207 protein-coding genes and 2 tRNA genes (1 of these 209 running past the window's edge) are annotated in these 222,176 nt (G+C 70.2%); 90 read left to right on the top strand and 119 right to left on the bottom strand.

The genetic code is table 11. The features are described 5' to 3' along the window. The 6 genes from EOD42_RS19060 to EOD42_RS19035 all read left to right on the top strand — a co-directional run. A protein-coding gene (locus EOD42_RS19060; protein WP_164868021.1) for a helix-turn-helix domain-containing protein crosses the window boundary here: on the top strand, positions 1-5 show its 3' portion. Its footprint begins 559 nt before the window's first position; the window shows 5 of its 564 coding nt (coding positions 560-564); the start codon falls outside the window, past its left edge; the stop codon is at positions 3-5. A 67-nt stretch (positions 6-72) separates the two neighbouring features. Next, positions 73-927, top strand: coding sequence for an FAD binding domain-containing protein (locus tag EOD42_RS19055; protein WP_127789164.1), 855 nt, complete (start codon positions 73-75; stop codon positions 925-927). Next, positions 927-3,269 (top strand): xanthine dehydrogenase family protein molybdopterin-binding subunit, encoded by a 2,343-nt coding sequence (locus EOD42_RS19050; protein ID WP_127789163.1) that lies wholly within the window; start codon positions 927-929, stop codon positions 3,267-3,269. The genes EOD42_RS19055 and EOD42_RS19050 overlap by 1 nt, the downstream gene beginning before the upstream one ends. Then, complete coding sequence (locus EOD42_RS19045) at positions 3,266-3,766, top strand: (2Fe-2S)-binding protein (RefSeq protein WP_127789162.1); 501 nt, start codon at positions 3,266-3,268, stop codon at positions 3,764-3,766. The genes EOD42_RS19050 and EOD42_RS19045 overlap by 4 nt, the downstream gene beginning before the upstream one ends. Then, on the top strand, positions 3,742-5,994 hold the full coding sequence (locus tag EOD42_RS19040; RefSeq protein WP_127789161.1) for a xanthine dehydrogenase family protein molybdopterin-binding subunit: 2,253 nt from the start codon (positions 3,742-3,744) through the stop codon (positions 5,992-5,994). The genes EOD42_RS19045 and EOD42_RS19040 overlap by 25 nt, the downstream gene beginning before the upstream one ends. Positions 5,995-6,088: 94 nt before the next feature. Then, entirely contained in the window at positions 6,089-7,435 is a 1,347-nt protein-coding gene (locus EOD42_RS19035) for a globin-coupled sensor protein (RefSeq protein WP_127789160.1), read from the top strand. Here the strand turns inward: EOD42_RS19035 and EOD42_RS19030 are convergent. After that, entirely contained in the window at positions 7,432-8,334 is a 903-nt protein-coding gene (locus tag EOD42_RS19030) for an NAD(P)-dependent oxidoreductase (RefSeq protein ID WP_127789159.1), read from the bottom strand. The two genes, EOD42_RS19035 and EOD42_RS19030, sit on opposite strands and share 4 nt — an antisense overlap. Here EOD42_RS19030 and EOD42_RS19025 point away from each other — a divergent pair. Beyond that, positions 8,333-9,478, top strand: a complete 1,146-nt coding sequence (locus EOD42_RS19025; RefSeq protein ID WP_240655217.1) for a cytochrome P450 — start codon at positions 8,333-8,335, stop codon at positions 9,476-9,478. The two genes, EOD42_RS19030 and EOD42_RS19025, sit on opposite strands and share 2 nt — an antisense overlap. 54 nt (positions 9,479-9,532) lie before the next feature. Further along, positions 9,533-11,602 (top strand): tetratricopeptide repeat protein, encoded by a 2,070-nt coding sequence (locus EOD42_RS19020; protein ID WP_127789157.1) that lies wholly within the window; start codon positions 9,533-9,535, stop codon positions 11,600-11,602. A 178-nt stretch (positions 11,603-11,780) separates the two neighbouring features. On the opposite strand, the gene serA is transcribed toward EOD42_RS19020, so the two are convergent. The 10 genes from serA to EOD42_RS18970 all read right to left on the bottom strand — a co-directional run bounded on the left by serA (position 11,781) and on the right by EOD42_RS18970 (position 18,956). After that, positions 11,781-13,022 carry a phosphoglycerate dehydrogenase gene (serA, locus tag EOD42_RS19015; protein ID WP_127789156.1) on the bottom strand — a complete coding sequence of 414 codons (1,242 nt, stop codon included), beginning with the start codon at positions 13,020-13,022 and terminating at the stop codon, positions 11,781-11,783. Between the two features lie 75 nt (positions 13,023-13,097). Continuing rightward, a complete protein-coding gene (gene dnaQ, locus EOD42_RS19010) occupies positions 13,098-13,778 on the bottom strand; it encodes a DNA polymerase III subunit epsilon (RefSeq protein WP_127789155.1) in 681 nt (226 codons plus the stop codon). Beyond that, positions 13,775-14,374, bottom strand: a complete 600-nt coding sequence (gene coaE / locus EOD42_RS19005; RefSeq protein WP_127789154.1) for a dephospho-CoA kinase — start codon at positions 14,372-14,374, stop codon at positions 13,775-13,777. The genes dnaQ and coaE overlap by 4 nt, the downstream gene beginning before the upstream one ends. Positions 14,375-14,384: 10 nt before the next feature. Continuing rightward, positions 14,385-15,224 carry a shikimate dehydrogenase gene (locus EOD42_RS19000; protein ID WP_127789153.1) on the bottom strand — a complete coding sequence of 280 codons (840 nt, stop codon included), beginning with the start codon at positions 15,222-15,224 and terminating at the stop codon, positions 14,385-14,387. Positions 15,225-15,255: 31 nt separating this feature from the next. Next, complete coding sequence (locus tag EOD42_RS18995; RefSeq protein WP_240655212.1) at positions 15,256-16,569, bottom strand: hypothetical protein; 1,314 nt, start codon at positions 16,567-16,569, stop codon at positions 15,256-15,258. After that, positions 16,566-17,012: a molybdenum cofactor biosynthesis protein MoaE gene (locus tag EOD42_RS18990; protein WP_127789152.1), complete on the bottom strand. Its 447-nt coding sequence runs from the start codon at positions 17,010-17,012 to the stop codon at positions 16,566-16,568. The genes EOD42_RS18995 and EOD42_RS18990 overlap by 4 nt, the downstream gene beginning before the upstream one ends. A gap of 1 nt (position 17,013) precedes the next feature. Beyond that, entirely contained in the window at positions 17,014-17,265 is a 252-nt protein-coding gene (gene moaD, locus EOD42_RS18985; protein WP_127789151.1) for a molybdopterin converting factor subunit 1, read from the bottom strand. Then, positions 17,262-17,915: a hypothetical protein gene (locus tag EOD42_RS18980; protein ID WP_127789150.1), complete on the bottom strand. Its 654-nt coding sequence runs from the start codon at positions 17,913-17,915 to the stop codon at positions 17,262-17,264. Before EOD42_RS18980 ends, moaD begins: the two co-directional genes overlap by 4 nt. 40 nt (positions 17,916-17,955) lie before the next feature. Next, positions 17,956-18,552 carry a CDP-diacylglycerol--glycerol-3-phosphate 3-phosphatidyltransferase gene (gene pgsA / locus EOD42_RS18975; RefSeq protein ID WP_127789211.1) on the bottom strand — a complete coding sequence of 199 codons (597 nt, stop codon included), beginning with the start codon at positions 18,550-18,552 and terminating at the stop codon, positions 17,956-17,958. Between the two features lie 41 nt (positions 18,553-18,593). After that, a complete protein-coding gene (locus tag EOD42_RS18970) occupies positions 18,594-18,956 on the bottom strand; it encodes a cupin domain-containing protein (protein ID WP_127789149.1) in 363 nt (120 codons plus the stop codon). 135 nt (positions 18,957-19,091) lie between these two features. On the opposite strand from EOD42_RS18970, the gene EOD42_RS18965 reads away from it, so the two are divergent. The 3 genes from EOD42_RS18965 to EOD42_RS18955 all read left to right on the top strand — a co-directional run bounded on the left by EOD42_RS18965 (position 19,092) and on the right by EOD42_RS18955 (position 23,929). Then, entirely contained in the window at positions 19,092-20,675 is a 1,584-nt protein-coding gene (locus EOD42_RS18965) for an ABC transporter substrate-binding protein (protein WP_127789148.1), read from the top strand. A 184-nt stretch (positions 20,676-20,859) separates the two neighbouring features. Continuing rightward, the gene (locus tag EOD42_RS18960; protein WP_127789147.1) at positions 20,860-23,064 is read left to right on the top strand and encodes a DUF4214 domain-containing protein; all 2,205 of its coding nucleotides are present in this window, start codon (positions 20,860-20,862) and stop codon (positions 23,062-23,064) included. A 61-nt stretch (positions 23,065-23,125) separates the two neighbouring features. Continuing rightward, a complete protein-coding gene (locus EOD42_RS18955) occupies positions 23,126-23,929 on the top strand; it encodes a methyltransferase domain-containing protein (RefSeq protein WP_206020399.1) in 804 nt (267 codons plus the stop codon). On the opposite strand, the gene EOD42_RS18950 is transcribed toward EOD42_RS18955, so the two are convergent. From EOD42_RS18950 to EOD42_RS18920, 7 genes are all read right to left on the bottom strand, one after another. Beyond that, on the bottom strand, positions 23,926-25,170 hold the full coding sequence (locus tag EOD42_RS18950; RefSeq protein WP_127789146.1) for a D-amino acid dehydrogenase: 1,245 nt from the start codon (positions 25,168-25,170) through the stop codon (positions 23,926-23,928). The genes EOD42_RS18955 and EOD42_RS18950 overlap by 4 nt on opposite strands. Next, a complete protein-coding gene (locus tag EOD42_RS18945; RefSeq protein WP_164868019.1) occupies positions 25,170-26,660 on the bottom strand; it encodes an ABC transporter substrate-binding protein in 1,491 nt (496 codons plus the stop codon). Before EOD42_RS18945 ends, EOD42_RS18950 begins: the two co-directional genes overlap by 1 nt. A gap of 109 nt (positions 26,661-26,769) precedes the next feature. Continuing rightward, complete coding sequence (locus EOD42_RS26535; protein WP_127789144.1) at positions 26,770-27,342, bottom strand: lipid-binding SYLF domain-containing protein; 573 nt, start codon at positions 27,340-27,342, stop codon at positions 26,770-26,772. A 98-nt stretch (positions 27,343-27,440) separates the two neighbouring features. Then, positions 27,441-27,989 carry a biotin transporter BioY gene (locus tag EOD42_RS18935; protein WP_240655211.1) on the bottom strand — a complete coding sequence of 183 codons (549 nt, stop codon included), beginning with the start codon at positions 27,987-27,989 and terminating at the stop codon, positions 27,441-27,443. A 69-nt stretch (positions 27,990-28,058) separates the two neighbouring features. Further along, complete coding sequence (tldD, locus tag EOD42_RS18930; protein ID WP_127789142.1) at positions 28,059-29,489, bottom strand: metalloprotease TldD; 1,431 nt, start codon at positions 29,487-29,489, stop codon at positions 28,059-28,061. Next, a complete protein-coding gene (locus EOD42_RS18925; RefSeq protein ID WP_127789141.1) occupies positions 29,486-32,527 on the bottom strand; it encodes a PAS-domain containing protein in 3,042 nt (1,013 codons plus the stop codon). Before EOD42_RS18925 ends, tldD begins: the two co-directional genes overlap by 4 nt. Then, entirely contained in the window at positions 32,520-33,596 is a 1,077-nt protein-coding gene (locus tag EOD42_RS18920; protein ID WP_127789140.1) for a COX15/CtaA family protein, read from the bottom strand. The genes EOD42_RS18925 and EOD42_RS18920 overlap by 8 nt, the downstream gene beginning before the upstream one ends. Before the next feature lie 122 nt (positions 33,597-33,718). Between EOD42_RS18920 and EOD42_RS18915 the strand changes: the two genes are divergently transcribed. Together EOD42_RS18915 and EOD42_RS18910 are read left to right on the top strand one after the other, a co-directional pair. Next, positions 33,719-34,441, top strand: a complete 723-nt coding sequence (locus EOD42_RS18915) for a glycosyltransferase family 2 protein (RefSeq protein WP_127789139.1) — start codon at positions 33,719-33,721, stop codon at positions 34,439-34,441. Then, the gene (locus EOD42_RS18910; protein WP_127789138.1) at positions 34,438-35,115 is read left to right on the top strand and encodes a TVP38/TMEM64 family protein; all 678 of its coding nucleotides are present in this window, start codon (positions 34,438-34,440) and stop codon (positions 35,113-35,115) included. Before EOD42_RS18915 ends, EOD42_RS18910 begins: the two co-directional genes overlap by 4 nt. Here EOD42_RS18910 and EOD42_RS18905 read toward each other — a convergent pair. From EOD42_RS18905 to EOD42_RS18890, 4 genes are all read right to left on the bottom strand, one after another. Beyond that, positions 35,105-36,148, bottom strand: coding sequence for an AI-2E family transporter (locus tag EOD42_RS18905; RefSeq protein ID WP_127789137.1), 1,044 nt, complete (start codon positions 36,146-36,148; stop codon positions 35,105-35,107). The genes EOD42_RS18910 and EOD42_RS18905 overlap by 11 nt on opposite strands. A gap of 51 nt (positions 36,149-36,199) precedes the next feature. After that, positions 36,200-36,583, bottom strand: a complete 384-nt coding sequence (locus EOD42_RS18900; protein WP_127789136.1) for a DUF4345 domain-containing protein — start codon at positions 36,581-36,583, stop codon at positions 36,200-36,202. A 1-nt stretch (position 36,584) separates the two neighbouring features. Next, a complete protein-coding gene (locus tag EOD42_RS18895; protein WP_127789135.1) occupies positions 36,585-37,748 on the bottom strand; it encodes an acyl-CoA dehydrogenase family protein in 1,164 nt (387 codons plus the stop codon). A gap of 87 nt (positions 37,749-37,835) precedes the next feature. Beyond that, positions 37,836-38,780, bottom strand: coding sequence for a LysR family transcriptional regulator (locus EOD42_RS18890; RefSeq protein WP_164868018.1), 945 nt, complete (start codon positions 38,778-38,780; stop codon positions 37,836-37,838). A 100-nt stretch (positions 38,781-38,880) separates the two neighbouring features. On the opposite strand from EOD42_RS18890, the gene EOD42_RS18885 reads away from it, so the two are divergent. Together EOD42_RS18885 and EOD42_RS18880 are read left to right on the top strand one after the other, a co-directional pair. Continuing rightward, positions 38,881-39,408, top strand: coding sequence for a thiamine pyrophosphate-binding protein (locus tag EOD42_RS18885; RefSeq protein WP_127789133.1), 528 nt, complete (start codon positions 38,881-38,883; stop codon positions 39,406-39,408). Next, a complete protein-coding gene (locus EOD42_RS18880; protein ID WP_206020398.1) occupies positions 39,405-39,992 on the top strand; it encodes a thiamine pyrophosphate-dependent enzyme in 588 nt (195 codons plus the stop codon). Before EOD42_RS18885 ends, EOD42_RS18880 begins: the two co-directional genes overlap by 4 nt. A 3-nt stretch (positions 39,993-39,995) precedes the next feature. On the opposite strand, the gene EOD42_RS18875 is transcribed toward EOD42_RS18880, so the two are convergent. Together EOD42_RS18875 and EOD42_RS18870 are read right to left on the bottom strand one after the other, a co-directional pair. Then, positions 39,996-41,222 (bottom strand): SAM-dependent methyltransferase, encoded by a 1,227-nt coding sequence (locus EOD42_RS18875; protein WP_127789131.1) that lies wholly within the window; start codon positions 41,220-41,222, stop codon positions 39,996-39,998. Between the two features lie 226 nt (positions 41,223-41,448). Continuing rightward, positions 41,449-43,002: an ABC transporter substrate-binding protein gene (locus tag EOD42_RS18870; RefSeq protein ID WP_127789130.1), complete on the bottom strand. Its 1,554-nt coding sequence runs from the start codon at positions 43,000-43,002 to the stop codon at positions 41,449-41,451. 148 nt (positions 43,003-43,150) lie between these two features. On the opposite strand from EOD42_RS18870, the gene EOD42_RS18865 reads away from it, so the two are divergent. Further along, positions 43,151-44,449, top strand: a complete 1,299-nt coding sequence (locus EOD42_RS18865) for a peptidase C69 family protein (protein WP_127789129.1) — start codon at positions 43,151-43,153, stop codon at positions 44,447-44,449. On the opposite strand, the gene EOD42_RS18860 is transcribed toward EOD42_RS18865, so the two are convergent. From EOD42_RS18860 to EOD42_RS18830, 7 genes are all read right to left on the bottom strand, one after another. Beyond that, positions 44,433-45,089: an isochorismatase family protein gene (locus EOD42_RS18860; RefSeq protein WP_127789128.1), complete on the bottom strand. Its 657-nt coding sequence runs from the start codon at positions 45,087-45,089 to the stop codon at positions 44,433-44,435. The genes EOD42_RS18865 and EOD42_RS18860 overlap by 17 nt on opposite strands. Continuing rightward, positions 45,089-46,237: an ABC transporter substrate-binding protein gene (locus EOD42_RS18855; protein ID WP_127789127.1), complete on the bottom strand. Its 1,149-nt coding sequence runs from the start codon at positions 46,235-46,237 to the stop codon at positions 45,089-45,091. The genes EOD42_RS18860 and EOD42_RS18855 overlap by 1 nt, the downstream gene beginning before the upstream one ends. Positions 46,238-46,253: 16 nt before the next feature. Next, positions 46,254-47,084 (bottom strand): ABC transporter permease, encoded by an 831-nt coding sequence (locus EOD42_RS18850; protein ID WP_127789126.1) that lies wholly within the window; start codon positions 47,082-47,084, stop codon positions 46,254-46,256. Positions 47,085-47,346: 262 nt separating this feature from the next. After that, the gene (locus EOD42_RS26530; protein ID WP_127789125.1) at positions 47,347-48,210 is read right to left on the bottom strand and encodes an ABC transporter permease; all 864 of its coding nucleotides are present in this window, start codon (positions 48,208-48,210) and stop codon (positions 47,347-47,349) included. Beyond that, a complete protein-coding gene (locus EOD42_RS18840; RefSeq protein ID WP_127789124.1) occupies positions 48,207-49,298 on the bottom strand; it encodes an ABC transporter ATP-binding protein in 1,092 nt (363 codons plus the stop codon). The genes EOD42_RS26530 and EOD42_RS18840 overlap by 4 nt, the downstream gene beginning before the upstream one ends. Before the next feature lie 4 nt (positions 49,299-49,302). Further along, on the bottom strand, positions 49,303-50,382 hold the full coding sequence (gene rutA / locus EOD42_RS18835) for a pyrimidine utilization protein A (RefSeq protein ID WP_240655210.1): 1,080 nt from the start codon (positions 50,380-50,382) through the stop codon (positions 49,303-49,305). Between the two features lie 390 nt (positions 50,383-50,772). Further along, a complete protein-coding gene (locus tag EOD42_RS18830; protein ID WP_127789123.1) occupies positions 50,773-51,522 on the bottom strand; it encodes a maleate cis-trans isomerase family protein in 750 nt (249 codons plus the stop codon). Between the two features lie 328 nt (positions 51,523-51,850). Here EOD42_RS18830 and EOD42_RS18825 point away from each other — a divergent pair, with 328 nt between their 5' ends. Genes EOD42_RS18825 through rdgB form a run of 3 tightly spaced genes read left to right on the top strand, consistent with a single transcriptional unit; the run spans position 51,851 to position 54,191 of the window. Then, a complete protein-coding gene (locus EOD42_RS18825; protein ID WP_164868017.1) occupies positions 51,851-52,816 on the top strand; it encodes a Bug family tripartite tricarboxylate transporter substrate binding protein in 966 nt (321 codons plus the stop codon). 51 nt (positions 52,817-52,867) lie between these two features. Then, entirely contained in the window at positions 52,868-53,587 is a 720-nt protein-coding gene (gene rph / locus EOD42_RS18820; protein WP_127789208.1) for a ribonuclease PH, read from the top strand. Continuing rightward, positions 53,580-54,191 carry an RdgB/HAM1 family non-canonical purine NTP pyrophosphatase gene (gene rdgB / locus EOD42_RS18815; protein WP_127789121.1) on the top strand — a complete coding sequence of 204 codons (612 nt, stop codon included), beginning with the start codon at positions 53,580-53,582 and terminating at the stop codon, positions 54,189-54,191. The genes rph and rdgB overlap by 8 nt, the downstream gene beginning before the upstream one ends. 136 nt (positions 54,192-54,327) lie before the next feature. Here rdgB and EOD42_RS18810 read toward each other — a convergent pair whose 3' ends face one another. From EOD42_RS18810 to EOD42_RS18800, 3 genes are read right to left on the bottom strand one after another with little or no spacing between them, the layout of a single operon-like run. After that, on the bottom strand, positions 54,328-55,305 hold the full coding sequence (locus EOD42_RS18810) for a S1C family serine protease (RefSeq protein ID WP_127789120.1): 978 nt from the start codon (positions 55,303-55,305) through the stop codon (positions 54,328-54,330). Positions 55,306-55,327: 22 nt separating this feature from the next. Continuing rightward, positions 55,328-56,653: an AtzE family amidohydrolase gene (locus EOD42_RS18805; RefSeq protein ID WP_127789119.1), complete on the bottom strand. Its 1,326-nt coding sequence runs from the start codon at positions 56,651-56,653 to the stop codon at positions 55,328-55,330. Continuing rightward, positions 56,650-56,856 (bottom strand): AtzG-like protein, encoded by a 207-nt coding sequence (locus EOD42_RS18800; RefSeq protein ID WP_164868016.1) that lies wholly within the window; start codon positions 56,854-56,856, stop codon positions 56,650-56,652. Before EOD42_RS18800 ends, EOD42_RS18805 begins: the two co-directional genes overlap by 4 nt. A gap of 14 nt (positions 56,857-56,870) precedes the next feature. On the opposite strand from EOD42_RS18800, the gene hydA reads away from it, so the two are divergent. Continuing rightward, on the top strand, positions 56,871-58,409 hold the full coding sequence (gene hydA, locus EOD42_RS18795) for a dihydropyrimidinase (protein WP_127789117.1): 1,539 nt from the start codon (positions 56,871-56,873) through the stop codon (positions 58,407-58,409). Positions 58,410-58,484: 75 nt separating this feature from the next. Further along, positions 58,485-60,563 (top strand): methyl-accepting chemotaxis protein, encoded by a 2,079-nt coding sequence (locus EOD42_RS18790; RefSeq protein WP_127789116.1) that lies wholly within the window; start codon positions 58,485-58,487, stop codon positions 60,561-60,563. Positions 60,564-60,786: 223 nt separating this feature from the next. Here the strand turns inward: EOD42_RS18790 and EOD42_RS18785 are convergent, their stop codons facing one another. Both EOD42_RS18785 and EOD42_RS18780 read right to left on the bottom strand, forming a co-directional pair. Beyond that, positions 60,787-61,131, bottom strand: coding sequence for a DUF1244 domain-containing protein (locus EOD42_RS18785; RefSeq protein WP_127789115.1), 345 nt, complete (start codon positions 61,129-61,131; stop codon positions 60,787-60,789). A 52-nt stretch (positions 61,132-61,183) separates the two neighbouring features. Next, a complete protein-coding gene (locus EOD42_RS18780) occupies positions 61,184-62,254 on the bottom strand; it encodes a tartrate dehydrogenase (RefSeq protein WP_127789114.1) in 1,071 nt (356 codons plus the stop codon). 36 nt (positions 62,255-62,290) lie between these two features. Between EOD42_RS18780 and EOD42_RS18775 the strand changes: the two genes are divergently transcribed. The 4 genes from EOD42_RS18775 (at position 62,291) to EOD42_RS18760 (ending at position 66,207) form a co-directional block, all read left to right on the top strand. Continuing rightward, the gene (locus tag EOD42_RS18775; RefSeq protein ID WP_164868015.1) at positions 62,291-62,959 is read left to right on the top strand and encodes a GntR family transcriptional regulator; all 669 of its coding nucleotides are present in this window, start codon (positions 62,291-62,293) and stop codon (positions 62,957-62,959) included. A gap of 117 nt (positions 62,960-63,076) precedes the next feature. Continuing rightward, positions 63,077-64,378, top strand: coding sequence for a glycerate kinase type-2 family protein (locus tag EOD42_RS18770; protein WP_127789112.1), 1,302 nt, complete (start codon positions 63,077-63,079; stop codon positions 64,376-64,378). 3 nt (positions 64,379-64,381) lie between these two features. Continuing rightward, positions 64,382-65,815, top strand: a complete 1,434-nt coding sequence (pyk, locus tag EOD42_RS18765; protein WP_127789111.1) for a pyruvate kinase — start codon at positions 64,382-64,384, stop codon at positions 65,813-65,815. Between the two features lie 17 nt (positions 65,816-65,832). Continuing rightward, positions 65,833-66,207 (top strand): hypothetical protein, encoded by a 375-nt coding sequence (locus EOD42_RS18760; RefSeq protein ID WP_127789110.1) that lies wholly within the window; start codon positions 65,833-65,835, stop codon positions 66,205-66,207. Between the two features lie 89 nt (positions 66,208-66,296). On the opposite strand, the gene EOD42_RS18755 is transcribed toward EOD42_RS18760, so the two are convergent. From EOD42_RS18755 to prfA, 3 genes are all read right to left on the bottom strand, one after another. Next, positions 66,297-66,803, bottom strand: coding sequence for a DUF4167 domain-containing protein (locus EOD42_RS18755; RefSeq protein WP_206020396.1), 507 nt, complete (start codon positions 66,801-66,803; stop codon positions 66,297-66,299). 176 nt (positions 66,804-66,979) lie between these two features. Next, positions 66,980-67,834, bottom strand: coding sequence for a peptide chain release factor N(5)-glutamine methyltransferase (prmC, locus tag EOD42_RS18750; protein ID WP_127789109.1), 855 nt, complete (start codon positions 67,832-67,834; stop codon positions 66,980-66,982). Then, positions 67,831-68,892, bottom strand: a complete 1,062-nt coding sequence (prfA, locus tag EOD42_RS18745; RefSeq protein ID WP_127789108.1) for a peptide chain release factor 1 — start codon at positions 68,890-68,892, stop codon at positions 67,831-67,833. Before prfA ends, prmC begins: the two co-directional genes overlap by 4 nt. A 96-nt stretch (positions 68,893-68,988) precedes the next feature. Here prfA and EOD42_RS18740 point away from each other — a divergent pair, with 96 nt between their 5' ends. From EOD42_RS18740 to EOD42_RS18720, 5 genes are all read left to right on the top strand, one after another. Continuing rightward, on the top strand, positions 68,989-69,843 hold the full coding sequence (locus tag EOD42_RS18740) for a MurR/RpiR family transcriptional regulator (protein ID WP_164868014.1): 855 nt from the start codon (positions 68,989-68,991) through the stop codon (positions 69,841-69,843). Positions 69,844-69,857: 14 nt separating this feature from the next. Continuing rightward, positions 69,858-70,598, top strand: coding sequence for a TMEM165/GDT1 family protein (locus EOD42_RS18735; protein ID WP_127789106.1), 741 nt, complete (start codon positions 69,858-69,860; stop codon positions 70,596-70,598). Beyond that, positions 70,595-70,801, top strand: a complete 207-nt coding sequence (locus tag EOD42_RS18730) for a hypothetical protein (protein WP_127789105.1) — start codon at positions 70,595-70,597, stop codon at positions 70,799-70,801. Before EOD42_RS18735 ends, EOD42_RS18730 begins: the two co-directional genes overlap by 4 nt. Positions 70,802-70,913: 112 nt before the next feature. Continuing rightward, positions 70,914-72,239 carry an LLM class flavin-dependent oxidoreductase gene (locus tag EOD42_RS18725; protein WP_127789104.1) on the top strand — a complete coding sequence of 442 codons (1,326 nt, stop codon included), beginning with the start codon at positions 70,914-70,916 and terminating at the stop codon, positions 72,237-72,239. Positions 72,240-72,355: 116 nt separating this feature from the next. Further along, positions 72,356-73,288: a fatty acid desaturase gene (locus EOD42_RS18720; RefSeq protein WP_127789103.1), complete on the top strand. Its 933-nt coding sequence runs from the start codon at positions 72,356-72,358 to the stop codon at positions 73,286-73,288. 233 nt (positions 73,289-73,521) lie between these two features. Here EOD42_RS18720 and EOD42_RS18715 read toward each other — a convergent pair whose 3' ends face one another. From EOD42_RS18715 to EOD42_RS18705, 3 genes are all read right to left on the bottom strand, one after another. Further along, entirely contained in the window at positions 73,522-74,583 is a 1,062-nt protein-coding gene (locus EOD42_RS18715) for an alpha/beta fold hydrolase (protein WP_127789102.1), read from the bottom strand. Positions 74,584-74,641: 58 nt separating this feature from the next. Then, positions 74,642-75,529, bottom strand: a complete 888-nt coding sequence (locus tag EOD42_RS18710) for a LysR family transcriptional regulator (RefSeq protein ID WP_127789101.1) — start codon at positions 75,527-75,529, stop codon at positions 74,642-74,644. A gap of 68 nt (positions 75,530-75,597) precedes the next feature. Beyond that, the gene (locus EOD42_RS18705; RefSeq protein WP_127789100.1) at positions 75,598-76,026 is read right to left on the bottom strand and encodes a DoxX family protein; all 429 of its coding nucleotides are present in this window, start codon (positions 76,024-76,026) and stop codon (positions 75,598-75,600) included. Positions 76,027-76,222: 196 nt separating this feature from the next. Here EOD42_RS18705 and EOD42_RS18700 point away from each other — a divergent pair, with 196 nt between their 5' ends. Both EOD42_RS18700 and EOD42_RS18695 read left to right on the top strand, forming a co-directional pair. Then, complete coding sequence (locus EOD42_RS18700) at positions 76,223-77,146, top strand: ring-cleaving dioxygenase (RefSeq protein ID WP_127789099.1); 924 nt, start codon at positions 76,223-76,225, stop codon at positions 77,144-77,146. Positions 77,147-77,243: 97 nt separating this feature from the next. After that, entirely contained in the window at positions 77,244-77,852 is a 609-nt protein-coding gene (locus tag EOD42_RS18695) for an alpha/beta hydrolase (protein WP_127789098.1), read from the top strand. On the opposite strand, the gene EOD42_RS18690 is transcribed toward EOD42_RS18695, so the two are convergent. From EOD42_RS18690 to EOD42_RS18675, 4 genes are all read right to left on the bottom strand, one after another. Further along, positions 77,828-78,520, bottom strand: a complete 693-nt coding sequence (locus EOD42_RS18690; RefSeq protein WP_127789097.1) for a response regulator — start codon at positions 78,518-78,520, stop codon at positions 77,828-77,830. The two genes, EOD42_RS18695 and EOD42_RS18690, sit on opposite strands and share 25 nt — an antisense overlap. After that, positions 78,517-81,141, bottom strand: a complete 2,625-nt coding sequence (locus EOD42_RS18685; RefSeq protein WP_127789096.1) for a sensor histidine kinase — start codon at positions 81,139-81,141, stop codon at positions 78,517-78,519. Before EOD42_RS18685 ends, EOD42_RS18690 begins: the two co-directional genes overlap by 4 nt. Positions 81,142-81,224: 83 nt before the next feature. After that, on the bottom strand, positions 81,225-81,413 hold the full coding sequence (locus EOD42_RS18680) for a 2-hydroxymuconate tautomerase (RefSeq protein ID WP_127789095.1): 189 nt from the start codon (positions 81,411-81,413) through the stop codon (positions 81,225-81,227). Between the two features lie 289 nt (positions 81,414-81,702). Continuing rightward, a complete protein-coding gene (locus EOD42_RS18675; protein WP_164868013.1) occupies positions 81,703-82,668 on the bottom strand; it encodes a Bug family tripartite tricarboxylate transporter substrate binding protein in 966 nt (321 codons plus the stop codon). A 28-nt stretch (positions 82,669-82,696) separates the two neighbouring features. Here EOD42_RS18675 and EOD42_RS18670 point away from each other — a divergent pair, with 28 nt between their 5' ends. From EOD42_RS18670 to EOD42_RS18660, 3 genes are read left to right on the top strand one after another with little or no spacing between them, the layout of a single operon-like run. Further along, complete coding sequence (locus EOD42_RS18670) at positions 82,697-84,034, top strand: replication-associated recombination protein A (protein WP_127789093.1); 1,338 nt, start codon at positions 82,697-82,699, stop codon at positions 84,032-84,034. After that, a complete protein-coding gene (locus EOD42_RS18665; protein ID WP_127789092.1) occupies positions 84,031-84,372 on the top strand; it encodes a fluoride efflux transporter FluC in 342 nt (113 codons plus the stop codon). The genes EOD42_RS18670 and EOD42_RS18665 overlap by 4 nt, the downstream gene beginning before the upstream one ends. A gap of 4 nt (positions 84,373-84,376) precedes the next feature. Next, a complete protein-coding gene (locus EOD42_RS18660; RefSeq protein ID WP_127789091.1) occupies positions 84,377-85,096 on the top strand; it encodes a transporter substrate-binding domain-containing protein in 720 nt (239 codons plus the stop codon). Positions 85,097-85,201: 105 nt separating this feature from the next. On the opposite strand, the gene EOD42_RS18655 is transcribed toward EOD42_RS18660, so the two are convergent. The 9 genes from EOD42_RS18655 to EOD42_RS18615 all read right to left on the bottom strand — a co-directional run bounded on the left by EOD42_RS18655 (position 85,202) and on the right by EOD42_RS18615 (position 100,032). After that, positions 85,202-86,503 (bottom strand): NtaA/DmoA family FMN-dependent monooxygenase, encoded by a 1,302-nt coding sequence (locus EOD42_RS18655; RefSeq protein ID WP_127789090.1) that lies wholly within the window; start codon positions 86,501-86,503, stop codon positions 85,202-85,204. A gap of 22 nt (positions 86,504-86,525) precedes the next feature. Further along, the gene (locus tag EOD42_RS18650) at positions 86,526-88,088 is read right to left on the bottom strand and encodes an MDR family MFS transporter (protein ID WP_127789089.1); all 1,563 of its coding nucleotides are present in this window, start codon (positions 88,086-88,088) and stop codon (positions 86,526-86,528) included. Next, positions 88,081-89,250, bottom strand: coding sequence for an HlyD family secretion protein (locus EOD42_RS18645; protein ID WP_127789088.1), 1,170 nt, complete (start codon positions 89,248-89,250; stop codon positions 88,081-88,083). Before EOD42_RS18645 ends, EOD42_RS18650 begins: the two co-directional genes overlap by 8 nt. A gap of 111 nt (positions 89,251-89,361) precedes the next feature. Beyond that, positions 89,362-90,507 carry an acyl-CoA dehydrogenase family protein gene (locus EOD42_RS18640; protein ID WP_127789087.1) on the bottom strand — a complete coding sequence of 382 codons (1,146 nt, stop codon included), beginning with the start codon at positions 90,505-90,507 and terminating at the stop codon, positions 89,362-89,364. A gap of 12 nt (positions 90,508-90,519) precedes the next feature. Then, the gene (locus tag EOD42_RS18635; protein WP_127789086.1) at positions 90,520-91,719 is read right to left on the bottom strand and encodes an acyl-CoA dehydrogenase family protein; all 1,200 of its coding nucleotides are present in this window, start codon (positions 91,717-91,719) and stop codon (positions 90,520-90,522) included. Positions 91,720-91,733: 14 nt separating this feature from the next. Further along, entirely contained in the window at positions 91,734-93,824 is a 2,091-nt protein-coding gene (locus EOD42_RS18630; protein ID WP_127789085.1) for a 3-hydroxyacyl-CoA dehydrogenase NAD-binding domain-containing protein, read from the bottom strand. 149 nt (positions 93,825-93,973) lie between these two features. Further along, positions 93,974-94,456: an invasion associated locus B family protein gene (locus EOD42_RS18625; protein ID WP_164868012.1), complete on the bottom strand. Its 483-nt coding sequence runs from the start codon at positions 94,454-94,456 to the stop codon at positions 93,974-93,976. Between the two features lie 71 nt (positions 94,457-94,527). Further along, positions 94,528-98,910: a CusA/CzcA family heavy metal efflux RND transporter gene (locus EOD42_RS18620; RefSeq protein ID WP_127789083.1), complete on the bottom strand. Its 4,383-nt coding sequence runs from the start codon at positions 98,908-98,910 to the stop codon at positions 94,528-94,530. A 3-nt stretch (positions 98,911-98,913) separates the two neighbouring features. After that, positions 98,914-100,032, bottom strand: a complete 1,119-nt coding sequence (locus EOD42_RS18615) for an efflux RND transporter periplasmic adaptor subunit (protein ID WP_127789082.1) — start codon at positions 100,030-100,032, stop codon at positions 98,914-98,916. Positions 100,033-100,275: 243 nt separating this feature from the next. Between EOD42_RS18615 and EOD42_RS18610 the strand changes: the two genes are divergently transcribed. Continuing rightward, entirely contained in the window at positions 100,276-101,025 is a 750-nt protein-coding gene (locus EOD42_RS18610; RefSeq protein ID WP_127789081.1) for an SDR family NAD(P)-dependent oxidoreductase, read from the top strand. A 139-nt stretch (positions 101,026-101,164) separates the two neighbouring features. Beyond that, on the top strand, positions 101,165-104,311 hold the full coding sequence (locus EOD42_RS18605; protein ID WP_127789080.1) for an efflux RND transporter permease subunit: 3,147 nt from the start codon (positions 101,165-101,167) through the stop codon (positions 104,309-104,311). Positions 104,312-104,342: 31 nt separating this feature from the next. Here EOD42_RS18605 and EOD42_RS18600 read toward each other — a convergent pair whose 3' ends face one another. Beyond that, entirely contained in the window at positions 104,343-105,233 is an 891-nt protein-coding gene (locus EOD42_RS18600; protein WP_164868011.1) for an ABC transporter substrate-binding protein, read from the bottom strand. Positions 105,234-105,305: 72 nt separating this feature from the next. Between EOD42_RS18600 and EOD42_RS18595 the strand changes: the two genes are divergently transcribed. Next, a complete protein-coding gene (locus EOD42_RS18595; RefSeq protein ID WP_164868010.1) occupies positions 105,306-106,259 on the top strand; it encodes a Bug family tripartite tricarboxylate transporter substrate binding protein in 954 nt (317 codons plus the stop codon). A 9-nt stretch (positions 106,260-106,268) separates the two neighbouring features. Here the strand turns inward: EOD42_RS18595 and EOD42_RS18590 are convergent, their stop codons facing one another. Next, positions 106,269-107,219 (bottom strand): bifunctional helix-turn-helix transcriptional regulator/GNAT family N-acetyltransferase, encoded by a 951-nt coding sequence (locus EOD42_RS18590; protein ID WP_240655207.1) that lies wholly within the window; start codon positions 107,217-107,219, stop codon positions 106,269-106,271. Positions 107,220-107,318: 99 nt separating this feature from the next. Here EOD42_RS18590 and EOD42_RS18585 point away from each other — a divergent pair, with 99 nt between their 5' ends. Genes EOD42_RS18585 through EOD42_RS18565 form a run of 5 tightly spaced genes read left to right on the top strand, consistent with a single transcriptional unit; the run spans position 107,319 to position 111,307 of the window. Further along, on the top strand, positions 107,319-108,059 hold the full coding sequence (locus EOD42_RS18585) for an SDR family NAD(P)-dependent oxidoreductase (protein ID WP_127789077.1): 741 nt from the start codon (positions 107,319-107,321) through the stop codon (positions 108,057-108,059). A 10-nt stretch (positions 108,060-108,069) separates the two neighbouring features. Then, on the top strand, positions 108,070-109,272 hold the full coding sequence (locus EOD42_RS18580; protein ID WP_127789076.1) for an acyl-CoA dehydrogenase family protein: 1,203 nt from the start codon (positions 108,070-108,072) through the stop codon (positions 109,270-109,272). After that, positions 109,265-110,242: a phosphotransferase family protein gene (locus tag EOD42_RS18575; protein WP_127789075.1), complete on the top strand. Its 978-nt coding sequence runs from the start codon at positions 109,265-109,267 to the stop codon at positions 110,240-110,242. The genes EOD42_RS18580 and EOD42_RS18575 overlap by 8 nt, the downstream gene beginning before the upstream one ends. Then, positions 110,226-110,534: a hypothetical protein gene (locus EOD42_RS18570; protein ID WP_127789074.1), complete on the top strand. Its 309-nt coding sequence runs from the start codon at positions 110,226-110,228 to the stop codon at positions 110,532-110,534. Before EOD42_RS18575 ends, EOD42_RS18570 begins: the two co-directional genes overlap by 17 nt. Beyond that, entirely contained in the window at positions 110,531-111,307 is a 777-nt protein-coding gene (locus tag EOD42_RS18565; protein WP_127789073.1) for an enoyl-CoA hydratase-related protein, read from the top strand. Before EOD42_RS18570 ends, EOD42_RS18565 begins: the two co-directional genes overlap by 4 nt. A gap of 124 nt (positions 111,308-111,431) precedes the next feature. Here the strand turns inward: EOD42_RS18565 and EOD42_RS18560 are convergent, their stop codons facing one another. The 6 genes from EOD42_RS18560 to EOD42_RS18535 are packed head-to-tail and all read right to left on the bottom strand — an operon-like array spanning position 111,432 to position 117,657. Continuing rightward, complete coding sequence (locus tag EOD42_RS18560) at positions 111,432-112,985, bottom strand: ABC transporter substrate-binding protein (protein ID WP_127789072.1); 1,554 nt, start codon at positions 112,983-112,985, stop codon at positions 111,432-111,434. 14 nt (positions 112,986-112,999) lie between these two features. Beyond that, positions 113,000-114,418, bottom strand: a complete 1,419-nt coding sequence (locus EOD42_RS18555; RefSeq protein ID WP_127789071.1) for an amidase — start codon at positions 114,416-114,418, stop codon at positions 113,000-113,002. Beyond that, a complete protein-coding gene (locus EOD42_RS18550; RefSeq protein ID WP_127789070.1) occupies positions 114,418-114,870 on the bottom strand; it encodes a GNAT family N-acetyltransferase in 453 nt (150 codons plus the stop codon). Before EOD42_RS18550 ends, EOD42_RS18555 begins: the two co-directional genes overlap by 1 nt. 2 nt (positions 114,871-114,872) lie before the next feature. After that, on the bottom strand, positions 114,873-116,000 hold the full coding sequence (locus tag EOD42_RS18545; protein WP_127789069.1) for an NAD(P)/FAD-dependent oxidoreductase: 1,128 nt from the start codon (positions 115,998-116,000) through the stop codon (positions 114,873-114,875). Beyond that, positions 116,000-117,379: an FAD/NAD(P)-dependent oxidoreductase gene (locus tag EOD42_RS18540; RefSeq protein ID WP_127789068.1), complete on the bottom strand. Its 1,380-nt coding sequence runs from the start codon at positions 117,377-117,379 to the stop codon at positions 116,000-116,002. The genes EOD42_RS18545 and EOD42_RS18540 overlap by 1 nt, the downstream gene beginning before the upstream one ends. Continuing rightward, positions 117,361-117,657: a (2Fe-2S)-binding protein gene (locus EOD42_RS18535; protein ID WP_206020395.1), complete on the bottom strand. Its 297-nt coding sequence runs from the start codon at positions 117,655-117,657 to the stop codon at positions 117,361-117,363. The genes EOD42_RS18540 and EOD42_RS18535 overlap by 19 nt, the downstream gene beginning before the upstream one ends. A gap of 128 nt (positions 117,658-117,785) precedes the next feature. Between EOD42_RS18535 and EOD42_RS18530 the strand changes: the two genes are divergently transcribed. Further along, positions 117,786-118,658 carry a LysR family transcriptional regulator gene (locus EOD42_RS18530; RefSeq protein WP_127789066.1) on the top strand — a complete coding sequence of 291 codons (873 nt, stop codon included), beginning with the start codon at positions 117,786-117,788 and terminating at the stop codon, positions 118,656-118,658. Between the two features lie 12 nt (positions 118,659-118,670). Here the strand turns inward: EOD42_RS18530 and EOD42_RS18525 are convergent, their stop codons facing one another. Continuing rightward, on the bottom strand, positions 118,671-120,374 hold the full coding sequence (locus EOD42_RS18525; RefSeq protein ID WP_127789065.1) for a glycosyltransferase: 1,704 nt from the start codon (positions 120,372-120,374) through the stop codon (positions 118,671-118,673). 302 nt (positions 120,375-120,676) lie between these two features. Here EOD42_RS18525 and EOD42_RS18520 point away from each other — a divergent pair, with 302 nt between their 5' ends. From EOD42_RS18520 to EOD42_RS18505, 4 genes are all read left to right on the top strand, one after another. Then, on the top strand, positions 120,677-122,722 hold the full coding sequence (locus tag EOD42_RS18520) for a hydantoinase/oxoprolinase family protein (RefSeq protein ID WP_127789064.1): 2,046 nt from the start codon (positions 120,677-120,679) through the stop codon (positions 122,720-122,722). Further along, positions 122,719-124,701, top strand: coding sequence for a hydantoinase B/oxoprolinase family protein (locus EOD42_RS18515; protein ID WP_127789063.1), 1,983 nt, complete (start codon positions 122,719-122,721; stop codon positions 124,699-124,701). The genes EOD42_RS18520 and EOD42_RS18515 overlap by 4 nt, the downstream gene beginning before the upstream one ends. A gap of 107 nt (positions 124,702-124,808) precedes the next feature. Beyond that, on the top strand, positions 124,809-126,824 hold the full coding sequence (locus tag EOD42_RS18510) for a hydantoinase/oxoprolinase family protein (protein ID WP_127789062.1): 2,016 nt from the start codon (positions 124,809-124,811) through the stop codon (positions 126,822-126,824). Beyond that, the gene (locus tag EOD42_RS18505; RefSeq protein WP_127789061.1) at positions 126,824-128,770 is read left to right on the top strand and encodes a hydantoinase B/oxoprolinase family protein; all 1,947 of its coding nucleotides are present in this window, start codon (positions 126,824-126,826) and stop codon (positions 128,768-128,770) included. Before EOD42_RS18510 ends, EOD42_RS18505 begins: the two co-directional genes overlap by 1 nt. Before the next feature lie 243 nt (positions 128,771-129,013). On the opposite strand, the gene EOD42_RS18500 is transcribed toward EOD42_RS18505, so the two are convergent. The 4 genes from EOD42_RS18500 to EOD42_RS18485 form a co-directional block, all read right to left on the bottom strand. After that, positions 129,014-130,051: an ROK family protein gene (locus EOD42_RS18500; RefSeq protein WP_127789060.1), complete on the bottom strand. Its 1,038-nt coding sequence runs from the start codon at positions 130,049-130,051 to the stop codon at positions 129,014-129,016. A gap of 55 nt (positions 130,052-130,106) precedes the next feature. Then, positions 130,107-131,441 carry an LLM class flavin-dependent oxidoreductase gene (locus tag EOD42_RS18495; protein ID WP_127789059.1) on the bottom strand — a complete coding sequence of 445 codons (1,335 nt, stop codon included), beginning with the start codon at positions 131,439-131,441 and terminating at the stop codon, positions 130,107-130,109. 4 nt (positions 131,442-131,445) lie between these two features. After that, positions 131,446-133,029 (bottom strand): ABC transporter substrate-binding protein, encoded by a 1,584-nt coding sequence (locus tag EOD42_RS18490; protein ID WP_127789058.1) that lies wholly within the window; start codon positions 133,027-133,029, stop codon positions 131,446-131,448. 100 nt (positions 133,030-133,129) lie between these two features. After that, on the bottom strand, positions 133,130-133,852 hold the full coding sequence (locus tag EOD42_RS18485) for a GntR family transcriptional regulator (protein WP_127789057.1): 723 nt from the start codon (positions 133,850-133,852) through the stop codon (positions 133,130-133,132). Positions 133,853-133,964: 112 nt separating this feature from the next. On the opposite strand from EOD42_RS18485, the gene EOD42_RS18480 reads away from it, so the two are divergent. Genes EOD42_RS18480 through EOD42_RS18470 form a run of 3 tightly spaced genes read left to right on the top strand, consistent with a single transcriptional unit; the run spans position 133,965 to position 136,475 of the window. Beyond that, a complete protein-coding gene (locus EOD42_RS18480; protein WP_127789056.1) occupies positions 133,965-134,927 on the top strand; it encodes a Bug family tripartite tricarboxylate transporter substrate binding protein in 963 nt (320 codons plus the stop codon). Positions 134,928-134,940: 13 nt separating this feature from the next. Beyond that, positions 134,941-135,693 carry a class II aldolase/adducin family protein gene (locus EOD42_RS18475; protein ID WP_127789055.1) on the top strand — a complete coding sequence of 251 codons (753 nt, stop codon included), beginning with the start codon at positions 134,941-134,943 and terminating at the stop codon, positions 135,691-135,693. 47 nt (positions 135,694-135,740) lie between these two features. Further along, positions 135,741-136,475, top strand: coding sequence for a GntR family transcriptional regulator (locus EOD42_RS18470; RefSeq protein ID WP_127789054.1), 735 nt, complete (start codon positions 135,741-135,743; stop codon positions 136,473-136,475). A 187-nt stretch (positions 136,476-136,662) separates the two neighbouring features. Here EOD42_RS18470 and EOD42_RS18465 read toward each other — a convergent pair whose 3' ends face one another. Then, positions 136,663-137,640: a Bug family tripartite tricarboxylate transporter substrate binding protein gene (locus EOD42_RS18465; RefSeq protein WP_127789053.1), complete on the bottom strand. Its 978-nt coding sequence runs from the start codon at positions 137,638-137,640 to the stop codon at positions 136,663-136,665. Between the two features lie 68 nt (positions 137,641-137,708). Continuing rightward, positions 137,709-138,719, bottom strand: coding sequence for an FCD domain-containing protein (locus EOD42_RS18460; protein WP_164868009.1), 1,011 nt, complete (start codon positions 138,717-138,719; stop codon positions 137,709-137,711). Between the two features lie 112 nt (positions 138,720-138,831). Between EOD42_RS18460 and EOD42_RS18455 the strand changes: the two genes are divergently transcribed. The 12 genes from EOD42_RS18455 to EOD42_RS18400 all read left to right on the top strand — a co-directional run bounded on the left by EOD42_RS18455 (position 138,832) and on the right by EOD42_RS18400 (position 152,419). Next, positions 138,832-139,188 (top strand): YbaN family protein, encoded by a 357-nt coding sequence (locus tag EOD42_RS18455; RefSeq protein WP_127789051.1) that lies wholly within the window; start codon positions 138,832-138,834, stop codon positions 139,186-139,188. Between the two features lie 8 nt (positions 139,189-139,196). Further along, entirely contained in the window at positions 139,197-139,745 is a 549-nt protein-coding gene (locus tag EOD42_RS18450) for a GNAT family N-acetyltransferase (protein ID WP_127789050.1), read from the top strand. Between the two features lie 180 nt (positions 139,746-139,925). Continuing rightward, positions 139,926-140,909, top strand: coding sequence for a Bug family tripartite tricarboxylate transporter substrate binding protein (locus tag EOD42_RS18445; protein ID WP_127789049.1), 984 nt, complete (start codon positions 139,926-139,928; stop codon positions 140,907-140,909). Continuing rightward, the gene (locus EOD42_RS18440) at positions 140,906-141,811 is read left to right on the top strand and encodes a polysaccharide deacetylase family protein (RefSeq protein WP_127789048.1); all 906 of its coding nucleotides are present in this window, start codon (positions 140,906-140,908) and stop codon (positions 141,809-141,811) included. Before EOD42_RS18445 ends, EOD42_RS18440 begins: the two co-directional genes overlap by 4 nt. 177 nt (positions 141,812-141,988) lie before the next feature. Further along, complete coding sequence (locus tag EOD42_RS18435; RefSeq protein WP_127789047.1) at positions 141,989-143,569, top strand: ABC transporter substrate-binding protein; 1,581 nt, start codon at positions 141,989-141,991, stop codon at positions 143,567-143,569. Between the two features lie 13 nt (positions 143,570-143,582). Next, entirely contained in the window at positions 143,583-144,596 is a 1,014-nt protein-coding gene (locus EOD42_RS18430) for an ABC transporter permease (RefSeq protein ID WP_127789046.1), read from the top strand. After that, on the top strand, positions 144,593-145,435 hold the full coding sequence (locus EOD42_RS18425; protein ID WP_127789045.1) for an ABC transporter permease: 843 nt from the start codon (positions 144,593-144,595) through the stop codon (positions 145,433-145,435). The genes EOD42_RS18430 and EOD42_RS18425 overlap by 4 nt, the downstream gene beginning before the upstream one ends. After that, positions 145,432-146,403, top strand: a complete 972-nt coding sequence (locus tag EOD42_RS18420) for an ABC transporter ATP-binding protein (protein ID WP_127789044.1) — start codon at positions 145,432-145,434, stop codon at positions 146,401-146,403. Before EOD42_RS18425 ends, EOD42_RS18420 begins: the two co-directional genes overlap by 4 nt. Then, a complete protein-coding gene (locus EOD42_RS18415; protein WP_127789043.1) occupies positions 146,396-147,349 on the top strand; it encodes an ABC transporter ATP-binding protein in 954 nt (317 codons plus the stop codon). The genes EOD42_RS18420 and EOD42_RS18415 overlap by 8 nt, the downstream gene beginning before the upstream one ends. Positions 147,350-147,357: 8 nt before the next feature. Further along, positions 147,358-149,106 carry a hydantoinase B/oxoprolinase family protein gene (locus EOD42_RS18410; RefSeq protein WP_127789042.1) on the top strand — a complete coding sequence of 583 codons (1,749 nt, stop codon included), beginning with the start codon at positions 147,358-147,360 and terminating at the stop codon, positions 149,104-149,106. After that, positions 149,093-151,141 carry a hydantoinase/oxoprolinase family protein gene (locus EOD42_RS18405; protein ID WP_127789041.1) on the top strand — a complete coding sequence of 683 codons (2,049 nt, stop codon included), beginning with the start codon at positions 149,093-149,095 and terminating at the stop codon, positions 151,139-151,141. The genes EOD42_RS18410 and EOD42_RS18405 overlap by 14 nt, the downstream gene beginning before the upstream one ends. A gap of 66 nt (positions 151,142-151,207) precedes the next feature. Further along, the gene (locus EOD42_RS18400) at positions 151,208-152,419 is read left to right on the top strand and encodes a cytochrome P450 (RefSeq protein WP_127789040.1); all 1,212 of its coding nucleotides are present in this window, start codon (positions 151,208-151,210) and stop codon (positions 152,417-152,419) included. Between the two features lie 6 nt (positions 152,420-152,425). On the opposite strand, the gene EOD42_RS18395 is transcribed toward EOD42_RS18400, so the two are convergent. Together EOD42_RS18395 and EOD42_RS18390 are read right to left on the bottom strand one after the other, a co-directional pair. Next, positions 152,426-153,313: a metal ABC transporter permease gene (locus EOD42_RS18395; RefSeq protein ID WP_240655206.1), complete on the bottom strand. Its 888-nt coding sequence runs from the start codon at positions 153,311-153,313 to the stop codon at positions 152,426-152,428. Continuing rightward, a complete protein-coding gene (locus EOD42_RS18390; protein WP_127789039.1) occupies positions 153,285-154,019 on the bottom strand; it encodes a metal ABC transporter ATP-binding protein in 735 nt (244 codons plus the stop codon). Before EOD42_RS18390 ends, EOD42_RS18395 begins: the two co-directional genes overlap by 29 nt. A 184-nt stretch (positions 154,020-154,203) precedes the next feature. Between EOD42_RS18390 and EOD42_RS18385 the strand changes: the two genes are divergently transcribed. The 4 genes from EOD42_RS18385 to EOD42_RS18370 all read left to right on the top strand — a co-directional run bounded on the left by EOD42_RS18385 (position 154,204) and on the right by EOD42_RS18370 (position 156,903). Beyond that, complete coding sequence (locus EOD42_RS18385; RefSeq protein WP_127789038.1) at positions 154,204-155,472, top strand: DUF445 domain-containing protein; 1,269 nt, start codon at positions 154,204-154,206, stop codon at positions 155,470-155,472. An 8-nt stretch (positions 155,473-155,480) separates the two neighbouring features. Further along, positions 155,481-156,095: an acetyltransferase gene (locus EOD42_RS18380; RefSeq protein WP_206020394.1), complete on the top strand. Its 615-nt coding sequence runs from the start codon at positions 155,481-155,483 to the stop codon at positions 156,093-156,095. Continuing rightward, positions 156,095-156,490: a (R)-mandelonitrile lyase gene (locus tag EOD42_RS18375; RefSeq protein ID WP_127789036.1), complete on the top strand. Its 396-nt coding sequence runs from the start codon at positions 156,095-156,097 to the stop codon at positions 156,488-156,490. The genes EOD42_RS18380 and EOD42_RS18375 overlap by 1 nt, the downstream gene beginning before the upstream one ends. Positions 156,491-156,606: 116 nt before the next feature. Next, the gene (locus EOD42_RS18370) at positions 156,607-156,903 is read left to right on the top strand and encodes a hypothetical protein (RefSeq protein WP_127789035.1); all 297 of its coding nucleotides are present in this window, start codon (positions 156,607-156,609) and stop codon (positions 156,901-156,903) included. A 57-nt stretch (positions 156,904-156,960) separates the two neighbouring features. On the opposite strand, the gene EOD42_RS18365 is transcribed toward EOD42_RS18370, so the two are convergent. Next, complete coding sequence (locus EOD42_RS18365; RefSeq protein ID WP_127789034.1) at positions 156,961-157,332, bottom strand: winged helix-turn-helix transcriptional regulator; 372 nt, start codon at positions 157,330-157,332, stop codon at positions 156,961-156,963. A gap of 103 nt (positions 157,333-157,435) precedes the next feature. Between EOD42_RS18365 and EOD42_RS18360 the strand changes: the two genes are divergently transcribed. Then, complete coding sequence (locus tag EOD42_RS18360; protein ID WP_127789033.1) at positions 157,436-158,044, top strand: NAD(P)-dependent oxidoreductase; 609 nt, start codon at positions 157,436-157,438, stop codon at positions 158,042-158,044. On the opposite strand, the gene EOD42_RS18355 is transcribed toward EOD42_RS18360, so the two are convergent. Continuing rightward, positions 158,028-158,918, bottom strand: a complete 891-nt coding sequence (locus tag EOD42_RS18355; RefSeq protein ID WP_127789032.1) for a LysR substrate-binding domain-containing protein — start codon at positions 158,916-158,918, stop codon at positions 158,028-158,030. The two genes, EOD42_RS18360 and EOD42_RS18355, sit on opposite strands and share 17 nt — an antisense overlap. Before the next feature lie 118 nt (positions 158,919-159,036). On the opposite strand from EOD42_RS18355, the gene EOD42_RS18350 reads away from it, so the two are divergent. Further along, on the top strand, positions 159,037-160,473 hold the full coding sequence (locus EOD42_RS18350) for a catalase (RefSeq protein WP_127789031.1): 1,437 nt from the start codon (positions 159,037-159,039) through the stop codon (positions 160,471-160,473). 62 nt (positions 160,474-160,535) lie between these two features. On the opposite strand, the gene EOD42_RS18345 is transcribed toward EOD42_RS18350, so the two are convergent. Genes EOD42_RS18345 through EOD42_RS18335 form a run of 3 tightly spaced genes read right to left on the bottom strand, consistent with a single transcriptional unit; the run spans position 160,536 to position 164,755 of the window. After that, positions 160,536-161,729 carry an MFS transporter gene (locus EOD42_RS18345; protein WP_127789030.1) on the bottom strand — a complete coding sequence of 398 codons (1,194 nt, stop codon included), beginning with the start codon at positions 161,727-161,729 and terminating at the stop codon, positions 160,536-160,538. Positions 161,730-161,733: 4 nt separating this feature from the next. Next, a complete protein-coding gene (polA, locus tag EOD42_RS18340) occupies positions 161,734-164,541 on the bottom strand; it encodes a DNA polymerase I (protein WP_127789029.1) in 2,808 nt (935 codons plus the stop codon). Further along, positions 164,531-164,755, bottom strand: coding sequence for a zinc-finger domain-containing protein (locus EOD42_RS18335; protein ID WP_127789028.1), 225 nt, complete (start codon positions 164,753-164,755; stop codon positions 164,531-164,533). The genes polA and EOD42_RS18335 overlap by 11 nt, the downstream gene beginning before the upstream one ends. A gap of 70 nt (positions 164,756-164,825) precedes the next feature. On the opposite strand from EOD42_RS18335, the gene EOD42_RS18330 reads away from it, so the two are divergent. Continuing rightward, on the top strand, positions 164,826-165,878 hold the full coding sequence (locus tag EOD42_RS18330; RefSeq protein WP_127789027.1) for an alpha/beta fold hydrolase: 1,053 nt from the start codon (positions 164,826-164,828) through the stop codon (positions 165,876-165,878). On the opposite strand, the gene EOD42_RS18325 is transcribed toward EOD42_RS18330, so the two are convergent. Next, complete coding sequence (locus EOD42_RS18325) at positions 165,879-166,607, bottom strand: superoxide dismutase (RefSeq protein WP_127789026.1); 729 nt, start codon at positions 166,605-166,607, stop codon at positions 165,879-165,881. Between the two features lie 132 nt (positions 166,608-166,739). Here EOD42_RS18325 and EOD42_RS18320 point away from each other — a divergent pair, with 132 nt between their 5' ends. Continuing rightward, entirely contained in the window at positions 166,740-167,756 is a 1,017-nt protein-coding gene (locus tag EOD42_RS18320) for an enoyl-CoA hydratase/isomerase family protein (RefSeq protein WP_127789025.1), read from the top strand. A gap of 210 nt (positions 167,757-167,966) precedes the next feature. On the opposite strand, the gene EOD42_RS18315 is transcribed toward EOD42_RS18320, so the two are convergent. Continuing rightward, positions 167,967-168,599: a DNA-3-methyladenine glycosylase family protein gene (locus tag EOD42_RS18315; RefSeq protein WP_127789024.1), complete on the bottom strand. Its 633-nt coding sequence runs from the start codon at positions 168,597-168,599 to the stop codon at positions 167,967-167,969. Between the two features lie 47 nt (positions 168,600-168,646). Here EOD42_RS18315 and tsaE point away from each other — a divergent pair, with 47 nt between their 5' ends. Genes tsaE through EOD42_RS18295 form a run of 4 tightly spaced genes read left to right on the top strand, consistent with a single transcriptional unit; the run spans position 168,647 to position 171,524 of the window. After that, entirely contained in the window at positions 168,647-169,069 is a 423-nt protein-coding gene (tsaE, locus tag EOD42_RS18310; protein ID WP_127789023.1) for a tRNA (adenosine(37)-N6)-threonylcarbamoyltransferase complex ATPase subunit type 1 TsaE, read from the top strand. Beyond that, a complete protein-coding gene (locus EOD42_RS18305) occupies positions 169,066-170,010 on the top strand; it encodes an aminoglycoside phosphotransferase family protein (protein ID WP_240655205.1) in 945 nt (314 codons plus the stop codon). The genes tsaE and EOD42_RS18305 overlap by 4 nt, the downstream gene beginning before the upstream one ends. Further along, positions 170,007-170,726 carry a nucleotidyltransferase family protein gene (locus tag EOD42_RS18300; protein ID WP_127789021.1) on the top strand — a complete coding sequence of 240 codons (720 nt, stop codon included), beginning with the start codon at positions 170,007-170,009 and terminating at the stop codon, positions 170,724-170,726. Before EOD42_RS18305 ends, EOD42_RS18300 begins: the two co-directional genes overlap by 4 nt. 21 nt (positions 170,727-170,747) lie before the next feature. Beyond that, positions 170,748-171,524, top strand: coding sequence for an SDR family oxidoreductase (locus EOD42_RS18295; protein WP_127789020.1), 777 nt, complete (start codon positions 170,748-170,750; stop codon positions 171,522-171,524). A gap of 137 nt (positions 171,525-171,661) precedes the next feature. Here the strand turns inward: EOD42_RS18295 and EOD42_RS18290 are convergent, their stop codons facing one another. From EOD42_RS18290 to EOD42_RS18270, 5 genes are all read right to left on the bottom strand, one after another. Then, a complete protein-coding gene (locus EOD42_RS18290) occupies positions 171,662-172,246 on the bottom strand; it encodes a GNAT family N-acetyltransferase (RefSeq protein WP_127789019.1) in 585 nt (194 codons plus the stop codon). Next, positions 172,243-173,538 (bottom strand): RsmB/NOP family class I SAM-dependent RNA methyltransferase, encoded by a 1,296-nt coding sequence (locus tag EOD42_RS18285; RefSeq protein WP_127789018.1) that lies wholly within the window; start codon positions 173,536-173,538, stop codon positions 172,243-172,245. The genes EOD42_RS18290 and EOD42_RS18285 overlap by 4 nt, the downstream gene beginning before the upstream one ends. 270 nt (positions 173,539-173,808) lie before the next feature. Next, a complete protein-coding gene (gene guaB / locus EOD42_RS18280) occupies positions 173,809-175,302 on the bottom strand; it encodes an IMP dehydrogenase (protein WP_127789017.1) in 1,494 nt (497 codons plus the stop codon). Between the two features lie 115 nt (positions 175,303-175,417). Beyond that, positions 175,418-176,089: an RlmE family RNA methyltransferase gene (locus tag EOD42_RS18275; RefSeq protein WP_127789016.1), complete on the bottom strand. Its 672-nt coding sequence runs from the start codon at positions 176,087-176,089 to the stop codon at positions 175,418-175,420. A gap of 53 nt (positions 176,090-176,142) precedes the next feature. Continuing rightward, a complete protein-coding gene (locus EOD42_RS18270) occupies positions 176,143-177,213 on the bottom strand; it encodes a Ppx/GppA phosphatase family protein (RefSeq protein ID WP_240655204.1) in 1,071 nt (356 codons plus the stop codon). Positions 177,214-177,429: 216 nt separating this feature from the next. Here EOD42_RS18270 and EOD42_RS18265 point away from each other — a divergent pair. From EOD42_RS18265 to EOD42_RS18255, 3 genes are all read left to right on the top strand, one after another. After that, a tRNA-Gln gene (locus EOD42_RS18265) sits at positions 177,430-177,503 on the top strand. 90 nt (positions 177,504-177,593) lie between these two features. Beyond that, positions 177,594-178,541: a bifunctional GNAT family N-acetyltransferase/(deoxy)nucleoside triphosphate pyrophosphohydrolase gene (locus tag EOD42_RS18260; RefSeq protein WP_127789015.1), complete on the top strand. Its 948-nt coding sequence runs from the start codon at positions 177,594-177,596 to the stop codon at positions 178,539-178,541. Next, on the top strand, positions 178,541-179,332 hold the full coding sequence (locus tag EOD42_RS18255; protein ID WP_127789014.1) for a competence/damage-inducible protein A: 792 nt from the start codon (positions 178,541-178,543) through the stop codon (positions 179,330-179,332). The genes EOD42_RS18260 and EOD42_RS18255 overlap by 1 nt, the downstream gene beginning before the upstream one ends. On the opposite strand, the gene EOD42_RS18250 is transcribed toward EOD42_RS18255, so the two are convergent. The 11 genes from EOD42_RS18250 to EOD42_RS18200 form a co-directional block, all read right to left on the bottom strand. Further along, a complete protein-coding gene (locus tag EOD42_RS18250) occupies positions 179,322-180,539 on the bottom strand; it encodes a hypothetical protein (protein WP_164868008.1) in 1,218 nt (405 codons plus the stop codon). The genes EOD42_RS18255 and EOD42_RS18250 overlap by 11 nt on opposite strands. Before the next feature lie 81 nt (positions 180,540-180,620). Further along, positions 180,621-181,631, bottom strand: a complete 1,011-nt coding sequence (locus tag EOD42_RS18245) for a P1 family peptidase (protein WP_127789012.1) — start codon at positions 181,629-181,631, stop codon at positions 180,621-180,623. Positions 181,632-181,658: 27 nt separating this feature from the next. Further along, on the bottom strand, positions 181,659-183,281 hold the full coding sequence (locus tag EOD42_RS18240) for an ABC transporter substrate-binding protein (protein ID WP_127789011.1): 1,623 nt from the start codon (positions 183,279-183,281) through the stop codon (positions 181,659-181,661). Positions 183,282-183,333: 52 nt separating this feature from the next. Next, positions 183,334-183,753 (bottom strand): acyl-CoA thioesterase, encoded by a 420-nt coding sequence (locus EOD42_RS18235; RefSeq protein ID WP_164868007.1) that lies wholly within the window; start codon positions 183,751-183,753, stop codon positions 183,334-183,336. A gap of 173 nt (positions 183,754-183,926) precedes the next feature. Beyond that, entirely contained in the window at positions 183,927-184,643 is a 717-nt protein-coding gene (locus EOD42_RS18230) for a ribonuclease activity regulator RraA (RefSeq protein WP_127789009.1), read from the bottom strand. Between the two features lie 49 nt (positions 184,644-184,692). Beyond that, entirely contained in the window at positions 184,693-185,181 is a 489-nt protein-coding gene (locus EOD42_RS18225; protein WP_206020393.1) for a gluconokinase, read from the bottom strand. A 1-nt stretch (position 185,182) separates the two neighbouring features. Beyond that, positions 185,183-186,814 carry a gamma-glutamyltransferase family protein gene (locus EOD42_RS18220; protein ID WP_164868006.1) on the bottom strand — a complete coding sequence of 544 codons (1,632 nt, stop codon included), beginning with the start codon at positions 186,812-186,814 and terminating at the stop codon, positions 185,183-185,185. A 52-nt stretch (positions 186,815-186,866) separates the two neighbouring features. Next, positions 186,867-187,325: a disulfide bond formation protein B gene (locus EOD42_RS18215; protein ID WP_127789007.1), complete on the bottom strand. Its 459-nt coding sequence runs from the start codon at positions 187,323-187,325 to the stop codon at positions 186,867-186,869. Positions 187,326-187,364: 39 nt separating this feature from the next. Then, positions 187,365-187,994 (bottom strand): phosphorylase family protein, encoded by a 630-nt coding sequence (locus EOD42_RS18210; RefSeq protein ID WP_164868005.1) that lies wholly within the window; start codon positions 187,992-187,994, stop codon positions 187,365-187,367. A 13-nt stretch (positions 187,995-188,007) separates the two neighbouring features. Continuing rightward, entirely contained in the window at positions 188,008-189,351 is a 1,344-nt protein-coding gene (locus tag EOD42_RS18205; protein ID WP_127789005.1) for an amidase, read from the bottom strand. Next, positions 189,348-189,539, bottom strand: coding sequence for a hypothetical protein (locus tag EOD42_RS18200; RefSeq protein WP_127789004.1), 192 nt, complete (start codon positions 189,537-189,539; stop codon positions 189,348-189,350). The genes EOD42_RS18205 and EOD42_RS18200 overlap by 4 nt, the downstream gene beginning before the upstream one ends. A 232-nt stretch (positions 189,540-189,771) precedes the next feature. Between EOD42_RS18200 and EOD42_RS18195 the strand changes: the two genes are divergently transcribed. Together EOD42_RS18195 and EOD42_RS18190 are read left to right on the top strand one after the other, a co-directional pair. Beyond that, positions 189,772-190,956, top strand: a complete 1,185-nt coding sequence (locus EOD42_RS18195) for a CaiB/BaiF CoA transferase family protein (protein ID WP_127789003.1) — start codon at positions 189,772-189,774, stop codon at positions 190,954-190,956. Next, on the top strand, positions 190,953-191,840 hold the full coding sequence (locus tag EOD42_RS18190; RefSeq protein WP_127789002.1) for a hydroxymethylglutaryl-CoA lyase: 888 nt from the start codon (positions 190,953-190,955) through the stop codon (positions 191,838-191,840). The genes EOD42_RS18195 and EOD42_RS18190 overlap by 4 nt, the downstream gene beginning before the upstream one ends. Positions 191,841-192,106: 266 nt before the next feature. Here EOD42_RS18190 and EOD42_RS18185 read toward each other — a convergent pair whose 3' ends face one another. The 18 genes from EOD42_RS18185 to EOD42_RS18100 all read right to left on the bottom strand — a co-directional run bounded on the left by EOD42_RS18185 (position 192,107) and on the right by EOD42_RS18100 (position 207,186). Then, positions 192,107-193,105, bottom strand: coding sequence for an NAD(P)H-dependent flavin oxidoreductase (locus EOD42_RS18185; protein ID WP_127789001.1), 999 nt, complete (start codon positions 193,103-193,105; stop codon positions 192,107-192,109). A gap of 29 nt (positions 193,106-193,134) precedes the next feature. After that, the gene (locus tag EOD42_RS18180) at positions 193,135-194,190 is read right to left on the bottom strand and encodes a TauD/TfdA family dioxygenase (protein ID WP_127789000.1); all 1,056 of its coding nucleotides are present in this window, start codon (positions 194,188-194,190) and stop codon (positions 193,135-193,137) included. A gap of 49 nt (positions 194,191-194,239) precedes the next feature. Next, positions 194,240-195,205, bottom strand: a complete 966-nt coding sequence (locus EOD42_RS18175; protein ID WP_127788999.1) for a Bug family tripartite tricarboxylate transporter substrate binding protein — start codon at positions 195,203-195,205, stop codon at positions 194,240-194,242. A 22-nt stretch (positions 195,206-195,227) separates the two neighbouring features. Next, a complete protein-coding gene (locus tag EOD42_RS18170) occupies positions 195,228-196,247 on the bottom strand; it encodes a 3-hydroxybutyryl-CoA dehydrogenase (protein WP_127788998.1) in 1,020 nt (339 codons plus the stop codon). Beyond that, positions 196,237-197,325, bottom strand: a complete 1,089-nt coding sequence (locus EOD42_RS18165; protein ID WP_127788997.1) for an NAD/NADP-dependent octopine/nopaline dehydrogenase family protein — start codon at positions 197,323-197,325, stop codon at positions 196,237-196,239. Before EOD42_RS18165 ends, EOD42_RS18170 begins: the two co-directional genes overlap by 11 nt. A gap of 161 nt (positions 197,326-197,486) precedes the next feature. Next, a complete protein-coding gene (locus tag EOD42_RS18160; protein WP_127788996.1) occupies positions 197,487-197,744 on the bottom strand; it encodes a DUF2312 domain-containing protein in 258 nt (85 codons plus the stop codon). Positions 197,745-197,823: 79 nt separating this feature from the next. After that, complete coding sequence (locus EOD42_RS18155) at positions 197,824-198,606, bottom strand: thiazole synthase (protein ID WP_127788995.1); 783 nt, start codon at positions 198,604-198,606, stop codon at positions 197,824-197,826. A 3-nt stretch (positions 198,607-198,609) separates the two neighbouring features. Further along, positions 198,610-198,819, bottom strand: a complete 210-nt coding sequence (gene thiS, locus EOD42_RS26735; RefSeq protein ID WP_127788994.1) for a sulfur carrier protein ThiS — start codon at positions 198,817-198,819, stop codon at positions 198,610-198,612. A 97-nt stretch (positions 198,820-198,916) separates the two neighbouring features. After that, complete coding sequence (locus EOD42_RS18145; RefSeq protein WP_127788993.1) at positions 198,917-199,363, bottom strand: hypothetical protein; 447 nt, start codon at positions 199,361-199,363, stop codon at positions 198,917-198,919. Further along, positions 199,360-200,448, bottom strand: a complete 1,089-nt coding sequence (locus tag EOD42_RS18140; RefSeq protein WP_164868004.1) for a pyridoxal phosphate-dependent aminotransferase — start codon at positions 200,446-200,448, stop codon at positions 199,360-199,362. The genes EOD42_RS18145 and EOD42_RS18140 overlap by 4 nt, the downstream gene beginning before the upstream one ends. Further along, on the bottom strand, positions 200,448-201,236 hold the full coding sequence (locus EOD42_RS18135; protein WP_127788991.1) for a molybdopterin-dependent oxidoreductase: 789 nt from the start codon (positions 201,234-201,236) through the stop codon (positions 200,448-200,450). Before EOD42_RS18135 ends, EOD42_RS18140 begins: the two co-directional genes overlap by 1 nt. Positions 201,237-201,242: 6 nt before the next feature. Continuing rightward, positions 201,243-201,890: a cytochrome b/b6 domain-containing protein gene (locus EOD42_RS18130; RefSeq protein WP_127788990.1), complete on the bottom strand. Its 648-nt coding sequence runs from the start codon at positions 201,888-201,890 to the stop codon at positions 201,243-201,245. Beyond that, positions 201,887-202,933: an NAD-dependent epimerase/dehydratase family protein gene (locus EOD42_RS18125; protein ID WP_127788989.1), complete on the bottom strand. Its 1,047-nt coding sequence runs from the start codon at positions 202,931-202,933 to the stop codon at positions 201,887-201,889. The genes EOD42_RS18130 and EOD42_RS18125 overlap by 4 nt, the downstream gene beginning before the upstream one ends. A 22-nt stretch (positions 202,934-202,955) precedes the next feature. After that, positions 202,956-203,672 (bottom strand): glycosyltransferase family 2 protein, encoded by a 717-nt coding sequence (locus tag EOD42_RS18120; protein ID WP_127788988.1) that lies wholly within the window; start codon positions 203,670-203,672, stop codon positions 202,956-202,958. After that, positions 203,672-204,418 carry a TIGR04282 family arsenosugar biosynthesis glycosyltransferase gene (locus tag EOD42_RS18115; protein ID WP_127788987.1) on the bottom strand — a complete coding sequence of 249 codons (747 nt, stop codon included), beginning with the start codon at positions 204,416-204,418 and terminating at the stop codon, positions 203,672-203,674. The genes EOD42_RS18120 and EOD42_RS18115 overlap by 1 nt, the downstream gene beginning before the upstream one ends. Continuing rightward, positions 204,415-205,761 (bottom strand): hypothetical protein, encoded by a 1,347-nt coding sequence (locus EOD42_RS18110; RefSeq protein WP_127788986.1) that lies wholly within the window; start codon positions 205,759-205,761, stop codon positions 204,415-204,417. The genes EOD42_RS18115 and EOD42_RS18110 overlap by 4 nt, the downstream gene beginning before the upstream one ends. Before the next feature lie 64 nt (positions 205,762-205,825). Continuing rightward, positions 205,826-206,530 (bottom strand): glutathione S-transferase family protein, encoded by a 705-nt coding sequence (locus EOD42_RS18105; protein ID WP_127788985.1) that lies wholly within the window; start codon positions 206,528-206,530, stop codon positions 205,826-205,828. Continuing rightward, a complete protein-coding gene (locus tag EOD42_RS18100; RefSeq protein ID WP_127788984.1) occupies positions 206,527-207,186 on the bottom strand; it encodes a peroxiredoxin-like family protein in 660 nt (219 codons plus the stop codon). The genes EOD42_RS18105 and EOD42_RS18100 overlap by 4 nt, the downstream gene beginning before the upstream one ends. Before the next feature lie 134 nt (positions 207,187-207,320). On the opposite strand from EOD42_RS18100, the gene EOD42_RS18095 reads away from it, so the two are divergent. Then, complete coding sequence (locus tag EOD42_RS18095) at positions 207,321-207,917, top strand: TetR/AcrR family transcriptional regulator (protein ID WP_127788983.1); 597 nt, start codon at positions 207,321-207,323, stop codon at positions 207,915-207,917. 28 nt (positions 207,918-207,945) lie between these two features. Here the strand turns inward: EOD42_RS18095 and EOD42_RS18090 are convergent, their stop codons facing one another. From EOD42_RS18090 to EOD42_RS18080, 3 genes are read right to left on the bottom strand one after another with little or no spacing between them, the layout of a single operon-like run. Then, on the bottom strand, positions 207,946-208,443 hold the full coding sequence (locus EOD42_RS18090) for a GlcG/HbpS family heme-binding protein (RefSeq protein WP_127788982.1): 498 nt from the start codon (positions 208,441-208,443) through the stop codon (positions 207,946-207,948). A gap of 13 nt (positions 208,444-208,456) precedes the next feature. Continuing rightward, a complete protein-coding gene (locus tag EOD42_RS18085) occupies positions 208,457-209,314 on the bottom strand; it encodes an alpha/beta fold hydrolase (protein WP_127788981.1) in 858 nt (285 codons plus the stop codon). A 14-nt stretch (positions 209,315-209,328) separates the two neighbouring features. Then, entirely contained in the window at positions 209,329-209,868 is a 540-nt protein-coding gene (locus EOD42_RS18080) for a carboxymuconolactone decarboxylase family protein (protein WP_127788980.1), read from the bottom strand. A gap of 112 nt (positions 209,869-209,980) precedes the next feature. Here EOD42_RS18080 and EOD42_RS18075 point away from each other — a divergent pair, with 112 nt between their 5' ends. Genes EOD42_RS18075 through EOD42_RS18065 form a run of 3 tightly spaced genes read left to right on the top strand, consistent with a single transcriptional unit; the run spans position 209,981 to position 212,484 of the window. Beyond that, complete coding sequence (locus EOD42_RS18075) at positions 209,981-210,880, top strand: LysR family transcriptional regulator (RefSeq protein WP_127788979.1); 900 nt, start codon at positions 209,981-209,983, stop codon at positions 210,878-210,880. A gap of 55 nt (positions 210,881-210,935) precedes the next feature. Beyond that, entirely contained in the window at positions 210,936-211,424 is a 489-nt protein-coding gene (locus tag EOD42_RS18070) for a DUF302 domain-containing protein (RefSeq protein WP_164868003.1), read from the top strand. 1 nt (position 211,425) lies between these two features. After that, entirely contained in the window at positions 211,426-212,484 is a 1,059-nt protein-coding gene (locus tag EOD42_RS18065; RefSeq protein WP_127788977.1) for a YeeE/YedE thiosulfate transporter family protein, read from the top strand. Here EOD42_RS18065 and EOD42_RS18060 read toward each other — a convergent pair. Continuing rightward, positions 212,435-213,400 carry a tripartite tricarboxylate transporter substrate binding protein gene (locus EOD42_RS18060; protein WP_127788976.1) on the bottom strand — a complete coding sequence of 322 codons (966 nt, stop codon included), beginning with the start codon at positions 213,398-213,400 and terminating at the stop codon, positions 212,435-212,437. The two genes, EOD42_RS18065 and EOD42_RS18060, sit on opposite strands and share 50 nt — an antisense overlap. Before the next feature lie 163 nt (positions 213,401-213,563). Here EOD42_RS18060 and EOD42_RS18055 point away from each other — a divergent pair, with 163 nt between their 5' ends. Next, positions 213,564-214,184 (top strand): TetR/AcrR family transcriptional regulator, encoded by a 621-nt coding sequence (locus EOD42_RS18055; RefSeq protein WP_127788975.1) that lies wholly within the window; start codon positions 213,564-213,566, stop codon positions 214,182-214,184. On the opposite strand, the gene EOD42_RS18050 is transcribed toward EOD42_RS18055, so the two are convergent. After that, complete coding sequence (locus EOD42_RS18050) at positions 214,159-215,745, bottom strand: ABC transporter substrate-binding protein (RefSeq protein WP_127788974.1); 1,587 nt, start codon at positions 215,743-215,745, stop codon at positions 214,159-214,161. The genes EOD42_RS18055 and EOD42_RS18050 overlap by 26 nt on opposite strands. 228 nt (positions 215,746-215,973) lie before the next feature. On the opposite strand from EOD42_RS18050, the gene EOD42_RS18045 reads away from it, so the two are divergent. The 5 genes from EOD42_RS18045 to EOD42_RS18025 are packed head-to-tail and all read left to right on the top strand — an operon-like array spanning position 215,974 to position 221,993. After that, positions 215,974-216,945 carry a Bug family tripartite tricarboxylate transporter substrate binding protein gene (locus EOD42_RS18045; protein WP_164868002.1) on the top strand — a complete coding sequence of 324 codons (972 nt, stop codon included), beginning with the start codon at positions 215,974-215,976 and terminating at the stop codon, positions 216,943-216,945. A gap of 26 nt (positions 216,946-216,971) precedes the next feature. Continuing rightward, positions 216,972-217,742 (top strand): enoyl-CoA hydratase/isomerase family protein, encoded by a 771-nt coding sequence (locus tag EOD42_RS18040; RefSeq protein ID WP_127788972.1) that lies wholly within the window; start codon positions 216,972-216,974, stop codon positions 217,740-217,742. A 3-nt stretch (positions 217,743-217,745) separates the two neighbouring features. Further along, the gene (locus EOD42_RS18035) at positions 217,746-218,915 is read left to right on the top strand and encodes an acyl-CoA dehydrogenase family protein (protein WP_127788971.1); all 1,170 of its coding nucleotides are present in this window, start codon (positions 217,746-217,748) and stop codon (positions 218,913-218,915) included. 2 nt (positions 218,916-218,917) lie between these two features. Next, entirely contained in the window at positions 218,918-219,904 is a 987-nt protein-coding gene (locus tag EOD42_RS18030; RefSeq protein ID WP_127788970.1) for an acyl-CoA dehydrogenase family protein, read from the top strand. A gap of 10 nt (positions 219,905-219,914) precedes the next feature. Further along, complete coding sequence (locus tag EOD42_RS18025; protein WP_127788969.1) at positions 219,915-221,993, top strand: acetate--CoA ligase family protein; 2,079 nt, start codon at positions 219,915-219,917, stop codon at positions 221,991-221,993. 56 nt (positions 221,994-222,049) lie between these two features. Here the strand turns inward: EOD42_RS18025 and EOD42_RS18020 are convergent. Continuing rightward, positions 222,050-222,126: transfer RNA gene (locus EOD42_RS18020), tRNA-Met, on the bottom strand. Positions 222,127-222,176: the final 50 nt, after the last annotated feature.

Genomic DNA, 222,176 nt, shown 5'->3' with positions numbered 1-222,176 from the left:
CATGAACAGGGCTTGCGCGGCCGGATGATTTAATCATACTCAAATCACTCAAGCCTCGCTAAAGGTGCCAGCATGAAGCCCGCCGCCTTCGCCTATCACCGCCCCGAGACCCGCGCCGAGGCCCTGGCCCTGCTGGCGGAACACGGGGAGGAGGCGAAGATCATCGCGGGCGGCCAGTCCCTGGTGCCGGCGATGAACTTCCGGCTGGCCCGCCCGCCCATCCTCATCGACATCAACGCCGTCCCCGGCCTCGACGGCGTGCGCGAGGAAGCGGGCCAGCTGGTGATCGGCGCCCGCACCCGCCACGCGACCTTCGAGAAGCCCGTCACCGCCGGCCCGCTCGGCACGCTGCTGGCGCGTGTGGCGGCCAACATCGCCCACACCCCCATCCGCAGCCGCGGCAGCTGGGGCGGCAGCGTCTCCCACGCCGACCCGGCCAGCGAATGGTGCTGCGTGACGCGGGGCCTGGAGGCCGAGCTGGTGGCCGAATCCGCCACCGGCCGCCGCAGCATCCCCGCCGCCGACTTCTTCCAGACCATCTTCACCACCGCCCTGCGCCCCGATGAGCTGCTGGCCGAGATCCGCCTGCCGCTGTTCGGCCCCGACTGGCATTGCGGCTTCGCCGAATACGCCCGCCGCGCCGGGGATTTCGCCCTGGCCATGGCGGTCGTCGCCTGCCGGGTCGAGGGCGGGGTGATCCGCGAGGCCCGGGTCGGGCTGGGCGGCATCGCCTCCACCCCCGTCACCTCGCCCGAGGCGGTGGCGGCGCTGCTGGGCCAGGCGCCCTCCCCTGCCCTGTTCGCCGCGGCCGGCGCGGCGGGGGCCGCCGCGACCGACCCCGACGGCGACATCCACGCCAGCGGCGAATACCGGCAGGACCTGGTGAAGGCGATGATCCGCCGCGCCCTGGTGCAGGCCTTCGCCTGATGGCCGGGTTGCCTGACGAGCCGATGAACTGGATCGGGCGGAACATCCCCCGCCTGGAAGACCCCGCCCTGGTGCGCGGCGAGGGCCGCTTCGTGGCCGACATCGCCGTGGGCTCCCGCGCCGTGGTCTTCGTGCGCAGCCCGGTCGCGGCCGGCGTCATCAGGGGTATCGAGAAGCCCGACCTGCCGCGCGGCGTGCTGGTCATCACGGGCGGGGACGTGGCGGCGCTGAAGCCCATCGTCCCGCGCCTCGGCCGCTTCAACTATGTGGCGATCGAGCAGCCCATCCTGCCGCGTGACCGCGTGCACTATGTGGGCCAGCCCGTGGTCGCGGTGGTCGCCCCCACCCAGCGCGAGGCCGAGGACATCGCGGATGCGGTGTTCCTGGACATCGAGCCCGAGCAGGCGGTGGTGGACCTGGACAGCGCGGCCGGCCCCGGCGCGCCCGTGGTCCACCCCATGGCGCCCACCAACACCATCGTGGAGGGGCGCATCCGCACCCCGGGCCTCGACGCCGTGCTGGCCGAGAGCACCATCGTCGAGATCGACGTCCGTTCCCGCCGGCAGAACGCTTCGCCGATGGAAACGCGCGGGGGTGCCGCCAGCTTCGACAAGGCATCGGGCCGCGTCAGCCTGCATGCCTCGGTGCAGATGCCGCATATGCTGCGCACCGGCATCGCGGATTGCATCGGCATGCCCGAAGCCGATCTGCGCGTGGTCGCCCCCGATGTCGGCGGCGGCTTCGGGCAGAAGATGTCGCTGTTCCCCGAATATGTGCTGCTGGTCTGGCTGGCCCGGAAATACCGCACCGAGGTCGCCTGGATCGAGGACCGGCGCGAGAACCTGATCGCCTCCGCCCATTCGCGCGACCAGCATCACATCGTGCGCGGCGCCTTTGACGGGCAGGGCGTGATGCGCGGCCTGGATGTGGAGATATTGGCCAATATCGGCGCCTTCTCCTGCTACCCGACCACCTGCGGGGTGGAGCCGCTGATGGCGCTGGCGGAATACGCCGGGCCCTACAAGGTCGCCGAATACGGCACCCACGCGCGCGGCATCACCACCAACACCGCCGTCATGGCGCCCTATCGCGGCGTGTCGCGGCCCGTGGTCAGCTTCGCGCTGGAACGGCTGATGGAGGTCGCGGCGAAGCGGCTGAACATCGACCCCATCGAGATCCGCCGCCGCAACCTCGTCACCGTCTTTCCCCATCGCACGCCGACCAACATGGTGCTCGATGAGGCAAGCTACCTGGAGACCATGGAAAAGGCGGTGGAGGTCGCGGACCTCCCCGGTTTCCGCGCCCGCCAGCAGGCCGCGCGCGAGCAGGGCCGCTATCTCGGCATCGGGTTTTCCGTGATCAACGAGCGCACGGGCTACGGCACCCCCGCCTTCGCCGCGCGCAGCATGGAAATCACCCCCGGCTATGAGCGGGTGGAAATCTGCATGACCCCCTCGGGCGAGGTGGAGGCGCGGATCGGTGCCTCCCCGCATGGGCAGGGGCTGCGCACCACCCTCGCGCAGATCATCGCCGAGGAAGTGGGGGTGGATGTGCAGCGCATCCGTATCATCCATGGCGACACCGACCGCACGCCCTATGGCTGGGGCACCTTCGCCAGCCGGTCGCTGGTGATTGCGGGCGGGGCCAGCAAGCTGGCGGCCGGCAAGCTGGCGCAGAAGCTGAAGCGCGCGGCCGCCGTGCTGCTGCAGGGTGAGGAAAGCCAGGTGCGCCTGGAAGCCGGCATGGCGCTGATCCCCGGCGGGGCTTCCATCAGCCTCGATACCATCGCGCGCACCGTCTACCACTCGGCGGGCCCGATCAGCGAAAAGATCGGCTACGACCTGAACGAGGCCGCGACCTACGACCCGGAGGGCACCTTCTCCAACGCCTGCCATGTGGCGGTGGTGGAGGTGGACGCCGAAACCGGCAACACGCGCATCCTGCGCTACATCGTGGTCGAGGATGCCGGCCGGCTGATCAACCCGATGATCGTGGACGGCCAGGTGCAGGGCGGTGTCGCCCAGGGCATCGGCAACGCGCTGCTGGAAGAAATCATCTACGACGCCGACGGCAATATCCTGACCGGCAGCTTCGCGGATTTCATCCCCCCCACCATGGCCGAGGTGCCGGATATCGAGGTGCATCACCTCGCGACCCTGACCGGCGCCACGGTGCTGCAGGCCAAGGGCGTGGGCGAAGGCGGCTCCATCGCGGCCCCCGCCGCCGTCATCAACGCCATCTGCGACGCGCTGCAACCCTTCGGCGTGCAGCTGTTCGAAATGCCCGCGACCCCGCAGCGCGTGCGCGCCGCGATCCGCGCAGCCCAGGAGACATCCCCATGAGCGAGCCGAAAGTCACGGTGTGCTGCACCGTGAACGGCCAGAAGGTCGAGGCCGATGTGGTGCCCCGCATGTCGCTGGCCGACATGCTGCGGGAGGAGTTGCACCTCACCGGTACCCATCTGGGCTGCGAGCACGGGGTGTGCGGGGCCTGCACCATCATCGTGAACGGCGCGCCCGTGCGTTCCTGCCTGATGTTCGGCATCCAGGCCGAAGGGGCGGAAATCCGCACCGTCGAAGGGCTGGCCGACGGCGACACGCTCAGCCCGCTGCAGCGCGCCTTCTGGGAGAAGCACGGGCTGCAATGCGGCTTCTGCACGCCGGGTTTCCTGATGCTGGCGACCTGGATGCTGGAACAGCCCGAACCCGTCACGGAGGAACGGCTGCGCCATGTCCTGTCCTCCAACCTGTGCCGCTGCACGGGCTACACCAACATCGTGCGCGCCGTGACGGCCGCCGCGAAGGAGATGGGCAAATGGGCGGAATCGGCCGCAGCGTAACGCGGCTGGAAGACCCGCCGCTGCTGCGCGGCCAGGGTCGCTTCGCCGCCGATATCCGCTTCCCCGGTGAGCTGCACATGCGGGTGGTGCGCTCGCCCATCGCCCATGGCCGCATCCTGGAGATCGACACGGCCGACGCGCTGGACAGCCCCGGCGTGGTCGCGGTCTGGACCGGGGCCGATGTGGCGGAGATCCCGCCCATCGACTTCCGGCAGATGCGCATCCCGGGCCTGGGTGACTATCGCCAGCCCATCCTGGCCCAGGGGATGGTGCGCTACGTCGGCGAACCGGTGGCCATCGTCATCGCCGACAGCCCCTACGCCGCCGAGGACGCGGCGGAGCTGGTCTTCGCCGATATCGAGGAGCTGGACCCGGTGATGACCGCCGTGCAGAGCCCTGGAGAGTTCGCCCCGGGCCTGACGACGGAAGCCGGGGTGGTGCGCAAATCCTACGGCGACCTGCCGGCCGCCTTCGCCGCCGCCGCCCATGTGTTCGAGCTGGAACTGGGTGTCGGCCGGCACACCGGCGTGCCGATGGAGACGCGCGGGGCCATCGGCTATTGGAACGCCGATCTGAACCGGCTGGAAATGCACGGCGCGTCCAAGGTACCGCATGCGAACCGGCTGGCCATCGCCAAGATGCTGTCCCTGCCGCCCGAACAGTTCCACCTGTTCGAAGGCCATGTCGGCGGCGGCTTCGGCATCCGGGGCGAGGTGTACCCGGAAGATGTGCTGGCCTGCCTTGCGGCGCTTCGGTTGAAGCGCCCGGTGAAATGGATCGAGGACCGCAAGGAACACTTGCTGGCGGCCAACCACTCCCGCGATCAGCTGCACCGGCTGCGCGCGGCGGTGGACGCGAACGGCGTGGTGCTCGGCATCGAGGATGAGTTCTTCGTCGATCAGGGCGGCTATGTGCGCACCCATGCCTCGACCGTCACGGACCTGACGGCGGGGATGCTGCCCGGCCCCTACCGCGTGCCGGCCTTCGCGGCCACCGGCCATATCCGCCTGACGAACAAGACCCCGGCCGGCACCTATCGCGCGCCCGGGCGCTATGAAGGCACCTTCGTGCGCGAAAGGCTGATGGACCACGTGGCGGACCGGCTCGGGCTCGACCGGGTCGAGATCCGCCGCCGCAACCTGATCCCGGCCGAGCAGATCCCGTTCAGGCGCGGGCTGGACGCGCTGGGCACCGAGGTGGTGTACGACAGCGCCGATTTCGCCGGGCTGCTCGCGAAGCTCGAAGCCGGGGTGGATCTGCCGGCCCTCGAAGCGACACTCGCGGCCCGCCGCGCGGCGGGTGAGAAGGTCGGGCTCGGCCTCGCCTATTTCGTCGAGAAAAGCGGCCTCGGCCCGTTTGACGACGTGATCATCACCATCGCCGCCACCGGCGCGGTGGAGATCGTCACGGGTGCGGCCTCGGTCGGCCAGGGGGTCGAGACGGTGATGGCGCAGGTCGCGGCCTCCGTCCTCGGCGTCGCGCATACGGACTGCACGGTGGTGCATGGGCAGACCGACCGCATCGCGCGCGGCATGGGGGCATTCGCCTCCCGCGTCACGGTGATGACGGGGGCGGCCGTGACCATGGCCGCCGAGAAGCTGAAGGAACGCCTGCTGGCCAAGGCCGCGCAGCTGCTGCAGGGCGATCGGGCTTCGATCACGCTGGATGGTTGCGGCATCCCGCTCGGTGAGCTCGCGGCCGCCTGCGCAGCGGATGACGGCACCCCCGCCCTGACGGCGGAAGCCAGCTTCACCACCGACCACATGACCTATCCCTACGGCGTGCACCTGGCCGTGGTGCGGGTGGATGCCGAGACCTTCGGCATGGTGGTCGAACGCTTCGTCGTGGCGTTTGACGTCGGCCGCTCCGTGAACCCCATGCTGGTCGAAGGCCAGATTCATGGCGGCGCGGCCCAGGGCATCGGCGGGGCCCTGTTCGAGGAGTTCATCTACAGTGAGGACGGGCAGCCCCTATCGGCCAGCTTCGCCGACTACCTGATGCCCACGCTGAATGAGGTGCCGATGGTCGAATCCCTGGTGCTGGAGGACGCGCCGAGCCCGATCAACCCGCTGGGCGTGAAGGGCGCGGGCGAGGGCGGCATCACGGCGGCCGGCGCGGCTATTGCATCGGCCATTGAGAATGCGATTCAATATCGAATCAATATCGCGCAATTGCCGGTCACGCCCGCGCGGCTGCGCTCCATGCTCCAGCAAGCATCTGGAAGTTGATGCGGATCAGGCGGCGCGGATTTTTTCTGGCGCCGTCCACCGCTGATTAACCAACACGGGTTCATTTCCGCCTTGGAACAAAAAGGTGATCCCGATGAGCCAGAACTCGCTTCAGGAGCGCCTCTACGGCCTCGGCATTGACCAGGAGACGAGTGCCACGCTGCGGGCCTTCCAGCCCGTGCTGGCGCGCCACATCGACGGCATCCTCGATGCCTTCTACGCCGATGTGGCCAAGCACCCGGTCCTCAGCGCCTACTTCAAGAACCCCGCGATGATGAACCACGCGAAGGATCATCAGAAGCAGCATTGGGCGCGGCTGTTCTCGGGCAATTTCGACGAGGCCTACTACACCTCCGTCCGGCGTATCGGGGCCACGCACAGCCGCATCGGCCTGGACCCGCGCTGGTATATCGGGGGCTACGGCAAGGTCGCCTCGGCGTTGTACGATGTCGCGACGCGCCTCTATTCCAGCCGGCTGAACCCTGGCGCGGCGCAGGACCGCACCGCCCGGCTGATGCGGGCGCTGAACCAGGCGATCATGCTCGACATGGACATCGCCATCTCCACCTACCTCGACGAGAACAAGGCCAGCTACGACCGGCGCCTGACGGAACTCACCGCCAGCTTCGAGGGCAAGGTGCAGGGGGTGGTGGGCGCGCTGGTCGAGACGGCGGGCTCCGTCCACCAGCAGGCCGGCACCATGGCCGGGGTGGTGGCCACCACCCGCGGCGGCACCGAAAGTGCCGCCCGCACCTCGGCCGAGGCGGCGGAGAATGTGAACAGCGTGGCCTCCGCCGTGCAGGAGCTCCTGGCCTCCATCAGCGAGATCACGGCCCAGGTGGCGCGCACCGCCGATGTGGCCCGCCGCGCCAGCGATACGGCGGCGCAGACCGACGGCGCGATCAGCACCCTGTCCGAGCGCGCCGGGCGGATCGGTGACGTGGTGCGGATGATCACGGACATCGCGGGCCAGACCAACCTGCTCGCGCTCAACGCCACCATCGAGGCCGCCCGCGCCGGAGAGGCCGGCAAGGGCTTCGCGGTCGTCGCCAGCGAGGTGAAGCAGCTGGCCACCCAGACCGGCCGCGCGACCGAGGACATCGTGAGCCAGGTCTCGGCCATCCGCGATGCCACCCAGGCCACCATCGACGCCATCCGCAGCCTGGGCGACATCGTGCATGAGGTGGGCGAGGCGTCGGGCGCCATCGCGGCCGCGGTGGAGCAGCAGCGCGCCGCCACCCAGGAGATCGCGCGCAGCGCCGAGCAGGTGGCCCAGGGCACCAGCCGCGTGGTGGCCGACATGAACGCGCTGAGCGGCACGGCCCAGGGCGCGGCAGAGGCCGCCGATACGGTGCGCGACGCGGCCACCGCGCTGTCGGGACACAGCGCGGCGCTTCAGGCCTCGGTGGGCGAGTTCCTGGCGGAGGTCAGGGCGGCCTAGTAGCCCTTCGCGCGATCCACCGCGAAGACCGGCGGCTCGCCCCGCGCCACCCGCTCCATGCTTTCCAGCACGCAGCGCGCCACGGCCGGCGCGCTGGGGGCGGCCGCGATATGCGGCGTCAGCACCACGCGGGGATGCTGCCAGAAGCGGCTGTCGGCCGGCAGCGGCTCCTTCGCGAACACGTCCAGATAGGCAGACAGCCGCCCGGCATCGAGCTCGGCCAGCAGGGCCTCCTCCTCCACCTGGCCGCCGCGGCCGACCGAGATCACGGCCGCGTCGTCGGCCAGCAGCGCCAGCTCCCGCGTGCCCAGCACGCCCTTGGTCGCCGGGGTGGCGGGCAACAGGATGACCACGGCCATCGCGCCGGTCAGCACTTCCTCCAGCGTGGTGCCCGACGAACGGGACCAGCCGCGCGCGGGAATGCCCAGGAAGTTCAACGCCTCGATCACCGCCCCGCCCAGCGCGCCGGTGCCCAGCACCGCCACCGGGAAGGTCGCGTAGTCGCGCGTCAGCAGCCGGTTCCATTCACTCTTGCGCTGAAGCGCCGCGAAGGCCTCGCCCTGGCGCAGGTGGCGCAGCACGGCATGCAGCACGTGATGCGTCATGGGCTTGGAGACTTCCTCGGCGATCACGCGGCCGATCGGCACGTCCGGCAGGTCGGGCGCCATCAGGATGCCGTCCACCCCGGCGCCGGTGCCGTGCACCAGGGTCAGGTTCGGCAGGCTGCTCATCAGCCCCGCCTGGGGCCGGAAGGCGACCAGGCAGGAGACATCCTCCAGCGGTGCCTCATCCCCGTGCAGCCAGACCGGATAATCGCCCATCTCCCGCAGGGAGGCCGCGATCCGCCGCGTCTCCTCGCTGGTTGCCAGCACCATGATACCGTTACGCTTGTCCGCCATGTCGTTCAGCTTCGACCCCTTCGATTTCGCCGTCCACGCGGACCCTTATCCCTTCTATCGGGTGCTGCGGGATAGCCACCCGGTCTACTGGTCCGAGGGGGCGAAATGCTTCGTGCTGTCCCGGCATGCCGATGTTTTCAGCGCACTGCACAGTGTTCCGCGCTTTTCCAACACCGGCGGCAACGTGATCGACGACAGCCGCGCCAAGCTGGGCCGCACGGTGGGCAGCGTGGACCCGCCGCGCCATGGCGAATTGCGCGGCCTGGTGAACGAGGCCTTCAACCGCCGCCAGGTCGCGAAGGAGGAAGCCTTCATCGCCGAGACGGTGGCCCGCCTGCTGCACGGCCGCCAAGCGCCCTTCGACCTGGTGCGGGATGTCACCTCCCCGCTCTCGGGCGCCATCATGGCGCAGTTGCTGGGGCTGGAGGGGGCGGACCTCGCGGAGTTCAAGCGCCTGCTCGACATCTCCCTGTTCCGGGACCCCGTGACGCGCGCCCGCACGCCCGAAGGCGAGGCCGCCCAGGCCGAGATGTTCCGCCTGACCGCAGCCCAGGTCGAGAAGCGCCGCGACAACCCCGGCGAGGACATGATCAGCGCCCTGCTGGCCATGGATCTGGAGCCGGAAAGCACGGTCTGGATGGCGCGCGCGGTGTTCGGCGCGGGGTTCGAGAGCACGTCGAGCTTCCTGGCCAATGCCTGCCTGGCATTCATGCGCAACCCCGCCCAGGCCCGGCTGCTGCGGGAGGCCCCTGCCCTGCTGCCCCAGGCCATCGAGGAGGCGCTGCGCTACGAGACCCCGGCCCAGCGTTTCGCACGCCTGCTGCTGGAGGATACCGAGATGCACGGCGTGACCATGCCTGCCGGCAGCAAGATCATGCTGCTCTATGGCAGCGCCAACCGCGATGAGCGCGCTTTCGACCGGCCCGAGGAATTCGACATCACCCGCAAGCCCGGCCGGCACATGGCGCTGGGGCACGGCATTCACTTCTGCGCGGGTGCGGCGCTGGCGCGCAGCATCGCCGGGCACTTCCTGCCGGTGGTGCTGCCCTTGCTGGAACAGGCGAAACTGCCGGACGGCCCCCTGCAATGGGCGCATTCGCCGACTTTCCGCTCCCTCACCGCCCTGCCGCTGCGGCCGGCGTGAGCCTTCCGGCCCGGGCGCCCTTCCATTACGCTGGTGACAGGAAGGGAAACCCCATTGGACCGAGCCTGGACCGCCATCTTCGCGCGCATGCGCCGCCCGGCCGAAGCGCCCGCGCCGGCACAGCCCGTGCGGCCTGACCTGCCGCCGCTGGAGGCCGCGCAACAGGCGCGCCAGGATCGCGCCTGGGCGGATGCCGCCGCCTTCTATGCCGTGCATCTGGCCGACCACCCGCGCGATGCCGCCATCTGGGTGCAGCGCGGCCATTGCGAGAAGGAAAGCGGCGACCTGGATGCCGCCGCCGTCAGCTATGGCATGGCGCTGGAGCTGACCCCGCGCGACGCCGACCTGCACCTGAACCTCGGTCATCTGCGCAAGCTGATGGGCGATGCCGAGGGCTCGCTGGCCGCCTATGAGGCCGCGCGCGCCGCCGATCCGGGGCTGGAGGACGCGGCCGATGAGGCCGAGCGCATGAAGGCGCTGATCGCCGAGGGCCGACGCCTGCCGCCCCGGCGGGGTTCCGAGGGCGCGCGCCTGATCGCCGCCGCCGATGCCGCGCGCGATGCCCGCCGCTGGGCCGAGGCCGCATCCTTCTATGCCCGGTATCTGGCCCTGGTGCCGCAGGATGCCGACCTCTGGATCCAGCGCGGCCATGCCGAGAAGGAAGCCGGCGACCTGCCCGCCGCCGAGGCCGCCTATCGCGAGGCCGTGGCCCTGGCGCCGCGCATGGCCGAGGCCCGCCTGCAGCTGGGCCACGCGCTGAAGCGCCAAGGCCGGCACGAGGAAGCCCTGGCCAGCTATGGCGCGGCGCTGGAACTCGCCCCCGGCCATGGCGATGCGGTGCGCGAGATCCGGGCCTATGCCGCCGATGGCCAGGTGGCGGCGCTGCTCAAGGCGCGCTCGCCGGCCGAATCCGACCTGCCGCTGCGCCCGGCCCAGACAGGTGCGCTGGCCTTCTGCACCATCGCCTCGGCCAACTACATGGCGCAGGTGCTGGCGCTGCGCGACAGCCTGGCGGAGCACCACCCGGAGGCACGCTTCATCCTGTGCCTGGCCGAGCGAGAGCTGCCGCCGAACCTGCCCGCGGGGCTGGAGGTGATCCTGGCCGGGCAGCTCGGCATCCCGGATTTCCAGGGCTTCGCGTTCCGCTACTCGATCCTGGAATTCTGCACGGCGCTGAAGCCCTATCTGCTGCGGCTGCTGCTGGGGCGCTGCGGCTTCGCCAGCGCGGTGTATCTGGACCCCGACATGCTGGCCCTGGCCCGCATGGACGAGGTGACGGAGCGGCTGTGGCGCGATGCCGCCCTGGTGCTGACGCCGCATCTGCGCCGCCCCGCCGTGGGGCACATGGCGCCCACCGACCTGTCCATCATGCGCGCCGGCACCTTCAACCTGGGCTTCATCGGCGCGTCGTCACGGCCGGAGGCATTGGCCCTGCTGGACTGGTGGGCCGACCATCTGCTGCTGAACTGCCTGGCCATGCCCGAGGAAGGGCTGTTCGTGGACCAGAAGTTCATGGACCTGATGCCGGGCTTCACCGGCGCGCTGCATGTGGAGCGCCACCCGGGCCTCAACCTGGCCTACTGGAACCTGTCCGAGCACAGCCTGACCCGGCACGGCGATTTCTGGCAGGTGGACGGCCAGGCGCTGCAGCTGTTCCATTTCTCGGGCTATGACCCGCAGGTGCCGGACCGGCTGTCGCGCCACACGGGCCTGTTCGCGCCGATCCGCGACGAGGCGCTCAGGGCCCTGACCGACCGCTATGCCGCGCTGATGGCGCGCCATGCGCAGGAGGATTGGCGCGGCCATGGCTATGCCTTCGGGCATTTCGCCAGCGGCGCGCGCATTCCGGCCATGGCCCGGCGGCTGCACCTGGAACGCTATACCGGCTGGCGCGAGGACCCCTTCGCGATGTTCGAGGCCGTGATGCGCAAGCCCACCGAAGGCGTGCCCAGGCTGCTGCACCACATCTGGGACACCACGCCCATGCTGCGCAGCGGCTATGACCTGGCGAAGCCCGAGGATGTGGCGCGCTTCGTGGCGTGGCTGAGGGGCGGGGGCGCGGCGCTGGTCGGGTTGGAGGATTGGGCGCTGGAGGCGCTGTTGACGGGGGCGTCACCCCCGTAAGCCCCCACCAGGGGCTCTGCCCCTGGACCCCGGGAAGTTGGCACAAAACCCTGATAGCATTGATTATTATAATGAAACTGGCGCCCCGCTTATTCAGCAGAGGCGCCAAACTTCTATCAGGTCCAGGAGATATTATCTCCTGGCGGGGTGGTCAGGGGCAAAGCCCCGGCGCGCACCCTCACCGCTCGTACAGCAGCCTCGCCCGCATCGTACCCGGCAGTTCGCGCAGTTCCTGCAGGATGGCCTGGCTGTCCCGCGTGGCACCCGCATCCACCACCACATAGCCCACGTCGCCGTCGGTCTGCAGGTACTGGCCGGCGATGTTCAGGCCACGCTTGGCGAACACGTTGTTGATGCCGTTCAGGATGCCCGGGACGTTGTGGTGCACATGCATGAAGCGCACGCCGGTCGCCTGCGGGGGCAGCGCCACCTGCGGGAAGTTCACGGCACCCATGGTCGCACCCGTGTCCGAGTAGTCGACGAGCTTGCCGGCCACTTCCTCACCGATGCGGGCCTGGGCTTCCTCGGTGCTGCCGCCGATATGCGGCGTCAGGATCACGTTCTCGATGCCCTGCAGGGGCGTCTCGAACGGGTCGCCGTTGCGGGCGGGCTCCTCGGGGAACACGTCGACCGCGGCGCCGGCCAGATGGCCGCTCTTGAGCGCATCGGCCAGGGCATGCAGGTCCACCACCGTGCCGCGGGCGTTGTTGATGAAGATGGCGCCGGGGCGCATCTTCGCGAACTGGTCGGCGCCGATCATGCCCATGGTGGCGGGCGTCTCCGGCACATGCATGGTCACGATGTCGGACCACATCAGCAGCTCATCCAGCGAGGTGCAGCGGCTGGCATTGCCGTGCGGCAGCTTGGCCTGGGTATCGTGGAACAGCACGCGCATGCCGAAGGCCTCGGCCAGCACCGACAGCTGGCTGCCGATGCTGCCATAGCCCACGATGCCGAGCGTGCGGCCGCGCACCTCATGATAACCGTCCGCCGTCTTGGACCAGACGCCGGCATGGGCGGCGACCGATTTCGGGAACACGCCGCGCAGCAGGGTGATGACCTCGCCCATCACCAGCTCCGCCACCGAACGGGTGTTGGAGAAGGGGGCGTTGAAGACCACCACGCCGCGCTCACGCGCCGCCTTCAGGTCGACCTGGTTGGTGCCGATGCAGAAGCAGCCCACGGCCACCAGCCGGTCCGCCGCCTCCAGCACTTCCTCGGTGACCTGGGTGCGGGAGCGGATGCCCAGGATATGGACGCCCTTCAGCGCCTCCTTCAGCTCCTCACCATCCAGCGCCTTCTTCAGGCGCGTGACGGTGGCGTAGCCGTTCTGCTCGAAAAAGGAGACGGCCGTATCGTTGATGCCTTCCAGCAGCAGGATACGGATGCGGTCCTTGGACAGGGAAAGAAGCTCGCTCATGGCTTTGCCTCTTGCTGCCGGAATGACGCGCGCGCAAGCCCGGGAAAGGAATGGCTGCCCCGGATGGCGCGGGGGTCAGCCGGCCTCGCGCAGCCAGATCGGGTCCTTGATCTTGGCCAGGAAGGCTTTGTGGGCCTCCTCGCGCTCAGGCGGGACCAGGATGGGCAGCAGGGAGCGTTCCTTGCGTTCCTCCGTCACCAGCACCTCGCCTGAGGCGTTGCTGGTCAGCACCAGGCCCGGCTGCCGGCCGCCGCGCAGCTCCAGATAGACCTTGGCCAGCAGCTTCACGTCCAGCAGCGCGTTGTGGGTCGTGCGCTCGGACAGGTCGATGTCGAAGCGCCGGCACAGCGCGTCCAGGCTGTTGGGCATGCCGGGGAAGCGCTTCTTGGCCAGCGCCAGGCTGTCGATCATCAGCGCCGGGTTCAGCGGCGGCCGGCCGAGGCGCTTCAGCTCCGCGTCCAGATGGCCGAAATCGAAGGGCGCGTTGTGGGCGATGATGGGCGCATCGCCCATGAATTCCAGCCAGGGATCGACCACGGCGGCGAACAGGGGCGACTTCTCGACATCCGCGTTGGTGAAGCCATGGATGCGGGTGGCGTCCGCCGGGATGTCGCGCTCGGGGTTGATCGTGACGTGATAGAAGCGGCCGGTCGGCAGCAGGTTGAACAGCTCGATCGCCGCGATCTCGATCACGCGGTGGCCCTCGCGGGTCTCGATGCCGGTGGTTTCCGTGTCCAGCACGATCTCGCGGCTCATGCGCGCGTCTCCCCTTTCAGGCGGCGGACCAGGCGGCGGATCGCGCGGTCGGTGTTGTGGCGGCTGGTGCCGGTCTCGATCACCACATCGGCGCGGCGGCGCTTCTCGGCGTCGGGCGTCTGGCGGGCGAGAATCGCGCGCAGCCTCTCCTCCGTCATGCCAGGGCGGCGCAGCACGCGCCAGCGCTGGACGCTGGCCGGGGCGGAGACGACGACGACCGCATCGAATTCATGGCCGCGCCGGGTCTCGAACAGCAGCGGGATGTCGAGCACGACCAGGCGCTGGGCGTCGCGCCGGGCCCGGGCCAGGAAGCGCCGCTGCTCCTGCCGCACCATGGGGTGGATGATGCGTTCCAGCACCTTCAGCGCCTCGGGCTTGCCCAGCACGGCGCGGCGCAGGGCCTCGCGGTTCACGGCGCCGTCGGTGACGGCATCGGGGAAGGCGGCGCCGATGGCCGGAACGGCCCGGCCGCCCTTGCGCTGCAGTTCGTGCACGGCGGCATCCGCGTCGAACACGCGCACGCCGCGGCGGCGAAAGCTGCGGCTGGCGGTGGACTTGCCCATGCCGATGCCGCCCGTCAGGCCCAGAATCTTCATCGTTAGATCTTCATCGCGGCGGAATATCCCCGGCGACCGCGGCTTCCAGCGCCGCATCCACCTGCGGATCCACGCCGAACCACGCATGAAAACCCGGCCGCGCCTGGTGCAGCAGCATGCCGAGACCCGGCACCACCGCCAGCCCCCGCGCGCGTGCGGCGGTGATCAGCGCGGTTTCCAGCGGCACATAGACCGCATCCGCCACCACGGCATGGGCGGGCAAAGGCGAGAGGTCGATCTCCAGCGGCGGCTGGCCCGTCATGCCCAGGCTGGTGGTGTTCACCAGCAGGGCAGCGGAGGCGAGCGGTGCCTGCGTGGCCACGCGCACAGGCCCGCCCAGCGCATCGGCCAGGGCCTGGGCGCGGGCGGCGGTGCGGTTCACCAGCACGAGCTCGGGCACACCGGAATCCAGCAGGGCGGCGGCGATGGCGCGCGCGGCGCCACCCGCGCCCAGCAGCACGGCCGGCCCATTCGCGGGGCGCCACATCGGGGCATGGGCGCGCAGGTTCTCCATGAAGCCATAGCCGTCGGTGTTGCTGCCGAAGATACGGCCATCCCGGAACACCAGCGTGTTCACCGCCCCTGCCCGCTCGGCGGCGGCATCGCGCACGTCGCACAGCGCATAGGCCGCCTCCTTGTGCGGGATGGTGACGTTGGCCCCGGCGAAGCCCGCGGCCATCAGCCCGCGCACCGCCTGCTCGAAGCGCTCGGGGGCTGCCGGCAGCGGGATATAGGCGCCGTCGATGCCATGGCGGCCCAGCCAGTGGTTATGCAGCAACGGGCTGCGGGAATGGCTGACGGGCCATCCGAAAACGCCGGCGATGCGGGCCTTGCCTGTGATTCGTCCCATGCCCGCAAGTGAGCGCGACGGCGCGCCCCGGTCAACCGGGCTGAACGGCCCTGCCCGGCCTGGGCGGCTGCCAGCCCAGCACGGCCGCCAGCGGCAGCAGCCAGATGACCCGTGCCTGGTAGCGGTGATGCGGCTTGGACAGGGCACCGGTGACGATGGCGTTGCCCAGCAGCGCCGCCAGGCAGCACACCACCAGCCCCAGCCGCAGCCGGTCCCCGGACCGGTGCGCACGCCACCAGGCCAGCAGCGCGAAGGGCGTGGCCAGCACCAGCACCCAGGGGTGCAGCATGGCCAGGGGCGGGCTCAACCGCCCCTGGAACTGCAGCGAGGCGCGCAGCCTCTCCTGCTCGGCCGGCGGGAAATCGCCCTGGCGCAGGCGCAGCCCCACCGTGTCGTCCAGCCAGTCGGGCACCAGCGCGTCACCGATGCGCGTCTTGCCCATCTGCGCCACGGCATTGCCCAGCGCGAGCCGCGCGACCTCCAGCGGATGGCGGCGCAGGGTAAGCCCCACGATCTCACCGGCTTCGGGCGCGAGCGAAATGGGGCCGCCCGGCTGTGCGCCGTCCTGCCGCTGCGCCCAGACCGGACCATCCTCGCTCCAGAGGAAATCGTCGGAATCGGTCGGGAAGCGGCCGACCCAGGCGCACAGGTGAAGGGTACGGCCGGCCGCGCATTCTTCCTCGATCACGCGGGCGGCGGGCCCGTCGGCCACCAGCCGCGCCAGGGCAAACACGCTGCCATAGGGCGAAAGCGCCAGGCGCCCGTTGCCGACCAGATTGGTGCCCAGCAAGGCCACCACCGCCAGCAGCAGAGGCGCGGCCGCCCGCGCCAGCGCGCCCCAGCGACGGGCCAGCAGCGCGACGAGCAGGATAAGCCCCCCCGCCAGCGGCAGGTGCGAGAGATGCACGGCCGCCGCGAAGCCGCCCAGCAGCACCAGCCAGCCCAGCAGCCAGCCGCGCGGGGCCGTGAACCCCAGCAGGAACACGCACAATACCAGCACGGACGCGAAGATGTCGGGCATCAGCAGGCTGACCACCCAGGGCAGAGACGTGCCCAACGCCAGCGCGGCGCATAAGGCCGGATGCGCCCACCAGCGCGCGGCAGGCCATACCGAGCGCATCACCAGCCACACCAGATGCGACACGATCAGCCCCTGCGCCAGCAGCGGCCCCCACAGGGTGATCCGCCAGTGGAACAGATGCAGGAACGGCCCGTAGAAGAAGGGTTTGTCCCAGACCATCAGCGGCACGATGGTCTGCGCCAGGAAGGCGCCGGTATCGCTGAACAGGATGGGATAGCCGTTGAGCAGCGCCGGCCAGATCAGCAGCAGCGCGCCGAGGATCACCCCCACTTGGCGGCGGCCGCGTCGTCCGCGGCCTTGGCCTCCACCCAGCGGGTGGTGCCGTCCGCGAATTCCTCGCTTTTCCAGAAGGGCGCGCCGGTCTTGAGCCAGTCGATCAGGAAGGCGCAGGCCTCCAGCGCCGCCGTGCGGTGGCGGCTGGCCGCCAGCACCAGCACGATGGGCTGGCCCGGCAGGATACGGCCGTAGCGGTGGATGACGGTGCAGCCGGTCAGCGGCCAGCGCCGCATGGCCTGGTCGGCGATGCCTTCCAGCGCGCGCTCCGTCATGCCCGGATAATGTTCCAGCACCAGGGCCTGCAGCCCGTCATCGGCGCGGCACAGGCCGATGAAGCTGGCGATGCCCCCCACATCGGTGCGCCCGGCCGAGAGCGCCGCCGTCTCGGCGCCGGCATCGAAGGGCGCTTCCTGCACGCGCACCGTGGGCATCTCAGCCCCCGGTGACGGGCGGGAAGAAGGCCACCTCGTCATTGGCGGCGACCAGCGCGTCCGGCCCCGCGAAGTCCTGGTTCACGGCCGCGCGGATCTGGCGCGGGTTGGCGAAGGCTTCCGCATGGCCGGCGCTGCGCGTCGCGAGCCAGGCCATCAGCCCCGCCACGTCACGCACCTCGGCCGGCGGGGAGACGCGTTCCTCGCCCACCCCCACCTTCTGCCGGACCCAGGCGAAATACAGCAGCTTCATGGGCGGGTGAGGACCTGCTCCGCCGGCTGGCCGGGGCGCTGGATCACGCGGACATTGCCGTCGCTGAACACGGTGGAGGACGGACCGCCGGCCGGGCCGGTGCCGGTGGTGACGCGGCCGGAGGACGGCGCCGTCACGACAGGGCCAGAGGGCGTGTCGATGACAGAGGATGCGCGCGGGCGGCGCGGCTCTGGCGTGGTGCCGAGCGCGGCCTGCGGCGCGGGGGCCGGCTGGCCCGGCAGGGTTTCCAGCGCCGCGCCGCTGCCGCGGCGGCCGGTCGGCACCTGCACTGGGCCCACGCCGCTCTCGGGGCGATAGGCGGGCACGCCGCGCAGCGCCTCGTCAGGGTTGGCGAGCGTGGCGCGCGGGCCTTCGGCGGCGGGCCACACATTGCCCGGCTCCTCGGTCAGCTGCTCGCTGCCGCCGGCACCGCCGCCCTGGCGCACGCGGGCGGCCGTCAGGCTCTCAGGCGCGATGTTGGCGGGGCGGGACCCGCCCCAGGGGGCGCCCACGCGCCCGCCGAAGGTCGCCACGCTGTCGAAGGTGCCCGAGATCACCCGGTCCGCCGGTGCGCAGGCGGAAAGCGCCAGGGCGAGGGCGAGCCCGAGGGGGGCCGCAAGGTGGCTGGTGCGCGTCATCATGGGCCTCATTCAGACAATCCCGGAAGAATGTGCCGCCCGGAGCGGAAGCTCAAGGCTGGTTGCGATGACGATCTGTGTCGGCCGCGGCGTGGCGCAAGCCCGAGACCCAATAATCCCATCCGGTAATCAGCGTCAGCGCCGCCGCGACCCACAGCATCGCCTCCCCGATCATGGAGATCGGCAGGAAGCCGAGCCCGATGACCGAAGCCCCCGAATCGCCCGCCAGCAGCACGCCCAGGGCGCCCATCTGGAAGCCGGTCTTCCATTTCGCGAGCTTGGTGACCGGCATGCGCACCCGCAGCCCGGCCAGGTATTCCCGCAGGCCGGACACCAGGATTTCGCGCAGCATGATGACGATGGCCGCGATCAGCGCGCGGTCCGGCAACCGGTCACAGCCGACCAGCACCATCAGCGAGGCACCGACCAGCAGCTTGTCCGCGATGGGGTCCAGCATGACGCCGAAGCCGGAGATGATGCCCCGCTCCCGCGCGATCTTGCCGTCGTAATAGTCGGTGATGCCGGCCGCGATGAAAACCAGGCATGCGGCCATGTCACCCCAGGGGGTGCGCAACAGCACCAGCAGCACCAGCAGCGGTATCGCCACGATGCGGGACATGGTCAGCAGGTTGGGCAGGCTCAACAGCACGGAACCGGAATAGCGCAGCCGCGCGAGGGCCACCACCCGTGTCAGGGGCGATATCGTGTCACATAGTGCTTACGCATCGTCTCCAGCACCTCCCACTCCCCGGCGAAGCCCGGCTCCATGGCCATCGCATCGCCGGGGCCGAGCAGCAGGGGTGCCCCGCCCGCGGGCGTCAGCCGCAGCCGGCCGCTGAGGATGTGGAAGAACTCCCAATGCTCGAAGCGGAAGGCGAAGCGGCCGGGCGTGCATTCCCACACGCCCGAGAAGGTCTGCGCGCCCTCGGCCTCGCTGCCGTAGTAGCGCCAGTTGCGCACGGCGGGGGCGCCTTCCACCACGGTGAAGCCGCGCGGAAAGCCATGCAGTTCGGCGCCTTCAGGCTGTTCGGGGATATGGGTGTGCAGGGGCATGCCGAGGACGATAGCCGTGCGCGGGGCCGGCGGGGGCGCCTTTGCGCAACTGGCCTTGCTGCACGGCAGCAAGTGGTCGTTCCGCCGGCGGCCACGGAAAGCGGAGCATGCGGTCAAGCAAGGGAGATTCCGTTGATGACCACCCGCCGCAACGTATTGGGCATGTCCGCCGCCGCCCTGATGCCGGCCCCTGCCCTGTCGCAGACCGAGCGCGCCCGCACCCTGAAGCTGGTGCCCCAGGCCGCGCTGACCGTGCTGGACCCCATCTTCACCACCGCCGCCGGCACGCAGAACCACGGCTATGCCGTGTTCGACACGCTGTACGGGCTGAACGCGAATTTCGAGCCCTTGCCCCAGATGGCGGCCGGGCACACCGTCTCCCAGGACGGGCTGACCTGGGAGATCACCCTGCGGGACGGGCTGAAGTTCCATGACGGCACGCCGGTGCGCGCGGTGGACTGCATCGCCAGCCTGAAGCGCTGGGGCGCGCGCGACGCGCTGGGCCAGCTGCTGATGGCCGCCGTCAACGAATGGCAGGCCAAGTCCGACAAGGTGATGGCCATCCGGCTGAAGCAGCGCTTCCCGCTGATGCTGTATGCGCTGGGCAAGCCCGCTACCAACGTGCCCTTCATCATGCCCGAGCGCATCGCGAGCACCGACCCGAACCGCCAGGTGACGGAAATGGTGGGCAGCGGCCCCTACCGTTTCGTGACCAATGAGTTCATGGCCGGCCAGCGCGCCGCCTATGCCAAATTCGCCGACTATGTGCCGCGGCAGGAGGCGCCGGAGCGCACCTCCGGCGGCAAGGTGGCGCATTTCGACCGCTTCGAGTGGCAGGCCATCCCGGACAGCGCGACGGCGCTGGCCGCGCTGCAGAATGGCGAGGTGGATTGGTGGGAGCAGGCCCTGGCCGACACCGTGCCAACCCTGCGCCGCACGCGCGGCATCACGGTGGGCCAGGGCGACCCGAACGGCTATGTGGGCCTCATCCGCTTCAACGCGCTGCACCCGCCCTTCAACAACCCCAAGCTGCGGCTGGCGGTGCTGACGGCGGTGCGCCAGGCCGACTACATGTCGGCCATCACCAACAGCGACCCGTCCTCCTACACCATCTGCCATTCCTTCCTGCCCTGCGGCACGCCCTATGGCACGCCGCCGGCAAACAACCGCTTCTCCGACAATCCGAACATCGAGGCGGCGAAGCAGCTGGTGCGCGAAAGCGGCTATGCCGGCGAGAAGGCGGTCATCATCAACCCGGCCGACTTCCCGACCATCCGCCCCATGGGCCAGATCACGGCGGCGCTGCTGACGCAGATCGGGATCAATGTGGAGCTGGTGGAGACCGACTGGGGCACGGTGCTGCAACGCCGGTCGAGCCGTGAACCCGCGGATCGCGGCGGCTGGTCGATCTTCCACACCTGGTGGCAGGCGATCGGCATCACCACCCCGGCCACCAGCGGCTATGTGCGCGGCCAGGGGACCTCCGGCTGGTTCGGCTGGTATGGCAGCGAGCCGGTGGAGGCCCTGACCCAGCGTTGGCTCGCGGCCGAGACGGAGGCCGAGCGCGTGCGCCTGGCCGATGAGATCCAGCGCATCACGGCGGTGGATGTGCCGGCGGTGCCGCTGGGGGTGTTCCGGATCCCCACGGCCTATCGCAGCAATTTGACGGGGCTGGTGGAGGGATGCGCGCCGTTTCCGTGGGGGATCAGGCGGGGGTGAGGCTCAAAGCGCCCCAGTAACGCGCTCATGATCTTCCCACCGACTGGACTGATGAAGATAAATCCGGCGATAATCCATAAATAATCATTGGACAAAAAAACAACCATCGGTTGTGATTTGTTTGTGTTCAGCAATCGCGTTCCTGTCGCCGGATTTTCATCAGCCAAACAGTGAGGGAGAGCATATGGCCTACGCCGCACAGCCGACCAGCAGCGGACAAACGCTGATCTACGACGGCAGTGCGCTGACCGTTGGCCTCACTTATAACAGTACCAGCGAGTGGCAGTCCTTCGGCGGCATTGCCTGGAAGACGGCGGCCAATACCGTCAACCCCTGGTACTTCACCTACGCAAGCTACGATTTCACGGGCGGTTCGGGGAATGACATATTCGCCGATCGCTATCCCAACAGTTCGCAGTACAGTTCCCCGGCCCCGTTTCTGGGCGCCGGCGATGATCGGATCGACGGCGGCCCGGGCGACGACATCGTCGTAGGCATCGCCGCCGGGCGCGATACGCTGATCGGCGGCAGCGGCAATGACAGCCTGACCTGGAGTTGGACCACCAGCGCACCGCTGCTGATCGACCTGTCGCAGACGACGATCGACGTGGGCGGCACGCTCATCACGGGTTTCGAAACGCTCAACCTGACGACAGGCAGCGGCAACGACACCCTGCTGATGCAGAACATCGCCTCCGCGACCGGGGGCTCGTTCTCGCTGGGCGCCGGCGACGATCTCGTCATGCTGGACAACACAGCCCGCACGCTCTCGCTGAACATGGGCGATGGATACGACACGCTTGTCGCCAATCTGGCGACATCCAGCCAGGTCAGTATCCGGTACCTGAATTATTACCCCGGCCAGCCCTGGTACACGGCGCTGACCACGGCCGAGGGGCTGAAGGTGACCTTGTCGGTCGATGCCTACTACACGGCGGGCAGCATGAGCGGCCCGGAGCGACTGGTGTTGACGGCCGGCAGCGGCAACGACGATCTCAGCACCCTGTCGATGATCAGAGGGATCAGGAGTGCGGAACTGCACGGAGGCGCGGGTGACGACGTGCTCGGGACGACGGCCGGCGACGACGTGCTGGATGGCGGCGACGGCACGGACACCGTCATCATCACCAGCGCCGCGGAAGCCCCGATCCGGCTCGGGGTGACGACACCCCAACGCAGCGCCGCAGGCTTCGATACGCTGCTCAACATCGAGAACCTGACCGGGTCGGGATGGCTGATCGGCGATGGCGGCGCCAATGTGCTGACCGGACGCTGGACCAGCGACAGGCTGGAAGGCGGCGACGGAGACGACACGCTCTACGGCGATTTCGCCGACGAGGCGACCTCCGGCTATACAAGCGACGACGTGCTGCTGGGCGGTGCCGGCAATGACAGCCTGTTCGGCCGCTACGGCAGAGACATCCTTGCGGGCGGCTCCGGCGCCAATACGGTCGACGGCGGGTCCGGCATCGACACGCTGGTGATCGGCGGCGCCCGGCACGCGGGGTCTTTGACCATGAGCAACGGCACGAGCCAGCTCATCTCCGGCGTGATCATTTCCGCCTTCCAGGGCAGCTACGATAACGGAGCAGAAGCGACGAGCTTCCTGAACGTCGAGAACATCACCTTCATCGACGGCCGTCTGGTCCGCGACCCGACCGACCCCGCCATGCAGATCGCCAGGATGTATGAGGCTGCACTTCATCGAGCGGCAGACCCTTACACCTTCAACTACTGGGTGGGTGTTCGCCAATCGGGAACGACGATGCAGCAGATCGGCGATACCTTCGCCGCCAGCCCCGAGTTCAACGGCCTCTACGGCGGTCTGGACAACACCGGCTACGTCACCGCCCTGTTCAACCATGTGCTGAACCGCGCCCCCGATACCTCCAGCCTGAACACCTGGGTCAATGCCCTGAACAGCGGCATGTCCCGCGGCACCGTCCTGTCCCGGTTCTCGGAATCCGCCGAGTTCGCGAACCGCTTCCAGAACGAGATCCAGACCAGCGTCTGGGACCAGGACGAAGGTGCCGCCTCCATCGCCCGTCTCTACCAGGCGACCCTGGGCCGCCATCCGGAGGAATACGGACTTATCTCCTGGCGCGGCCGCATGGATGACGGCCTCTCGCTCTACGACATCGTCCCGGGCTTCCTGAACAGCGCGGAGTTCCAGGCCATATACGGCGCCACCACCAATGAGCAGTTCGTGACACTGCTCTACAACAACGTGCTCGGCCGCGGCCCGGATGCCGAGGGCTTCGCCCATTGGACCAGCCGGCTGGACCAGGGCATCGAGAGCCGCGTCCAGGTCGTCATCGGCTTCTCTGAGAGCATGGAATTCCGGCAGAACACGATGAGTTGGATCGAAGGCGGCATCGTCCTGGCCTGAAACACCTACCCATGCGATGGCAGGCATGGGAGACTTCCCGCCACGCCACAGGGATGCCGCCTTGCCACCCGAACCCACGCTGGCGCGCGCCGTCAGCCAGCTCTGCACGGCCGCCCAGTTCGCCGAGCCCGACTACGCGCATTGGTGCGGCCAGATCCGCGAGGCCCCGCGCCTGCACCGCAAGCAGTGGGAGTTCTGCTTCATCCTCTCGGCGCTGGAACAGGGGCGCATGCTGCGGCCGGGCCGCCGTGGCGTGGGCTTCGGCGTGGGGCAGGAACCGCTGCCGGCCCTGCTGGCCGGCATGGGCATCGACGTGCTGGCCACCGACCTGGGTGAGGATGAGGCCGACCAGCTGGGCTGGACCAACGGCCAGCACGCCTCGGCCATCGCGCAGCTGAACAACCGCAACATCTGCCCCGGCTATCTGTTCGACCAGCATGTGCGCCACCGGGTGGTGGACATGAACGCCATCCCCACGGACATCCGCGGCTATGACTTCACCTGGTCAGCCTGCGCGCTGGAGCATCTGGGCTCCATCGAGCTGGGCCTCGCCTTCATCCGCAACAGCCTGAACTGCCTGAAGCCCGGGGGGCTCGCGATCCACACCACCGAGTTCAACGTGCGCTCGGATGAGGAAACACTGGAGAGCGGCGGCACCGTGCTGTTCCGCCGGCGCGATATCGAGGGGCTGGCGGCCGGGCTGCGCGCCCAGGGCCACGCCATCGAGCTGAACCTCAACCCCGGCGAGGGGGAGATGGACCAGCATATCGACGTGGCCCCCTATTCGGTGGACCGCCACCTGAAGCTGGAGCTGGCGGGCTACGTCACCACGTCGATCGGGCTGATCATCCGCAAGGCGGGTTAGGGCGAAAACTCGCCCGCCGCGATCCCCATGGGCCGCCCGGCCAGCGTATCGGCCACCAGCGCGCCGCAGCCCATGCCCAGCGTGAAGCCCAGCGCCCCCTGCCCCACATTCAGCACCAGGTTGGACCAGGGGCGGCTGCGGCCGATGATGGGCAGGCCGGTGGGGGTGGCGGGCCGCAGGCCGGTCCAGGGGTGCAGCTCGTTCCAGTCGGCGGCATCCGGGAAGGCCTCGCGCGCCTGGCGCAGCAAGGTATCCAGCCGGCGGTTGTCGAAGCGCCGATCCTCACCCACCACATCGGCCATGCCGGCGATGCGCAGGCGGCCGCCGAGGCGCGCATAAACCACCTTGGCCTTGGAATCCGTGATGCTGACATGCGGCGCGCCGTCGCGGGCCGGCACCGTGTAGGAATAGCCCTTCAGCGGATAGATCGGCAGGTCGATCCCGATGGGCCCCGCGAGCGCGCGCGCGCCCATGCCCAGGCACAGCACGAAGGCATCGGCCTCGAACACGCCCTTGGGGGTGGCGGCCCCCACCACGCGGCCGCCGGCGGTCAGCAGCTGCGTGACCCGCGTGCCGTAGTGGAAGGCCACGTTGAAGTTGGACCCGCGCAGCAGCGTGTCGAGCCCGGTGCAGAACAGGTGGCAGTCGCCCGCATCCTCGCCCGGCGTCCAGATGCCGCCCGCGATGCGGTGGGCGATGTTGGCCAGCGCGGGTTCCCGCGACAGGCACTCCTCACGGCCCAGCGCCTCCTGCTCGCTGCCGAAGGCGGCCTGCATGGCCACCTGGCGCTTGGCCCCCTCCAGCCCCGCGGCATCGGGATAGACGACCAGCTTGCCGGCGCGGCTATAGGCGAAATCAAGCCCCTCGCGCTCCACCAGCTCATGCACCTGGGCGCGGGCATGGAAGGCCAGGCGCAGCAGGGCGGCGGTGGTGGCGTCGCTCTGCGTCGCGTTGCAGGCGCGCCAGAACCGGTACATCCAGCGGATCTGGTTCCAGGTGAAATCGGGCCGCATGCGCATGGGCCCGTCGGGGTCCATCAGCCAGCCCGGCACCTTGGACACCACGCCGGGTGCCGCGAAGGGCGCGACATAGCTGTAGGAGAGCTGGGCGCCATTGCCGTAGCTGGTGCCGAGCCCCGGCCCCGCCTCGGCGTCCAGCACCTGAACCTCATGACCTTCGCGCGCCAGCATGTAGGCGGTGGTCAGCCCCACCACCCCGGCGCCCAGGATGCAGATCTTCATCAGTCGTATCGGAGCCCTGCGTAGCGGAAGATTCCGTCTGGATAGGCGGTAAACCCCTGAAGCCGGCTGGTAAAGGCCCAGGAGTTGCGGCGATGCCACAGCCACAGGTTCGGGCGGTCCGCCAGCAGGCGGTCGGCGGCGGCGGCATAGTGCGGGCGGCGGGCGTCATCCTCGGCCTCGCGCCGGGCGGCGGTCAGCGCGGCCTCGACTTCCTCGCTGCAATAGCGCCCGTCATTGTTGGGACCGCGGCAGGTGACGTGGAAGCTGACATTGCCGTCCGCATCGGTGCGCCCGCCCCAGAAGCCGATCGCGGCCTCGAAATTGCCGGTGACGTTGTTGCGGACATAGGCGCCGATCTCGATGGCCTGGACCTGCACCTGGATGCCGGCCTCCGCCGCCATGGACTGGATGACCTCCGCGGCCTGCACCAGTTCCGGCTGGTTGGGCACGGCCAGGCGCAGGGTGGGGCGCGGCTGCCCGGCCTCGGCCAGCAGGGCGCGGGCACGGGCGATATCCCGGCGCGGCACCGGATGCGCCGAGGCATAGAGCGGGTGGGCGGGGTTCACCCATTGGTTGCCGGCCACCGCCTCGCCGCTGAACACGACGTTGACCAGCGCCTCGCGGTCGATGCTGGCCTCCAGCGCCGCGCGCAGCCGGGCATCGCGCGCCCAGGGTCCCTCGGCGCCCGGGCCGTTGGCGATGTTGAAGCGGATGAAGCTGTGACCCAGCTCCAGCGCCTGGGCCACGCGCAGATTGCGCTGGGCGCGCACCGTGGGCAGGTCGGGGGCGGAAACGCGCTCCATCAGGTCCAGCCCGCCGCCGCGCAGGTTCTGCAGGCGGATGTTCCCGTCGGGGATGGGGCGATAGATGATGCGCTCGATATGATGGTTGGCCGCGTTCCAATGACCGGGCCAGCGCTCCAGCACCACACGGTCCAGCGCCACACGCTCCCGCAGCCTGTAGGGGCCGGAACAGGCCGGGCTGCCGCGCTCGGCACTTTGCGGAGAGACCATCATCCCCGCCCGCGTGACCAGCAGGGACAGCAGCGGGATGGAGGGCTCGTTCAGGTCGATGCGGGCGGTCAGCGGGCCGAGCACGGTCACGCCCGTGACCATCGGCAGTTCCCCGCGCCGGAAGGAACCCTGCAATGTCAGATGCCGGTTGATGCCGAAGGCCACCGCCTCGGCGTCGAAGGGCGCGCCGTCCTGGAAACGCATGCCGGGGCGCAGGTTCAGCACCAGGCCGCGCCCGTCCGGCGTCCAGGCGAAGCTTTCCGCCGCCGCGCCGACATAGCGAAGGTCCGGCGTGACATCGAGCAGCTTGTCGCACATGGCCGAGAGGATCTGCAGGCCCGAGAAGGTGCGCGACAGCGCCGGGTCCGGCACGTCGAAATCCTCGAAGATGCCGATGCGCAGCGTGTTCTGCGCGGGCTGGGCCACAGCCGGCAGCGAGGCCAGGCCCAGCAGGCCTGAAAGGAGAAGCGCGCGCATGGCGCCATCCCACCGGTGTTGCGCGGGCGATTCAATCGGCTGCCCACGACGCAATGCGGCGGGGAATCGCTTCCCCGCCGCAAATCGCATCAATATGCCCCGGCTGGGATCAGGCGCGGGCCGGGTTGATGCGCGTGATCTTGGTGCCGTTCAGCGCCAGCGCCGCCATCAGGCCCTGCTGGCTGAAGGTGATGGCATAGACCGGCTCACGCAGGGTGGTGGCCGTCACGTTTGCCTGCACGCCGTGGTCCAGCACCACCACGGACGGGCCGGTGCCGATTTCCCAGCCATCGGCATTCATCAGGGCGCGCAGCCCCTGCTCGTTCATGAAGAACATGGCCAGGCCACCCACCTGCGCGCCGGCCAGTAGGCCGAAGGACGCACCGGCGATGTTGTAGTAGCCCTGGGTGGCGCCGCCGCGGCGCAGCGCGCCCTCACCGAACTGGCCGCCGACGATGAAGCCGCCCTGGATGATGCGCGGGAAGATCAGCACCGACTGCGCCTGGCGGAACAGCGGGGCCGCGTTGTCCATGGCGCGCAGGCGGGCCTCGGCGGCATTCACCTCGGCCTCGATCTCGGCGGCGGTGGCGGCCTGGGCGCGGTTGGAGAAGGCGGCGGGCAACAGCGCGGCACCCGCGGCGAGGCCGGCGAAGCGCGCGATCTGGCGACGTTGCATGATCATGTGTGGGCTCCTCAGATTGTTCAGGTTCGGACCTGCCGATACCGGAACAAACGCGAGGAGCCCGGATTGGTTGCGCCCCGATGCCCGGGGCGCCTCGATCAGCCCTGGCGGGGCATCACCCGGGTCGCGCCCAGCAGAGCCGCACCCAGGCCGGACTTCACGGCGGCGCCCAGCAGGAAGGGGGCCACGCCCAGCATGAAGGCGCGCTCGGCACCCGCCATGGTGGCAAGCCAGGCCCAGCCCGGGATCAGGCACAGCGCATTGCCCGCCAGCATCGCCAGGAAGCCGCGCAGCAGCGCATGGCCCGGGGCGGCGCGGCGCACCAGCCAGCCCGTGGCCATGGCGGCCGGCACGAAGCCCCACAGGTAGCCCGCCGTCGGGCCGATCAGCTTGGCGATGCCGCCCACCCCGCCGGCGAACACCGGCAGGCCGACGGCGCCCTGCGCCAGCCAGGCCAGCACCGTCACCGCGGCCAGGCGCCAGCCGTACAGCGCGCCGATCATGGTCACGGCCAGCGTCTGCATGGTCATGGGCACGGGCACCATGGGCAGCTCGACGCGCGAGGACAGGGAGAGCAGCAGCGTGCCGCCCAGCACCATGGCGGTCTGCCGCAGCAGGGTGCGGGAAGCGGGGGTGGAAAGGTTCATCGGCATAGTCCGTCAACTGTCAGAAGCGACCGGCATGAACCGGACGGCGCCCACGCGCAAGAGGCCGCGTCAGACCGCGGTGCCACCCACCGTCAGCCCCGCCATCTTCAGCGTCGGCTGGCCGACGCCCACAGGCACGCCCTGCCCCTGCTTGCCGCAGGTGCCGATGCCGGGGTCCATGGCGCTGTCATTGCCGACCATGGTCACCTTAGTCAGCGCATCGGGGCCGTTGCCGATCAGCGTGGCCCCCTTCACCGGCGCGCCGATCCTGCCGTCCTCGATCAGATACGCCTCGGAGCCCGAGAACACGAACTTGCCGCTGGTGATGTCCACCTGCCCGCCACCGAAATTCACGGCGTAGAGGCCGCGCTTCACGCTGGCGATGATCTCGGCCGGGCTGTGCGCGCCGCCCAGCATCACGGTGTTGGTCATGCGCGGCATGGGCGCGTGGGCGTGGGACTGGCGGCGGCCGTTGCCGGTGGGCGCCACCCCCATCAGCCGGGCGTTCTGGCGGTCCTGGATGAAGCCGGTCAGGATGCCGTCCTCGATCATCACGGTCCGGCCCGAGGGCGTGCCCTCGTCATCCACGGTGATGCTGCCGCGCCGGTCGGGGATGGTGCCGTCATCCACCACCGTCACGCCGGGGGCCGCGATGCGCTGGCCCATCAGCCCCGCGAAGGCCGAGGTCTTCTTGCGGTTGAAATCGCCTTCGAGGCCATGGCCGATCGCCTCATGCAGCAGGATGCCGGGCCAGCCATTGCCGAGCACGACCTCCATCTCCCCGGCCGGGGCGGGCACCGCATCGAGGTTCACCAGCGCCTGGCGCAGGGCTTCCTCCACCGCGCCGGTCCAGACCTCCCGCGACAGGATGCGCGAATAGCCGAAGCGCCCGCCGGTGCCGTGCCCGCCGCTTTCGCGCCGGCCATCCTGTTCCACCACCACCTGCACGCTGAGCCGCACGAGCGGGCGCAGATCGGCCACCCGCACGCCATCCGCGCGCATGATCTGCACGGCCTGCCATTCGCCCGTGATCGAGGCGCTGACCTGCTTCACCCGGCTGTCCCGCGCGCGGGCATAGGCGTCGAGCTCCATCAGCAGGGCGGTCTTGGCCGGAAAATCCATCTCGCCCAGCGGGTTCACCGGGGAATAGAGCCGCGACTGGGTGGGGCTGGGTGCGGCCGCCCATTCGCCCGAATAGCCGCCGCGCACCGGGGCCACGGCCTCGGCCGCGCGGGCCAGTGCGGCCTCGCTCAGCTCCCCGGCATGGGCATAGCCCGCGGCCTCGCCAGCCACGGCGCGCAGGCCGAAACCCTGGGTGGTGTCGGAACTGGCGGAGCGGATGCGCCCGTCATCCAGGCTGATCGCCTCGCTTTCCCGGTATTCCAGGAACAGCTCGCCATCCTCCATGCCCTTGAGCGCGCCCGCGACCCGCGCCTCGGCCGCCGCGCGGTCCAGCTGGGAAAAGAACAGGGCATCGGTGGCGGCAAGCGCGTCGGTCATGCGGGCTCCGGCGGTATCACGCGGTCGGCGGGGAAACGGATGAGGGCGGTGGTGCCCTCTCCCCGCCTGCTGTGCAAGGTCAGGGTGCCACCCTGCGCCTCCGTCAGCATCCGCGCCAGGGGCAGGCCGAGCCCCGTGCCCTCGAAGCGCCGGGCCAGGCTGTCATCCAGCTGCTGGAAGGGCTGGAAGGCGCGGGGGATGTCGGCATCATGCATGCCGATGCCGCTATCCGCGACGATGATGGCCCAGCCGCCATCCGCCACCGGCTCCGCGCCCAGCACCACGCGCCCGCCCGAGGGGGTGAACTTCACCGCATTGGCCAGCAGGTTCAGCAGCACCTGCCGCAGGCGCCGGTCATCTCCCCGCAGCGCCGGCATCTGCGCCGGCAGGCGGAGGCTGAGCTGCAGCCCCGCCTGCTCGGCCTCGCCGCGCATCACCCCGCCCACGCCCTGCAGCAGGGCGCGCAGGTCCACCCGCCCCTCCTGCACCGGCAGGCTTCCCTGCTCGGCCTTGGCCAGGTCCAGTATGTCGTTGATGAGGGAGAGCAGGTGCTTGCCCGCCTCATGGATGCTGGCCACGTATTCCTCGCGGCGCGGCGCGTCCGGGTCGCGCTGCAGCGCCTCCGCGAAGCCGATCACGGCCGTCAGCGGCGTGCGCAGCTCATGGCTCATGGTGGCCAGGAAGCGGGATTTGGAGGCATTGGCCTGCTCGGCCGCGTCGCGCGCGCGCTCCAGCTCGGCCCGCACCGAGCGGTCCTCGGTCACGTCGGTATAGGTCAGCACGAAGCCGCCGCTCGGGATCGGCTGGCTCACGACATCGAGGATCTGGCCGAGCGGGGTCTGGCGCTGGCGGCGGCTGGGCTGGCGGCGGTCCATCGCCAGGTATTCCTGGGCGGCCTCCACGGCCTCCGCCCCCACGCCGTAGGACCCGTTGGCGAGCAGCCCCATCACATAGTCGCGGAAATGCGTGCCGGGGCGCAGCAGCGCCTCATCCAGCAGCAGCATGTCGCGCAGCACGTCATTGGCGGCCAGCAGCCGGTTCTCGCCATCGAACAGGCAGACGCCGTGGCCGATGTTCTCCAGCATCGCGCCCAGCACCTCGGCGCGGCGCTTGGCCTCGGATTCAGCCCGCGCGAGGCGCGAGCTGTCGGTCATGGAGACGACGAAACCGCCATCGGCCGTGGGGTCGGAGGTGATTTCCAGCAGCCGCCCGTCCGGCGACACGCGCTGGTGCGCATGCGACATGGTGCGGTCCAGCGCCAGCTGCCAGTCATGCTGGGCGCGGCCGATCTCGGGCGGGCCGAAGGCACCGGCGGCGAGCTGCAGGGACAGCACTTCCTCGATGCTGCGGCCGGGCGTGGTGTGCAGGTCGGCCACGCCCGTCAGCTCCGCCGCCAGCCGGTTGGCCGCCAGCACCCGCCGGTCGGGCCCGTACAGGACCAGCCCGTGGCGGATGTTCTCCAGCATGGCCTGCAGCAGGTTGGCGCGCGCCCGGGCCTGTTCCTGGGCGTTCTGCAGATCCGTGATGTCCGTCACGACCCGCAGCAGGTTGCCGCCTTCCAGCTGCTGCACCAGCACGTCCACCACCTGGCCGCAGACGCGCCGGCGCACATAGTGGCCGGGCTGCAGCGCCGTGGGCAGGCTGAAGCCGAGGAAAGCCTGCCGCTCCTCCTCGGAGGCATAGCCCTCGCGCTCCGCCTGGGTGCGCAGCACGTCGATGATGCTGACACCGGGGCGAAGCTCATCCTCGCTCATGCGCGCGATGCGGTTGGCGTTGCGGTTCACCGCCAGCACGATGCCGTTGGCATCGGTCAGCACCACCGATTGCGGCAGCCCCTCCAGCATCGTGTTCATCAGCCGCGCCTGGTCGTTCAGGCGGGTTTCGGCCTCGGTGATCTCGGTGATGTCGGTGTAGGTGCGCAGAACGCCGCCATCGGGCAGCGGATCGTTCACCACCTCGATGATGCGCCCGTTCGGGCGGCGGCGGACATAGCGGCCCACCACCAGATGCCAGTCCGTGTCCACGCGCTGGATCATCTGGCGCGTCGCCTCGGAATCCGGGAACTCCCCGGTCTGCACCTGCAGGGCGAACAATTCGCGCAGCGTGACGCCGGGCACGAACTGGTCGGTGCCCAGGCCGCACATCTCGGCCGCCAGCCGGTTGGCCGCGACCACGCGCCCCGCATTGTCGAACAGCGCCAGGCCGTGGCGCATGCCGTCCAGCATGACGCGCATGCGATCCGCCTGCAGGCTGAGCTCATCCTGGGCGGCGACGATGTCCGTGATGTCCGAATAGGTCCGCACGAAACCCCCGCTGGGCAGGGGGTCGGTGGTGATCTCGATGGTGCGGCCGTTCGGGCGGGTGCGGCGGTAACGCTCGGGCCCGCGCCAGGGCTGGGCGGGACGGCGGGCCAGGAACTCCTGCTTCTGCTGCTCCTCCAGCCCGAACTCGCCCGCCTCAAGCTGCGCCAGGCGGATGGCGCTGAAGGGCGTGCCCGGCACCATCACCTCGGCCGGCACGCCGCTCATCTCCGCCGCCAGCCGGTTGGAGGCGATGAGCGTGCCGTCGTCGTGATAGAGCGCGATGCCGTGCCGGATGCCATTCAGCATCTTGTCCAGCGTATCGGCGTGCTGGGCGGTGTCGCGGCGGGCCTGGTACAGCTCCGTCTGGTCGGAAATGGTGATGACGTGCCCGCCATCGGGCAGCGGCGCGCGCCGCACCGCCACCCAGCGCCCGTCGGGGCGCGGCCGCTCCAGCATCACGGGCTTGGACATGTCGTCGAGGATGTTACGCACGATATCGCCCGGTTCGCCCGGGCCGAACTCGCCGGCCTGCGCGCGGGCCTGGAGCCGGGGCTCCATCGGATCACCGGGATGGACGGGGCTGTCGGAGTAGATGCGGTTGTAGGCGGCGTTGACGTAGCGGGCCCGCCGCTCCGGCCCCCAGACGATGACGCCGACGGGCAGCGCCTCCAGGATCACCTCGGCCACATGGGCCGCGGTGGGGCGCGGCGCGGGAAGCTCCGTCCCGTCATCCATGGCGCGGTGACCGGAGCCGGTGAAGGGCCAGCAGCCCCATGGTCAGGACCAGCACGGCCACGCCCTGGTGCAGCGTGCCCAGGCTGACCGGCACGACCAGCAGCAGCGTGGCCACACCCAGCGCGTATTGCAGCAGCACGGCCCCCAGCAGGCCGAGCACCGCGAACCGCACGGGGCCCGCCGGAAGCCGCTTCGCGGCGGAAACCCCGGCGCCGATCGCGGCCAGCAGCGTCAAGGTCGCGAGCAACCGGTGATTGAACTGCACCGCCCCGATATTCAGCGTGAAGTTGTGCCAGAACGGGGTCATCGAGCCGTAGCCGTCAGGCACCAGCGCCCCGTCCATCAGCGGGAAGGTATTGTAGGTGAAGCCCGCCTTGGTGCCGGCGACGAAGCCGCCCGCCAGCATGGTCGCCACCGACAGGCCGAAGGCCCAGCCCACCTGGCGACGGATGGAGCCGCGCTTCGCCTCCGCCGCCGGCGGCAGGGCGGTGGCCGCGGGCCACAGCAACCCGAAGGCCGTCCAGACGATGACGCCATAGAGCAGGAAGGCCATGCCGAGATGCGCCACCAGCCGATAGGGCGAGACGGCCGTGCTGCCGTCATCGAAGCCGGAGGCGACCATGAACCAGCCGATACCCCCCTGCGCGCCGCCCAGCACGAACAGCAGCCCCATGCGCGGCAGCAGGCTGCGGGGAATGGCGCCGCGCCACCAGAACCAGAGGAAGGGCAGCAGATAGGCGAAGCCCAGCATCCGCCCCCAGAAGCGGTGGATCCACTCCAGCCAGAAGATCTGCTTGAAGCCCTCGATGCCGAAACCGGCGTTCACCAGCTGATATTGCGGGATGGTGCGATACAGATCGTACAGGCGCTGCCACTCGGCCTCGCTCATCGGCGGCAGGATGCCGCGCAGCGGCGCCCATTCCATGATGGACAGGCCGGAGCCGGTCAGCCTGGTGGCGCCGCCAAGCGCCACCATGACCCAGATCAGCCCCGCGACCACCAGCAGCCACCAGGCCACGGGCCGCAGGGAATGGGTGGAATCGCCAGGAGAACGCGCATCGAAAGGCATGATGCGCCATATTAGGCATCAACACGTTGTTGTGCATCCTGTGGTTCTGCGCATCACCGGCAGGGCCGCACGGTGCGCGCGGCGGATTGTGGAGCGCCCGGTTGCCTGCTACCGCCCCCCGCATGACCGCTCCGGCCGCCGTGCCCCTCATTTCCGTCGTCGTGCCCGTCCGCAACGAGGCCCCCAACATCGCCCCCCTGGTGGCGGAGATCAGGGCTGCCTTGGCGGATACACCTCACGAAATTGTGTACGTGAACGACGGCAGCACCGACACGACGGAGCAGGAACTGGCGGCCTGCGGCGTGCGCTGGCTGCGCCACGCGCACAGCTGCGGCCAATCCGCCGCCGTGGTCAGCGGCGTGAAGGCCGCCCGCGGCACCTGGATCGCGACGCTGGACGGCGACGGCCAGAACGACCCGGCCGACATTCCCCGCCTGCTGGCCCGCGCCCAGGCGGAGGGCGGCGACATCCTGATCGCCGGCCACCGGGTGAACCGCAAGGACACGGCGGTGAAGCGCTTTTCCAGCCGCATCGCCAACCGCGTGCGTGCCCGGCTGCTGCGGGACGCGACACCCGATACGGGTTGCGGGCTGAAGGTGTTCCCCCGCGCGCTGTTCCTGGAGCTTCCGCATTTCGACCACATGCACCGCTATCTGCCCGCGCTGGTGCTGCGCCAGGGCGGGCGCGTGGTCAGTGAGCCGGTGAACCACCGCCCGCGCACGCGCGGCGTCTCCAACTACGGCACGCTGGACCGGCTGGCCGTGGCCTTCATGGACCTGATCGGGGTGGCGTGGCTGCAGCGGCGCTGGAAGCGCCCGGTGGTCGAGGCGCGCTCGGGAGAATGAACCGCGTCTGGTCCTCGCTGCTGAAGCTGCTGGTGATGGCCGGCGGGCTGGCGGCGGCGGGGCTGCTGCTGCGCCTGCTGGCCGAGGTGCCGGCCACCGCCCAGGGCGCCGCCTGGGTCGACCGCTACATCCGCGACGAAGGCCTGCTGGGTGAGGCGATCTTCCTGATCGCGGGCGGGCTCGCGACGGCGCTGGGCCTGCCCCGGCAGTCGGTGGCCTTCCTGGGCGGCTATGCCTTCGGGGCGGTGCTGGGCACGGGGCTCGGGCTGGGCGCGCAGGTGCTGGGGGCTGCGCTGGCCTATCTGTGGGCGGGTGCCGTCGGGCGGGGCTGGGCGGAACGCCGCCTCAACGGGCGTTTCGGCCCCCGGCTGCGGCCGATGGTGGACCGGCTGCGGCGCGATGCCTTCGCGGCCACCCTGGCGCTGCGGCTGCTGCCGGTGGGCAACAACCTGGCGCTGAACCTGGTGGCGGGGCTCGCGGCCATCGGGCTGTGGCCGTTCCTGGCGGGGTCGGCCATCGGCTACCTGCCGCAGACGCTGATCTTCGCGCTGCTGGGCAAGGGCGTGCGGGTCGACGGCTTCTGGCAGATCGCGGTGGCGGGCGGGCTGTTCGTGGTCTCCGCCGTGATCGGGCTGTGGATGTTCAGGCGGCAGCCCGCCGACCCTACTGCCTGATCACCAGCGGCGGCGCGGCCTCACGCGGGCGGGCTTCCACCCAGCCCTCCACATAGCCCACCTTCACCGCCACCATCACCAGCGCCGCCAGCGGCGCCGCCAGCACCACGCCGATCAGGCCGAAGCCGCTGCCCATCAGCGCCTGCGCGCCGAGCAGATAGGCCGGCGACAGATCCGCCGTGCGGCTCTGCACCATGGGCGTCAGGATATTGCCCTCGATGTTCTGCGACAGCACGAACAGGCCGATCACCCAGGGCACCAGGGACGGGTCCTGCCCCAGCGCCACCAGGATGGCCGGCACCACGGAGATGATCGGCCCGATATAGGGAATGAAGCCGAAGATCGCGGCGATCACGGCCAGCAGACCCGCCAGCGGCACCCCCAGCGCCCAGAGGCCGCTGCCGATGAACACGCCCGTCACGGCCATCGCGAACATCTGCCCGCCGAGCCAGCCGCGCAGCACGCGCCCTGCCTCATCCATCAGTTCCAGCATGCGCGGGCGCGCAGCGGGTGAGACCAGCCGCAGCGCCGCGCGGCGATAGGTGCCGGGGTCGGAGGCGAGGTACAGGCCGAGCAGCACGATCAGCACCACGTCGCCCAGGCCGCCCAGCACGCCGCCCAGGCTGGTCACGGCGATGCTCGCCACCTGGCCCGCGGCCGCATCATCCGGGATCAGCCGGCGCGGATCGACCTGCTGGATGACCCATTGCCCCCAGCTGTACTGCGAGAGGCTGCGCCGCACGCTGTCCATCAGCCCCGGCAGTTCCTGGCGGAAGCTGTTGGCCTGGGCCGTCAGCGCATCCGCCGCCAGCCAGAACACCAGCCCCATGATGAGCAGCGCGAGCACCGACACGAGTGCCACGCCCCAGCCCTCACCGATGCCCAGGCGGTGGGCCAGCGGGCAGGCTAGGCCCCGGATGCCGACGGCCAGCAAGGCACCCGCGAAGACCACCAGCACCACGCCGGAGGCCAGGGTGAACACCACCAGCAGCACGGCCAGCAGGATGAGGACGGAAATCAGGGTGCGCGACATGGCAGGCTGAATGCTTCCGGGGGCGGAAAGTTGCCCGCCGGCGGTAAAAGCTCAGCCGGCCAGCCTGCGCTGCCAGAGGCACAGCAAGGGGGTGACGGCCAGCTCCATGACCAGCGCGGCGGCCATGGGCGCCGACGGCACGCCATCGGCCGCGAGGCCGCCCAGCCGGGCGAGCCCGCCCAGCACCACCAGCCCGGTCAGCAGGGCGAAGCGCCGGCCCCGGCGCTCGATACCGGGAATGCAGGACCAGAACCCCAGACCGATCGCCAGCAACAGGCCCGACAGATAGCGGAAATGACTGCCGGCATCGGCACCGCCGACATCCAGCCCCAGCGCCGCGGGGCCGCCCAGCGCCCCTGCCCCGCCGGCCAGCACCGGAACCAGCCCGCCCACGGCCACCGCGCCTTGCAGCAGAAGCCGGGACGGGAGGGCCATGTCAGTAGCTGCGCGGCATGCCCAGGACGTGCTCGCCGATATAGGACAGCACCAGGTTCGTGCTGATCGGCGCCACCTGGTACAGGCGGGTTTCGCGGAACTTGCGCTCCACGTCGTATTCCTCGGCGAAGCCGAAGCCGCCATGGGTCTGCACGCAGGCCTCGGCGGCGGCCCAGCTGGCGTCGGCCGAGAGCATCTTGCCCATATTGGCCTCCTCGCCGCAGTTCTCACCGGCCTCGAACTTGGCCAGGCCCTTGTGCACGATGGCCTCGGCCGCGCGCATCTGGGCATAGGCCTTGGCGATCGGGAACTGCACGCCCTGGTTCTGGCCGATCTGGCGGCCGAACAGCACGCGCTCCTTGGAATAGGCGACCGCCTTGTTGATGAACCACTTGGCGTCGCCGATGCATTCGCTCGCGATCAGCAGGCGCTCGGCGTTCATGCCGTCCAGGATGTAGCGGAAGCCCTTGCCCTCGACGCCCACCAGGTTCTCGGCGGGCACTTCCATGTTGTCGAAGAACACTTCGCAGGAATTGTGGTTCATCATGGTGCGGATGGGGCGGATGGTCAGGCCCTTGCCCAGCACCTTGCGCATGTCGACGATGAAGGTGGACAGGCCCTCGGTCTTCTTGGCTTCCTGGCCCTTGGGCGTCGTGCGGGCCAGCAGCAGCATCAGGTCGCTGTGTTCGGCGCGGCTGGTCCAGATCTTCTGGCCGTTGACGATGTACTTGTCGCCTTCCTTGCGCGCGAAGGTGCGCAGGTTGGTGGTGTCGGTGCCGCTGGTGGGCTCCGTCACGCCGAAGGCCTGCAGGCGCAGCTCACCGGAGGCGATCTTGGGCAGGTACTCGGCCTTCTGGGCCGGGCTGCCGTGCTTCAGGATGGTGCCCATGATGTACATCTGGGCGTGGCAGGCGGCGCCGTTGGCGCCCTCGGCCTGCACCGTCTCCAGGATGGCCGCCGCCGCCGAGAGCGGCAGGCCCGCGCCGCCGAACTCCTCGGGGATCAGCGCGCCGAGGTAGCCGGCATCGGTCAGTTCCTTGACGAATTCGGTCGGATAGCCGCGCACCTCATCCAGCTTGCGCCAGTATTCGCCGGGGAAACGGGCGCAGAGCTTGCGCACTTCCTCGCGGATTTCGGGATGGGATTCGGCTTGCGTGGACGTCATCGGGAACCTGCGTATCAAGGAGCGTTGATTGCCCGCCAATCTGCCCGCGGATCAGGCTTGCGGGAAGCCCGGTCCGCCCGCGAGCAGCTATAACGGATTTGGCATGCTCGACAGCAGCTGCCCGTCCCATACCTTGCTGCTGACCATGTCGGTCACCTCGTCGCGCAATACCTCGGCGAAACGCCTGACGGCGTGGCTGGCCTGGCGGCCGAGCGGCTGCGCCACCACCAGCTTGCGCGACAGATGCGGGTCTATGATGGGGGCGGCGGCGAGCAGCCCGGCCTGCACCTCCGCATGCACCGCGGCCAGCGGCAGGATGGTGGCGCCGAGCCGGCGCTGCACCAGCCCCTTCAGCACCTGCAGCGCGTCGGCCTCGACGGGGATGTCGAGCGTCAGCCCGCGTTGCCGCGCCTCGCGCTCGACCAGGATGCGCAAGCCGTGCTGCGGGCCAGGCAGAACCAGCCGGTGCTGCACCACATCCGGGAAGGACACGGCATGGTGCGGCACCGCGTCCGGCCCCGTGGCGGTCACGAAGCACAGGTTCTCCACCAGCAGCGGGCTGAAACGGATATTGGCCCCCTGCTCCGTGCCGTAGACGACCGCGATATCCACCTCGCCGCTGTGCAGCCAATCCAGCAGATAGCCGCTGAAGGCGGGCACCACGCGCAGCGTCACCTGCGGGTACAGCGCGAGGAACCGCTCGATCAGGCGGGTCGCCAGCACGTCGCCCACGGTGGGCGGCATGCCGAACACCACCCGGCCGCGCACGGCGGCGGCCTCGGTGATCAGATCGGCGCGGGTCTCCTCGATCTGGCGCAGGATGCTGCTGGCACGGCCGCGCAATACCTCGCCCGCATGAGTCAGCACCATGCCGCGCCCATGGCGGGTGAACAGCGGGGTCTTCAGCTCCTCCTCCAGCAGGCGGATCTGCCGGCTGAGGGCGGGCTGGGCCACGCGCAGCCGGTCCGAGGCGCGGCTGAGGCTGCCGAGTTCGGCCACCTGCATGAAGGTGTTGAGCTGGCGGAGGTCCATGGCCGCGATATAAATCCGGCATATCTCATCGAGCAACTGGATATTCCTGCGATGGGCCTGCCGCACGCTAGAAGCGACGCCGCACAGCAGGGGGAGGCCCATGGACACCGAAACAGCCGTGAACTGGCAGCAGGACGTCTTCGACGTGCTGAAGGCCGCGGGCGTGAAGCACATCGTCTATGTGCCCGATGCCGGGCATTCCACGGCCATCCGACTGGCCGAGGCCGACAGCGACATCCACTCCGTGGTGCTGACCACCGAGGAAGAGGGTATCGGCTACCTCGCCGGGGCCTGGCTGGGCGGTGAGCGCGGCGCGCTGCTGATGCAGTCCTCGGGCGTCGGCAACTGCATCAACACCCTGGCCCTGCCGGCCTGCGCGCGGTTTCCGCTGCTGATGGTGGTGACGATGCGCGGCGACTGGGCCGAGTTCAACCAGTGGCAGAACCCGATGGGCCAGGCCACCGAGCCCGCGCTGAAGCTGATGGGCGTGATGACCTGGCGCGCGGACCGGCCCGAACAGGTGCGCCCCCTGCTGGAGGGTGCGGCCACCATGGCCTTCAACGGCGACACCGCCTGCGCGGTGCTGCTGGGCCAGCAGCTGATCGGCAAGAAGGAGTGGGTGAAGTGAGCATCGGGGGACATCTGGACCGCCGCGCGGTCGTGACCGAGCTGCTGCGCGATCGCGGCGAGTTGGCGGTGGTGACGGGGCTCGGCTCGCCTTCCTATGACGTGATGGCCGCCGGCGACCATAAGCTGAACTACTATCTGTGGGCCGCCATGGGCAGCGCCGCGACGGTGGGGCTGGGCCTGGCCACCGCCCAGCCCGACCGCCCGGTGCTGGTAGTGACGGGCGACGGCGAGCAGATGATGGGGGTGGGGGCGCTGGCCACCATCGCGCTGCGCCGCCCGGCCAATCTCGGCATCATCGTGCTGGACAACGGCCATTTCGGTGAGACCGGCATGCAGCCCAGCCACGCCGGACAGGGCGTGGAGCTGGCGCGCGTGGCGGCCGCCTGCGGCTTTCCGCACAGCCAGGTGGTGACGGAGATGGACGACGTCCCTGCCCTGCGCGCCCGCATCCAGGCGCGCTCGGGCCTGTTCCTGGCGACCGTCAAGATCCGCGCGGAGAACCCGCCCCGCGCCCTGCCGCCGCGCGACGGCGTCTACATCAAGAACCGCTTCCGAGAGGCGCTGGGCTTCGCGCCCAACTGAGCCTCAGCCAGCGCGGCGGAGGCGATAGAGCCCGACATCGATCGCCCCCGCCCGGAAGCCGCCCTCGCAATAGGCGAGATAGTAGCGCCACAGCCGCTGGAAACGCTCATCCAGCCCCAGCCGCGTCACTTCCGGCAGCACGGCCAGGAAGCGTTCGTGCCACTCGGCCAGCGTCCGGGCATAGCTGTGGCCGAAGCGCTCCTCATGGTCCAGCACCAGCCCGGCCGTGGCGGCCTGCCGGTGCAGAATGCCCACCGTGGGCAGCATCCCGCCCGGGAAGATGTGGCGCTGGATGAAATCGGGCTGGCGGCGATAGGTGTCGAAACGCCGGTCCTCGATGGTGATGACCTGGATGACCGCGGTGCCGCCCCGCAGCAGCCGGTCATGCAGCATCTGGAAATAGGCGGGCCAATAGGCCTCGCCCACCGCCTCGAACATCTCGATCGAGACGATGCGGTCGAAGCGCTCCGTCACGTCGCGATAATCCTGCAGGCGCAGATCCGCGCGGGGCGCGAGGCCGCCCTTCTCCAGCCGGGCCTTCGCGTGGCCGAGCTGGGAGGGTGAGAGCGTGACGCCCGTCAGCCGCGCATCGCTCGTGGTCAGCAGCCGTTCCGCGAGCCCCCCCCAGCCGATGCCGATCTCCAGCACGCTGTCGCCGCCGCCGAGCTCCAGCAGCGCGATGGCGCGGTCCTGCTTGGCGGTCTGGGCCTCGTCCAGCGTGGTGTCGGCATCGCGGTAGATGCCGGAGGAATAGGACATGCCGGCATCGAGCCAGGAGGCGAAGAACTCATTGCCCAGGTCATAATGGGCGATGATGTTGCGCCGGCTGCCGGAGCGGTTGTTGGCGCGCAGCGCGTGCAGCAGCCGGTTCCACAGCCGTGCGGCCAGGTTGCCGCGCGCGGCGGTGTCCAGCGTCTCGCCGTTCACGGCGGCCAGCTCCACCAGCGTGGCCAGGTCCGGGCTCGACCAGTCGCCGTCGCCATAGGCCTCGGCGAAGGCGACGTCGCCGCCGAAGAACAGCCGCGACAGCGCCCGCCAGCGATGCAGGTTCAGCGCCGCTTCGGGCCCGGGCAAAGCCGCGCGGTGGTGCCACTGCCGGCCATCCGGGGTGGTGATGGTCAGCGCGCCATGATGCAGGCTGGCGCACAGCCGCGCGAAAAGCGCGCGGTGCAGCCGGCCATAGCGGCCTGCATCCGGCAGGGCTGCGGCATCCTGGACGGCATCGCTCATGATCGGCGCCTCTCACTCCGGACAGGCGCGGTGGGGGGCAGGCCGGGCGAGGCAACGGCGCGGCATGCCCACGCCATGCGCGGGCAGTCCAGCTCACAGAGGGGGCGCGCTGCGCCCCGTAACTCCGCCGTGCTCAGCCCTGCCCGCAAGTCATCCCCATGAATTCCCGCGCCGATTTGGACGGCATGCTAACAAGCAGGCCGCCCGCCCGGCAACGGGCGCGGGGTCACTGCTTCTCCACACCCCAGAACAGCGGGATGCTGGAGGGGATGAGGTTGCGGATATTGTTCCGCCATGCGGCAGGCGCAACGAACTGCCCCCACATCAGCGCGGGCGTGTTCTCGAAGGCGATGGCGGAGATCTGGCGGGCCAGATCCTGGCGCTCCGCATCGGTCTGCGCGCGCGGAAAGGCGGCAAACAGCGGCACCATGCGCTGGTCGCAGCTCCAGCCCGCATAGTCCACGCAATTGCCCGACAGGTAGAAATGCGTGGGCGGCGCGGCGAGATCGAAGCCCGAGGCCGTGACGCCGAACAGGTGCCAGCCCTCTCGCCGGCCGCGCCGGTTCAACAGCGTGCCCCAGTCCATCGCCTGCAGATCAACGTTGAAGCCCGCCTGGCGCATCAGATCGGCCGCGACGGCCGAGGAGACTCGCAGCGCCTCGAGATCCGTCGCCTGGAGAATCACGATGGGTTCGTTGTTGTAACGGGTGCGGCGCAACGCCTCCCGCGCGGCGGCCACGGAGGGGTTGGCCGCGATGCCGGCACCCTCGGTGTTCTCCAGCGGCGTGCCGCACATGAACCACGACACGCAGCCCGGCTGCACCAGCCGCTCGGGCAGGCCGAGCGCGGTCAGCACCGTTGACTGGTCGAACAGCCGCCACAGCACGCGGCGGATCTCGGGGTCGTTGAAGGGGGGTGCCGCGTGGTTCAGCCGGTAATAGCCCTGATAGGCGTTCATGCCGCCCGGCCCGTTCACGGTGATGCGGCGGTTGCGCTCCAGCACCTGGATCATGTCGAAGGAGGGGCTCTGGATATAGTCGATCTCGCCCGCCTGCAGGGCCGCGGCCGAGGTCGCGCCATCAGGCATCACGATCAGTTCCAGCCCCTCGATGTTCACCCGCTTGCCGCCGGCCAGGAAGTCCGCCGGTTCGTCGCGCGGCACGTAGCGCGGGTTGCGGTCCAGCACGATGCGGTCGCCGGGGCGATAGCGGTCGGCGCGGAACACGAAGGGGCCGGAACCCACGATCTCCGTCACGCGGCCGTCGCCGGCGGCGCGCGCGATGCGCTCGGGCATCATGAAGGGCACGGGGGTGTTGGGGCGGCCCAGTGCCTCCAGCACCAGGCCGAAGGGCTGCTTCAGCTTCAGCACGAAGCTGCGCGCGTCGGTGGCTTCGAGCGTATCGGTGGCCGCCGCCAGGAGCCGCCCCATGCCCGCGCGCGGCATCCAGCGCCGCAGCGAGGCCACGCAATCGGCCGCCGTCACCGGCGTGCCGTCATGCCACGTCAGGCCCGGGCGCAGGGTGAAGGTGTAGGTCATGCGGTCATCGGAAATGACCGTGTCCTGCACCATCTGCGGCCGCACCTCGCCATTGGCCGCGAGGCCGAACAGCGTGTCGTAGACCATGTAGCCGAAGGCGCGCGTGATGTAGGCGGAGGTGCCGTGCGGGTCGAGGGTGGCGACCTCCGCCTCCAGCACGGCGCGCAGCGGGGCGGCGCGGCCGGGCTGCGGCGCGAACGCCAGTAGGACCAGGGCCAGGGCGACAAAACGCGGTAACTTCATGCGGTTCTCCATCGGCGCCTGACGGCGCGGTGGTGCTGACCGTGTGCGCATTCCCTGATCCGAGGCTCGCATGGCAGGCCGGGGCTGGCTATGCGGCAAAGATGAAAGCTCGGTAGTGTGAGGGCGCGACAGAGGGGGTGACCTGGCGATGTGCGACACGATGGTGGCCCTGCCGCCCACGACCGCCACTGGCGGCGTGCTGTTCGCCAAGAACAGCGACCGTGAGCGCAACGAGGCGCAGTTCCTGCAGTTCCGCCCGGGCGCGCGGCATGCGCCGGGCCGCGTCCGCTGCAGCTATATCGAGATCGACGAGGCGCCCGAGACCCTGCCGGTGCTGCTCAGCCGCCCCTTCTGGTGCTGGGGGGCGGAGATCGGGGCCAATGCGGCGGGGGTGGTCATCGGCAATGAGGCGGTCTTCGCGCGCATCGCCCCCAACCGGGAACCCGCGCTGATCGGCATGGACCTGGTCCGGCTGGGGCTGGAGCGCGCCGCAACGGCCGAGGCCGCCGTGCAGGTCATGATCGACCTGCTGGAACGCCACGGCCAGGGCGGCGATTGCGGCCACCTGCATGAGCATTTCTACGACAACGCCTTCATGGTGGCCGACCGCACCGGCGCCTTCGTGCTGGAGACGGTGGGCCGCTTCTGGGCGGTGGAGCGCGTCTCCGGCGCGCGCGCCATTTCCAACGCGCTGTCGATCACGCCCGGCGGGGCATACCGCGCGAGCCCTGCCCTGCTGGCCGATGCCGGGGTGGGCAGCGCCGCCGAACTCGACATGACCGCCTATCTGGACGAGGAGCGCGACGCGCAATCGCGCGGCCGGCTGCGCTGCGCCCGCGCCACCGATGTGATGGCCGCCAAGGCGGGCCGGCTGGGGCGCGCGGACATGATGGCGCTGCTGCGCGACCACGGACCCGTCGGTGCGGGCTGGCACCCGGCCGATACGGTGGGCCGCACCATCTGCATGCATGCGGGCGGGCCGGACCGGCGCTCGGCCAGCGTGGCCTCGATGGTGGCGGAACTGCCGGCAGAGGGCGCGCCGCTGTTCTGGGTCACGGGCACCTCCGCCCCCTGCCTGTCGGTGTTCCGCCCGGTGCTGCCGGGCATGGCGCCGCCCGCCCATGGCCCGCGCCCCTCCGACCGGCGCGACCCCGCCAGCCTGTGGTGGCGGCATGAGGCGATGCACCGCGCGGCCGAATGCGGCGATTTCGCCGCCGTGCTGGCCGAGCTGGCGCCCGAGCGCGACGCGCTGGAGGCCCGCTTCGCCGAGCGCATGCGCGACGGCACCGTGGAAGCCATGGCCGAATGCTGGGCCGAGGCCGAAGCCTGGGAGGCCGGCTGGGCGAAGCGCGCCGTCCCGCCCCGGCTGGTGGCGGATGCACCCGAATGGCAGGCGCTGTCCGCCCTGGCAGAGGCGCCCAGCCGCCGCCTCAGCGCGGCCGGATAGTCTCCAGCACCTCCGCCACCGGCAGCACATCGGCGTATTTCGCCGCCATGTCATACAGGTTGGCGAAATGCGGGCTTTCATGCCGGTCGGCGGTGCATTCCTCCGGCACGATCATGCGATAGCCGCAGGAAAGCCCATCCACCACCGTGGCCCGCACACAGCCGGAAGTGGAGCCACCCGTGACCACCACCGTGTCGATGCCGTGGAAGGTCAGCAGGGAACGCAGGTTGGTCTCGAAGAAGGCGGAGGCCATGCGCTTGTTCATCACGATGTCGGCGGGCTCGCGCTCCAGCCTGGGGTCCAGCTCGGCGCGCGGGCTGCCCAGCTTGGTGTTCTGGAGCGCATCCGGCCCCTCGGCACGGGTGCCCCACACGCCGCAATCCTCGCCCGAGGGCAGATAGGCGACATAGGTCCAGACCACGGGCCAGCCGCGCGCGCGAAAAGCGGCGGCCAGGGCGTTCACGTATTCGATCTGGCGCGGGTCGGTCTCATAGGCGCGCGGGTAGGTCTCGGGCTGGGTGTAGGCGCATTGCAGGTCGATGTTCACCAGCGCCGCGCGCTGGCCGAAGCCGAAGCGGCGGGGCGGCGCGGCCTTCAGCGCCTCCCACATCTGCCGCGCGGTCTTGTTCTCCTCGATCATCAGGCGGCCAGGAACTCGTTCCACTTCTCGGTGTAGTAGCCCATGTTGGTGGGCCGCGTGTTCCAGGCATAGATCCGCGCCGCCCGCTCCTCGAAGGAGCCGCCGTCGCGCCCCACCCCGCCATAGAGGCTGGCCTGCAGATCGGCGGCCATGTGCGGCTTGTAGGTATCGACGGTGGAGTAGTAGCCGATCTTGCCCTGCTCCGCCCCGGCATAGCCGTCGAGCCAGAAGTTCAGATAGTCATAGGCGAGATCCAGGTTGCGGCAGGTGGCGCTGATCGCATGCCCGTTGCACCAGGCGCGATAGCCTTCCTTGGCCACGGCATAGCGCATGGGAATGCCCTTCGACGCCACCTCGATCACCACCGGCCACCAGGCATCGGCGATCCAGACCTCCTCCGAGGTCATGAGGTTCACCAGCTCCCCATAGGTGCGCCAGAAGGCGCGGAAATGGCCCTCGCGCTTCTTCTCCTTCAGGAAGTCGGTGACGGTATCGACCTCGGCATTGGTCAGGTTGGTGGGGTCTGCCGGGTTGATCAGGCCCAGCGCCTTCATGCCCAGCACCGCGTCCAGCATGCCCAGCCAGTCGATGGCATAGAGCCCGACCTTGCCGCGCCAGCGGGGGTTGAACAGCTCACCCCAGGACAGCTCGTTGTTCTCGGCCGGGATGTGGCGGGAGTTGTAGCCGATGCTGTCCATCTGGAAGAAGGCCGGGGAGAAGGTGACCTTCGTCTTGCCGGCATCGGCCCACATCATGGTGCCTGGGTTGGCGCCCAGCCCGATGGGGGCGGTGGGCGTGGCGCGTCCCTCCTGGAACAGCGGGTGCAGCTTGGACCAGTTGCGCAGGCGGCTGACATCGATGGGCTGGGTCAGCTGCTCACCGAAGCCGTATTGGGAGAACGGGGCGTCGGTGGTGATGACATCCACCGGCGCCGCCCGCACCCGGTCCATCCGCGCCTGGGTGGAGGGGTTCATCCAGGGCCTGACCCGCGCACCGCTCGTGCGCATGAACTCGCGCAGGATGGGCTCGCGCATCTCGATGGTGGCGCCGGCGAGCTGGATCTCCCGCGCCTGGGCCTGGGCGGGGCGGATCAGCGGGGCCGAGAGCCCGCCCACCAGCAGGGTGCGGCGGGCAACAATGCTGTTCATCGTTCCTGTCTCCTTGTCAGTGGGAAGGCCGACCGCGCAGGGCGCGCGACCGCAGCCAGAAGGCAAAGGTGCAGAGGAAGATCGCCACCAGCGACATCACCGTGGTGACGGTGCCGATGGCGTAGAGCTCGGGCGTGAGTTGCCGGTCGAGCTGCGCCATGACCGCGAGCGGCAGCGTGCCGTCGCTGCCGGCGGTGAACAGGGTGCGGGCATACTCGTCATAGGACAGCGAGAAGCCGAACAGCGCCGTGCCGATCACGCCGGGCAGGATGATGGGCCAGGTGATGCGCCGGAATGCCGTGACGCGCGTGGCGCCCAGCGTCAGTGCCGCTTCCTCCAGCCGCGGGTCGAAGCGGTTGAACACCGCCAGCATCGTCATGAAGCCGAAGGGCAGCGCCCAGCTGACATGCACGACATAGGCCGTGGTGTTCCACGCCCCCTCGATGCCCAGCAACCGGGTCAGGATGGCGAAGCCGAAGCCCACGAGAATGCCCGGCGCCATCAGCCCCAGCAGCAGCAGGTAGAAATACGCCCCGCTGCCGATGAACCGCCCGCGCATCGCCTGCGCCGCTGTGACCGAGAGCACCACCGTGGTCACCGAGCACCCCAGCGCCAGCAGGAAGCTGCGCAGCATGGGCGGCTTGAAGTCGTCGAACAGGTCGGCTTCCCACAGCTTGCGGTACCAGTGCAGCGAGACGCCGTTCATCGGGAAGGTGGTGCCGCCATTCTCTCCGGCAAAGGAGAGCAGGAACATGGTGAACATCGGCAGCCACTGGAACAGCAGGAAGCCGATGGTGACGATGCCGAGCAGCCAGGAGGTGAGGCGGGAGCGGGTTTTCCAGTGCATGGTCAGGCGCGCTCGGGGGCATTTCCCCCGGCCCCCCAGCAAGGGGCGCTGCCCCTTGCATCCCCGCCAGGAGCCGAAAGGCCCCTGGACCCCAGGAGTTTGGTGTCGCTCCTGCTAGGTGTGGCGCTAATTATCTTATAAATATCAATAAGAAACACGTTATCAGGATGTGGCGCCAATGGCTCGGGGTCCAGGGCCGCTACGGTCCTGGCGGGGGTCCAGGGGGCGGCGCCCCCTGGTCCGGGCGAAGCCCCGCCCCCCATCAACCGCCCACCTTCCGGATATCCACGATGCGCAGCGCCACCGCGACCCCCGCCAGCATCACCGCCATCAGCAGCACGGACACCACCGCCGTCGCCCGGATCTGCGAGCCCTCGTAGAACAGCAGAATCAGGTTCCCCAGGAAGGCCAGCTTGTTGCCGCCCACGGTGGTCACGGTGATGAAGTCCGCCAGCACGTTCAGGAACACCAGCACCTGCCCGATGACGATGCCCGGCAGGGTCAGCGGCAGGATGATGCGGCGGAACACGGTGAAGGGGCTGGCCTTCAGCGTCATCGCGGCCTCACGCAGGGCGGGCGGGATGCTGTTCAGCATGTAGACCACCGGCCCGCTGGCCAGCAGCGTATAAAGCGAGACCTGCGCCATCGACACGCCCAGGCGCGAGTAGAGGAAAGCCTGGATCGGCTGCTCGATGAGGCCCGCCGCCAGCAGCGCCTGGTTCAGCAGCCCGTTCACGCCCAGGAACGGCACGAAGGCGATGGCCCGGATCAGCGTGCTGGTCCAGAACGGGATGACGAAGGCCAGGAACAGCGCGGTGCGCCAGGCCGGGCTCGTCACCTTTACCGTCAGGAAATAGGCGATGCAGTAGCCCAGCACCCCGGTGATGCCCATGATCATCGCGGCCTGGGCCAGCGTATCCAGCATCAGCGCGCGATAGCTGCCGTTGGACAGGAAGCGCGCGTAATTGTCGAAGGTGATGGGGTTGTCGGGCGACACGCTCTGCCCGCCCCAGAGCGAGACCCACAGGATCAGAAGCGTGGGCAGCACGACGGCCGCCAGCATCCACAGCCCGGCCGGGACGGCCAGCCAATAGGCGGCGGCGGAACGGGGCCTGATGCTGCTCATGCGTGCAGCACCCCGTCCTCGGCCTTCCAGCCGAAGGTGACGAGCTCACCGGCGAAGACGCTCTGCGGCAGGGCGCCGAACTGGTCCCATTTGATGGTCGCACCCGAGCGGGTTTCCAGCACATGCCGGCGATAGGCCCCGAAATACTCGACCAGCGTGCAGCGCAGGCTGATGCGGTTGGGCAGTTCATCGGCCGCTGCCTCCTGCAGCCGCTCGGCCCGCACCGAGAAACTGACGGGGCTGCCGGCGGCCGGCACCGCGCGCCCGTTCAGCGGCACGGCAAAGCTGCCGTCCTCCGTGCGGATGTCGAGCAGGCCGTCGCGCGCGCCCTGGGCCTGGCCGCGCAGGATGTTGTTGCCCTGGATGAAGCCCGCCACGAAGGCGGTGCGCGGGCGGGACAGCACCTCCTCCGGCCTGCCCTGCTGCTCGATCCGCGCATGGTTCATGACCACCACCTGGTCACCCAGGGAGAACGCCTCGTTCTGGTCATGCGTCACCCAGATGAAGCTGATGCCGCTGCGCTTCTGCAGCGCCTTCAGCTCCAGCATCACCGTCTCACGCAGGGAGTAGTCGAGCGCGCCGATCGGCTCATCCAGCAGCAGGATGCGGGGCTCCGTGATCATGGCGCGAGCGAGGGCCACGCGCTGCTTCTGCCCGCCCGACAGCTGAGAGGGCCGGCGGTCGGCCAGATGCGCGATCTCGAAGGCGCCCAGAACCTCGGCCACGCGGCGCGTGATCTCGGCGCGGGGCTTCTTCTGCATCTCCAGCCCGAAGCCCACCTGCTTTGCCACGCTCATATGCGGGAACAGGGCGAAATCCTGGAACATCATCGCGATGTCGCGCTGCCAGGGCGGGTCGGCCGTCACCTCCCGCCCGCCGATCAGGATGTCGCCGCTGTCGGGCTCCTCCAGCCCGGCCACGCAGCGCAGGGTGGTGGTCTTGCCGCAGCCGGAGGGCCCGAGCAGGCAGACGAACTGCCCCTTCGGCACCTGGAGGGAAACGCCGTCCACGGCGGTAAAGCCGCCGTAGCGCTTGCGGATGTCGCGCAGCTCGAGGTCGAGCTGCGGCAGGGCTGCGGGCGCGGCCATCCGGTCAGGCCGCGGCCAGCACGTCCTGCCGGCTTTTCATCAGGGGCTGGATACGGGTGCCGAACTGCTCCATGCCGATCAGGAAGTCGTCGAAGGTCAGCATCACGCCCTCCAGGCCACGGATCGCCGCCAGTTCATCCATGTGTTTCGCGATGGTCTCGTAGGAGCCGATGAGGCGCAGCATGTTGGTGGGCACGCGGTCAGAGCGGACCATGCGGCCCACGGTGGAATGCGCCTCGGCCTTCACGTCGGCGCCCGCCTGCGCGTCGCGCCAGGCCAGGGCGTCCAGGTCCGTGCCCTCCACGTAATGCTGCCACTTGGCCATGGCGGCCTCATCGGTCTCGTCGGCGATGATCATCATCAGCAGCATCGCCTTGCAGTCCGCCCCCGCTGCCTCATTCGCCGCGATCAGCCGGTCGGTGTGCTGGCTGACCTGGGACACATCGTTGATGCCGCCCGCGCTGATGAAGTTGTAATCGGCATAGTCGGCCGCGAACTTCATGCCCCGGTTGGACTGCCCGGCGGAGATGATGTCGATCTTGCCCGGGGGAGTGGGGCTGACGCGGCAATCCTCCATCTGGAAGAAATCACCCTTGAAGTCCGACTTGCCGGTGGACCACAGGTCCTTCATCACCTGGACGTATTCGGAGCAATACTCATAGCGCTTGGCGAAGTAGTCCTCACCGGGCCAGATGCCCATCTGGACATATTCGGCCTTCTGCCAGCCCGAGACGATGTTCACCCCGAAACGGCCCTTGCTGATGCTGTCGATGGTGGCGGCCATGCGGGCGATGACGGGCGGCGGAATGGTCAGCACCGCCACCGAGGCGAACAGCTTGATGCGCGTGGTCACGGCCGCGAGGCCGGCCATCAGCGTGAAGCTCTCAAGGTTGTGGTCCCAATACTGGCTCTGCCCTCCGAAGCCGCGCAGCTTGATCATCGATAGCGCGAAGTCGAAGCCGAACTTCTCCGCCTTCAGCGTCACGTCGCGATTCAGCTCGAAGCTCGGCATGTACTGGGGCGACGTGGTCGAGATCAGCCAGCCATTGTTGCCGATGGGCAGGAACACACCGATCTTCATCATCACACCCCTTGCTGTTGCGGTGCAGCGTGGGGCGCGGATGACAGGGCCTCAATGCGAAAGAGCGCGAGGTGGCGGGTAAAGGCGGGTGCCCATGCGGGGATTGGGCAAAATTCCAGCAATGAGGCGCCTAATCCGGCGGCAGTGGGTCAGGGGCTTCGCCCCCGATACCCCCACCAGAGGGCCCTGCCCTCCGGACACCCGCCAGGACCGTAGCGGCCCTGGACCCCGGGGAGTTGGCGCCAAACCCTGAGAACGTTGATTTTAATAATAAAAATGGCGCCCCGCTTATCCAGCAAAAGCGCCAACTGATATCAGGTCCAGGAGATATTATCTCCTGGCGGGGTCCAGGGGCAGAGCCCCTGGTGGGGTCCGGGGCGAAGCCCTGGGCTCTCAGAACTCCTCCAGCAGCCTTCCGAAGCCTTCCATCTGCTGCGTGATCCCGTTGTGCCTCAGCGCGTGCCAGTAGGTGGCGGTGTTGATGGCAATCACGGGCTTGCCCAGCCACAGTTCCGCGGCGGCGGCCAGCTTCACCATGGACAGGTTGGTGCCCACCTGGATGATCGCGTCCACGTCGTCGCCGTCGATCATGCGCAGCACCTCGCGGCACTGGGCGGTGGTGATTTCCGCGATGCCGATCCAGCTGCGGGCCTGCATGCAGTGGTCACGCACCACCTCATAGCCCATGTCGGTGAAGTACCGCCGCACCTGCTCGTTGATGGCCGGCCAATAGGGGGACATGAAGGCGATGCGCTTCACCCCGCCATAGGCCTGCAGCGCCGCCGTGCAGGAGTGGCTGCCGATGGAGATGCCGACGCCGGAGCGGTCCTCCACCTGCTTCTGGAACAGGTCCGCGCCCTTCTTGCCGTCGAAGAAGGTCACGGCGGACATGCCCATCACCAGATAGTCGGGCTGGCTGGTCATCACGCTGTCCACCGCGGCCATCACATTGTCGCCGATCAGCCTGGTGCCCGCGACCGAGCTTTCGTTCGAGACGGCCGCCGAATTCGGCGTGAAGATCCGGCTGTAATGGTTGGTGACGCCATAGGGGCGCATCGCGTCGAAATCCGGCTGCACGATGGTGTTGGTGGAGGGACCGAGAACCCCGAACTTGCGCCGGAAACCGAGTGCGTCGCGCGACATGCCAATGCTCCGTGGGATGAATCCGGGCGGCAGCAAAACCGGAAAAAGGATTGCCCACAAGCGTTTGCACGGAACATTGCCAAGAATTGCGCAACGCCGTGTGCGCCAGTGCAAGACAAGCGCATCTGCCGCATTTTTGTGCGCCGCAAGGTGCAGCAATGCGGGAAACGCGGCCATCTCCATTTTGACAAACGATTGCGCGCCACGCGCTAATGGCGCGCCGTCTGACGGGCCTTTCCGCGCCCGCATGCAGCAAAAACTTGCACGCGCCGGGCCTGGCGCGCCACCAATCGGGATACCGCCGGAAAGGCGGGTTGAAGGGGCTTCTATGCGTCGTCGTGATCTGCCGGCCGCGGCCGGGCTGCTGTTGGCCTCCCTGGCGGGCACGGCCCGCGCCCAGGGCGATTACCCCAGCCGTCCGGTGCGCTTCATCGTGCCCGGCCCCGCCGGCGGCGCCGGAGACGTGCTGGGCCGCATCGTGATGGAGCGCTACGGCGCGCTGCTCGGCCAGTCCTTCCCGGTGGAGAACCGCGCCGGTGCGGGCACCAATATCGGCATGACCGCCCTCGCCCGCTCGGCGCCCGACGGCTACACGCTGGGGCTGTCCTCCATCGCGTCCAACGCGGTGAACAAGTGGATCTACCGCAACATGCCCTTCGACGCGGTGCGGGACTTCGCGCAGGTCGGCATGATCGCGGTGGTGCCGAACCTGGTGGTGATCCCCAACACCATTCCGGCGAACAACGTGCAGGAATTCATCGCGTGGGCGCGCGGCAAGGCTGTGTCCTACGGCTCGGTCGGCGCGGGTTCCTCCCAGCACCTGGCCGGCGCGCAATTCGCCCAGGCCTCTGGCATCGACCTGACACACATCGCCTACACGGGCTCTGGCTCCATGAACACGGACCTGATGGAGGGGCGCACCCAGATGCTGTTCCAGTCCATCTCGGCGGTGACGGAGCTGGTGCGCGCCGGCCGGCTGAAGGCCATCGCGGTGACCGGCCCCGAGCGCGTGCAGGCCTTCCCCGAGGTGCCGACCCTGCGTGAGCAGGGGCTCGACATCGTCTCCATGGGCTGGTTCGGCGTGCAGGCGCCGGCCGGCACGCCGGAACCCATCATCGCGAAGCTGGCGACCACCCTCACCTCCATCCTGCGTGAGCCGGACGTCCATGCCCGCATCCTGAACGGCGGGGCCGTGCCCACCATCATGACCCCCGAGGAAACCCGCGCCTTCATGGCCGCCGAGACCGCGCGCTGGCAGCCCGTGATCGCCGCCACCGGCCTCTCCGTGGACTGAGGGCGGTGGATTAGCGGCCGCTTCTGGCGTATCTCGCCGGGCATGAGCACGATCCGCCCCTCCGGTCGCCTGCCCGGCGCCCTCCGCACCCTGTCGATCGACACCAACTTCTCCAAGCATGCGGAGGGCTCGGCCCTGATCCGCATGGGCAACACCGAGGTGCTGGTGACGGCCAGCATCGAATCCAAGGTGCCCCCTTTCCTGCGCGGCAAGGGCGAGGGCTGGGTCACGGCCGAATACGGCATGCTGCCGCGTGCCACCCACACCCGCGGCGACCGTGAGGCCGCGCGCGGCAAGCAGTCCGGCCGCACCCAGGAAATCCAGCGCCTGATCGGCCGCGCGATGCGCGCCGTGGTGGACCGCAAGGCGATGGGCGAAATGTCCATCGTGATCGACTGCGACGTGCTGAACGCCGATGGCGGCACCCGCTGCGCCGCGATCTCGGGCGCCTGGGTGGCGCTGCACCTGGCGCTGCGCCATGCCATGAACAAGAACATCCTGGGCAGCATGCCGCTGACCGACCAGGTGGCCGCCGTTTCCTGCGGCATCTTCAAGGACACGGCCGTGCTCGACCTCGACTATGACGAGGACAGCAACGCGGGTGCCGACGCCAACTTCGTGCTGACCGGCAGCGGCGGCCTGGTGGAGGTGCAGGGCACCGCCGAGGGCGCGCCCTTCAGCGAGGCCCAGCTGCTGGACTTGCTGCGCCTGGCGCGCGAGGGCACGGCGCAGATCTTCGCCGCCCAGAAGAAGGCCGTCGGCATTGGCTGAAACCCGCCGCCTCGCGCCCGGCAGGCTGGTTCTGGCCAGCCACAATGCCGGCAAGCTGCGGGAGCTGAGCGCCCTGCTCGCCCCCCACGGCATCGAGGTGGTGAGCGCGGCGGAGCTGGACCTGCCCGAGCCCGAGGAGACCGGCACCACCTTCGAGGAAAACTCCGCCATCAAGGCGCTGGCGGCCGCCGAGGCCACCGGCCTGCCGGCGCTGGCGGATGACAGCGGGGTGATGATCGCGGCCCTGGGCGGGGCGCCCGGCGTCTATACGGCCGATTGGGCGATCACGCCCGCCGGCCGCGACTATGCCGCCGCCATGGCCCGGGTGGCCGAGGAAGCCGAGGGCAGCGACGACCGCCGCGCGGCCTTCGTCTCGGTGCTGGCGCTGGCCTGGCCGGACGGGCATGTGCAGCATTACCACGGGCGTTCGGACGGCAATTGGGTGTATCCACCGCGCGGGACGGGTGGGTTCGGCTACGACCCGATCTTTGTCCCGGAGGGCGATACGCGCACCTATGGCGAGATGACGCCGGAGGAAAAGGCGCGCACCAACCACCGGGCGCGGGCGTTTGCGCGCTTCGCGCAGGAGGCGCTCAAGGAGTAACGTTCTTCTTTTTCTGTAGAAGAAGAAGCAAGAATACTTTTATCAGCCTTGATCATGCATCGGCGAGGGACGCTTCGTCTCCCGCCCAAGATCCGAACACAGACTCACAAAAATTTTCGGTCTTTTTACATTTACTTCAATGCAGCCTGGGCTGTTTCAGGAAGTTCCGCCGGTCGGCTGAAACGGGCGTCAGGCTCAGCACCCGGTCATTGCGTTCCACCCGCAGCGGCACCGGCACCCCGGCATTGCCCAGCGCGCGGATCGACCGCCACAGCCCCACCAGGTCGGTCACATTCTCCTGGCCCACGGTCAGGATGCGGTCCTTGGTGCGCAGGCCGGCCTTCTCGGCAGGGGCGCCCTTGGTCACGCTGCCGACCGAGACGCCCTCCTCCTCCTCCACCGCCAGCATGCCCAGCCACGGGCGCGGCGGGTTGTCGCTGCGGCCCTGGCGCAGCAGCGCGGGCAGGATGGGGGTCAGTTCCTGGATCGGCACGACCATGTTCAGGTCCAGCCGCCGCCCGCCGCGCTCACCCTGCTGCAGGATCAGGGAGCCGATGCCGACCAGCCGCCCCTCCATGTTCAGGCAGGCCGTGCCGCCCCAATGGGGGTGGGCGGGGCTGGTGAACACCGCATCCTCCAGCAGGTATTCCCAATAGCCGGCGAAGGGCTGGCGAGAGGCCACCTGCCCCGCCACCGCCCGGCTGATCCCGCCCGAGGCGCCCAGCACCATGGCATCATTGGCCTTGAGCGCCGTGCTGTCGCCGAATTCCAGCGGTGAGATGCCGTCCAGCGTGCCCAGCGACTGCACCAGCGCGAAGCCGGTGTCGGTGTCCATGGCCAGGCAATGGCCCTGCACCACGCGCCCGTTGTTCGCGGTCAGCCAGATGGTCTCCGATTCCATCACCAGATAGCCGATGGTCAGGAACAGGCCCTTGGCGTCGATCAGCACCGCGCTGCCCTCGCGCTCCGTCCCCAGAGAATTGGCGGAGAAGGCGTCGGGCGGCACCAGCGCCTTGAGGGCCACGACCGCATCCAGCTTCGCCCGCAGGTCGAAGCCGTAATCGGCCGGGTCGGGCTGCAGGGCGGAGGGGACTTCCCAGTCGTCGTCTGACATGCGGGCCAGAATACTCGCCCTCTCAGGATGCGAAAGCGGGGGCGACCGGTGCCGAACACAATCCGGCCTGTTCCAGCACCCGGGCGGCGCGGAACAGCACGTCCTCCTGCCAGGGGCGGCCGATCAGCTGCACGCCGATGGGCATGGCACCTTCCGCATTCTGGATCGGCACCGTGACGACCGGCAGGCCGATTCCGCTGATGGGCTGGGTGTAGAGGCCCATGGAAGGACGCAGCGGCATGCGCACGCCGTCCAGCACCAGCTCCTCCTGGCCGATCGGGGTGGCGACGGTGGGGGTGGCGGGCGCGATCAGGATGTCGAATTCGCGCTGGATCGCGGCCATCGCGTCGCGGCCGGCGGCGCGCACGCGCTGGGCATGGTTCACCCAGGCGGCGGGCAGCAGGCTGCCGGCCAGCAGTCGGTCCTGGGTCAGCGGCTCGAAATCCTCATACTGGGTGCGCAGTTCCGGCAGGTGCAGCGCACCGCCCTCGGAAGAAGTGATGAGGAAGGCGGCCGCCCGCACGGCCTCCGCCATGGACCAGCTGACGGTGGCGGTGGCGCCCAGCGCCTGGGCCACCGATGCCACGGCGCCACGGGCGGCATCCGTCATCGGCCCCTCGAACCAGCCGCCCAGCTTCGCGATGTTCAGCCCGGCAATGCCGCCGCCCAGCCCCGGCAGCACCGGGTCGACACCCTTGGCCAGCTGGCAGCTGTCCATCGGGTCGGGCCCCTGCAGCACGTCATAGATCTCGGCCAGCCGCGTCGCGCTGCGCGCGAAGGGGCCCACATGGTCCAGCGATGCCACGAACGGCACCGAACCCGTGCGCGGCAGCCGCCCATAGGTGGGCTTGATGCCGAAGATCCCGTTCAGGGAGGACGGCACGCGGATGGAGCCGTTGGTGTCGGTGCCGAGGCTCGCCTCCACCATGCCGGCCGCGACCGCGGCACCCGAGCCGCCGGAGCTGCCGCCCGCGATGCGCGTCAGGTCATGCGGGTTGTGGCAGGCGCCGTCATGGCTGTTCTCGGTCGTGAAGCCATAGGCGAACTCATCCATGTTCAGTGCGCCGACGCAGACGGCACCCGCCGCTTCCAGGCGGCGGATCAGGATGCAGTCCTCGGCGGCGGGCGCCGCGGATTTGCGGATCTTGCTGCCGGCGGTGGTCGGGATGCCCGCGATGTCGAACAGGTTCTTGGCGGCGAAGACCAGGCCCGCCAGCGGCGCGTCGGGCGCCACCTTGGCGGCGCGCGCCAGGGCGCGTTCGGCCAGCACGGCGGTGAAGGCATTGACGCGGGCATTGTCGCGCTCGATGCGCGCCAGGGCGGCCTGGACGTTCTCGACGGCACTCATGGGCGCGACACTCCGGGATCGAAGACGGGTGCGGGCTCGACATCCTCCGCGACCGCATGCTCCAGCGCCGGCGCGCCGATCTTCACCACCAGGGCCAGCGCCGCCGCCACGCGCGCCTGGCGCTCGGGCGGCAGGGTCAGGCCCACGGCCGGGGCCATGGCGGCGACATAGGCCGCGGGATCAAAGGTCTTGGCGTCGATCATTCCTGCCTTGTCGCATGGCAGCGGCCGGGGTGTCATGCCGCATCGGGGCGCATGGACGGGCGCGCGCGCGGCGATCTGCGCATCCCGGGGGCAGTGTGCATCGCAGCCGTGCCGGGGCACACTCCGCCCCGCAAACGGGAGACGACGCGATGCATGATGTGGTGATCCGCAACGGCCTGGTGGCCAGCGCCTTCGGGGCCATCCGCTGCGATGTCGGCATCCGGGACGGGCGCATCGCGACGCTGGCCGAATCAATCCCCGACGGGGCGCAGGTGCTGGATGCCAAGGGCCTGCTGGTGCTGCCCGGCGGCGTGGACAGCCATTGCCACATCGAGGAACCCCGCCCCAATGGCAGCATCGCGGAGGAAAGCTTCCTCACCGCCTCGGCGGCGGCGTTTGCCGGCGGCACCACCACCACCGTCAGCTTCATCCCGCAATGGAAGGGCCACGGCGTGTGGGAACGCTTCGTGGACTACAAGGCCCGCGCCGCGACCGGCATGGTCGACCACGCCTTCCACCAGATCATCAGCGACCCCACCGACCAGGTGCTGGAGGAGGAAATCCCCAGGCTGGTCGCCGAGGGCGTGCGCAGCCTCAAGGTATTCCTCACCTACGACAACGTGCATGTGGACGATCGCGGCTTCATCCGCGTGCTGGAGACCGCGCGCAAGCACGGCTGCCTGGTCACCGTCCATTGCGAGAATTACGACGCCATCCGCTGGCGCACCGAGCGCCTGCTGGCCGCCGGCCTGACCGCGCCCGAATACCACGCCTGGTCCCGCCCCACCGTGGTGGAGCGCGAGGCCACCCACCGCGCCATCGCCCTGGCGGAGCTGGTGGACCAGCCGATCCAGGTCTTCCATGTCAGCTGCGCCGAGGCGGCGGAGGAAATCGCCCGCGCCCAGGCCCGTGGCCTGAAGGTGTGGGGCGAGACCTGCCCGCAATACTTCACCGTGACGGCCCGCCACATGGAGGGGCCGGAGGGCGCGAACTTCATGTGCAGCCCCGCGCCCCGCGATGAGGCCGAGCACGCCAACATCTGGGAAGCGATCCGCCGCGGCACGCTGGATGTGGTCAGCAGCGACCACGCGGCCTCCTCGCGCGCGTTCAAGGTGGGGGCCGATTTCTCCACCATCCCGAACGGGCTGCCGGGCCTGGCCGCCCGTCTGCCGGTGCTGTTCCATGAGGGCGTGACCAAGGGCCGCATCAGCGTGGAGCACTTCGCGCGGCTGGTATCCACCAACCCGGCCAGGCTGATGGGTCTGTACCCGAAAAAGGGCGTGATCGCGCCCGGCAGCGACGCCGACGTCATCCTGTGGGACCCGAAGCGGGAAGTGACCATCACCCAGTCCCTGATGCACCACGCCGTGGACTACACCCCCTTCGAGGGCATGCGCGTCACCGGCTGGCCGGTGGCCACCCTGCGGCGCGGTGAGGTGGTGATGCGCGAGGGCGAGATCACCGGCCGTGCCGGGGGCGGCCAGTATCAGCCCCGCGCCCGCTATGAGATGGCAAGCCCGCGCGGCATCACGCCCAACGGGTTCGGGGCCTGATCACGGGCGCGTTAGGCGCCTGTTTATGACAACTCCGCCATCTAGGCCTCCTGCAATTCTTTGGAGGCCTTCGCGATGCGCATCCGCACGCTGTTCCTGGTCGGTTTCTGCGCGGTCGGGCTGCCGGGGGTCGCGGCCTCTCTGGTGGCGGCGACCAACGCCTATCAAGCCTGGCAATCCGCCCGGCAGGCGGCGGTCGACACCAACGCCATCAGCCTGCTGCAGCGCGCGCAGACGGCGCTGATCCTGGAGGTCGGGCAGTATACCAGCTCGGTCAGCAACCCCGCGCCGGACCTGCCGGTGCTGCGCGCGCCGCGCCCGAACGCCGACCGCCTGCTCGCCCGCCTGCAGGAGGTGATGCCCGCCTCCTCGCTGGGCGCGCAGAGCGCGGCCGTGCCCGCCGGCATCGTGGGGGAGCTGACGCGCCTGCGCCAGCGCGCCGATGAGGCATTCGCCAGGCCGCTGGACCAGCGCGACCCGCGCCTCAGCACCGACCTGGCCCGCGCCCGGACGGAGCTGGTGGGGCGCCTCGTCACCCCCGCCGCCGAAGTCGCGCGCCTGCTGACCGACAGCCAGCCGGATGTGGCGCCGATGATGGAGATCTCCTCCTCCGTCATGGACCATCGCGACCGCTCCGGCCGTGCCACGGTGCTGCTGTTCCGCTGGATCGAGGGCCAGCCCGTCGCCTGGGCGGAGTTCAGCGCGGCGCTGCAGCATCTGGGCCGCATGGCCCAGGCCTCGGAGACCGCGCGACGGCTGATCGCGACCATCGGCAACAACGCCGCCCTGGATGCCGCCGCCGTGGCCTATGCCGCCAAGAGCGAGGAGCTGCAGACGCGGCTGATGGCGCTGATCACGCCGGCCGCCGCGCATCTGGGCCGCGCCGCCCCGGCCGGCACTTGGGACCAGTCCAGCAACGAGATCCGCCGCTGGAGCGCCCCCGCCCAGGCAGCCCTGCTGGACATGCGCGATGTCGCCCTGGATGAGGCGGTGGCGCTCGTCGCCGCCAACTCACGCCAGGCGGGCAGCACGCTGGTGGTGGCGCTGGCCATGCTGGCCGTGACGACGCTGATGATCCTGGGCAGCCTGTGGTTCCTGCTGCGGCGGCTGGTGCAGCCGATGCGCGCGCTGACCGATACGGTAGGCGAGATCGCCAATGGCCGCCTGGAAGTGACGGTGCCCGGCACGCATCGCCCCGATGAGCTGGGCGAGATGGCGCGCGCCGTGGGCACGCTGCGCGACCGCTCCGCCGAAGCCGACCGCCTTGCTGCCGCGCAGGAGGTGGAGCGCCAGTCCAAGGAGAAGCGTGCGGAGCAGCTTTCCAGCCTGGTGCGCGGCTTCGAGGGGCAGATCGGGGAGCTGACGGGCATGCTGTCCTCCGCCTCGACCGAGCTGGAGGCGACCGCGCGTTCCATGACCGGCACCGCCGCCAGCACCAATGAGCAGGCCGGCGCCGTGGTGGGTGCCGCCAGCCAGGCCAGCGAGGGCGTGCAGGTGGTGGCCGCTGCTGCCGAGCAGCTGAGCGCCTCCATCCAGGAGATCAGCCGCCAGGTCGCGCATGCGTCCTCTGCGGCCAGCCAGGCGGTCTCTGACGCGCGCGCCACCGACGAGACGGTGCAGGCCCTGGCCCATGGCGCGCAGAAGATCGGCGACGTGGTGCGGCTGATCACCGACATCGCGGGCCAGACCAACCTGCTGGCGCTGAACGCGACCATCGAGGCGGCGCGCGCGGGCGAGGCCGGCAAGGGCTTCGCGGTGGTGGCCAGCGAGGTGAAGAACCTGGCGAGCCAGACGGCGAAGGCGACGGAGGAGATCGGGGGGCAGATCGCCTCGATCCAGGCCGCGACCCAGCAGGCGGTGAGCGCGATCGGGGGCATCGGCAAGCGGATCGAGGAAGTGAGCCAGATCGCGGTGGCGATCGCGGCGGCGGTGGAGGAGCAGAGCACGGCGACGGGCGAGATCGCGCGCACGGTGCAGCGCACGGCCGATGCGACGGATGCGGTGAGCCGGAACATCGCGGCGGTGAGCCAGGGCTCTGGCGAGACCGGGGCGGCGGCGGCGCAGGTGCTGGGGGCTGCATCGGAACTGGCGCGGCAGTCGGAGGTGCTGACGAAGACCGTGGGCGGGTTCGTGCAGGATGTGAGGGCGGCTTAGTCAGGGGCTTTGCCCCCGACACCCCCACCAGGAGATAATATCTCCTGGACCTGATAGGAGTTTGGCGCCCCATCTTCGCAGGTGGGGCGCCAATTTTATTATTAAAATCAACGAAATCAGGGTGGGGCGCCAACTCCCCGGGGTCCAGGGCCGCTACGGTCCTGGCGGGGTTGTCAGGGGCAGCGCCCCTGACTGGGGGCCGGGGGCAACGCCCCCCCCTTCCTCAATGCCCCGGATTCTTAGCCGCGAAGGCCGCCTTCTGCTCCGGGGTCGCTTCCTTCTGATGCGCGGCCTGCCATTCCTTATAGGGCATGCCGTAGATCACTTCGCGTGCCGCCGGCGTTTCCAGCGCCACACCCTCATCGGCCGCGGCTTCCTGGTACCAGCGGCTCATGCAGTTCCGGCAGAAATCCGCCAGGTTCATCAGCTCGATGTTCTGCACCTCGTTGTCGCGCAGGTGCTGCACCAGCTTGCGGAAGGCGGCCGCCTCGATGCGGTCGCGCTGTTCCGGGGAAAGCTCGGCGGCGGCGCCGAGGGTCAGGTCCGCCTGGGGCTGGGGTGCGGGCATGGTGTGGCCTCCGTCTGTCCTGCCCTCGGTATGGGGTGCGCCGCCGCGGCTATCAAGCGTTGGCGCCCCTGATGGCGGCGACGACGGCGGCCGTCACCTCGGCGGTGTTGGCGGTGCCGCCCACATCGGCCGTCATGATGCCGGAGGCGCAGACCTGCTCCACCGCCACCATCAGGGATGCGGCGGCGGCAGGCTCACCCAGATGTTCCAGCATCATCGCGGCCGTCCAGAAGGTCGCGACCGGGTTGGCCACGCCCTTGCCCGCGATGTCGAAGGCGCTTCCGTGGATGGGCTCGAACATCGAGGGGAAGCGGCGGTCGGGCTCCAGGTTGGCGGTGGGCGCCACACCCAGGGACCCGGCGACGGCACCCGCCAGGTCCGACAGGATGTCGGCGTGCAGGTTGGTGGCGACGACGGTGTCGATGCTGCCCGGCTTGCGCACCATGCGGGCGGCCATGGCGTCCACCAGCTCCTTCTCCCAGGTCACGTCGGGGAATTCGCGGGCGACCTCGGCCGCGATCTCGTCCCAGAACACCATGCCGTGCTTCTGCGCGTTGGACTTGGTGACGACGGTCAGCAGCTTGCGCGGTCGGGACTGCGCGATGCGGAAGGCGGTGCGCATGATCCGGGTGACGCCGGCGCGGGTGAAGATGGCGGTCTCGGTCGCCACTTCCTCGGGATGGCCGCGATGGGCGCGCCCGCCATGGCCGGCATATTCGCCCTCGGAGTTCTCACGCACGATCACCCAGTCGATGTCGCCCGGCTCCACGGCACGCAGCGGGCTGGTCAGGCCCGGCAGCACGCGGGTGGGGCGGATGTTGGCGTATTGGTCGAAGCCCTGGCAGATCTTGAGCCGCAGGCCCCACAGGGTGATGTCGTCGGGCAGATGGGCGTCGCCGACGGCGCCGAAGAAGATGGAGTCGAAGGGCTTCAGCGTCTCCAGCCCGTCCTCCGGCATCATTTTCCCGTTGGCGCGGTAATAGTCGCTGCCCCAGGGGAATTCCTCGACATCCAGGGCGAAACCCTGACGATCCGCGATGGCGCGCAGCACATCGAGGCCGGCGGGGATGACTTCCTGGCCAATTCCGTCGCCGGCAATGGCGGCAATGCGATAGCGGCGCATGGGGTGCTCCTGTTACATGGAAGGATGGATGGAACGATGCACACGGCCTCGGGCCCTGAGGGCGAGAAGCCGAAGGAAAGTCTGGGTGCGGCGGCCTATGCGGCGCTGAAGCGCGAGATCCTGGACGGCAGCCTGCCGCCCGGCACCACGCTGAGCGAGCCGGAGCTTGCCGCGCGCCTGGCCATGAGCCGCACCCCCGTGCATGAGGCCGTGCTGCGCCTGCAGGCCGAGGGGCTGCTGCGCGTGCTGTCCAAGCGCGGCGTGCTGGTGGTGCCGCTGTCGCGCAACGACGTGTCCGATGTGTATGAGGTGCTGGTGGCGCTGGAGGCGGCGGCCGCCGCCCGCCTCTCCCGCCGCCGCGCCGAGGGCGTGCTGGCGGAACTGCGCGCGCTGACCGCCGAGATGGAGCAGGCCATCGCCGATGGCAGGCGCCAGGACTGGGCCGTGGCCGACGACGCCTTCCACCGGCTGATCCTTGAGGCCTGCGGCAATGCCCGGCTGGCGGCGAGCGCCGCGAACGCGCTGGACCATGCGGCGCGGGCGCGGATGCTGACCATCGGCGGGCGCGGCAACCTCGCGGCCTCGACCGCCGAGCACTGGGCCATCATCGGCGCGCTGGAGAGTGCGGACGCGGAGGCGGCGCGCCACAGCGTCAGCGCCCATCGCGCCCGCGCGCTGAGGGAGATGCTGCCGCTGTTGCCGTGACCGGCCGGTGGCGCTCGCCGAAACTTGCATGCATGGTTCCATACAAGAACCGATTTTTTCCGGCAAGGGATGGGCTGACAGCCCCCGCCTCGCTACATTGAAAGGGCAGGAGAACGCATGAACGGCTGGACCGACGATCGCGCGCGCCAGGCGCTGGCAAGTCTGTGGCAGGCCGCCCTGTCAGCCGCGGACCCGCTGTCCTGCCTGCCTTCCTTCCTGCCGGAACCGCCCGCCCAGGGGCGCATCGTCGTGGTCGGCGCCGGCAAGGCCGCGGCCAAGATGGCGCTGGCGGTCGAAAAGGCCTGGGCCCACCTGCCCCTCTCGGGCGTGGTCGTCACGACCCACGGCGCGGATGTGGCCGACGCCCCCGCGAACCGGCGCATCGCCGTGCGCCAGGCGAACCACCCCACGCCTGACGCGCCGGGTGCAGCGGCGGCGGCGGAAATGCTGGAACAGGTCCGGGGGCTGGGCGAACAGGATCTGGTGCTGGCGCTGATCTCGGGCGGGGGCTCCTCGCTCTCCACCCTGCCCGCCCCGGGTCTCACCCTCGATGAATTGATCGCGGTGAACCGGGAACTGCTGCGCAGCGGCGCGCCCATCCATGAGATGAACTGCATCCGCAAGCATCTCTCGGCCTTCTCGGGCGGGCGGCTGGCGGCGGCGGCGCACCCCGCGCGGGTCGTCACCCTCGCGATCTCCGACGTGCCGGGCGATGACCCGGGCGTCATCGCCTCCGGCCCCACCGTGCCGGACCCGACCAGCTTCGCCGAGGCGAGGGCGCTGGTGGCGCATTACGGCATGAACCTGCCGCCCGCCGTCACCGCGCATCTGGCAGCCGGCGCCGAGGAAAGCATCAAGCCCGGCGACCCGCGCCTGGCGCGCGCCGAATACCGCATGATCGCCACACCCATGATGGCGCTGCGCGCGATGGCCGATGCGGCCCCTGCCCTCGGCCTCACACCCATCATCCTGGGCGATGCGCTGGAGGGCGAGGCCCGCCAGCTCGGCACCGCGCTCGCCGGTATCGCGATCTCGGCCGCCACCCACGGCGTGCCGGTGCGGGGGCCCGCCGTGATCCTCTCGGGCGGCGAGACCACCGTGACCATCCAGCCCGGCACCGATGGGCGCGGCGGGCGCGGCACCGAATGCCTGCTGGGCATGGCGCTGGCGCTGAACGGCCGCCCCGGCATCTGGGCCATGTGCGCCGACACGGACGGCATCGACGGCCGCAGCGACGCGGCGGGCGCCCTCTGCCTGCCAGGCACGCTGGCCGACTGCGGCATGGACTGCCGCGCGGCCCTGGCCGCCCATCGCAGCTATGACGTGTTCGCCGCGGCGAACACGTTGATGAAGACCGGCCCCACCCTGACGAATGTGAACGACGTCAGGGCCATCATCGTCGCCGGCCAACAGGAGTAAGCCATGTCGCGCATCCCGCTTCGCCGCTACCGCCGCACCAAGATCATCGCGACGCTCGGGCCCGCCAGCTCGACGCCCGAGATGATCGAGAAGCTGTACCGCGCGGGCGCCGATGTGTTCCGGCTGAACTTCAGCCATGGCAGCCACGAGGACCACGCGGCAAGGCTCGCCACCATCCGTGAGGTGGAGAAGAAACTCGGCCGGCCCATCGGCGTGCTGGCCGATGTGCAGGGGCCCAAGCTGCGGGTCGGCAAGTTCGCCGCCGGCCGCGTGACGCTGACGCCCGGCAGCCGCTTCCGCCTGGACCTGAACCCCACCCCGGGCGATGCCGCGCGCGTGCAGCTGCCGCACCCCGAGATCATCAACGCGGCCCGCATCGGCACCAACCTGCTGCTGGATGACGGCAAGCTGCGCCTGCGCGTGCTGCGCGCGGTCGAGAACGACCACATCGAGACCGAGGTGATCACCGGCGGCCCCCTGTCGGACCGCAAGGGCGTGAACGTGCCGGATGTTGCCCTGCCCATCCCGGCGCTGACGGCCAAGGACCGCGCCGACCTCGACTTCATCCTGCCGCTGGGCATCGAATATATCGGCCTGTCCTTCGTGCAGCGGCCCGAGGACGTGGCCGAGGCGAAGGAGATCGCGGCCGGCCGCGCCCAGATCATGGTGAAGATGGAAAAGCCCCAGGCGATCGAGAACCTGGACGGCATCCTGGCGCTGACCGACTGCGTGATGGTGGCCCGTGGCGACCTGGGCGTGGAGCTGCCCACCGAGGAAGTGCCGCTGGTGCAGAAACGCATCGTCCGCACCGCCCGCCAGCTGGGCAAGCCCGTGGTGGTCGCCACCCAGATGCTGGAGAGCATGATCACCGCCCCCGCCCCCACCCGGGCCGAGGCCTCGGACGTCGCGACCGCCGTGTTCGACGGTGCCGATTGCGTGATGCTCTCGGCCGAGACGGCTGCCGGCCAGTACCCGCTGGAAGCCGTGGAGATCATGAGCCGGATCGTGACGCGGGTGGAACAGGACGGCGGCTGGCGCCAGCTGACCGACAATTCCCGCCCCGAGACGGAGCGCAGCAGCGCCGGCGCCATCGCCGCCGCCGCCCGCCAGGTGGCCCACACCATCGAGGCCCAGGCCATCGTCACCTTCAGCAATTCCGGCAGCACCACGCTGCGGGTCGCGCGCGAACGGCCGGATTGCCCGATCCTGGGCCTGTCCACCTCCCTGCAGACGGCCCGCCGCATGGCCTGCGTCTGGGGCGTGCACCCGGCGGTGATGGAGGAAATCCACTCCATGACCGAGATGGTGCGCCGCGCGACGGCCGCCGCGCGGCTGGAAGGCTTCGCCAAGTTCGGCGAGGAGATCGTGGTGACGGCGGGCGTTCCCTTCGGCACGCCGGGCAACACCAACGCGCTGAGGGTGGCGACGGTCAAATGATCGGGTAAAAGAACGCCATGAACCGCCTCCGCGCCCTGCTCGTCGCCGCCCTTCTCGCCCTGCCGCTGGCCGGGCTGGGTATCTCCCCTGCCGCTGCCCAGCGCAGCGGCGTCTATGACGTCCGGGGCACCAACCCCGACGGCAGCGAGTACCAGGGCAGCCTGGTGCTGACCCAGGTGGGCGCCACGACGTTCCGCCTCACCTGGACGGTGGCGGGCAACAACATCGAAGGCGTGGGCATGATCAGCGGGCTGATGTTCGCGGTGGTGTTCCAGCTGGGCGAACAGACGGCCATGGGCATGTATGAGCTGAAGCCCGACGGCGAGATGAGCGGCACCTGGACGGTGGTGGGCAGCCAGGCGATCGGTACGGAAACGATCAAGCCGCACTGAGCGGCCCGTCAGGCGGCCAAGCCGTCAGGCAGCAAAAAGGCGCCGCCCCTGCCGGGGGTCGGCGCCTTTTTCATGGGAAGCAGCCTGTTTCAGGCCGCGGTCTCGCCGCGCTTCTCCTCGCGGATCTCGGCGGCCAGCTCGGCCTCCAGATCGGCGGCCAGGTTCTCGTTCTCGACCGGGCGGGGGGCGGGGATGGTCTCGGCTTCGCCGGTCGGCTCGCCGGGCTCGGCGGCCTCGTCACGCTCATGGCGGCGCTGCTGCTGCTGGGCCTGCTGGGCGGCCTGGGCGGCGTTCATGGCACCCATGATGCGGAAATAATGTTCCGCATGCTGGAAATAGGCCTCGGCCGTCACGCGGTCGCCGCCGCCGGTCGCGTCACGGCCGAGCTGGAGATACTTCTCGAACAGCTGCTGGGCCGTGCCACGCAGGCGGACATCGGGGCCGCTGCTGTCGAACACGTGGTTGCGGTTCATGGGGGGCTGGCCGTTGCCGCTGCTGCCGCCGCCACCCTGGTGGCGCTGAAAGCCGCCGCCGCCTCCGCCCTGGCGGAACCCGCCGCCACCGCCGCCGCGACCACGCATACGTTTCATGTTCATAGTTTGCGCTGTGCTTCCGTATCAGGAGCGGCTCTCGCCCTTCATTCCCGGAGGAAGAACCTCAGGGAGACTAATGTCGGAGCCGGGGAATCGCGCCGCACCACCCTAGCGAACTCCGGGGGCGCTTGCGCTTCACCCCTTGTTTGGCGTGCCGCGCGCCGGAACGCAAGCGTCCTTCATCGCGAAATCACCAATGCACGGGGTATTTCACCCAGATCGGGCCGGATCTCGCGGGTTTCAAGCCCCTGCCCCGCCATCAGGGCCGAGACATCGGGCCCCTGGCCCTGCCCCAGCTCCAGCACGGCCACACCACCGGGGGCCAGCAGCCGCGCGATCTGCGGCGCCAGCGCGCGATAGGCGTCGAGTCCGTCCGCACCGCCGTCCAGCGCGCTGCCCGGTTCATGGCCCGCGACCTCGGGCATCAGCTCCGGGATCACGGCGGCCTCGATATAGGGCGGGTTGGACAGGATCAGGTCGAACCGGCCGGTCAGCGCCTCGGCCCATTCCCCGGCCAGGAAGGCGCTGCGCCCGGCCATGCCGAGTCGGGCTGCATTGCGCGCCGCCAGCGCCGCCGCGCCCGGCCGCAGGTCGAGGCCCACGCCCCAGGCGTCGGGTATCTCGGACAGCACCGCCAGCAGCAGGCAGCCGGTGCCGGTGCCCAGGTCCAGCACGCGGCCGGCGCCGGGCCTGTGCGCCAGCGCGGCCTCCACGATGGTTTCCGAATCCGGGCGCGGGATCAGCGTGGCGGGGGAGACCTCGAAATCCAGCCCCCAAAACCCCGCATGGCCCAGGATATAGGCCAAGGGTTCCCGCCGTGCCCGCCGCGCCAGCATGGCGGTGAAGCGCGCGGAGGCCTCGGGGGCCACGGGCGCGCGCGGCTCGCGCAGCAGCACCTCGGCCGTGGTCGCCATGGCCTCGGCCAGCATCCAGCGCGCTTCCAGGCGGGGGTTCTCGATGGCGGCCGCGCGCAGCAGCTGGCCGGCCTGGCACAGCCAGGCGCCGACGCTCTCACCCGGCTCGCAGGCGCTCATTCCTCGGCCGCCAGACGGGCCGCCTCGTCCTCGGCGATCAGCGCGTCGAAGATGTCGTCCATCTCGCCCAGCATGATGCGGTCGATCTTGTGCAGGGTCAGGCCGATGCGGTGGTCCGTCACGCGGCCTTGCGGGAAGTTGTAGGTGCGGATGCGCTCGCTGCGGTCGCCGGTGCCGACCTGGCCGCGCCGGTCGGCGGCGCGCGCATTGGCCAGGGACTGGCGCTGCGCCTCATAGATGCGGGCGCGCAGCACCTTCATGGCCTTGGCCTTGTTCTTGTGCTGGGACTTTTCCTCCTGCATCGCGACCACCGTGCCGGTGGGGATGTGGGTGATGCGCACGGCGCTGTCCGTCTTGTTCACGTGCTGGCCACCGGCGCCGCTGGCGCGATAGGTGTCGATGCGCAGGTCGCTGTCGTTGATCTGCACGTCCACCTCCTCGGCCTCAGGCATGATGGCGACCGTGACGGTGGAGGTATGGATGCGGCCCTGGGTCTCGGTGGCCGGCACGCGCTGCACCCGGTGCACGCCCGATTCGAACTTCAGCCGCGCGAACACGCCCGTGCCCTCGATCTCGGCGGTGGCGCCCTTCACGCCGCCCACCTCGTTCTCGTCATAGTCGAGCACGGAGAAGCGCCAGCCCCGGTTGGCCGCGTAGCGCTGATAGGCGTTGAACAGCTCACCCGCGAAGATGCCGGCCTCGTCGCCGCCGGCGGCGGGGCGGATTTCCAGGATGGCGCTGCGCTCATCCGCCGCGTCCTTGGGCAGCAGCGCCAGGCGCATCTCGCGCTCCAGCCCCGGCAGGCCGGCATCCAGCTCGGCCAGCTCGGCCTCGGCCAGCTCCTTCATCTCGGGGTCGGCCAGCATGGCGGCGGCGTCATCGCGGGCGCGGGTCGCCTCGCGCCAGGCCTGGATGCGCTCCACCACCGGGTCCAGCGCACTCAGCTCCTTGGAGATGGCGGCGATACTGCCCCCCGGCGCGGTTTCCAGCTGGGCGCGAAGCTCCTCTGAACGGCGGGTGATCTGGTCGAGACGGGCAAGGAGGCCGGCGCTGGTCATGATCCGGCGCGGATGCCAGCGGCCCGGGGCCGGGTCAATGGGGCAGTTTGTAGTGTTTATTGCATTTCCAGTTTTTTAGTAGCATACACCACAGTCATGAGCCTCGATCGCCTGCGTGACGCCACCGCCAATCTCTCCCCCACCGCCCGGCGGGTGGCGCGCTTCATCCTGGACAACCCGGCCCTGGCATTGGCCAGTTCCGCCGCCGAGCTGGCCGCGCGCATCGGCACTTCCGACGCCACGGTGGTGCGCAGCGTGCAGGCGCTGGGCTTTTCCGGCCTGCCGGAGCTGAAGCGCGCCATGGCCGGCGAGATGGCCGCCGGCAGCCCGGCCCAGGCCCTGCGCGAAACCCTGGCCGAGGCCGGCGAGGAAGCCGGCAGCGCCATGGACCTGGCACTCGACACCCAGCGAGAGGCCGTGGAGGCCCTGGGCTCGCCCGAGGTCCGGGCCGCCCTGCGCGATGCGGTGGCCACCCTGCACCCCGCCCGCCGCGTGCTGGTCTTCGGAATCGGCCCCTCGGCGCCCCTTGCGCATTATGCCGCGCTGCTGCTGGCACGCGCCGGCCGCGCCGCCCGCGCGCTGGATGCCGCGGGCACGGCCCTGGCCGACCAGCTGCTGGACCTGGCGCCGGGCGACGCGCTGCTCGTCATGGCCTATGGCCAGCCCTACCGGGAGGTCGCGACCGTCTTTGCCGAAACGCGCCGGCTGGCCCTGCCGCTGGTGCTGGTGACGGACAGCCTGGACCGTTCCCTGGCGCGCCAGGCGGAGGTCGTGCTGCCCGTGCAGCGCGGCCAGGCGCATCGCGTGGCGCTGCACGGCGCGACGCTGGTGGCGCTGGAGGCGCTGGTGCTGGGGCTGGCCGCGCTGGACGGGCCACGCGCCCTGGGCACGCTCGACCACCTCAACGCGCTGCGCGCGGGCCTTGCCGGGGCCCGGCGCGACATCGGCTGAACCGGAGACACCCCATGAGCTGGCTCGAACTCGCGCCTACCGTCTCGGCGGCCTTCCTCGCTTCCCTGGTGGAATGCGTGGAGGCCGCGACCATCCTGCTGGCCGTGGGCCTCGTGCGCGGCTGGCGCCCGGCGCTGGCCGGGCTTGCCGCCGGACTGCTGGCGCTGGCGGCGCTGGTGCTGCTGCTGGGCCCCGCCCTGGCGCGTCTGCCGGAGCAGGCGCTGCAGCTGTTCGTGGGCCTGCTGCTGCTGCTGTTCGGCATGCGCTGGCTGCGCAAGGCCATGCTGCGGGGCGCCGGCATCATCCCCCTGCATGACGAGGAAGCGATCTTCCGCAGCGAGGCCGCCAACCTGCGCCTGGCCCGCGCCGGGGAACGCTGGGGCATGGACCCCGTGGCCTTCGTCACCGCCTTCAAGGCCGTGTTGCTGGAGGGGGTGGAGGTCGCCTTCCTGGTGCTGGCGGTGGCCGCCGGCAGCCCTGCCCTGATCGGCCCGGCCGCCATGGGGGCGCTGGCCGCGGCGGTGCTGGTGGCCATGCTGGCGGTCGCCGTCCACAAGCCCTTGGCCCGGGTGCCGGAGAATACGCTGAAATTCATCGTGGGCGTGCTGATCTCGGCCTTCGGCATCTTCTGGACCGGCGAGGGGCTGGGCATCGACTGGCCGGGCCATGACCTGGCGCTGCCGGTCATCGGGGCCGCCGTGTTGGCCGTGGCGCTGCTCGGAACCCGGATGGCCGGGCGGGAGGCACGGGCATGAGGATCATTCGCGCGATACTCGGCGAGGTCTGGGGCCTCTTCGTCGATGACGGGCGCCTGGCCCTGGCCCTGCTGCTGTGCTGCGTGGCGGCAGGCGTGCTGGCCGCCGCCACCGGCGCGGCATTGGCCGGCGCCGTGCTGCTGGCCGGATGCCTGGGGGTGCTGCTGGGCAATGTGGTGATGGCGGCGCGCCGGCGGCGCTGATGCCGCCGCTTTGGGCAGGCGATGCGCAAGACCCGCAGAAACTTGCCTCGCCCCGGATATGACAGGTCAGGTGAAGCTGCTTTGATGGACCCAGCGCCGATCGGAGCCGTCCATGCCGCATCTCGTCCTCGCCACGCTCGTCCAGCCCAACGGCAATCACCTGGCCTCCTGGCTCGCGCCCGGGGCGCAGGATGACGCCGGCACCAACATCGAGTGGTACAAGAAGATCGCGCGCATCGCGGAGGACGGGAAGCTCGACCTGTTCTTCATCGCCGACACCCCGGCGGCGCGCACCGACAACCTGCGCGCCTGGTCGCGCGCGCCGGTGTTCATGAACGTGCTGGAGCCCATCACCCTGCTCTCGGCGCTGGCGGGTTCCACCAGCCATATCGGCCTCGGCGGCACCGTCTCCACCAGCTTCTTCGAGCCCTACAACCTGGCGCGGCAGATGGGGTCGCTGGACCACCTGACGAACGGGCGCGCGGCCTGGAACGTGGTCACCTCGGCCAATGACTACGCGGCGAAGAACTATGGCCTGGACAAGCTGCCGGCCCATGCGGACCGCTATGCCCGGGCCCGCGAATTCGTGGATGTCGCCTTCCAGCTGTGGGACAGCTGGGAGGACGACGCCTTCGTGACCGACCACGAGACCTGCCAGAACTTCCTGCCCGAGAAGCAGCACCCGGTCGCGCATGACGGCGCCTATTTCCGGGTGCATGGCGCGCTGAACCTGGCCCGCCCGCCGCAGGGCCGCCCCGTCATCCTGCAGGCCGGCGCCTCCGACACCGGCAAGGAAATCGCGGCCGAGACGGCTGAGGTCGTCTTCGGCACCTCGGCCACCATCGAGGGCGCGGTCGAGTTCTACAAGGATCTGAAGGGCCGGCTGGCCAAGTTCGGCCGCACGCCGGACATGCTCAAGATCATCGCGGGCGTGACCATCGTGGTGGGCGACACAAAGGAGGAAGCCGAGGCCATGCTGGCCGGCTGGCAGCAGCTGCTGCACCCCGATGTGGGCGTGATGCGCCTGAACCAGGACCTGGAGACCGACCTGTCGGACCTGCCGCTGGACGAGCCGGTGCCCGAGAGCCGCATCCCCAGCCATTCCAACCACCACCAGGCCTATTTCGCCGAGATCGTGGGGATGATCCGCCAGGGGCTGACCCTGCGCGAGATGGCCATGCGCTACAACCGCAGCAAGGCCGTGATCTGCGGCACGCCCGCCAGCATCGCGGACGACATGCAGCGCTGGTTCGAAGCCGGCGCCTGCGACGGCTTCATGCTGACCTTCCCGGTGCTGCCGAGCTGCCTGGAGGATTTCATCGCCAAGGTGGTGCCCGAGCTGCAGCGGCGCGGCCTGTTCCGCACGGAATACGAGGGCACGACCCTGCGTGAGAACCTGGGGATTCCGCGCCCGGCCAACCGGCATGTGAAGGGCTGAACCTGCCCAGCGGGCAGGCACAACCCCGCCCGCGGGCGCAACGGGGCGCCCATCCGCGGTCGACAGCCGCCCCCGCACCCGGCCATCATGCCTCCGCCACCCCGCAGGAGACCGGCATGAGCGGCCTGACCCACGAGGAAGCCCATATCCGCGCGCCGAAGCCCGGCGCGATGATGCATCTGGCCGAACGCTCGGATGCGCGGGGGCTGGTGCAGCTGGCCATCCACCTGGGCCTGCTGCTGCTGACCGGCACGCTGGTGGCCGTGCTGCCGGGCTGGTGGAAGGCGCCCGCCATCATGGCGCTGGGCGTGGTGCAGGCCGCGCTGTTCGCGCCCTTCCATGAGACGATGCACCAGACCGCCTTCGCCACCCGCCGCCTGAACGCGATCGTGGGCTGGCTGGCGGGCGCGCCCTCCTTCTTCAACTGGCATTTCTACCAGTCCTATCACCTGGCCCATCACCGCCACACGCAGGACCCGGAGCGCGACCCCGAGCTGTCCATCCAGCCGCCGCCGGCGCGCATCGGCAACTATCTGCTGCGCCTGACCACCATTCCCTACTGGCGGTCACGCTTCCGCATCGCGGTGGACGGGCTGCGCGGCGATTACTCGGCCTATCCCTACATCCACCCGGATGCCGCGCCGCGCATCATCCGCAGCGTGCGGCTGATGGTGGCCTTCGTGCTGGGCATGGCGCTGCTGGCGGGGGTCACGCTCGGCTGGCAGGCGGTGCTGCTGTTCTGGGTGCTGCCGCAGCTGTTCGGCCAGTGCATGCTGCGCTGCTATCTGCTGACCGAGCACACGCTGTGCTCGAACGACCGCGACGGGCTGACCAACACCCGCACCATGCTGACCAACCCGGTCATGCGGCTGCTGATGTGGAACATGCCCTATCACGCCGAACACCACCTCTACCCGTTCATCCCCTTCCACCGGCTGGCGGAGGCGCATGAGGTGGTGAAGGGCCGGCTGACGCATGTGCATCCGGGCTATGTGAACTGGCACCGGCGCTTCGTGGGGCTGTTGCGGACAGGGGGCGCTGCCCCCTGACCCCCGCCAAAGGGCCCTGCCCTCTGGACACCCGCCAAGGGTCGTAACGACCCTTGGAACCCATCAGTTAACTGAAAGTATGGGAAAGGGGCTCAAAGCGCCCTGCGGCCCAGCGCGCCTTCGCAGCCCCTTCCCCATACTTTCAGCTCCCGGTTTCCAAAGGCCTTTCGGCCTTTGGCGGGGTGCCGAGGGGCAGAGCCCCTCGGTGGGGGCCCGGGGGCAAGGCCCCCGCTTCACACCGCCCCCAGGAAGCTCCGCAGTTCATCCCGCCAGAAGCGCGCGCGGTTGGTGGTGCCGTGGCCCATGGTCTGGTCGCTGGCCGGGATCAGCACGTAGCGCGCGCCCGGGATCCGCTGCATGGCCGCCTGCATCAACCCGGTCTCGGGCGGGTTGCGTTCGTCGTCGGCGGCGTTGATGGCCAGCACGCGGGCCTTGATGCGGCCCAGCAGCGGTGCCGGGTTGTAGTCGCGCGAGGCATCCCACTGCCAGATGAAGTCGTTGGCGTCGGAGCGCGCGGGCGCGGCCAGGCGTTCATCCACCAGCTTGTCCGCAGCCTCCCGCGTCGGCGCGATGCGCTGGTAATGCAGCGTGCCGCCATTGGTGGCGGCGGAGAACATCACATCCGCCAGCCGCATGCTGGGCGGCTGTGTGGTGTAATTCCCGTTGTTGTAGGCGGGGTCCTGGCGGATGGTCTCGATCAGCAGGCGGCGCATGATCCAGTTGCGACTGGCCATCTCCGTGGGCTGCGAGGCCATGGGCACGACCGCGTCCATGAAATCCGGATAGGTCACGCCCCATAGCCAGGCGTGCATGCCGCCCATGGAATTGCCCAGCACCAGCCGCAGATGCCGGATGCCCAGCCCCTCGGTCACGAGGCGATGCTGCGCCTGCACCATGTCGGCGTAGTTGTAGCGCGGGAAGCGCGCCCCCAGCCCGTCCGAGGGCTTGGAGGAGCCGGCCGCCCCCAGCGCATCGGGGATGATGATGAAATGGCGCTGGGCATCCAGCGGCTGGCCGGGGCCGAACAGCTCTCCGGCGAAGGCCTGGGACAGCATGTTGCGCGCGGAACCCGCCGTGCCGTGCAGGATCAGCACCGGCTGGCCGGTGGGCTCGCCCAGGGTGAAGTAGCGAATGCGCAGTTCGGGCAGGGTTTCGCGGGTGTGGAAGCGGAAGTCGCGGGCGATGAAGCTGCCCTCACGCGGGGTGGGGAACTCCGCGGCCTGCGCCAGCTTCACGGCGCCCAGCGCCAGGCCGGTGCCCAGCGCCACGCGCCTGGGGGTGCCGTCACCTATCATGTCCCTGCCTCCTTGCGGTGGGGCATCTCGACACAGCCGGGGGCGGGCGGCAATGCGCTCACCCCTCGATCAGGGCGCGCTTCTCCGCGATCTGTGCCGCCAGGCTGTCCATCACTGCCCGCACCCGGGGCGTATGGCGCAGATCCGGGTGGGTCAGCAGCCAGAGGTCGGAGGCATATTCCTCCACCGGCGGCGCCAGCTGGGTCAGCCCCGGCCAGGCATCGCCCAGGAAACAGGGCAGATGCCCCACACCCACGCCTGCCTCCACGGCGCGGGCCAGGCCCAGCACGGTGTCGAAGCGCCCGGCGATGCGCTCGGGCGGCACCATGGCGCGGGCGTGGCGCACCACCTTGAGGCCCGCCAGGTTCTCGCCCAGGCAGACCCAATCGGATTCAGCCAGCGCGTCATGCGGGGTGGGGCGGATGGCGGGGGCGTACAGCGCCCAGGCGATGCGCGCGACGCGGCGGCCGACCAGCGTGTCGGGCGGGTTGTCGGTGGCGCGCACCGCCACATCGGCATCGCGGCGGGACAGGTTCAGGGCGGCGTTGCCCGTGACGACATCCAGCCGGATCGAAGGGTTGGCCGCGCGGAACCGCCCCAGCATGGGCATGATCAGCTCCAGCAGGCTGTCGCTGGTGGCCAGCCGCACCTCGCCCGAGGGCGCGGGTGCCGCACCCGCCAGGCGGCGGGTCACGGCGGTGATGTCCTCATCCACGCGGGCGGCGAGGGAGGCCACTTCCTCCCCGGCGGGGGTCAGCGTGTAGCCGCTGCGGTGGCGCTCGAACAAGGGCTGGCCCAGCAGGACCTCCACCTGGCGCAACCGGCGAAACACCGTGGAATGGTCGATGCCCAGCCGGGCCGCGGCGGCGGGCAGGTTGCGGGTTTCGGCCACGGCCGCGATCAGGCGGAAATCATCCCAGGCCAGGGTGCGGGCCGGTTCCTTCACGGGGTCCCCCCAAACGCAGAAAGGGCGGCGCGAGCGCCGCCCTTCCGAGCTTAGAGGCGTGGGGCGATTCAGGCCACCGCCGGCCGGGCGCCGGCGGCCGGCACCGGGGTGCGGCGCAGGGCCAGGGCACCGTCACCGGCCAGGGCCTGCACCAGCGCGCCCACCATCAGGAAGGCCGGGTATTCCCAGCCGCCATTGGGCGCGTTGAACACCCAGCCATTGCCGGCATGCACCAGCAGCGCGCCGGCCAGCACCGGCAGCATCAGCACGGATACCAGCCGGCCATAGAGGCCCAGCACCAGGGCCACGCCGCCGATCAGCTCGGCCAGCACCACCGGCCAGGCGAGGATGGGCGGGAAGCCCACCTGGGCCATGAAGCCCGCGAAGCCCGGCACGGTGAAGACCGCGATCTTCAGCCAGGCATGGGCGATGAACATGACACCGAGCGACAGCCGAAGCAGCAGCAGGGCATAGGGGGCAAGGCGCGTATCGATCATGGGAAAATCTCCGGTTCGGGGATGCCGTCGGGGCATCTGTTGGCCGGGAGAATGACGAGGGGGCCGCCGCCGCACCATGACGAAGGCGGCAATGCCGTGATTGCATTCACGCAATAACATTGCGCTGGAAATCCCTCGGCATTGCGACAATTCCTATGGCCAACGGCGCACCGATGCGCCTCAGGAGATCGCAATCATGTCCGCTCATGGCATCCATCATGTCACCGCCATCGCCGGCAAGGCGCGGCAGAACCTCGATTTCTATACCCGCACCCTGGGCCTGCGCCTGGTGAAGAAGACGGTGAACTTCGACGATCCCGGCGCCTACCACTTCTATTACGGCGACGAGGCCGGCAGCCCCGGCACCATCCTGACCTTCTTCCCCTGGGAACACGCGGCCCCCGGCCGCGCCGGCGTGGGAGAGCTGCAGGAGACGGTATTCCGCATCCCCCAGGCCTCGATCGGCTACTGGACGCAGCGGCTGGTGAACCAGGGCGTCGAGCGCGAGACGCGCTTCGGCGAAACCCGCCTCACCTTCCGTGACCCGGACGGCATGCGCCTGGCCCTGCTCGGCATTGCGGGCATCGAGGCAGAGCCCGCCTGGGCCGGCAGCGAGGTTCCGGTGGAACATGCCATCCGCGGCTTCCACAGCGTCAGCCTGATGCTGGAGAAGACCGAGGCGACGGGCGCCATCCTGACCGACGTGTTCGGCTTCCAGGAGACGGGCCGCGAGGGCGACACCACCCGCTACGCCGTGCCGGGCACCACGCTCGGCGGGGTGGTGGACCTGCGGGCGGTGGGCGGCTTCCTGCCGGCGCGGCTCGGTCGCGGCTCGGTGCATCACCTGGCCTTCCGCGCCGCCGACGACGCGGAGGAAATGGAGATGGCCCGCAAGCTGCTGGCCAACCACGGGCTGCGCACCACCGAGCAGAAGGACCGGGACTATTTCCGCTCCGTGTACTTCCGGGAGCCTGGGCATGTGCTGTTCGAGATCGCGACCGACATCCCGGGCTTCGCCGTGGATGAACCGGCCGGGAGCCTGGGCGGCGCACTGAAGCTGCCGGCCTTCCTGGAGGGCCATCGCGCGGCCATCGAGGCGGCGCTGCCTGACCTTGGCTGAGTGTGATCGCCGCAGGTGGAAACACCGCAGGCATGAATCACACGACGATCCATCAGCGAGACGTGATCCGGAGGGTCACGCCTCGAAGGAGGCAAGGATGAGCGACTTCATCCATGTGTTCGAGCCCGGCCATGCACCGGCACTGCTGCTGCTGCACGGCACGGGCGGCGACGAGCATGACCTGCTGCCGCTGGGGCGGCGGCTGGCGCCGGGGGCGGCGCTGCTCTCCCCGCGCGGGAAGGTTCTGGAACAGGGCATGCCCCGCTTCTTCCGCCGCCTGGCGGAGGGCGTCTTCGACGAGGACGACCTGCGCCGGCGCACGGATGAGCTGGCAGGCTTCGTGACGGAGGCACGGGGGCGCTACGGCATCCCCGCGCCGGTGGCGGTCGGCTTCTCCAACGGGGCCAACATCGCGGCGGCGCTGCTGCTGCGCCACCCGGGGCTGCTGGGCGGCGCCGCGCTGATCCGGGCGATGATGCCCTTCGCGGAGCCGCCCGTGGCGGACCTCTCCGGCACGCCGGTGCTGCTGCTCTCGGGCAGCCAGGACCCGATCGTGCCGGCGGCCAACAGCGCGGCGCTTGCCGGGCTGCTACAGGCCGATGGCGCCGCGGTCACGCATCATGAGCTGCCGGTCGGCCATGGGCTGAGCGGCATGGACATGGCGCTGGCCGGAAAGTGGCTTCAGGCGCTCTCACCGAACCGGTAGCCGACCCCGGGCTCGGTACGGATCAGGCCCGCGGCCTCTCCCAGCTTCTGGCGAAGCTGGCCGATATAGACGCGCAGATACTGCGTGTCCTCGGCATGGGCGGGGCCCCAGACGGCGACCAGCAGCTGCCGCTGGGTCACCACCTTGTCCTGGCCCGCCCGGGCCAGGGCGGCCAGCAGGTCCCATTCGCGCGGGGTCAGGTGCAGGGCCTCGCCATGCACCCGGGCCCGGCGATGGGGCATGTCGATCTCGAGCGGGCCTGCGCGGATGATCTCGGGCGGGGCCTCGGCGCCCGTCGCCCGGCGCAGGGCCGCGCGCAGCCGGGCCAGCAGTTCAGCGAGGGCGAAGGGCTTTTCCACATAGTCATCCGCGCCCGCATCCAGGGCCGCCACCTTCTCGTCCTCACGGTCACGCGCCGAGAGGATGATGACCGGCGCCTGGGAGAAGCCGCGCAGCTTCGGCAGCAGCGCCTTGCCGTCCATGTCAGGCAGGCCGAGGTCCAGCAGCACGGCGCGCGGCGCGCGCTCGGCCGCCATGCGCAGCCCCTCGGCCCCCGTCAGCGCGCGCAGGGGCGCATAGCCCGCAGCCTCCAGCGCGGGGGCCAGGAAGCGATGGATCTGCGGTTCATCATCCACCACCAGGATCTTGGGTGGGGCCAGGTCGGTCATACGGGAAACCTCATGACGATGCGGGTGCCGCGCCCGCCGGGAAAGGCCGGGCTTTCAGCGGTGATCCGCCCGCCCATGGCGGCCACCAGCCCCCGGCAGATCGCCAGGCCCAGCCCGGTGCCGGCGGCGATATGGTCGGTGCGGGACGCCCGGTGGAAGGGGTCGAAGATGCGCGGCAGATCCTCGGCCGGGATGCCGGGGCCCTCATCCTCGACGGCGATGGCGATGTCGTGCCCGTCACGCCAGGCGCGGGCACGCACGGCGCCGTCCGGCCCGGAGAATTTCAGCGCATTGTCCAGCAGGTTGCCCAGCACCTGGTCCAGCAGGGAGGGGTCCAGCGGCACCAGCGGCAGGGCCGCGACCTCACGCGTGATGGGGCGGCCGGTGGTGCGTTGCAGCCGGCCCGCCGCGGCCTCGATGGCGTCCGCGATGTCGGTGGGCTCGCGCTTCGGCACCACCTGCCCGTTCTCGATCCGCACCATGTCCAGGATATTGGCGATGTAGCGGCCGAGGCGGGTCGTCTCCTCCTCGGCGGCCAGAAGCAGGTCGTCGCGCGTGGCCTCCGACAGGGCGGGGCTGGCGCGCAGGGTCTCGATGGCGCCCCGGATCGCCGTCAGCGGCGTGCGCAGGTCATGGCCCAGCGAGGTCAGCAGGGCGCTGCGCAGTTGCTCGGTCTCGGCGCGGGCGGTGCCGCGCGCCTGCTCCTCCATCAGCTGGGCGCGCTCGATCGCCACCGCCGCCTGGTCCAGCAGGCCGGCCAGGGTCCGGTCGCGCTCGCCATCCGGCGCGCGGGGCTGGATGCCGACCAGGCCCACCACCCCATGGGCGGTCCGCATCGGCAAGAAACGCCAGGCGACATCGGGCAGCGTGTCGGTGCCGCGCCCGGTGGGCTTGCCGTGGCGCAGCGCCCAGCGGGCGGCGGCCATCGCACCCTCATCGGGCTGGGCGTCCACCGGGTTGGCGGCGCGGATGACGGGCTCGGGCGCTTCCTCGGGCCCCAGGGGGGGCAGCGGCAGGATGACCACGGCGGGGCCCTCCATGGCGCGCGCCGCCTCCTGCGCCACGGCGGGCAGCAGTTCCGGCAACCCGCCCGGCCCGCCGAGCCGGCGGCTGAACTCCAGCAGGCGGCGAAGGCCGCGCGCCCGGGCCCGGGTGATGCGCATGGACTGCCCGAGCCTGCCCGTGGTGCCCGCCAGCAGCAGCGCCACCAGGGCAAAGACCACGGCCCCCACCACATCCTGCGGCCCCGCGATGACCAGCGTGTAGCGCGGCGGAAGGAACAGGAAGTTCCAGCAGATGAAGGCGAGCCCCGCCGCGAGCAGCCCGTGCCAGGGGCCGAACAGCACGGCCGCCGCCACGATGGGCACCAGATAGACCATGCCCAGCGCCCCCTCGGGCACCGCGCCGTCGGTCGCCACCCCCACCAGCGTGGCCAGCGCCACCAGCAGCGGCACGGAGGCCCAGGAAAGCCAGGGCGGCGCCTGCGGCCCGGCACGGCGCGGCCGCGGCAAGGCTGTCGGGCGCGGCACCAGGTGCAGGGTGAAGTCCTCGGCGCGCCGCGCCATCTGGGCCGACAGCGTGCGGCCCGTCAGCCGCCGCCACAGCGCCGGCCGGCCGCGCCCCATCACCAGATGCGTGGCGTTGCGCGCGCGCGCATGGGCCAGGATGGCGCCCGGCACATCATGGGCCGCGACGGTCTCCACCTCGGCGCCCAGGCTTTCGGCCAGGCGCAGCGCGGCCTCGGGCGGCTCCGCGCCCTCGACATGCAGCGCCAGCAGCGGCGCGCGCAGCGCATCGGCGATGCGCCGGGCATGCCGCACCACGCTCTCGGCCGACGGGTCCGCCCCCACCAACGCCAGCACCCGGTCGCCCGAGGGCCAGGGCCCGCTGACCGCATTGGCGCGCATCCATCCGGTGATGTCGGCATCCACCCGGTCCGCCACGCGGCGCAGCGCCATTTCGCGCAGGGCGGCCAGATTGCCTTCGCGGAAGAAGCTGCGCAGCGCCCGCTGGGCCTGTTCGGGCCGATAGATGCGGCCCTGCTTCAGGCGGTCCAGCAGCTCGGCGGGCGGGATGTCGATCAGCTCCACCGCGTCGGCGCCGGCCAGCACGGCGTCGGGCACCGTCTCGGCCACGCGCACGCCGGTGATGCGCGCGACCGCATCGCCCAGGCTCTCCAGGTGCTGGACGTTCATCGTGGTCCAGACCTCGATGCCGGCCTCGCGCAGTTCCTCGACATCCTGCCAGCGCTTGGGGTGGCGGCTGCCGGGGGCGTTGCTGTGCGCCAGCTCGTCCAGCAGCAGGATGGCGGGGCGGCGGGCCAGCGCCGCGTCCAGGTCGAACTCCTCCAGCACCTGGCCGCGGTGGTGCAGCGCGGCGCGGGGCAGGATGGGCAGGTCCGCGATCTGGGCGATGGTCTCGGCCCGGCCGTGGGTCTCGACGATGCCGATCAGCACATCGTCGCCGCCGGCGGCGCGGCGGCGGGCCTCGGCCAGCATCTCGAAGGTCTTGCCCACGCCCGGGGCGGCGCCGAGGAACACCTTCAGGCGGCCGCGATGCTCCCTGGCCGCCAGGGCCAGCAGCGCGTCGGGATCGGGGCGGGGGGGCTCCGCTTCAGCCATGCGGATGGAGGCGGCGCCCGAAGGCGCCACCCCGCCAGGCGGCCCCGGTCACGCCGGGGCCGTGGGGCGCAGGCGCCCTCGCCTCATCCCTTGTCGGCGGCGAAGACACCGGCGGTGGCCCAGTCGGACTTCTCGATATCGGTCAGGATGATCTGCACGCTCTCGGGCTTGTTGCCGGTGGCCGAGCAGAAGGCCTCGGTCAGCGCCTTGGCGATGGCGCGCTTCTGGTCCTGGGTGCGGCCGGCGAACATGTCGACGCGAATCATGGGCATGGAAATCACCTTTCAGCTTGCGGTGGCGAAGGGTGGCCACCGCCGGCAGCCGCCGTCAACCGGCGGCCCGCTGCCTGGCCCGGCGCAGCCGCCTTTCGCGGCGCGCCATCATGATGGTGAAGCCGGCCAGCAGAATGCCCGTGATCGCGGTGATCATGAGCGGCATGAAAGGGTGCATCTGTCCTTGTCCCGAAGGTGGCATTTCTCAGGAGAACAGGATGGCGCCGGGGGCCGACAAGGCGCCATTCGGATTACCGCCCCCGGGCGTAAGGAATGCGTAAGGGGCGCCTCAGCCCTCGGCCATGATGCCTTCGCTGCGGATGAAGGCGCCCATGCGCTCCCGCTGGGTCGCGAGGTAGGTGGCGAAGGCCTCCGGCCCCTCGGCATGCGGCACCAGCCCCAGCGCCTGGAAGCGGCTGCGCAGGCCCGGGTCCGCCATGGCGGCCTGGGCAGCCTCCGCCACGCGGCGGATGGCCGCGTGCGGCGTGCCCATGGGGGCCGAGATGCCGTGCATGTCCACCATCTCGAAGCCCGGATAACCGCTCTCGGCCACCGTCGGCACATTCTCGAAACCCGGGATGCGCGTGGCGCTGGAGGCCGCGATGGCCACCACCTGGCGGTCCGCGATCAGCGGCGCGGGCACGGCGAGGGTGGAGAAGGTGAACATCGTCTCCCCCGCCAGCAGGGAGGCCATCTGCTGCGCGCCGCCGCGATAGGGCACATGCTGCGCATCCAGCGCGGCGCGGCGCATCAGCAGCGCGCCCGACAGATGCGAGCCCGTGCCGATGCCCGACGAGCCGTAGCTCTCCTTGCCGGGATTGGCGCGCAGATGCGCCACCAGCTTCTGGAGGGTGTCATGCGGGCTGCCCGCCTTCACCATCAGCACGGAAGGCAGCAGCGTGAGCTGCGTGACGGGGGCGAAGGCCGTGGCGTAGTCGAAGCCCAGCCCCCGCATCAGGAAGGCATTGGTGATGGCCCCGCCTGAATCGAGCAGGAAGGTATAGCCGTCCGGGTTGGCGCCGGCGACGGCCGCGGAGGCCACGGCGCCATTGGCCCCGCCCCGGTTCTCGACCACCACGGTCTGGCCGAGCGCACGTTCGATATGCGGGGCGACCAGCCTGCCCAGCACATCGGTGCTGCCGCCTGGCGGAAAGGACACGACGAGGCGAATGGGCCGGTTCGGCCAATCCTGAGCGGTTGCAACGGCCGGCGCGCAGAGCAGCGCGGCCAGCATGGCGCGGCGCGGGTGACGCATGTTTTCCTCCCTAGTCTTTGGGCGCATCATGGCCCCCATGTCCCCGCCCCGTCACGCGGAAAACGACCTGTTCGGCGCCGCACCAGACCCCCAGCAGCCTGCCTCGCGCGGGCATCGCCCCCTCGCGGACCGGCTGCGGCCGCGCAACCTCGATGAGGTGGTGGGCCAGGAATCGCTGCTCGGCCCCGACGGGTCGTTGCGGGCGATGCTGGCGCGCGGCTCCCTGCCCTCCCTCATCCTGTGGGGGCCGCCGGGGGTGGGCAAGACGACCATCGCCCGCCTGCTGGCCGAGGCGGCGGGACTGCATTTCCATGCCATTTCCGCCGTGTTCTCGGGTGTGGCCGACCTCAAGAAAGCCTTCGAGGAAGCATCGCGCCGGCGCGGCCGCACCCTGCTGTTCGTGGATGAGGTGCATCGCTTCAACCGCGCCCAGCAGGACGGCTTCCTGCCCTTCGTCGAGGATGGGACCGTGACCCTGGTGGGCGCCACCACGGAAAACCCCAGCTTCGCGCTGAACGGCGCGCTTCTCTCACGCTGCCAGGTGCTGGTGCTGAACCGGCTGGAGGCCGCGGACCTCGACGCCCTGCTCTCCCGCGCCGAGGATCTGGAGCAGCGCCCCCTGCCCCTGACCACGGAGGCACGTGCCGCCCTTACCGCCATGGCCGATGGCGACGGGCGCTATCTGCTGAACCTGGCCGAGCAGCTGCTGGCCCTGCCGCCCGGCGCGAAGCCGCTGGACGTGCCGCGCCTGCAGGCGCTGCTGGCCAAGCGCGCGGCACTGTATGACAAGGACCGAGAGGAGCATTTCAACCTCATCTCCGCCCTGCACAAATCCATGCGCGGGTCTGACCCCGATGCCGCGCTCTACTGGTTCGCGCGCATGCTGACGGGCGGCGAGGACCCGCGCTACATCGCCCGGCGCCTCAACCGCTTCGCCGCCGAGGATGTCGGCATGGCCGACCCCAGCGCCCTGCCCCTGTCGATCGCGGCGTGGGAAACCTATGAGCGGCTCGGCAGCCCCGAGGGCGAGCTGGCGCTGGCGCAGCTGGTGGTGCATCTGGCCACCGCGCCGAAATCCAACGCCGTCTACAAGGGCTTCGGCGCCGCCATGCGCGCGGCGAAGGAGACGGGCAGCCTGATGCCGCCCAAGCACATCCTGAACGCGCCCACCAAGCTGATGAAGCAGATCGGCTATGGCCGCGACTACGCCTATGACCACGACACGGAGGAAGGCTTCTCGGGCGCCGACTACTTCCCCGAGGCGATGGGCCGGCAACGCTTCTACAACCCCACCGGCCGTGGCTACGAGGCCGAAGTGAAGCGCCGTATCCAGCATTGGGACAAGCTGCGGAGCGAACGGGAATGAACCCTCTCTATGCCGCGCTGGGCGGGGCCATCGGGTCCCTGCTGCGCTACGGTTTTTCCAGCATGCTGAACACCACGGGCTTTCCCTGGGGCACCATGGCGATCAACATCGCCGGCAGCGCCTGCATCGGGCTGTGCGCGGGGCTGGGGCTGGCGGGCGGGCCGCGCGCCTTCCTGGTGGCGGGCGTGCTGGGCGGCTTCACCACCTTCTCGGCCTTCAGCCTGGAAACGGGGCTGCTGTGGGAACGCGACCCGCGCCTGGCCGTGGCCTATGTGCTGGCTTCCGTGGGGCTCGGTCTCACGGCATTCTTCCTGACCTGGAACGCCGTGAGGGGATAACGCCATGAACCAAGAGATCCTGGCGCAGCTGGCGCCTGACGGCGTGCTGCGCGCCGGCATCAACCTGGGCAATTTCCTGCTCGTCACCGGTCGTGGCCCGGCCGGCGAGCCGCAAGGCGTCTCCCCCGACATGGCCGCCTTCATCGCCGGCAAGCTGGGCGTAAAACTGGAACTGGTGCCCTATCCGCGCCCCGCCGCGCTGGCCGACGATGCCGGCAGCGGGAAGTGGGCGATCGGCCTGATCGGCGCCGAGCCGCAGCGCGCCGAGACCATTGCCTTCACCGATGCCTATGCCGAGATCGAGGCCACCTATCTGGTGCCGCCCGGCTCGCCCATCACCGGGCTGGCGCAGGTCGACCAGGCCGGCCACCGCATCGCCGTGGCCGGCGGCGCTGCCTATGACCTGTGGCTGGACCGCAACATCAAGGCCGCCGAGCTGATCCGTGGCCCCAGCATCGACGCGGCCTTCGAGATGTTCCGCGACCGCAAGCTGGAGGTGCTGGCCGGGCTGCGCCCGCGCCTGATCGACGATGCGGCGGCCATCCCCGGGTCGCGCATCCTGGAAGGGCGCTTCATGAGCGTGCAGCAGGCAGTCGGCACGCCGCGCGCCAATGTGGCCGCGGCGGCGTTCCTGGCGGAATGCGTGCTGGAGGCGAAGGCGTCAGGGTTGGTGGCGGAACTGATCGCGAAGCATGGGGTGCAAGGGTTATCGGTAGCGAAGTAGTTTTCATCTTCTTTTTCTGAAGAAAAAGAAGCAAAAAGACTTTTCGAGTTTAGGGGCACCTCAAATCAGCAAAAGTTTTTTGGTTCTTTTTTACAAAAAAGAACATCACCCCTGATCCCTTAAATTCTCCCGCATCGTCTTCCCCTTATAGGCCTTCCGGTAGATCCCCCGCCTTTGCAGTTCTGGCACCAGCATCCTCGCCACATCCTCGAAGGTGCCGGGCCACAGCGTCGGCGGCAGGATGAAGCCGTCGCAGGCGCCGCCCGTGAACCAGTCCTCCATCATGTCCGCCACCTGGGCGGGCGTACCGGCCAGCAGGGCACGCGGGCGCCGCACCGCCTCGGCGAAGCTGATGCCCTTGTCCTTGGCCACCTGCATCATGCGGTCACGATGCCCCTGCACACCCTGGTTGCTGCCGGGGGTGTCCATGGCCTCGGGCGTGTCGATCCTGGAGAGGTCCGCGACCACGGACCAGGAGGAGGAGGCGATTACCAGCTCCGGGTCCACCAGGGATTCCAGATGGGCGGCCTTTTCCCTGGCGATGCTCTCCGTCTCACCCAGCACGAGGGAGACGCTGGGCAGCACGGCGCATTCCGCGCGTGGGCGGCCGATGGCGTCCATGCGGGCGTGCAGGTCGTCGCGGTATGCCTTCGCGTCGGCCTTGGTGGCAGGGGTGCAGAAGATCGCCTCCGCCCAGCGCGCCGCGAATTGCCTGCCACGCGGCGAGGAACCGGCCTGCATCAGCACGGGCCGCACCTGCGGGCTGCGCGGGATGGTCAGCGGGCCCTCGGTCGAGACATAGCGGCCCTTGTAGTTGACGCGATGCACCTTCGTGGGGTCGGCGAAGCGGCCGCTCTCGCGGTCCAGCACCAGCGCCTCGTCCTCCCAGCTGCGCCACAGGCCGTCGCAGGCCTCCAGCACCTCGTCGGCCATGTCGTATCGCTGGTCCTTGGGGGCCAGCCCGTCGAAGCCGCAGTTGCGGGCCTCGAAGTCGCGCCCGGTGGTGACGACGTTCCAGGCGGCGCGCCCGCCGCTCATCAGGTCCAGCGAGGCCAGGTAGCGCGCGATGACATAGGGCGCCATGAAGCTGGTCGAGAGCGTGACGCCCAGGCCCAGATGCTTCGTCGCGCGCGCCATGATCGGCAGCAGCACCATGGGGTCCACCAGCGTCAGCTGCCCGCCGCGGCCGAGGTAATCGTCATAGCCGCCCTTATACAGGTCCGGGATGCCGAGCCCGTCCGCGAAGAAGCAGCCGTCGAACAGCCCGGCCTCCATCGTGCGGGCCATGTGTTCCCAGCGGTCGTAACTGAACAGGTCGTCCAGGGTGGAGGCCGGGTGGCGCCAGCTGCTCGGGTAGCTGGTGTTGGGGCCAGCCTTCAGATAGGCGACGAGGTGCATGTGCGGCATGCCGTGACTTTCGCGCCGATGGCTACCGGGTGCGAGCCCCTGGCGGGCGCTGCCGCAGCGTCAGCCCGGGCAGGACTGCCACCAGACAGATCACCGCGACCGCGAGGAAGGCATCGCGGAAACCCAGCAGCCCGGCCTGGGCCTCGATGATGCGCGTCATGAATTCATAGGCCGCGTCGCGGCGGATCACCTCGGGGATGCCGCCCTGGGTGTAGAGCCCCTCCAGCAAGCGGCGGGTTTCGAGGGCGACGGGGCTGCCCTCCACGCGGCTCCACAGCGCCTCGGCATGGAACTGGCCGCGGCGCTCCATCAGCACCGACAGCAGGTTGGTGCCGAAGGCGCCCCCCAGCATGCGGAAGAAGTTGATGCTGCCCGCCCCCTGCCCCAGCAGATGCGGCGGCAGGGCGCGCATCGCGCCCACATTCATGTTGGGCAGGGTCAGCCCCAGCCCCACGCGCCCGATCAGGATCCAGATGGCCAGCGTCCAGAACGGCGTGTCGGTGCCCACATCGCCGAGCAGCCAGCAGGACAGCGCGAAGCACAGCAGCCCGGCACAGACCGGCTGCCAGGGCGGCAATATGTCCGCCAGCCGCCCCGCGATGAGGAAGATGAGCGCCACCGCGAGGCCCGCCGGCATCAGCACCAGCCCGGCGCGGGTGGGGGTATAGCCCTGCACAATCTGCACCAGCAGCGGCAGCAGGAAGGTGGAGCCGAAGATCGCCGCGCCGTAGATGAAGGCCACCAGCGCCGCCGCCACGAAGCCGCCATGGCGGAACACGGCCAGGTTCATCAGCGGCGCCGGGGCGCGCGCCTGCCAGGCCACGAAGCCGATGGCCGCCACGGCGGCGCCCACCAGCTCGATCACCACATGGTCGGAGTTCCAGCCATGGTGCTGGCCGTCCGTCAGCCCCGCCAGCAGCAGCCCGATGGCCAGCGCCAGCAGCGCGGCCCCCAGCCAGTCGAAGCCCCGCGCGGCGCCCTTGGCCACACGCCCCGGCATGAACAGCATGCCCATCACCAGCCCGAGGATGGAGGTGGGCAGGCAGAGGAAGAACACGGCGTGCCAGCTGAAGGTATCCACCAGCACACCGCCCAGCGTGGGGCCGATGGCGGGCGCCATCACCACGCCGAAGCTGAACATGCCCATGGCGGTGCCGCGTCGCTCGGGCGGGAACACCAGGAAGATGATCTGCATGGACAGCGGCTGCAAAAGCCCCGCCGCCGCCCCCTGCGCCACCCGGCACAGCACCATCAGCCCCGGATCGCTGCCGAGCGCCGCCACGATGGAAGCCGCCACGAACACCGAGATCGACGCCACATAGGTGATGCGGAAACCGAAACGCTCCACCGACCAGGCATTCATCAGCATGAAGCCGGTATTGGCCGCGAGAAAGCCGGTGGAGAGCAGCTGCCCCTCCTCATGCCCCATGCCCAGCGCGCCCATGATGTCGGGCAACGCCACATTCACGATGGTGGAGGACAGGATGCAGGAGACGGTGCCGGTCAGCGCCGTCAACGTCACCAGCCAGCGGAAGGCCCCGCCATAGCGGGCAAACAGCGCCTCGATCGAGGGCCCTTCATTCATCCCGTGCTTCCGCCAATCCTTCCCCGCGAGCCTCCGCCTCGACCCTCGCCATCATGCCCGGGCGCAGCAGCCCGGCGGGGGGCGGCGGGTCGAGGCGCACGCGCAGCGGCAGGCGCTGGGTGATGCGGGTGAAATTGCCGCTGGGGTTGGGGTTGGGCAGCAAGGCGAATTCGCTGGTGGCCGCCTGGATCACGCGGTCGACGCGCCCCTCGAACACCCTGCCCGGCCAGGCGTCGATGGTGACGCGCACCGGCGTGCCGGGGCGGAAGAAGCGCACTTCCGTCTCGCGCACATTGGCCTCGATGCGCACCTCGGCCGGGTCATGCACCAGCATGATGCGCTGGCCGGCCAGCACATATTCGCCCGGGTCCACGAAGATGCGGTCCACCACCCCGTCGAAGGGCATGCGGATGGTGCGGTCCTCGCGCTCGATGCGGGCGCGGTCGCGGGTGGCGGTCAGCTCGCGCTCCTGCGGGGCCAGGGCCTCCAGCTGGCGGGCGATGACCTGCATTTCCTGCCGCGCGGCCTCGGCGGCGGCGAGCTGGGCCTCGGCGTTGCGGATCTCGGCGCCGGCGGAGATCACGCGCTGGCGCGCCTGGTCCAGCCCGGCGCGCAGCTGTTCCAGCCGCTGGCGGGTGCCGGCGCCGGTGGCGTCCAGGCGCTCGGCGCGGGCAAGTTCCGCCTCCGCGAAGCGGCGTTGGGCTTCCTCGGCGGGCAAGGCGGCGCGGGCCGAATCCAGCTTGGCGCGCGCGGCCTGGCCCTGGCTCGCGCTCTGGCGGTCGATCAGCGTCAGCCGGGCCTGCAATTCGGCACGGCGGGCGGCGATGCCGGAGAGCCGGGCCTCCAGCTCCTCCACCGCAAGCGCCGAATCGCGGGCATCCATCTGCACCAGCAGGTCGCCGCGGCCCAGCCTGTCACCGGCGGAACGCGGCAGGTCCTGCACCCAGCCCGGCACGCGGCTGGCCAGCATGATCATGTCGGACGCGACGCGCGCATCGTCCAGCACCACATGGGTGAATTGCCAATGCAGCCAGCGAAGGGAAAAACCGAGGGCGAGAATGGCGACCAACCCCGCGGCCAACAGGCGCGAACGGCGGCGGCCCGGCTTCCTGGCCTGGACAGGGAGATCAGCGGCGGCGGGCCTTGGCGGGCCGATATCCATGGACGCTTCCCGAACCTGGGGGCAAGTCTAGGCCCAGATTGTCGGACAAGACAAACCCATGACAGGAAGATTTCAACCGAGGGGGAGGTAAATCCCCCTCGGCCGTCAGGGTCAGGCGGCCTTGACCAGCCCGCCTTCGTCGGCGAGTGCCCGCAGGTGGAAGTCGGCATTGCCGAACAGCCCGTCATTCACCGTCAGCCGCTTGAAGTAGTGGCCGCAGGCGTATTCCATCGTCATGGCGATGCCGCCATGCAGCTGGATGGATTGCTGGCCCACCAGCCGCGACGCGCGGCCGATCTGCACCTTCACCGCCGCGATGCCGCGCCGGCGCTCATCCGCGTCGCTCTCCTCGGCGGCCTGCACCGCGTAGTAGCTCATGGAGCGTGACTGCTCGATCGCCACCAGCATGTCGGCCGCGCGGTGCTGCAGGGCCTGGAAGCTGCCGATCGGGCGGCCGAACTGCTCACGCGTCTTCATGTAGTCCAGCGTCATGGCATGGGCGACATCCATGCAGCCCACCGCTTCGAAGGAAAGGGCGGCGATGCTCTCGGCCACCACCTTCTCCAGCAGCGGCAGGCCGTTCTCGGCCTCACCCAGGGCGTGCTGCGCGGGGGCGTTCTCCAGGATCACCTCGGCGGCGCGCTGGCCGTCCACGGTGCGGAAGCCACGCACGGTGACACCAGGCGCGCCCGCCTCGACCACGAACAGGCCGATGCCCGCCTTGTCACGCTGGCCGCCGGCCACACGGGCCGAGACGATCAGATGCGTGGCGCTGTCGCCATGGATCACCATGCCCTTGTTGCCGTTCAGCACCCAGCCGGAGCCCGACTTCTTCGCGGTGGTCGCGACATCGAACAGGTCGTAGCGGGACTGGCGTTCCTGCTGCGCGAGGGCGAGGCGCGCCTCGCCGGCCGCGACCTGGGGCACCAGCTCCTGCCGCAGCGCGGCGCTGCCGCCATGGCGCAGGGCGCTGCCGCCGATGACGGCGGTGCTGAACCAGGGCTCCACCACCAGGGACCGGCCGAACTGCTCGGCGATCAGGCAGGTATCGGTCAGGCCCGCGCCGAAGCCGCCGTCTTCCTCGGCGAAGGGCAGGCCCAGCAGGCCCAGCTCCGCGAAGGAGGACCACATCTCCTGGCTCCAGCCGCGCTCACTGGCGATATACGCCTTGCGCTGCTCGAAGCCGTATTTGTCGGAAAGCAGCTTGCGGACGCTGTCCACCAGCAGGCTCTGTTCCTCGGTCAGATCGAAATCCATCTCGGTATCCCCTCAGAGCCCCAGAAACGCTTTGGCCATGATGTTGCGCTGGATCTCGTTGGACCCGCCGTAGATGCTCTGCTTGCGCCAGTTGAAGTAGGTGCCGGCCAGGCCATAGGCCCAGTCGGGGGCCACGTCCCACTCGTTGGTGCCTTCCTCGTCCGGGTCGCCATCGACCCAGGCATAGGGGCCGGCCGCCTTCATCAGCAGTTCCGACACGCCCTGTTGGATCTCGGTGCCCTTGATCTTCAGCACGCTGGTCGCGGGGTTGGGCTTGCCGTCCTTGCGCTTCATGTCCTGCGCGATCACGCGCATGACGGTCATTTCCAGCGCCTTCAGCTCGACCTCGATCTCCGTCATCTGGCGGCGGAACTCGGGGTCGGCCATCAGCGGCTCACCACCGTCCATGGTCTGGGCGGCGATGACCTTCAGGCGGCGGATGCGCTCACGGCTCGCACCCACGCGGGCCTGGCCGAAACGCTCATTGCCGAGCAGGAACTTGGCGCAGTCCCAGCCCTTGTTCTCCTCGCCCACCAGGTTCTCGGCCGGCACGCGGACATTGTCGAAGAACACCTCGTTCACCTCATGCCCGCCCTCGATCGTGATGATCGGGCGGACGGTGATGCCGGGCGTCTTCATGTCGCACAGGATGAAGCTGATGCCTTCCTGCTTCTTGGCCGTCGGGTTGGTGCGGGCCAGCACGAAGATCCAATCGGCATGCTGGGCCAGCGTCGTCCAGGTCTTCTGGCCGTTGATCACCCACTCATTGCCCTCACGGACGGCCTTGGTCTTGAGGCCCGCGAGGTCGGAGCCGGCGCCGGGCTCGGAGAAGCCCTGGCACCACCAGTCGTCCAGGTTGGCCATGCGCGGCAGGAAGCGCTTCTTCTGCTCCTCGGTGCCGAACTGGATCACCACCGGGCCGCACATGTTCACGTTGAAGCCGAGCGGCGACGGCGCGGGGGCCATCTGCAGCTCCTCGCGGAAGATGTAGCGCTGGGCGGCGGTCCAGCCGGGGCCGCCCCATTCCACCGGCCATTCCGGCACGGCCCAGCCGCGCTTGTTCAGGATCTTCTGCCACTCCACCACCATCGCCTTGGTGGGGCCCTTGCCCTCGATCAGGTGCTGGCGGGTGGCGGCGGGCAGGTTGGCGTCGATGAAGTCGCGCACTTCCTGGCGGAAGGCGAGTTCCTCGGCGGAAAAGTTCAAATCCATCTTGGGTCGTCTCCTCAGGCGGCCTTGCGCACGCCGAGGCCGGCGAAAGTGCCGCCCTCCGCCGCCAGTTGTTCGATCAGCGCCGCGGGCTTCAGGTTCGCGTCGCCCGTCTGCTCGGCATACAGCGCCAGCTTGTCGCGCACGGCCTTCAGGCCCATGCGGTCCGCCCAGAACATCGGACCGCCGCGCCAGGCGGGCCAGCCGAAGCCGTTGCAGAACACCACGTCGATATCGACGGCGCGATAGGCCACGCCTTCCTCCAGGATACGCGCGCCCTCATTCACCATCGGCAGCAGCAGGCGCTCCAGGATCTCCTGGTCCTCGATCTTGCGGCGGCGCACCTGCATCTTCTCGGCCACGTCGAGGATGATCGCCTCGACTTCCGGGTCCACGAGGCGCGTGCGCTTCTCGTCATACATGTACCAGCCCTTGCCGGTCTTCTGGCCGAAGCGCCCGCGCGCCACCACCGCATCCGCGATGGGGGCGACCGTGCCGCGCGCCTTGCGCACGGCGGCCCCGATGTCGAGACCCGCGAGGTCACCGGTCGCGAGCGGGCCCATGGCCATGCCATAGGTCTCCATCACGCGGTCGATATCCTGCGGCAGGCAGCCTTCCAGCAGCAGCTTCTCGACCTGGGGCGTGCGCTTGCCGGTCATGCGGTTGCCGACGAAGCCGTCGCAATTGCCGACCAGGACGGGCAGCTTGCCGATGCGCTTGCCCACATCGGTGGCCGTGGCGATGGCTGCCGCATTGGTCTTGGCGCCGCGCACATTCTCCAGCAGGCGCATCACATTGGCCGGCGAGAAGAAGTGCATGCCGATCACCAGCTCCGGCCGCGAGGTGGCCGAGGCGATCTGGTCGATGTCGAGCGTGGAGGTGTTGGTGGCCAGCACCACGCCGGGCCGGGCGATCTTGTCCAGCTTGGCGAAGATCTCCTTCTTCACGTCCATGTTCTCGAACACCGCCTCGATCACGAGGTCGGCGTCCTTGACCACGTTCAGGTCGATGGAGCCCTTCAGGCAGGCGCGGCGCTTCTCATACTCGGCCTGGGACAGGCGGCCGGACTTCACCGTGCGCTCCCAATTCGCCTCGCAGCGGGCCAGCCCCTTGTCGAGGGCTTCCTGGGTGGTCTCCACGATGGTCACGGGGATGCCGTTATTCGCGAAGTTCATCGCGATGCCGCCGCCCATGGTGCCGCCGCCGATCACCACGGCATTCTTCACCGGCAGGGGCTGGGTGCCCTCGGGCAGGTCGGGAATGCGCTGGGCCTCGCGCTCACCGAAGAAGACGTGGCGCAGCGCGAAGCTCTGCTCGCCCTCGACCAGGCGCTGGAACTGCTGGCGCTCGACCACCAGGCCGTCGTCGAAGCTCTCGGTCACGGCGGCGCGCACGGCCGCGGCGCAGCCCTTGGGGCTTTCCTGGCCGCGGCTGCGCTTCAGCAGGGCGGCGGCCGCGGCGTCGAAGGCCGCGAGGTCGGTGCCCTCGATCTTGTCCTTCCGGTTGCGCGCCAGGGTGAACTTCCTGCCGGACTTGGCGGCATCGCGTGCCCAGACGATGGCGGCCTTCTCCAGGTCGCCCTCCAGCACGGCATCCACGAAGCCGAGCTTCACGGCCTCCTCGGCCTTCACCGGGTCACCGCCGACGATCAGCTTCAGCGCGGCCTCGGCGCCGATCAGGCGCGGCAGGCGCTGGGTGCCGCCGGCGCCGGGCACGAAGCCGCGCTTCACCTCGGGCAGGCCCACCTGGGCACCCGGAGAGGCCACGCGGGCATGGCAGACGAGCGCCAGTTCCAGCCCGCCGCCCAGCGCGCTGCCGTGAATGGCGGCGACGACGGGCACGGGGCTGTTCTCGATGGCGTCGAACACCTCGGGCAGGCTGGGGGGCTGGCGGGGCTTGTTGAACTCCGTCATCTCGGCGCCGGCGGAATACATCCGCCCCTTGCCGATGATCACGATGGCGCGCGCGCCTTCCTTCAGGCTGCGCTTGATGCCGTCCAGCAGCCCCTGGCGGACGGCCGTGCGCAGCGTGTTGACCGGCGGATTGGCGATGCGCAGCACATGCACATCCCCGTCGAAGGCGTGTTCGACATATTGCGCGTCATCCATTGGCGCTTTCCTTCCCATGCGGGTCTTGCCCTTTGGCCGCATTGCAGGCCGCCAGGGAAAACCTGTCAACATCGATGGAAGGACGCTAGCCCGACCGGTCGGTAGGGACAAGGGAGGGGGTGAGGCCGCAGGGCGGCCCCCTGCCCGCCCTAGCGGCGGGACGACATCGCCGCCTGCGCCCGCCCGAAGCCGCTCATGGAAAGGTTCAGCGTGACCGGCTGGCGGGCGGCGTCCTGCAGCACCATCCGCGCGCCCGGCGGCTCAGACCGCAGCTGCGCGAGCGCCGCATCGGGCAGTTCCGCCATGGCGAAGCAGCCGGCCGCCAGGCAGCGCTGATAGGCCAGGGTGAAGCTCTGGCCCGCCGCCTCCACCCGGATGCCCGCCGGCAAATGCACGTTCAGCGGCACATGGGCCATCAGCAGCAGCGGCCCGGCATTGTGCAGCCGGCCCACGATCAGCTGGGCCTGCGGGCGCCCCTCCGCGTTGTTCAGCACGGTCGCCAGTTCGCATTGCCGCTGCGGGCGGCTTTCGCAGCGCAGCGCCCAATCGCCGTAGTTGGCCTGGGTCCGCTCCTGCGCCAGGGCGGGACCGGCCAGCAACAGGAAGGCGGGAAGGATCAGTCGATTGAACATGAAAATGGCGCCCTCCGTATCGAAGGGCGCCATCCTGCCACGGAAACGGGGGGCTTGGCGCCCCCCGCCGATCACGGCACCGCGCCGAGCGACTGGTTCACCAGCGCACGGGCGCGGTTGAGGTTCACCGCCGCGCGGGCTTCCTCCATCTGCGCTTCCTGCTGCAGCTGGCGCACGCGGAACAGCTCGAAGGCGCCGGTCTCGCCGCTGCGGAAGGCGCGGCGGGCTATGCCCTCCTGCTCATTGGCCACCGAGAGGCGCTGGCGGGCGATGCGCAGGTTGGTCTCGGAGGCACGCAGCGCCGCCTCGGCATAGCGCACCCCCGCCTCCAGCAGGCGCTGGGACTGGGCGAGCTCGGCGCTGGCGCGCGTCACCTCGCTCTGGGCCTCCGCCCGGCGGGGCAGGTTGCGCTGCTCGCTGGCGAAGGGCAGGCGGAAGCGCAGGCCGATCGAGGTGTTGTCATTCGCCCCGAAACCGCCCTCATAACGGGTGAAGACGCCGATTTCCGGGTTCTCACGCGGGGTGGCGGCCACCAGCCGGGCACGGGCCTGGGCGGCCTCCAGCGCCGCGCGGGCCGCGGCCAGCTGCGGGTGGCCCTGCAGCCGGTTGCGCGGCAGCGCGTCCTCGGTGGGCAGAACCGGGCGCAGGCCGCCGGTCAGGGTGGCGTATTCGGCCTCCAGCTGGTCGGCGCGGGCATCGGCCTGGGCATAGGCCAGCTCGGCGGCGAGCGTCTCGTTCTGGGCCAGCAGCGCCTCGGTGGGCGGCACGTCGCCCAGCTCGGAACGCCGGCGCAGGTCGCGGGTGATGTCGCGGCTGGTGGCCAGCCGGTCGCGGGCCACCCCGGCCTCACGACGGGCCAGCACCGCGTCCCACAGCGCGTTGCGCAGGGAACCCGCCACGGCCAGGCGGCGGGCCAGCACGCGCCCCTCCAGCGCCAGCACATCGGCGTTCACGCTCTCGCTCAGCGCCGCGCGCTGGCCGGGCAGCCAGATCGGCGCGGCCAGATCCACCTCGATCTCGCGCGAGGGCTGGCCGTTATTGCCGCCGCGCCGGGTGCCGCTCATCGCGATGCCCGACACCGACGCCGGCCCCGCGAAGGTGCCGCGCGGCACGATGCCGCGCGCGACCGCGGCCTCACGCTGGGCCAGCAGGCCGCGCAGATCCGCGTCCAGGTCCAGCGCGGCCGCCACATGGCCGGCCAGGTTGCCCTGGACGATGGGGGTGCGGCCGGCCGCCTGGCCCTGCGCCTGGGCGGGCCCCGCCCCCAGCAGCAGCGCCGCCAGCACCGCGACCGTGGTGGTCGTGGCCTTGGCCGGCACCGGGCCGTGGGTCACGTGCTCCTCCGGGTTCGCCTCGCCGGCCGCCACGCGGCTGCGGGGCAGCGCGAAGCGCTCATACAGGATGGGCAGCAGCAGCAGCGTCAGGGCTGTGGCCGTGACCAGCCCGCCGATGACCACGATGGCCAGCGGCTTCTGGATCTCGCTGCCGGGGCCCGTGGCGAACAGGAAGGGCACCAGCGCGAAGGCCGCGATCGAGGCCGTCAGCATCACGGGGGTCATGCGGCGTTTCGCTCCTTCACGGACAGCCTCGGAAAGGGTGAGCCCTTCCTCGGCGATCAGCCGGTTGATGGTGCTGACCAGCACCACGCCGTTCAGCACCGCGATGCCGATCAGCGTCAGGAAGCCCACCGAGGCGGGCACGGAGATGAACTGCCCGGACAGGTACAGCGCGATGATCCCGCCGATGAGCGCGAAGGGCACATTGCAGAACACCAGCGCCGCCTGCCGGCCGGAGTTGAAGGTGAGGTAGAGCAGCAGGAAGATCACGCCGAGCGCGATCGGCACCACCACCGCCAACCGGGCGGAGGCGCGCTGCTGGTTCTCGAACTGACCGCCCCAGACCAGGGAGTAGCCCTGCGGCATCTGCACACGCTGGGCCACCGCGGCCTTCGCGTCGTCCACGAAGCCCACCAGGTCGCGGCCGCTGACGTTGGACAGCACGGTGGACAGACGCTGCACCTCCTCGCGGCGCACCTCGATGGGGCCTTCCTCCTCTCGCACCTGGGCGATCTGGGTCAGCGGCACGGTGCCGCCGCCCGGCAGCGCGATGGGCACGGCGGCGAGCGCCGCCACGGTGCGGCGGTCCGCCGCCTCGCCACGGATCTGCACGGGGATGCGCATCTCGCCTTCCAGCACGATGCCCACCTGCCGGCCGTCCACCCACACGCGCAGCGCGTCCTGCACATCGGCGGCATTCAGGCCGAGGCGGCCGAGCGCGAGCCGGTCAAGGTCGATGGTCAGGTACTTCATGCCGTCGTTGCGCAGGGCGAAGACGTCGCTGGAACCGGGCACACTGCGGATGGCCTCCGCCACCTCGCGGCCGATGCGGTTCAGCTCGTCCAGGTCGGGACCGAACACCTTCACCACCACGTCGCCGCGCGCGCCGATGATCATTTCCTGCACGCGCATGTCGATGGGCTGCGCGAAGGAGAAGGTAATGCCCGGCACATTGTCGAGCACGAGGCGCAGCTGCTCCATCAGCCATGCGGTGCCGCCGCGCTGGCCCTCGGGGCGCCACTGGTCCTGCGGCTTCAGCTGCAGGAACATGTCGCTGTCGTTCAGGCCCACGGGGTCGATGCCCAGCTCGTCGGCGCCCGCGCGGCCCATGATGCCCACGATCTCGGGCACGCGGGTCATCAGCTCCTGCTGGATGCGGCGCATCGTCTCGCCGCTGTCGTCCACGCCGATGGTCGGGTGGCTGCGGATGGTGATGACCGGGTTGCCCTCATCCATGGTGGGCATGAAGGTGCTGCCCAGCCGCCCGAAAGCGAGGTAGGCGCAGACCACGCCCACCGCGACGACGCCCGCGATGGCCAGCGGCCGCTTCAGCGCCCATTCCAGCGCCGGGTCGTAGCCCTTGTGCAGCTTGCGGACGAGCCAGGGCTCCTCCGTGCTGCCCTTCTTGAGCATGTAGACGCTCATCACCGGCACCACCGTGATGGCCAGCAGCAGCGCCGCGATCAGGGCGAAGGCGATGGTCAGCGCCACCGGGCCGAACAGCCGCCCCTCGACACCCTGCAGGGACAGCAGCGGCACGAAGACGGTCACGATGATCATGACGCCGGAGACCAGCGGCACCATCACCTCGCGCACCGCCTCGTTCACCACGGCCAGCCTGGCGCGGAGGTCGGTCTTGCCGTGATGGTGGTTCAGCTTGTGGGCCACGTTCTCGACGACCACCACGCCGCAATCCACCAGCAGGCCGATGGCGATGGCTAGGCCGCCGAGCGACATGATGTTCGCCGTCAGCCCGTACCATTTCATGATGCCGAAGGTGCCCAGCACCGCGAGCGGCAGCATCAGGCTGACCACCATGGCCGCGCGCATGTTGCCCAGGAACAGCACAAGCAGCACCACCACCAGCACGATGGCTTCCAGCAGCACCTTCTGCACCGTCCAGACCGCCTTGCCGATCAGCTCGGAGCGGTCATAGAAGAAGTGGATGTGCACGCCCTCGGGCAGCCGGGCCTGGATCTCGGGCAGGCGCGCACGCACGCCCGTCACGACCGAGGCCGCGTTGGCGCCCTGCAGGCCCAGCACCGTGCCCCACACCGCCTCGCCCTGGCCGTTGCGGGCCACGACGCCGTTGCGGGCCAGCGAACCGAAGCGGACATCCGCGATGTCACCCACCCGGACCACCTGGCCGTTGCGCGCCACCACCACGATGCCGCGCACGTCGTCCAGGCTGCGGATACGGCCCTCGGCGCGCACCAGCAGCGCCTCCTCACCGTCGGAAAGCCGCCCCGCGCCGTCATTGCGGTTGTTGCGCTCCAGCGCTTCCTCAAGCTGCTTGGTGGTGATGCCGCGGGCCGCCATGGCGGCGCCGCTCGGCACGACCTCATAGGTACGGACATAGCCGCCCATGGTGTTCACATCGGCCACGCCCGGCACGCCGCGCAGGATCGGACGGATCGTCCAGTCCATCAGGGTGCGCGCTTCCGTGACGGTCAGGTTGTCGCCTTCGAGCGTGAACATCAGCATCTCGCCCAGCGCCGTGACGACCGGCGCCAGCCCGCCATCCACCCCATCTGGCAGCGAGTTCTCGACCTGGTTCAGCCGCTCATTCACCTGGGCACGCGCCCAGAACACGTCGGTGCCGGGTTGGAACTGGAAGGTCATGAGCGTGACGGCATAGCGCGTGACGGAGCGGATGGATTCCAGCCCCGGAATGCCGCGCATCGCGAGCTCGATGGGGGTGGTCACCCGCGCCTCCAGCTCCTCCGGCGTCAGGCCCGGGGCACGCATGGAGACGAGCACCTGCGGCGGCGACACGTCGGGGAAGGCATCGATGGACAGGTTGCGATAGGAGTTGGCACCCCACACCGCGATGGCGATGGCGGCAAGCACCACCAGCAGGCGCTGGCGGAGCGCCAGTTCAACCAGGCGAAGCAGCATGGATCAGGACTCTTCCGACTGCGCGAGTTCCGAGAGCAGGGACAGCACGCCCCGCACCGCGATGCGCTCCTGGCCGGTGAATTCCGCGCGGATGGAAGTGACCTGCGCGGTCTCGTTCAGCACCGTGACGGGGCGGGCGTAGAAGCCCTCGCCGTTGCGCACGAACACCCAGCTGCGGTCGCGGTGGCGGATGACGGCACCGGCCGGCACACGCCACTGCCCGCCGCTGCCCTCACGCGCCAGCTGCACCATGGCGGTCAATGCCTGGCCCGGGCGCAGCAGCTCGGTGTTCTCCGTGATCTCGGCCACCGCGATGACGGACTGGGTGGCGGCATCGGCGCTGCGGCCGATCATGATGATGTTGCCCTCGGCCCCCGGGTTGGGCAGCAGGACGCGGTTGTTGATGCGCATGGCATTGGCGCGCGCGATCGGCACCTGGATGTTGACCCACAGCGGCGACAGGTCCGCCACCGTGATGATGGCCGCCGATGCCGCGATGCGCTCACCGGTCGTGGCCTGGCGCGTCAGCACGATGCCGCTGATGGGGGCCGTGACGGTCAGCGCGGGGGAGATCCGCCGGGTGCGGCGCAGCTCGTCGATGGCTTCCTGGGACATGCCGACCAGCGCCAGCGCCTGGGCGCGTTCCTCCAGCGCCGCGGAGGCGCCGGCGGCCTCGGCGCGGGTGACCAGCAGGCGGCGCTCGGCGATCACGCGCTCACGGAACAGGGTCTCGTCGCGGCGCAGCGATTCGGCCGCAAGCGCCCCGGCCGTCACGGCCTGCAGGTACAGGCGCTGGGCCTCCACCAGCTCGGGGCTGCGGATGCGGGCGATGGGCTGGCCCTCGTTCACGCGTTCGTCGGGGCCGACCAGCAGCGCCTCGATCAGGCCGTTGGCCGGGGCCGCGACCACGCGCAGCTGCAACGGCGGCACCACGACCTGGCCGGGCAGCACGATCTCGGCCTGGCCGCCCTCGGCCTCCGGCGACGCCAGCTCGATCCCGGCCGGCCTCAGCTGCCGCTCCTCCATCGGGATCAGGATCTCCCGTGGGCCCTGGGCCATGACGGCGCCGGGGAAAAGGAAAACGGTGCAGGCCAGCAGGCTGGCGCGCAGGGCTTGGTTCATTCGTGCTCGTCCTCAGAGGGCGTCCCGGCGCCCGTGCGCCAGGCCGCCAAGCGGCTGCCAGCTGAACAGGCCCCCGCGTTGGACTTGCACGGGAAGCCGCCTTGGGGCGGTCGTAGGCGCCGGCTGACACATTACTAATGGTTCATCTGACGGAAAGGTCAAGATTGCAGTGCAGCATGGCAGGGCTTTTCGCGCCGCCCGCCCTGCCCTAACCCTGTGGCCCACGCAGAGCAGGAGCCCCCCATGATCGTTCTCATCACCGGCGCCACGGCCGGTTTCGGCCAGGCCATCGCACGGGTCTTCGTGGCCGAGGGCGCGCGCGTGATCGCCACCGGCCGCCGCAAGGAAAGGCTGGATGCGCTGGTGGCGGAGCTCGGCGCGGACAAGGTGCTGCCCCTGGCCTTCGATGTGACCGACCGCGCGGCCACCCTGTCCGCCATCGAATCGATCCCGGCCGAATGGGCCGCCGTGGATGTGCTGGTGAACAATGCCGGCCTGGCCCTGGGGCTGGAAATGGCCCAGGCCGCCAATCTGGATGACTGGGACCAGATGGTGGACACCAACATCAAGGGCCTGCTGACCATGACCCGCGCCATGCTGCCCGGCATGATCGCGCGCGGCCGCGGCCACATCATCAACATCGGCAGCACGGCGGGCGATTACGCCTATCCGGGCGGCAACACCTATGGCGCCACCAAGGCCTTCGTGAAGCAGTTCAGCCTGAACCTGCGCGCGGACCTGTTCGGCACGCCCATCCGCGTGACCAATGTGGAGCCCGGCCTGGTGGGCGGGACGGAGTTCAGCAACATCCGCTTCAAGGGCGACGACGCCAAGGCGGCCGGCGTGTATGAGGACGCCAACGCCCTGACGCCCGAGGACATTGCCGAGACGGTGCGCTGGACGGCCATGCTGCCCGCCCGCGTGAACATCAATTTCGTCCAGGTGATGCCCGTGACGCAGAGCTTCGCCGGGCTGAAAGTGCATAAAGGCTGAACGGACGGGGGGCACCCGCCCCCCAGATGACAGCACATTCAGCCATTTGACACTTGCATTGCGCGGAAAACGGTTCAGATAGCGTTCAGCTGCCGTTCAGTTTCGGTTCAGCTGGACCACCCTTGCCGGGACATCCGCCATGCTGCGTCACCTCGTCGCCTTCTCGCTGTCCAAGCGCGCCTTGCTGCTGCTGCTGTTCATCGGTTTCCTGGGCGCGGGTGCCTGGGGCTTCAACCACCTCAACATCGAGGCCTACCCGGACCCCGTGCCGCCCACCGTGGTGGTGATCACGCAGAATTCCGGGCAGAGCGCCGAGGAAATCGAGCGCTACATCACGGTCCCGATCGAGGTCGGCCTGTCCGGCATGCCGAACCTGACGCGCGTGCGCAGCCAGTCGCTGTTCGGCCTGTCCGTGGTCCAGGCGCAGTTCACCTACGCCTACAACTACGAGCAGGCGCTGCAGCAGGTGCTGAACCGGCTGGGCCAGCTGTCGGGCCTGCCGGCCGGGGTGCAGCCCTCCATCAGCCCCTGGTCCCCGATCGGTGAGATCATGCGCTATCGCGTGGTGGGCCCGCCCGGCTTCTCCCCCACCGACCTGCGCGTGATCCAGGACTGGGTGCTGCAGCGGCGCTTCCGCCGCGTGCCGGGCGTGGTGGACGTGACGGCCTTCGGCGGGCCGACCAAGGCGTACAGCGTCGTGCTGGACCTGCCGCGCCTGACCGCCTTCGGCCTGGACGTGCCCGATGTGGTGGCCGCGATCGGGCAAGGCGGCGCCACGGTCGGCGCCGGCGTGCTCAACATCGGCCCGCAATCGGCCGTGGTGCAGGGTGTCGGCCTGATCCGCAGCGTGGAGGAGATCGAGCAGGTCGTGCTCGGCACCCATGGCGGGCTTCCGGTGCTGCTGCGCGATGTGGGCCGGGTCGAGACTTCCTCCCTGCCGCGGCTGGGCATCGCCGGGCACGAGGCGTCTGACGACGCGGTGCTGGGCGTGGTGCTGATGCGCCGTGGCGAGCAGACGCTGCCCACCATCCGCGCGGTCGAGGCCGCGGTCCATGAGATCAACTCCGACGGCTCCCTGCCGCCGGGCGTGCGCATCCAGGTGCTGTATGACCGCAAGGAGCTGGTGGAGCTGACGACGCACCATGTGGTGCACAACATCATCATCGGCGTGTCGCTGGTGGTGCTGATCCAGTGGCTGTTCCTGGGCGACCTGCGCGGCGCGCTGGTGGTGGGCGCCACCATCCCCTTCGCCTTCTTCTTCGCGGTGCTGGTCATGCTGGCGCGCGGCGAGAGCGCGAACCTGCTCTCCCTCGGCAGCCTGGATTTCGGCCTGCTGGTGGATGCGACCGTCATCATGGTCGAGAACATCTACCGCCACCTGCATCTCGGCCATCGCGCGCATGGGCACGGGGCGGTGCATCGGACCGGCCCGTTCAGCCGCCTGCAGCAGACCATCCTGACCGCGAGCACGGAGGTGGGCGGGGCGATCTTCTTCTCCGCCCTCATCATCGTGGCCGCCTTCCTGCCGCTGTTCACCATGGGCGGCATCGAGGGCCGCATCTTCGGCCCGATGGCCATGACCTATGCCTACGCTATCGCCGGCGCGATGCTGGCCACCTTCACCATCGCCCCCGCCATGGCCGCCCTGCTGTTCCGCGAGAACGCGGAAGAGAAGATCATGCCCATCGTGCGCTGGATGGGCCGGGTGCATCTGTGGCTGCACTTCAAGGGCATGGCCCGCCGCGGCCTGGTGGTCGGCATCTTCGGCGCCATGCTCGCCCTCGGCGGCATCGGCTTCACGCGGCTGGGCGGTGAGTTCCTGCCCACGCTGGAGGAAGGCTCGATCTGGATGCGCGCCACCATGCCGGCCACCATCAGCCTGGATGAGGGCAACGCCACGGTGAACCGCATGCGCCGCGCCGTGATGGAGTTCCCGGAGGTGGTGACCATCACCTCGCAGCAGGGCCGGCCGGATGACGGCACGGACACCGCCGGCTTCAACAACGCCGAGTTCTTCATTCCGCTGCGCCCCATGGACCAATGGACGACCGCCCGCACCAAGGACGCGCTGGTGGCCGCCATCCAGGCCCGGCTGGAGCGCGAGTTCCTGGGCGTGGAGTTCAACTTCTCCCAGGCGATCTCGGACAACGTCCAGGAAGCGGCCTCGGGCGTGAAGGGTGCCAATGCGGTGCGCATCTCGGGGCCCGACCTGCCCACCCTGGCGCGGATCGGCGAACAGCTGCGGCGCGAACTCGCCGAGGTGCAGGGCATCGCCGACCTCGCGGCCTTCCGCACGCTGGGCCAGCCCACGCTTTCCATCCGCATCGACCGTGTCCGGGCCGCGCGCTACGGCCTGTCGATCAACGACATCAACGCCGTGATCCAGAGCGCGATCGGCGGCCAGGAATCGGGGCGACTGTATGAGGAAGGCGGCGACCGCAACTTCCCCATCATGGTCCGCCTGGAACCCGCCCAGCGCGCGGATACCACGGCCATCGCACGCATTCCCATCAGCTCGACCTCCGGCGCGACGCTGGGCGATGTGGCCGATATCCGCCTCAGCTCCGGCGCCAGCACGATCTACCGCGAGAACAGCGCCCGCTATGTGCCGGTGAAGTTCTCGGTGCGCGGTCGTGACCCGCAGAGCGCGGTGCTGGAAGCGCAGGAGCGCGTGGCGCGCAACGTGCAGATCCCGGCGGGCTACACCGTCGAATGGGTGGGTGAGTTCCGCAACCTGCAGGAAGCGGTGGCGCGGCTGAAGGTGGTGGTGCCGATGGCGCTGCTGCTGATCGCCATGTTGCTCTACATCCAGTTCGGCAATGTGCGCGACGCCGTGCTGATCATGATGGTGCTGCCCTTCAGCTGCATCGGCGGCGTGGTCGCGCTGCTGGGCTGGGGGCTGAACTTCTCGGTCCCCGCCGCCATCGGCTTCCTCGCGCTGTTCGGCATCACGGTGATGGAGGGGATCATCATGCTCTCCCACTTCAAGCACCTGCTGGACCATGACGGCCTGCCCTGGCGCCAGGCGCTGGACCAGGCCGGCGAGGACCGGATGCGGCCCGTGATGATGACCTGCATGGCCGCGATGGTCGGGCTGCTGCCGATGGCGCTGGCCACCGGCATCGGCAGCGACCTGCAGCGCCCGCTGGCCGTCGTGGTCGTGGGCGGCACCACCCTGCTGCCCTTCATCGTGCTGCTGCTGCTGCCGGTGATGATCGACCTGGTGGGCCCCGCCCGCCAGCGCCGCCCGGCGGCGGAGGCCGCGACCGTGGCGGGCGACGACTGAGGCGCGCTCTCCGGGGGCCCTGCCCCCGGAGCTAGGCCATCAGGCTGTTGTCCACGCAATGCGCCCAGCCGGGCTTCCGCTTGATGGCGCCGGCCGTGAACATGGCGTGTTCCAGCTTCTCCCACGGCTCGGCCGGGAAATAGGGCGTGGGCGTCCAAATCTTCAGCGGGCGATAGCGCGCGATGGCGCGCTCGATCAACGACACGTCCAGCTCGGGGAACAGTGGCTTCACCGTGGCCGCCACCTCGGCATCCGGGGTGGCGTGCAGCCATTCCAGCGTCTTGCCCAGCCCCTTCAGCATGGCGCGGAACTCGGGGGCGTATTCGCGCAGGTTGGCCGTGGTGGACATGAAGGTGGTGTAGGCGGTGGGGCCCCGGCTGGCCGCCGCATGCCACACCTGGCAGCCCTGGTCCTCCAGCCGCGAGACGAAGGGCTCGAACACCTGGATCACGTCCAGCTCGCCCGCGACCAGCGCCTCGGCGTTCTGCTGCATGGTGCCGGTGGTGTGGCGGCTGAGGCTCTCGGGGTCGAGCCCGTCCTGGCGGATGTCCTCCTGCAGCGCCCACCAGGGGGTCGGCACCTCGGAGACGGTGGCGAAGCGCAGCCCCGCAAGGTCCCTCAGGCGGAAGTCGGGGCGCGGGCCGCGGCCGACCAGGAAGAACGGGTCACCCAGCACGGCGGCGCCGAAATTGCGCAGCGGGCAATCGGGGTCGGCATCATGGGCCAGCATCATGCGCATGGGGCCGCCCCAGGCGACCTCGGCACGGCCCTGCAGCACGGAATCCTTGGCATGGGCGGGCTCGCTGCCGTCCAGCAGCGTCACCTCCACGCCCTCCGCGGCATAGGCGCCGCGCAGGATGGCGGCATAGAACGGCACGTAGAACACCGCGCGGAAGGTTTCCTGCAAACGTATCGGACGCATCTTTTCCACCTTTCTCGACCGCCGCGCAGGCTGCACCATGTGCGCGCCCGACGAAACCCGGAGATGCCGCCCATGCGTGTCGCCCGCCGCCTGCTGCCGTTCCTGGCGACCCCTGCGCTGGTCACTCCCGTCCTGGCGCAGGAACGCCGGCCGATCAGGCTGATCATCCCCGTGGGGGTCGCGGGCGTGACCGACGTGGTGGGGCGCATCCTGGCCGAGGCGCTGCAGGCCCAGCTCGGCCGGCCCGTGGTGCCCGAGAATGTTCCAGGCGCCGGCAGCACCGTGGGGGCGCAGGCCTTCCACCGCGCGCCCAATGACGGCACCGCGTACTTCATCGGCACCAACAACCACCCGGTGATGCAGGCGGTCTATCCGAGTTTCCCGCTGAACCCGGTGCGGGACTTCACGCCGCTGGCCCTGGTCGGCAACCAGCCCTTCGCGCTGGCCGTCAGCCCGCAGCTGCCGGTGCAGGATGTGGCGGGGCTGCTCGGCTGGCTGGCGCAGCAGGGCGATGCGGCGAATTACGGCTCCACCAACCCCGGCGCCACCAACCACATGGCCGGAGAGCTGCTGAAGCAGCTGACCAGGGGCAGCTTCACCATCGTGCAGTACCGCACGGCCGCGAATGCCGTGCAGGACCTGGTGGCGGGGCGGGTGCATTTCACGATCGACAGCCCCACCCTGCTGGCCCCGCTCGCGCGGGATGGGCGGGTGAAGCTGCTGGCCGGTTCCGGCCCCACGACCTCCGCCCTGCTGCCGGGCCTGCCGACCCTGGCGCAGTCCGTGCCGGGCTATGCGCTGACGGCCTGGCAGGTGCTGTTCAGCCGCCCCGGCGCGCCGCCCGAAGCCGATGCGATGATCCGTGACGCCACGCTCGCCGCCCTGGCGCAGGAGCCGGTGCGCCAACGCCTGCTGACCGCCAGCGTCGAGGTCTGGCCCGACCCCACGCCCGCCGCCGCCGCCCGGCATGTGGAGGCCGAGGTGGCGCGCTGGGCGCCGATCGCGGCGCGGATCAGCGCGGGCTGAGGCGCTGGCCTAAAGCTCTCGCTCCCAGATCTCGCTCACCATCCGCGCGCCGAAGCTCTCGACCGGCTCCTCCGAGATCAGGCTGAAACCCGCCGCGGCGTAGATGCCGCGCGCCGCGACCAGGATATCGTTGGTCCACAGCGTCATCCGCCGGTAGCCGAGCGCGCGGGCGGTCGCGATGCATTCCCCCACCAGCCGCCGCCCGATGCCCAAGCCCCGCGCCGTGGGCTCGACATAGAGCATGCGCAGCTTGGCCACCCCTTCCCCCGCATTGACCAGGAACACGCTGCCCACGGCCTCACCCTGATGCTCCGCGATCCAGCACGCCTCCCGCGCGGGGTCGAAATCGCGGATGAAGCCGGCGACGATCTCAGCCAGCAGCGCCTCGAAGCTGGTGTCGAAGCCGTACTCACGGGCGTAGAGCACGGCCTGGCGATGCACCACCCAGCCCATGTCGCCCGGGCGCGGCGGGCGCAGGATGAAGGGCTGCGGGGCGGGCGGGGCGCCGCCCAGCAGCTGCTCGGCCTCCTCCAGCGCCGACACCAGGCGGCGCCGCCCGGCCTCAGGCAGGCGCTCCAGCATCACGCCGATCTCCTCGGCCGAGCGCGCATCCATCGCGGCGAAGACCTGGTTGCCGGCATCGGTCAGGCTCAGCAGCACCTGCCGCCCATCCTCGGCCGAGGGGCGTCGCAGGATCAGCCCTGCTTCCTCCAGCCCGCGCAGCAGCCGGCTCAGATAGCCCGAGTCGAGACCGAGCCCCGCCCCCAGCGCCTTGGCCGTGCTGGTGCCGGACTGGGCGATTTCATAAACGAGCCGGGCCTCCGGCAGGCTGAGCGGACCGCCGAGCAGCCCGCCATGCAGCAGGCCGATGCGGCGGGTGTAGAAGCGGCTGAAGCGCCTGACAGCGGCGATGGCGGCGTCGGGGGCGGGGTCGGGATCGGGCATGGCGTCCTCGGGCATTTATCTGCTTTTGTCAGATATATTCCTGACCACGGCAAGACGCGCAAGCGTTGCACCGCACCCGAAACCGGGGCAGGCTCCGCGCAAACAGGAACGTCCATGTCCGCTCTTTTCGATCTCTCCGGGCGCTCCGCGCTCGTGACAGGCGCATCGGGGCTTCTCGGCGCCCATTTCGCCCGCGTGCTGGCCGATGCCGGCGCGCGGGTGGTGATGGCCGCCCGGCGCCTGGACGCCATGGCCGAGACCGCGACCGAGATCAGCGCCGAGGCCGTCCGGCTGGACGTGACGGACCCCGCCTCCATCGCCGCCGCCTTCGATGCCGCGGGCCCCATCGACATCCTGGTGAACAACGCCGGCATCGCCGTCACCAAGCCCGTGCTGGCCCAGACGCCCGAGGATTTCGACCAGGTGCTGGATGTGGACCTACGCGGCTGCTTCCTGGTCGCGCAGGAGGCCGCCAGGCGCATGGTGGCCGGCAAGCGCCCGGGCAGCATCGTCAACATCGCCTCCATCCTGGGTGAGCGCATCATCCCCGGCGTCGCGGGCTATACCGCCGCCAAGGCCGGGCTGCTGCACCTGACGCGGCAGATGGCCGTCGAACTGGCGCGCCACTCCATCCGGGTGAACGCCATCGCGCCGGGCTACATCGCCTCCGACATCAATGCGGAGTTCTTCGCCTCGGAGCCCGGCCAGGCCATGATCCGCCGCGTGCCGCAGCGCCGGCTGGGCCAGCCCGGGGACCTGACGGGCCCCCTGCTGCTGCTGGCCAGCGACGCCGGCGCGCATATGACCGGCAGCACCATCACCGTCGATGGCGGCCATTCCGTTTCCAGCCTGTAAGGACTTCCGCATGGATTTCGCCCTGCCGCCCGAACTGGACGCCATCCGCCGCCGCGTGCGCGAATTCGTCGAGGACCGGCTGATCCCGCTGGAAGCCGACCGCGCCAGCTATGACGAGCATGAGAACATCAACCCGGCCCTGCTGAAGACATTGCGGGCGGAGGTGAAGTCGGCCGGCCTCTGGGCCATGCAGTCCAAGAAGTATCGCGGCGGGGCGGAACTGCCCTTCATCGGCATGGCCGCCTGCTATGAGGAGATGAACCGCTCCATCTTCGGCCCCGTCACCTTCAACAGCGCCGCCCCCGACGACGGCAACATGATGGTGATGGAAAAGGTCGCGACCGACGCGCAGAAGCAATGGTGGCTGCAGCCCGTCATCGACGGCACCGTGCAGTCCAGCTTCGCGATGACCGAGCCCGGCGGCGCCGGAAGCGACCCCACCCAGACCTATACCCGCGCCGAGAAGGTGGGCGACCGCTGGCGCGTGACGGGGCGCAAATGGTTCATCACCGGCGCCGGCGAAAGCACCCATTTCATCCTGCTGGCCCGCACCAGTGACGATGACCGGAAAGGCATCAGCGCCTTCCTGTTCCACAAGGACCAGCCGGGCTGGGAGATCATCCGCCGCATCCCGATCATGGGCCCGGAGGAGCATGGCGGGCATTGCGAACTGTCCTTCGACGGGCTGGAGATCCCGGAGGAGAATGTGCTGATGAAGCCCGGCGACGGGCTGAAGATGGCGCAGATCCGCCTCGGCCCCGCCCGCCTGACCCATTGCATGCGCTGGACCGGCATGGGCCGCCGCGCGCTGGAAATCGCGCAGGCGCATATCGAGACCCGCAAGAGCTTCGGCATGACGCTGGCCGACCGCGAGAGCGTGCAGACCCTGATGGGCGAGGCTGCCTTGCAGCTCGATATCTCGCGCCTGCTGACCATGCGCGCGGCCTGGAAGCTGGACCAGGGCGACCGGGCGAAGCGCGAGGTCTCGATGGCCAAGATCGTGGCCGCCGATGCCCTGCACAAGGCGGCCGACACGGCGCTGCAGTTGCTGGGCGCCAAGGGCTACTCCAAGGACACGCCGGTCGAGTGGATGTACCGCTACGCCCGCCAGGCGCGCCTGGTGGATGGCGCCAGCGAGGTGCACCGCATGGTCCTCGCCCAGGAACTGCGCGCGCGCGGCAGCGACTTCTTCGCCTGGGGCGTGGATGGATAAGGCGGCCCTCGAACACTGGCTGTCGGCTGCGGCAGGGGCGCCAGTCGCGATCCAGTCCATGGCGCGGCTCTCGGGCGGTGCCATCCAGCAGAACTGGGGCGTGGAGGCCACGCTGGACAGCGCCCCGCAACGCTGGGTGCTGCGCACGGACAACGCCACGACGCTGGCCGTCAGCCGCAGCCGGGTGGAGGAATTCGCCCTGCTGCGCGCGGCGCATGAGGCAGGCGTGACGGTGGCCGAACCGCTGTTCTGCTGCGCCGACGCCGGCGTGGCGGGCGCGCCCTTCTTCGTCATGCGCCGTGTGGCGGGCACGGCTTCCGGCCATGCGCTGGCCAAGGCGGCCGCGGCGCGGGGGGGCAATACGGCACTGGCCGCCGCCCATGGGCGGGAGCTGGCGCGCATCCACCGCATCCGGCCGCCGCGCGCGGAGCTGGCCTTCCTCGGCCACAACGACTTCATCGCCGAGATGCGCGCCCGGCTGGACGATGCGGGCACCCCGCGTCCGGCCCTGGAATGGGGGCTGCGCCACATGGAACGCAACGCCCCCCCTGCCCTGCCGCCCGTGCTGCTGCACCGGGACTTCCGCAGCGGCAACGTCATGGTCGACGGCGATGCCGTGACCGCAGTGCTCGACTGGGAATTCGCCGGCTGGGGCGACCCCTATGAGGATCTCGGCTGGTTCACCGCCCGATGCTGGCGTTTCGGCCAGGACCATCTGGAGGCCGGCGGCATCGGGCCGCTGGATGCCTTCCTGGCGGGCTATGCCGCCGAGGCCGGCTGGACGCCCGACCCCGCCCGCGTGCGCTACTGGCAGCTGGGGGCCACCATCCGCTGGGCCGTGATCGCGGCCGACCAGGCGCTGCGCCACATCTCGGGCCAGGAACGCAGCCTCGAATTGGCGCTGACGGGCCACATGGTGCCCGGGCTGGAATGGGAAGTGCTGGAGATGGCGAATGCCGGAACGCCCTGACGCCCCGGATCTGCTGGCCACCGCCCGGGCCCTGCTGCTGGAAAGCCTGCTGCCCGCCCTGCCGCGCGAGCGCCAGCTGGAAGCCCGCATGATCGCGCGCGCCATGGAGATCGCGGCCCGCCCCGCCCCGCCCGCGGCCACCGTGCTGGCGGGCGCCACCGCCATGATCCGCGCGGGCCAGGCCGACCCGGGCGAGCCCGCCCATGCGGCCCTTCTGGCCGCGATCCGCGAGGAACTCCGCGCCCGCTGCGCCGTCAGCGACCCGCGCGCCATCAGGGAAAAAACGCCATGACCCATCAGTACTGCACCGTCCGGGATGAAGGCCGCCTGCGCATCGTCACCCTCAACCGGCCGGAGGTGATGAACGCCCTGCACGCCGATGCGCATTTCGAGCTGAGCCAGGTATGGGACGAGTTCGCCGCCAACCCCGACCTGTGGGTGGCGATCGTGACCGGGGCGGGCGACCGGGCCTTTTCCGCCGGCAACGACCTGAAGGTGCAGGCCGCCGGCAAGCGCCGCCCCGGCCCGCCCACCGGCTTCGCCGGGCTGACCACGCGCTATGACCTGGACAAGCCCTTGATCGCCGCCGTGAACGGCATCGCCATGGGCGGCGGCTTCGAGATCGCGCTGGCCTGCGACCTGATCATCGCCGCCGAGAACGCGCTGTTCGCCCTGCCGGAACCCCGCGTGGGCTTGATCGCGGGCGCGGGCGGCGTGCATCGCCTGCCGCGGATGATCGGCCAGAAGCAGGCGCTGGGCATGATCCTGACCGGCCGCCGCGTGCCCGCGCAGGAAGCCAAGACCCTGGGCTTCGTGAACGAGGTGGTGCCCGAGGGCCAGGCGCTGGAGGGGGCTAAGCGCTGGGCGGCGCAGATCCTGGAATGCTCGCCGCTGGCGGTGCGGGCGTCCAAGCAGGCGGTCTATGCGGGGCTTGATCAGCCGACACTGCCGCAGGCGATCGGCACCATCTATCCGGCACAGCAGCGCAACATCGACAGCGAGGATTACGTCGAAGGGCCGAAGGCGTTTGCGGAGAAGCGCAAGCCGGAGTGGAAGAACAGGTGATCTTCTTTTTCTGAAGAAAAAGAAGCAAAAAGACTTCCTGAGTTTTAGGGCGCGCCGACCATCAGGCGCGCCTCTTATTTATTAAAAGTTTTTTGGCTCTTTTTTACAAAAAAGAACTCGGACGCTACCTGACCGGCCGCGCATTGATCGCCAGCGTGTAGTCATAGGTCGTCGGCCGGTATTCAACCCCCCGGCGCGCGGCCCAGAAATTGGTCAGGTTATAGAGCGGGATCACCGCCCCATCCTGGATCGAGGCAGCCACCGCCTGGTTCAGCAGCTGCTCGCGCTTCGCGTCGTCCATCTCGGCCATGGCGGTCGCGATCATCTCGTCGATGGCGGGGTTGGAGTAGCCCGAGCGGTTGAAGCCGCCGGTCAGGCGCTGGCGGTCATTGGTGGCCACCATGTTCACCATCGGGTGGCCCGAATGGCCGATGCTGCCCCAGCCATGCATGGTCATGGCGTACTCCATCCGCGCCGCGCGCGGGGAGTAGGCCGCGAGCGGCTGGGCCTCCACCTCCGTGCGCACACCCACCCGCGTCCACATCTGCGCGATCGCCTGGGCCGAGATCGGGTCGGTCGGGCGGGCATTGTTGGGCACATGCATGGTCATGCGGAAGCCGTCCGGATAGCCGGCGGCGGCCAGCAGCCGGCGCGCGCCCTCGATATCCTGCGCGGGCACGGGCACGGCGGGATTGTGGGAGTAGGTGCCGGCCGGCATCCATTGCCCGGCGGGGCTGGCCGTGCCCTGCATGATGCGGGTGGCCAGCGCCTCGCGGTTGATGGCCATCGACAGCGCCTGGCGCACGCGCTGGTCGCGCAGCGGGTTGGCGGGCAGCGGGTTGCCCGCATTGTCGGTGATGAAGGGCGCGACCTGCGCCTGCTGGTTCGGCGCCAGATAGACCAGCCGCATGCTGGCCCCGGAGAACACCGCGAAGCGGTTGTCGCCGCGCAGGCGCGGCAGGTCGTTCGGGGATGGCGTGTCGATCAGGTCCACATCGCCCGAGAGAAGGGCTGCGGTGCGGGTTCCCGCATTGGGCAGGAAGCGCAGCACCACCCTCTCCCACGGCTGGGCGGGGCCCCACCAGTTCGGGTTGCGCTCCAGCTCGGCCTGCTGGCCGGGGATGAAGCGGATCAGCCGGTAGGGGCCGGTGCCGATGGCGGCGCGGCCTGCATTGTAGTCCTCGGTCGCGGCACCCTCACCCACCTGGCGGGAGACGATGCCGAGCGGGGCCATGTCCATCGGCATGGTGGGGGCCGGGCCGCGGGTGTGGATGCGGATGGTCAGGGGGTCGATCACCTCCACCCGGTCGACCGAACGCACGGCACCGGCATAGCTGGCCGTGGCATTGGGCACATTGGGCGCGCGGGCGATGCTGAACACCACGTCATCGGCGGTGAAGGCCGCGCCGTTGGTGAAGCGCACGTCGGGCCGCAGCTTGATCTCCCACACCGTGGGCTCCACCGCGTGCCAGGACAGCGCGAGGCCGGGCGCCAGCGTGCTGTCCGGCTGGCGCTGGAACAGCGTGTCGAACAGATGATAGGTCAGGGTCTGGGTGGAGGTGCCGTAGTTGAAATGCGGGTCCACCGAGTTCGGCGTGGCACTGACACCGAGCGTCAGCGTCTGCGCCCAGGCCGGGATGGAAAGGCAACAGCCCAGGGCGATGGCGGTCAGGCGCATGGTGTCTCTCCGTCTCAGCGGGGGTCGATGGGGGTCAGGATGCCGCAGGCATCCTCGATGATCTGGCCGGCGTCGAACAGGAACTCATCCTGCATGCGCCCGGCCACCAGCTGCACATGGGTGGGCAGGCCGGCGTGCAGGCCGGTCGGCACCGACAGGCCCGGCAGCGCCAGCAGCGCGGTCACATGATGCGGCGCCAACGCCCATTGGGTGCGGGCCACCGCCTCATCGCCCTGCTGATCGTACTCGAAGGGAAGCGCGTTCAGCCAGGCATTGGGCATCAGCAGCAGGGGGTACTTCTCGAAGAAGAGGTTCCAGGCGCGCAGGATGGTGCTGCGCCGGGCGACGGCGCGGACATAGGCCTCCATGTCCGGGATCGGGTCGGGCTTCATCGCGGCCCGGCCCTGCATGCTGCGGCGGACCATGATGTCGCCATGGGCCATGATGTCGCGGTTGGTACCGAGTTCACGCTCGGCGAACAGCAGGGAGCGATGGAGGGCCAGCGCCTCCTCCCACATCGGGGGCTCGGCTTCCTCGACCACCCAGCCGGCGGCCTGGAAGGCCAGCGCCGCGCGGGTCAGCGCGTCGCGCACCACGGGGTCCACCGGTTCCGGGCCGTCATCGCGGCCAAGATACAGCGCCACGCGCGCCGGCAGGCTCGGGCGGTCGGAGGCCGGCAGGGCGGGCACCCACCAGGGGTCACGCGGGTCGCGTCCGGCCATCGCCTCGAAGCCCAGCCGGGCGTCGGCGATGCTGCGCGCCAGCGGCCCCTGAGAGGTGGTGGATTGATGGATATAGGGCCGGTCGAGCGCCACGGAGGGGTTGTAGTTCGGGATGCGGCTGGGCGTGCAGCGCAGCCCCACCACGCCGCACAGCGCGGCCGGCTGGCGCACGGAACCGCCCAGGTCATTGCCATGCGCCACGGCACCGATGCCGGCCGCCACCGCCGCCGCCGCCCCGCCCGAGGAACCGCCCGGCGTCACGTCGCGGCTGAACGGGTTGTAGGTGGCGCCATGCAGCTCGTTGCTGGTGAAGCCGCGCGCGGCGAAGGCCGGGCAGTTGGTGCGGCCCAGCACCACGCCGCCCGCCTTCAGCATGTTGGTCACCACCGGGCTGTCATCGGTGGCCACGCGGTCCCTGTAGGCGTTCAGCCCGTTGGTGCGCGGCATGCCCGTCTGGTCGACGTTCATCTTGATCGTCACCGGCACGCCGTGCAGGGCGCCCAGCACGTCACCGCGCGCGATCGCAGCATCGGCCGCATCGGCGGCGGCGCGGGCCTGCTCGATCATGGGCTCCACCACCGCGTTGAGCGCGGGGTTCACGGCGGCCATGCGGGACAGCGCGCTTTCGGTCGCCTCGCGGCTGGAGAGCTGACCGGTGCGGATCGCGGCGGCGAGCTCGACCGCCCCCATGGCCCAAGGTTCCTGCGCCATCAGGGCGTTTCCTTCTTCTGCATGTACATCGTGGGATCGGGCACGGGCCTGAAGCCGAGTGCCGCATAGACGCCGTGGGCGTCCCTGGTCGCCAGCGTCCAGTTCTTCATGCCTGCCAGGTCCGGGTGGTCCAGCGCGGCCCGGGTGATGGCGCGCCCGAGGCCCGTGCCGCGATGCCGCGCCAGCACGAACACGTCGCGCAGATAGGCGAATAGCGTCCCGTCCGTGACCACGCGGCAGAAGCCGGCCAGCGCGCCCGAGGCATCATAGGCAGCGAAGGGCAGGGAATTGTCGATGCCCCGGCGCAGCAGCGCCGGGTCCATCCCCTGCGCCCAATAGGATTCGGTGGCCAGGAAGCGATGGATCGCCGCGAAGTCCAGCTTCTCGCGGTCCGTCGAAATCAGGTAGTCGCCATGGCGGGTCTCAAACACCCCCGTCTCGAAACCCAGCATGGTCAGGCCTTCTCCGCGAAGCGGGCGATGGAGAAAGGCTCGATCGGCGTGGTGGTGGCACCGGTCGCGATCAGCTCCGCCATCACGTCGCCCACGCCCGGGCCCAGCTGGAAGCCCGCGCCGCAGAAGCCGAAGGCATAGAACAGCCCGGGCACCTTCGCGCTCGGCCCCATCACGGGGATGTCGTCGCGCATATAGCCCTCGATGCCGCTCCAGACCCGGATGATGTTCAGCTTGGCCAGCGCCGGCACGATGCGCTTCAACTGGCCGAACTGCTGCAACGTCACCTCCGGCCGCACACGGGCGCGGATGGTGTCCAGATCCGCCGGGCCATGGCCCACGCCGCCGAACACGATGTTCCCGCGGGTCACCTGGCGGGCGTAGATCACCTCCGGCAGGTCCTTGGTCGTCACGCCCAGCACGGGGGTGATGGCATAGGGCACGGGCTCCGTGACGCCCATCTGCGGGCCCTTCACCTGGATCGGCACGGGCTCACCCATCGCGGCCGCCATGCGCCCGCCCCAGGCCCCGGCCGAGACCTGCACCATCGGCGCGCGATAGATGTCGCCGGTTTTCGTCTCGACGCGGAAGTCCTCGACGCCGCGCTCGATGGAGATCACCTCGCAGTTCTCGACCACCTTCGCGCCGGCGCGGGTGGCGGCACGGGCGAAGGCGGGGGCCGAGAGGCGCGGGTTGGCATGGCCGTCATTCGGCGAGTAGGAGCCGGCGATCGCCTCCGGCCCGATGAAGGGGAAACGTTCCCGCAACGCGTTGGCGCTGATCAGCTCCAGCTCCAGCCCATAGGGGGCGGCGTTGTCGCGATAGGCCTCCATCATGCCCACATGTTCGGGCCGGTAGCCCACGCGCAGGTGGCCGGTGCGGATGAACTCCACATCCTCGCCGATCAGCTCCGGCAGGCGGCCCCAGATCTCACGCGAGCGGTTGGCGAGCGGCAGCTGCGGCAGGAAGCGCCCCTGGCGGCGGACGTTGCCGAAATTGGTGCCGCTGGCCTGCTGGCCGCAGAGGCCGCGCTCCAGCAGCGTGACGGAAAGCCCGCGCTTGCGCAGGAAGAAGGCGGTGGCCGCCCCCATCAGCCCGCCGCCCACGACGATCACATCGGACTGGTGCATCAGGCGTCCTCCACCCCAAGGGGGACAACGGTGGCGATGGAGAGCGGCTTGACCGGCGCCTGGCCGCGCAGGCGGCCGACCTCGGGCAGGGCCACGCCGCGCGCGGCGGCCAGGATTTCCTGGCCCGCCGGGCCGCAGTAGCGCCCCTGGCAGCGGCCCATCCCGACCCGCGTCAGGGCCTTGGCGCGGTTCACCTCCGGCGCGCCCAGGTCGCTCGCGGAACGGCGCAACTCGCCTGCCGTGATCGCCTCGCAGCGGCACAGCAGCGTGTCGTCCGGCACGGCGGCGGCCAGATGGCCGGGCCAGGGAAAGGCGCGCAGCAGCCCGCGCCGGAAGCGGTCCATCACGGCGCGCCGGCCGATCAGCTCCACGACCTCGGCCACCGGCACCTGAATGCCATGGTCGGCCAGCACGGAAGTGGCGGCGAGCGTGCCCGCGATCTCGGCGCCATCGGCACCCAGGATGCGCGCGCCGTCGCCCGCCAGGTAGACGCCCTTCACGGCAGTGCGGCCATCGGCCTGCACCTGCGCCATCCAAAGCCCCGAGAGCGCATCATGCTCGAACGGCACGCCGGCCAGGTCGGCCAGCTGGGTCTCGGGGCGCAGGTGCCAGCCCATGGCGACCGCATCGGCCGCGAAGCGGTGCTCGCGGCCCCCGGCATCCTTCACGCGGATGCCGGTCACGCCGCTGTCGTCGCCGTCGATGGCAAGCGGCGTCACGCCGCGGAGGATGGGCACCCCGCGCAGCTTCCACATCAGGGCCGCGCCCTTCACCAGCAGGCCGGGGCGCGACGCCATCAGCGGCAGCGCCTTGAACCGCGCCGAGGCGGGCGAGGTGTCGAGCACCGCCGCCACCTCCACCCCCGCCTTCAGGTATTGGGAGGCGACCAGATACAGCAGCGGCCCCGTGCCCAGGAACGCGACCCTGGCACCGATGGCGCAGGCCTGCGCCTTCAACGAGACCTGCGACCCGCCCAGGGAATAGACGCCCGCCCGCGTCCAGCCCGGCACCGGCAGCAGCCGGTCTGTCGCGCCCGTGGCCAGGATGACGGCGTCATAGGGCAGCTTCCGGGCGACGCCGTCGCGCGCCACATGCAGCAGCCCGGGCTCGATGTTCCAGGCGAGGGTTTCGGGCAGGTAGTCGATGCGCCCGGCCAGCGCCGCGAAGGCGCCGTGCACGGCCACCGCCCGCCCGGCCTCGGTGCCGTAGAGTTCCTCCGGCCTGCGGGTGAAGCCCGGCGGCTGCTGGCGATAGATCTGCCCGCCCGCGCGCATGCCCTCATCCACCACGGTCGGGCGCAGCCCCGCCGCCACCAGCCGTTCCGCCGCGCGCACCCCGGCAGGGCCCGCGCCGACGATGACTACCCGAGGCGCGGCCATGTCGCCCCCTTCGTCACGATGCGCATGCCCTCGGCCACGGGGGTGGAACAGGCGCGCAGGCGGTCGCCATCCTCGGTATAGACCCAGCAATCCTGGCAGGCGCCCATCAGGCAGAAACCCGCCCGCGCGCCATCGCCGAATTCGGAAACCCGCAGTTGCCGCCCGTTGGTCAGCACCGCCGTCAGCAGCGTGTCGCCGGCCAGCGCCGTGGCGGGTTCGCCGTCTATCACCAGCCCCACGGGCGCCCTGCCCGTTTCCGCCACACGCCTCAGTCTCACGCCGCACCCCCGCGCCCACAGAACGGCCAGGATTATCCCGCCCCCGCCCCCGGTCCAATCGCAATCCGGGCGGCTGCCCTAACCTCAGGTTATCGACATCGCCGCGCGCCCGGTGCAGGAATGGCCCGGTGAACATCCGCCAGCTGGAAATCTTCCGCGCCATCATGCGCAGCGGCACCCTGACCGCGGCAGCCGAGACGCTGCACATCTCCCAGCCCGCCGTCAGCAAGATGCTGCGCCATTTCGAAAGCCAGCTGGGCTATGCGCTGTTCGACCGCATCGGCGGGCGGCTGGTGCCGACGGCGGAGGCCGAGCTGCTGTTCGCCGATGCCGACCACCTGTTCCGCGAGTTCGAGGTGGTGCGCGACCTGGCCGTGCGCATCCGCGAGCGCAAGGTGGGGCTGCTGCGCATCGGCGCCAGCGCGCCGCCCACCTTCGCCCTGCTGCCCGGCGTGATCGCCCGCTTCAAGGCCCGCAACCCGGAGGTGAAGCTGATCGTGCGCACCCTGCCGGCCGAGGAGCTGAGCGAGATGATCGCGGTGGGCGAGGTGGATCTGGGCCTCACCCTCTCCACCATCCGCGCGCCCATGGTCCGGACGGAGCTGCTGCGTGCCTCACCCGTGGTGGTGCTGATGCACCCTGACCACCCTCTGGCCGGGCTGCCGCACGTGACCCCGCCGGACCTGAAGGGGGAGACGCTGATCTCCTATGGCTCCCACGCCGATGTCGGCCCGCCGATGGACCAGGCCTTCGAGCGCGCGGGCATGACGCGGACCGTGCATATCGAGATCACGCCCTCCATCTCCGCCGTGCCGCTGGTGCGGGCGGGGCTGGGCGTCGCGCTGGTCGACGGGCTGATGCCCTGGGCAGATTTCCCGGGCATCGTCGCGCGCCCCTTCCTGCCCACGGTGCTGATGAGCCTGTCGCTGGTGACCAATGGCGGCCGGCCGCCGGCCCGTTTCGTGCGGGAATTCACCAAGCATATCAGGGCCTGCGTCTAGCCTGCGTCCCGCCTAGCGCGCGAGGCGCCAGTTGCCTTCGGCCGTCGCCTTGTAGGCCAGCGCGGTCTCATTGCCGCAGATGCGGCGATAACGGTCGATGTCCAGCAGGACCACCGGCTGCTTGCCGCGGGCGGCCACGAAGGCGCGGGTGATCAGGCCGGGGCCCGTGGTCTGCCAGATGTCCGGCCGCCCGCCGGGCGGCCCGCTGCCCAGCACGGCCATCATGTCCTGCAGCGCGGCCTGCAGCAGGGCCGTGCCCGGCCGGGCGGCGATGAACCAGTTGTGCAGATAGGAAGGCACCGTCACGTCGGGCACCAGCACCACGGCTGCGTGTTTCCAGCTCTGGTACTCGCCCCACAACGGGGCCAGGCAACGCTCATCGGCATCGGTGTAGATGCCGCCATGCCGGTGCAGCCAGGCGATGCGGATGAAATCCGACCGCATGGCGGGATGATAGCAGCGCAGGAAGGCCCGGGCGTGCTCCGCGCCGTATTCGGCCCGCAGGAAGGCCTCGGCCGCCGCGTCGTCGAACAGCACATGCTCGGCACCGCCGACCTGGCGCCAGCTGGCAATGCAGGCGGCGACATCCGGCGGCACCGCCGGGCTGTTCCAGTACTGGAAGACCCGGAACGGAATATCCTGCGGCGAGGGAGGTGCCAGGGCCGGCAGGCGGTCGGGCTGCTGGGGTGCCAGGCGCCCCTCCGCCAGTTCCAGGGTCAGCCAGGCCTGGCAGGACAGGGTATCGGGCGCGGCGCCCGCGATGCCCTGGGCGACCTCATGGGTGATCGCGGGCCGCAGCTCGGGGCAGCCTGTCGCGATGGCGGCCCGCAGGGCGGGGGCATTCGGCGGCTGCGGCCGCATCCCGGCCAGCAGGGTGTGGGCGGCGCGGAAATCCCCTGCCAGCAGGCAGAACTGCACCAGCGACTGAAGCAGCCCGGGCCGGGCGGGAAGCGCCTGGCGCAGCACCGCCAAAGCGCCCGGCAGATCGCCTTCCAGCAGGTGCAGGGCGTGCAGGGCCTCGGTATCCGGTGCTTCGGTGCGCAACAGCGCGCGCCCGGCCCGCCCCCGGCCCAGCCGCACCAGCAGCCGCGCCAGTTGCGGCGCATCCTGGGCTGCTTCCTGGGGCGCCCGGCCGCGCAGCAGCACCAGGGCCTGCCGGCGTGCGTCATCGCGCGCACGCCGCGCCTGCTCGATGACGGAAAGCCAATAAGGGTCACGCACCACGCCCAGCTGCGACAAGGCCGCCATGGCGGGGCCGGGCATTTCCAGCTGCAGCCAGGCATGGCCCAGCTCGAACCAGTTCTGCGGATGCGCTGGGTTCAGGCTCACCAGCCGCCGCAATGGGGCCAGGCGCGCCGCGTGGCAGCCCAGCCGGCCCAGCAGCATGGCCTGGCGGAACAGCGCGTCGGTGTCGTCGGGCGCCAGCGCCAGGGCGGCATCGTAGCCGGCCAGCGCCAGGTCCGGCCGCCACATCCTCTCCCGCGCATGGGCCAGCAGGAAGCGGGCGTGCCGGTGGCTGGGGTCCAGCGCCAGCACCGTCTCGCACAGGGTGGCGATGGTGGCGGTGTCCTCGCTGCGCTGGGCCAGCTGGAACAGCGGCTCCGCGGGCACCACCGGCCGGGGCGCCTCGCGCGGCAGGTTGTAGGCGCGGGCTATCTCCTCGAAGCGCGCGGCGAATTCGCCGCTGCCCACGAACTCCTGCATCGCCAGCGTCACCGGATAGCCCTCGGCCAGCCTGCCGGCATGAAAGGCCAGCCCCCCGGCATCGGGCGAACGCAGCAGCAGCGCCTCATAGAAGGCGCGGGCGACCGCCTCGGCGGGGACGGTGGGCGGGGGAGGATCGTGAGGCAGTGGGGGCTCCGGACGTTCTGGCGGGGCTCAGCTTAACGCATGCGCCAAGGATGCGAAGGCATGCGGCGCGGGCATAACCCCGGGTTTGGCCCCGCCGCCAAAACGATATTGGCGGCAGGCCCGCCCCGCATGGCAAGCCACTCGCATCACTACGGGACGATACGGCGATGGCGTTGCGCGTGGGCGTGGATGTGGGCGGATCCTTCACCGATTTCGCGGTGCTGGACGATGCGGATGGCAGCCTGACCACCTTGAAGGTGTTCTCGCGCCCCGACGCGCCGGGGCAGGAGATCGTGGAAGGCATGCGCCAGCTGGCCGCCCGCCACGGCATCCAGGCCGCCGATGTGGGCTATTTCACCCATGGCACCACGGTGGGGATCAACACCGTCATCCAGCGCAACGGGTTGAAGCTGGCGCTGTTCACCACCCGCAACTTCGAGGATGTGCTGGAACTGGCCCGCCTGAAGATGGCGGCCTACCACAACCTGTTCTCCCGCAGGCCGGACCCGCTGATCCCGCGTGAACGCGTGTTCGGCATCGAGGAACGGGTGGATGCCGAGGGCGCCGTGCTGACGCCGATCGAGGAAGCCAGCGTGGCCGGGGCGGTGCACGGGGCCATTGCTTCCGGTGCGCAGGGCATCCTGATCGCCTTCCTGCATGCCTGGCGCAACCCGGCCCATGAACAGGCGGCCGAGGCCATGATCCGCCGCCTGGCGCCGGAACTGCCGGTATTCCGCTCGGCCGCCATCTGGCCCATCATCCGCGAATATGAGCGCACCATGACGGCCGCCATCAGCGGCCATGTGCAGCCGCGCGTGGCGCTGTATTTGGATGCCTTCGAGGACCGGCTGCGTGAGCTCGGCGTGAATTGCGGCCTGCGCATCACCAAATCCAACGGCGGCGTGATGGGTGCTGCCCAGGCGCGGGCCGAATGCGTGCAGATGCTGCTGTCGGGCACCGCCTCCGGCGTCATCGGGGCTGCCTTCGTGGCCCAGGCCGCCGGCCTGCCCCGCATCATGAGCCTGGATATCGGCGGCACAAGCGCCGATGTCGCGGTCATCATCGACGGCCAGCCGGAATACGGTTCGGGCGAGGTGATCGGCGATTTCCAGATCCACATCCCCTCGGTCTCCGTCACCTCGATCGGCCAGGGTGGCGGGTCGATCGCCTCGGTGGACGAATTCGGCGTGTTGAAGGTGGGGCCGGAAAGTGCCGGCTCCCTGCCCGGCCCGGCCTGCTACGGGCGCGGCGGGGAACGCCCGACCATCACCGATGCGGTGGCCGTCTCGGGGCTCATCGGCCATGCGGGGCTGGGCTATGGCGCCGTCACGCTCGACCTCGATCGCGCCAAGGCCGCTGTCGGCACGGTCGCCGGCCCGCTCGGCATTCCGCTGGAACAGGCGGCGGGCGAGATCATCGAGCTCGCGGTGTCGGGCATGTACACCGACACCTCGGCCCTGGTGTCGCGCTTCGGCATCGATGTGCGGGAATTCTCGCTGCTGGCCTTCGGCGGCGCGGGGCCGATGCTGGCCTGCTTCCTGGCGCGGGAGCTGAACATGGCCTCGGTCGTGGTGCCGCCGGCGCCTGGCGTGCTCAGCGCCATGGGCGGGCTGATCGCCGATCTGCGCAACGACTTCATCCGCATCGTCTACGCGACATTGGCGCCCGCCGTGGCCCCGCGCCTGGCGGAGGCACTGGAAGGCATGAAGGCCCAGGCGCTGCATTGGCTGCATGAGGAGCAGGGCTTCGCCGGCGAAGCGACCCTGAACCTGTCGGCCGAAATGCGCTATCGCGGCCAGTCGCATGAAATCGCGGTGCCGCTGGAACTGGATGCCATCACGGACATCCCGGCCATCACCCGTGCCTTCCATGACCGTCACCGCGTCATGTTCGGCCATGCCGACGAAAAGGCGGCGGTGCAGCTGATCACGCTGCGCCTGGTGGTCGCCGGTGCCACGCCCAAGCCGCGGCTGCGCCCCTGCCCGCCCGCCGAAGGGCCGGCCGAACCTGACCGCCTGGTGCCCGTCTATCTCGACGGCGCGCACACCCGGGCCGCGCTGTATCGGCGCGAGGCGCTGCGGGCAGGCCATACCTTCCCCGGCCCCGCCATCATCGCGCAACCCGACTGCACCACCTGCGTGCCGGCCGGCTTCACCGTGCGGGTGGACGGCTTCGGCAACCTCATCATTGCCGTGCCGGAGAAAGCCGCATGAGCCTCGACCGCCGCAACCTGCAGATCCTGGCCAATCATTGCGCGGCCGCCGCCGATGCCATGGCCTTCACGCTGATGCGCACCGCGCATTCCACCTTCGTGAAGGAGACGGAGGATTTCTCCTGCACGCTGGTCACGCCTGATGGGAAGGCCTTCGCCTCCCCGCGGCATTTCGGCGCGCCCTGGTACAGCGGCATCGATTACGGCCCGGTGCTTCGGATGATCGACCACTATGAGGAAGGCGACATCTGCGCGACCAACGACCCGTACAGCGGCTATGTCTGCACCCATTCGCCCGACATCCATATCTGGAAGCCGGTGTTCCATGAGGGAAAGATCGCCTGCTTCGTGGTGGGCCACATCCACAACACCGATGTGGGCGGCGCCGTGCCCGCCAGCCTGTCGCGCACGCTGACCGAGATCGAGCAGGAAGGCATCCGCATCCCGCCGCTGAAGCTGGTCCGCCGGGGTGAGATCAACCAGGACGTCATGGAGATCCTGCGCATCAACGTGCGCATGCCCGAGCAGAACCACGGCGACCTGATGGCGCAATTCGCCTCCGTCAACATCGGTGAACGCCGCATCCACGAGATCATCGCCCGCTTCGGCTACCCGGCCTTCGCCTCGGGCATCGAGCAGATCCTGGACTATGCCGAGGAACAGGCGCGGCGCGTCATCCGCGACATCCCCGATGGCGAGTATTTCTTCGCGGACTACGCCGATGAGGATGGCGAGGGCGGCAACCCCTGCCGCATGGCCCTCACGGTGCGGGTGCAGGGTGATGAGGTCGAGCTGGACTATACCGGCAGCGACCCGCAGCTGGCGTCCTCGCTGAACATGCCCACGGGCGGTGAGGTGCGGCACCCGATCGTGATGGTGGGGCTGACCTATGTGCTGTTCACGCTGAACCCGCAGCTGCTGCTCAATGCCGGCACGCTGCGGCCGGCGCGCGCCGTGCTGCCGCGCGGCACCATCGTGAATGCGGAGCCGGGGGCGGCCGTCGGCATGCGCAGCCTGACCTGCATGATGACGCAGATCGTGACGTTCGGCGCCTTCCTGCAGGCGGTGCCCGAGAAGCTGGCCACCACCTCCCCGGGCGGCAATGCCATCCTGAACGTGCGGACCTCTGGCCGGGACGGGCGCACCGTCATGGCCTCTCTGGGTGCCGTGGGCGGCGGCGGCGGCGGCACACCCCGGCATGACGGGCCGAACGGCGCGGGCGGCGCCCAGGCCTTCCTGAAGAACACGCCGGTCGAGATCAACGAGGCCGAGGTGCCTATCCGCATCCTGCGCTATGGGCTGGAACGCGACAGCGCGGGCCCCGGCCAGTATCGCGGCGGCCTGGCGGCGGTGATGGAGTTCCAGGTGTTCTCGCCTGGCTCCGTCGTCACGGCGCGCAACCGCAACAGGTCGGTGTTCCAATCCTGGGGCGCCTGCGGCGGGCGGGCGGGCAATACCTCGCGCTTCCTGCGCAACCCCGGCACGCCCGAGGAACTGAGCCTGGGCAACACCGACCTGGTGAAGTGCAACCCGGGCGACATCGTCCGCGTCATCGGCCCGGGCGCGGGCGGCTATGGCGATGCCTTCGCCCGTGCGCCAGAGGCGGTGCTGACCGATGTGAAGCGCGGCTTCGTCTCCATGGAGGCCGCCGCGCGCGACTATGGCGTGGCGATCGTGGACGGCGCGGTGGACAGCGCCGCGACGCTGGCCCTGCGCGCCGGCCACACCCCGCGCCAGGGCTTCGACTATGGCGCGAGGCGCGATGCCTTCGAGGCGGTCTGGACCCGCGCGCGCTATGAGGAAATGACCACGGCCCTGGCGCAGCTGCCGGTGCAGTGGCGCCACTACCTGAAGGGCGAGTTCTTCCGCGCCGTCGCCGCCGGCACCCATGCCGAACTCGGCGAGCGCGCCCAGATGCGCCGCCTGGCCGAGGACATGCGCCGCAAGCACGGGCTGGACGAAGCCCTGGCGGCCGAGTGAGCCCGGCGCGCGTATAACCGCAGGCTATCACGCGCGCCCGCATCGGAACTCGCGCCCCGCGCCGCGCCCGGCCATGCTGCGCCTCAGTCATTTGAGGTGATTTCGGCATGGCTTGGCGTATCGGCGTGGATATCGGCGGCACCTTCGCGGATTTCACCGCGCTCGACACCGACACGGGCGATCTGCGCACGCTGAAGGTGCTGACCACCCCCAACGCCCCGGGCGACGACGTGGCCGAGGGGCTGCGCCGCCTGACGGCCGAAGGGCTGGTGCCCGCCGCGGTGGAGCGCTTCGTGCACGGCACCACGGTGGGCGTGAACACCATCATCCAGCGCAGGGGCGCGCCGCTGGCGCTGTTCACCACCCAGGGCTTCACGGACATGCTGGAGCTGGCACGCCTGCGCATGCCCGACACCTACAGCCTGTTCTGCGAGCGCCCGGAGCCGCTGGTGCCGCGCGAGCACGTGTTCGGCATCGCCGAGCGCATGGATGCCGAGGGCAACACCGTCCTGGCCCCTGAGCGCGACAGCGTGGCCGCCGCCGTCTCCGCCGCCCAGGCCGCGGGCGCCCGGGGCATCGTCGTCTCCTTCCTGCACGCCTGGCGCAATGATGCGCATGAGCGCGCGGTGGTCGCGATGATCAACGAGATCGCGCCCGACCTGTTCACCTTCCATGGCGCCGAGGTCTGGCCCGCCATCCGCGAGTATGAGCGCACGACGACCGCCGTGCTGAACGCCTATGTGCACCCGCGCATCGATGCCTATCTGGAGCGGGTGGAGAACCAGCTGCGCGCGGCCGCCATCGCGGCGCCGCTGCTGCTGACCACCTCGGCCGGCGGCACCATGACGGCGCAGCGCGGCCGGCGGGACTGCGTGGGCATGCTGCTGTCGGGCACGGCCTCGGGCGTCGTCGGTGCCGGCGTGGTGGCGAAGGCCGCCGGCGTGGGTGCCGTGCTGACGCTGGATGTCGGCGGCACCAGCGCCGATGTGGCCCTGCTGATCGACGGGCGCCCCGCCTTCGGCACGGGGCACAATATCGGCGACTTCCCGCTCTCCATCCCGAGCGTCGCGGTCGTCTCCAGCGGCCAGGGCGGCGGGTCCATCGCGCGGATCGACGCGCAGGGCGTGCTGCAGGTGGGGCCCGAGAGCGCCGGCTCCACCCCCGGCCCGGCCTGTTTCGGGCGCGGGGGCGAACGCTGCACCGTGACCGACGCCGCGCTGCTCTGCGGCATCCTGGGCCAGGGCGAGCTGGGCTTCGGCGCCATCGCGCCTGACAAGTCCCTGTCGGAAAAGGCGATCGCCCCCATCGCCGCGGCGCTCAAGACCGACGCCGCCGGTGCTGCGGAGGGCGTGCTGCAGGTGGCCATCAGCGGCATGCTGGTCGAGATCGACAAGCTGCTGGCCCGCGCTGGCATGCATGCCAGCGAGCTGACGCTGATGCCCTTCGGCGGCGCCGGCCCCATGCTGGGCGCGCTGCTGGCGGAGACCGCCGGCATCCGCCGCGTGCTGGTGCCGCCCGTGCCCGGCACGCTGTGCGCGCTGGGCGCCCTGGCCGCGGACCTGCGGCGCGACACCATGCGCACCGTGCTGATGCCGCTGGAACCCGCCTTCTGGCCCACCATCCAGTCCGGCCTGGCGGAGCTTGCCGCCGAGGCCGGGGCGGCGCTCGCCGAGATGGGCGGCGCGGGTGAGGCCGAGACGACGCTGGCCGCCGATCTGCGCTATCGCGGCCAGTCCTTCGAGCTGACCGTGCCCGCCGGCGACAGCATCGCGGCGCTCGCCGAGAACTTCCACGCGGCGCATGAGGAAGCCTTCGGCCACAGCGAGCCCGGCGCCCCCGTCGAGGTGGTCAGCCTGCGAGCCGTCGCCCGCCGCGCGGCGCCTCCCCTGCCCTTCCTGTCCAACCCGGGCGGCGAGCATGAGGAAACCCCGGAAAAGCTGGTGCCGCTGACCATGGGTGGCGCCACGCGCCAGGCGGGGCTGTATCGCCGCGCAGCACTGAACCCCGGCGGGCGTTTCACCGGCCCCGCCATCGTCACCCAATCCGACTGCACCGTGCTGGTGCCCCCTGGCTGGAGCGCGGAAACCGACGCGCTCGGCAACCTCGTGATGGAGAACGTCTGATGCGCACCGATCCCGTCACCCTTCAGGTGCTGCGCAACCATTGTCGCGCCGCCGCCGAGAGCATGGCCACCACGCTCTACCGCACCGCGCATTCCACCTTCGTGAAGGAAACCGAGGACTTCACGATCCAGCTGCTGGACCGCCACGGCAAGACCTGCGCCGTGCCGCTGGACCTGGGCGCCACCTGGTATCCCGGCGTGGATTATGAGGACGCGATCAAGCTGGTGCCCGGTGGCTATGAGCCCGGCGACATCTGCATGACCAGCGACCCGTATTCCGGGTTTCTGTCCACCCATTCGCCCGACACCAACATGTGGAAGCCGGTGTTCCATGAGGGCGAGATCATCGCCTTCGCCGGCGGGCATATCCACAATGTGGACGTGGGCGGCGCGGTGCCCGCCAGCCTCTCCCGCACCCTGACCGAGGTGCATCAGGAAGGGCTGCGCATCCCGCCCAGCAAGCTGTATCGCGCGGGCGTGCTGGACGAGACGCTGCTGCGGACAATCACCGCCAATGTGCGCGTGCCCGAGCAGAACTGGGGCGACCTGAAGGCGCTGGTCGCCGCCGTGAACACCGGTGAGAGGCGTATCCTGGAACTCGCCCGCCGCTTCGGCGTCGAGACGCTGAAGGACGGGCTGGCCGATCTGCTGGATTACGGCGAGGCCCAGGCCCGTGCCGTGCTGGCCAGCCTGCCCGACGGTACCTATCACTTCGCCGACTATTGCGACGAGGACGGCGTGGGCGGCGACCCGCTGCGGCTGAAGCTCGCCCTGCGCATCCAGGGCGACAGCGCGGAGCTGGACTTCACCGGCACCGACCCGCAGACCCTGTGCTCGATGAATGTGCCCACCGGCGGGCATCCGCATCATTCGCTGGTGCTGGTGGGCGTGTACTACGTGCTGTCGGCGCTGAGCCCCAAGATAACGCTGAACTTCGGGACCGTCCGCGCCTTCACCTGCATCCTGCCCGAGGGCAGCGTGGTGAACCCGGCGCACCCGGCCGCTGTGGGCATGCGCAGCCTGACCTGCGCGCGGCTGCGCAGCCTGGTCTTCGGCGCCTTTGCCCAGGCAGCGCCCGAGCGCCTGCCGGCCGCCCCCGCCGGTTCCTCCTCCATCATCAACCTGGCGGCCGAGAACCGCCGCACCGGCCGCCGCGTGATTTCCGCCATCGCCCCCATCGTGGGCGGCGGCGGCGGCATGCCGCATCGTGACGGCACCGACGGGTCCGGCGCCGATGCGGCCTATCTGAAGAACAGCCCGATCGAGATCACCGAGGCCGAGGCCGCCATCCGCATCCTGCGCTATGGCCTGATGCCGGATACGGGCGGCCCGGGCGCGCATCGCGGGGGCCTGGCCACCGTGCTGGAATTCACCACCGACGCCCCGGATGCCACCGTGACGGCCCGCAACCGCGACCGCTCCATCTTCCAGCCCTGGGGCATCCTGGGCGGCCGGCCGGGTGCTGCCAGCAGCTTCACCCTGAACCCGGGTGCCGCGAACGAGCACGATCTGCGCAACACCGATATCCTGAACCCCGCCCCGGGCGATGTGGTGCGCATCGTCTCGCCGGGCGGCGGCGGGCGCGGTGACCCGATGACCCGCAAGCCCGAGGCCGTGCTGCGCGACTGGCAGGCCGGCCGCGTGACCACCGAGGCCGCCGCGCGCGACTATGGCGTGGTGATCGCGGATGGCGCCGTGGACACGGCCGCCACCGAGGCCCTGCGCGCGCAGCAGCCCGCCCGCGAGGGCTTCGACGGCGGCCCCAACCGTGCCGCCCACGAAGCCCGCTGGGACGCGAGCGCCTATGCCGCGATGGGCGAGGCGATGGCCGAAGTGCCCAGCGCCTGGCGCGGGCGGCTGAAGCGGCATCTGTTCGCCAAGGTGCGCGCCAGTCAGGACCCGGCAGCGGATGTGATCAGGCGAGAGAAGAATTTCGGGCGGGGGTAGGAACAGGGGCTTTGCCCCCGAACCCCCAGCAAGGGGCGCTGCCCCTTGCATCCCCGCCAGGACCGTAGCGGCCCTGGACCCCGGGGCACTTGCGGTTGATTTTTATAATTAAAACGGCGCCTCTGCGAAGCTCCGGCGCCAAGCTGATATCAGGTCCAGGAGATATGATCTCCTGGCGGGGTGGTCAGGGGCGGAGCCCCTGACTGGGGGTCTCGGGGCAACGCCCCCCGGGCCTTACTCCGCCTACCGATTGCTGAACCGCGCATTCCCCAACCCGGTCCCGATCGTCATCACCCCCCAGCGTTCCACATCCTGCATGTTCGGAATTTCGCTCAATCCCTGCAGCACCGCGTCGTTGTGCATCAGCACCGTGGTCGCGTGCCCGCCGATCTTCGGCAGAATGTCCGTCAGCGCCTGCGGCAGGTTGAAGCGCGCGCTTTCCCAGTTCCCGGGCAGGTTCTGGCCGCCGCGGTCGATGCGGCCGTCCGCCTCGATGATGCCCGGGCAGCCGATGCCGATGAAGGGCGCCAGCGCCCGCTTCTCGGCCTTGGCCTGGGCGGCCAGGCTTTCCAGCATCGCGCCGATGCGGGCCACGGCCTGTTCGCGGCTGGGCTCATCCTCCCGGTGGCGCCAGATCTCGATGCCCGCGACCTTGGTGCGCGACTGGTCCTTCTTCTTGCCCAGCTCCACCAGCCCCGCGCGGATGTTGGTGCCGCCGATATCGACGGCCAGCAGGCTGTCATGGCCGCTGAAGATCCAGCTGGGCGCCAGGTGCACGGCGCCGATCAGCGCGGCCTGGTCGGGTTCATGGGTGATGGGGCGCAACTCCACCCCCAGCGCCTCTGCCTTCAGCAGCAGGGAGGCGCGGGCGATGGCGATCTGCCCCGCGCGGCTGCCGCTCATGCCGCCGCCGACCACGATACGCTGGGTATCCTTCCAGCCCTTCAGCTTCAGGAAGCGTCGGGTGACGCCGGCCAGCTCCTGCGCGAATTCCTCGATCACGCCATGGACGAAGGCCACGGCCTCCGGGCGCTCATCGGTCAGCAGCTTGTCCAGCTTGCGCTTGGAGATATCGGCGGTCTCGGCCTCACCGAACGGGTCGTCGCCGTCCAGCTTGTCGCGCCACTGGTCCAGGATGGACCAGAAGGCGCGGCGGCTCGCGCGGTCACCCAGGAAGCCGTCCTTGTCGCGCAGCTCGGCGTTATAGGCATCCACGGTGACGCTGGTGAGGGTGGCGGCACCGTGGCTGGCGATGGGAGAAGCGAGAACGGGGTCCGACATGGGCTGGCTTCCAAGGTCTGGTCAGACCCGTAACGCGCCAGCCCCGGAACGGTTATCAGGCGGCGAAGAAGCGGTTCGCCGGCCGGCCGAGGCCCAGATTGTCGCGCAGGGTGGTGCCCTCATACTCCTTGCGGAACAGGCCGCGCTTCTGCAGCTCCGGCACCACCAGCCTGATGAAGCGCTCAAGCCCCGTCGGCACCACCGGGGCCGCGATCATGAAGCCGTCGCAGGCCTTGGTGGTGTACCATTCCTCCATGGTGTCAGCGATCTGCTTCGCGTCGCCCTTGAACATGTTGCCGCCCATCTGCGGCAGGATGCGGCGATAGGTCTGCCGCACCGTCAGCCCTTCCTCATAGGCCATGTTCAGGATGGCCTTGCCGATGCCGGTGTGGCCCACATGCTCCTCGTCGAATTTCGGCATGGGCTCATCCAGCGCATAGCCCTGCATTTTCCGGCCCAGCATCTTCGACAGATAGTCGACGCCCACGGCCGGTGAGACGAGGTCCTCAAGCTGCTGGAACAGCGCCTCGGCTTCCTCGGCCGTCTCACCCACGAAGATGGTGACACCCGACAGGATGCGCATGTCATCGGCGGTGCGCCCGAATTTCGGCAGCCGGCCCTTGATGTCGGCATACAGGCGCTGGGCCGCGGGCATGCTGCCCTCGATCGCGAAGACGCAATCGGCATGCTGGGCGGACAGGTCCTTGCCCGTCTCGGACTGGCCGGCCGAGAAGATCAGCGGGTGGCCCTGCGGCGGGCGCGGCGCGTTCAGCGGGCCGCGCACCTGGAAATGCGTGCCCTTATGCGCCAGCACATGCACTTTCTCCGGCACCAGGAACTGGCCGGCTTCCTTGTCCTGCGGGAAGGCGCCGTCGTCCCAACTGTCCCACAGCCCCTTCACCACATCGGCGAATTCGGCCGCACGTTCGTAGCGGTTGCCGCGCTCCATATGCTCCGTGTGGGAGAAGTTGAGCGCGTCGTCGGGGTTGGAGGTGGTGACCAGGTTCCACCCCGCGCGCCCGCCGCTGAGATGATCCAGCGAGGCGAAGCGCCGCGCCACATGGAAGGGCTCGTCATAGGTGGTGGTGGCGGTGGCCACGAGGCCGATATGGCTCGTCACCATCGATAGCGCCGAGAGCAGCGTCACCGGCTCGAACACGCCGGGCCGGTCGGACGGGCTGGTGGCCGCGAACAGGGCGGGCTTGTCGAGCTGGCGCACGCCGTTGCCGTCCGCCAGGAAGATCAGGTCGAACTTCCCGGCCTCCGCGATCTGCGCCAGGCGCTTGGCGTTCTCGATATTGGCCGCCGGGTTGTTCCAGGCGGTCGGGTGGCGCCACTCGCCGACATGGCTGCCGGAGGCGTTGGCGTTGGCGGCGAGGACCATGGGCATGGGGTCAGCCTCGTTTCACGTTCCAGAACACAGGGAAGCCGGTGACCATGCCGGTCAGGTTCCGGCGATAGGCCACGGGCGCGAAGAACTGGCCGAGCGGCACATAGGGCACGTCCTTGTAGGACTGTTCCTGGATCGCGGCGGCGATGCGCTGCTGCGTCGCCAGATCCGGCGCGCTCAGCCAGGATTGGCGCAGCGCCTCCAGCTCAGGCAGGTCGGGCCAGCCGGTCCAGGCATTGGCGCCGGTGCCCTGAAGGGACTGGTGCACGGCCGGGTTAATGCAGGAAAGCCCCGACCAGATGCCGAAATAGACGCTCCAGCCGCCCTGCTCCACCGGCTCCTTCTTCACGGCGCGCGCACTGACGGTGCCCCAATCCGCGATCTGGTAGTCCACGTTGAAGCCGAGCCGCGTGAGCATGTCGGCCGCGACGTCGCTGGCTGCCTTCACCGAGGCACGGTCGGCCGGGCCCATCACGACGATGCGCTCACCCTTGTACCCGGCATCGATGATCTGCTGCTTGATGCGCGCGATGTCGGGCTCATTCACCTGCGCGCCCGTGCCCACCTCGGACGCATAGGGCGTGCCGGGCGGGAAGAAGCCCACGCCGGTGCGGAAATGGCTGGGGTCCGTGCCCGCCATGGCGTGCATGAATTCCAGCTGGCTGGTGCCGGCCAGCACCAGGCGGCGGATTTCGGGGTTGTTGAACGGCGCGTGCAGGAAGTTGAAGCGCATGATCGGCAGGCCGCCGGAGGGATCGTTGACCTCCACCTTCACCTCGCGCCGGCGCGACAGCAGCGGCAGGTAGTCCGGCGTGGGGGTTTCCCACCAATCGACCTCACCATTCTGCAGCGCGCCCGCGGCGGTGGCCGCATCGGGGATGATCACCCACTCGACGCGCTCGAAATGCGCGACCTTGGGGCCGGCGGTCCAGCCCAGCTCTCCGCCCTCACGCGGGCGGTAGGCGTCGTTCTTCGCAAAGACGATGCGCGCGCCGGTCACGCTCTGCTCGCGCATGAACTTGTAGGGGCCGCTGCCCACGACCTCCGTCACCTGGGTGTGGCCCGGGGTGTTGGACAGACGCTCCGGCATCACGACCATGGCCTGGGCGGTGGATTTCGCGAGGCCGAAGGTCAGCAGCGGGAAAGGCCGCTTCATGCGGAAGACGATGGTGCGGTCGTCGGTCGCGGTCAGCTCGTCGGTCGCGGCCATCAGCAGGCGGCCGAAGCTGTCGCGCCCGCCCCAGCGGCGGATGCTCGCCACGCAGTCCCGCGCCAGCACCGGGGTGCCGTCATGGAACATCAGCCCGGCGCGCAGCTTGATGGTCCAGAGCGTCTGGTCGTTCTCGACCGTATAGCCCTCGGCCATCTGCGGCTGCGGCAGCAGGTTCTTATCCAGGCCGAACAGCGTGTCGTAGACGAGATACGCGTAGTTCCGCGTCACCTGCGTCGAGCTGAAGATCGGATCGTAGCTGGTGATATCCGTCTGCGGAATGAACCGCACCACCCGATCCGACTGCGCCGCCACCAGGGCGGGCGCGCCCATCGTCATGGCGCCCGCCGTAGCCAGCGCGCCTCTGCGTCCAATCATCCTGATGCCCCCGAAAGCCTGGATGTCACGCCGCGATTGTCGCGTTTCCTGGAGGCCAGCCTAGGGGATCGGGGGAAGGCGTCAATGGATTTTCGAAATTTTACCGCCAGTCCTTCACCGACAGGGTGAAGTAGTGCCGGTCGCCGCGGTAATAGGACAGCGCGCAGAACACCGGCCTTTCGCCGGCATAGTAGACGCGCTCGCCCTCCAGCACCGGCACGCCGACATCCACGCCAAGCTCCTGCGCGAACATGGGGTCCGACAGGCGGGCCGCGATCACCTGGTCCACCCGGTCGATGCCCGCGCCATGGCGGTCGTTCAGCACGGAGGCCAGGCTCATCTGGCTCATCTCCGCCTCGCTCTCCAGCAGGCGCTGGCCCACGGCCATGGGCAGGTAGCTGTAGATGAAGACGAGCGGCGCGCCCTCGACCAGGCCCAGGCGCTCCAGCACCACAACGCGCTCATCGCGCGGCAGCCCCAGCAGGGCGGCCACCCGGGCGGGCGGGCGCTCGATGCCCCGGCGCAGCACGCGGGTCTCGGTGCCGTCGCGGTCGCGGATCACGGCTTCCAGCGGGCGGCTGGGCTCCTGGCGGGTCCGGGGCTCCTGGGGGCCGATGTAGAAGCTGCCGCGCCCCTGGTCGCGGCGGATCAGCCCTTCCTGCTCGAACAGCGCAAGGGCCTGCTGCACCGTGGCGCGGCTGACCTGGAACTGCTCGCACAGCTCCTTCTCCGACGGCAGGCGGTCTCCGCGCAGCATCTCACGCTCCCACCGCGCCTGCAGCAGGGCCTTGATGGTGACGTATTTTGGAACTTGCGGTTTCACACGCCCTCACTAAAGTTGTCTGGTATACCGGACAAGCAGTCATCACTGCTCCGGTTATGGCAGATTCCGCCTCTCACCGGGAGAGGCGAGTCACATCAGGAAAGAGACGCCGATGCAGCAGATCTCTCGCCGCGCGGTCCTGGCCGGCACCGTGCTGGCCGCCCCGGCCCTTGCCCAGGAATCCTGGCCCAGCCGCCCCATCCGCTGCATCGTGCCCCTGCCGCCGGGCGGGGGCACCGATGCCGTGGCGCGGCTCGCGATGCGCCGGCTTTCCGAGGCGCTGGGCCAGCCCGTGGTCATCGAGAACCGCCCCGGCGCCGGCGGCACGGTGGGCAGCGAGGCGGTGGCCCGCGCCGCCCCGGACGGCTACACACTGGGCCTGGCCACCACCAGTAGCCACCCGGTGGCGCCGGTGCTGCGGCGGGACGTGCCCTACAACCCCGTCAGCTCCTTCAGCGCCATCACCCTGCTGGGCAACACGCCCTATGTGCTGGTCGGCGGCAGCGCCGCGGGCGCCGATGACCTGAACGGCTTCCTGGCCCGGGTGCGCGCCAATCCGGGGCAGATCAACTTCGCCTCGGTCGGCGTCTCCACCCTCGGCTACCTGCTGACGCGCCAGCTTGAACTGCTGACCGGCACGCAGATGGGCCATGTGCCCTATCGCGGTTCGTCGCAGGTCTATCCGGACCTGATGAACGGCACGGTGGCCGTGCTGCTGGACAACCCGCCCGGCTCCTCCGCGCTGGTGGCGGACGGCAAGCTGAAGGCCTTCGCCCTCACCCGCCCCTCCGCGCTGATGCCGAATGTGCCGACCTTCGAGAGCCTGGGCGTGCGCGGCTTCGATGCCGCCTTCTGGTACGGGCTGGTGGCCCCCGCCGGCCTGCCCGAGGCGATCGCGACCCGCATCCAGCAGGCGCTGGCGGGCGCCTTCCTGTCCGGGCCGGGCCTGGCGGAAATGCGGGCCATGGACGTGATCCCGGCCATGATCACCCCCGCCGCCTTCGCGCGCACCATCGCCGAGGACGCCGAGCGCTGGAGCGCCCTGGCCCGCCAGCTCAACATCCAGCCCGAGTAAGGGAGAAACCATCATGGACGGCATCAGCCCCGCCTATCGCGTCAACGAACTGACGCCCGACCCGAATGTCGCCTTCGACCCCAAGGTGGTGAAGGACTACATCACCTATGCCCACCGCCTGGCCGCGCGCGGGCTGGTGAACAGCAGCGTGGGCGGCATGGTCATCCGCGCCGCGCACCCGGATTACGAGCAGGGCATCTGCTACGCCAAGCCCCAGGGCGTGAGCCTGGAGGAGGTGGAGGCCGAGGACCTGGTCATCACCGACATCCCCTACGGCCGCATCCTGGCGGGTGAGCGCGCGACCACCGTGGGCCACCAGATGAACCGCGAGATCATGCGGCTGCGCCCCGACGTGAACTGCGTGATCCACCTGCACCACGACGAGACCATCGCCTTCCTGGCGGCCGGCTTCGAGGAGATCCGCAGCTTCAGCCTGACCTACGGCTACCTGATGCAGAAGCCCGCGCACTACCTGCCGGCCAGCATCAACGTCGAGGAGGATGTGGCCCCGATCAAGACCTTCATCGCCGACACGAACTGCATCATCATGCGCCGCCACGGCTTCACCGTGCTCGGCCGCAGCGTGTCAGAGGCCTATCACCGCACCTGCGTGCTGGTGAGCGAGGTGAAGCGCAACATCATCGTCGAACAGCTGTGCGCCGCCACCGGCCGCACGCCCGAATACATCACCGACGAGCAGCTGGCGCACATGTATGCCCATGGCGATGCGGTGATGTACCCGAAGCTGGTGCGCAAGGACCGGTAAAGGGCTACACTCCTCGTCGGAATTTCGAATTTCTGGCGAGGACCCGCTTGGCCGATCACGACACCGCCTCCTCCACCATCGGCTCCCAGGTCTATGCCCGGCTGCGGGAGGATGTGATCTCGGGCGCGCTGCCGCCCGGGTCAAAGCTGCATCTGGACAGCCTGCGGGCGCGCTACGGCGTGGGCATGACCCCGCTGCGGGAGGCATTGTACCGCCTCACCTCCACCCTGCTGATCGAGGCCCATGACCAGCGGGGCTTCCGCGTCGCCGATATCGGCCTCTCTCACTTCGAGCAGGTGATCAGCGCGCGTGAGCGCCTGGAATGCCTGCTGCTGGAGGATGCGATCCGCGACGGCGACGCCGCCTGGCTGGCCCGCACCGAGGCCGCGCACGACACGCTCGCGGCCCTGCCCATGTATCTGGATGCCGAATGCCGGGAGCTGAACCTCGACTGGCGCCATGCGCATTTGCGCTTTCACTACGAGCTCGCCTCGGGCGGGCGGCACTTCATCCAGAACCTGTTCCACCAGATGCTGTGGGACCACTCCACACGCTATCGCAACCTGCTGCACCCCGCTCCGCTGCCCGAGGAAGTGCTGCGCGCCGACCACGCCCGGCTGATGGAAACCGTGCGCGAACGCGATGCGGAGATGGCGGTACTGGTGATGCGCCGGCACGTGCGCCACGGGTCGGCGGCGATCCTGGCGGCGCTGAAGGCTGGGGGCGTCGCCCCCAGGCCCCTGACCAAGGGCGCCGCCCTTGGAACCCGCGAAGGGTCGTAACGACCCTTCGAACCCATGGGTTATCTGAAAGTTTGAGGAAGGGGCTGCGAGGGCGTGCGGAGCAGAAGCACGCTTCGTGCCCCTTCCTCAAACTTTCAGCCCCCGGTTTCCAAAGGCCCTTCGGCCTTTGGCGGGGTGCCGAGGGGCAGAGCCCCTCGGTGGGGGTCCGGGGGCAAGGCCCCCGGCTTCACCCCGCCCGCAGGCCCAGCCGCTGGATCAGCGCCGTCTCATGCTGCACCATTTCCCGCAGCAGCGCGGTGTAGTCCTCGCTGTTCCGGTATTCGGAGATCATGTCGTAGCGCTTCAGCAGGTCCTGGAACTGCTGGTCCCGCGTGGCGGCTGCGAAGGCGCCGTGCAGGGTGCGGGCGATGGCCGGGTCCAGCCCTGCCGGCGCCATGATGCCGAAGGGCGTGGTCACGGTCATGCCATAGCCCAGCTCCTTCAGGGTGGGCGCATCCGGCCAGCGTGTCAGGCGCTCGGGCGTCCAGACGTTCAGGAACTCCGCCTGGCCGCCATCGACCAGCCCGCCCAGGCTGGTGGAACCCGCCATCAGGTCGATATGCCCGCCCAGCATCGCCTGGGAGCCGTCGGAATCGCCGCGGAAGGGCACATGGGTGCACTCAACGCCCTCTCTCTGCAGCAGCTCGGCCATGGTGACGTGGGGCGTGCCGTTGGCGCCGGTGCTGCCATAGGACAGCTTGCCGGGGTTGGCCTTGGCCTCCGCGATGAAGCCGCGCCAGCCGTCGCGGAAGCGCCCCTTGTTGGCCGCGACCACGAAGGGATAGCCGGTGATGCAGGCGATCGGCGTGAAGTCGCGCAGCGTGTCATAGGCCAGCCGCTGCAGGATCTGCACCCGGATGGCCGAGGCCGGGAACTGCGTCAGCAGATAGCCGTCGGGCCGGGCGCGGGCCACCTGCGCCGCCCCCAGCGTGTTGGCCGCCCCCGGCTTGTTGTCGATCATGATCGGGTGCGGCAGCTGCTTGGAGGCAGCCTCCGCCAGCGCCCGCATGGAGATGTCGGTGGTGCCGCCCGGCGGGAAGGGCACGATCAGCGTGATCGGCTTGTTGGGGAATGCCCCCTGGGCCTGGCCCAGTCCGGGGGCCACCATCGGGGCGGCAACGGTAGCGGCGAGCAGGCCACGTCGGCCCAGCGCGGTGCCGGTCATCTGCGATATCCTTGGACGTGTATGGTTGCCGCCAGTTTAGCGTTTGCGCAGCCCACGCCAAGGGCGTTTCAGACCGGCTCGCACACGCGCCCGCCGCCCAGATGCGCATCCATCAGCGCCCGCGCCTCGGCCAGGCGCCCCTCGGCCAGCGCCTCCACGATCCCGGCATGGTCGGCGACGGCGCAATGCGGGTCGCCCATCTGCCCCTTGATGAGGAAGGAGAGCGAGGTGACGGCGACCAGCCGCTCCAGGAAGCCCAGCAGGAAGGGGTTTCCCGCCAGCCCGCCCAGCACCAGGTGGAAATCCGTCAGCAGCTGCACGAAGCGCAGCCGGTTGCCGGTGGCCAGCGCGTCCTCCTGCCGGGCGATATGCGCGCGCAGAGTCGCGATGCCGGCATGGTCGCAGCGGCGGGCCACCTGTTCCAGCACGCCGGCCTCGATGGTGCGCCGCGCCTCATAGGCACGCGCCAGGTCCGCCTCCGAGGGGAACGCCACGGAGGCACCGCGATGCCGCTCCAGCGTGACCAGCCCCAGATGGGCCAGGCTGCGCAGGGCCTCCCGCACCCGGGTGCGGCCCGCGCCGAAGTCACGCGCCAGCCCTTCCTCGGTCAGCTTGTCGCCGGGGCGGTATCGGCCGCGCCCGATGGCCTCGGCGATGGCGGCGGACAGCTCCTCCTCCAGCGTGCCGGCGGAAACGATGCCGGCGCGGGGCTGGGTGGGGCGCGGGCGCGGTGCCACGGGCGCGGGCAGCTCGCGCGCCAGCACGCGCCGGATGGTGGGGATGGACAGTTCCGTCGCGTGCTCCGCGAGCAGGGCGGCGCGGATGCCGGAAAGACTGAGCCCCCGGGCGCGCAGGCCACGGATCGCCTCGGCCTCCGCCGCGCCGGCCTTGCGGGTGGGGGATGTGCGGGGCGCGCGGTCCCGATCGGCCAGCGCCCCTGCCCCGCCCTCCCGATAGCGGTTCCACCACTTGCGCAGCGTGGCGGGTGAAATGCCGAAGCGGGCGCAGACGGCGGCCGCGTCCTGCCCCTGCTCATAGGCGGCGATCCAGGCCAGCCGGGCCTTGGGCGTGCTGCTCATGCGCATATCGAAGCGAGGGGATGCGACGGCGTCAATCGCGCGGGCTTGCCTAGGCCCGGCAGCCGGGCCCACCATCGGCCCATGCCCTCCACCCTGCCGCGCCGCTGAACTGATGCGCGCCCTGCTTCTCGCAGCGGGCTGGGCCTTCGTGGCGCTGGGCTTCATCGGGGCCTTCCTGCCGCTGCTGCCCACCACCCCTTTCCTGATCCTGGCCACGGCCTGCTTCGCCCGCTCCTCGCCGCGCTTCGAGGCTTGGCTGCTGCGGCATCCGCGTTTCGGGCCGGCGCTGCGGCGCTGGCGGGAAAGGGGCGCGATCTCGCGCCGGGCCAAGCTGATGGCACTGGCGGGCAATGCGCTGGGCTTCGCGCTGTTCATGATGGGCGGCCATCACGGGCTGTGGCTGGTGCTGGCGGTGCTGGGGCTGCAGCTCGGCGGGCTGGCCTATGTATTCACCCGTCCCTCCGGTTGAGGCTGGCCATGGCGAAACCTCCCCATCCCGAACTTCAGACCGCCCGGCTGCGGCTGCGCCGCTTTCGCCCCGAGGATGCGGAGGGCCTGCACCAGTGCCTGGCAGACCCCGGCACGATGCGGTTCTGGAACACCCCGCCCCACACGCGGCCGCTGGAAACCGAACGGGCCGTGCTGCGGATGATGGACTGCACGCCCGCCTATTACCGGTTCTGGGCGGTGGCCGATGCGCAGGACGACCGCTGCATCGGGCTTGCCTCCTATCACGACGGGCATATACGCAGCCGCCGTGCCGATCTGGGCTACATGATCCACCCGGCGCACCAGCGCCGGGGGTTGGGCACGGAGGCCGTCGGCGCCCTGGTCGGTTTCTGCTTCACGGAGCTGCGCCTGCACCGGCTGCAGCTGCTGATCCATCCGGAGAACACGGCGTCCCTCGCCTTGGCCGCGCGGCTGGGCTTCCGGCGGGAGGGGCTGCTGCGCGGGCACCTGCGCGTGGGGGAGGTCTGGCACGACCAATGCCTGCTGGCACGGCTGAACGACGATACCATGTCTTGACACAAACACTCCTTATGTCTAGACATGACAACAGATCGATTTAGCGTTTTACCAAGGCACAGGGCCGCTCAAATGGCCAATCCGTGTGCATGAAATTCGCCCGATGACTGTCCAGACGGGCGATTTCTCTGGCATGGGTTTTGCAATGCCCCGGGCTCCCTCCCTCGAAGGAAGCAGCCCATGCGCCTCTCCCGTCGCCATCTGCTGGCCGGTTCCGCGTCTGTCATCGCCGCTCCCGCTCATCTGCGCGCGCAATCCGGCCCCTGGCCCAACCGGCCCGTGCGCATCATCAACCCCTATGGTCCCGGCGGCACCTCGGACATCATGGTCCGCCCCCTGGCCGAGAAGCTGGAGCGCGCCTTCGGCCGCCCCTTCATCATCGAGAACAAGCCCGGCGCCGGCGGCAGCGTCGGCACCGCCTCCGTCGCGTCGGAACGCCCGGACGGCCACACCCTGCTGGTGACCAACACCGGCCCGCTGGCCGTGGCCCCCACCCTGTTCCGCAACCTGGCCTATGACCCGCGCCGTTCCTTCAGCTACATCGCCATGCTGGGCGGTGCGCCCATCCTGTGCGCCGTGAAGGGCGACAGCCCGCACCGGACGCTGGCCGACTACCTCGCCGCCGCAAAGCGGGAGGCCGACAGCATCACCTTCGGCTCCTCCGGCATCGGCAGCGCGGGGCACCTCACGGGCTCCCTTTTCGGCATCGAGGCCGGCGCCAGCCTGCTGCACATCCCCTTCCGCTCCGCGGCCGAGGCCCAGCAATCCATCCTGGGCGGCAACACCATCTCGCTCTGGGACAGTGCCTCCCCGCAGGTGGAGGCCGTGAAGGCGGGGCTGCTGCGCGGCCTGGCCATCACCTCGGCCCAGCGCGTGGCCGCCCTGCCGGATGTGCCCACCGTGGCCGAGGCCGGCTTCCGCGCCGTCACCTCCACCAACTGGTTCCTGCTGGCCGCCCCCGCCGGGCTGGACGCGCAGGTGGTGGAGAAACTGCGCCAGGTGGTGGGCGAGAACAACGCCGAGGCCGCGACCCGCACGCGCCTCAACAACGCCGCCATCGTGGACCTCGGCGCGCCCCCGCCCGCCGAGATCCAGTCCTTCGTCGCGAGCGAGGGCGAGCGCTGGGGCCGCGTGGTGCGCACGGCCGGGGTGCAGCCCGGATGACGTCACTGCCCGGCGGCATGCCCGCCGCCTCTCGTGACCTGCTGGGCCACGGCCCCAACCCGCCCAATCCTCACTGGCCGGGCGGGGCCAGGCTCGCCCTTTCCTTCGTGGTGAATGTGGAGGAAGGGGCGGAACTGTCGCTGCTCAGCGGCGATGACCGCAACGAGTCCCTGCCCGAGGCCGCGCAACGCATCGAGGGCGCGCCCGATCCCGGCATGGAATCGCATTTCGACTACGGTGCGCGCGTCGGGCTGTGGCGCATCCTCGATGCCTTCGACCGTTACGGTCTGAAGGCCACCTTTTCCTGCTGCGGGCGCGCCATCGCGGCGACGCCCGTGCTGGCGGCGGCTCCGCATGAGCGCGGGCACGAGGTCAGCGCCCATGGATGGCGCTGGGAAGTGCAGGCCGGCATGCAGGAGAACACCGAGCGCGCCGTCATCGCGGCCACGGTGGACGCCATCCGGAAGGCGACCGGCGAGCGGCCGGTGGGCTGGCACAGCAAATCCGCCGCCTCGCTCAACACCCGCCGCCTGCTGATCGAGGAAGGCGGCTTCCTGTATGACAGCGACGCCTATGACGACGAGATCCCGCGCTTCGCGCCGGGCAGCCGGCACGTCATCCTGCCCTATTGCTTCGACACCAACGACATGCGCTTCGCCCCGGGCGGCGGCTTCGTGCAGGCGGAGGATTTCTCGCGCTATTGCATCGGTGCCATCGACTGGCTGCTGGGGCAGCCGGGGCCCGGGCGGATGCTGTCGATCGGGCTGCATCTGCGGCTGATCGCCCGGCCCGGGCGCATGGCGGGGCTGGAGGCGATCCTGCGCTATGTCGCAGGGCGGCCGGATATCTGGGTGGCGCGGCGACGGGATATCGCGCGGCATTGGCGGGGGTGCCGGGGCTAGAGCCCCTGGTCCGGGGCCCCGGGGGCAACGCCCCTGGGCCTTGCCCTCCCAACGCGCACACCCGCCTTCCCTCTGGGCATTGCCGGTCCACCCGCATGGTTTACGGGCGCCAGCGCGCTTGTCCGTACCTCCCGCTCGCCGTTCACTCCTGTCCGACATTGTCCGGGGAGAACAGCCATGGGTTTCCGTCGTCTGCGTGCCGCCATTCTCGCGGCTGCCCTGGGTGTGGTGGCGACGCCCGCCCTGGCCCAGCAGCAGCGCCCCATGGTGTGGGGCGACAGCCTGCCCGCGACCCTCGACCCCCACGCGATCTTCGACGTGCCGAGCCAGTTCGTGCTGCTCAACGCCTACGACGGGCTGTACCGCTATCAGGGCAACCCGCCCGACCTGCGGCCCTGGCTGGCCGAGAGCCACACCACCAGCGCCGACGGCCTGAGCTGGGAATTCACCCTGCGCGCGGGCATCAAGTTCCAGGACGGCAGCGAGATGACGGCGGAGGACGTCGTCTATTCCTTCCGCCGCCTGCTTTCGATGAACCGCGCGCCGGCGGCCGCCTTCTCACCGGTATTGCGCCCCGAGAACGTGACGGCGACCGGCCCGCGCACGGTGCGCTTCGTGCTTTCCAGCCCCTATGCGCCGTTCCTGTCCGCCATCCCGCTGGTGGCCATCGTGAACCCGCGCGTGCTGGCCCAGCACACGGTCAACAATGATTGGGGCGCGGCCTGGCTTGCCTCGAACTCCGCGGGCTCGGGCGCCTACCGCATCGATCCCGCGACCTATCAGGCCCGCGTGTCGATGGACATGACGCGCTTCGCCGACCACTTCCTCGGCTGGGGCCACAACCAGCGCCCGATCGAGCAGGTGCGCTCTCGCCCGGTGATGGAAACGTCGACCCGCGTGCTGGCCCTGCTGCGCGGTGAGATCGACGCGACCGACAGCTACCTGCCGACCGACCAGGTGGAACGGGTGGAGCGCAACAACCGCACCCGGGTCGCGCGCGACGAAAGCATGCGCGTGTTCATCATCCGCATGAACAACCGCAAGCCGCCCTTCGACAACCGCGACGCGCGGCTGTGCTTCGCCCATGCCTTCAACTACGAGGGCTTCAACAACACCATCCTGCGGGGCCTGGTGGTGCGCAACGGCAGCCCCAACCCCAACAATCTGTGGGGCAACCCGCCGGACCTGCAGCCCTACACCTATGACCTGGCGCTCGCCCGGCAGCATTGCGACCGCGCCCGCGCGGCCGGCGCGCCGCTCGACCGGGAGATCGAGGTGCATGTCCAGAACGAGCTGGAGCAGACCGTCCAGGCCGCCCAGATGTATCAGGCCGATCTGCGGCGCGTGGGCGTGAACCTGCGCATCGTCCCCAACACCTGGGCCGGCATCACCGGCGCCACGGGCCGGGCGGAATCCACCCCCGACATGTGGGTCCACTGGGTCTCCACCTATTTCGTCGATCCCGAGAACTGGATCGGCCAGATGTATGACAGCCAGTTCCACGGCACCTGGAAGGCCAGTTCCTGGTACTCCAACGCCGAGGTGGACACGCTGCTGCGCCGCGCCCGCGCGAGCCTCGATCAGGCGGAACGCCAGACCCTGTACCAGCAGGCCACGCGCCTCGTGGTGGCCGACAGCCCCGACATCTGGGTCTACAACACGCTGAACCTGCGCGGGCTGTCGCGCCGGGTGCAGGGCTATCAGTTCTCCCCCGTCGGTTCGGGCGGCGAGATGCGGCTGATGTCGCTGGCGAACTGATGGCCGCCAACTGATGCTTTCCTATGTGGTGCGCCGGCTGTTGCTGGCGCTGCCCGCCCTGCTGGGGCTGGTGTTCCTGACCTTCGTGCTGTCGCGCGTCATCCCCGGTGATCCGGCGGCGACGCTGGCCGGCGACGCCGCGACCCCGGCCCAGCTGGCGGAGATCCGCGCGCAATACGGCCTGGATCGGCCCATCCTGGAACAGGCGGTCATCCATATCCGCCAGGTGCTGACGGGCGATTTCGGGCGCAGCGTGTTTTCGGGCCGCCCGGTCGCCGAGGAAATCGGCCAGCGCCTGCCCGCCACGCTGGAACTGACCTTCGCGGCCCTGTTCCTGTCGACCATCCTGGGCATCCCGCTCGGGCTGTTGGCGGCCGTCAACCATAACGGCCCGGTCGATCATCTGGTGCGGCTGCTGTCGGTGGGCGGGCTCGCCATGGCCAGCTTCTGGCTGGCGATCATGCTGCAACTCGTCTTTTCCATGGACCTCGACATCCTGCCCCTGCGCGGGCGGGTGGATGTGGAGATCGGGATGCCGCCCTGGCGCACCGGCCTCGTGCTGATCGACAGCCTGTTGGCCGGGCGGCTCGACATGTTCTGGGATGGGCTGCTGCATCTGGTGCTGCCGGCGGTCACGCTGTGCCTGCCGGGGCTTGCCACCATCGCACGCTTCACGCGCTCGGGCGTGCTCGAGACGCTGCAGAAGGATTTCGTGCTGTACGCGCGCGCCGCCGGCTATGGCCGGGTGCGGCTCAACGCCATCTACGTGCTGCGCAACGCGGTGAACATGGTCGTCACCCAGATCGGTCTGCTGTTCGGCGCGCTGATCTCGGGCGCCGTCGCGGTCGAGGCGATCTTTGACTGGCCGGGCCTCGGCACCTATGCGGTGCAGGCGATCCTGTCTGCCGACTACAAGGCGCTGCTGGCCGTCACGCTGGTTGTCGGCGTGGTCTATGCGGTGGTGAATGTGCTGGTGGATGTCGCCCAGGCGCTGATCGACCCCCGCGTGGCGGAGGATGCCCGATGACCGCCCTGCGCCACATCTTCCGCGACCCCGTCGCCGCGCTTGGCCTGTTGATCGTGCTGGCGGCGGTGGTGATCGCGATCTTCGCGCCCTGGCTTGCGCCCTACCCCGACGATGCCTTTGAAAGCCACCTGCTGCAGCGGCTGCGCCCGCCCTCGGCGGAGTTTCCCTTCGGCACCGACAATCTCGGGCGCGACATCCTCTCGCGCGTGATCCTCGGCACCCGCAGCGCCATCACCGTCGCGCTGTCGGTGGTGCTGGCGGCCATGGCGATCGGGGTGCCGATCGGGCTCGCGGCCGGCTGGCGCGAGGGCTGGCTGTCGGAAGTGCTCATGCGCGTGACCGACGTGTTCCTCGCCGTGCCGCAGCTGATCCTCGCACTCGCGCTCGGCCAGCTGATCGCGCCGGGCATCGGGGCGGCGATGGTCGCGCTGTCATTGACCTATTGGCCGTTCTTCGCGCGCACGGTCTTCGCCGAAACCCGCCGCCTGCGCGGGGCGCTGTTCGTGGACGCGCTGGCCGGCATCGGCGCCGGCCCCGCGCGCATCCTGTTCCTGCATGTGCTGCCCAATGCCGCCCCTGCCATCCTGGTGCGGGCCACCATCGGCATGGGCTTCACGATCCTGACCGCCGCCATACTGGGCTTTCTGGGCGTGGGGGCCGCCCCGCCTTCGCCCGATTGGGGGCTGGCGGTCTCCGAGGCGCGGCAGCACCTGCCGGAAGCCTGGTGGTTCCCGACCTTTCCAGGCCTGGCCATCCTGCTGCTGGTGCTGGGCTTCAACCTGCTGGGTGATGGCTTGCGCGACGCCGCCGACCCGCGCCTGCGGCGGTCCCGCCGATGAGCGGCCCGATGCTTCAGGTCGAGGGGCTGGACGTTCAGATCCGCTCTGAACGCGGCACGGCGCAGATCCTGCAGGATGTGTCCTTCGCCATCCCGCGCGGCGGCACGATGGGGATCGTGGGCGAAAGCGGCTGCGGCAAGTCGACACTGCTGCGCAGCATCCTCGGCATCATGCCGAAGGGTGCCGAAACCCCGCGCGGGGCCATCCTGTTCGACGGGCAGGACATCTTGACCGACCGCGCCGCCTCGGCCCGCGGGCGCATCGGCTTCGTCCCGCAGGACCCGTATCTGTCGCTGAACCCGGTGTTCCGCGCCGGCGACCAGATACTGGAGATCATGCGCCGCCACGCCCCCGGCAGCCGGGCCGACCACAAGCGCAAGATCGTGGAATTGTTCCGCGCCGTGCAGTTGCCCGACCCCGAGGGGGCGCTGCGCAAATACCCGCACCAATTCTCGGGCGGGCAGCGCCAGCGCCTGCTGATCGCGGCCGCCCTGGCCTGCGACCCGGCCTTGGTGGTGGCCGATGAGCCGACCACCGCGCTCGACGTCACCACCCAGCGTGAGATCCTGGCGCTGCTGCGCCGCCTGGTGGCCGAACGCGGGCTGTCGCTGCTGTTCGTGACGCACGACTTCGGCGTGCTGGCTTCGGTGTGCGAGAGCGTGACGGTGCTCTATGCCGGGCGCGTGGCCGAAACCGGCCCGACGCGCCAGGTGCTGGACGACCCGCGGCACCCCTACACGCGGATGCTGCTGGCCTGCCACCCCGACCGTTCGGCCGACCTCTCTGGTATTCCGGGAACCGTCCCCGCCGCCACCGCCCAGCCGCCGGGCTGCCGGTTTCACCCCCGCTGCCCCATCGCGCGGCCTGATTGCGCCACCGCCCCGCCGCCGCTGGTCGCCCTGCCGGGCGGCCGGGCCGTGGCCTGCCCCCATTTCGAGACGCCGCTGCCGGAGAACGCCCTTGCCTGAGATCATCGGTGCAGAGGCGCTGTCGGTCGAACTCGGCGCCAAGCGCGGCCTGCTGAAGAACCGCCCCGGCGTGACGGCGGTGGATGGCGTGTCGATCTCGGTGAATGAGGGTGAGACCTTCGGCATCGTCGGCGAAAGCGGCTGCGGCAAGACCACGCTGGCGCGCACGCTGCTCGGCCTGCAGCGGGAATCCGCCGGGCGCATCACGCTGCAGGGCGCGGATGTGTCCCGATCGGGGCGCGTCGGGCGCGAAGCCGTGCAGTACGTGCATCAGGACCCGGGTGCCGCGCTCGACCCCTGGTGGCGGGTGGGTGCCACGCTGGCCGAGGGGCTCAAGATCCATGGCGTGGCGGACAGCGCGGAACGCCAGGCGCGCATCCGCGACATGCTGGCGGCCGTCGGGCTGGACCCTGCCCTGGCTGAACGCTACCCCCATGAACTGTCGGGCGGGCAGCAGCGCCGGGTGGGGCTTGCCCGCATCCTGCTGCTGCGCCCGCGCGTCGTGATCCTCGACGAGCCCACCGCGGGCCTCGATTTGTCCGTGCAGGCCGCCGTGCTGCGGCTGCTGCGCGACATGCGCGAGAAGTTCGGCCTGACCTACCTGTTCATCAGCCATGACCTGTCCGTCGTGCGCCGCGTGTGCGACCGGGTGGCGGTGATGTATCTGGGCCGCGTGGTCGAGGAAGGCAGCGCCGCTGAGCTGTTCGCCGCCCCGCGCCATCCCTATACCCGCGCGCTGCTGGCGGCCGCCCCCCGGCTGGACGGCGCCGAGACCGGCCCGGCCTTGCCCGGCGACCCGCCGAGCCTGCGCGCCGTGCCCAGCGGCTGCCGCTTTCACCCGCGCTGCGGCCTGGCCACGCCGGAATGCGCCACGCGCGACCCCGTTCCTGAAACCGCCGGCCCCGGCCATTCCGTCGCCTGCCATCGCTGGCGCGACGCCGCCTGAGAGGCATCATGACCCACTGCGATCCCGTCACGCTGGAAATCATCCGGGGCGCCGCGCGCGCCGCGCAGGCGGAGATGGAGGCGCTGCTGGAGCGCACCGCCATGTCCGCCTTCATCCGCGAGAAGAAGGATTTCTACACCGCCCTATTCGATGCCAGCGGCGCCATGGCGGTCGGCAGCGACCTGCCGATCTTCGGCGACATCGTGGCCCCGGTCGCGGCGCAATTCCCGATCGAGACGATGCAGGAAGGAGACCTGTATTGGTACAATGACTGCTACGGCAGCCGGGGCGCTGTCTCCCATTCCAACGACCAGGTCTTTCTCGCACCCGCCTTTCACCAGGGCGTGCGCGTGGGCTTCGTGATGGGTTGGGCGCATTTCTCCGATATCGGCGGCCTGCGCCCCGGCTCGCTCAGCCCCGATGCCACGGACCATTTCCAGGAAGGCATCATCATCCCCCCCGTGCGCCTGATGCGCGGGGGTGAGACGAATGAGGATCTGCTGCGGGCCTTCTGGCGCAACAGCCGCTTCCCCACCCAGTCCCAGGGCGATACCCGCGCGCTGATGGCCGCCGTCAGGCTGGGCGAGAAGCGGTTGGCGGAAATGGCCGGGCGCTTCGGTGCGGACACATTGGCCGATGCGCTGGCGCAGTTGCTGTCCCGCACCGAGCAGACGGTGCGGCAGAAGCTGAAGGAAATCTTCCCCGTCGGCACCACCAGCTTCGCGGACGCGATCGACACCGACGGCCAGGGCAACGGCCCCTTCGCCATCCGCCTGTCGCTGACCCGCACGCCCGATGACCGCTTCATCCTGGATGCCACCGCCACCGACGACCAGGCGGCGGGCCCGGTGAATCTGCTGATGCACCCCGATGTGCCGGGCATGGCGCTGGGGCTGTATGTGCTGCAGGGCACCCAGGGCCAGGTGCTGAACGCGGGCGGCCCCCGCGCGATCGACGAGGTGCGCCTGCGCGAAGGCTCTCTGCTGATGCCGCGCTCCCCGGCGCCGCTCGGCCTGCGGGGCTTGACCATGATGCGCCTGCTCGCGGCCTTTCACGGGCTGGTGGCCGTGGCCCGCAACGGGCAGGCACCTGCCGCCCATTGCGCCTATGTCGTCATCACGCTGCGCGGGACGGCCGGCGGAAAACGCTTCCTGATGAGCGACGGCATCGGCGTGGGCTATGGCGCGCGCCCCTTCGCCGATGGAACCGACGCCGTGTATTTCGTGGCCCAGGAAAACTACCCGGCCGAGTTCATGGAGCTGACCTACCCGGTGCGGCTGCGCGAATACGGGCTGAACACCAATTCCTCCGGCGCGGGGCGCTATCGCGGCGGTTCCGGCGTGGTGCGGGAGTTCGAGGTGCTGGCCGATGAGGCGATGCTGGCCGTGCGCATCGACAGCGTGCAGAACCCGCCCTGGGGCGTTGCCGGCGGCATGAACGGCGGTGCGGGGCGCGCGGTGGTGAACCCGGGCACGCCCGAGGAACGCGTGCTGGCCCCGCTGTCGGACGGCACCATCCTGAAGCGCGGCGACATCTTCCGCATCGAGACCGGCGGCGGGGGCGGCTGGGGCCATCCGTTCGACCGACCCGCCGAGGAGGTCATGCGCGACGTCCAGGGCGGCTTCATCACGCCCGAGGCAGCACTTCGGGACTATGGGGTGGCCATGCTGGACGGCACGCCCGAAACCTCCGCCCGCGCCACCCGCCCCGCCACTGCCTTGTTTCATCGCTGGGAGTACCGCGATGCAGTCGCGTGAATCACGCGCGGGAATTTCCCGTAATCTGCTGGTTGCCGTCGATATCGGCGGCACCTTCACCGACATCACCCTGCAGGATGCGGCGACCGGCCAGGCCTGGACGGCCAAGACCCCCTCCACCCCGCATGACCCGTCAGAGGCGTTCCTCAACGGCGTGACCCTCGCGCTGGAAGCGGCCGGGCGCACGGCGGCGGAGACGGCGCGCGTGCTGCACGGCACGACGGTTGCGACCAACCTGATCCTCGAAGGACGCACCGCGCCCACCGCGCTGCTGACCAATGCAGGCTTCCGCCATGTGCTGGAGATCGGGCGCGCGGATCTGCCGCGCCGCGACAATCTCTGGGCCTGGATCAAGCCGAAGCGCCCCGTGCCGCCCGGCCTGGTGTTCGAGGCCGCGGGCCGCATCGCCGCCGATGGCACGGAGCTGGTGCCGCTCGACGAACAGGCGGTGCGCGATGCCGCGCGCGCGGCCATCGCCGGCGGGGCGCGCGCCATTGCCGTCTGCTTCCTGCACGCCTTCACCAACCCCATCCACGAACGCCGCGCGCTCGCGATCCTGGGTGAGGAAGCGCCGGGCCTCGCCCTGTCGGCCTCGGTCGATGTGTTCCCGGTGGTGCGCGAGTATGAGCGCAGCATGGCCACCGTGCTGAACGCGGCCGTCATGCCGGCGGTCTCGACCTATATCGCGCGGCTGGAGGACCGGCTGGCGGGGGCGGGCATCGCCGCCCCGCTGCTGCTGATGAAATCAAATGGCGGCGTGGCGGGTGCGGCCTCCATCCGCCAGGCGCCGGCGCAGACCGCCCTCTCCGGCCCCGCCGCCGGGGTGGTCGGCGCACGCGCCGTCTGCGCGGCAGCGGGGGTGGAAAACCTGATCACCGTCGATATCGGCGGCACCAGCGCGGATATCTGCCTGATCGCGAAGGGTGAGCTGGGCCTGACCCAGACCGGGCGCGTCGGCCCCTGGCCGCTGTCGCTGCCGATGGTCGATATGGTCACGATCGGTGCGGGCGGTGGTTCCCTCGCGCGCGTCGCCGCCGATGGTGCCTTGACCGTCGGCCCGCAGAGCGCGGGCGCTGCCCCCGGCCCCGCCTGCTACATGCGCGGCGGCACCGAGCCCACCGTGACCGACGCCCATATGGTGCTGGGGCACCTGCCGCCCTCGCTGCTCGGCGGGCGGATGGCGCTTGACCCGGCCTTGGCCGAGGCCGCCGTGGCGCGGGTGGCCGAGCCCCTGGGGCTGACCCTGGAACAGGCGGCGCGCGGGATCCTGGCCATCGCCGACAACAACATGGTGGGCGCGATCCGGGTGGTGTCGGTCGAACGCGGGCATGACCCGCGGGACTTCACCCTGGTGCCCTTCGGCGGGGCGGGGCCGCTGCACGGCTGCGCCCTGGCCGAGCTGCTGGGGGTCACCCGCGTTCTGGTGCCGCCCGCGCCGGGGGTGCTGTGTGCCCAGGGGCTGCTGGCGGCGGACCTGAAGGCCGAGTTCACCCGCAGCGTCGCCGAGCCGCTGAAGGGCGCCGACATGGCGCGCCTGGGCGGCGTGTTCACGGCCCTTGAAGCCGAAGCCGCCGCCTGGTTCGCCGCCGAGGAAGTGGCCGGGCCCGACCGCCGCCTGCGCCGCGTGGCCCTGATGCGCTATGAGGAGCAGGGCCATGAGCTGGCCGTTGCCTGGGACGCGCCCGATCTGGGTGCTGCCTTCGCCGAGGCTCACCGCGCGCTATATGGCTTCGACCTGCCGGCTGTCGCGATCGAGATCGTGACGCTGCGCCTGGAAGCCGTGGGCATCCTGCCCGCCCCGGCCGCAAGCCCGCCGCAGGGTGCCGCCGGCGACAGTGCGGAGGTCGGCCGCCAGCGCATGCTGCTGCCCGAAGGGGCCGTGGAGGCGGTGGTGCTGGACCGGGCAAGGCTGGCCGCCGGTGCCGTTTTCGCCGGCCCCGCCATCGTCACCCAGCTGGATGCGACCACCGTGGTCGCCCCCGGCTGGACCGCGACCATGCATCCCTCGGGGGCGCTGCTGCTGGCTCGCGGTTGACACCCCCAGGCGCTGGCGGGACAGTTTCCCGCCAGCCCACGAGCGTCCCAACCCGAAGGAACCGCCGTGACCACCGATACACTCCTTGAGGGACGCCCCGCGCCCGTCATCACGTTAGACCCGTATGACGACGCGATCCTGGCCGACCCCTTCCCCGCCTATGACGAGATCCGCCGCGCCGGGCCCGCCGTCTATCTGGAAAAGCACGGCGTCTATGCCATCGGCCGCCATCGCGACGTGATGGCCGCGCTGAAGAACTGGCGCGATTTCTCCTCGACCGGCGGTTCCGGCATCGCGGATATCCGCAAGCCCGGCGCCTGGCGCTCACCCAGCCCGATCGTGGAGACCGACCCGCCGGACCACACCCGCGTGCGCGGCGTGATGAACAAGGTGCTGTCGCCCAGCGTGATGCGGCAATGGCGCGCGGAGTTCGAGGCCGAAGCCGCCCGCCTGGTCGATGAGATGCTGGAGCGCGGCAGCTTCGACGGCGTGCACGACCTCAGCGAGGCCTTCATCGCCCGCGTGCTGCCCGATGCGCTGGGCCTGCCCGATTCGCCGGAGCGCCGCGACAACCTGTTCCTGATCGGCGAGTGGAACTTCGACGCCCAGGGCCCCCGCAACGCCCGGCTGGAGGCCACGACCAGGCGCGTGGCGGCCATCGAGCCCTGGCACCAGGAGATGATGAAGCGGGAGAACCAGGCCTCCGACGGGTTCGGCCTGAAGATCTTCGAGGCCGCCGATGCCGGCGAGATCCCGGCCGAGGTCGCACCCCTGCTGATCCGCTCCTTCCTGCGCGGCGGGCTCGACACCTCCTCCTCCACCATCTCGGCCGCGCTGCATTACCTGGCGCGGGATCCCGCCCAATACGCGGCCCTGCGCGCCAACCCCGACCGCGCCCGGAACGCCATCGAGGAAGCGATGCGCATCGAGACGCCCATCCCCTATGTCGGGCGGCTGACCATGCGCGACGTGGTGGTGGATGACGTGACGATCCCCGCCGACAGCAAGGTGATCGTGATGCTGCCGGCCGCGAACCGCGACCCCGATTTCTGGGCGAACCCCGACGAGTTCGACATCGACCGCAAGACCCAGGGCCATGTCGCCCTCGGCTACGGCATCCACATGTGCGTGGGCCAGGCGGTGGCGCGGCTGGAGGGCGAGGTGATGCTGAAGGCGCTTGCGGCCCGGGTGGAGACGCTGGAACTGGTGGGCGCGCCGGAACGGCGGCTGAACAACAACCTGCGCAGCTTCGGGAAGCTGCCGCTGCGGGCACGCTGAGGGGGCTCAGCCCTCCCGGTGCCCTTTCCGCAGCCGCCCCAGCAGCCCATCCACCGGCCCCACCACCAGCGACAACGCCCAGAAGGCGCCCGCCGTCAGCACGATGGCGGGCCCGGTCGGCAGGTCGGCGCGATAGCTGAGGATCAGCCCCGCCAGCACCGCGCCCATGGCGATCAGCACGCTGGCATAGGCCATGCCGCCCACCTGCCGCGCCCAGTGCCGGGCTGCGATGGCCGGCAGCATCATGACACCCACGGCCATCAGCGTGCCGAGCGCCGCGAAGGCCGCCACCAGGTTCAGCACCACCATGGCCAGGAAGCCCAGGTGCCACAGCCCGCCCCGCGCGCCGACTGCGGCCGCGAAGGATGGGTCGAAGCATTCCAGCACCAGCGGCCGCCAGGCCAGGGCCAGGAACAGCCAGGTGGCCGTGGCCGTGCCGGCCATCAGTAGCAGCGCCGGGTCGTCCACCCCCAGCACGGAGCCGAACAGCACCTGCGTCAACTCCACGGCGCTGCCCCGCCAGGACAGCAGCGAGACACCGGCCGCCAGCGCCACCAGATAGAGCGCGGCCAGCGACGCATCCTCCCGCCCGCCGGAGAGGCGCGACAGCGCACCCGCCCCGAGCACCACCAGAAGGCCCGCGATCAGCCCGCCGGTGGCCAGCGCCGGCACCGCCAGCCCCGCCAGGATATAGGCCAGCGCCACACCCGGCAGCATGCCGTGGGCCAGCACATCGGCCGTGAGCGACATGCGCCGCAGCATCAGGAACAGGCCCAGCGGCGGCGCCGACAGCGCCAGCGCGAGCCCGCCGACCAGCGCCCGGCGCAGGAAGCCGAATTCCAGGAACGGGTCAGTCAGGAACACGTCAGGCGGCGCGCCGGCAGTCGGCGGCACCCTCGCGCCAGGCCTCGGCCATGCGGCGGGCGCGCAGGCGGTTCTCCGGGGTCAGCACGGTATCGGTCGGGCCCCAGCCCAGGCAGTCGCGCGCCAGGAACAGGGTGCGCGGGAAATCGCGCGTCACCAGATCCATGTCATGCAGCACGGCGATGATGGTCCGCCCCTCGCCATGCCAGCGATGGATCAGCGCCAGCATGTCGGCGGCGGTGCGCTCGTCCAGCGCGGTGAAGGGCTCGTCCAGCAGCAGCACCGGCGCATCCTGCAACAGCAGCCGCGCGAACAGCAGGCGCTGGAACTGCCCGGCCGAGAGCGTGCCGACGATGCGCCCCGCGAAGCCCGACAGCCCCACGGCGGCCAGCGCCTCGGCGGCCCGGGCGCGTTCGGCGCGGGTAATGGCGCGGAAGGCGCCGGCGCTGGGCCACAGCCCCAGCAACACCGCATCCAGGCAGGAAATCGGGAAGGAACGGTCGAGACCCGCCGCCTGCGGCAGCAGCGCGACCTGACCGGCCGCCCCCGCAATCTCGCCCGAGAGCGGCGCCTGCAGCCCCGCGATGCCGCGCAGCAGGGTGGATTTGCCGGCGCCGTTCGGCCCGATCACGGCCGTCAGCGACCCGGGAGCGAACTCGCCCGAGACATGATGCACCGCCGGCCGCCCCTCATAGCCGCAGGTGACGTTGGTCAGGGTGATCGGGGCCGCCTTCATGCGCGCATCGCCCAGAACACGCCCGCCCACAGCACGGCCAGCACCGCGCCCGCGGCGAGGAGCCGCGCGCCGATACCAGCGGAAAGGGCCAGGGGGTCCATCATGATGCTACGATATAACAACACATGGGTGACGTTGCCAGAGACCCCTGGCCTTGGGGCGCCTGAATCCCCACAAAGGAGCCATGACTCAAGACCATGACGCCGAGCTGCGCCAGAGCCTCAACCGCCATCGCGCCTTCGCGACCTTCCTGCTGATCCTGATGGTGGGGCTCGTGGTCCTGGCCTATCGCCTGCCGGAGGGGCCGGCCACCGCGCTGCTGGCCGCCGCCGCCCAGGCCGGCGTGGTGGGCGGCATCGCGGACTGGTTCGCCGTCACGGCGCTGTTCCGCCGCCCGCTCGGCCTGCCCATCCCGCACACCGCCATCATCCCGGCGCAGAAGGAAAGGCTGGGGCGCGGCCTGGGGCGCTTCATCGCGGGCCAGGTGTTCACCGAGAACGAGCTGCGCCGGCTACTGTCCGGGCTCGATCTGGCCAGCGTGCTGCGCGGCTTCCTGACCGACCCGGCCTCCACGCGCCCGGCGGCCCAGGCGCTGTCGGGCATCATGCCGCGCATCGTGGCCACGCTGGAGGACGGGCGCGCCCGCCGCCTGCTGATCCGGCTGCTGCCGCGCATGGCGGGCGGGCCGGGCACGGCGCAGGTAGTGGCGCGCGCGCTGCGCGCCATGATGGCCTCCGGCCGCCACCAGGCCGTGCTGGATGCCGCCGTCACCGCCCTGCGCCAGGGCCTGCGCGGCAAGGAGGACCAGCTGCGCGAGGCGATTGCCCGGAGAGTTCGCGACGAGGGCGGCGCCGTCGTCGGCTGGATGGCCGGCGCCTATACCGCGCGCAAGATCCTGGCCGTGATCAATACCGAGCTGGACCGGATGGAAGCCCCCGACAGCGCCATCCGCCAGGCCATCGAGGCCTGGATCATCGCCGAGATCGAGAAGCTGGAAACCGACCCGGACCGTGCCGCGGCCTTCGGCAAGGCGGTCGGCAACGCGCTGAAGCATGAGGCCGTGGCCCTGTGGCTGGGCGATGTGTGGGACCGGCTGCGCGCCGCCCTGCTGGCGGACGCCGCCCGCCCCGATGGCCGCACCGTGCAGATCATCGAGAGCGGCCTGGCCAATGCCGGCGCCCTGCTGGCCGAGGACCAGGGCGCGCGGGACCGCGTGAACGCCGCGCTGATCGGCGCGCTGATGGCGCTGGTGCCCAGTGCGCAAGGGCGCCTCGCGGGCTTCGTCGAGGGCATCGTCGGCCGCTGGGACAGCGCGGAGCTGGTCAGCAAGATCGAGCTGCGCGTGGGCCGGGACCTGCAATATGTGCGCATGAACGGCACGCTGGTGGGCTTCCTGGCCGGCGGCGTGCTGCACCTGGTCATCCAGGCGCTGGCCGGGCGCGTGGTGCATTGACGCGGCTGGTGCTCATCGGCGCCGGCGGCCATGCCAAAGTGCTGATCGAGCTGTGGCGCGCGCTGGGCACGCTGGAGCTGGTGGGCTGCCTCTCCGATGCCGAAGGGCCCGCCGGCGTGCTGGGCGTGCCGGTGCTGGGCGGGACAGAGCTGCTGGAGGTGCTGCGCAACGAGGGTGTCGCCCATGCCTGCGTGGCCGTCGGCGACAACGGCACGCGGGAAAGGCTGGGCGCCCAGGCCACGGCACTGGGCTTCGCGCTGCCGGCCGCCATTCACCCGGCGGCGCTGGTCTCACCCAGCGCGCGGATCGGCGCGGGGGCGCAGGTGCTGGCCCGCGCGCTGGTCGCCGCCGATGCGCGGGTCGAGGGCCTGGCCCTGCTGAACCATGGCGCCATATTGGACCATGACGCGGTGCTGGGTGCGGCCGCCCACGCCGCGCCGGGCAGCAGCCTGGCAGGCGGCGTGCGGGTCGGGGCGCGGGCGCTGATCGGCGTCGGCGCACAGGTGAAACCCGGCGTCAGCATCGGCGCTGATGCCGTGGTGGGCGTCGGTGCCGCCGTCATCGCGGATGTGCCGCCCGGTGCCACCGTCACCGGCGTTCCCGCCCAGGAAAGGAGTTTCTGATGGACATCAAGCGCGCGGGCTCCCAGCCCTCCGGCCGTGGGCCGGCCGAATGGTTCACCGGCACGGTCCGCATCGACCCGTTGATCCAGACCGGCGCCCCCGCCCGGGTCGCGGCCGCCACCGTCACCTTCGAGCCGGGCGCGCGCACCGCCTGGCACACCCATCCGCTGGGCCAGACGCTGATCGTGACATCGGGCATGGGCCGCGTGCAGCGAGAGGGCGGCCCGATCGAGGAGATCCGCCCCGGCGACGTCGTCTGGTTCCCGCCCGGCGAGAAGCACTGGCACGGCGCCGGCCCCACCACCGCGATGACCCATATCGCGATCCAGGAGGCGCTGGACGGCAAGGCGGTGGATTGGCTGGAGCATGTCTCGGACGCGCAATACGCATCATAACCGCCGCGTATGATGCCGATGCCGAGGCTCGATTGGAGAAAAATCATGCTGCGGCGCATCTCTGTCTCACCGAAGGGCGGCACGGGCCGCCCCCTCAGAGACAAGAGACCGAGACCATGAACCGCTTCGCTTTCGCCGCCGCCGCCATCAGCCTGATGGCTTCCGCCCCCGCCTTCGCCCAGTCTCCCCGCCTGGAAGGCGACTTCGCCAGCCAGCACGTCGTCTATGACGACAGCTACCGGGGCAACATCGTGGGTGGCGGCGCCGTCGCCGTGATCCGTGTGGATGAGGGCCGCCCTGTGCTGGGCTATGCCTCCAACGGCCCGGTGCAGCAGGGTGTGGCCGGCATGACGCCGGTGGTGCAGAACATCGCCGGCACCGACCGCACCGTTTGGGTCAACAGCCGCGGCTGAACCACCCGAACGGCGCCACGCAAAGGCCGCCCCCGAAACGGGGCGGCTTTTTCACGTTCAGGCTGCTTCGGCGCGCGCGGCATCATAGCGGCGCTGGCAGGCCGCGACCTCGGGCATATGGGTCTCGGCCCAGATGCGCAGCTGGTCCACCGTCTGGGCCAGGGTCATGCCCAGCGGCGTGATGGCGTATTCGACCGTGACCGGCACGGTGGGAAACACGCTGCGCGTGACCAGCCCGTCGCGCTCCAGGCTGCGCAGCGTCTGGGCCAGCACCTTCTGCGACAGCCCCTCCACCGTGCGGCGCAGCCGGTTGAAGCGCATGGGCTCCCGCGACAGCAGCCCCAGCAGCAGCACCGCCCATTTGTCGGCCACCCGGTCCAGCACCTGCCGGGTCGGGCAATCCGCGCTGTAGGCGTCGGGGATGAGCATGGCGGTATCCTTCGGGTTACCAGGTGACATTCAGGTGCGTTCTTTACGACCTGCCTCACCATAAGCAACTTGGTATCCATCGGAAACCATCAAGGAGCATGCCATGCGCATCGCCCTCATCGGCGCCACCGGCAATGCCGGCTCGCGCATCCTCAAGGAAGCCTCGGATCGCGGCCACGCCGTCACCGCCATTTCCCGCAGCCCGGAAAAGACCGCGGCCCTGCCCGGCGTGACCCCCGCCAAGGGCGACGTCTACGACCAGGCCGGGCTTGCCGCCCTGCTGGCCGGGCATGACGTGGTGATCAGCGCCGTGCATTTCCTGGCGAGCGACGCGGCCACCCTGATCGCGGCCGTGAAGGCCTCGGGCGTTGCGCGCTATCTGGTCGTCGGCGGCGCCGGCAGCCTGGAAGTGGCCCCCGGCAAGCGCCTGGTGGACCAGCCCGATTTCCCGCCGCAATACCATGCCGAGGCCAGCGCGGGTGCTGTCTTCCTCGACCTGCTGAAGGCCGAGACGGCGCTGGACTGGACCTTCCTCTCGCCCTCAGCCCTGTTCATCCCCGGTGAGCGCACCGGCAGCTTCCGCCTGGGCAAGGACACGCTGCTGGCCAATGAGAAGGGCAGCAGCATCTCCTTCGAGGACTACGCCATCGCCCTGCTGGATGAGGTGGAGAAGCCCGCCCATTCCCGCGCGCGCTTCACAGTGGGCTACTGAACCCCGACAGGCGGTCGCGGATCACCCCCGCGATCGCCGCCACGGCCTCGCGCCGCGGGAAGCTGGCGCGCCAGACCAGGCGCACCATGCGCCCTGCCCCGCCGGCCAGCGGCCTCAGCACCAGCCCGGCATCCTGCGCCACGCCCGCGGCCAGCCCCGGGATCAGCGTGGTGCCGTAGCCGGCGGCCACCATGTTCAGCAAGGTGGGCAGGCTGGCCGCGCGCAGCTGCGCGTCCTCCGGCGGCTGGGCACTGCATACCGACAATGCCTGTTCCCGCAGGCAATGCCCGTCAGACAGCACCAGCACATCGGGGGCCAGCTCGGCCTCGGCCACCTTGGTCCGGGCCGTCAGCGGGTGCTCGGGCGGAAGGGCCGCCAGGAAGGGCTCCTGGAACAGCTCCTCACCCGTCAGGTCCGACCCATCCGGCAGGGTCGCGATCAGCGCGGCATCCAGCTCATGCGCGCGCAGCCCGGCCAGGACGGCGTTGGTCACATCCTCCCAGGGCTCCAGGCTGAGGCAGGGCAGCGCCTCCCTCAGCGGACCGAACACCAGCGGCAGCAGATAGGGCGCGAGCGTCGGGATCACGCCCAGGCGGAACCGGCCCGAGAGCGGGTCCCGCGCCGCCGCCGCCCGGTGCTGGATGGCGTCCGCCGCCGTCACCACCGCCTGGAACTGCGGCAGCATCTCCGCGCCGATCGGCGTCAGCGCCACCCCGCGCCCGCCACGCTCGAACAGCACGATGCCCAGCTCATCCTCCAGCTTGCGCAGCTGGGTGGAGAGGGTCGGCTGGCTGACGGCGCAGGCCTCCGCGGCCTTGCCGAAGTGCAGGTGCTCGGCAACCGCCAGCACATAGCGCAGTTCTCTGAGGTTCATGGAGAGAGGTTATAGCGCAATCCGGTTTGGCTATCGGCCCGGTTGAGGGCAGCAATTTCCAAGACGGAGCACGCTTGCCTAGGCTTCCTCCAACGACACAACCCAGGAGAAGCCGCTTATGCCGCCTCGCCAGACAACCACCGCCGGCGCGCCCGTCGCCGACAACCAGAACAGCCTGACCGCCGGCCCGCGCGGCCCGGTGCTGCTGCAGGATTGGCAGCTGATCGAGAAGCTGGCCCACCAGAACCGCGAGCGCATCCCCGAACGCGTGGTGCACGCCAAGGGCTGGGGCGCCTATGGCACGCTGACCATCACGCATGACATCAGCCGCTATACCCGCGCCTCCCTGTTCTCGGCCGTGGGCAAGCAGACGGAGATGCTGCTGCGCTTTTCCACCGTCGCGGGCGAACAGGGTGCCGCCGACGCCGAGCGCGACGTGCGCGGCTTCGCGATGAAGTTCTACACCGAGGAAGGCAACTGGGACCTGGTGGGCAACAACACCCCGGTGTTCTTCGTGCGCGACCCGCTAAAATTCCCCGACTTCATCCACACCCAGAAGCGCCACCCGCAGACCAACCTGCGCAGCCCGACCGCGATGTGGGATTTCTGGTCCCTCAGCCCCGAGAGCCTGCACCAGGTCACCATCCTGATGAGCGACCGCGGCCTGCCCGTGGCGCCCATGTTCATGAACGGCTACGGCAGCCACACCTACGGCATGTGGAACGCGGCCGGTGAGCGCGTGTGGGTGAAGTTCCACTTCAAGACCATGCAGGGCCACAGGCACTACACCAATGCCGAGGCCGCCCAGGTGATCGGCCAATCGCGCGAAAGCTACCAGGAGGCGCTGTTCGGCGGCATCCAGCGCGGCGAGTTCCCGCGCTGGAAGATGCAGATCCAGGTGATGACCGAGGAACAGGCCGAGCAGACGCCCTTCAATCCCTTCGACCTGACGAAGGTGTGGCCGCATGCCGATTTCCCGGTGATCGACGTCGGCGTGCTGGAGCTGAACCGGAACCCGCGCAACTACTTCGCGGAGATCGAGCAGGCGGCCTTCAGCCCCTCCAACTTCGTGCCCGGCATCGGCGCCAGCCCGGACAAGATGCTGCAGGCGCGCATCTTCTCCTATGCCGACGCCCATCGCTACCGGCTGGGCACGCATTACGAGGCGCTGCCGGTGAACGCGCCGAAATGCCCGTTCCACCACTATCACAAGGACGGGGCGATGCGCTTCTTCCAGAACGACACCGGCAACCCCGATGCCTATTACGAACCCAACAGCATGGGCGGGCCGGTGCAGGACCCGTCGGTGGCCGAGCCGCCGCTGCGCATCCAGGGCGACGCCGACCGCTTCAACCACCGCGAGGGCAACGACGACTTCAGCCAGCCCCGCGCGCTGTTCAACCTGTTCGACGCCGGGGAACGCCAGCGCCTGTTCGGCAACATCGCGGCCGCCATGGGCGGGGTGCCCCAGCACATCGTCGACCGGCAGCTGGCCCTGTTCGACCAGGTGCACCCGGAATACGGCGCAGGCGTCAGGGCGGCGCTGAAGGGGTAAGGTCGCGCCCTGGTGGCTTTGCCCCCAGGGCCCCAGCCAGGGGCTTTCCCCCGGAGGCCCCCCTACTCCGCCGCGGCCAGCACGGCCCGGCGCGCGCTGGCGCGGCTGTCCTGCCACAGCGCCATGCCGACGGCGATGCCGACGCAGGCCGCGGTGGTCACGAAGACCATGCTCGGCCGGCTGTGGTCCAGCATCCAGCCATAGGCCATGGGGCCAATCATGCTGCCGATGTTGAAGCCGGTGCTGACGATGCCGAACACAGCACCCGCCTGGCCCGGAGGGGCTGCCGCGCGCACGATCATGTCGCGCGACGGCATGATCATGCCCGCCAGGAAGCCCGAGGCGCTCATCACCAGCGTCAGCGGCACCAGCGGCAGGGAAGCGAGCCCCGCCACCAGCAGCAGGAAGCCCGAGGCGAGGAAGCCGCCGGCCGCGACCAGCCCGTGGCGCTTCGTGCGGTCCGCCACCACGCCGCCCGCCAGCACGCCCACGGCGCTCATCGCCAGCCAGGCGGTCAGGGCGGTGTTGCCGGCGGCAAGCGACAGGCCGTCCAGCATGGCCCAGGCGGGCACGGCGAAGTTCTGGATGCCGCTGTTGAACAGGTTGATCAGCAGGAAGAAGAAGGTCAGCGCCAGCACCGTGCCGTTCAGCAGGCGCGGCGCGCCGGCCGCGCGAACAGGCTTGGGCTTCGGGCGCTCGGCCATGGCGCCGCGCAGCAGCGGCAGCGCCGCCAACGGCCCCAGCAGAGCGGCCAGGAACAGTGCCGCCGGCACCCCGCCCAGCCAGGCGGCGCCCAGCATCAGCGCGGGCGCCACCGCCCCGCCGGCATAGCCCGCGAAGGTATGGATGGAGAAAGCCCGCCCCACCCGTTCCTCCGAGATCGCGGAACCCAGGATCGCGTAATCGGCCGGGTGATAGACCGCATTGGCCAGCCCATACATGGCCGAGGCCACCAGCAGCATCGGATAGGTGGGCCACAGCCCCAGCAGCAGGAAGGCGGCGCCGCCCAGCAGCAGCCCCGCCATCAGCACCCGCCGCGGCCCCAGCCGGTCGACCATCACGCCCACCGCCGCCTGGGTGGCGGCGGAGACGATATTGGCCACCGTCAGCGCGAAGCCGAGTTCGAGGAACCCCACCCCCAGCAGGTCCCGCAGCAGGGGAAACAGCGGGGGAACCACCAGAAGGTGGATGTGACTCACCGCATGCGCGCCGGCGATCACGCCGAGCGTGCTGCGCTCTTCGTTTGTGTAGGCCATGTGCCTAGTGTGCGTCCGCCCAATTCTTGCCGGAGCCTACTTCGACGACGAGGGGCACGCGAAGCGCAGCTACCTCCTCCATGACATGCTTCATGAGCATGGCTGTGGCCTCGACCTGCGCCTCGGGCACTTCGAGGACGAGTTCGTCATGCACCTGCAGCAGCATGCGCGCCTGGAGGCCCTGGGCAGCGAGGGCCTGGGGCACGCGCACCATGGCGCGCTTGATGATCTCGGCGGCGCCGCCCTGGAAGGGGGCGTTGATCGCCTGGCGCTCCGCGCCCGCGCGCAGCACCGGGTCCTTCGCCGCGATGTCGCGGATCCAGAGGCGACGGCCGAAGGGGCTGAGGACATAGCCCTTCAGCCGGGCCTCCTCCTTCAGCCGCTCCATCTCGTTGCGGATGCCGGGGTATTGGCGGAAATAGGCGTCGATGATGCCGCGCGCCTCGCCGGGCGCGACCCCCAGCTGGGCGCCCAGGCCGAAGGCGCTGATGCCGTAGATGATGCCGAAATTCACCGTCTTGGCGCGGCGGCGGCTTTCCTTGTCCACCGATTCCAGCGGGATGCCGAAAACCTCCGACGCCGTGCGGGCATGGATGTCCTGCCCCTTCTCGAAGGCGTCGCGCAGGGTCGGCACCTCGGCCAGATGCGCCAGCAGCCGCAGCTCGATCTGCGAATAGTCGGCGCTCATCAGCACATGGCCGGGCTCCGCGATGAAGGCGTCGCGGATGCGCCGGCCCTCGGCCGTGCGGATCGGGATGTTCTGCAGGTTGGGCTCGGTCGAGGACAGCCGGCCGGTGCTGGTGACGGCCATGGAGAAGTCCGTGTGGACCCGCCCGTCGGCCGCGATGGCGGAGGCGAGCCCCTCCACATAGGTAGATTTCAACTTCGCGAGCTGGCGGTGCTCCAGGATCACCTTCGGCAGCTCCGCGCCCTGGGCGGACAGATCCTCCAGCACGCGGGCATCGGTGGAATAGGCGCCGGTCTTGCCCTTCTTGCCGCCCTTCAGCCCCATCTCGTCGAACAGGATCTCACCCAGCTGCTTGGGGGAGGCGACGTTGAAGGCGCGGCCGGCGATGCGGTGGCACTCGGCCTCCAGCGTCACCAGGCGGCCGGCGAAGTCGTCGCCGATGCGGCGCAGCTCCACGCCATCCACCTTGATGCCGTCCATCTCCATGGCGGCGAGCACGCCGACCATGCGGCGCTCCACCTGCTCATACAGGGCGAGCGCCTTTTCCTCGCGCAGCCTGGGCTTCAGCTTCAGCCACAGGCGCAGCGTGACGTCCGCGTCCTCCGCGGCATAGGCGGTGGCGGCGTCCAGCGGCACCAGGTCGAAGGTGATGCGCTTCGGGCCCTTGCCGGTCACGCTGTCGAAGGTGATGGGCGTGTGGCCCAGATGCTGCTCGCTGAGCGGATCCATGCCCTGGGACCAGCGGCCGGCATCCATGGCGTAGGAAATCAGCATGGTGTCGTCGACCGGCGCCACGGCGATGCCGCCATTGGCCGGCTGGGCGAGGACCTCCAGGTCGTACTTCGCGTTGTGCAGCACCTTCAGCGTGCCGGGGTCGGTCAGCACGGGGCCCAGCAGAGCCAGCACCGCCTCCAGCGACAATTGCACGGGTGCCGGGTTCAGGATGTCGTTGCTGCCGTGGCGCAGCGGGATATAGGCGGCCTTGCCCGGGGCGGTGGCCAGCGAAATGCCCACCAGCCGCGCCTTCAGCGCGTCCAGGCTGTCGGTTTCGGTATCCAGCCCCAGCACGCCGTCCACCCCCGCCAGGAAGGCACGCAGCGCCTCCTCGGTCGTGATGGTCTCATAGGGGCCGAAGGGGGCGGCGGCGGGGTCGGCCTCGACCACCGGGGCCGGGCCGCTCGACACACGGCTGGGGATGGAGGCGCGGGCATCGCCCACCCCCATCCGCGCCATCAGCGAGCGGAAATTCTGTTCCCGCAGGAAGGCGCCGAGGCGCGCGGGCTCCGGCGGCTTCGCCACCATGGCCTCGATCGGCTCGGGCAGCGGCGCATCGGCGTCCAGCTGCACCAGCCGGCGGGAGATGCGGGCCTTCTCGGCGTTCTCCAGCAGGGTTTCGCGGCGCTTGGGCTGCTTGATCTCGCCGGCGCGGGCCAGCAGCGTCTCCAGGTCACCGTATTCGGTGATGAGCTGGGCCGCGGTCTTGATGCCGATGCCGGGCACGCCGGGCACGTTGTCGGTGGCGTCGCCGGCGAGCGCCTGGACCTCGACCACCTTGTCCGGCGTCACGCCGAACTTCTCGAACACCTCGGGCGCGCGGATCGGCTTCTGCTTGATGGGGTCCAGCAGTTGCACAGCGTCGCGCACCAGCTGCATCAGGTCCTTGTCGGAGGACACGATGGTGACCTGGCCGCCCTGGGCTTCCATCGCCTTGGCATAGGCCGCGATCAGGTCATCGGCCTCGAAGCCCGGCAGCTCGACGCAGGACACGCCGAAGGCCGCCGTCGCCTCGCGGATCAGCGCGAATTGCGGGATCAGCTCCTCGGGCGGTTCCGGGCGGTGGGCCTTGTAGGCGGGGTAGAATTCGTTGCGGAAGGTCAGCCGCGCGCTGTCGAACACCACCGCGATATGGGTGCCGGCATGCTGTTCCAGGAAGCGGCCCAGCATCGAGCAGAAGCCGAACACGGCATTCACATGCACGCCATCGGGCCGCGTCATCGGCGGCAGCGCGTGGAAGGCCCGGAAGATATAGCCCGAGCCGTCGATGAGGATCAGGTGCGGGGCGGCGCTGGAGCCCTTCGGGGGCTCCGGCACATCGGCTGCCGCCGGGCTGGGCTCAGTGCCCATGATCCTCCGCCGCGTCGGCGGCGAGCACGAAGGTGCGGCTGCAATAGGGGCAGGTCACCTGACCGTGCTCGATGCGCAGCGCCACCTGGGGGTGGCCCAGCGCGCCGCCGCCATTGTCGCAATAGACGACGCGGGTCGCGACGGTGATCCGGTCCTCCGGCGTCACGCCGGCCACCAGCTTGGGGGCATAGCCCGTCATCAGTGCATCACGCATGGAGGGATTCTCCTTCTCGGGCGGTGATAGCCCGCTTTCGACGGAGGGGGAACCGGCCCATATCTCCGGCATGAAGCGCCCGACCCTCGTTCTCGCCCTGCTGCTGGCCGCCTGCGCCCCCACCCGCTATCCGGCCGGCCCCGCGACCGAGGCCCCCTCCATCAAGGCCTTCACCCCGCCGCCGCTGCCGGTCGCGCCCAGCCCCTGGGCCTTCGCCCCCGCGCCCCCCGCGCCCCAGCCCGCGGGGCCCGTGCCCACCGAGGCCCTGGTGATGCCCGACGGCGCGCGGCTGCCGCTGCGCCATTGGCTGCCGGAGGCCCCGCCGCGCGCCATCATCCTGGCCATCCACGGCTTCGCCGATCATGGCGGCAATGCCTGGCTGGAGGCAGCGCCGATGCTGAATGCGGGTGGCGTCGGGCTCTATGCCTATGACCAGCGCGGCTTCGGCTACGGCCCCCATCGCGGCTTCTGGGCGGGCATGGACACGCTGGTGGCCGATGCGCGCACCGCCGCCCGGCTGATCGCGGCCCGCCACCCCGGCGTGCCGGTCTATCTGCTGGGCGAAAGCCTGGGGGGTGCCGTGGTGCTGGTGGCGGGCACGCAGCCGCTGCCCATCGCGGGCATCATCGCCTCGGCGCCCGCCATCGCGGGCCGGCGTGAGTTGCCGGCCATCGCGCCCATCGTGGTGGACGGGCTGGCGGCCATCGCCCCGGGCCTCGGCGTCTCGGCCAGCGCGGGCGGGCTGTCCGCCAGCGACAATGAGGCCGCCCTCCGCCGCTTCGGCCGAGACCCGCTGACCATCCGCAACCCGCGCATGGACCTGGTGACGGGCGTTCTGGACGCGATGGATGCGGGGCGGGCGGCGCTGCCGGAATGCTGCACCGTGCCCAGCCTGATCCTGACCGGCGGCAAGGACGAGGTCGTGCCCACCCGCATCGCGCGGAGCGTGCTGCGCACCCTTCCCGAGCGCCCGGACCGGCGCATCCTGCATTACCCGGAGGGCTGGCACCTGCTGCTGCGCGACGGCGTGCGGCGGCAGGTGGCAGCCGACATCCTGGCCTGGATCGGCGACCACCAGGCGCCCCTCGCGGCCGCCGGGGCGGCGCGCGAGTGGCTCAGGTGATCAGACGCGCAGCGTGCCGGCCTTGGCCGCCGCGTAGCGCTCGTTGATCTTGTTCCAGTCCAGCACGTTCCACCACGCGGTCAGATAGTCCGCACGGCGGTTCTGGTAGCGCAGGTAATAGGCGTGCTCCCACACGTCATTGCCCATCAGCACGCGCACGCCGTCCATCAGCGGCGTGTCCTGGTTGGGCTTGGTCACGATGGCCAGCTGGCCTGCGTTGCTGACCGTCACGAACACCCAGCCGCTGCCGAACACGCGGGTGCCCGCGCCGTTGAAATCCGTGCGCAGCTTGTCGTAGCCGCCGAGGTCACGAGTGATGGCTTCCGCCACCTCGCCGGTCGGCGCCCCGCCTTGCCCGCCCATGATCTGCCAGAACATGGTGTGGTTCGCGTGGCCGCCCGCATTGTTGCGCAGGCCGGTGCGGATCGCCTCAGGCGCGCGGGACAGGTTCATCACCAGCTGGTCCAGCGGCATGGCCGACAGCTCCGCCTGGCCTTGCAGCAGCGTGTTGAGGTTGCCGACATAGGCCGCGTGGTGGCGGCCGTGATGGATTTCCATCGTCTGGGCGTCGATGGCCGCTTCCAGCGCGTTCGGCGCATAGGGCAGCGGGGCCAGGCTGTGGGGGCCGGTCGGGGCCGCCTGCGCGAATACGCGGCGGGGCGCGGCCATGACGGCGGGCAGCGCGGCAGCGCCCAGCAGCAGGGCGCGGCGGTTCCAGGTGACGGACATTGGGTTCCTCCTTCGGAATCAACGGACAATATGGCCGGGAATGCGCAATTTCCCAGAGAAGTTTCCGCTCTGATTTGCCGGGCCGTGCCCCCGGTGCTAGCCCTTCGGCCAAGCATGAATGGAGGGACCCGGATGTCCGAAGCCGAACTGATCATGAAGCGCGAGGGCCAGGCGGGCACGCTGCTGATGAACCGCCCCAAGGCGCTGAACGCCCTCTCGCTCGGCATGATCCGGGATTTCCAGGCCGCGCTCGATGCCTGGAAGCACGACCCCGCGGTGAAGCTCGTCATCCTGCAGGGCGCGGGCGAGAAGGCCTTCTGCGCCGGCGGCGACGTGCGCGCCGTGCGTGAGGCCGCGATCGCCGGCGACCGCGCGCCCGTCTCTGCCTTCTTCGGCGAGGAATACGCCGTGAACCAGGGCATCGCCGAGTTCGGCAAGCCCTGGATCAGCCTGATGGACGGCATCTGCATGGGCGGGGGCATCGGGCTCGCGGCCCATAACGGCCCGCGCGTGGTCACGGAAAAGTCATTGCTGGCGATGCCCGAAACCGCCATCGCGCTGTTCCCCGATGTGGGCACCAGCTACGTCCTGCCGCGCCTGCCCGGACAGCTGGGCACCTGGCTGGCGCTGACCGGCGCGCGGCTGCGCGGAGCCGACGGCCTGCACACCGGCCTGGCCACCCATTACGTGCCCTCGGCCAAGATAGCGGCGCTGCGCACCGCGCTGGTCGAAACGGGCGATGCCTCGGTGGTCGAGCAGTATGCCGAAACCCCGCCCCCGCCGAGCTTCGCCGAGCACCGCGCGCTGATCGACCATGCCTTCGGCCAGGGCTCCATGCTGGGGATCATCGGGGCGCTGGAAGCCGCCGGCACCGAATGGGCGGCCGAGCAGGTGAAAACCCTGCGCCGCATGTCCCCCACCAGCCTGTCCGTCTCGCTGGAGCTGATCCGGCGCGGCGCCACCATGGACCTGCGCCAGTGCCTGGATGAGGAACTGCTGCTGACCGGCCGCGTGGTGCATGAACACCCGGACTTCCGCGAGGGCGTGCGCAGCGTGCTGGTGGACAAGGACGGCGCGCCGCAATGGACGCCGGCGACGCTGGAGGAAGTGGACCCGGCGGCGGTGCAGGCGTTCTTCAGCCGGGGGTGACGGGGCGTTGCCCCGAACCCCAGTCAGGGGCGCCGCCCCTGACAACCCCGCCAGGAGATAATATCTCCTGGACCTGATGGAAGTTTGGCGCTCCCTTCCATCGGCGGGGCGATTATTATTAATAATATCAAATGATTAATTACTCTAGGTCCAGGACCGAGCACGGTCCTGGCGGGGGTGTCGGGGGCAGAGCCCCTGACTGCCCCCCCCCTAAGGCGCCACCATCTTCATCTTCCGCTCCAGGTCCACGTTCCGCCACAGATACCAGGCCGCCACGCTGCGGAAGGGCGCCCAGGCCGCGCCGACCGCCGCCAGTTCCTTGGGCTTCGGCTGGGTCTCCAGCTTCAGCGCCATCCGGTAGCCCTCGCGCACCCCGAAATCATCCACCGGCAGCACGTCCATCCGGCCCAGCGTGAAGATCAGCAGCATCTCCACCGTCCAGCGCCCCACCCCGCGCAGCGCCACCAGCCGCTCGATCAACTCCTCGTCGGACAGGCGCATGGCGGCACGGCGGGTCGGCACCCAGCCGGCGGCCGATTTCTCCGCGATGTCCAGGATGGAGGCGCATTTGGCCGCAGAGAAACCGCAGGCGCGCAGCTTGTCCGGGCCCGCATCCAGCAGGGCGGTGGGCGGCGGGAAATCCGCATGGGGATACAGCAGCAGCAGCCGGCCCAGCATCGCCTCGGCGGCGCGGCCGTGCACCTGCTGGTGGGCGATGGCGCGCACCAGCGCCTCATAGGGCTCGCGCTTCTCGGGCTTCAGCAGGCAACGCCCCACCTGGCGGATGATGGGGCCGAACAGCTCGGTCTGGGCCAGCGCGGCCCGGCCTTGGGCATATGTCATGATCACAGGATAGCGACGCGCGGCGGTTCCGGGCAGATAATGGCGCGATGATGCTGGAGAATCTCGCGGCGACCGAGGCGCTCGCCGCCCGTCTGGCCGCCCTGGCCCGGCCGGGTGACGCGATACTGCTCTCGGGTGAGCTGGGGGCGGGCAAATCCGCCTTCGCGCGCGCCTTTCTGCGGGCCGCGGCGGGCGATCCGGCGCTGGAAGTCCCCTCCCCCACCTTCACCCTCGTGCAATCCTATGCCCTGCCCGGCGGCGGGCAGGTGCATCACCTGGACCTGTATCGGCTGGGCGACGCCTCCGAACTCGCGGAGCTGGGCTTCGAGGAGCTGGCACAGGACATCATGCTGATCGAATGGCCTGAACGCATGGACGAAACCCCGCCGGGCGCGCTGCGTCTTCAACTCTCGATACTCGACGACGACCGTCGCGAGGCCAGGCTGGACGGATGGGAAGGCAGGCTGTGAGCAAGGAATTTCTGGCACGACACGGTTTCGGCGACGCGACGCTGGAGCCCCTGCCCTCGGATGCGAGTTTCCGCCGCTATACCCGGCTGGTGGGCGGGCCGGCGCCGGCCCTGCTGATGGAAAGCCCGCCGCCCGAGGATATGGGCGCCTTCCTGGCCATCGCGCGCCATCTGGCCGCCCATGGCCAGCATGCGCCGCGCATCTTCGGCGTGGATGACGAGCAGTACCTGATCATCGTGGAGGATCTGGGCAGCCAGACCATGGCGCAGCTGCTGGATGCGGGCGCGGCCCCCATGCCGCTGTACCTGGCCGCCACCGAGGCCATGGCATCCCTGCATGCCGTGCCCCCCGCCCCCACCCTGCCGAACTGGCAATCGCCCGAGATGAGCAAGGCCACCCGCGCCACCTTCCTGGAATGGTGGTGGCCGGCCGTGATGGGCGCCCCTGCATCGCCCGAACTGCACGCGGAGATGCATGCGGCCCTCATCGCGATGCTGGAACCCTTCAATGGAAAGGCGCTGGTCCATCGGGACTTCTTCCCGGCCAACCTGGTGCCGGGGCCGAAGGGCATGGGGCTGATCGACTTCCAGGAAGCCGCGATCGGCAACCCCGCCTATGACCTCGTCTCACTGGTCGAGGACGCGCGGCGCGACGTGGCGCCCGAGATCCGCGAGGCCTGCATGGCACGCTATGCCGAGCTGACCGGCCAGGCCGGCGTGGGCGTGCAGGCCGCGATGGCCGTGCTGGGCGCGCAGCGGCACCTGCGCGTGGCGGGGCTGTGGGTGCGGCTGCACCACCGCGACGGGCGGCCCGGCTATCTGGTGCACGGGCCGCGCTGCTGGGCCATGTTCGACCGTGCGCTGCGGCACCCCGCCGCCGCCCCGCTGCGTGAATTCATGGACCGCCATGTGCCGCGGCCGCTCAGGGCCAACCCTGCATGAAGGGCATGGTGCTCGCCGCCGGCCTCGGCACGCGGATGCGGCCGCTGACGGCCGATACCGCCAAGCCCCTGCTGAACCTGGCGGGGCGCACCCTGCTGGACCACGCGCTGGACCGCTTCGCCGCCGCCGGCATCGAGGAAGCCGTGGTCAACGCCCATTGGAAGGCCGAGCGCGTGGTCGAGACGACGCGCGGCCGTGCCCATCCGCGCCTGCGCGTCCAGCTGGAGCCCGAGCTGCTGGAAACCGGCGGCGGCGTGCGCCAAGCGCTGCCCCTGCTGGGCCCCGGCCCCTTCTGCGTCGCCAATGGCGATGCCTTCTGGCTGGATGGCGCAACCCCCACCATCGAGCGCATGCGCGCCCGCTTCGACCCCGAGACGATGGACGCGCTGCTGCTGATGGTGCGCATGACCTCGGTGGAGAACGCACCGGGGCGGGGTGACTTCATGATGGACCCGCTGGGCAAGCTGCGCCGCCCGCTGAAGCATGAGGTCGCGCCCTTCCTGTATGGCGGCGTGCAGATCCTGCATCCGCGCCTGGTGGAGCCCGAGCCCGTCGAGCCCTTCAGCCTCAACCGCTGCTACGACCGCGCGATCGAGGCGGGGCGCCTGTTCGGCCTGGTGCATGACGGGGTGTGGTTTCATCTCTCGACCCCCGGTGACCTGCAGCGCGCCGAGACCCGTCTGGCGGACGGGCGATTTTACGGCGAAAAGGGCTGAACCGAACACGGGAGAGAGAGCATGGAACTCGGAATCGCCGGCAAGACGGCCATCGTCTGCGCCGCCTCCAAGGGGCTGGGCCGCGGCTGCGCCATGGCCCTCGCGAAGGAGGGTGTGAAGCTCGTCATCTCCGCCCGTGGCGCGGAGGCGCTGGAAGCCACCGCCGCCGAACTGCGCGCCCTGGGCGCCGATGTCACCACCGTGCAGGGTGACGTGACCACCGAGGAAGGCCGCGCCGCCCTGCTGGCCGCCTGCCCCAACCCCGACATCCTGGTGACCAATGCCGGCGGCCCGCCGCCCGGCGATTTCGCCAGCTTCACCCTGGACGACTGGCGCCGCGCGGTGGAGGCCAACATGCTGACGCCGATCGCGCTGATCCAGGCGACCGTGCGCGGCATGGTGGAGCGCGGCTTCGGCCGCATCGTGAACATCACCAGCGCCTCGGTCCGCGCGCCCATCCCGTCGCTGGAACTGTCCAACGGCGCGCGGGCGGGGCTGACCGGCGCGGTCTCCGCGCTGGCGCGCAAGGTGGCCGCGCATAACGTGACCATCAACAACCTGCTGCCCGGCCCCTTCGACACCGACCGCATCCGGGGCAACTGGACCCGCGCGGCCGAGACCACGGGCCGCAGCCTGGAGGAAGTGGGTCGCGAGAGCATCAAGCACATCCCCGCCAAGCGCCTGGGCCGGCCGGATGAGTTCGGCGCGACCTGCGCCTTCCTGTGCTCGGACAAGGCGGGCTTCATCACGGCCCAGAACATCCTGATGGATGGCGGCGGGTATCCGGGGACGATGTAATGCAAGGATAGATGTTCTTTTTTGGAAAAAAGAACCAAAAAACTTCTATCAGTTTCGGGCGGCGCCAACGGCTAAGGCGCCCCCAATTAAACTCGCAAAAGTCTTTCTTCTTCTTTTTCTACAGAAAAAGAAGAATTCTACCCCTGCGCACTTCTCGCCGTCGCATCCATCAGCCTCACCACCGGGTCCCACAACATCGCCCGCTGCGTCAGCACCTGGCCGCCCACCATGATGCGCTCCTCGGCTGCCGGGCGTGCGCCCAGATGCTCATAGAAGAATCGGTTCGGGTTATCGGCCAGCACCCAGGCCATGGCGTTGCGGCAATGCAGGGCGTTCAGATGCGCGGACGCCGCGCGCAGCAGCCGCCGGCCCAGCCCCTGCTCACGCCAGTCATCCAGCACATACAGGGTCTCGATCTCGCCTTCGGCCATATGGGCGCGGCGGCAATGCCCGGCGGTGGTGAAGGCCACCACCAGCCCGCCCGGCGGAACGGGGCGGCTGCCGGGGGGCATGTCCTCGGCCTCGGCCACCGCGACGAAGGCCGCGTGGCCGCGATCGCGCCGGGCGATGCCGCGCTCATAGGCCGCGGCCTCCCGCACGGCGGAAAGCCCGACGAGGTATTCCTCCGGCAGGATGCCCGCATAGGTGCTGCGCCAGGAAGCCACATGCGCCAGCCCCATGCCCGCCGCATCCTGTGCGGTGGCACGGCGGATGCGGATCATCCCCGGCGCATCACGGCGGCGAAGAAGCCGTCCGTGCCATGCCGGGCGGGCGTCATGACGAGGTAAGGGCCTTCGCCCGGGGGCGCGCCCGGCAGCCCCGCCTGTTCCCAGGCACTGGCCAACGGCAGCACGGAGAAGGCGGGATGCGCGGCAAGGAAATTGTCCACCTGGCGTTCGTCCTCTTCCGGAAGGAGAGAACAGGTAGCGTAGACCAATAATCCGCCGGGTTTCACCAATTCTGCGCCAATCGCAAGAATCTCATGTTGCTTCGCAGCGAGTTCGCGCAAGTCCTCGGCGCCCATGCGGTGCCGTGCATCGGGGTTGCGGCGCCAGGTGCCGGTGCCGGTGCAGGGCGCATCGACCAGCACGCGGTCGAACTGCTGCGCCCGGCGCTTGGCCCAGCGGTCGCCATGTTCCAGCAGATGCGTCTCGGCATTGTCCACGCCCGCGCGGGCGAAACGCCGCGCCGCGCCGGACAGGCGCGGGGCCGAGACATCACAGGCGGTGATGCGGCCCTTGTTGGCCATGGTCATCGCCAGGGCCAGCGTCTTGCCGCCCGCACCCGCGCAGAGGTCGGCCACCCGCATGCCGGGCTTCGCCCCCGTGACGGCCGCGATCAACTGGCTGCCTTCGTCCTGCACCTCGATGAGGCCGGACTGATAGGCCTTGGCCGAGCTGATCGGCTGGCGCCCCGCGATGCGCAGGCCCCAGGGGGAGAAGGGGGCGGGTTCCGCCAGGATGCCCTCGCCCGCCAGCGCGGCCAGCGCGGTGTCGCGCGTGCCCTTCAGCAGGTTCACACGCAGGTCCAGAGGCGCGGTGCCGGACAGCGCCTCGGCCTCACGCGGCAGGGCATCGCCGAAGCGCTCCTCCAGCCCCGGCAGCGCCCATTCCGGCAGGTTCAGCCGGGCTGCCAGCGGCATGGCCGGGTGCAGCAGGTCCTGGCCGCGCAGGGCCTCGGCCACCGCGGTCTCGGCGGCGGTCAGGGCCGCGGGGGCATAACGCTCGCCGGAAAAGATCGCGCCCGGCGCGCGGCGCTCGATCAGCACCAGATGCGCCAGCACCATCAGCCGCGGCGTGGGCTCCACGCCGGAACGGCGCAGCCACCACACCAGGCGCGCGTGCTCACGCACCGCACCCCAGGCCAGGTCGGAGACAGCCCGGCGGTCGCCGCCGCCGATGTAGCGGCGGGCGCGGAAGAAATCATGGGCAATGGCATCGGCCGGGCGGCGCGGCTGGTCGGCCAGGGCGGCCAGCAGGTCGATGGCGCCGGAGACGCGGGCGGCGGGGGTCATGCCCAGCGCCCGGGGGCTTCGCCCCCGAACCCCCACCAGAGGGCGCTGCCCTCTGGACACCCGCCAAAGGCCGAAAGGCCTTTGGAAACCGATTCCTGGTGCCAGGGCATCGGAAGTCGGGCACCCATTTCAATAATAGAATTCAATGAAGACACCTTCGCAGGGTTGGCGCCAAACAGAAGGCAGGTCCAGGAGCCACTGGCTCCTGGCGGGGTGCAGGGGCAGAGCCCCTGCGCGGGGGTCCAGGGGGCAAGGCCCCCCTGGGCGGGACTACTCCGCCCTGTAGTTGGGCGCCTCACGCGTGATCGCCACGTCGTGCACATGGCTTTCGCGCAGGCCCGCGCCGGTGATGCGGCGGAAGCGCGCGTTCTGCTGCATGCCCTGCACCGTGCCGTTGCCGGTATAGCCCATGGCCGCCTTCAGCCCGCCCACCATCTGGTGGATGACATTGCCGACCGGGCCCTTGTAGCCGACGCGGCCTTCAACGCCCTCGGGCACCAGCTTCAGGCTGTCCTGCACCTCGGCCTGGAAGTAGCGGTCGGCCGAACCGCGCGCCATGGCGCCCAGCGAGCCCATGCCGCGATAGGATTTGTAGGAACGCCCCTGGTACAGGAACACCTCGCCCGGCGCCTCGTCGGTGCCCGCGAAGACGCTGCCCATCATCACGCAGTCCGCGCCGCCGGCGATGGCCTTGGCGATGTCGCCCGAGGTGCGCACGCCGCCATCGGCGATGGCGGGCACGCCCTTCTCACGCGCGGCCGCGCTGCTTTCCATCACGGCCGTCAGCTGCGGCACGCCCACGCCCGCCACGATGCGGGTGGTGCAGATGGAGCCGGGGCCGATGCCGATCTTCACGGCATCCGCGCCCGCCTCGATCAGCGCCAGCACGCCCTCGGGGGTGGCCACGTTGCCCGCGATGACCTGCACGGAGTTGGACATGCGCTTGATGCGCTCCACCGCCGCCAGCACGCCGCCCGAATGGCCGTGGGCGGTGTCGACCACCACCACGTCCACATCGGCGGCGACCAGCGCCTCGGCGCGCTTGATGCCGTCCTCGCCCACGCCGGTCGCGGCGGCGACACGCAGGCGGCCCATGCTGTCCTTCACCGAGGTCGGGTTGGAGCTGGCCTTGTCCATGTCCTTGACGGTGATGAGGCCCACGCAGCGGCCCTGGTCATCCACCACCAGCAGCTTCTCCAGCCGGTGGTCATGCAGCAGGCGGCGGGCGACGTCGGAGGGCGCCCCGGCCTGGGTGGTCACCAGCCCCTCACGCGTCATCAGTTGATAGACGCGGGCGTTGGGGTCGGTCTCGAAGCGGGTGTCGCGGTTGGTGACGATGCCGACCAGGCGGTTCGTGTCGCGCTCCACCACCGGAAAGCCGGAAATGCCGGTGCGCGCCTTCAGGGCCTGCAGTTCCGCCAGGGTCTGGTCGGGGTAGACCATCACCGGGTTGACCACCATGCCGCTCTCGAAGCGCTTCACCCGGCGGACCTGCTCGGCCTGCTCCTCGGCGGTCATGTTCTTGTGGATCACGCCGATGCCGCCGGCCTGGGCCATGGCGATGGCCATCGGCGCCTCGGTGACCGTGTCCATCGCGGCGGAGACGAGCGGGATGTTCAGCCCGATCTCACGCGTCAGCTTCGTGCGCGTGTCCGTCTGGTTCGGCAGGACGGTGGAGTAGGAGGGGACCAGCAGCACATCGTCGAAGGCGTAAGCCTCCTCGATCGTGAAGCGGTAGGGATTCGCAGGGGTATCGAGCGCCATGGGGGACCTTTCGGGGGTTCCGCAACCTTGGCGACCCCTGTTAGGCCGGTGGCCGCGGCGCCGCAAGCGCGGAAGTGTTGCAGCGCGCGCGGGGCTGATACGAAACTGAAATCGGCTAGCCCTTGAAGCCCGTCGCCACCACGTACAGCTCGCTGCTGTCCTTGCGGCTGGCCTCGGGCTTCGCGTAGCGCACCTTGGTGAAGCGGGACTTCATCAGCGCCTGCATCTCGTTCTGCGCGCCGCCCTGGAACAGCTTGGCCACGAAGGCCCCGCCCGGCGTCAGCACGCGCAGCGCGAAGTCGAGGGCGAGTTCCGCCAGGCCGATGATGCGCAAATGGTCGGTCGAGGCATGGCCCGTGGTGTTGGGCGCCATGTCGGACAGCACCAGGTCCGCCGGGCCGGCAAGGGCCTCCAGCACGCGCTTCTCGTCCGCTTCCTCCTGGAAGTCGCCCTGCAGCAGTGTGGCGCCCGCGATCACGTCCATCTCCAGCAGATCCAGGCCCACGACCTTGCCGCGCTCTCCGGTGCGGGCCACCGAGACCTGCGTCCAGCCGCCGGGTGCCGCGCCCAGGTCGACGATGCGCTGGCCGGGCTTCAGCAGGTGGAACTTCTCGTCCAGCTGGATCAGCTTGAAGGCGGCCCGGCTGCGCCAGCCGGCCTCCCTGGCCATGCGCACATAGGGGTCGTTGAGCTGGCGGGTAAGCCAGCGCTGGCTCGCATTGCTGCGGCCTTCGGCGGTGCGCAGGTGCTGGTACAGGCCGCGGGTGTTGGACGGTGGCTTAGTCATGGCGGCTGAGTTAAGGCCGTTAGGCTCCCGGCGCCAGCGTTAACCGGCCACGGTCAGCACCACGGCCGACGCGGGGCACGGCCGCGGTCACCCTGGATGAGGCGCATCAGCATGCCTTCGCGCAGGCCGCGATCGGCCACCGTCAGGCGGGAGACAGGCCACAGCTGCCGGATGGCGGCATAGACGGCACAACCGGGCAGCACGAAATCTGCGCGATCCGGCCCCACGCAGGGGTGCGCCGCCAGGCCTTGGCGGCCCATGCGGAACAGGGTTTCCAGGGCCTCATCGGCCTCGGCTGCATCCAGGCAGACGCCATCGACCCATTGCCGGCGATAGCGCGGCAGGTCCATCACGGTGCCGGCCAGGGTGGTCACGGTGCCGGAGGTGCCGATCAGCCGCACACCGCCCTGGCGGATCTCCTGCCCGATGCAATGCACGGCGTCGAAGGCCGCGAGCTTCTCGGCCACCTCGTCGCGCACCGCCTCGAAGCCCTCACGCGTGAAGCAGCTGTCGCCTTCGCGCTCGGCCAGGGTGACGACGCCCACGGGGATGGAGATGGTGCCCGCCAGTTCCGGCGCGCCGCCGTTCAGCCGCACCCAGGCGATTTCCGTGGAGCCGCCGCCGATGTCGAACAGGATGGCGCGGCGGTCATGCGGCTGCAGCAGGGGCGAGCAGCTGGCGAGCGCGAGTTGCGCTTCCTCCCGCGCGCAGATGACGCGGGGCGAGATCCCGGTCTCCCGGTTCACGCGGGCGAGGAATTCGGAGCCGTTGGCAGCCCGGCGGCAGGCTTCGGTCGCGACAGCGGCAAAGCCGCGCAGCGGCCGCCGGCCGAGCTTGTCGGCACAGGCCGACAGCGCGGACATGGCACGGTCCATCGCGGGCTGGGAAAGCCGGCCGGTCGCGGTCAGCCCCTCACCCAGGCGCACGATGCGGCTGAAGCTGTCCACCACGCGGAAACCCTGCGGGCTGGGGGTGCCGACCAGCAGGCGGCAATTGTTGGTGCCGAGGTCGAGCGCGGCATAGAAGCCCGAATCGGCCTGTGCGGCCCGCCCCTTGGATTCGGCGGCTTGGGGCCGAAGGGGGAAGGCGGCCATGCCGTCATGCCTGAGCGCGATGTCGGGCATGATGTGGCTGCACCTCCGGTCCGTGGTCCCGGCAAGGAATTTGCCAGGAAACTGCCATCTGTCTGTTATGATGCGGTGCACGGCGGACCGGAAGCAAGCGGATTCCACCCCCCTCCTCCGAGCGTGATGATTTTGTAACCGGGGTGGGTTGGACAAGCCGGAACAGGGTGCTATATGCCCCGCCGACGCCGATGGGCACCGCCCGGACAGCGCGATTGGGGAATAGTTTAACGGTAGAACTCCCGACTCTGACTCGGGCAGTCTTGGTTCGAATCCAGGTTCCCCAGCCAATCATCCTCACAAGCTGATCGGTCCCTTCCGCCCCGCCCTTATGGCTCCGGTCGAAGCATGTTACATGGCGCGCTCAGGTCCGAGACTCCATGAATCCCCCAGAACTCCGCACTGAACGACTGCTGCTGCGCCCGCTCGCACCCGCCGACGCGCAGGCCCTGCACCGGCTGGTCAACGATTATTCCGTCGCCGGCAACCTGGCCCGCGTGCCCTTCCCCTATCCGGAGGGGCTGGCCCAGGACTGGATCGCCTCCACCCACGCGCAGATGGCCCGTGGCGAAGCCTTCGACCTCGCGATTTCCGATTCCCAGGGCGCCCTGATGGGCTGCGTCGGCCTGACCGTGAAGCGCGGCGCGTCAGAGGCCGAGCTGGGCTACTGGCTGGGGCGCAAGTTCTGGGGCAAGGGCTATGGCCGCGAAGCCGCGAAGGCCCTGGCCACATGGGGCTTCGACGTGCTGGGCCTCGATCGCATCGTCGCCAGCGCGCTGACGGACAACATCGCCTCGCAGAAGGTCCTGCGCGACCTCGGCTTCCAGCCGCAGGGCGAAGGGACCGCGCATTTCATGTCCCGCAACCGGCACATGCCGGTCTACCTGTTCTCGATGGACAAGCCCCGGCACGCGGAGCCGGCCCCCGCCCTGCCCGTGCTGCTGGTGGTGGCCGTGGCGCTGGTCGATACCGACGGGCGCATCCTGCTGGCCCAGCGCCCGCCCGGAAAGGCGCTGGCGGGGCTGTGGGAATTCCCGGGCGGCAAGCTGAACCCGGGCGAAGGCCCCGAGACCGCGCTGATCCGCGAGCTGAAGGAGGAGCTGGACATCGACGTCACGGCGTCCTGCCTCGCGCCGCTGACCTTCGCGTCCCACGCCTATGAGAAGTTCCACCTGCTGATGCCCCTCTATGTCTGCCGTCGCTGGAAGGGCATGCTGCGCCCCGTCGAGGGACAGCAACTGGCCTGGGTCAGGCCCAACAAGCTGGAGGAATACCCCATGCCGCCTGCGGACAAGCCCCTGATCGCCATGCTGCGGGAGATGCTGTGATGGCCAACCCCACCGCCGCCCTCATCATCATCGGCAACGAGGTTCTGAGCGGGCGCACCCGCGACGCCAACCTGCAGTTCCTGGCGACCGAACTCGGCGCGCTGGGCATTCCGCTGCGCGAGGTGCGCGTGATCCCGGACATCGAGGACACAATCGTGGCCACGGTGAACGAACTGCGCGCGCGCTTCACCCATGTCTTCACCACGGGCGGCATCGGCCCGACGCATGACGACATCACCAGCGAATGCATCGCCAAGGCCTTCGGCGTGCCGTGGGAGGTGCATGCCGGCGCGCATGCCAAGATGGCGGCCTATTACGCGGCGCAGGGCACCGAATTCAACGCGGCCCGGCTGCGCATGGCCACCATGCCGCGCGGCGTGGTGCTGATCGAGAACGAGGCGACGGTCGCCCCCGGCTTCTCGATGGAGAATGTGCATGTGATGGCCGGCGTGCCGCGCATCATGCAGGCGATGTTCCGCGCCCTGGCGCCCAAGCTGGAACGCGGCGCCCCCGTCGTCTCGGCCACGGTGCATGCCGATGGCGTGTTCGAGGGCCAGATCGCGGAACCGCTGGCGGCCGTGCAGCGGCGCCACCCCGCCCTCGATGTCGGCAGCTATCCGTATTTCCGCCCGGGCCCGGTGCGCGGCGGCGTGGCGCTGGTCGCGAAGGGCACCGACGCCGCGGATGTCGCGGCGGCGGCCGATGAGATCGAAGCCCTGCTGGTCGCCGCCGGCGGCCAGGCCATCCGGGGAGAGCCCCGGCTGGACGACAACACCACCGCTAAGGTCTGATGCCGCGGGCGGCCAGCCGGTCCAGCAATTCGTTGTAGATCCGGCGCTGGCCGTCCAGCTCGCTGCGCAGCGCCGCGGTTTCTGCCCCGCCATCCACCCCGTGGATGCGCGCGGGCTCCGTGATGTCGCGGATCACCCGGCCCGCGCCGTGCCGCTGCAGGTCATATTGCCGGCCGACGGGGCGGCCGAGCAGGGTCGACAGCCCCTCTCCCACCCCGATCCAGGGGTCATCCAGCCCGGCCGGCAGGTCGATCGCCGGCAGCACGGCCGGCGACCCCGCGCCTTCGAGGGCCGCCACTTCGGCTGAGAAATCGGCGGCCCGCCCGTCCAGCACCCAGCGCCCCTGCAGCAGGGTATCCAGGGCGAAATTGTTGCTGACGGTGGGCTGATGCGCCGAGACATGCGGCCGCAGGCCATGCAGATACTCAGGCACGAAGATCTGGCGGAAATCCAGCGCCTCCGGCAGGGGCTTCTGCGTCGGAACCCCATAGATGAATTCGTAGTAGTGGCGCAGCAGCAGCCATGAGGTGCACAGCGCGCGCCGCGTCACCTCATGTTCCAGCAGCAGCAGGCTGGCCGCCTCGGTATCCTGCGGGCGGCCGAACAGCAGGCCGGGCTGATAGCCCAGAAACTGCCGGAGCGCCGGGAAATGCCCGAGGAAGGGCCCAGCATGCAGCCACTGCTCGGTCCCGAGATGGGGGGAGAACATCCCGATCCCGATATCGAAGGAAGCGATCTTCAGCAGGTCCTCGCGAACGCCGAAGAACTGGATGTCGTTCGTGTAGAAGGGCGAGAAGACGAAGCTGTCCGCGATGGCGACACGGTGGCTGAAGATGGCGGGCCAGCCCTGCGGCAGGTCGAGCGGCACGGGGCCGCGTTGCAGCAACCTCTCCTGCTGGGCGACCAGCACATTCATGTCCACGCGGGACTTCATGACATAGGCGCCGGCCGGGACGGCCCGCAGGCCCATGTACAGGGTCTGCATCTGATGCAGCGCGTGGCCCACCGTTTTGATCGGGGGCGGTGCGCTCTCGACGATGGTGGCACCCATGCCGAGCAGGCGATCCTGCAAATCGGGATACTGATCGAACTCTCCGAGCCATGTCGAAAAGACCAGACCGTGCAGCAACCCCTCGGCCAGCCACTGCGCGACTGTATCCAGCTTGCGGCTGCATTCCTCCTCGGAACGGACCAGGCCGGTGAACACTATCCAACGCTGAATCATCCGTATCCCTCGTCCCTTACGACGACTATAGCAACTACCGGCGACGCAGTCGCGTCCATCGCGTTAATTCAAGTCAACGACCGACGGAATCGAAGGCACGCCCTCCGCCATGACGGAACGGGCCGCCAGCGTCGCGCGGATCACCGCCGCCGCCATCACCCGTGCGGCCATGATGCCCAGCACCATCATGTTGCCCTTCAGCCCCGACTTGCCGGTACCCAGGCAGAAGATCGTGTCGCCGTCCCACATGGTGTGGATCGGGTCGATGGTGCGGGCCAGCCCGTCATGGGCCAGCTGCGCCAGCTTGCGCGCCTCGGCCTTGGTCAGCACGGCATCCGTCGCGATGGCGCCGATGGTGGTGGCGGTGCCGGACTGCAGACGGGCCGGCACCTCCCCCCGCATCACGGCATCGGCCAGGCCTATGCGGCGCCGCCCGTCCGGCGCGTCCCGCGCGCCGGCCAGCACGCGGCCGGTCGAAGGGTCGATCACATCGCCCACCGCGTTCACCGCCGCGATGGCGCCCAGCGTGATGCCGCCGATGCTGGCCGAGGCGGTGCCGATCCCGCCCTTCATTGCGCGCTCCGGCCCGAACATCTTGCCCACCGTGGCGCCCGTGCCGGCCCCCACGCTGCCTTCCGCCGGCGGGTCGGCGCAGGCGGCCCGCGCGGCGCGATAGCCGGCCTCGGCATCCGGGCGGATGCGGTGGTCGCCATAGTTCAGGTCGAACAGCACGGCCGATGCCACGATGGGCACGATGCCCGGCCCCGCGGGAACGCCGATGCCCGCTTCCTCCAGGAAGCGCATCACGCCGTCGGCGGCCGCCAGCCCATAGGCGCTGCCGCCCGAGAGCACGACCGCATGCACGCGTTCAACCAGGTTGCCGGGGTCGAGGAGGTCCGTCTCACGCGTGCCGGGGGCAGCGCCCCTGACATCCACGCCCGCGACCGCCCCTTCCTCGGCCAGCAGGACGGTGCAGCCGGTGGGGCGTCGGGTCTCGGTGAAATGCCCGACCTTGATGCCGGGCACATCGGTGATGGCCCCGCCCATCGGGGCGGGAAGAACTCGGCGCTCCATGCGCCGAGCCTGCCATGGGGATGGTTGCTACTCCAGGGTCGTCAGGTCCTGGAACCAGTGCTGCGCCTGCACATAGTTGCGAACACCACGGGCCGCGACATGCGGGTTGGTGTCATGCACGACGAAGACCAGCAGCGCCTCGTCCACCACCTTCTGGTGCACCTGGGCCATCAGCCTGTCGACCTCGGCGTCGTCGAAGGTGCCGGTGGCGCGGTCGATCAGCGCATCCACCTCCGCATCGCGGAAATGGCTCCAGTTCACGCCGCGCGGCGAGATCTGGTTGGAGTGGAAGAAGCGGATCAGCGCATAGAGCGGGTCGCTGGTCACATAGGCCACATTGTTGGCCGTGGTGCCGTTGGTGCGCGCGATGTCGCCGGCCGCGCCCTGGCGCCAGCAGGTATAGGACACCTCCAGCTCCACCGGCACGAAGCTGATCTCGATGCCGATCTCGCGGAAGGCCGCCTGGCAGTATTCGTTGATCGGCATGGACAGCATCTGCCCCGAGCCGCCGGTGGGCACCAGAAACTTGCTGCGCAGCGGGTTGGCCCGGCTGAAGCCTGCCTCCTGCACCAGGCGGCGGGCGCGGTCGGGGTCATGGGTGATGCGGAAGGTCGGGTTGCCGAACCAGGGCGAGGTCGGGTCCACCACGCCCACCGCGGGCTTCGCCAGCCCGTTCATCAGCGCCACCACCTCATCGCGGTTGATGGCCAGGTTCAGCGCCTGGCGCAGCCGCTTGTCGCGCCAGGGAGAGCCCTCGAGCAGCGACAGGTGATAGTTCCAGACATGCGGCGTCACGTTCTCGATGATGCGCGCCCCGGACTGGCGCAGGCGCGGCACCAGGTCCGGCGAGGGCGTCTCGATGAAATCGACCTGGTTGGTGATCAGCGCGTTGGTGCGCGTCGTGTCCTCGGGGGCGACGACCAGCACGATGCGGTCGGCCTTGGCCATCCGGCGCGGGTCCCAGTAGTCGCGGTTCTTCACCAGCTCCGCGCGCTCACGCGGGACCAGGCGGCCCAGGCGGAACGGGCCGGTGCCCGAGGGCTCGAAGGCGAAGCGTTCCCAGCTGCGCCCCACCTTCTCGTACTGCGCCGGGGAGGAGATGAGGAACCACAGCATCTGGTAGGGGAAGATGCTGTCCACCGCGCGGGTCGTGACCTCGACGGTCATCGCATCGACCTTGCGCCAGGAGGCGACGCTGGGCAGGCGCGGGCGCACCTGGGCGGCCTGGCGCTGGTCGAAATGCGGCGCCTGGGGGTTCAGCACCTTCTCGAAGTTCCAGATCACGGCATCGGCGTCGAAGGCGCTGCCGTCATGGAACTTCACGCCCTCTCGCAGCTTGAAGATCCATTTGGTGCGGTCGACGGGGTTGGTCTCCCAGCTGGTGGCCAGGCCCGGCACCAGCTTGCCCGGCCGGTCGGAGACGTTCATCTCCCACGCCACCAGCGGGTCATACAGGGTGTAGCCGGTGAACTGATAGGCGCCGGCCCCGCGATCGGGCTGGCCCGTGGTCTGCGGGATATCGGCCATGGAGATGCCGTAGCGGATCACGCGCTCCGCCTGGGCAGCGGCGGGGTTGATTGCCGAGAGTTCAGGCAGGCCGACGGCGGCGAGGCCGGCGGCAGAGATCGCTTCGCGGCGGGAAATCGTCATCAGGCGGCATCCATGCGGGTTGTCCGCCGCTGCGATGCAAAAGAAGTGCCAACTATCCCAAAAGCGTGAAGCCGTCCCGCACCGCATCCGGCATGGGGGTCGGCTTGCGGGTGGCCTTGTCGAGAAACACGATCACGCTCTCGGCCATGCCGATGCAGCGGCCCTCGACGAAGATGGCCTGGGCGATGGTGATGGAACTGGTGCCGAGCCTCGCGATGCGGCTGCCGATACGCGCCATGCCCGGGTAATGCGCCTCGGCCAGATAGTCGATCTGCACGCGGGCCAGCGCCGCGCCGATGCTGCGCTTGGCCGGCGGCCCGAGGACGGAGGAGATGATTTCGCCCCGCCCGGCCTCATAGAATTGGCCCACCGCGTTGTTGTTGATGTGGCCGTTCAGGTCGGTGTCCGCGATACGGAACTTCTCGTCGGTCCAGAAATGGAAATCATGCTGGTCCGGAGCGGGTTTTTTCATGGACGATTCCATCTTCTTTTTCTGAAGAAAAAGAAGCAAAAATACTTTTCGAGTTGAGCGACCGCCGGCGGAAAGGGCTCACCAAAAACTGCTAAAAGTTTTTTGGTCCTTTTTTCCAAAAAAGAACTTTCACTAACCAGCGCATCAGGGGGCCGAAGCCCCCCTTTGCCACTTCAGGCCTTGCCGGCGGCCTTATCGGCCTCATAGCGGGCCTTGTTCTCGGCATTCGCCGGATACAGGCCCGGCAGCGCATGGCCGGCCTCGACCTGCACCATGATCCAGGCTTCCAGGCGTTCCTGCTCCACGCAGTCGTCCACGATCTTCTCCAGCAGGTTCGCCGGGATCAGCACCGCGCCGTCGTCATCCACCACGATGATGTCGTCCGGGAACACCGCGACACCGCCGCAGGCGATGGGCTGCTGCCAGGCCACGAAGGTCAGGCCCGCCACGGACGGGGGGGCCGCGCCGCCGGCGCACCACACCGGCAGGCCGGTGCCGTTCACGCCCGCCACGTCGCGCACCGCGCCGTCGGTCACCAGGGCCACCACGCCGCGCTTGGCCAGGCGGGCGCACAGGATGTCACCGAAAATGCCGGCGTCCTTGATGCCCATGGCATCCGCCACCACGATCACGCCGTCCGGCATCGCCTCGATGGCGGCGCGGGTCGAGATCGGCGAGGACCAGCTCTCCGGGGTCGCCAGATCCTCACGCGCCGGCACGAAGCGCAGGGTGAAGGCCGGGCCCACCAGGCGCTTGCCCTTGGCGGCGGGGGTGAAGGGGGTGGCGCCGCGCATCCAGACGTTGCGCAGGCCCTTCTTCAGCAGCACCGTCGTCAGCGTCGCGGTGGTGATCTTCTCAAGCTTGGCCTTGATCTCGGGCGTCAGCGCCATCGTCGGTCTCCTGTCAGTGGTGCTGTTTTCGGGGCGGTTGGCCCGCACGTCAATTCGCCTGCGGCAAGATCAGTGCCGCGCGCAGCAGCGCCTCGGGCGGCTGCGCGATGTCGAGCGTCAGCGCCCCCTCCTCCGGGGCCGGGGGCTCCAGCGTGGCGAACTGGCTGGCCATCAGGCTGGCGGGCATGAAATGGCCCGGCCGGGCGGCCTGCCGGGCCGCGATCAGCTCCGGTGAGCCGGACAGGAAGATCAGCCGCAAGCCCGGCACCGCGGCGCGCAGCAGGTCCCGATAGGCGCGCTTCAGGGCCGAACAGCCGATCACGCCGCCCTGCGGTTGGGCGGCCAGCCAAGCGCCGAGCGCCATCAGCCACGGCGTGCGGTCGGCATCGGTCAGCGCCTCCCCGCGCGACATCTTCTCGATGTTGGCGGGCGGGTGGAAGGCATCGGCATCGGCGAAGGGCACGGCCAGCGCCTCGGCCAGCATGGGGCCCAGGGTGGATTTGCCGCTGCCCGACACGCCCATCAGCAGGATGCGCATGTCATTCCCCCAGGGCGGCGCCGTCGCGCCTGGGGTCGGCCGCCCCTTCCCATCCGCCGGGGATGCGGCGCAGCACCTGCAGCCCAGTGTTCATCGCGGCCGCGCGCGGGTTGTGGCCCATGGCGGCGAGTTCGGGCGCCAGCGCGGCGGCCGGGGTGGCGGCTTCCAGCTCCTCGGTGCCGGTCTGGGCGCCGATGCGCGGGCGGGCAGTGGCGCGCCGGGCATCCGCCCCCCAGGCCAGGGTCTCGACCAACGCCACGGTCACCGCATCGATGATGCGCGCGCCCCCGCCCGCGCCCAGCACCAGCATGGGCACGCCGTCGCCGTCGAAGACGATGGTGGGCGCCATGGTGGTGGCCGGGCGCCGGCGCGGGGCCACGCCGTTCATGGCGTCGGTCGCGGCGGCGAAATTGGTCAGGCCGTTGTTCAGCGTGATGCCCCCGGCCAGGATCTCGGCGCCGAAATTGAGGTTGTTGGTGGTGGTGAAAGACACCGCATTGCCCGCCCCATCCACGATCGCGACATGAGAGGTGGCACTCTCGGCCATCGGGTCCGCCGCCGGCGGCACGGCGGCATGCCGGCGCGGCGGGGAGCCGGGCGCGACCTCCGGCTGCGCGCGGGCGGGGTCGATCAGCCCTGCCCGGCCGCGCAGATAGGCCGCATCGAGCAGCCCCTCGGTCGGCACCTCCACCTGGGCGGGGTCTCCCACCCAGGCCCGACGGTCGGCGCGGGTCAGGCGGCTGGCCTCCAGCAGCAGATGGGCGGCGGCGGCGGAATCGGGCGCCAGCCGGGCGATGCCCGCCTGTTCCAGGAAGGCCAGCTGCTGCAGCACCGCCACCCCGCCCGAGGAAGGCGGCGCCGCTGTGCAGACGCGCCGCCCGAAACGCTCGGCGCACAGCGCCGGGCGCTCGCGCGGCTCGAAACCCGTCAGGTCCGCCATGCTCATGTGGCCGGGCAGCGCGCCCTGCCCCACGGCGCGGACCATGGCCTGGCCCAGCGCGCCGCCCTGGATGGCAGCCGGCCCATGGGCCGCCACCAGCCGCAGGGCCGCCGCCTGTTCCGGGTTGCGCAGGAAGGCGCGGGGCTGCCCGTTCTCGAAATACAGCGCCTCGATCTCCGGCACGGCCGAGAGCGCCCGGGCGCGGGTGCGCAGCACGGCCTGCAGATAGGGCGGCGTGGGGAACCCCTGCTCCGCCGCGCGGATGGCGGGCTCGAACAACACGGCCCAGGGCAGCGCGCCATGCCTGGCATGGGCGGCGGCGAGTGCCGCGACGGCGCCCGGCACGCCCACCGCGCGCCCGCTGCGTTCCAGCACCGCCAGGGTGGTGCCTTCGGTCAGGCGGCGCGGCACATCGGCGGGTGCGGCCGACAGACCCTCGACATGCAGCAATTCCCGCCGCGCCGCCTGCCAGGACAGGATCAGCGCCCCGCCGCCCAGCCCGCTTGCATGCGGCTCCACCACCGAGAGGACGGCCTGCGCGGCCACGGCGGCGTCCATCGCCGTGCCGCCCCGGCGCAGCATGTCGAGGCCCGCCTGCGAGGCCAGGGGATGGGCCGTGGCCACCATCCGCCGCGCGGGCTCGGCGTGCGCAGGCAGCGCGGCGGACAGGGCAAGGACGATCAGCCAGCGCATGCGTGTTCCTCCGTGCAGGGAGCCTGCACGCGCGCGCGGCATATATCCAGCGTCAGCGCCGGCGGGCGGCGCCGAAGCCCAGCAGCGCCACCACCGCGCCATAGATCGCGTTCATCGCGGCCATGGAGACCGGCAGGCCCGGGATCAGGAAGGTCGCGGCATCGCAGGGCTTGGTGGGGGTCGGCGCCAGGGAGCGCATCAGGTCCTCCACGCTCATGCCCTGGGCCGTGGGGGCCGCGCAGCCCGGCAGCGGCGAGGGCCACCAGCCCCACTCCACCCCGGCATGGAACCCGCCGATCGCGGCCGAGACCAGGCAGGCCAGCCCACCGAGGACCAGGAACAGCCCGCGCCGGCGCGGCAGGAAGCCCGCCGCCAGGAAAAGCGGCACCGCCACCCAATAGGGCGCGCGCTGCCACAGGCACAGCTCGCAGGGCACCAGCTCGAACCAGCCCTCGGAGAGCTTGGCGAAGGCGGGGGCCAGGGCCGCCAATATGGCCAACACGAACGGCATGGCGGATTTCTGGAACCGGCCCGGCCGGCTGGCAAGGCGTCAGCCTGTCGCGGATTGTTTCAGTGCGGCACCGACCACCGGGCGCAGCGCCGCCAGCGCGGTATTGGTGCGCCGCGCCAGCCGGATCAGCCCCGGCAGATCCTGCGGGCGGCGCAGCAGGGCGCGCATCACCCGCAAGGGGGCGGGGTTGCCTTCCTCATCCAGCCCATGGGCGGCGGCGGGGGGCAGGGCCTCCTCCGCCGTGTCGCCCACGGCGCGCAGCACGGCGAAGGGCACGCCGAGCCGCGCCACCACCGCACTTTCCATATCGACCACCGCGGCGCCGGTGCGCGCGCGCAGCGACGCCTTCTCGGCGGCCGAGGCCACGAGCAGATCGCTGCCGGCCACCGGCAGCAGCCTGGCGCCCGTGGCCGCCGCCAGCCGCGCCGACCAATCGGGGTCTGGCGCATAGCTGCCCTCGGCCGCGATCAGACTATCGGCCACCACCAGGCTGCCGCTCGGCAGGGAGGGATCCAGCCCGCCCGCCACGCCGAAGCTGAGAATGGCGGCCGGCCGCGGCATGGCGGCCAGGCGGCGGGCCAGCAGGGCCGGGTTGGCGGCAGCGCACAGCGGCGCGGTGCCCTGAGGCAGCAGTGCCGCCTCGGCCTGGAAACCGACGACGACGAGCATCAGCCCAGCCTTCTCACAATGGCGGCCGCATGCCCTTGAAGCCCGCCTTGGCCTCATAGCCGGCCGCCGCGCGGAACAGCAGCGCCTCCCGGTATGCCGGCGCCACGAACTGCACGGATAGCGGCAGGCCATTGGCGGCCAGCCCCGACATCAGCGTGATGGCCGGATGGCCCGTCACGTTGAAGGCGGTGCGGGCCTGGCGCGGATAGGTGCGCTCCACCTCCGGCTCATTGTCAATCTGCGCGGCCGGGTCCATCGAGGACGCGCAGAGCAGCACATCCACCTGCCCGAAGGCGGCCTCGACGGCGGCCAGCAGCTTGGCGCGGTGGCGCTGGGCGTGCACCAGGTCCGCCCCTGTCATGAACATGCCCGGCAGCAGCCGGCGGCGGGTGACGCCGGCGTATTTCTCGGGCGTCTCCTTCAGCCAGAACTCATGGATCGAGGCGGCCTCGGAACCCAGCACGGTGCGGTTCACCACCGCGAACTCGTTCAGGCTGGGCAGCACGATGTCGGTCACCGTCGCGCCCTGGGCTTCCAGCAGCTTTGCCGCCGCGTCGAGTGCCGCCGCCATCTCGGGGTGGGCCGGCTGGTCCTTCTCGTGGAAGTGGCGGATGTAGCCGACGCGCAGCCCCGTGAGGCCACCCGCGATGTCGCCGCGATAGGAATTGCCGGTCATCGCCTCCAGCATGATGGCCGAATCCTCGACCGTGCGGGTCAGAGGGCCCACATGGTCCAGCGTGAAGGACAGCGGGAACACGCCCGTGCGCGGCACCAGGTCATAGGTGGGCTTCAGCCCGACGATGCCGCAGGCGCTGGCCGGGTGCCGCACCGACCCGCCGGTATCCGTGCCGAGCGCCGCCGGGAACATCCCCGACGCCACGCCGGCGCCCGAGCCGGAGGAGGAGCCGCCCGGGTGATGGTTGCGGTTCCAGGGGTTGCGCGCGGGCGGGAAAGGCAGGTCGAAGGCCGGCCCGCCGATGGCGAATTCATGGGTCGAGAGCTTGGCCGGGAACACCGCGCCGGCCGCCCGCAGCCGCGCCACCACTGCCGCGTCGGCATCCTTCACATTGTCGAGAAGCTGGGCCGAGTGGCAGGTCGTGATCTCGCCCGCGATGTCGATGATGTCCTTGATGCCGACCGGAATGCCGTGCAGCGGGCCGCGCGGGCTCTCGCCGTCCAGTTTCTCCGCGGCCGCCATGGCCTGCTTGCCCAGCACGCGGATGCAGGCATTCAGGCCGGAATCGACATCCGCGATCCGCTCAAGGCAGGAGGCCAGAAGCGCCGAGGGCTTCAGCACACCATCGGCGATGCGCGCGGAGGCTTCCGCCAGGGTAAGTGTCCAGGGGGCGGCGCTCATGCCTTGTTCTCCCCGCCCGTCAGCCGCCAGGGCGGCGCGGGCTCATCGGCCGGGTTGCGCGTGCGCGGCAGCTTGCCGCGATGGCTCTGCTGGGTTTGCAGCGCGGCCAGCACATCGGCGCGGTGATTCGCCCAGGCCTTGTCCAGGCCGGCAGCGAGAGCGAGGGTTTCGGCGGTTTTCTCGTCCATCCGCGCAGCCTTGCATGGTTGCGCTGCGAAAAAAATACGGGGATGGCGGTCCGTGGGGGGGGGAGATTTGGGAAGAAGACCGCCATCCCCGCGAAGTGCACCGGGCTAGAGCCGGTGGGTCCGGGAGAGAGGAAGCCGCCGGAGGTTCACCTGCGGCTTCCGTGGATGGTTATGCACGTACAACGCTGAAGCCTCTCTTTACGTTGCCGCGAAAATCGCGCCTTTTTGCGAAATGTCCGACGTCCAGAAGAAACTGCCTCTTGAGGGCCTGCGCGTGGTCGAGCTCGGCCACTATATCGCCGCCCCCTTCGCCACCCGCCTGCTGGCCGATCTCGGCGCCGAGGTGATCAAGGTGGAACCGCCCGAGGGCGACCCGGTGCGCGGCTGGGGCAGCGTGAAGGACGGCCACCCGGTGTGGTTCAGCGTGCATGGGCGCAACAAGCTGTCCGTCACGCTCGACCTGAAATCCGAGGACGGCAAGGCCAAGCTCCGCGCCCTGTGCGAGCGCGCCGACGCGCTGGTCGAGAATTTCCGCCCCGGCTATCTGGAGCGCCTGGGCCTCGGCCCCACGGCCCTGCACGCCATCAACCCGAACCTGATCATCGCCCGCGTGTCCGGTTACGGGCAGGACGGCCCCTATCGCGACAAGCCCGCCTTCGGCGCGATCGGCGAGGCGATGGGCGGGCTGCGACACCTGACCGCCAACCCGGGCCAGACCGATTACCCGCCGCCGCGCTGCGGGGTGTCGATCAGCGACGACCTGGCCGGCATGTATGCCGCCATGGCGCTGGTTTCCGCCTGCTGGGGCGTGAAGGCGGGCAACCACGCGGGCCGGGTGATCGATGTCGATCTGGTCACCAGCGTGTTCAGCCTGATGGAGGGCATGCTGCCCGAATACGGGCTGTTCGGGTCCGTGCGCCAACCCCAGGGTGCCGCCATCAAGACGGCCGCCCCCACCAACACCTACCCCTGCGCCGACGGCAAATGGCTGTGCATCGCGGGCAATTCCGACCTGATCTTCCGCCGCCTGATGGCCGCGATCGGCCGCCCGGAACTCGCCACCGACCCGCGCATGGCCAACAACAACCTGCGCTGCGCCAATGTCGAGGAGTTGGACCAGGCCATCGCCGACTGGACCCGCACCCGCACCGCCAAGGAAGCCGAGGACGTGCTGGAGGCGGCCGAAGTGCCCTGCTCCCGCCTGTACGACATGAAGGACTGCGCCGAGGACCCGCACTTCCAGGCCCGCGACATCGTGATGGAAGTGCAGGACCCGCTGATCGGCCCCATCCTGCACCCGGCCGCCCCCTTCCGCTTCGACGGTGTCTCGGCACGGGACATGGTGCGCTGGACGGGCCCTGAAGCCGGGGCGCACAATGACCATGTGTTCAAGGAACTGCTGGGGAAAACGTCATGATCGCCATTTCCGAGGTCAGCCCGCGCGACGGGCTGCAGCCCATCAAGGGCTTCGTCCCCACCGAGACCAAGATCGAACTCGTGAAGCGCCTCTACGCCGCCGGTCTGCGGCGGATGGAAGTGGGCAGCTTCGTCTCGCCCAAGGCCATCCCGCAGATGGCCGATACCGGCGACGTGCTGCGTGAGGCCCTCAAGCTCGACGGGCTGGAATGCACCGTGCTGGTGCCTAACCGCCGCGGCTTCGACACTGCCCTGCAGGCCGGCCCGCACCGCCTGGGCTATTTCATGTCCGCCACGGAAGGGCACAGCCGCGCCAACCTGAACCGCGGCATCGAGGATTGCCTGGCCGAACTCTCGACCCTGGTGCGCGAAACCCCTGACTACCTGAAGATCCGCTTCAACCTCTCCACCTGCTACCATTGCCCCTTCGAGGGCGTGGTGCCCGAGGACGCGGTGAAGGCGCTGGTCAACCGCATCGCGCCGCTGAACGGGCAGATGGAAATCTCCCTGTGCGACACCACCGGCAACGCGGCCCCCGACCAGGTGAAGCGGCTGATGGGCTGGGCCATCGAGACCCACGGCCCGCGCTTCGCCTTCCACGGCCACGACACCTACGGCATGGGCGTGGCCAACGCCGTCGCGGCCTATGAGGCCGGTTGCCGCGTGATCGATACCTCGGCCGGCGGCATCGGCGGCTGCCCCTACGCGCCCGGCGCCACGGGCAACGTCGCCACCGAAGACGTGGTCTGGGCCTTCAGCCGCATGGGCGTCGAAACCCATACCCACTGGCCCGAACTGCTGGCCGCCGCCGACTTCGCCGCGGCCGTGCCGGGCGCCACGCCCGGCGGGCGCATGCGCGGGGTGCCCGCGGCACGCGCGGCCTGAGAAGCCCCCGGGGGCGTCGCCCCCGGACCCCGACCAAGGGCGCTGCCCTTGGAACCCGCCAGGAGCCTGTGGCCCCTGGACCCCCATGAGATAACTGAAAGTTCTGGGAAGGGGCTTCGAAGGCGCGTCGGGTTCAAACGCGCTCGCCGCCCCTTCCCAGAACTTTCAGCTCCCGGTTTCCAAAGGCCTTTCGGCCTTTGGCGGGGTCTCAAGGGGCAGAGCCCCTTGATGGGGGCCAGGGGGCAAGGCCCCCAGGGAGCGCCCTCTCAAGCCGCCCGCCCATGCCCCCACAGCGTGTTCACCAGCCGCGACGGCGCGCCGAGGCGGCCGCGGGCGTGCTGGTATTCGCCGGCCAGGCGGTCGACCAGTTGGGCGGCGGGCAGGATGCGGTCCACGACGCCGATGCCCTGGCCGGCGCCCCAGATGTCTTTCCAGCGCTTCTTCCGGTCCGAGGCGAAGGTCATCTTGGAGGCGTCGGAGGTTTCGAGGTTGTCCGGGTCCATCCCGGCGTTGACGATACTGGGCTTCAGGTAGTTGCCGTGCACCCCGGTGATGAGGTTGGTGTAGACGATGTCGGACGCGCCGTACTGGGTGATCATTTCCTTGTAGGGATCGACCGCGCGCGCTTCCTCGGTGGCGATGAAGGCGCTGCCGATATAGGCGAAGTCCGCCCCCATGGCTTCGGCGGCCAGGATGGAGGCGCCATGGGCGATGGCGCCCGACAGGGCGATGGGCCCGTCGAACCAGGCGCGGGTTTCCTGCACCAGGCCGAAGGGGCTGAGTGAGCCGGCATGCCCGCCCGCGCCCGCCGCCACCAGCACCAGCCCGTCGGCGCCCTTCTCGATCGCCTTGTGGGCGAAGGTCTGGTTGATGACGTCGTGCATCACATAGCCGCCATAGGAATGGATGGCGTCGTTCACCTCCGGCCGCGCGCCCAGGCTGCTGATGATGAGGGGCACCTTGTGCTTCACCACCATCTTGATGTCCTCCTCCAGCCGGTCGTTGGATTTGTGGACGATCAGGTTGATGGCGAAGGGCGCGCTGGGGCGGTCGGGGTGCTTCGCGTCATGGGCGGCCAGGCGTTCCTTGATCTCGGCCAGCCATTCGTCCAGCTGCTCCAGCGGGCGCGCGTTCAGCGACGGCATGGAGCCGATGACGCCCGAGGTGCACTGCGCCACCACCAGGTCCGGCACCGAGATGATGAACAGCGGCGAGCAGATGACGGGAAGGCGCATGCGGCCTTCCAGGCTCTTGATCAGGGACATTGATGTTTCTTTCCTGGACGAAGTGAAGTTCAGAGGTCGAAGGCCGATTTCCCCGGCATGGCCCCGCCGCGCAGGACGCCGGGCTCGGTGCGGCCCCATTGGATGGCATGGCCCGGCGGCAGCGCGCGGGAGAATCCGGTGGCCAGCCAGATCCGCATCAGGTTGCGGCGCGCACCCGTCGCCGCGTCGTCCGCATAGGCGGTGCGGCCGTGATAGGTGGTGTGCTGGTTGAGGATCTGGATGTCGCCGGGGGTGAAGGGCGCCTCGGTGCACAGCTCGTCGCCGGTGGCCAGCAGCAGGTCCATGGCCTCGACCTGCAGCGGGGTCAGCGGCGGCACGCCAGGCACCGCCTGGGCCATCTCGATGTAGACGCGGGAGAACTGGCTGGTGAAGGCGCCGGTGGGCCCGCGCGAGAAGACGGGCATGGGAAACACCGCGTCCTCGGGGCGGGATTGCGGGCCTTCCTCATCCTGCGGGCGGCGGCGCCAGAAATCCTCGTACAGCACCTTCAGCAGGTCGGGCCGGCGTCGGGCGATCTCGTCATGGATGGCGATGGTGGAGACGACGCGGGAGACGCCGCCCGAGATCCCGTTGGAGGCACAGAACAGCGCCAGCAGGTCGCATTTGTCCGTATGAAAGCGCAGCGGCCCGCTGGAGCGGCTGCGCGCGCGGGCGGAGGCGACGCCATCCTCCACGCTCATGGCGGCACCGCCCTCGTCCTTCACCTCGCCGATGATCTCGCCTTGGCTGTTCTGCGGCAGCGGCACGCCCAGGTTGACGCAGATGCCCCAGAAGATGCGGCGCAGCTCGGCGTGGGAGTAGCGGTCGACGGGGATGCCCGACAGGCGCACCACGCCCGCGCCGGTTTCCAGCTCCCGCTTCAGCACGTCGAACAGCGGGGCCAGCGCCGGGATGCGGAAATCCTCGGCGCGGATGAAGGGCGGGTCCTTCGGGCAGGCATGCAGGGCCGCGTCCAGCGCGTCCAGCTCCAGGTCCAGGAAGCGCCGGGGCCAGAAGCCGCGCGCCTCCAGCTGGCGGCCGCGCCAGGCCGGGGGGCCACCGATGGGGGAAAGCATGCCGTCCATGCGGCGCAGGGTTCACCCGACCGATGGGTCGGGTCAAGGGGGCGGGGCGTTACCCTTCCAGCCTGATCCCCAGCTCCCGGATCAGCGGCCGCCACACGGCACTTTCCTGCCGCACCAGCGCCGCGCATTCGGCGACCGACAGCGGCAGCGCCTCGGCACCCGTGGTCTGGATCTGGGTGCGGGTCTCGGGACCGCTCATGGCCTCACGCACCGCCTGGTTCAGCTTGGCCTGGGTGTCGGCACCCGCCGCGCGCGGCAGGCACACGCCCATCCAGCCATAGGCCACGCAATCGGCCACCCCGGCCTCGCCGGCCGTGCGCACATCGGTCACGGCGGGAGAGCGCGTGTCGCCCAGCTGCACCAGCGCCCGCGCCCGGCCGGAGGAGATATAGGGCAGCGCGTTGGTGATGTCCGCGATGGCGCAGTCCACGCGGCCCGCCACCATGTCCTGCAGCACGGCCGGCATGCCGCGATAGGGCACATGGGCGGCCTCGAACCCCGCGCGGCGGCGCAGCAGTTCCATGGCCATGTGGTGCGGGCTGGCGACGGCGGGCGTGGCATAGGTCACGGCCTCTCGCCGTCCGGCGGCGCGCATGTCCTCGAAGCTGGCCAGCGGGCTGTCGGGGCGCACCAGCACGAAGAAGGGAAAGCGCGCGATGAAGGCCGCCATCACCAGGTCGCGGTCCGGGTCGAAGGGCAGCCGCGCATAGAGCGCCGGGTTGTAGATCATCATGCCGTTGTCGACATGCAGCACATTGGTGCCGTCCGCGGGGCCGGCCAGCAGCGCCTCGGTGGCCACGATGCCGCCGCCGGAGGGGCGGTTCTCCACCACCACCGGCGGGGCGCCCGTGGTGCCCAGCGCCCGCGCGATCATCCGCGCGAAGATGTCCGATGCGCCGCCCGCGCCATAGCCCACCAGCCAGCGCGAGGGCCGTTCGGGCCAGGCGGCGGCATGTGCGGGCAGCCCGGCCAGCAGGCTCGGCGCGGATAAGGTCAGGGCACGGCGGGTCAGCATTGGTCTTGGCCTCCTGTTCTGCTCAGTCTGCCGGGGGCGCGGGCGGCCTGACGAGGCCTTCCTCACGCAGCCGTTGCGCCAGGGCCGCCAGGCGTGCCCGTTTATGCGCCACCACATCCATCTCTGCCCAAGGCAGGAACCCGGCGCCGGCACCCATGCCGCGCCGCCCTTCGGCCATGAACCGCCCGACCACGGCGGGCGCGCGATAGCGGTCGTCGCCCAGCGCGCCTTCAAGGTAGCGGCTGGCATGATGCAGGATGTCCACGCCGCCCCAGTCGATGAACTCCAGCAGCCCGATCACGCCGAAGCGGAAGGAGAAGCCGTAGCGCAGGGCGCGGTCCACATCCTCCGCGCTCGCCACCCCTTCCTCGACCAGCCGCGCGGCCTCGTTCATCGCCAGGGCCTGCACGCGCGGCACGATGAAGCCGGGCGAGGCCGCGCAGCGCACCGGCACCTTGCCCACCCTGGTCAGCAATTCCATCAGCCGCTCGGTCACCGCGGGCTCGGTGGCCGCGCCCGGCGAGACCTCGACCAACGGCACCAGATAGGCCGGGTTCAGCCAATGGGCGTTCAGGAAGCGGCCCGGATGCACCACCGCCCCCGACAGGTCATCGACCATGATGGTGGAGGTGGTGGAGGCCAGGATCGCGTCCGGCCGCATGGCGGCGGAGGCCTCGGCCAGGGCCGCGCGCTTGAGGTCCAGGATCTCGGGCACGCCCTCGAACACGATGTCGGCCCGGACCAGGGCGGCAGGCGCCTCGGCGGCCGGCAGCACGGTGACCCGCGCCAGGATGCCCGGCACCAGCGCCGCATCCCCCATGCCGAACTCGGCCAGCATGGCGAGTGTTTCGGCGATTTCGGCCAGCGCCGCGTCGCGCAGGGCGGCGAAAGCCTGCGCGTCGCGCGGCTTCAGGTCCAGCAGCGCGACCTGATGGCCCGCATAGGCGAACTGCACCGCGATGCCGCGCCCCATGCGGCCGGCGCCGAGGGCCGCGATGGACTCGGCAACACGCGCCTCAGAAGCCCCCGTCTCAGAAACCATGGCACAGGATCCGCTCGCGCCCGCCGCGATCGTCGGGCAGGCCGCAACCGGTCAGGGTGCGCGCGGCGGAGAAATCCGCGCCGCAGACCGCGCCGCCGATGGCCAGGAAGGCCGAGGCCAGCGGCGTCGGCACGCCCGCCGCCCGGCCCGCGTCGCACAGCAGCGACAGGCCGAGGCGCACATCCTCCAGCATGTAGCGATGCCCGGTCAGCACGATGCGCTCGCGCCAGTCCCCGCTGTCGGTCAGGCGGTCATGGCTGCCGCGCCCGTACATCCATTCCGGGCCGGTCTTGGCATAATGGTCGGCCAGCGGAAAATGCGGGCCGTGATAGCCCAGCGCCTCACGCACGGCCACGCGCTCGGCATCCAGCGCATCGGTCACGCGGCGGATCGCGGGCTGGGTGCCCTCGTTATGGATGTCCCAACGCTCGAAATGCTCCAGCGGGCCGGCATTCATGGTGATCAGCGGCGGGTGGATGATGGGCCCGGCATTCATCAGCGCGCCCGAGAGCGCATCGCCGCAATCCTCGATCACGCCGGGGAAGGCCTTCTGCAGCAGGCAGCGGGCCATGGGCGCCAGGTTCAGGGGGAAAACGCCCACCGGCAGGCGCTTGGCACGGATGGTGATGGCGACCTGGTGCGGCCCGTGCTTGCGCGCGAGCCAGGGCAGCGTGCCCGTCTCGGCGAAGGCCACGCGCGCGCCCGGCCGCTCGGCGTGCAGCGCGCGGGCCAGGATCACGGAGCCCAGCGTGCCGGGGGGCAGGAACACCACCTGCCCGTCCTCAAGCAATGGCGCCAGCAGCGGTGCCAGGGCCTCATGGGTGGTGGCGGGGGCGGGGCAGAGAATGAGCTGCGCGCCGCGCACGGCCTGGGCCAGTTCGGCCGTGACGGCGGCGATGCGCACCGCGCGTTCCCCGCGCGCATCCTTGACGGTGATGATGTTGTCGTGCGCGTTCTGCTCGGCCGCGGCGTCAGCGGAGGTGCGCCAGAGACGGACCTCGTGCCCGGCCTCGGAGAAATCCACCGCGGCGGCGAAACACCCGTTGCCGCCACCCAGAACCGCGATCCGCAAACCCATCCGACCCCTTCCCATGCCCCCGCCGCAGGGCGTGAAGGAGCATAAAATTTCATGGGAAGCGGATGTAAGTCACTATAATGCGACGACACCCGCCCCCGAAACGCAGCCTGCCGTGAGACTGTGCGTGCCGGAAGCGGGTGTGACGCGGAATAATGCTGGAATTACATTCCCAGCGCGCGGCGATACAGGTCGAGCAGGGTTTCCTGTTCTTCCACCTCCGCCGGCTCCTTCTTGCGGATGGAGATGATCTGCCGGATCACCTTCGGCTCGAAGCCGGCCGACTTGGACTCGGCATAGATGTCCTTAATGTCGCTGGCGAGCGCCTTGCGCTCCTCCTCCAGCCGTTCGATGCGCTCCACGATGCTGCGCAGACGGTCGGCGGCGATGCCGCCCACATCGGAATTGGTATCAGAAGGCATGGGCCATCCTTGTGCGAAGCCACGGGAAGGCGGGGGGTGTAGCCGGAAACGGCTGGCGGGGGGAGGCCCCCCGGCCCAATCAGCCCGCGCGGCCGATCAGCCCGCTGGTGGGGCTGGAGGGGTTGGCCTCGTAGTTGCGGGGCATGCGCCCCGCGAGATACGCCGCGCGCCCGGCGATGACCGCGTGCTTCATGGCCACCGCCATGCCCACGGGGTCCTGCGCATGGGCCAGCGCGCTGTTCAGCAGCACCGCGTCGCAGCCCAGTTCCATGGCAAAGGCGGCGTCCGACGCCGTGCCGATGCCCGCATCCACCAGCACCGGCACCTTTGCCTGCTGCTTGATGGCGCGGATCATATAGGGGTTGGCAACGCCGAGGCCCGAGCCGATCGGCCCGCCCAGCGGCATGATGGCGACACAGCCCATTTCCTCCAGCCGCTTGGCCGCCACCGGGTCGTCGGCGCAATAGACCATGACCTCGAAATTGTCGGCGATCAGCGCGGCAGCGGCCTCGAAGGTGCCGGCCATGTCCGGGTACAGGAAGGGCGGCGGACCCAGCACTTCCAGCTTCACCAGGTTCCAGCCCCCGGCCTCCCGCGCGAGCCGGAGCGTGCGCACGGCGTCCTTGGCGGTGTGGCAGCCGGCGGTATTCGGCAGGTAGGTGTATTTCGTAGGGGGCACGAAATCCTGCAGCATCGGCGCGTTGGGGTCGGCGATGTTCACCCGCCTGACGGCCACCGTCACGATCTCGGCACCGCTCGCCTCGATGGAGGCAGCGGTTTCCTCCAGCGACTTGTAGCGGCCCGTGCCCACGATCAGGCGCGACGAGAACCGTCGCCCCGCGACTTCCCAACTATCTTCCACGGCTCAGCCTCCGCCGATGAAATGAACGATTTCGAGCTGATCGCCGCCGGTGAGGGCCTGCGCCGCATAGGTGCTGCGGGGCACGATCTCCTCGTTCAGCTCCACGGCCACCTTGCGCGTGTCCAGGCCGATCTCGGCCAGAAGCTCGGCCACGCTGGCCGCGCGGACCTCACGGCGTTCGCCGTTGAGGGTGATGGCGATGGGCATCCTCATGGCCCGGAATGTGGCCGCGCCTTCACCGCTGCGCAACCCGCCGACCGGGGCGATTGTGGCAGGGGTGGCATGTGCGGGGGGCTTCCCCCCTTCCCCGTCAGTTGCGGCCGAGGCCCACCCGGATGGAGGCATCCACCGGCAGGGGCGCCGCGCGGGCCGGGGCCACCGCAGGCAGCAGCGCCATGGATTGCCGGTCCTGGCCACGCGCCACCATGAACTGGCCCAGCAGCGTCATGGTCTCGACAGGCAGCGCCACCCGCCGGGTGCCGAAGCCCAGGATACCGCAGCAATCGACGAGAATGGCCACGCCCTCCGTGTCGCGCGTCACGCCGGCCACGCGGCCGAGCACGGTCTGCTGGGGCGAATCCTCCAGCACCTGGCGCCCGAGCAGATCCCCTACCCGCACCGGCTGGGGGTAGCGGGCGCGGGCCTCCGCGCTGCGCTCCGCAGGCGGGGGCGGGGCGTTCGCCGGGTGCTGGGCGGCGGCGGGCCCTGCCCAGGCCAGCAGGGCGCCCAGCAGCGTGATGGATGGCGCGTGGCTCACAAGGTTTCCTCCAGCACGCGGGACAGGGCGCGCAGCGCGGCGGCCAGGGCGGCCGGGGGCAGATGGCCGAAGCCCAGGCGAAACACGCCCGGCGCCTCGCCGAACCAGGGGCCGGGGGCCAGGCGCAATTCCTTCTGCGGCAAGGCCGCCCAGAAGCGCATCACCGCCTGCGGGCCCACGCGGGCCGGGTTCAGGCGCAGGCAGCACAGCGCCCCGGCCTCCGGCCGCACCATCTCCAGCAGCGGCGCGTGGTCCGCCTGCCAGCAGGTCACCATGTCCAGCGCATGGGCCAGGGCGTGGCGCCGCTCGGCCAGCAGCCCCTCGGGCCGGGCCAGCAGGGCCGCGGCCAAGGTCTCGTCCAGCACGGAGCCCGAGAGGATCAATGCCTCCTTCGCGGCGGCCAGCTCCTCGCGCAGGGGCGCGTCGGGCACGGTCAGCCAGCCGATGCGTAGGCCGGGCGCGCCATGCGCCTTGGACAGCGAGCCCGCCGTGACGACGCGCGGGCCGAGGCAGGCGGCGCTGGGCGCGGGCTCCGGGCCATATGTCGCCTCGCGATAGGTCTCGTCGATGAACAGCACCGCGCGCGGCGCGCGGCGCGCCATGGCCCCCAGCAGGGCCTGGACCGCCTCGCGCGGCATGCGCACGCCGCTGGGGTTGTTGGGGTCGGCCAGCACCACCAGCCGCGTCTCGTGCCGCAGCATGGCGGCGATGCGGGCGATGTCGGGCCGGTAGCCTTCCTCGAACAGCAGCCGGGCGGTGCGCACCACGACCCCGGCCTGGTCCAGCACGGTGCGGCTCGGGCCATAGCAGGGCGTGACCAGCAGCGCCTCTCCGCCCGCCCGGCACAGGCGGCGCGCCAGCAGGTGCAGCCCCAGCATGGTGCCCGGCAGCGTCACCACCGCATCGGGCGCGACACCCGACTGCGCGGCCAGGACCTCTCGCAGGGCCGGCAGCCCTGCCCTGTCGCCATAGTCCAACGGCAGGTCGAGCAGGCCGGAACCGGTCTCGGCGAACAGCAGCAACTCCTCCAGCCGCAGGCTGCGGACGGTGCTCTCGGCCAGGTTGAAGCGCGGGATGGCGTTCATCAGAGGCCGCTGAACCAGTTGAAGCCGCGATCTTCCCAGAAGCCGCCGGGGTCGGTGTTGGTCACCTCGATGGAGGTGATCCATTTGGGGTTCTTGAAGCCGAGCTTGGTGGCGGTGCGCAGGCGCAGCGGAAAGCCGAACGGGTCGGCCATCGGCTGGCGCGCGTATTTCGTGGCCAGCAGCGTCTGCGGATGCAGGGCGGTGGCCATGTCGATGCTGCCCCAATAGCCGTCGGCGCAGCGGAACGCGACATAGCGCGCGCGCGTGTCCGCACCCACGCGCTCCAGGAACAGCCGCAGCGGCACGCCGGACCACTGGCCGATATAGTCCCAGCCCTCGACGCAGATGTGGCGGATGATGATCTCGCTCTCCGGCAGCGCCATGATCCGCGGCAGGTCCCAGGCCTGGCGTTCCGCGACGCGCCCGGACAGCTCCAGGCGCCAGCTCGCGGCCTCCACCGGCACCACCTCATCCACGTCGTAGAAGGCGTTGAAGCGCGGCGGCTTCAGCACCATCGATTCCGGATAGGTCGGCGCCAGGCGGTTCGGGTCGAACAGCCAGGCCTGCACCCGGTCGTTGAAGCGGGAGACGGCACGCAGCGCCGCCTGGATGCCGGCGGAATCGCTGGTGCTGCAGCCGCCCAGCATGGCCAGCGCACCGAGGGAGAGGCTGCCGCGCAGCAGCATGCGCCGTTCCGCCGCGCGCAGCGCCGGCGCGTGTTCCTCCAGCAGCCCCGGGTCGGGGCGCAGGGCGGGGCGGAAGCGGGAGGGAAGCAGGGGCTTGTTCATGCGGTTCTACTCCGCCGGTTGCGGGGGAATGCGCGGCCCGCCCAGAACCATGGCCAGGATGGTGCGCGGCACCAGCAGCGCCAGCGCGACATGCACCAGCAGAAAGCCCACGATGCAGGCCATGCCGATGAAATGGGCCAGCCGCGCGCCCTGGAACCCGCCGAACAGCGCGGTCAGCCAGGCCAGCTGCACCGGCTTCCAGATGGCCAGCCCCGTCGCCACCTGCACGATGATGGCCAGGATGACGCCGATGTAGAGCAGCTTCTGCACCGCGTTGTAGACGGTGATATCCTGGTGCGAGAGCCTGAGCCGCAGCGTGTCCCGCACCGTCGCCAGCACCTCGCGCGCCGAGATCGGCAGGAAGCGTTCGCGGAAGCGCCCGCTGATGAGGCCATAGGCCAGATAGGCCGCGCCGTTCAGCACCAGCAGCCACATGCCGGCCAGGTGCCACAGCAGGTGTTCCGCCGCCCAGCTGCCCAGCAGCAGCCAATGGGGGAAGAACACCCAGTCCAGGATGGCCTCGTCATTGTAGATGCCGAAGCCGGACAGGATCATCACGATCATCGTCGCGGCGTTGATCCAGTGCAGGATCCGCACCGGCAGCGGGTGCAGCCGGCGGGTGCGGGGCGGCCGCGCGGCGTCCATCGCGGTCATGCCGCCGCCCCGGCGGGCAGCGCCGCCAGCTCGGCCATGCCGGCCTCGAAGCCGATCTCGGGCCGCCAGCCCAGCACATCGCGCAGGCGGGCGGAATCGGCGGTGATGTGGCGCACATCGCCCAGCCGGTAGCGGCCGGTGACGACGGGTGCCGGCCCGCGCAGCGCGTCCGCCAGGGCCTGCGCCATGCCGCCCACGGTGCGGGGCGTGCCGGAGCCCACGTTGAAGGCATCCACACCCCCTGCGTGGCGCTCACAGGCGAGGACGGTGGCCGCCGCCACATCGGCCACATGGATGAAGTCGCGCCGCTGGCCGCCATCCTCGAACACCTGCGGCGCGCGCCCGGCCCGCAGGGCGGAGGCGAAGATGGACGCCACCCCGGCATAGGGCGTGTCGCGCGGCATGCCGGGGCCATAGACATTGTGATAGCGCATCATGGCCGCCGATCCGCCGGTGGCCCGCGCCCAATTCGCCGCGTAATGCTCCTGCGCGGCCTTGCTGGTGGCATAGGCGTTGCGCGGGTCGAAGGGCGTCGCCTCATCCACCAGCCGCACCTGCAGCGCCCGGCCGCAATGCGGGCATGGCGGCTCGAAATCCCCCGCCGCCAGGCTCGCTTCCAGCCTGGGGCCGGGCCGCACCGCGCCGTGCTCCGCGCACAGGCCGAGCCCCTCGCCATACACCACCATGGAGCTGGCAAGCGTGAGCCGCCCCACCCCCCGCCTGGCCATGGCCGCCAGCAGCACGCCGGTGCCCGCGTCGTTGGAGGAGGCGTAGTCCGGCATGTCGTCCATATCGACGCCGAGCCCGACCTTGGCGGCCAGATGGATCACGGCCTGCATGCCCGCCAGCGCATCCTCGACCGCGCCCCTGTCGCGCACATCCGCGACGCGCAGCTCCACCCCCTTGGGCGGCACCCAGGGCGCGCCGCGATGCACGTCGGCGCGCAGGGAGTCGAGCACCCTCACCTCATGCCCCCGCCGCAGCAGGCGGGCCAGCACATGGCGGCCGATGAAGCCGGCGCCGCCGGTCAGAAGGATGCGCATGCGGGTCTCTCCCCTCTCGTCCTCATGGCCGCGCCATGGCCCCGCGCCGCAGCGTCAGCGCCAGGCGCAGGAAGGTGGTGCCGATCTTCCAGGCGGCCTGCAGGCCGGCGGCCAGATTGCCCGAGACCTTGGACACGCCGCCCCGGCGGCAGCGGTGGTCCACCGGTATCTCCAGGCAGCGCAGGCCGCCGGCGGCGGCGCGCATCTGCATCTCCAGGTTCCAGCCGAAACTGCGCTCGCGCATGTCCAGCGCCAGCAGCCGGTCGACCCGGATGGCGCGCATCGGCGACATGTCCGTGAAGCGCACGCCATAGACCAGGCGCAGCAGCACCCCCGCGATGCGCCCGGCCACCAGCTGCTGCGGCGTCAGGCTCCCTGCCTCCCGCACGCCGCGCAGGCGGGAGCCCAGGACGAAATCCGCACGGTCCTCGGCCAGGGGCGCCACCATGGCGCCGAGAAAGGCGGGGACGTCGCTGCCGTCGCCATCCATGAAGCAGACAAACTCACACCAGGGCCCGATGGCCGCGACCCCGGCGGCGCAGGCATGGCCGTAGCCGCGCAGGGGCTGGCTGACGACGCGCGCCCCGGCCAGGCGCGCGATATCGGCCGTGGCATCGGTCGAACCGTTATCCACCACGATCACCTCGCTCACGCCCTGGGCCAGCACCTCCCGCACCACGGCGGCGATGGGCTCGGCCTCGTTCAGGCAGGGGATCACGACAGCGACGCCGCGCAGCATCACACCACCTGCGGCATGGGGCGCGCGGCGGCGCGGCGGGCCACGAAGTCGCGGGTGGCCGGGGCATCCTGCAAGGGCCGCCCCGGCACCGCGAAGGCCGGCGGCGTGCCGCGCAGCTCGGCCTCCAGCACCGCATAGGAATGGGCGTCGTCGATGTCGTACCAGGGGTCGACCAGCACCACGGGCATGCCGATCTCGGCCGCGCGGTCGCGGCTGAGGCGGCAGACCACCTCCGTGCTCCAGGGGATCTCGGCGAACAGGCGCGGATGCGTGGCCGACAGGCCGATCAGCGTGTAGCCGCCGTCGCTGGCCGGCCCCAGCGTGACATTGCCGCCGCGCCGCACCGCCGCCACCGCATCGCGCAGGATGGCGGGCGGCAGGGTGGGGCTGTCGGAATTGACCAGGATGACCCCGGCATGGCCCAGCGCCAGCAGGTCCTCGGCGGCCTTCAGCAGCCGGTCGCCCAGGTCGCCCTCGCCCTGCAGCACCAGGCCGAAGCTCTCGGGCAGCAGCGGGCGCAGCGCGGGCTCCGAACCCGCCGGGGTATAGGCGGCATAGCCCCGCACGCCCTCACCCGACAGGCCGTCGATGGTGACCGCCAGGTCGCGGATGAAACAGGCGGAGATGGCCGCGCATTCCTCCGGCCGCAGCGGCGGGGACAGCCGCGTCTTGGAGCGTCCGGCCATCGGCGTCTTGCAGATGATGGCCACGGCGATGCTGCCGGCATGCGGCGGGCGAGCGTTCATCGGCTCGGTTCCTCGGTGATGCGGGGTTGGGGGGCCGTGGCGGGCGCGCGCGGGCGCAGCATCCACAGCGCGGAGGCGATGATGGCCAGGTGCAACGCCCCGTCGCGGACCCAGAAGGCGATGGACGCATCGCCCGGGATCTCGTCGTAGAGCAGGTAGCAGGCGATGGTGGCGGCCCAGAAAGGCGGCGCGCCCACCAGGACCACGAAGGGCACGAGGCACAGGAAATACCAGGGATAGCCGGGCGAGAGCGCCAGCACGCCCATCAGGAACAGCCAGGACAGGCGGCGCAGCCGCTGCGCGATGCCCTCCTCGGCCGCGAAGGAGAGGCGGAAGGCCATCGCCAGCAGCAGCGCGGCCGCCAGCAGCAGGTACAGCGGCTTGGCCCAGCCCTGCGGCCCGGCCAGCGCCTGCACGAGCCAGACCGGCCAGAAGGCGTCGCCGCTCTCGAGCCCTTCCTCCTGCACATAGCCGCCGACGAAGGCGAAGATGCCGGTGCCGACCGACAGGTAGGGGACGTAGAGCAGCGCCGCCGTGCCGATCGCCATGGCGGGCGCACGCCAGCCCCAGGGCTTCCAGGCCAGCGGCAGCGCCAGCGCGGCCAGCGGCTTGATCAGGGCCGCGACCGCCAGCACGCCCGCCGCCAGCACCGGCCGCCGCGCCGCCACCGCGACCCAGATGCCCAGCACCAGCACCGCCACCATCGCGCCGTCCACATGCGCGCTGCCCGAGATCTCCCACACCGCCAGCGGATGCCAGGCATAGGCGATGAGGCGGGTCTCGGGCTGGCCCATCCGGCGCAGCAGGTCGCGCAGCACCAGCATCGTCACCGCCTCGCAGGCGATGAGCGCGAGCTTGAGCGGCACCAGACCGTCGGCGATGCGCCCGACCAGGAAGAAGAAGATCTCGGCCGCCGGCGGATAGATCGTGACCGCGTAGTCGGCACGGTTGATGAAGGGCCAGATCGCGGCATCGCGCAGTGGCGCGAGCTCAGGGGCCGCCGGCACATAGCGATAGGGGTTGATGCCCGCCCCCTGCACGCGGCCGTCCCACACATAGCGGAAGGCGTCGGTGGACAGGTGCGGCGGCACGAACAGCAGCGCGAGCCGCAGCAGCACCGCCACCACGATGATCACGACCATGACCCGCCGGCTGGGCGCCCGCCCCGCCAGGCTGAGCGCCCACAGCACCAGCAACCCATGGGCCACGCCCAGCGCGTTGAAGGCGAGGTCGCCCGCGGCGCGATGCAGGCTGGGGCCGACGGCGACCATCGCCACCAGCACCATCCCCAGCAGCGCCAGCCGCCAGGCGGGGTCCCCTCTGTCCGTCGACGCGATCTGCATGAACCCTCCGGGATCGTGACAGGTGCTTCGCGCTGGATCGCGCCGGGGTTACGGGGTTCCGCGGCTAATTCGCGGGCGGGTAGTTGGACGGGAACAGGGCGCGCCTCGTCTCCTCGTCATTCACCTTCTTGAAGGCATGGCCAGTGCCGACCAGGCGGGCACGCGCCACGGCGGGCCGCGCCTCCACCGCCTGGAACCAGCGCTTCAGGTTGGGATAGGGCGCGAGCGGGTCCTCGGCGCCCTTCATCACGCGTGAGGCACGGTCCAGCCAGCCCCAGGCCGAGATGTCGGCGATGGTGTAGCCCTGGCCCACCATCCAGTCGCGCCCGGCCATGTGGTCCTCCAGCACCTGGTAGTGGCGCTCGGCCTCCCGCCTGTAGCGGTTGACGGCATAGGCGAGCCCCTCGGGCGCCGCGTACTGGAAATGCACCGCCTGGCCCGAGAAGGGGCCCAGGCCCGAGGCGATGAACAGCAGCCAGGACAGCAGCTCAGGTCGATCGGCCGGGGTGCCCAGGAAGCGGCCGGATTTCTCCGCCAGGTAGAGCAGGATGGCGGTGGAATCGAACACCCGCGCGGGCTGCCCGCCCGGCCCGTCGGTATCGACGATGGCCGGCACCTTGCCGTTGGGGTTGATGGCGCGGAAGGCAGGTTCATGCTGCTCACCCTTGCTGGTGTCCACTGGGACGACCTCGAAGGGAATGCCCAGCTCCTCCAGCAGCAGCGCGATCTTGGCGGGGTTGGGGGTCGGGTGGAAATAGAGGCGGATCATGCGTGGCTCCCGCGCAGGGCCTCAAGGGCGTCGATGATCGCCTCCGGGTTCAGCCGCCGGCGGTAGTCGACATCGAGCCAGGCCAGGCTGACGCGGCCATCGGGCGCGATGACGAAGGTGGCGGGCACCGGCAGTTCCCAGCTGTCGTCGCCGTTGATGCCCGGCAGCGCCTTGCCGTTGGAGGTCAGCGCGTCCCGGATCTCCTGCGCCAGCGCATAGACGAGGCCGAAGCCGCGTGCGGCCGCATTGCCCACATCGCTGAGGACGCGGAAGGTGAGCGCGTTCATTTCCGCCGTGGAGAGCGAGCCGTCCGGCTGCTGCGGGGAGATGGCGACGAGGCTGGCGCCGAGTTCCGCGATGCGCGGCAGCACCGCCTGATAGGCCCGCAGCTGGATGTTGCAGTAGGGGCACCAGCCGCCGCGATAGAAGGTGACGACCACCGGCCCCTGGGCCAGCAGGCCAGAGAGGCTGACCGGCGTGCCGGTCGCATCGGGCAGGGTGAAACCGGGCGCCGTATCGCCGGCCTTCAGGGCCTTATCCGCCGCGAAGCTGGCGCGCAGCTCCTCGACCTTGGCGTCATAGAGGGCGGGCCGTCCGGCCGGTGCGGTGCGTTCGAACTCGGCCTTGAAGGCCGCGAGATCCGCGTCGAGTCCCATGAACAGGATCCTTTCCAGGGCCGGTGCGCCGTGGCGGGCCCGGCTGGCCTTTAGTTTTAGTATGATCGTTCTAATATGCAATAAGGCTTCGGCGATGGCAGAATGCGGCCACGCCCACCCACACGGACAATGGAATGGCCAGGCCCAGGGAATTCGACGAGGACGCGGTGCTGGACGCCGCGGTGCAGCGCTTCTGGAGCCACGGCTACGAGGCGACCTCCGTGCGCGACCTGATCGCGGGCACGGGGCTGACGGCGGCCAGCCTGTACAACGCCTTCGGCGACAAGCGCGCGCTCTATGGCCGCTCCCTCAGCCGCTATGTCGACAACAGCATCGACGACCGCATCCGCCGCTGCTCGGAACTGCCGCCGCGGGCGGGGGTGCGCGCCTTCCTGGCGGAGATCGTGGAGCGCTCCCTGGCGGACCCGGACCACAAGGGCTGCATGGTGGTGAATGCGGCGCTGGAGCTGGCCCCGCATGACGAGGAGTTCCGCAAGACGGTCGCCGGCGCCCTGGCCCGCATCGAGGGCTTCTTCCGCCGCAGCGTGGCGGCGGGCCAGGCCGACGGCACGATCGGGCGCGCCCTGCCGCCTGAGGCCCTGGCCCGGCACCTGCTGGGGGTGCTGATGGGCGTGCGCGTGCTGGCCCGCGCGCGGCCCGAACGGGAATTGCTGGAAGGGGTCATCGCCCCCGCGCTGGCGCTGCTGGATGCGCGCGGCGCGGGGGAATAGGCCCCTGCCCGGCCTCAGGGCAGCCTGGTCACGGCAGCCTGGACCTGACCCGCGCCACCCCGGCCTCGGCGCAGGCCTCGTCCCTGTCGCCGCCCGGCGCGCCGCCCACGCCCAGCGCCGCCACGATCTCCCCATGGGCCACGAAGGCGACCGCGCCCGCCAGCGGGATCACATTTGCCACCGAGGCCAGCGCCGCCCCGTTCGCCGGGTTGCGGGCCACCAGCGCCGCGAAGGCGCCGGCGGTCTGGAAGCGGAACACCGGCCCCAGCGTGACCACCGTATAGGCCTTGCGGAAGCTGGTATCGCGCGTGTGGATGGTCGCGCCATCCGTGCGCAGCACCACCTGCGGCACGCCGGAACTGTCCACCACCGTCACGCTCACCTCATGGCCGTTGGCCAGGCAGTGGCGCGCGGCCTCCTGCGCCGCCTCCAGCGCGAGGTCGAGCGGCAGGCGGTAGCCGCTGCGGTTCACCTGGGCGACGGCGGGTGCCGCCACCAGCAGCGCCGCGAGAAGCAGTCTGATCATCCCCCTGCCCCCCTCAGCCGAACTCGGCCAGGATCTCGGCCGCGACGGCGGGCGCGTGCTCGTCCAGCACGAAATGCCCGCCATCGAGCCAGACCAGCCGCGCGCCCGGCAGGTCGCGCCGATAGGCCTCGGCCCCTTCCGGGATGAAGAAGGGGTCGTGCCGGCCCCACAGGATCAGCGTGCGCGGCTGCCAGGTGCGGAAGGCCTGCTGCCAGGCCGGATAGGCCGCGACGTTGCTCTGATAGTCGGCCAGCAGGTCCAGATGCGCGCGGTCATGGCCCGGGCGGTCCAGCAGGGCCTGGTCCAGCGTCCAGTTGTCGGGGCTCACGGCCTCCGGGTTGCGGGCGCCGACCTGATACTGGAAGCGCGTGGTCTCGGCCGCCAGGAAGCCGCGCGCGGCGGCCTCGGTCGTCGCGTTGCGCTCCTGCCACAGCGGCAGGAACACCTGCTTCGGCATCTCCCCCACGCCTTCCAGATAGGCGTTGGTGTTCTGGATGACGAAGCCCACCACCTGCTCCGGGCGCTCGGCGAACAGGCGGAAGCCCACCGGGCCGCCGTAATCCTGCATGTAGTAGATGGCGGAGGTGACCCCCAGATGCTCCAGCAGGGCGCGCACATGGCGGGTAAGGTTCGCGAAGCTGTAGTCGAACTCCCCGGCGGCAGGCGCCTCGGACTGGCCGAAGCCGATCAGGTCGGGCGCCACCACATGGAAGCGCGCGGCCAGGCGCGGGATCAGGTCACGGAACATGAAGGAGCTGGCGGGAAAGCCGTGCAGCAGCAGGATGGTCTGCCGCGCCGGGTCCCCGGCCTCGCGCCAGAAGACGCTGCGGCCCAGGATGGAGGCCGTGCGGTGGCGGATGGTCGCGGTCATGGCCGGTACCCCGCTCAGGCCTGGGCCGGCGCGGGCGGGAAGTCCACCGGCGTGCGCGCCACGTTGTTGACCAGGTTGGTCAGGCCGTTCAGCGCCACGGTCAGCACGATCTCCAGCACCTCGGCATCGGTGAAGCCGGCGGCCTTCACCTGGGCCAGTTCCTCATTCGTGATTTGGCCGCGATGCTGCGCCACCCGCGCGGCGAAGGTGACGGCGGCATCGGCGCGCGCCTCCAGCGAATGGCCCAGGCGGTTCGCCGCGATTTCCTCGGGCGGCAGCCCGGCCAGCCTGGCGCCCAGATAGGCATGCGCCGAGAGGCAGTATTCGCAGCCGTTCACCTGCGCCACGGCAATGGCGATGCGCTCACGCAGCGGCGCGTCCAGCGTGCGGGACAGCGCGCCGCTGAGGCCCAGCGCGGCCTCCAGCCCTGCGGGGCTGAGGGCGAGCAGGCGATAGAGGTTGGGCACGCTGCCGAGCTTGCGGGCAAGCCCGTCGAGCAGCGGGCGGGAGGCGGCCGGGGTGTCCTCCGGGCCGGGAAGCGGAATGCGGGACATGGGAAGCTCCTGAAGGGCGCGCCGAAATGGCCGCCGTGCCGCGCCATGTCGTGCTTGCAACGATCGGGATAATCCGGCGATACAGCACTTCATTCATGTGGGATCGGCACGAATGGACCGGCTGGACAGCCTGCGCACCTTCATTGCCGTGGCCGAGCACCAGAGCTTCGCCAAGGCCGCCCGGCAGCTGCGCATGTCCCCCAGCGCCGCAAGCCGCGCCGTCAGTGACCTGGAGCGCGCGCTGGGCGTGCTGCTGCTGCGCCGCAGCACCCGCGCCGTCGCGCTGACGCCCGAGGGTGCCGCCTATCTGCAGCGCTGCCTGCCCGCCCTGGCCGAGCTGGAGGACGCCGCCCGCGACCTGCGCGGCGAGGAGACGGAGCCGCAGGGCCAGCTGATCGTGACCGCCCCCGTGGTGTTCGGGCGCATGCATGTGTTGCCGGTGTGCCTGGCGCTGATGCGCCGCCACCCCAGGCTGACCATCCGGCTGACGCTGCTGGACCGTCTGGTGCGGCTGGTGGAGGAAGGGGTCGATGTCGCCCTGCGCATCGCGGAGCTGCCGGACAGCGCCCTGCATGCCGTGCGCGTGGCGGAGGTCCGGCGCGTGCTGGTGGCCAGCCCGGCCTGGATCGCGGCGCATGGCACACCGGACAGCCCCGCCGCGCTGGCGCACCACGCCCAGCTGGTCTTCGACAATTTCGCGCCCCAGGGCGAATGGCGCTTCGGGCCCGAGGGGCGGCCCGCCATCCGCCTTTCCCCCCGCCTGCTGAGCAATGACGTGGAGGCCGTGGTCACCGCCGCGCTGGAGGGGATGGGGATAGCCCGCGTGCTGTCCTATCAGGTGGAGGCGCATGTGGCGGCCGGCCGCCTGGCCTATGTGCTGAGAGAGGCCGAGCCGCCGCCCGTGCCGGTGCATCTGGTGTTCCAGGCCGGGCGCGCCCGTGCACCGAAGCTGCGCGCCTTCGTCGCCGCACTGCGTGCCCATGCGCAGGCCGTGGGGATCGACGCGCGGTAACCTTCACGCGCGCCCCGGCGAACACCCCGCGAACCCAGAGGCCGCAGGACCGCCCATGCCCTTACCGAACCCCGTCCGCCACGCCTGGGCCTGCGGCGCCCTGATGGCGGCGCTGCTCCTCTGCGCACCGGCGCGGGCGCAGGATGGCGGCATGGTCACGGTGCCGGCCGCCGGGGAAGTGCCCGCCACCGTCGAACGCCTGTCGGCCGCGGTAAGGCAGGCCGGCTGGGTGGTGTTCACCACCATCGACCATGCCGCCGCAGCGCATGACGTGGGCATGGCGCTTCGGCCGCGCATGGTGCTGCTGTTCGGCAACCCGCGCGCCGGCACGCCGGGCATGGCGGCCACCCCCACCCTGGCGCTGGACCTGCCGATGCGGGTGCTGGTCTGGCAGGATGATGCCGGCCACACGCGCATCACCCGCAGCACCGGCCAGGACCTGGCCCGGCGCCTGTTCGCCCGCCATGGCGTGACCATCCCGCCCGAGGGCCAGGCCCAGACCGAGGCCTTCCTCGACACGCTGGTCCGGCAGGCGGCGCAATAGCATGGCCGGCGTGCCCTGGGCGCTGCTGGCCGCGGCCGTGCTGACGGGGGCGGTGTTCGTGCGGCTCGGCTACGGCTTCACCGGCGGCTTCCGTGCCTTCCTTGAGGAAGGCGACGCTCGCGCGCTGGGTGCGGCCTTCATCGTGCCCGCCGTGGCGGCACCGGTCATCATCCCGGTCGCGTCCCTGGCCGAGGGCTATAGCCGGTTTCTGGCGCCGGTCGGCGTCTCGCTGCTGCTGGGTGCCGCCATCTTCGGGGTGGGCATGCAGCTGGCGGGCGGCTGCGGGTCGGGAACGCTGGTCGGTGTCGGGCGCGGCTCTCGTCGCATGCTGGTGGCGTTGCCCTTCTTCTGCCTGGGCGGGTTGCTGGGCAGCCTGGCCCTGCCCGCGGCGCTGGCCTGGCCCGGCATCGGCGTGGTGGACCTGGCCGAAAGGCTCGGCATCTGGGGCGGGCTGGCCGCCACCGAGTTGCTGCTGCTGGCCGGCGCGGCCCTGGTGCTGCGCGGGCAGCGCCCCTCCGCGCGAGGGCTATGGGCCGGGGCGGTGGTCGGGCTGCTGGCGGCGCTGCTGTTCCTGGTCGGCGGCCAGCCCTGGGGCGTCACGCTGGGCCTGACGCTGTGGGGTGCCAAGGCGGTGCAGGCCATGGGCATCGGCCTGCACGGCTTCGCCTTCTGGTCCGACCCGGGCATGGCCGAGGCACTGGCCGGCCCCTGGCTGGACCTGCCGGCCTCGGCCACCGACCTGGGGATCATCCTGGGCGCGCTGCTGGCCGCGGCTGCCGGCGGCCGGCTCGGCCTCAGCACGCCCATCGGCGGGCGCGCGGTGCTGGAGGCCGCGGCGGGCGGGTTGCTGATGGGTATCGGCGCGCGGCTTTCCTTCGGCTGCAACATCGGCGCCTTCGTGGGGGGCGCGTCCTCCGGCAGCCTGCACGGCTTCGTGTGGGTCCTTGCCGTGCTGCCCGGCTGCAAGCTGGGCATCCTGCTGCGGCAGGCCGGGCGCGGCCCGGCCCGCGCTAGTCCAGCCGCAGGTTCAGCCGCCGCACCAGCTCGCGTTCCTGAATGACCTGGCGGCGCGCGAAATCGCTGTAGGTCTCGCTGTCCATGTACATCACCGGCTGGTCCAGCCCGTCCAGATAGGCAAGGGATTCCGGGCGGAGCAGGGCCTCCTTGAAGGCATCGTGCAGCACGCGCACCACGCCCGCATCCATGCCCCTGGGCCCCGCGATGCCATAGGGCGAGGTGGCGACGATGTCGTAGCCGATCTCACGCAGGGTGGGCGCATCCGGGTAGCGGCGAATGCGCTCGGGCGTCCAGACATTCAGCAGCCGCAACCGCCCGTCCAGCACCAGCTGCGACCAGTGGCTGGCGGTGGCGACGGCGTCGATGGTGCCGCTCAGCAGCGCGCTCGTCAGCTCGGCACCGCCGCGATAAGGCGCATGCAGCCAGTCGATGCCCTCCGTCCCCGCGATACGGTCCATCACCACATGCGGCTCCGTCCCGACGCCGGGCGAGCCATAGGTCACGGCCCCCGGCCGGGCCCGCGCGGCCGCCACCAGATCGGCCCATGTCCGATAGGGTGAATCGGCCCTGACCACGACACCGAAGGGATAGCCGGTGAGGCAGATGATGTAGGTGAAGTCCGCCACCGGGTCATAGGGCGGGCGCGCGCTCATGAAGGGAACGCGGAACACGGAGCCCGGCATCTGCGCCAGGCTGTGGCCGTCCGGCGCCTCGGTGCTGACCGCGCGGGCGGCGAGCGTGCCGTTCGCGCCCGCCTTGCTCTCGATCACGACCGGCTGGCCCAGCCGCGGCGCCATCAGCTCCGCCAGCACCCGCGTATAGACATTGGGGCCCGGCGCCCAGGCGCCGAAGATGCGGATGGGGCGGCTGGGGAAGGCCCTGGGCTGGGCGCGGGCCGCGCCCGTCGACAGAAAGGGCATGCCGAGCAGGCCGCGACGCGGCGCCGTGCCGATGGACATCTGTTCCTCCCGTGGTCGCTTTTGCGACGCATGGCGGGACGCTAACCGATCGGTCAGCGTGCTACAATGCACTTCACGCCGCGCCTGCGGCGGTGCATAGCGGAAAAAGCACGGCACACCGGACGTCCGGTTGGTCGTTCCACTGGATGCGCAGGAGAGACCCATGGCGCGCGCCGCGACCAGGCCAGCCACGACGCCCGAGGCGGGCGACGCGGCCGAACGCATGCTGCAGATCCTGTCCGAAGCCTCGCGCCTGTTCGCCACCAACGGCTATGACGGAACCTCGATGCGCGACATCGCGCTCGCCTGCGGCATCTCGAAGTCGCTGCTCTATCACCACTTCACCGACAAGGACGAGATCTTCGCCAAGGTCACGCTCGGCTCGACGCGGGAGCTGTACCACTACGTGTTCGACCGCCTGCCTGAGGCCGGGCCGGCCGAGCGCGTGCGCCGCTTCATGACCGCGACCGGCGAGTATTTCCAGAAATACCGCTGGGCCTGGATCGCCTCCACCACCGCTTTCTGGAACGACCCCGAGCAGCGGCGCCAGAAGGAACGCATGATGTGGCGCGACCAGTATGAGGGGCTGATCCGCACCCTGATCCAGGAGGCGATCGACGCCGGGGAGTTCCGCCCGGTGGATGTGCCCCTCACGGGGCGGCTCATCCTGTCGTCGCTCAACTGGATGCACCGCTGGTACCGCCCCGAGAAGGGCATGGCGCCGCCGCAGATCGCCGACGCCTATTGCGACATGATCTTCAACGGGCTGGTCGCGCCGCGATGAGACGGACGGCGCCCGGGTCGTTGCGCTCATCCATCCGCGCCTCATAGGTCAGGTCCGCGCGCATCGCCCAGATGGCGTTCTGCAGATAGAGCGGCACGATCATCCCGTCATCGAGTGCCGCCAGCGAGGCGCGGCGCAGCAGCTCCTCACGCTTCGCGTCATCCATCTCGGCCTGGGCGGCGGCCAATTCACGGTCCATCGCGGGGTTGGAATAGAGCAGGCGGTTGGCCGGGCCATGGCCCGCATCGCGGTCAGGCGTGCGCAGCACGGAATTCAGCAGCACCGAGACCTCGCCCGTCGAATTGCCCCAGGTCAGCAGGGCGGCGGGCGCCTCGCGCCGGGTGGCGCGGCCGATGAAGGTGGCATAGGGCTGGGCCTCCACCGTCGTGCGCACGCCGATGCGCGTCCACATCTGCCCCACCGCCTGCACGATGCGCGCATCGTTCATGTAGCGGTCGTTGGAGCCGATCAGCGTCAGCTGGAACCCCTGCGGATAGCCCGCCTCCGTCAGCAGGCGGCGCGCGGCGTCGGGGTCCGCGGCCGGGATCGGGCGGCCGGGGATGGAACTGTAGGTGTCGGGCGGCATGAACTGGGTGGTGGCCAGCGCCGCGCCCTCCATCACGCGCTCCACCAGCTGGCGGCGGTCCAGGGCCAGGTTCAGGGCGCGCCGGACGCGGATGTCCGACAGCGGGTTGGCCTGCAGGGGCTGGCCGTCATGGCCTGACAGCAGCGGCACCGGCGCCTGGCGGGTGCCGTCCAGCGTCAGGTACATCACGCGCAGGCTCGTCGCCTCCGCGATGCGGAAGCGGCGGTCGCGCTTCAGGCGTTCCAGGTCGCTGGTGGAGATCTGGTCGATGATGTCCACATCGCCCGCCAGCAGGGCCGCCGTGCGGGCCGCGTCGTTGGTGATCATCCGGTAGGTGACGTTGGCCCAGTACGGGCGCTCGCCCCAATAGGCGTCGTTGCGCGCGAAGGCGATGCGGTCGCCCAGCGCATGCGCGCTCAGCCGGAAGGGCCCGGTGCCGATGGCGAAGCGGCCGCTGTTGAACTCGGGCGTCGTCGCCTGCGCATGCAGGCGGCGGCTGAGGATCATCACCTGCGACAGATAGGTCGGCAGCAGCGGCGCGGGCCCGGCCGTGTGCAGGCGGAAGGTGCGGTTGTCGATCACCTCCACCCGCTCCACCGACCGCGTCAGCGCGGAGAAGGAGGCCCCCGGCCCCCGGATGGTCGGGATGCGCTCGAAGGTGAAGGCGATGTCGTCGGGCACCAGGGGCGTGCCGTCATGGAAGCGCACGCCCTCTCGCAAGGTGAACTCCCACACATTGTCGCCGATGGCGCGCCAGCTTTCCGCCAGGCCAGGGCGCAGCTGGGCGCGCGCGTCGGTGTTCACCAGCGGGTCGAACAGCATCTGCGCGACCTCGTTGTTGGAACGCAGCAGGTGATAGTGCGGGTCGAGCGAGGAGACCGGGGCGCCCGCGCCCATGGTCAGGTTCTGCGCGAGGGCCGGGTTGCAGGCGATCGCGGCCAGGCCGGCGGCCAGCCGGCATGCAGCTCTGAACATGCGTTTCTCCCATTGCCGGTCATGCTGCATCTGCGAGATACGTGCTGACCGATCGGTCTGTTCCCGCGACGCTATGGCGGGCACGCCAGCGAGGCAAGCCATGATTTTCCCGAATCCGTCTTGCGCGTCTCGTCGGAGTGTTTCACCTTTCGCTGACCGACCGGTCAATCAATGACCCGCAGAAGCGGGCAGGACAGGCGGCGGAGGGAAACGGGTATGACCATCGGCATGTCACGGCGCCTGCTGTTCGGCGGCGCAGGTGCGGCACTCGCGGCACCGGCTTTCGTCCCGGCATGGGCCCAGGCCTTCCCCACGCGGTCCCTGCGCATGATCGTGCCCTTCGTGCCGGGCGGCGGCGCCGACGCCACCGCCCGCATCGTGGCCGACCCCATGGGTGCCGAGCTGGGCCAGCCCGTGGTCGTGGAGAACCGCGGCGGCGCGGGCGGCACCATCGGCACTCAGGCCGTGGCCCAGGCACCGGCCGATGGCTACACGCTGCTCTACGGCACGCCGGGCCCGCTGATCACCAACCCGCATCTGATGTCCCTGCCCTATGACGCGGAAAAGGACTTCGCGCCGGTCAGCCTGCTGGTGCGCGGCGCCTATGTGATGGCCGTGCATCGCGACGTGCCGGCCCGCAACGTGGCGGAGCTGATCGCCCTGGCCAGGGCGAACCCCGGCTCCGTCAGCTATGCCAGCGCGGGCGTGGGCGCCGGCAGCCATCTGGCGGGTGAGCTGCTGGCCATGCGCGCCGATGTGCGCCTCGCCCATGTGCCCTATCGCGGCACCGGCCAGGCGATCCAGGACGTGGCGGCCGGCCGCGTCACCATGTCCATCGACAGCTACGGGCCCATGCAGCCGCTGCTGCAGGCCGGCAACATGCGCGCCATTGCCGTCACCAGCGCCGAGCGCATGCCCGAGCTGCCGGATGTGCCCACCATCGGGGAAACCATCCCGGGCTTCGAGGTGGGGGTCATCAACTACCTCTGCGTCCGCAGCGGCACGCCCGAGCCCATCATCCGCCGACTGAATCAGGCGGTGGTGCGCGTGCTGAACGACCCGGAGGTGAAGGAGCGCCTGCGCCTCGCGGGTTCCAGTGCCCCTGCCCCCAGCACGCCCGAGGAGCTGGGCGCCATGCTGCGCCGTGAATCCAACACCTGGGGCGAGGTCATCCGCCGCGCCGGCATCCGTGCCGGCTGAGCCCCTCAATCATTCTGGAGAGAACCATGTCCGCTGATGTCGTGAAGCTCGAAGTCGCCGATGGCGTCGCCCTCGTCACGCTGAACCGCCCGCCGGTGAATGCGGTGAACCGCGCGGTGCGCGACCGCCTGATCCAGATCTTCGACGAGGCGACGGACCGCGACGACATCCGCTGCCTGGTGCTGACCGGCCAGGGCAACATCTTCTCGGCCGGCGCCGACCTGAAGCAGCGGCCCGATCCCTCCGTGCCCGGCCAGTATTGGGACCATAACCGGGTGACGCGTGAGACCGGCAACGCCATCCGCGAATGCGCCAAGCCCGTGATCGCGGCGGTGAACGGTGGCGCGATGGGCGCGGGCTTCGGCCTCATGGCTTCCTGCGACATCTTCATGGCGTCCGAGAACGCCTTCTTCTCCATGCCCGAGATCGATGTGGGCCTGGCCGGCGGGGCCGCGATGATCCGTGAGTTCTTCTCCCGCTCCTTCGCGCGGCGGATCATGTTCACGGGCGACCGCATCCCGGCGGCCGAGCTGTATCGGCTGGGCGTGATCGACAGCGTCTGGCCGCAGGAGGAGCTGGTGCCGGCCGCGATGAAGATGGCCGCCCGCATCGCGGAGAAGAGCCCGCTCGGCATCAAGTATGCCAAGAACAGCTGCAATTTCGTGGAGCTGATGTCGCCGAAGGACGCCTACCGCTTCGAGCAGAACTTCACCTACGAGCTCTCCAAGACCGAGGACGCGAAAGAGGCCCGCACCGCGCAGCTCGAAAAGCGCAAGCCGGTCTTCAAGGGGCGCTGAGCCATGGCCGCCCCAGTCGATTACGAGGCCTTCCGCGCAGAGGTGCGCGACTTCGCGATGAGCCGTTGCCCGCCCGAGATCCGGGCGGTGGTGGCCACCTATCGCAAGCTGTCGCGCAAGATCTGGTACCCCTGGCAGAAGATCCTGTTCGAACACGGCTGGGGCGCGCCGGGCTGGCCGAAGCAGTATGGCGGCACCGGCTGGGACCTGAAGCAGCGGCACATCTTCGATGAGGTGATGGCCGAGTGCGACTGCCCGCCGCAATACCATCACGGGCTGCGGCACCTCGGCCCCGTCATCATCGAATTCGGGTCCGAGGAACAGAAGCAGCGCTTCCTGCCCGGCATCCTGAACGGCACGGACTGGTGGTGCCAGGGCTATTCCGAGCCCGGGGCGGGGTCGGACCTCGCCTCTCTGCGCACCACGGCGCGGCGCGAGGGCGATGAGTATGTGGTGGAGGGCCAGAAGACCTGGACCTCCCACGCGCAAGAGTCGGACTGGATGTACACGCTGGTCCGCACCTCGAAGGAGGCGAAGAAGCAGCAGGGCATCAGCCTGCTGCTGATCCCGCTGAATTCTCCCGGCATCACCATCCGCCCGATCCGCACCATCGACGGCTGGCACCATGTGAACGAGGTGTTCCTGGACCAGGTGCGTGTGCCGGTGGCCAACCGGGTGGGCGAGGAAGGCCAGGGCTGGACCTATGGCAAGTTCCTGCTGGAGCGGGAGCGGCTGGGCGGCGCCAATGTCGCCCCCGCGATGAAGAACCTGGAGCGCACCCGCGCCCTGATCGAACGCGAGTTGGCGAGCCCCGCCCAGGCGCCCAAGCGCGCCTCGCTGGAGGAACGCCTGCTGCTGGCCGAGGCCGAGCTGCGCGGCGCCCAGGCGCTGGGGCAGGAGGCGGTGGCAGCCACCATGGAAGGCCGCCCGCTCGGCCTGCTGCCCTCCGTGCTGAAGCTCGGCACCAGCGTGACGGCGCAGCATGTCAGCGAAATCGCGCTGGATGCGGTGGGTGAGCGTCTGGCGCCACGCTTCCGCCCCACCAGCGCAAACGCCGAGGCACCGGGCATCGAGTGGGTGCAGAACTACCTCTATGGCCGCGTCCGCACGATCTATGGCGGCAGCAGCGAGGTGCAGAAGAACGTCATCGCCAAACAGCTTTTCGGGTCCTGACCATGTCCTTCACACCGACACCCATCGTGGGCGGGGATGCCTTCGAGCAGGCCTGCGCCATCGGCCTGGAAGCCGACCGCGAACTGGCGCTGAGCGCCGATCCGGCCGCGACGCTGCGGAAATACTGGGATGAGATCGTGGCCCAGGGCTGGCTGGAAGCCGAGGGCGAACTGGCCGACCTGGCGGCGCTGGCGGGGGGCGCCGGGCGCGGCGGGCTGCCGCTGCCGGTGGCGCTGAGCTGCGGCGTCATCCCGTTCCTGCTGGGCAGGCGGCGCGATCTGCTGGAACACCGCATCGCGCTGATCCTGCCGGAGGCGGCCGTGGACGACCCGGCCGACGCGCTGCGGCTGGAGGGCGGCCGGCTGACCGGCGCCGTGGTGGGCATCGAGACTCCGCCCGACCCCACCCATGTGCTGGTGGTGCTGGACGATGCGCTGCTGTTCGCGCCGGTCGATGGCGTCACGCGCTATCAGCGCATCGACGCCAAGCCGGCCGCCGATTTCCGCTTCAACGGCACGCCTGTGGAGGTGCTGGAAAGCGGCATCACCGCCCGCGCCGAACAGGCCCGTGACCTGGGCGCGCTGCTGACCTGCATCGAGGCGGTCTCGGCGGCGGGCGCCGTCATCGAGCAGACCATCGCCTATCTGCTGAACCGCGTGCAGTTCGGCGTGCCGCTGGCCACCCACCAGGCGCTGCGCCACCGCGTGGCCGAGATGTATGTGGAATACGAGAACCTTCGCGGCCTGGCCGCCCAGGCCCTTCGCCACGGCAGCGAGGAATGGCGCGACATCGCCTTCGCCAAGCTGCGGCTGGGTGAGGCCGGGCGCTTCATCGCCCAGGCCGCCATCCAGTGCCATGGCGGCATGGGCATGACGGAGGATGTGGCCGCCATCCGTCTCGCGCGCCGCATCATGATGGCCGAATTCGAATACGGCGACCGCAGCTTCCAGATGCGCCGGCTGCTCGACGCGCATCGCGCCGCCGCCTGAGGGAAACACCATGCACGAACTGGCAAAGATGTTCCGCCCGCAATCGGTGGCGGTGGTGGGCGCCTCGGGCGACCCGGAGAAGCTGGGCGGCCGCGCGCTGCTGCACCTCAAGACGCTGGGCTACACCGGCCGCATCTATCCCATCAACGTGAGCGCGGCGGAGGTGCAGGGACTGCCGGCCTTCCGCAGCGTGATGGATCTGCCGGAGGTGCCGGATTGCGCGCTGATCCTGCTGCCGGCGGGCCTCGTCGCGAAGGCCGTCGAGGATTGCGCCGCCAAGGGGGTGAAGCACATGCAGGTGCTGTCCTCCGGCTTCGCGGAGGAGGGCGGCGAGGGTGTGGCCATGCAGCAGCGCCTGGCCGAGCAGGCCCGCGCCCATGGCATCCGCTTCACCGGGCCGAACTGCCTGGGCAGCATCAGCCCGCCGGACGGGTATTTCGGCACCTTCTCCTCGCTGTTGGCCACCGCCAGGCCCGGCCCGGGCACGGTGGGGGTGGCGACGCAGAGCGGCGCCTATGGCTCACACATCTACGCCGTGGCGGGGTTCCGCGGCATCGGCATCAGCCGCGCCATCGCCACCGGCAATGAGGCCGATGTGGATGTGGCCGCCGCCATCGACTACCTGGCCGAGGACCCTGGCACCAAGGTGATCTGCGCCTCTCTGGAGGGCTGCACCAATGGCGACGGGCTGCGCCGCGCGCTGCTGAAGGCCGCCGCCGCGAAGAAGCCCGTCATCATCATGAAGGTCGGCAGCACCGAGGTGGGGGCGGCCGCCGCCGCGACCCATACCGGGTCGCTGGCCGGCGAGGATCGGGTGATCGACACCGTGTTCCGCGAATGCGGCGCGCTGCGTGTCTCCTCCATCGAGGAGATGCTGGATGTCGCCTATCTGTGCTCCGTCGGGCCCAAGCCGCCGAGCGCGGGGGTGGGCATCCTGAGCGTGTCGGGCGGCATCGGCGTGCTGATGGCCGATGCCTGCGTCGAGAACGGACTCGAAGTGCCGGCCATGCCGCCCGAGGTGCTGGCGGAGATCCGCGCCGTGCAGCCCATGGCGGGCGGGCGGAACCCGATCGACACCACGGCGCAGCTCGCGGGGCGCCTGCATGTGGTGGAGACCATCAGCCAGACCATGATGCGGGGCTCCGAGCTCGGCGCCGTCATGTTCTATCTGGCGCATCTGGGGCGCGACCTGAAGCGCTTCCCGCCGCTGGCCAAGGCGTTGACGGGGCTGCGACGGGACTTCCCGGACCGCACCGTGGTGGCGGTGATGACGCATGTGGACGAGGTGCGCCTGGCGCTTGAGGCCGAGGGCATCGCCGTGTTCGAGGACCCCAACCGCGCCGTGCGCGCCGTGGCGGGTGCCGAACGGTTGCTGCGGCTGCAGGCGGGTGCAGCGGCCGTGCCCGAGATCGAGGCCGCCGCGCCGCTGGGGCTGTCGGTGGCGAATGAGGCCGAGGCGAAGCGCCTGATCGCCGCGGCCGGCGTGCCTGTGCCGGCCGAGCATGCCTGCGCCGACGCACAGGCCGCGGTCGCGGCTGCCGATACGCTCGGCTATCCGGTCGTGCTGAAGATCCTTTCGGACGACATCGCCCACAAGACGGAAGTGGGCGGCGTGCTGCTGAACCTGGCCGATGCCGAGGCGGTGGCGGCCGGCTTCGCCACGCTGATGGAACGCGCCCGCAGGGCGCGCCCTGATGCACGTCTGGACGGGGTGCTGGTGGCGACCATGCTGAAGGGTGGCGTGGAGACGATCATCGGCACGCTGCGCGACCCCGTTTTCGGCCCGATGGTGATGTTCGGGCTGGGCGGCGTGGCGGTGGAGCTGTTCAAGGACGTGGCCTTCGCCAGCGCGCCGCTGACGCGGGAGCGGGCCGGGAAGCTGATCGCGGCGTCTCGGGGCGCCAGGTTGCTGGAAGGCTGGCGCGGCGGGCCGCCGCTGGACAGAAGCGCCCTGATCGATGCGCTTGTCGCGCTGTCCCGCTTCGCGGCCGCCCATGCCGAGGTGGAGAGCGTGGAGGTGAACCCCTTTCTGGTCCGGGAGAAGGGCGCCGTGGCGCTGGATGCGCTGGTGAGCTTCGGTGGCGGGTAGGAGAGTATTGTTTCTAGAACGCGAAAACCCCACCAGGTGAGCTGGTGGGGCTGAATTGGATGCGGGGACAGGATTTGAACCTGTGACCTTCAGGTTATGAGCCTGACGAGCTACCGGGCTGCTCCACCCCGCGGTAAAAGTGGAAAAACTCTCTGGTTAGGTGGTCTGGCGGCGACCGACTCT

The sequence above is a fragment of the Rhodovarius crocodyli genome (assembly GCF_004005855.1).
Lineage (GTDB): Bacteria > Pseudomonadota > Alphaproteobacteria > Acetobacterales > Acetobacteraceae > Rhodovarius > Rhodovarius crocodyli.
Note: the sequence above shows the minus strand (reverse complement) of the source record. Positions and strands in the feature narration are given on the sequence as shown.

Excerpts from the sequence above, each read along its gene's own strand:
- EOD42_RS18740 (WP_164868014.1), top strand. The coding sequence starts at position 68,989 with ATGAGCCTCGATCGCCTGCGTGACGCCACCGCCAATCTCTCCCCCACC.
- EOD42_RS18320 (WP_127789025.1), top strand. The coding sequence starts at position 166,740 with ATGTCCGAAGCCGAACTGATCATGAAGCGCGAGGGCCAGGCGGGCACG.
- EOD42_RS18635 (WP_127789086.1), bottom strand. The coding sequence starts at position 91,719 with ATGGATTTGAACTTTTCCGCCGAGGAACTCGCCTTCCGCCAGGAAGTG.
- EOD42_RS18810 (WP_127789120.1), bottom strand. The coding sequence starts at position 55,305 with ATGTCAGACGACGACTGGGAAGTCCCCTCCGCCCTGCAGCCCGACCCG.
- EOD42_RS18510 (WP_127789062.1), top strand. The coding sequence starts at position 124,809 with ATGGCTTGGCGTATCGGCGTGGATATCGGCGGCACCTTCGCGGATTTC.
- EOD42_RS18850 (WP_127789126.1), bottom strand. The coding sequence starts at position 47,084 with ATGCACTGGAAAACCCGCTCCCGCCTCACCTCCTGGCTGCTCGGCATC.
- EOD42_RS18040 (WP_127788972.1), top strand. The coding sequence starts at position 216,972 with ATGTCCGCTGATGTCGTGAAGCTCGAAGTCGCCGATGGCGTCGCCCTC.
- EOD42_RS18805 (WP_127789119.1), bottom strand. The coding sequence starts at position 56,653 with ATGAGTGCCGTCGAGAACGTCCAGGCCGCCCTGGCGCGCATCGAGCGC.
- EOD42_RS18495 (WP_127789059.1), bottom strand. The coding sequence starts at position 131,441 with ATGCCCATGGTCCTCGCCGCCAACGCCAACGCCTCCGGCAGCCATGTC.
- EOD42_RS18785 (WP_127789115.1), bottom strand. The coding sequence starts at position 61,131 with ATGCCCGCACCCCAGCCCCAGGCGGACCTGACCCTCGGCGCCGCCGCC.
- EOD42_RS18235 (WP_164868007.1), bottom strand. The coding sequence starts at position 183,753 with ATGAAAAAACCCGCTCCGGACCAGCATGATTTCCATTTCTGGACCGAC.
- EOD42_RS18175 (WP_127788999.1), bottom strand. The coding sequence starts at position 195,205 with ATGCTGACCCGCCGTGCCCTGACCTTATCCGCGCCGAGCCTGCTGGCC.
- EOD42_RS18025 (WP_127788969.1), top strand. The coding sequence starts at position 219,915 with ATGCACGAACTGGCAAAGATGTTCCGCCCGCAATCGGTGGCGGTGGTG.
- EOD42_RS18070 (WP_164868003.1), top strand. The coding sequence starts at position 210,936 with ATGCCCTTACCGAACCCCGTCCGCCACGCCTGGGCCTGCGGCGCCCTG.
- EOD42_RS18640 (WP_127789087.1), bottom strand. The coding sequence starts at position 90,507 with ATGGATTTCGATCTGACCGAGGAACAGAGCCTGCTGGTGGACAGCGTC.
- EOD42_RS18110 (WP_127788986.1), bottom strand. The coding sequence starts at position 205,761 with ATGCAGATCGCGTCGACGGACAGAGGGGACCCCGCCTGGCGGCTGGCG.
- EOD42_RS18200 (WP_127789004.1), bottom strand. The coding sequence starts at position 189,539 with ATGGACGAGAAAACCGCCGAAACCCTCGCTCTCGCTGCCGGCCTGGAC.
- EOD42_RS18300 (WP_127789021.1), top strand. The coding sequence starts at position 170,007 with ATGAAGGGCATGGTGCTCGCCGCCGGCCTCGGCACGCGGATGCGGCCG.
- EOD42_RS18450 (WP_127789050.1), top strand. The coding sequence starts at position 139,197 with ATGGCGAAACCTCCCCATCCCGAACTTCAGACCGCCCGGCTGCGGCTG.
- EOD42_RS18950 (WP_127789146.1), bottom strand. The coding sequence starts at position 25,170 with ATGAAGATCTGCATCCTGGGCGCCGGGGTGGTGGGGCTGACCACCGCC.
- EOD42_RS18135 (WP_127788991.1), bottom strand. The coding sequence starts at position 201,236 with ATGAACAAGCCCCTGCTTCCCTCCCGCTTCCGCCCCGCCCTGCGCCCC.
- EOD42_RS18860 (WP_127789128.1), bottom strand. The coding sequence starts at position 45,089 with ATGATCGAGGAGAACAAGACCGCGCGGCAGATGTGGGAGGCGCTGAAG.
- EOD42_RS18800 (WP_164868016.1), bottom strand. The coding sequence starts at position 56,856 with ATGATCGACGCCAAGACCTTTGATCCCGCGGCCTATGTCGCCGCCATG.
- EOD42_RS18600 (WP_164868011.1), bottom strand. The coding sequence starts at position 105,233 with ATGCGTCCGATACGTTTGCAGGAAACCTTCCGCGCGGTGTTCTACGTG.
- EOD42_RS18330 (WP_127789027.1), top strand. The coding sequence starts at position 164,826 with ATGAAGCGCCCGACCCTCGTTCTCGCCCTGCTGCTGGCCGCCTGCGCC.
- EOD42_RS18350 (WP_127789031.1), top strand. The coding sequence starts at position 159,037 with ATGCCGCCTCGCCAGACAACCACCGCCGGCGCGCCCGTCGCCGACAAC.
- EOD42_RS18410 (WP_127789042.1), top strand. The coding sequence starts at position 147,358 with ATGACCCACTGCGATCCCGTCACGCTGGAAATCATCCGGGGCGCCGCG.
- EOD42_RS18855 (WP_127789127.1), bottom strand. The coding sequence starts at position 46,237 with ATGAACAGCATTGTTGCCCGCCGCACCCTGCTGGTGGGCGGGCTCTCG.
- EOD42_RS18965 (WP_127789148.1), top strand. The coding sequence starts at position 19,092 with ATGACCACCCGCCGCAACGTATTGGGCATGTCCGCCGCCGCCCTGATG.
- EOD42_RS18570 (WP_127789074.1), top strand. The coding sequence starts at position 110,226 with ATGCCGGAACGCCCTGACGCCCCGGATCTGCTGGCCACCGCCCGGGCC.
- EOD42_RS18355 (WP_127789032.1), bottom strand. The coding sequence starts at position 158,918 with ATGAACCTCAGAGAACTGCGCTATGTGCTGGCGGTTGCCGAGCACCTG.
- EOD42_RS18215 (WP_127789007.1), bottom strand. The coding sequence starts at position 187,325 with ATGCCGTTCGTGTTGGCCATATTGGCGGCCCTGGCCCCCGCCTTCGCC.
- EOD42_RS18230 (WP_127789009.1), bottom strand. The coding sequence starts at position 184,643 with ATGGCGCTGACGCCCGAGATCAAGGCCAAGCTTGAGAAGATCACCACC.
- EOD42_RS19030 (WP_127789159.1), bottom strand. The coding sequence starts at position 8,334 with ATGGCGGACAAGCGTAACGGTATCATGGTGCTGGCAACCAGCGAGGAG.
- EOD42_RS18295 (WP_127789020.1), top strand. The coding sequence starts at position 170,748 with ATGGAACTCGGAATCGCCGGCAAGACGGCCATCGTCTGCGCCGCCTCC.
- EOD42_RS18420 (WP_127789044.1), top strand. The coding sequence starts at position 145,432 with ATGAGCGGCCCGATGCTTCAGGTCGAGGGGCTGGACGTTCAGATCCGC.
- EOD42_RS18365 (WP_127789034.1), bottom strand. The coding sequence starts at position 157,332 with ATGCTCATCCCCGACGCCTACAGCGCGGATTGCCCGACCCGGCAGGTG.
- EOD42_RS18825 (WP_164868017.1), top strand. The coding sequence starts at position 51,851 with ATGCGTCGTCGTGATCTGCCGGCCGCGGCCGGGCTGCTGTTGGCCTCC.
- EOD42_RS18345 (WP_127789030.1), bottom strand. The coding sequence starts at position 161,729 with ATGGCCTACACAAACGAAGAGCGCAGCACGCTCGGCGTGATCGCCGGC.
- EOD42_RS18060 (WP_127788976.1), bottom strand. The coding sequence starts at position 213,400 with ATGTCCATCGGCACGGCGCCGCGTCGCGGCCTGCTCGGCATGCCCTTT.
- EOD42_RS18680 (WP_127789095.1), bottom strand. The coding sequence starts at position 81,413 with ATGCCCATGATTCGCGTCGACATGTTCGCCGGCCGCACCCAGGACCAG.
- EOD42_RS18105 (WP_127788985.1), bottom strand. The coding sequence starts at position 206,530 with ATGATCCGCCTCTATTTCCACCCGACCCCCAACCCCGCCAAGATCGCG.
- EOD42_RS18325 (WP_127789026.1), bottom strand. The coding sequence starts at position 166,607 with ATGTCCGTCACCTGGAACCGCCGCGCCCTGCTGCTGGGCGCTGCCGCG.
- EOD42_RS18515 (WP_127789063.1), top strand. The coding sequence starts at position 122,719 with ATGAGCCTCGACCGCCGCAACCTGCAGATCCTGGCCAATCATTGCGCG.
- EOD42_RS18165 (WP_127788997.1), bottom strand. The coding sequence starts at position 197,325 with ATGGGTTTGCGGATCGCGGTTCTGGGTGGCGGCAACGGGTGTTTCGCC.
- EOD42_RS18700 (WP_127789099.1), top strand. The coding sequence starts at position 76,223 with ATGTCCGCTCATGGCATCCATCATGTCACCGCCATCGCCGGCAAGGCG.
- EOD42_RS18225 (WP_206020393.1), bottom strand. The coding sequence starts at position 185,181 with ATGCGCATCCTGCTGATGGGCGTGTCGGGCAGCGGCAAATCCACCCTG.
- EOD42_RS18455 (WP_127789051.1), top strand. The coding sequence starts at position 138,832 with ATGCGCGCCCTGCTTCTCGCAGCGGGCTGGGCCTTCGTGGCGCTGGGC.
- EOD42_RS18555 (WP_127789071.1), bottom strand. The coding sequence starts at position 114,418 with ATGGCGCAGGAACCTTGGGCCATGGGGGCGGTCGAGCTCGCCGCCGCG.
- EOD42_RS18575 (WP_127789075.1), top strand. The coding sequence starts at position 109,265 with ATGGATAAGGCGGCCCTCGAACACTGGCTGTCGGCTGCGGCAGGGGCG.
- EOD42_RS18915 (WP_127789139.1), top strand. The coding sequence starts at position 33,719 with ATGACCGCTCCGGCCGCCGTGCCCCTCATTTCCGTCGTCGTGCCCGTC.
- EOD42_RS26530 (WP_127789125.1), bottom strand. The coding sequence starts at position 48,210 with ATGAGCAGCATCAGGCCCCGTTCCGCCGCCGCCTATTGGCTGGCCGTC.
- EOD42_RS18620 (WP_127789083.1), bottom strand. The coding sequence starts at position 98,910 with ATGCTGCTTCGCCTGGTTGAACTGGCGCTCCGCCAGCGCCTGCTGGTG.
- EOD42_RS18830 (WP_127789123.1), bottom strand. The coding sequence starts at position 51,522 with ATGTCGCGCGACGCACTCGGTTTCCGGCGCAAGTTCGGGGTTCTCGGT.
- EOD42_RS18065 (WP_127788977.1), top strand. The coding sequence starts at position 211,426 with ATGGCCGGCGTGCCCTGGGCGCTGCTGGCCGCGGCCGTGCTGACGGGG.
- EOD42_RS18505 (WP_127789061.1), top strand. The coding sequence starts at position 126,824 with ATGCGCACCGATCCCGTCACCCTTCAGGTGCTGCGCAACCATTGTCGC.
- EOD42_RS19050 (WP_127789163.1), top strand. The coding sequence starts at position 927 with ATGGCCGGGTTGCCTGACGAGCCGATGAACTGGATCGGGCGGAACATC.
- EOD42_RS18870 (WP_127789130.1), bottom strand. The coding sequence starts at position 43,002 with ATGAAGTTACCGCGTTTTGTCGCCCTGGCCCTGGTCCTACTGGCGTTC.
- EOD42_RS18630 (WP_127789085.1), bottom strand. The coding sequence starts at position 93,824 with ATGGATGACGCGCAATATGTCGAACACGCCTTCGACGGGGATGTGCAT.
- EOD42_RS18115 (WP_127788987.1), bottom strand. The coding sequence starts at position 204,418 with ATGAACGCTCGCCCGCCGCATGCCGGCAGCATCGCCGTGGCCATCATC.
- EOD42_RS18645 (WP_127789088.1), bottom strand. The coding sequence starts at position 89,250 with ATGGATATCGGCCCGCCAAGGCCCGCCGCCGCTGATCTCCCTGTCCAG.
- guaB (WP_127789017.1), bottom strand. The coding sequence starts at position 175,302 with ATGGCGCTCGATACCCCTGCGAATCCCTACCGCTTCACGATCGAGGAG.
- tsaE (WP_127789023.1), top strand. The coding sequence starts at position 168,647 with ATGATGCTGGAGAATCTCGCGGCGACCGAGGCGCTCGCCGCCCGTCTG.
- pyk (WP_127789111.1), top strand. The coding sequence starts at position 64,382 with ATGTCGCGCATCCCGCTTCGCCGCTACCGCCGCACCAAGATCATCGCG.
- EOD42_RS18095 (WP_127788983.1), top strand. The coding sequence starts at position 207,321 with ATGGCCAGGCCCAGGGAATTCGACGAGGACGCGGTGCTGGACGCCGCG.
- EOD42_RS18720 (WP_127789103.1), top strand. The coding sequence starts at position 72,356 with ATGAGCGGCCTGACCCACGAGGAAGCCCATATCCGCGCGCCGAAGCCC.
- EOD42_RS18335 (WP_127789028.1), bottom strand. The coding sequence starts at position 164,755 with ATGCGTGATGCACTGATGACGGGCTATGCCCCCAAGCTGGTGGCCGGC.
- EOD42_RS18760 (WP_127789110.1), top strand. The coding sequence starts at position 65,833 with ATGAACCGCCTCCGCGCCCTGCTCGTCGCCGCCCTTCTCGCCCTGCCG.
- EOD42_RS18605 (WP_127789080.1), top strand. The coding sequence starts at position 101,165 with ATGCTGCGTCACCTCGTCGCCTTCTCGCTGTCCAAGCGCGCCTTGCTG.
- thiS (WP_127788994.1), bottom strand. The coding sequence starts at position 198,819 with ATGAGGATGCCCATCGCCATCACCCTCAACGGCGAACGCCGTGAGGTC.
- coaE (WP_127789154.1), bottom strand. The coding sequence starts at position 14,374 with ATGAAGATTCTGGGCCTGACGGGCGGCATCGGCATGGGCAAGTCCACC.
- EOD42_RS18865 (WP_127789129.1), top strand. The coding sequence starts at position 43,151 with ATGTGCGACACGATGGTGGCCCTGCCGCCCACGACCGCCACTGGCGGC.
- EOD42_RS19035 (WP_127789160.1), top strand. The coding sequence starts at position 6,089 with ATGAGCCAGAACTCGCTTCAGGAGCGCCTCTACGGCCTCGGCATTGAC.
- EOD42_RS18560 (WP_127789072.1), bottom strand. The coding sequence starts at position 112,985 with ATGCGCCTGACCGCCATCGCCCTGGGCTGTTGCCTTTCCATCCCGGCC.
- EOD42_RS18945 (WP_164868019.1), bottom strand. The coding sequence starts at position 26,660 with ATGCGCGCGCTTCTCCTTTCAGGCCTGCTGGGCCTGGCCTCGCTGCCG.
- EOD42_RS18315 (WP_127789024.1), bottom strand. The coding sequence starts at position 168,599 with ATGACATATGCCCAAGGCCGGGCCGCGCTGGCCCAGACCGAGCTGTTC.
- EOD42_RS18050 (WP_127788974.1), bottom strand. The coding sequence starts at position 215,745 with ATGTTCAGAGCTGCATGCCGGCTGGCCGCCGGCCTGGCCGCGATCGCC.
- EOD42_RS18425 (WP_127789045.1), top strand. The coding sequence starts at position 144,593 with ATGACCGCCCTGCGCCACATCTTCCGCGACCCCGTCGCCGCGCTTGGC.
- prfA (WP_127789108.1), bottom strand. The coding sequence starts at position 68,892 with ATGACCAGCGCCGGCCTCCTTGCCCGTCTCGACCAGATCACCCGCCGT.
- EOD42_RS18255 (WP_127789014.1), top strand. The coding sequence starts at position 178,541 with ATGGCCAACCCCACCGCCGCCCTCATCATCATCGGCAACGAGGTTCTG.
- EOD42_RS18595 (WP_164868010.1), top strand. The coding sequence starts at position 105,306 with ATGCGTGTCGCCCGCCGCCTGCTGCCGTTCCTGGCGACCCCTGCGCTG.
- EOD42_RS18405 (WP_127789041.1), top strand. The coding sequence starts at position 149,093 with ATGCAGTCGCGTGAATCACGCGCGGGAATTTCCCGTAATCTGCTGGTT.
- EOD42_RS18460 (WP_164868009.1), bottom strand. The coding sequence starts at position 138,719 with ATGAGCAGCACGCCCAAGGCCCGGCTGGCCTGGATCGCCGCCTATGAG.
- dnaQ (WP_127789155.1), bottom strand. The coding sequence starts at position 13,778 with ATGAGCCGCGAGATCGTGCTGGACACGGAAACCACCGGCATCGAGACC.
- EOD42_RS18840 (WP_127789124.1), bottom strand. The coding sequence starts at position 49,298 with ATGGCCGCGCCCGCAGCCCTGCCGCAGCTCGACCTCGAGCTGCGCGAC.
- EOD42_RS18270 (WP_240655204.1), bottom strand. The coding sequence starts at position 177,213 with ATGCCCGACATCGCGCTCAGGCATGACGGCATGGCCGCCTTCCCCCTT.
- EOD42_RS18210 (WP_164868005.1), bottom strand. The coding sequence starts at position 187,994 with ATGCTCGTCGTCGTCGGTTTCCAGGCCGAGGCGGCACTGCTGCCTCAG.
- EOD42_RS18430 (WP_127789046.1), top strand. The coding sequence starts at position 143,583 with ATGCTTTCCTATGTGGTGCGCCGGCTGTTGCTGGCGCTGCCCGCCCTG.
- serA (WP_127789156.1), bottom strand. The coding sequence starts at position 13,022 with ATGAGCGAGCTTCTTTCCCTGTCCAAGGACCGCATCCGTATCCTGCTG.
- EOD42_RS18580 (WP_127789076.1), top strand. The coding sequence starts at position 108,070 with ATGGATTTCGCCCTGCCGCCCGAACTGGACGCCATCCGCCGCCGCGTG.
- EOD42_RS26535 (WP_127789144.1), bottom strand. The coding sequence starts at position 27,342 with ATGATCATGCAACGTCGCCAGATCGCGCGCTTCGCCGGCCTCGCCGCG.
- EOD42_RS18100 (WP_127788984.1), bottom strand. The coding sequence starts at position 207,186 with ATGGGACTCGACGCGGATCTCGCGGCCTTCAAGGCCGAGTTCGAACGC.
- EOD42_RS18705 (WP_127789100.1), bottom strand. The coding sequence starts at position 76,026 with ATGATCGATACGCGCCTTGCCCCCTATGCCCTGCTGCTGCTTCGGCTG.
- EOD42_RS18615 (WP_127789082.1), bottom strand. The coding sequence starts at position 100,032 with ATGAACCAAGCCCTGCGCGCCAGCCTGCTGGCCTGCACCGTTTTCCTT.
- EOD42_RS18170 (WP_127788998.1), bottom strand. The coding sequence starts at position 196,247 with ATGGTTTCTGAGACGGGGGCTTCTGAGGCGCGTGTTGCCGAGTCCATC.
- EOD42_RS18920 (WP_127789140.1), bottom strand. The coding sequence starts at position 33,596 with ATGCCTTTCGATGCGCGTTCTCCTGGCGATTCCACCCATTCCCTGCGG.
- EOD42_RS18910 (WP_127789138.1), top strand. The coding sequence starts at position 34,438 with ATGAACCGCGTCTGGTCCTCGCTGCTGAAGCTGCTGGTGATGGCCGGC.
- EOD42_RS18610 (WP_127789081.1), top strand. The coding sequence starts at position 100,276 with ATGATCGTTCTCATCACCGGCGCCACGGCCGGTTTCGGCCAGGCCATC.
- EOD42_RS18045 (WP_164868002.1), top strand. The coding sequence starts at position 215,974 with ATGTCACGGCGCCTGCTGTTCGGCGGCGCAGGTGCGGCACTCGCGGCA.
- EOD42_RS18685 (WP_127789096.1), bottom strand. The coding sequence starts at position 81,141 with ATGGCTGAAGCGGAGCCCCCCCGCCCCGATCCCGACGCGCTGCTGGCC.
- EOD42_RS18660 (WP_127789091.1), top strand. The coding sequence starts at position 84,377 with ATGAACCAAGAGATCCTGGCGCAGCTGGCGCCTGACGGCGTGCTGCGC.
- EOD42_RS18875 (WP_127789131.1), bottom strand. The coding sequence starts at position 41,222 with ATGAGCGATGCCGTCCAGGATGCCGCAGCCCTGCCGGATGCAGGCCGC.
- EOD42_RS18655 (WP_127789090.1), bottom strand. The coding sequence starts at position 86,503 with ATGCCGCACATGCACCTCGTCGCCTATCTGAAGGCTGGCCCCAACACC.
- EOD42_RS18545 (WP_127789069.1), bottom strand. The coding sequence starts at position 116,000 with ATGCACCAGTCCGATGTGATCGTCGTGGGCGGCGGGCTGATGGGGGCG.
- EOD42_RS19000 (WP_127789153.1), bottom strand. The coding sequence starts at position 15,224 with ATGGGACGAATCACAGGCAAGGCCCGCATCGCCGGCGTTTTCGGATGG.
- EOD42_RS18625 (WP_164868012.1), bottom strand. The coding sequence starts at position 94,456 with ATGTTCAATCGACTGATCCTTCCCGCCTTCCTGTTGCTGGCCGGTCCC.
- EOD42_RS18935 (WP_240655211.1), bottom strand. The coding sequence starts at position 27,989 with ATGAACCTTTCCACCCCCGCTTCCCGCACCCTGCTGCGGCAGACCGCC.
- EOD42_RS18585 (WP_127789077.1), top strand. The coding sequence starts at position 107,319 with ATGTCCGCTCTTTTCGATCTCTCCGGGCGCTCCGCGCTCGTGACAGGC.
- EOD42_RS18695 (WP_127789098.1), top strand. The coding sequence starts at position 77,244 with ATGAGCGACTTCATCCATGTGTTCGAGCCCGGCCATGCACCGGCACTG.
- EOD42_RS18650 (WP_127789089.1), bottom strand. The coding sequence starts at position 88,088 with ATGAATGAAGGGCCCTCGATCGAGGCGCTGTTTGCCCGCTATGGCGGG.
- EOD42_RS18285 (WP_127789018.1), bottom strand. The coding sequence starts at position 173,538 with ATGACCCCCGCCGCCCGCGTCTCCGGCGCCATCGACCTGCTGGCCGCC.
- EOD42_RS19040 (WP_127789161.1), top strand. The coding sequence starts at position 3,742 with ATGGGCGGAATCGGCCGCAGCGTAACGCGGCTGGAAGACCCGCCGCTG.
- EOD42_RS18565 (WP_127789073.1), top strand. The coding sequence starts at position 110,531 with ATGACCCATCAGTACTGCACCGTCCGGGATGAAGGCCGCCTGCGCATC.
- EOD42_RS18140 (WP_164868004.1), bottom strand. The coding sequence starts at position 200,448 with ATGAACGCCATCCCGCGCTTCAACCTGGCCGAGAGCACCGTCCGCAGC.
- EOD42_RS18730 (WP_127789105.1), top strand. The coding sequence starts at position 70,595 with ATGAGGATCATTCGCGCGATACTCGGCGAGGTCTGGGGCCTCTTCGTC.
- EOD42_RS18090 (WP_127788982.1), bottom strand. The coding sequence starts at position 208,443 with ATGATCAGACTGCTTCTCGCGGCGCTGCTGGTGGCGGCACCCGCCGTC.
- EOD42_RS18195 (WP_127789003.1), top strand. The coding sequence starts at position 189,772 with ATGTCCGACGTCCAGAAGAAACTGCCTCTTGAGGGCCTGCGCGTGGTC.
- EOD42_RS18465 (WP_127789053.1), bottom strand. The coding sequence starts at position 137,640 with ATGACCGGCACCGCGCTGGGCCGACGTGGCCTGCTCGCCGCTACCGTT.
- EOD42_RS18990 (WP_127789152.1), bottom strand. The coding sequence starts at position 17,012 with ATGCCCACGGTGCGCGTGCAGGAAGCGCCCTTCGATGCCGGCGCCGAG.
- EOD42_RS19045 (WP_127789162.1), top strand. The coding sequence starts at position 3,266 with ATGAGCGAGCCGAAAGTCACGGTGTGCTGCACCGTGAACGGCCAGAAG.
- EOD42_RS18180 (WP_127789000.1), bottom strand. The coding sequence starts at position 194,190 with ATGGACGGCATGCTTTCCCCCATCGGTGGCCCCCCGGCCTGGCGCGGC.
- EOD42_RS18590 (WP_240655207.1), bottom strand. The coding sequence starts at position 107,219 with ATGCCCGAGGACGCCATGCCCGATCCCGACCCCGCCCCCGACGCCGCC.
- EOD42_RS18435 (WP_127789047.1), top strand. The coding sequence starts at position 141,989 with ATGGGTTTCCGTCGTCTGCGTGCCGCCATTCTCGCGGCTGCCCTGGGT.
- EOD42_RS18890 (WP_164868018.1), bottom strand. The coding sequence starts at position 38,780 with ATGGACCTCCGCCAGCTCAACACCTTCATGCAGGTGGCCGAACTCGGC.
- prmC (WP_127789109.1), bottom strand. The coding sequence starts at position 67,834 with ATGAGCGCCTGCGAGCCGGGTGAGAGCGTCGGCGCCTGGCTGTGCCAG.
- EOD42_RS18240 (WP_127789011.1), bottom strand. The coding sequence starts at position 183,281 with ATGACGATTTCCCGCCGCGAAGCGATCTCTGCCGCCGGCCTCGCCGCC.
- EOD42_RS18970 (WP_127789149.1), bottom strand. The coding sequence starts at position 18,956 with ATGCCCCTGCACACCCATATCCCCGAACAGCCTGAAGGCGCCGAACTG.
- EOD42_RS18480 (WP_127789056.1), top strand. The coding sequence starts at position 133,965 with ATGCAGCAGATCTCTCGCCGCGCGGTCCTGGCCGGCACCGTGCTGGCC.
- EOD42_RS18770 (WP_127789112.1), top strand. The coding sequence starts at position 63,077 with ATGAACGGCTGGACCGACGATCGCGCGCGCCAGGCGCTGGCAAGTCTG.
- EOD42_RS18360 (WP_127789033.1), top strand. The coding sequence starts at position 157,436 with ATGCGCATCGCCCTCATCGGCGCCACCGGCAATGCCGGCTCGCGCATC.
- EOD42_RS18055 (WP_127788975.1), top strand. The coding sequence starts at position 213,564 with ATGGCGCGCGCCGCGACCAGGCCAGCCACGACGCCCGAGGCGGGCGAC.
- EOD42_RS18675 (WP_164868013.1), bottom strand. The coding sequence starts at position 82,668 with ATGCGTCACCCGCGCCGCGCCATGCTGGCCGCGCTGCTCTGCGCGCCG.
- EOD42_RS18385 (WP_127789038.1), top strand. The coding sequence starts at position 154,204 with ATGACTCAAGACCATGACGCCGAGCTGCGCCAGAGCCTCAACCGCCAT.
- hydA (WP_127789117.1), top strand. The coding sequence starts at position 56,871 with ATGGCAGCGGCCGGGGTGTCATGCCGCATCGGGGCGCATGGACGGGCG.
- moaD (WP_127789151.1), bottom strand. The coding sequence starts at position 17,265 with ATGAAGCTGCTGTATTTCGCCTGGGTCCGGCAGAAGGTGGGGGTGGGC.
- EOD42_RS18905 (WP_127789137.1), bottom strand. The coding sequence starts at position 36,148 with ATGTCGCGCACCCTGATTTCCGTCCTCATCCTGCTGGCCGTGCTGCTG.
- EOD42_RS18125 (WP_127788989.1), bottom strand. The coding sequence starts at position 202,933 with ATGCGCATCCTTCTGACCGGCGGCGCCGGCTTCATCGGCCGCCATGTG.
- EOD42_RS18190 (WP_127789002.1), top strand. The coding sequence starts at position 190,953 with ATGATCGCCATTTCCGAGGTCAGCCCGCGCGACGGGCTGCAGCCCATC.
- EOD42_RS18885 (WP_127789133.1), top strand. The coding sequence starts at position 38,881 with ATGGACACCGAAACAGCCGTGAACTGGCAGCAGGACGTCTTCGACGTG.
- EOD42_RS19025 (WP_240655217.1), top strand. The coding sequence starts at position 8,333 with ATGTCGTTCAGCTTCGACCCCTTCGATTTCGCCGTCCACGCGGACCCT.
- EOD42_RS18390 (WP_127789039.1), bottom strand. The coding sequence starts at position 154,019 with ATGAAGGCGGCCCCGATCACCCTGACCAACGTCACCTGCGGCTATGAG.
- EOD42_RS18035 (WP_127788971.1), top strand. The coding sequence starts at position 217,746 with ATGGCCGCCCCAGTCGATTACGAGGCCTTCCGCGCAGAGGTGCGCGAC.
- EOD42_RS18080 (WP_127788980.1), bottom strand. The coding sequence starts at position 209,868 with ATGTCCCGCATTCCGCTTCCCGGCCCGGAGGACACCCCGGCCGCCTCC.
- EOD42_RS18900 (WP_127789136.1), bottom strand. The coding sequence starts at position 36,583 with ATGGCCCTCCCGTCCCGGCTTCTGCTGCAAGGCGCGGTGGCCGTGGGC.
- EOD42_RS18440 (WP_127789048.1), top strand. The coding sequence starts at position 140,906 with ATGACGTCACTGCCCGGCGGCATGCCCGCCGCCTCTCGTGACCTGCTG.
- EOD42_RS18895 (WP_127789135.1), bottom strand. The coding sequence starts at position 37,748 with ATGACGTCCACGCAAGCCGAATCCCATCCCGAAATCCGCGAGGAAGTG.
- EOD42_RS18275 (WP_127789016.1), bottom strand. The coding sequence starts at position 176,089 with ATGACTAAGCCACCGTCCAACACCCGCGGCCTGTACCAGCACCTGCGC.
- EOD42_RS18245 (WP_127789012.1), bottom strand. The coding sequence starts at position 181,631 with ATGGAGCGCCGAGTTCTTCCCGCCCCGATGGGCGGGGCCATCACCGAT.
- EOD42_RS18540 (WP_127789068.1), bottom strand. The coding sequence starts at position 117,379 with ATGGCCGCGCCTCGGGTAGTCATCGTCGGCGCGGGCCCTGCCGGGGTG.
- EOD42_RS18780 (WP_127789114.1), bottom strand. The coding sequence starts at position 62,254 with ATGCGCCGCTATCGCATTGCCGCCATTGCCGGCGACGGAATTGGCCAG.
- EOD42_RS18220 (WP_164868006.1), bottom strand. The coding sequence starts at position 186,814 with ATGCGCTGGCTGATCGTCCTTGCCCTGTCCGCCGCGCTGCCTGCGCAC.
- EOD42_RS18370 (WP_127789035.1), top strand. The coding sequence starts at position 156,607 with ATGAACCGCTTCGCTTTCGCCGCCGCCGCCATCAGCCTGATGGCTTCC.
- EOD42_RS18690 (WP_127789097.1), bottom strand. The coding sequence starts at position 78,520 with ATGACCGACCTGGCCCCACCCAAGATCCTGGTGGTGGATGATGAACCG.
- EOD42_RS18445 (WP_127789049.1), top strand. The coding sequence starts at position 139,926 with ATGCGCCTCTCCCGTCGCCATCTGCTGGCCGGTTCCGCGTCTGTCATC.
- EOD42_RS18290 (WP_127789019.1), bottom strand. The coding sequence starts at position 172,246 with ATGATCCGCATCCGCCGTGCCACCGCACAGGATGCGGCGGGCATGGGG.
- EOD42_RS18160 (WP_127788996.1), bottom strand. The coding sequence starts at position 197,744 with ATGCCTTCTGATACCAATTCCGATGTGGGCGGCATCGCCGCCGACCGT.
- EOD42_RS18260 (WP_127789015.1), top strand. The coding sequence starts at position 177,594 with ATGAATCCCCCAGAACTCCGCACTGAACGACTGCTGCTGCGCCCGCTC.
- EOD42_RS18520 (WP_127789064.1), top strand. The coding sequence starts at position 120,677 with ATGGCGTTGCGCGTGGGCGTGGATGTGGGCGGATCCTTCACCGATTTC.
- EOD42_RS18490 (WP_127789058.1), bottom strand. The coding sequence starts at position 133,029 with ATGATTGGACGCAGAGGCGCGCTGGCTACGGCGGGCGCCATGACGATG.
- EOD42_RS18550 (WP_127789070.1), bottom strand. The coding sequence starts at position 114,870 with ATGCTGGGTTTCGAGACGGGGGTGTTTGAGACCCGCCATGGCGACTAC.
- EOD42_RS18790 (WP_127789116.1), top strand. The coding sequence starts at position 58,485 with ATGCGCATCCGCACGCTGTTCCTGGTCGGTTTCTGCGCGGTCGGGCTG.
- EOD42_RS18030 (WP_127788970.1), top strand. The coding sequence starts at position 218,918 with ATGTCCTTCACACCGACACCCATCGTGGGCGGGGATGCCTTCGAGCAG.
- EOD42_RS18375 (WP_127789036.1), top strand. The coding sequence starts at position 156,095 with ATGGACATCAAGCGCGCGGGCTCCCAGCCCTCCGGCCGTGGGCCGGCC.
- EOD42_RS18085 (WP_127788981.1), bottom strand. The coding sequence starts at position 209,314 with ATGACCGCGACCATCCGCCACCGCACGGCCTCCATCCTGGGCCGCAGC.
- EOD42_RS18755 (WP_206020396.1), bottom strand. The coding sequence starts at position 66,803 with ATGAACATGAAACGTATGCGTGGTCGCGGCGGCGGTGGCGGCGGGTTC.
- EOD42_RS18775 (WP_164868015.1), top strand. The coding sequence starts at position 62,291 with ATGCACACGGCCTCGGGCCCTGAGGGCGAGAAGCCGAAGGAAAGTCTG.
- EOD42_RS18120 (WP_127788988.1), bottom strand. The coding sequence starts at position 203,672 with ATGCTGCGCGGCGTCGCTGTCGTGATCCCCTGCCTGAACGAGGCCGAG.
- EOD42_RS18185 (WP_127789001.1), bottom strand. The coding sequence starts at position 193,105 with ATGTCCCTGATCAAGAGCCTGGAAGGCCGCATGCGCCTTCCCGTCATC.
- EOD42_RS18960 (WP_127789147.1), top strand. The coding sequence starts at position 20,860 with ATGGCCTACGCCGCACAGCCGACCAGCAGCGGACAAACGCTGATCTAC.
- EOD42_RS18980 (WP_127789150.1), bottom strand. The coding sequence starts at position 17,915 with ATGAGGCCCATGATGACGCGCACCAGCCACCTTGCGGCCCCCCTCGGG.
- EOD42_RS18475 (WP_127789055.1), top strand. The coding sequence starts at position 134,941 with ATGGACGGCATCAGCCCCGCCTATCGCGTCAACGAACTGACGCCCGAC.
- EOD42_RS18130 (WP_127788990.1), bottom strand. The coding sequence starts at position 201,890 with ATGACCGCGATGGACGCCGCGCGGCCGCCCCGCACCCGCCGGCTGCAC.
- EOD42_RS18665 (WP_127789092.1), top strand. The coding sequence starts at position 84,031 with ATGAACCCTCTCTATGCCGCGCTGGGCGGGGCCATCGGGTCCCTGCTG.
- EOD42_RS19055 (WP_127789164.1), top strand. The coding sequence starts at position 73 with ATGAAGCCCGCCGCCTTCGCCTATCACCGCCCCGAGACCCGCGCCGAG.
- rutA (WP_240655210.1), bottom strand. The coding sequence starts at position 50,382 with ATGATGAAGATCGGTGTGTTCCTGCCCATCGGCAACAATGGCTGGCTG.
- EOD42_RS18670 (WP_127789093.1), top strand. The coding sequence starts at position 82,697 with ATGGCCCCCATGTCCCCGCCCCGTCACGCGGAAAACGACCTGTTCGGC.
- polA (WP_127789029.1), bottom strand. The coding sequence starts at position 164,541 with ATGGGCACTGAGCCCAGCCCGGCGGCAGCCGATGTGCCGGAGCCCCCG.
- EOD42_RS18500 (WP_127789060.1), bottom strand. The coding sequence starts at position 130,051 with ATGTCGGACCCCGTTCTCGCTTCTCCCATCGCCAGCCACGGTGCCGCC.
- EOD42_RS18715 (WP_127789102.1), bottom strand. The coding sequence starts at position 74,583 with ATGATAGGTGACGGCACCCCCAGGCGCGTGGCGCTGGGCACCGGCCTG.
- EOD42_RS18725 (WP_127789104.1), top strand. The coding sequence starts at position 70,914 with ATGCCGCATCTCGTCCTCGCCACGCTCGTCCAGCCCAACGGCAATCAC.
- EOD42_RS18735 (WP_127789106.1), top strand. The coding sequence starts at position 69,858 with ATGAGCTGGCTCGAACTCGCGCCTACCGTCTCGGCGGCCTTCCTCGCT.
- EOD42_RS18205 (WP_127789005.1), bottom strand. The coding sequence starts at position 189,351 with ATGAGCGCCGCCCCCTGGACACTTACCCTGGCGGAAGCCTCCGCGCGC.
- tldD (WP_127789142.1), bottom strand. The coding sequence starts at position 29,489 with ATGACCGACGCGCTTGCCGCCACCGATGCCCTGTTCTTTTCCCAGCTG.
- EOD42_RS18075 (WP_127788979.1), top strand. The coding sequence starts at position 209,981 with ATGGACCGGCTGGACAGCCTGCGCACCTTCATTGCCGTGGCCGAGCAC.
- EOD42_RS18925 (WP_127789141.1), bottom strand. The coding sequence starts at position 32,527 with ATGGATGACGGGACGGAGCTTCCCGCGCCGCGCCCCACCGCGGCCCAT.